The 197,639-nt window shown below is 64.5% G+C and carries 182 protein-coding genes, 1 tRNA gene and 1 pseudogene; 83 read left to right on the forward strand and 101 right to left on the reverse strand.

Features of this window, described 5'->3' with window-relative positions; genetic code table 11:
* The first annotated feature begins 318 nt into the window (after positions 1 to 318).
* The 6 genes from GPL20_RS16170 to GPL20_RS16195 all read left to right on the forward strand — a co-directional run bounded on the left by GPL20_RS16170 (position 319) and on the right by GPL20_RS16195 (position 6,790).
* The gene (locus GPL20_RS16170) at positions 319 to 588 is read left to right on the forward strand and encodes a GlsB/YeaQ/YmgE family stress response membrane protein (RefSeq protein WP_100232273.1); all 270 of its coding nucleotides are present in this window, start codon (positions 319 to 321) and stop codon (positions 586 to 588) included.
* Between the two features lie 255 nt (positions 589 to 843).
* Entirely contained in the window at positions 844 to 2,592 is a 1,749-nt protein-coding gene (locus GPL20_RS16175) for a type I secretion system permease/ATPase (protein ID WP_157330489.1), read from the forward strand.
* Positions 2,589 to 3,923 (forward strand): HlyD family type I secretion periplasmic adaptor subunit, encoded by a 1,335-nt coding sequence (locus tag GPL20_RS16180; protein ID WP_157330490.1) that lies wholly within the window; start codon positions 2,589 to 2,591, stop codon positions 3,921 to 3,923. Before GPL20_RS16175 ends, GPL20_RS16180 begins: the two co-directional genes overlap by 4 nt.
* A 163-nt stretch (positions 3,924 to 4,086) precedes the next feature.
* Entirely contained in the window at positions 4,087 to 5,556 is a 1,470-nt protein-coding gene (locus GPL20_RS16185; protein WP_167533056.1) for an AMP nucleosidase, read from the forward strand.
* Positions 5,557 to 5,712: 156 nt separating this feature from the next.
* Complete coding sequence (locus GPL20_RS16190) at positions 5,713 to 6,318, forward strand: tetratricopeptide repeat protein (RefSeq protein ID WP_157330494.1); 606 nt, start codon at positions 5,713 to 5,715, stop codon at positions 6,316 to 6,318.
* 196 nt (positions 6,319 to 6,514) lie between these two features.
* A complete protein-coding gene (locus GPL20_RS16195; RefSeq protein WP_167533057.1) occupies positions 6,515 to 6,790 on the forward strand; it encodes a DUF1488 family protein in 276 nt (91 codons plus the stop codon).
* 196 nt (positions 6,791 to 6,986) lie between these two features.
* Here the strand turns inward: GPL20_RS16195 and GPL20_RS16200 are convergent, their stop codons facing one another.
* Positions 6,987 to 7,469 carry a CinA family protein gene (locus GPL20_RS16200; RefSeq protein ID WP_157330498.1) on the reverse strand — a complete coding sequence of 161 codons (483 nt, stop codon included), beginning with the start codon at positions 7,467 to 7,469 and terminating at the stop codon, positions 6,987 to 6,989.
* A gap of 180 nt (positions 7,470 to 7,649) precedes the next feature.
* Between GPL20_RS16200 and GPL20_RS16205 the strand changes: the two genes are divergently transcribed.
* From GPL20_RS16205 to GPL20_RS16215, 3 genes are read left to right on the forward strand one after another with little or no spacing between them, the layout of a single operon-like run.
* Positions 7,650 to 8,708: an amidohydrolase family protein gene (locus GPL20_RS16205; RefSeq protein ID WP_157330500.1), complete on the forward strand. Its 1,059-nt coding sequence runs from the start codon at positions 7,650 to 7,652 to the stop codon at positions 8,706 to 8,708.
* A 24-nt stretch (positions 8,709 to 8,732) separates the two neighbouring features.
* Complete coding sequence (locus tag GPL20_RS16210) at positions 8,733 to 9,842, forward strand: amidohydrolase family protein (protein ID WP_157330501.1); 1,110 nt, start codon at positions 8,733 to 8,735, stop codon at positions 9,840 to 9,842.
* On the forward strand, positions 9,842 to 10,255 hold the full coding sequence (locus GPL20_RS16215; RefSeq protein WP_157330503.1) for a Rieske (2Fe-2S) protein: 414 nt from the start codon (positions 9,842 to 9,844) through the stop codon (positions 10,253 to 10,255). Before GPL20_RS16210 ends, GPL20_RS16215 begins: the two co-directional genes overlap by 1 nt.
* Positions 10,256 to 10,374: 119 nt before the next feature.
* On the opposite strand, the gene tcuC is transcribed toward GPL20_RS16215, so the two are convergent.
* Together tcuC and GPL20_RS16225 are read right to left on the reverse strand one after the other, a co-directional pair.
* The gene (tcuC, locus tag GPL20_RS16220; RefSeq protein WP_157330505.1) at positions 10,375 to 11,706 is read right to left on the reverse strand and encodes an MFS transporter; all 1,332 of its coding nucleotides are present in this window, start codon (positions 11,704 to 11,706) and stop codon (positions 10,375 to 10,377) included.
* A 142-nt stretch (positions 11,707 to 11,848) separates the two neighbouring features.
* Complete coding sequence (locus GPL20_RS16225) at positions 11,849 to 12,748, reverse strand: transcriptional regulator GcvA (protein ID WP_157330507.1); 900 nt, start codon at positions 12,746 to 12,748, stop codon at positions 11,849 to 11,851.
* Positions 12,749 to 12,858: 110 nt separating this feature from the next.
* Here GPL20_RS16225 and GPL20_RS16230 point away from each other — a divergent pair, with 110 nt between their 5' ends.
* Both GPL20_RS16230 and GPL20_RS16235 read left to right on the forward strand, forming a co-directional pair.
* A complete protein-coding gene (locus GPL20_RS16230) occupies positions 12,859 to 13,062 on the forward strand; it encodes a DUF1127 domain-containing protein (protein ID WP_157330509.1) in 204 nt (67 codons plus the stop codon).
* A 68-nt stretch (positions 13,063 to 13,130) separates the two neighbouring features.
* Positions 13,131 to 13,754: a GNAT family N-acetyltransferase gene (locus GPL20_RS16235; protein WP_157330512.1), complete on the forward strand. Its 624-nt coding sequence runs from the start codon at positions 13,131 to 13,133 to the stop codon at positions 13,752 to 13,754.
* Positions 13,755 to 13,805: 51 nt separating this feature from the next.
* Here GPL20_RS16235 and GPL20_RS16240 read toward each other — a convergent pair whose 3' ends face one another.
* Entirely contained in the window at positions 13,806 to 14,645 is an 840-nt protein-coding gene (locus tag GPL20_RS16240; protein ID WP_157330514.1) for an oxidoreductase, read from the reverse strand.
* Between the two features lie 122 nt (positions 14,646 to 14,767).
* On the opposite strand from GPL20_RS16240, the gene GPL20_RS16245 reads away from it, so the two are divergent.
* Positions 14,768 to 15,658, forward strand: a complete 891-nt coding sequence (locus tag GPL20_RS16245; protein WP_157330516.1) for a LysR family transcriptional regulator — start codon at positions 14,768 to 14,770, stop codon at positions 15,656 to 15,658.
* A 107-nt stretch (positions 15,659 to 15,765) separates the two neighbouring features.
* Here the strand turns inward: GPL20_RS16245 and GPL20_RS16250 are convergent, their stop codons facing one another.
* Positions 15,766 to 16,596: an enoyl-CoA hydratase gene (locus GPL20_RS16250; RefSeq protein ID WP_157330518.1), complete on the reverse strand. Its 831-nt coding sequence runs from the start codon at positions 16,594 to 16,596 to the stop codon at positions 15,766 to 15,768.
* Positions 16,597 to 16,723: 127 nt separating this feature from the next.
* Entirely contained in the window at positions 16,724 to 17,425 is a 702-nt protein-coding gene (locus GPL20_RS16255) for an SDR family NAD(P)-dependent oxidoreductase (protein ID WP_157330520.1), read from the reverse strand.
* A gap of 230 nt (positions 17,426 to 17,655) precedes the next feature.
* Here GPL20_RS16255 and GPL20_RS16260 point away from each other — a divergent pair, with 230 nt between their 5' ends.
* Positions 17,656 to 19,440: an acyl-CoA dehydrogenase family protein gene (locus GPL20_RS16260; RefSeq protein WP_157330674.1), complete on the forward strand. Its 1,785-nt coding sequence runs from the start codon at positions 17,656 to 17,658 to the stop codon at positions 19,438 to 19,440.
* Between the two features lie 72 nt (positions 19,441 to 19,512).
* The gene (locus GPL20_RS16265) at positions 19,513 to 20,601 is read left to right on the forward strand and encodes a Zn-dependent alcohol dehydrogenase (RefSeq protein ID WP_157330522.1); all 1,089 of its coding nucleotides are present in this window, start codon (positions 19,513 to 19,515) and stop codon (positions 20,599 to 20,601) included.
* A gap of 49 nt (positions 20,602 to 20,650) precedes the next feature.
* Here GPL20_RS16265 and GPL20_RS16270 read toward each other — a convergent pair whose 3' ends face one another.
* The 9 genes from GPL20_RS16270 to GPL20_RS16310 all read right to left on the reverse strand — a co-directional run bounded on the left by GPL20_RS16270 (position 20,651) and on the right by GPL20_RS16310 (position 30,204).
* A complete protein-coding gene (locus GPL20_RS16270; RefSeq protein ID WP_157330524.1) occupies positions 20,651 to 22,063 on the reverse strand; it encodes a hypothetical protein in 1,413 nt (470 codons plus the stop codon).
* A 252-nt stretch (positions 22,064 to 22,315) separates the two neighbouring features.
* Entirely contained in the window at positions 22,316 to 22,669 is a 354-nt protein-coding gene (locus tag GPL20_RS16275) for a nuclear transport factor 2 family protein (RefSeq protein WP_167533058.1), read from the reverse strand.
* A 175-nt stretch (positions 22,670 to 22,844) separates the two neighbouring features.
* Positions 22,845 to 24,317, reverse strand: coding sequence for an amidase (locus GPL20_RS16280; protein WP_254125292.1), 1,473 nt, complete (start codon positions 24,315 to 24,317; stop codon positions 22,845 to 22,847).
* Positions 24,318 to 24,476: 159 nt separating this feature from the next.
* Positions 24,477 to 25,448, reverse strand: coding sequence for an iron exporter MbfA (gene mbfA / locus GPL20_RS16285; protein ID WP_254125290.1), 972 nt, complete (start codon positions 25,446 to 25,448; stop codon positions 24,477 to 24,479).
* Positions 25,449 to 25,532: 84 nt separating this feature from the next.
* Positions 25,533 to 26,681: an alpha/beta hydrolase gene (locus GPL20_RS16290; protein WP_157330528.1), complete on the reverse strand. Its 1,149-nt coding sequence runs from the start codon at positions 26,679 to 26,681 to the stop codon at positions 25,533 to 25,535.
* A gap of 29 nt (positions 26,682 to 26,710) precedes the next feature.
* Positions 26,711 to 27,580: an MBL fold metallo-hydrolase gene (locus GPL20_RS16295; protein ID WP_157330530.1), complete on the reverse strand. Its 870-nt coding sequence runs from the start codon at positions 27,578 to 27,580 to the stop codon at positions 26,711 to 26,713.
* A 15-nt stretch (positions 27,581 to 27,595) separates the two neighbouring features.
* On the reverse strand, positions 27,596 to 28,207 hold the full coding sequence (locus GPL20_RS16300; RefSeq protein ID WP_157330531.1) for a glutathione S-transferase family protein: 612 nt from the start codon (positions 28,205 to 28,207) through the stop codon (positions 27,596 to 27,598).
* 114 nt (positions 28,208 to 28,321) lie between these two features.
* Entirely contained in the window at positions 28,322 to 29,164 is an 843-nt protein-coding gene (locus GPL20_RS16305; RefSeq protein ID WP_157330533.1) for a fumarylacetoacetate hydrolase family protein, read from the reverse strand.
* 188 nt (positions 29,165 to 29,352) lie between these two features.
* A complete protein-coding gene (locus tag GPL20_RS16310; RefSeq protein ID WP_167533059.1) occupies positions 29,353 to 30,204 on the reverse strand; it encodes an MBL fold metallo-hydrolase in 852 nt (283 codons plus the stop codon).
* Positions 30,205 to 30,353: 149 nt separating this feature from the next.
* Here GPL20_RS16310 and GPL20_RS16315 point away from each other — a divergent pair, with 149 nt between their 5' ends.
* A complete protein-coding gene (locus GPL20_RS16315) occupies positions 30,354 to 30,830 on the forward strand; it encodes a DUF3775 domain-containing protein (protein ID WP_157330534.1) in 477 nt (158 codons plus the stop codon).
* A 333-nt stretch (positions 30,831 to 31,163) separates the two neighbouring features.
* Here GPL20_RS16315 and GPL20_RS16320 read toward each other — a convergent pair whose 3' ends face one another.
* Together GPL20_RS16320 and GPL20_RS16325 are read right to left on the reverse strand one after the other, a co-directional pair.
* The gene (locus tag GPL20_RS16320; protein ID WP_254125288.1) at positions 31,164 to 31,946 is read right to left on the reverse strand and encodes an SDR family oxidoreductase; all 783 of its coding nucleotides are present in this window, start codon (positions 31,944 to 31,946) and stop codon (positions 31,164 to 31,166) included.
* A gap of 210 nt (positions 31,947 to 32,156) precedes the next feature.
* A complete protein-coding gene (locus GPL20_RS16325; protein ID WP_157330536.1) occupies positions 32,157 to 32,669 on the reverse strand; it encodes a CvpA family protein in 513 nt (170 codons plus the stop codon).
* A gap of 139 nt (positions 32,670 to 32,808) precedes the next feature.
* Here GPL20_RS16325 and GPL20_RS16330 point away from each other — a divergent pair, with 139 nt between their 5' ends.
* Positions 32,809 to 33,570, forward strand: a complete 762-nt coding sequence (locus GPL20_RS16330; protein ID WP_157330537.1) for an SDR family oxidoreductase — start codon at positions 32,809 to 32,811, stop codon at positions 33,568 to 33,570.
* A gap of 240 nt (positions 33,571 to 33,810) precedes the next feature.
* Here the strand turns inward: GPL20_RS16330 and GPL20_RS16335 are convergent, their stop codons facing one another.
* Positions 33,811 to 35,403, reverse strand: coding sequence for a GMC family oxidoreductase (locus GPL20_RS16335; RefSeq protein ID WP_254125286.1), 1,593 nt, complete (start codon positions 35,401 to 35,403; stop codon positions 33,811 to 33,813).
* 130 nt (positions 35,404 to 35,533) lie between these two features.
* Entirely contained in the window at positions 35,534 to 36,286 is a 753-nt protein-coding gene (locus GPL20_RS16340; protein ID WP_157330541.1) for an aldehyde dehydrogenase family protein, read from the reverse strand.
* Positions 36,287 to 36,597: 311 nt separating this feature from the next.
* Here GPL20_RS16340 and GPL20_RS16345 point away from each other — a divergent pair.
* Positions 36,598 to 36,674: transfer RNA gene (locus tag GPL20_RS16345), tRNA-Met, on the forward strand.
* Between the two features lie 246 nt (positions 36,675 to 36,920).
* On the opposite strand, the gene GPL20_RS16350 is transcribed toward GPL20_RS16345, so the two are convergent.
* From GPL20_RS16350 to GPL20_RS16360, 3 genes are all read right to left on the reverse strand, one after another.
* Positions 36,921 to 37,805 (reverse strand): FkbM family methyltransferase, encoded by an 885-nt coding sequence (locus tag GPL20_RS16350; RefSeq protein ID WP_157330543.1) that lies wholly within the window; start codon positions 37,803 to 37,805, stop codon positions 36,921 to 36,923.
* A 467-nt stretch (positions 37,806 to 38,272) separates the two neighbouring features.
* Positions 38,273 to 38,758 (reverse strand): cupredoxin domain-containing protein, encoded by a 486-nt coding sequence (locus GPL20_RS16355; protein ID WP_205751174.1) that lies wholly within the window; start codon positions 38,756 to 38,758, stop codon positions 38,273 to 38,275.
* Between the two features lie 110 nt (positions 38,759 to 38,868).
* The gene (locus tag GPL20_RS16360) at positions 38,869 to 40,908 is read right to left on the reverse strand and encodes a peroxidase family protein (RefSeq protein WP_157330545.1); all 2,040 of its coding nucleotides are present in this window, start codon (positions 40,906 to 40,908) and stop codon (positions 38,869 to 38,871) included.
* A gap of 455 nt (positions 40,909 to 41,363) precedes the next feature.
* Here GPL20_RS16360 and GPL20_RS16365 point away from each other — a divergent pair, with 455 nt between their 5' ends.
* Positions 41,364 to 42,212: an outer membrane protein gene (locus GPL20_RS16365; protein ID WP_157330547.1), complete on the forward strand. Its 849-nt coding sequence runs from the start codon at positions 41,364 to 41,366 to the stop codon at positions 42,210 to 42,212.
* Positions 42,213 to 42,278: 66 nt separating this feature from the next.
* A complete protein-coding gene (locus GPL20_RS16370) occupies positions 42,279 to 42,683 on the forward strand; it encodes a DUF2059 domain-containing protein (protein ID WP_167533060.1) in 405 nt (134 codons plus the stop codon).
* 38 nt (positions 42,684 to 42,721) lie between these two features.
* On the opposite strand, the gene GPL20_RS16375 is transcribed toward GPL20_RS16370, so the two are convergent.
* Complete coding sequence (locus GPL20_RS16375) at positions 42,722 to 43,927, reverse strand: ABC transporter substrate-binding protein (RefSeq protein ID WP_157330548.1); 1,206 nt, start codon at positions 43,925 to 43,927, stop codon at positions 42,722 to 42,724.
* Between the two features lie 165 nt (positions 43,928 to 44,092).
* Here GPL20_RS16375 and GPL20_RS16380 point away from each other — a divergent pair, with 165 nt between their 5' ends.
* Positions 44,093 to 44,860: a FadR/GntR family transcriptional regulator gene (locus GPL20_RS16380; RefSeq protein WP_157330550.1), complete on the forward strand. Its 768-nt coding sequence runs from the start codon at positions 44,093 to 44,095 to the stop codon at positions 44,858 to 44,860.
* 136 nt (positions 44,861 to 44,996) lie between these two features.
* Positions 44,997 to 46,610 carry an acyl-CoA synthetase gene (locus GPL20_RS16385; RefSeq protein ID WP_157330552.1) on the forward strand — a complete coding sequence of 538 codons (1,614 nt, stop codon included), beginning with the start codon at positions 44,997 to 44,999 and terminating at the stop codon, positions 46,608 to 46,610.
* 155 nt (positions 46,611 to 46,765) lie between these two features.
* On the opposite strand, the gene GPL20_RS16390 is transcribed toward GPL20_RS16385, so the two are convergent.
* Positions 46,766 to 47,455: an AraC family transcriptional regulator gene (locus tag GPL20_RS16390; RefSeq protein ID WP_283812237.1), complete on the reverse strand. Its 690-nt coding sequence runs from the start codon at positions 47,453 to 47,455 to the stop codon at positions 46,766 to 46,768.
* Here GPL20_RS16390 and GPL20_RS39955 point away from each other — a divergent pair.
* Positions 47,454 to 47,594 (forward strand): hypothetical protein, encoded by a 141-nt coding sequence (locus GPL20_RS39955; protein WP_283812238.1) that lies wholly within the window; start codon positions 47,454 to 47,456, stop codon positions 47,592 to 47,594. The genes GPL20_RS16390 and GPL20_RS39955 overlap by 2 nt on opposite strands.
* 285 nt (positions 47,595 to 47,879) lie before the next feature.
* Here GPL20_RS39955 and GPL20_RS16395 read toward each other — a convergent pair whose 3' ends face one another.
* Positions 47,880 to 49,079: an MFS transporter gene (locus GPL20_RS16395; protein ID WP_157330555.1), complete on the reverse strand. Its 1,200-nt coding sequence runs from the start codon at positions 49,077 to 49,079 to the stop codon at positions 47,880 to 47,882.
* A 184-nt stretch (positions 49,080 to 49,263) separates the two neighbouring features.
* Here GPL20_RS16395 and GPL20_RS16400 point away from each other — a divergent pair, with 184 nt between their 5' ends.
* From GPL20_RS16400 to GPL20_RS16410, 3 genes are all read left to right on the forward strand, one after another.
* Entirely contained in the window at positions 49,264 to 50,067 is an 804-nt protein-coding gene (locus tag GPL20_RS16400) for an MBL fold metallo-hydrolase (protein WP_157330556.1), read from the forward strand.
* Between the two features lie 155 nt (positions 50,068 to 50,222).
* A complete protein-coding gene (locus GPL20_RS16405) occupies positions 50,223 to 51,239 on the forward strand; it encodes an alpha/beta fold hydrolase (protein ID WP_157330557.1) in 1,017 nt (338 codons plus the stop codon).
* A 15-nt stretch (positions 51,240 to 51,254) separates the two neighbouring features.
* The gene (locus GPL20_RS16410; RefSeq protein ID WP_157330558.1) at positions 51,255 to 52,202 is read left to right on the forward strand and encodes a fatty acid desaturase; all 948 of its coding nucleotides are present in this window, start codon (positions 51,255 to 51,257) and stop codon (positions 52,200 to 52,202) included.
* A 56-nt stretch (positions 52,203 to 52,258) separates the two neighbouring features.
* On the opposite strand, the gene GPL20_RS16415 is transcribed toward GPL20_RS16410, so the two are convergent.
* The gene (locus GPL20_RS16415; RefSeq protein WP_157330559.1) at positions 52,259 to 52,501 is read right to left on the reverse strand and encodes a hypothetical protein; all 243 of its coding nucleotides are present in this window, start codon (positions 52,499 to 52,501) and stop codon (positions 52,259 to 52,261) included.
* A 136-nt stretch (positions 52,502 to 52,637) separates the two neighbouring features.
* Positions 52,638 to 53,618, reverse strand: coding sequence for a helix-turn-helix transcriptional regulator (locus GPL20_RS16420; protein ID WP_157330560.1), 981 nt, complete (start codon positions 53,616 to 53,618; stop codon positions 52,638 to 52,640).
* 87 nt (positions 53,619 to 53,705) lie between these two features.
* Here GPL20_RS16420 and GPL20_RS16425 point away from each other — a divergent pair, with 87 nt between their 5' ends.
* Entirely contained in the window at positions 53,706 to 54,350 is a 645-nt protein-coding gene (locus GPL20_RS16425; protein WP_157330561.1) for a glutathione S-transferase family protein, read from the forward strand.
* A gap of 17 nt (positions 54,351 to 54,367) precedes the next feature.
* Entirely contained in the window at positions 54,368 to 54,802 is a 435-nt protein-coding gene (locus GPL20_RS16430; protein WP_167533061.1) for a DUF6157 family protein, read from the forward strand.
* On the opposite strand, the gene GPL20_RS16435 is transcribed toward GPL20_RS16430, so the two are convergent.
* The 4 genes from GPL20_RS16435 to GPL20_RS16450 all read right to left on the reverse strand — a co-directional run bounded on the left by GPL20_RS16435 (position 54,803) and on the right by GPL20_RS16450 (position 58,632).
* Positions 54,803 to 55,588, reverse strand: a complete 786-nt coding sequence (locus GPL20_RS16435) for an enoyl-CoA hydratase/isomerase family protein (protein ID WP_157330562.1) — start codon at positions 55,586 to 55,588, stop codon at positions 54,803 to 54,805.
* A 12-nt stretch (positions 55,589 to 55,600) separates the two neighbouring features.
* Positions 55,601 to 56,710 (reverse strand): cyclic nucleotide-gated ion channel, encoded by a 1,110-nt coding sequence (locus GPL20_RS16440; RefSeq protein ID WP_157330563.1) that lies wholly within the window; start codon positions 56,708 to 56,710, stop codon positions 55,601 to 55,603.
* Positions 56,711 to 56,862: 152 nt separating this feature from the next.
* A complete protein-coding gene (locus tag GPL20_RS16445; protein ID WP_157330564.1) occupies positions 56,863 to 57,081 on the reverse strand; it encodes a hypothetical protein in 219 nt (72 codons plus the stop codon).
* 105 nt (positions 57,082 to 57,186) lie between these two features.
* Positions 57,187 to 58,632, reverse strand: a complete 1,446-nt coding sequence (locus tag GPL20_RS16450; RefSeq protein WP_157330565.1) for a TAXI family TRAP transporter solute-binding subunit — start codon at positions 58,630 to 58,632, stop codon at positions 57,187 to 57,189.
* Positions 58,633 to 59,033: 401 nt separating this feature from the next.
* Between GPL20_RS16450 and GPL20_RS16455 the strand changes: the two genes are divergently transcribed.
* On the forward strand, positions 59,034 to 59,381 hold the full coding sequence (locus GPL20_RS16455) for a DUF3307 domain-containing protein (protein WP_205751176.1): 348 nt from the start codon (positions 59,034 to 59,036) through the stop codon (positions 59,379 to 59,381).
* Between the two features lie 276 nt (positions 59,382 to 59,657).
* Positions 59,658 to 60,056: a hypothetical protein gene (locus tag GPL20_RS38875; RefSeq protein ID WP_167533063.1), complete on the forward strand. Its 399-nt coding sequence runs from the start codon at positions 59,658 to 59,660 to the stop codon at positions 60,054 to 60,056.
* On the opposite strand, the gene GPL20_RS16465 is transcribed toward GPL20_RS38875, so the two are convergent.
* Together GPL20_RS16465 and GPL20_RS16470 are read right to left on the reverse strand one after the other, a co-directional pair.
* Positions 60,053 to 60,367: a YkgJ family cysteine cluster protein gene (locus GPL20_RS16465; RefSeq protein WP_167533064.1), complete on the reverse strand. Its 315-nt coding sequence runs from the start codon at positions 60,365 to 60,367 to the stop codon at positions 60,053 to 60,055. The genes GPL20_RS38875 and GPL20_RS16465 overlap by 4 nt on opposite strands.
* Positions 60,368 to 60,372: 5 nt before the next feature.
* Positions 60,373 to 61,071, reverse strand: coding sequence for a helix-turn-helix transcriptional regulator (locus GPL20_RS16470; protein ID WP_157330569.1), 699 nt, complete (start codon positions 61,069 to 61,071; stop codon positions 60,373 to 60,375).
* Positions 61,072 to 61,195: 124 nt separating this feature from the next.
* On the opposite strand from GPL20_RS16470, the gene GPL20_RS16475 reads away from it, so the two are divergent.
* Positions 61,196 to 61,462 (forward strand): hypothetical protein, encoded by a 267-nt coding sequence (locus tag GPL20_RS16475; protein WP_157330570.1) that lies wholly within the window; start codon positions 61,196 to 61,198, stop codon positions 61,460 to 61,462.
* Between the two features lie 37 nt (positions 61,463 to 61,499).
* On the forward strand, positions 61,500 to 62,228 hold the full coding sequence (locus GPL20_RS16480; protein ID WP_157330571.1) for a glutathione S-transferase family protein: 729 nt from the start codon (positions 61,500 to 61,502) through the stop codon (positions 62,226 to 62,228).
* A gap of 254 nt (positions 62,229 to 62,482) precedes the next feature.
* Here GPL20_RS16480 and GPL20_RS16485 read toward each other — a convergent pair whose 3' ends face one another.
* The 9 genes from GPL20_RS16485 to GPL20_RS16525 all read right to left on the reverse strand — a co-directional run bounded on the left by GPL20_RS16485 (position 62,483) and on the right by GPL20_RS16525 (position 71,462).
* The gene (locus GPL20_RS16485) at positions 62,483 to 63,634 is read right to left on the reverse strand and encodes an ABC transporter substrate-binding protein (protein ID WP_157330572.1); all 1,152 of its coding nucleotides are present in this window, start codon (positions 63,632 to 63,634) and stop codon (positions 62,483 to 62,485) included.
* A gap of 102 nt (positions 63,635 to 63,736) precedes the next feature.
* Entirely contained in the window at positions 63,737 to 64,156 is a 420-nt protein-coding gene (locus GPL20_RS16490; RefSeq protein ID WP_157330573.1) for an acyl-CoA thioesterase, read from the reverse strand.
* Positions 64,157 to 64,180: 24 nt separating this feature from the next.
* Positions 64,181 to 64,942, reverse strand: a complete 762-nt coding sequence (locus tag GPL20_RS16495) for an SDR family NAD(P)-dependent oxidoreductase (protein ID WP_157330574.1) — start codon at positions 64,940 to 64,942, stop codon at positions 64,181 to 64,183.
* A 22-nt stretch (positions 64,943 to 64,964) separates the two neighbouring features.
* Positions 64,965 to 66,848 (reverse strand): feruloyl-CoA synthase, encoded by a 1,884-nt coding sequence (locus GPL20_RS16500; protein WP_157330575.1) that lies wholly within the window; start codon positions 66,846 to 66,848, stop codon positions 64,965 to 64,967.
* Positions 66,845 to 67,654 carry a crotonase/enoyl-CoA hydratase family protein gene (locus GPL20_RS16505; protein ID WP_157330576.1) on the reverse strand — a complete coding sequence of 270 codons (810 nt, stop codon included), beginning with the start codon at positions 67,652 to 67,654 and terminating at the stop codon, positions 66,845 to 66,847. The genes GPL20_RS16500 and GPL20_RS16505 overlap by 4 nt, the downstream gene beginning before the upstream one ends.
* Before the next feature lie 256 nt (positions 67,655 to 67,910).
* Positions 67,911 to 68,372, reverse strand: a complete 462-nt coding sequence (locus tag GPL20_RS16510; RefSeq protein WP_157330577.1) for a DUF3237 domain-containing protein — start codon at positions 68,370 to 68,372, stop codon at positions 67,911 to 67,913.
* A gap of 12 nt (positions 68,373 to 68,384) precedes the next feature.
* Positions 68,385 to 69,704, reverse strand: a complete 1,320-nt coding sequence (locus tag GPL20_RS16515; protein ID WP_157330578.1) for a TRAP transporter large permease — start codon at positions 69,702 to 69,704, stop codon at positions 68,385 to 68,387.
* A gap of 2 nt (positions 69,705 to 69,706) precedes the next feature.
* Positions 69,707 to 70,216, reverse strand: coding sequence for a TRAP transporter small permease (locus tag GPL20_RS16520; RefSeq protein ID WP_157330579.1), 510 nt, complete (start codon positions 70,214 to 70,216; stop codon positions 69,707 to 69,709).
* A 229-nt stretch (positions 70,217 to 70,445) separates the two neighbouring features.
* Positions 70,446 to 71,462 (reverse strand): TRAP transporter substrate-binding protein, encoded by a 1,017-nt coding sequence (locus GPL20_RS16525; RefSeq protein WP_254125302.1) that lies wholly within the window; start codon positions 71,460 to 71,462, stop codon positions 70,446 to 70,448.
* A 265-nt stretch (positions 71,463 to 71,727) separates the two neighbouring features.
* On the opposite strand from GPL20_RS16525, the gene pobA reads away from it, so the two are divergent.
* Positions 71,728 to 72,897: a 4-hydroxybenzoate 3-monooxygenase gene (gene pobA, locus GPL20_RS16530; RefSeq protein ID WP_157330580.1), complete on the forward strand. Its 1,170-nt coding sequence runs from the start codon at positions 71,728 to 71,730 to the stop codon at positions 72,895 to 72,897.
* Between the two features lie 358 nt (positions 72,898 to 73,255).
* Positions 73,256 to 73,711 (forward strand): PaaI family thioesterase, encoded by a 456-nt coding sequence (locus GPL20_RS16535; RefSeq protein WP_157330581.1) that lies wholly within the window; start codon positions 73,256 to 73,258, stop codon positions 73,709 to 73,711.
* Here GPL20_RS16535 and GPL20_RS16540 read toward each other — a convergent pair.
* On the reverse strand, positions 73,668 to 74,552 hold the full coding sequence (locus GPL20_RS16540; protein ID WP_157330582.1) for a LysR family transcriptional regulator: 885 nt from the start codon (positions 74,550 to 74,552) through the stop codon (positions 73,668 to 73,670). The genes GPL20_RS16535 and GPL20_RS16540 overlap by 44 nt on opposite strands.
* A 123-nt stretch (positions 74,553 to 74,675) precedes the next feature.
* Between GPL20_RS16540 and GPL20_RS16545 the strand changes: the two genes are divergently transcribed.
* Positions 74,676 to 75,302 (forward strand): pyridoxamine 5'-phosphate oxidase family protein, encoded by a 627-nt coding sequence (locus GPL20_RS16545; protein ID WP_157330583.1) that lies wholly within the window; start codon positions 74,676 to 74,678, stop codon positions 75,300 to 75,302.
* Between the two features lie 165 nt (positions 75,303 to 75,467).
* On the opposite strand, the gene GPL20_RS16555 is transcribed toward GPL20_RS16545, so the two are convergent.
* The 3 genes from GPL20_RS16555 to GPL20_RS16565 are packed head-to-tail and all read right to left on the reverse strand — an operon-like array spanning position 75,468 to position 79,011.
* Positions 75,468 to 76,199 (reverse strand): ABC transporter ATP-binding protein, encoded by a 732-nt coding sequence (locus GPL20_RS16555; RefSeq protein ID WP_157330584.1) that lies wholly within the window; start codon positions 76,197 to 76,199, stop codon positions 75,468 to 75,470.
* A complete protein-coding gene (locus GPL20_RS16560; protein WP_157330585.1) occupies positions 76,196 to 77,965 on the reverse strand; it encodes a branched-chain amino acid ABC transporter ATP-binding protein/permease in 1,770 nt (589 codons plus the stop codon). The genes GPL20_RS16555 and GPL20_RS16560 overlap by 4 nt, the downstream gene beginning before the upstream one ends.
* A 5-nt stretch (positions 77,966 to 77,970) precedes the next feature.
* Entirely contained in the window at positions 77,971 to 79,011 is a 1,041-nt protein-coding gene (locus GPL20_RS16565; RefSeq protein WP_167533065.1) for a branched-chain amino acid ABC transporter permease, read from the reverse strand.
* 177 nt (positions 79,012 to 79,188) lie between these two features.
* On the opposite strand from GPL20_RS16565, the gene GPL20_RS16570 reads away from it, so the two are divergent.
* Positions 79,189 to 79,710, forward strand: coding sequence for a MarR family winged helix-turn-helix transcriptional regulator (locus GPL20_RS16570; protein ID WP_157330586.1), 522 nt, complete (start codon positions 79,189 to 79,191; stop codon positions 79,708 to 79,710).
* Positions 79,711 to 79,812: 102 nt separating this feature from the next.
* On the opposite strand, the gene GPL20_RS16575 is transcribed toward GPL20_RS16570, so the two are convergent.
* The 10 genes from GPL20_RS16575 to GPL20_RS16620 all read right to left on the reverse strand — a co-directional run bounded on the left by GPL20_RS16575 (position 79,813) and on the right by GPL20_RS16620 (position 91,348).
* Entirely contained in the window at positions 79,813 to 81,096 is a 1,284-nt protein-coding gene (locus GPL20_RS16575; protein WP_157330587.1) for a glycerate kinase type-2 family protein, read from the reverse strand.
* A 189-nt stretch (positions 81,097 to 81,285) separates the two neighbouring features.
* Positions 81,286 to 82,515, reverse strand: a complete 1,230-nt coding sequence (locus tag GPL20_RS16580; protein ID WP_157330588.1) for an ABC transporter substrate-binding protein — start codon at positions 82,513 to 82,515, stop codon at positions 81,286 to 81,288.
* A 171-nt stretch (positions 82,516 to 82,686) separates the two neighbouring features.
* On the reverse strand, positions 82,687 to 83,916 hold the full coding sequence (locus tag GPL20_RS16585; RefSeq protein WP_157330589.1) for an ABC transporter substrate-binding protein: 1,230 nt from the start codon (positions 83,914 to 83,916) through the stop codon (positions 82,687 to 82,689).
* A 258-nt stretch (positions 83,917 to 84,174) separates the two neighbouring features.
* A complete protein-coding gene (locus tag GPL20_RS16590; protein WP_157330590.1) occupies positions 84,175 to 85,401 on the reverse strand; it encodes an ABC transporter substrate-binding protein in 1,227 nt (408 codons plus the stop codon).
* A gap of 119 nt (positions 85,402 to 85,520) precedes the next feature.
* On the reverse strand, positions 85,521 to 86,750 hold the full coding sequence (locus tag GPL20_RS16595) for an ABC transporter substrate-binding protein (protein WP_157330591.1): 1,230 nt from the start codon (positions 86,748 to 86,750) through the stop codon (positions 85,521 to 85,523).
* 39 nt (positions 86,751 to 86,789) lie between these two features.
* Positions 86,790 to 87,806 carry a branched-chain amino acid ABC transporter permease gene (locus tag GPL20_RS16600; RefSeq protein ID WP_157330592.1) on the reverse strand — a complete coding sequence of 339 codons (1,017 nt, stop codon included), beginning with the start codon at positions 87,804 to 87,806 and terminating at the stop codon, positions 86,790 to 86,792.
* Positions 87,807 to 87,808: 2 nt separating this feature from the next.
* Positions 87,809 to 88,687 carry a branched-chain amino acid ABC transporter permease gene (locus GPL20_RS16605; protein ID WP_157330593.1) on the reverse strand — a complete coding sequence of 293 codons (879 nt, stop codon included), beginning with the start codon at positions 88,685 to 88,687 and terminating at the stop codon, positions 87,809 to 87,811.
* Positions 88,688 to 88,907: 220 nt separating this feature from the next.
* Positions 88,908 to 89,621 (reverse strand): ABC transporter ATP-binding protein, encoded by a 714-nt coding sequence (locus tag GPL20_RS16610; protein WP_157330594.1) that lies wholly within the window; start codon positions 89,619 to 89,621, stop codon positions 88,908 to 88,910.
* Entirely contained in the window at positions 89,618 to 90,415 is a 798-nt protein-coding gene (locus GPL20_RS16615) for an ABC transporter ATP-binding protein (protein ID WP_157330595.1), read from the reverse strand. The genes GPL20_RS16610 and GPL20_RS16615 overlap by 4 nt, the downstream gene beginning before the upstream one ends.
* 66 nt (positions 90,416 to 90,481) lie before the next feature.
* Positions 90,482 to 91,348: an IclR family transcriptional regulator gene (locus GPL20_RS16620; RefSeq protein ID WP_157330596.1), complete on the reverse strand. Its 867-nt coding sequence runs from the start codon at positions 91,346 to 91,348 to the stop codon at positions 90,482 to 90,484.
* 131 nt (positions 91,349 to 91,479) lie between these two features.
* Between GPL20_RS16620 and GPL20_RS16625 the strand changes: the two genes are divergently transcribed.
* The 6 genes from GPL20_RS16625 (at position 91,480) to GPL20_RS16650 (ending at position 100,172) form a co-directional block, all read left to right on the forward strand.
* Entirely contained in the window at positions 91,480 to 93,576 is a 2,097-nt protein-coding gene (locus tag GPL20_RS16625) for a 3-hydroxyacyl-CoA dehydrogenase NAD-binding domain-containing protein (protein ID WP_254125284.1), read from the forward strand.
* A gap of 159 nt (positions 93,577 to 93,735) precedes the next feature.
* Positions 93,736 to 95,418, forward strand: coding sequence for a dicarboxylate--CoA ligase PimA (gene pimA, locus GPL20_RS16630; protein WP_157330597.1), 1,683 nt, complete (start codon positions 93,736 to 93,738; stop codon positions 95,416 to 95,418).
* Positions 95,415 to 96,602, forward strand: a complete 1,188-nt coding sequence (locus GPL20_RS16635; RefSeq protein ID WP_157330598.1) for an acetyl-CoA C-acyltransferase — start codon at positions 95,415 to 95,417, stop codon at positions 96,600 to 96,602. Before pimA ends, GPL20_RS16635 begins: the two co-directional genes overlap by 4 nt.
* A 151-nt stretch (positions 96,603 to 96,753) precedes the next feature.
* Complete coding sequence (gene pimC / locus GPL20_RS16640; protein ID WP_157330599.1) at positions 96,754 to 97,944, forward strand: pimeloyl-CoA dehydrogenase large subunit; 1,191 nt, start codon at positions 96,754 to 96,756, stop codon at positions 97,942 to 97,944.
* A gap of 185 nt (positions 97,945 to 98,129) precedes the next feature.
* Positions 98,130 to 99,272 (forward strand): pimeloyl-CoA dehydrogenase small subunit, encoded by a 1,143-nt coding sequence (gene pimD, locus GPL20_RS16645; RefSeq protein ID WP_157330600.1) that lies wholly within the window; start codon positions 98,130 to 98,132, stop codon positions 99,270 to 99,272.
* A 126-nt stretch (positions 99,273 to 99,398) separates the two neighbouring features.
* Positions 99,399 to 100,172 (forward strand): SDR family NAD(P)-dependent oxidoreductase, encoded by a 774-nt coding sequence (locus GPL20_RS16650; RefSeq protein WP_157330601.1) that lies wholly within the window; start codon positions 99,399 to 99,401, stop codon positions 100,170 to 100,172.
* 15 nt (positions 100,173 to 100,187) lie between these two features.
* Here GPL20_RS16650 and GPL20_RS16655 read toward each other — a convergent pair whose 3' ends face one another.
* Entirely contained in the window at positions 100,188 to 101,153 is a 966-nt protein-coding gene (locus GPL20_RS16655) for a hypothetical protein (RefSeq protein ID WP_157330602.1), read from the reverse strand.
* Positions 101,083 to 102,438, reverse strand: coding sequence for an MBOAT family O-acyltransferase (locus GPL20_RS16660; RefSeq protein WP_167533066.1), 1,356 nt, complete (start codon positions 102,436 to 102,438; stop codon positions 101,083 to 101,085). The genes GPL20_RS16655 and GPL20_RS16660 overlap by 71 nt, the downstream gene beginning before the upstream one ends.
* 384 nt (positions 102,439 to 102,822) lie before the next feature.
* On the opposite strand from GPL20_RS16660, the gene glpK reads away from it, so the two are divergent.
* The 3 genes and pseudogenes from glpK to GPL20_RS16680 all read left to right on the forward strand — a co-directional run.
* Positions 102,823 to 104,328 carry a glycerol kinase GlpK gene (gene glpK, locus GPL20_RS16665; protein ID WP_157330604.1) on the forward strand — a complete coding sequence of 502 codons (1,506 nt, stop codon included), beginning with the start codon at positions 102,823 to 102,825 and terminating at the stop codon, positions 104,326 to 104,328.
* Between the two features lie 215 nt (positions 104,329 to 104,543).
* The gene (locus GPL20_RS16670; RefSeq protein WP_157330605.1) at positions 104,544 to 105,137 is read left to right on the forward strand and encodes a GNAT family N-acetyltransferase; all 594 of its coding nucleotides are present in this window, start codon (positions 104,544 to 104,546) and stop codon (positions 105,135 to 105,137) included.
* Positions 105,138 to 105,403: 266 nt separating this feature from the next.
* A pseudogene (locus GPL20_RS16680) lies at positions 105,404 to 106,120 on the forward strand (FGGY family carbohydrate kinase); the annotation flags it as partial.
* Positions 106,121 to 106,222: 102 nt separating this feature from the next.
* On the opposite strand, the gene GPL20_RS16685 reads toward GPL20_RS16680, so the two are convergent.
* Positions 106,223 to 106,777: a hypothetical protein gene (locus GPL20_RS16685; RefSeq protein ID WP_157330607.1), complete on the reverse strand. Its 555-nt coding sequence runs from the start codon at positions 106,775 to 106,777 to the stop codon at positions 106,223 to 106,225.
* A gap of 102 nt (positions 106,778 to 106,879) precedes the next feature.
* On the opposite strand from GPL20_RS16685, the gene GPL20_RS16690 reads away from it, so the two are divergent.
* Positions 106,880 to 107,509: a glutathione S-transferase family protein gene (locus GPL20_RS16690; protein ID WP_157330608.1), complete on the forward strand. Its 630-nt coding sequence runs from the start codon at positions 106,880 to 106,882 to the stop codon at positions 107,507 to 107,509.
* A 133-nt stretch (positions 107,510 to 107,642) separates the two neighbouring features.
* On the opposite strand, the gene GPL20_RS16695 is transcribed toward GPL20_RS16690, so the two are convergent.
* The 3 genes from GPL20_RS16695 to metF all read right to left on the reverse strand — a co-directional run bounded on the left by GPL20_RS16695 (position 107,643) and on the right by metF (position 113,832).
* Positions 107,643 to 108,500, reverse strand: a complete 858-nt coding sequence (locus tag GPL20_RS16695; RefSeq protein ID WP_157330609.1) for a tetratricopeptide repeat protein — start codon at positions 108,498 to 108,500, stop codon at positions 107,643 to 107,645.
* Between the two features lie 541 nt (positions 108,501 to 109,041).
* Positions 109,042 to 112,899, reverse strand: a complete 3,858-nt coding sequence (gene metH / locus GPL20_RS16700) for a methionine synthase (protein ID WP_157330610.1) — start codon at positions 112,897 to 112,899, stop codon at positions 109,042 to 109,044.
* Between the two features lie 6 nt (positions 112,900 to 112,905).
* Positions 112,906 to 113,832 (reverse strand): methylenetetrahydrofolate reductase [NAD(P)H], encoded by a 927-nt coding sequence (gene metF / locus GPL20_RS16705; RefSeq protein WP_157330611.1) that lies wholly within the window; start codon positions 113,830 to 113,832, stop codon positions 112,906 to 112,908.
* A 389-nt stretch (positions 113,833 to 114,221) separates the two neighbouring features.
* On the opposite strand from metF, the gene GPL20_RS16710 reads away from it, so the two are divergent.
* Complete coding sequence (locus GPL20_RS16710) at positions 114,222 to 115,244, forward strand: LLM class flavin-dependent oxidoreductase (protein WP_157330612.1); 1,023 nt, start codon at positions 114,222 to 114,224, stop codon at positions 115,242 to 115,244.
* Between the two features lie 84 nt (positions 115,245 to 115,328).
* On the opposite strand, the gene GPL20_RS16715 is transcribed toward GPL20_RS16710, so the two are convergent.
* Positions 115,329 to 116,189, reverse strand: coding sequence for a prephenate dehydratase (locus GPL20_RS16715; protein WP_157330613.1), 861 nt, complete (start codon positions 116,187 to 116,189; stop codon positions 115,329 to 115,331).
* Positions 116,190 to 116,210: 21 nt separating this feature from the next.
* On the reverse strand, positions 116,211 to 116,951 hold the full coding sequence (locus GPL20_RS16720; protein WP_157330614.1) for a 3-deoxy-manno-octulosonate cytidylyltransferase: 741 nt from the start codon (positions 116,949 to 116,951) through the stop codon (positions 116,211 to 116,213).
* Between the two features lie 217 nt (positions 116,952 to 117,168).
* On the opposite strand from GPL20_RS16720, the gene GPL20_RS16725 reads away from it, so the two are divergent.
* From GPL20_RS16725 to GPL20_RS16750, 6 genes are all read left to right on the forward strand, one after another.
* Positions 117,169 to 117,723: a c-type cytochrome gene (locus GPL20_RS16725; protein WP_157330615.1), complete on the forward strand. Its 555-nt coding sequence runs from the start codon at positions 117,169 to 117,171 to the stop codon at positions 117,721 to 117,723.
* A 211-nt stretch (positions 117,724 to 117,934) separates the two neighbouring features.
* Positions 117,935 to 119,848 carry an extracellular solute-binding protein gene (locus GPL20_RS16730; RefSeq protein WP_157330616.1) on the forward strand — a complete coding sequence of 638 codons (1,914 nt, stop codon included), beginning with the start codon at positions 117,935 to 117,937 and terminating at the stop codon, positions 119,846 to 119,848.
* Positions 119,849 to 119,862: 14 nt separating this feature from the next.
* On the forward strand, positions 119,863 to 121,749 hold the full coding sequence (locus tag GPL20_RS16735) for an extracellular solute-binding protein (protein ID WP_167533067.1): 1,887 nt from the start codon (positions 119,863 to 119,865) through the stop codon (positions 121,747 to 121,749).
* A 2-nt stretch (positions 121,750 to 121,751) separates the two neighbouring features.
* A complete protein-coding gene (locus GPL20_RS16740; RefSeq protein ID WP_157330617.1) occupies positions 121,752 to 122,861 on the forward strand; it encodes a microcin C ABC transporter permease YejB in 1,110 nt (369 codons plus the stop codon).
* On the forward strand, positions 122,861 to 124,039 hold the full coding sequence (locus tag GPL20_RS16745) for an ABC transporter permease (RefSeq protein WP_157330618.1): 1,179 nt from the start codon (positions 122,861 to 122,863) through the stop codon (positions 124,037 to 124,039). The genes GPL20_RS16740 and GPL20_RS16745 overlap by 1 nt, the downstream gene beginning before the upstream one ends.
* Positions 124,040 to 124,043: 4 nt before the next feature.
* Positions 124,044 to 125,681, forward strand: a complete 1,638-nt coding sequence (locus GPL20_RS16750; protein WP_157330619.1) for an ABC transporter ATP-binding protein — start codon at positions 124,044 to 124,046, stop codon at positions 125,679 to 125,681.
* Positions 125,682 to 125,756: 75 nt separating this feature from the next.
* On the opposite strand, the gene GPL20_RS16755 is transcribed toward GPL20_RS16750, so the two are convergent.
* From GPL20_RS16755 to GPL20_RS16770, 4 genes are all read right to left on the reverse strand, one after another.
* Positions 125,757 to 125,984: a hypothetical protein gene (locus tag GPL20_RS16755; protein WP_157330620.1), complete on the reverse strand. Its 228-nt coding sequence runs from the start codon at positions 125,982 to 125,984 to the stop codon at positions 125,757 to 125,759.
* A gap of 37 nt (positions 125,985 to 126,021) precedes the next feature.
* Positions 126,022 to 126,303: a hypothetical protein gene (locus tag GPL20_RS16760; protein WP_157330621.1), complete on the reverse strand. Its 282-nt coding sequence runs from the start codon at positions 126,301 to 126,303 to the stop codon at positions 126,022 to 126,024.
* A gap of 238 nt (positions 126,304 to 126,541) precedes the next feature.
* Complete coding sequence (locus tag GPL20_RS16765; protein ID WP_157330622.1) at positions 126,542 to 127,396, reverse strand: C40 family peptidase; 855 nt, start codon at positions 127,394 to 127,396, stop codon at positions 126,542 to 126,544.
* Positions 127,389 to 128,762, reverse strand: a complete 1,374-nt coding sequence (locus tag GPL20_RS16770) for a leucyl aminopeptidase family protein (RefSeq protein ID WP_157330623.1) — start codon at positions 128,760 to 128,762, stop codon at positions 127,389 to 127,391. The genes GPL20_RS16765 and GPL20_RS16770 overlap by 8 nt, the downstream gene beginning before the upstream one ends.
* A 218-nt stretch (positions 128,763 to 128,980) precedes the next feature.
* On the opposite strand from GPL20_RS16770, the gene GPL20_RS40165 reads away from it, so the two are divergent.
* From GPL20_RS40165 to GPL20_RS16785, 3 genes are all read left to right on the forward strand, one after another.
* The gene (locus GPL20_RS40165) at positions 128,981 to 129,184 is read left to right on the forward strand and encodes a hypothetical protein (protein WP_157330682.1); all 204 of its coding nucleotides are present in this window, start codon (positions 128,981 to 128,983) and stop codon (positions 129,182 to 129,184) included.
* Between the two features lie 210 nt (positions 129,185 to 129,394).
* Positions 129,395 to 130,894 carry a metallophosphoesterase family protein gene (locus GPL20_RS16780; protein WP_157330624.1) on the forward strand — a complete coding sequence of 500 codons (1,500 nt, stop codon included), beginning with the start codon at positions 129,395 to 129,397 and terminating at the stop codon, positions 130,892 to 130,894.
* Positions 130,895 to 130,987: 93 nt separating this feature from the next.
* On the forward strand, positions 130,988 to 131,800 hold the full coding sequence (locus GPL20_RS16785; protein WP_157330625.1) for a tetratricopeptide repeat protein: 813 nt from the start codon (positions 130,988 to 130,990) through the stop codon (positions 131,798 to 131,800).
* A gap of 47 nt (positions 131,801 to 131,847) precedes the next feature.
* On the opposite strand, the gene GPL20_RS16790 is transcribed toward GPL20_RS16785, so the two are convergent.
* The 9 genes from GPL20_RS16790 to GPL20_RS16835 form a co-directional block, all read right to left on the reverse strand.
* Positions 131,848 to 132,822, reverse strand: coding sequence for a type II secretion system F family protein (locus GPL20_RS16790; protein ID WP_157330626.1), 975 nt, complete (start codon positions 132,820 to 132,822; stop codon positions 131,848 to 131,850).
* A gap of 9 nt (positions 132,823 to 132,831) precedes the next feature.
* On the reverse strand, positions 132,832 to 133,809 hold the full coding sequence (locus GPL20_RS16795) for a type II secretion system F family protein (RefSeq protein ID WP_157330627.1): 978 nt from the start codon (positions 133,807 to 133,809) through the stop codon (positions 132,832 to 132,834).
* 16 nt (positions 133,810 to 133,825) lie between these two features.
* Positions 133,826 to 135,289: a TadA family conjugal transfer-associated ATPase gene (locus GPL20_RS16800; RefSeq protein WP_254125274.1), complete on the reverse strand. Its 1,464-nt coding sequence runs from the start codon at positions 135,287 to 135,289 to the stop codon at positions 133,826 to 133,828.
* A gap of 20 nt (positions 135,290 to 135,309) precedes the next feature.
* A complete protein-coding gene (locus tag GPL20_RS16805) occupies positions 135,310 to 136,578 on the reverse strand; it encodes a CpaE/TadZ family protein (RefSeq protein ID WP_157330628.1) in 1,269 nt (422 codons plus the stop codon).
* Complete coding sequence (locus tag GPL20_RS16810) at positions 136,575 to 137,309, reverse strand: CpaD family pilus assembly protein (RefSeq protein ID WP_157330629.1); 735 nt, start codon at positions 137,307 to 137,309, stop codon at positions 136,575 to 136,577. Before GPL20_RS16810 ends, GPL20_RS16805 begins: the two co-directional genes overlap by 4 nt.
* Before the next feature lie 20 nt (positions 137,310 to 137,329).
* On the reverse strand, positions 137,330 to 138,808 hold the full coding sequence (locus tag GPL20_RS16815; protein ID WP_167533071.1) for a type II and III secretion system protein family protein: 1,479 nt from the start codon (positions 138,806 to 138,808) through the stop codon (positions 137,330 to 137,332).
* An 11-nt stretch (positions 138,809 to 138,819) separates the two neighbouring features.
* On the reverse strand, positions 138,820 to 139,620 hold the full coding sequence (cpaB, locus tag GPL20_RS16820) for a Flp pilus assembly protein CpaB (RefSeq protein ID WP_157330631.1): 801 nt from the start codon (positions 139,618 to 139,620) through the stop codon (positions 138,820 to 138,822).
* A gap of 126 nt (positions 139,621 to 139,746) precedes the next feature.
* A complete protein-coding gene (locus GPL20_RS16825) occupies positions 139,747 to 140,271 on the reverse strand; it encodes an A24 family peptidase (RefSeq protein WP_157330632.1) in 525 nt (174 codons plus the stop codon).
* 333 nt (positions 140,272 to 140,604) lie between these two features.
* Positions 140,605 to 140,769 carry a Flp family type IVb pilin gene (locus tag GPL20_RS16835; RefSeq protein WP_157330634.1) on the reverse strand — a complete coding sequence of 55 codons (165 nt, stop codon included), beginning with the start codon at positions 140,767 to 140,769 and terminating at the stop codon, positions 140,605 to 140,607.
* 270 nt (positions 140,770 to 141,039) lie between these two features.
* Here GPL20_RS16835 and GPL20_RS16840 point away from each other — a divergent pair, with 270 nt between their 5' ends.
* Complete coding sequence (locus tag GPL20_RS16840) at positions 141,040 to 141,867, forward strand: sterol desaturase family protein (RefSeq protein WP_157330635.1); 828 nt, start codon at positions 141,040 to 141,042, stop codon at positions 141,865 to 141,867.
* A gap of 157 nt (positions 141,868 to 142,024) precedes the next feature.
* Complete coding sequence (locus GPL20_RS16845) at positions 142,025 to 142,522, forward strand: pilus assembly protein N-terminal domain-containing protein (protein WP_157330636.1); 498 nt, start codon at positions 142,025 to 142,027, stop codon at positions 142,520 to 142,522.
* Between the two features lie 135 nt (positions 142,523 to 142,657).
* Here GPL20_RS16845 and GPL20_RS16850 read toward each other — a convergent pair whose 3' ends face one another.
* The 3 genes from GPL20_RS16850 to GPL20_RS16860 all read right to left on the reverse strand — a co-directional run bounded on the left by GPL20_RS16850 (position 142,658) and on the right by GPL20_RS16860 (position 145,049).
* On the reverse strand, positions 142,658 to 142,870 hold the full coding sequence (locus tag GPL20_RS16850) for a cold-shock protein (RefSeq protein ID WP_008131892.1): 213 nt from the start codon (positions 142,868 to 142,870) through the stop codon (positions 142,658 to 142,660).
* Between the two features lie 268 nt (positions 142,871 to 143,138).
* Entirely contained in the window at positions 143,139 to 143,426 is a 288-nt protein-coding gene (gene infA, locus GPL20_RS16855) for a translation initiation factor IF-1 (protein WP_008131890.1), read from the reverse strand.
* A 24-nt stretch (positions 143,427 to 143,450) separates the two neighbouring features.
* Complete coding sequence (locus GPL20_RS16860; RefSeq protein ID WP_157330637.1) at positions 143,451 to 145,049, reverse strand: DEAD/DEAH box helicase; 1,599 nt, start codon at positions 145,047 to 145,049, stop codon at positions 143,451 to 143,453.
* A gap of 481 nt (positions 145,050 to 145,530) precedes the next feature.
* Between GPL20_RS16860 and urtA the strand changes: the two genes are divergently transcribed.
* The 8 genes from urtA (at position 145,531) to GPL20_RS16900 (ending at position 152,905) form a co-directional block, all read left to right on the forward strand.
* Entirely contained in the window at positions 145,531 to 146,853 is a 1,323-nt protein-coding gene (gene urtA, locus GPL20_RS16865; protein WP_157330638.1) for an urea ABC transporter substrate-binding protein, read from the forward strand.
* An 84-nt stretch (positions 146,854 to 146,937) separates the two neighbouring features.
* A complete protein-coding gene (gene urtB, locus GPL20_RS16870) occupies positions 146,938 to 148,545 on the forward strand; it encodes an urea ABC transporter permease subunit UrtB (RefSeq protein WP_254125270.1) in 1,608 nt (535 codons plus the stop codon).
* Entirely contained in the window at positions 148,542 to 149,711 is a 1,170-nt protein-coding gene (gene urtC, locus GPL20_RS16875) for an urea ABC transporter permease subunit UrtC (protein WP_157330639.1), read from the forward strand. The genes urtB and urtC overlap by 4 nt, the downstream gene beginning before the upstream one ends.
* Before the next feature lie 6 nt (positions 149,712 to 149,717).
* Positions 149,718 to 150,479, forward strand: a complete 762-nt coding sequence (gene urtD / locus GPL20_RS16880) for an urea ABC transporter ATP-binding protein UrtD (protein WP_157330640.1) — start codon at positions 149,718 to 149,720, stop codon at positions 150,477 to 150,479.
* 103 nt (positions 150,480 to 150,582) lie between these two features.
* Positions 150,583 to 151,278, forward strand: coding sequence for an urea ABC transporter ATP-binding subunit UrtE (gene urtE / locus GPL20_RS16885; RefSeq protein WP_157330641.1), 696 nt, complete (start codon positions 150,583 to 150,585; stop codon positions 151,276 to 151,278).
* Between the two features lie 36 nt (positions 151,279 to 151,314).
* Positions 151,315 to 152,145 carry an urease accessory protein UreD gene (locus GPL20_RS16890; RefSeq protein WP_157330642.1) on the forward strand — a complete coding sequence of 277 codons (831 nt, stop codon included), beginning with the start codon at positions 151,315 to 151,317 and terminating at the stop codon, positions 152,143 to 152,145.
* Between the two features lie 37 nt (positions 152,146 to 152,182).
* Positions 152,183 to 152,485: an urease subunit gamma gene (locus GPL20_RS16895; protein WP_007605424.1), complete on the forward strand. Its 303-nt coding sequence runs from the start codon at positions 152,183 to 152,185 to the stop codon at positions 152,483 to 152,485.
* A 114-nt stretch (positions 152,486 to 152,599) separates the two neighbouring features.
* Entirely contained in the window at positions 152,600 to 152,905 is a 306-nt protein-coding gene (locus GPL20_RS16900; protein WP_026202067.1) for an urease subunit beta, read from the forward strand.
* Between the two features lie 143 nt (positions 152,906 to 153,048).
* Here the strand turns inward: GPL20_RS16900 and hemA are convergent, their stop codons facing one another.
* Positions 153,049 to 154,278 (reverse strand): 5-aminolevulinate synthase, encoded by a 1,230-nt coding sequence (gene hemA / locus GPL20_RS16905; protein ID WP_157330643.1) that lies wholly within the window; start codon positions 154,276 to 154,278, stop codon positions 153,049 to 153,051.
* 379 nt (positions 154,279 to 154,657) lie between these two features.
* Here hemA and aroQ point away from each other — a divergent pair, with 379 nt between their 5' ends.
* Positions 154,658 to 155,089: a type II 3-dehydroquinate dehydratase gene (gene aroQ / locus GPL20_RS16910; RefSeq protein ID WP_157330644.1), complete on the forward strand. Its 432-nt coding sequence runs from the start codon at positions 154,658 to 154,660 to the stop codon at positions 155,087 to 155,089.
* Between the two features lie 70 nt (positions 155,090 to 155,159).
* On the opposite strand, the gene GPL20_RS16915 is transcribed toward aroQ, so the two are convergent.
* The 4 genes from GPL20_RS16915 to GPL20_RS16930 all read right to left on the reverse strand — a co-directional run bounded on the left by GPL20_RS16915 (position 155,160) and on the right by GPL20_RS16930 (position 159,933).
* A complete protein-coding gene (locus tag GPL20_RS16915) occupies positions 155,160 to 156,221 on the reverse strand; it encodes an MBL fold metallo-hydrolase (RefSeq protein ID WP_157330645.1) in 1,062 nt (353 codons plus the stop codon).
* A gap of 132 nt (positions 156,222 to 156,353) precedes the next feature.
* A complete protein-coding gene (locus GPL20_RS16920) occupies positions 156,354 to 158,495 on the reverse strand; it encodes a methyl-accepting chemotaxis protein (RefSeq protein ID WP_157330646.1) in 2,142 nt (713 codons plus the stop codon).
* Between the two features lie 166 nt (positions 158,496 to 158,661).
* Positions 158,662 to 159,387 (reverse strand): outer membrane protein, encoded by a 726-nt coding sequence (locus GPL20_RS16925; protein ID WP_157330647.1) that lies wholly within the window; start codon positions 159,385 to 159,387, stop codon positions 158,662 to 158,664.
* Between the two features lie 225 nt (positions 159,388 to 159,612).
* Entirely contained in the window at positions 159,613 to 159,933 is a 321-nt protein-coding gene (locus tag GPL20_RS16930) for a hypothetical protein (RefSeq protein WP_157330648.1), read from the reverse strand.
* A gap of 186 nt (positions 159,934 to 160,119) precedes the next feature.
* Here GPL20_RS16930 and GPL20_RS16935 point away from each other — a divergent pair, with 186 nt between their 5' ends.
* Positions 160,120 to 160,404, forward strand: a complete 285-nt coding sequence (locus GPL20_RS16935; protein WP_157330649.1) for a hypothetical protein — start codon at positions 160,120 to 160,122, stop codon at positions 160,402 to 160,404.
* A gap of 50 nt (positions 160,405 to 160,454) precedes the next feature.
* Here GPL20_RS16935 and GPL20_RS16940 read toward each other — a convergent pair whose 3' ends face one another.
* The 6 genes from GPL20_RS16940 to GPL20_RS16965 all read right to left on the reverse strand — a co-directional run bounded on the left by GPL20_RS16940 (position 160,455) and on the right by GPL20_RS16965 (position 167,288).
* Positions 160,455 to 161,384 carry an AEC family transporter gene (locus GPL20_RS16940; RefSeq protein ID WP_157330650.1) on the reverse strand — a complete coding sequence of 310 codons (930 nt, stop codon included), beginning with the start codon at positions 161,382 to 161,384 and terminating at the stop codon, positions 160,455 to 160,457.
* An 85-nt stretch (positions 161,385 to 161,469) separates the two neighbouring features.
* Complete coding sequence (locus tag GPL20_RS16945) at positions 161,470 to 161,679, reverse strand: hypothetical protein (RefSeq protein ID WP_246250611.1); 210 nt, start codon at positions 161,677 to 161,679, stop codon at positions 161,470 to 161,472.
* Between the two features lie 531 nt (positions 161,680 to 162,210).
* Complete coding sequence (locus GPL20_RS16950) at positions 162,211 to 163,830, reverse strand: ABC transporter ATP-binding protein (protein WP_167533072.1); 1,620 nt, start codon at positions 163,828 to 163,830, stop codon at positions 162,211 to 162,213.
* Positions 163,831 to 163,832: 2 nt separating this feature from the next.
* Entirely contained in the window at positions 163,833 to 164,672 is an 840-nt protein-coding gene (locus GPL20_RS16955; protein WP_157330651.1) for an ABC transporter permease, read from the reverse strand.
* A complete protein-coding gene (locus tag GPL20_RS16960) occupies positions 164,669 to 165,640 on the reverse strand; it encodes an ABC transporter permease (RefSeq protein ID WP_157330652.1) in 972 nt (323 codons plus the stop codon). The genes GPL20_RS16955 and GPL20_RS16960 overlap by 4 nt, the downstream gene beginning before the upstream one ends.
* Positions 165,641 to 165,737: 97 nt before the next feature.
* Positions 165,738 to 167,288 (reverse strand): ABC transporter substrate-binding protein, encoded by a 1,551-nt coding sequence (locus GPL20_RS16965; RefSeq protein WP_157330653.1) that lies wholly within the window; start codon positions 167,286 to 167,288, stop codon positions 165,738 to 165,740.
* Between the two features lie 216 nt (positions 167,289 to 167,504).
* Between GPL20_RS16965 and GPL20_RS16970 the strand changes: the two genes are divergently transcribed.
* From GPL20_RS16970 to irr, 4 genes are all read left to right on the forward strand, one after another.
* Positions 167,505 to 168,140 carry a TetR/AcrR family transcriptional regulator gene (locus tag GPL20_RS16970; RefSeq protein WP_157330654.1) on the forward strand — a complete coding sequence of 212 codons (636 nt, stop codon included), beginning with the start codon at positions 167,505 to 167,507 and terminating at the stop codon, positions 168,138 to 168,140.
* 252 nt (positions 168,141 to 168,392) lie between these two features.
* Complete coding sequence (locus tag GPL20_RS16975; RefSeq protein WP_157330655.1) at positions 168,393 to 169,055, forward strand: DUF3313 domain-containing protein; 663 nt, start codon at positions 168,393 to 168,395, stop codon at positions 169,053 to 169,055.
* Between the two features lie 32 nt (positions 169,056 to 169,087).
* Positions 169,088 to 169,657 (forward strand): DUF2147 domain-containing protein, encoded by a 570-nt coding sequence (locus GPL20_RS16980; protein WP_157330656.1) that lies wholly within the window; start codon positions 169,088 to 169,090, stop codon positions 169,655 to 169,657.
* Positions 169,658 to 169,921: 264 nt separating this feature from the next.
* A complete protein-coding gene (gene irr / locus GPL20_RS16985) occupies positions 169,922 to 170,428 on the forward strand; it encodes a Fur family transcriptional regulator Irr (RefSeq protein WP_157330657.1) in 507 nt (168 codons plus the stop codon).
* 20 nt (positions 170,429 to 170,448) lie between these two features.
* On the opposite strand, the gene GPL20_RS16990 is transcribed toward irr, so the two are convergent.
* Positions 170,449 to 171,999 carry a winged helix-turn-helix domain-containing tetratricopeptide repeat protein gene (locus tag GPL20_RS16990; RefSeq protein WP_254126039.1) on the reverse strand — a complete coding sequence of 517 codons (1,551 nt, stop codon included), beginning with the start codon at positions 171,997 to 171,999 and terminating at the stop codon, positions 170,449 to 170,451.
* A 133-nt stretch (positions 172,000 to 172,132) separates the two neighbouring features.
* On the opposite strand from GPL20_RS16990, the gene mddA reads away from it, so the two are divergent.
* Both mddA and GPL20_RS17000 read left to right on the forward strand, forming a co-directional pair.
* A complete protein-coding gene (gene mddA / locus GPL20_RS16995; RefSeq protein WP_167533069.1) occupies positions 172,133 to 172,921 on the forward strand; it encodes a methanethiol S-methyltransferase in 789 nt (262 codons plus the stop codon).
* Between the two features lie 214 nt (positions 172,922 to 173,135).
* Positions 173,136 to 173,558 carry a GFA family protein gene (locus GPL20_RS17000; RefSeq protein ID WP_157330658.1) on the forward strand — a complete coding sequence of 141 codons (423 nt, stop codon included), beginning with the start codon at positions 173,136 to 173,138 and terminating at the stop codon, positions 173,556 to 173,558.
* A gap of 268 nt (positions 173,559 to 173,826) precedes the next feature.
* Here the strand turns inward: GPL20_RS17000 and GPL20_RS17005 are convergent, their stop codons facing one another.
* A complete protein-coding gene (locus GPL20_RS17005; RefSeq protein WP_254126037.1) occupies positions 173,827 to 175,386 on the reverse strand; it encodes a winged helix-turn-helix domain-containing tetratricopeptide repeat protein in 1,560 nt (519 codons plus the stop codon).
* 380 nt (positions 175,387 to 175,766) lie between these two features.
* On the opposite strand from GPL20_RS17005, the gene GPL20_RS17010 reads away from it, so the two are divergent.
* Positions 175,767 to 177,128, forward strand: a complete 1,362-nt coding sequence (locus GPL20_RS17010; protein ID WP_157330659.1) for a class-II fumarase/aspartase family protein — start codon at positions 175,767 to 175,769, stop codon at positions 177,126 to 177,128.
* A 111-nt stretch (positions 177,129 to 177,239) separates the two neighbouring features.
* Positions 177,240 to 178,496, forward strand: a complete 1,257-nt coding sequence (locus tag GPL20_RS17015; protein ID WP_157330660.1) for an aminopeptidase — start codon at positions 177,240 to 177,242, stop codon at positions 178,494 to 178,496.
* Between the two features lie 63 nt (positions 178,497 to 178,559).
* Here the strand turns inward: GPL20_RS17015 and GPL20_RS17020 are convergent, their stop codons facing one another.
* On the reverse strand, positions 178,560 to 179,114 hold the full coding sequence (locus GPL20_RS17020; protein ID WP_167533070.1) for a hypothetical protein: 555 nt from the start codon (positions 179,112 to 179,114) through the stop codon (positions 178,560 to 178,562).
* 237 nt (positions 179,115 to 179,351) lie between these two features.
* On the opposite strand from GPL20_RS17020, the gene GPL20_RS17025 reads away from it, so the two are divergent.
* On the forward strand, positions 179,352 to 179,807 hold the full coding sequence (locus GPL20_RS17025) for a cupin domain-containing protein (protein WP_157330661.1): 456 nt from the start codon (positions 179,352 to 179,354) through the stop codon (positions 179,805 to 179,807).
* 73 nt (positions 179,808 to 179,880) lie between these two features.
* Here the strand turns inward: GPL20_RS17025 and GPL20_RS17030 are convergent, their stop codons facing one another.
* The 5 genes from GPL20_RS17030 to GPL20_RS17050 all read right to left on the reverse strand — a co-directional run bounded on the left by GPL20_RS17030 (position 179,881) and on the right by GPL20_RS17050 (position 184,829).
* Entirely contained in the window at positions 179,881 to 180,933 is a 1,053-nt protein-coding gene (locus tag GPL20_RS17030; RefSeq protein ID WP_157330662.1) for an amidohydrolase family protein, read from the reverse strand.
* A gap of 107 nt (positions 180,934 to 181,040) precedes the next feature.
* Positions 181,041 to 181,568: a hypothetical protein gene (locus GPL20_RS17035; RefSeq protein ID WP_157330663.1), complete on the reverse strand. Its 528-nt coding sequence runs from the start codon at positions 181,566 to 181,568 to the stop codon at positions 181,041 to 181,043.
* A gap of 64 nt (positions 181,569 to 181,632) precedes the next feature.
* The gene (locus tag GPL20_RS17040; protein ID WP_157330664.1) at positions 181,633 to 182,448 is read right to left on the reverse strand and encodes an MBL fold metallo-hydrolase; all 816 of its coding nucleotides are present in this window, start codon (positions 182,446 to 182,448) and stop codon (positions 181,633 to 181,635) included.
* A 108-nt stretch (positions 182,449 to 182,556) separates the two neighbouring features.
* Positions 182,557 to 184,083 carry a permease gene (locus GPL20_RS17045; RefSeq protein WP_157330665.1) on the reverse strand — a complete coding sequence of 509 codons (1,527 nt, stop codon included), beginning with the start codon at positions 184,081 to 184,083 and terminating at the stop codon, positions 182,557 to 182,559.
* Positions 184,080 to 184,829, reverse strand: coding sequence for an ABC transporter ATP-binding protein (locus GPL20_RS17050; RefSeq protein ID WP_157330666.1), 750 nt, complete (start codon positions 184,827 to 184,829; stop codon positions 184,080 to 184,082). The genes GPL20_RS17045 and GPL20_RS17050 overlap by 4 nt, the downstream gene beginning before the upstream one ends.
* 262 nt (positions 184,830 to 185,091) lie before the next feature.
* Between GPL20_RS17050 and GPL20_RS17055 the strand changes: the two genes are divergently transcribed.
* The 6 genes from GPL20_RS17055 (at position 185,092) to GPL20_RS17080 (ending at position 191,923) form a co-directional block, all read left to right on the forward strand.
* A complete protein-coding gene (locus tag GPL20_RS17055; protein WP_157330667.1) occupies positions 185,092 to 185,967 on the forward strand; it encodes a branched-chain amino acid ABC transporter permease in 876 nt (291 codons plus the stop codon).
* A gap of 5 nt (positions 185,968 to 185,972) precedes the next feature.
* Positions 185,973 to 187,124: a branched-chain amino acid ABC transporter permease gene (locus tag GPL20_RS17060; RefSeq protein ID WP_157330668.1), complete on the forward strand. Its 1,152-nt coding sequence runs from the start codon at positions 185,973 to 185,975 to the stop codon at positions 187,122 to 187,124.
* Complete coding sequence (locus GPL20_RS17065) at positions 187,121 to 187,879, forward strand: ABC transporter ATP-binding protein (RefSeq protein WP_254126035.1); 759 nt, start codon at positions 187,121 to 187,123, stop codon at positions 187,877 to 187,879. The genes GPL20_RS17060 and GPL20_RS17065 overlap by 4 nt, the downstream gene beginning before the upstream one ends.
* Positions 187,880 to 187,881: 2 nt before the next feature.
* Positions 187,882 to 188,670: an ABC transporter ATP-binding protein gene (locus tag GPL20_RS17070; protein WP_157330669.1), complete on the forward strand. Its 789-nt coding sequence runs from the start codon at positions 187,882 to 187,884 to the stop codon at positions 188,668 to 188,670.
* A gap of 76 nt (positions 188,671 to 188,746) precedes the next feature.
* Positions 188,747 to 190,585 (forward strand): AMP-dependent synthetase/ligase, encoded by a 1,839-nt coding sequence (locus tag GPL20_RS17075; protein WP_157330670.1) that lies wholly within the window; start codon positions 188,747 to 188,749, stop codon positions 190,583 to 190,585.
* Between the two features lie 138 nt (positions 190,586 to 190,723).
* Positions 190,724 to 191,923: an ABC transporter substrate-binding protein gene (locus GPL20_RS17080; RefSeq protein ID WP_157330671.1), complete on the forward strand. Its 1,200-nt coding sequence runs from the start codon at positions 190,724 to 190,726 to the stop codon at positions 191,921 to 191,923.
* Positions 191,924 to 192,298: 375 nt separating this feature from the next.
* Here GPL20_RS17080 and GPL20_RS17085 read toward each other — a convergent pair whose 3' ends face one another.
* Positions 192,299 to 193,423, reverse strand: coding sequence for a lysozyme inhibitor LprI family protein (locus tag GPL20_RS17085; RefSeq protein WP_157330672.1), 1,125 nt, complete (start codon positions 193,421 to 193,423; stop codon positions 192,299 to 192,301).
* 182 nt (positions 193,424 to 193,605) lie between these two features.
* A complete protein-coding gene (locus GPL20_RS17090) occupies positions 193,606 to 194,355 on the reverse strand; it encodes a transglutaminase-like cysteine peptidase (RefSeq protein WP_157330673.1) in 750 nt (249 codons plus the stop codon).
* 610 nt (positions 194,356 to 194,965) lie between these two features.
* Here GPL20_RS17090 and GPL20_RS17095 point away from each other — a divergent pair.
* Positions 194,966 to 197,639 (forward strand): VCBS domain-containing protein (locus tag GPL20_RS17095; protein WP_205751175.1); only part of this gene is annotated, 2,674 nt, incomplete at its 3' end.

Genomic DNA, 197,639 nt, shown 5'->3' on the forward strand with positions numbered 1-197,639 from the left:
GGAGAGGGGTAGCCACAAGCGAGGTCTAAAGTTCGTGGCTACCCCCCTCCCTGCCCCTCCCCCCTGGTGGGGGAGGGAATGAGAGAGAAACGCGTCCCTCACTTCGCAATGCGCGCTTCTTCAGAATTCCTCTACGGCCACACCGAGTTATCACCGTTCACCGAGCGCCGACCGCCAAGACCCACTCTACTGTGCATGGGGTTGTTTTCGAGGTTTTTTATTCCGATCGGGCGCGGACAGGCTCGGCGAACGTCATTCAGACCCCATTCATTCCGGTTCCCGTTCCATGGGGCCATTCACGCCAGAGGGACCTCACTTATGTACATTTCCAACGAAGGCCTGCTCGTCATCCTGTTCGTCGGCCTGGTCGCCGGCTGGCTTGCCGGCAAGGTGGTGCGCGGGACCGGTTTCGGCATCATCGGCGACATCGTGGTCGGCATCGCCGGCGCCCTGGTGGCCAGCTTCCTGTTTCCAAAGCTCGGCATTCGCCTCGGGACCGGGCTCGTCTCCGAGATCGTCTATTCCGCGATTGGCGCCGTCATTCTGCTCCTGGTGGTGCGGCTGGTGCGCGGCGGGGGCAGGTTGTAAGCCCCGCGCCAGATCGGAACTCTCGGCCTCGCCCTTTCCCGGGAAGGGCCTGAAAGCCTGCAAGAAAAAGCCGCAAGCCTGTGAAATTCCGGACTTGCACGCGAGGCCGGTCGGGGTAGATGGTGGCTCATTGGAGCCCGGATTAATTCGACTGCGTTGGACGGGCGGAAAACGCGATGTTAATCCAGGTCAAGTACCCCTGAATTCGCCTTTGGAGTCAGGGCCTTTGCCTCGCACCCGAAAGAGATCAGACTGATGGCAGCCGTACCTGGCGCCCGCCGTTCAGAGCTCGGGGACGCCTTGCGCGCTTGTCGCACGGCGTTCGTGGGCGTCGGCTTGATGAGCTGCATGATCAACCTGCTCTATCTGACCGGGTCGATCTTCATGCTGGAGGTCTACGACCGGGTGCTGCCGAGCCGCAGCATTCCGACCCTGGTCGGCCTGATCGTCCTCGCCAGCTTCCTCTACATGGCGCAGGGCGTGCTCGACATGATCCGCAACCGCATTCTGGGGCGGGTCGGCACCGCGCTGGATGAGGCCCTCAACAAGCGGGTGTTCGACACCATCGTGCGCCTGCCGCTGCTGGTCGGCAGCCGCAACGAGGGCCTCCAGCCGCTGCGCGACCTCGACAATGTCCGCTCCTTCCTCGGCGGCATGGGTCCGAGCGCGTTCTTCGACCTGCCCTGGCTGCCGCTCTACCTCGCCATCTGCTTCGCCTTCCATGTCCTGATCGGCGTCACGGCACTGGTCGGCGCCATCATCCTGGTGGGACTGACGCTGGTCACCGAGATGATGTCCCGCCAGCCGGCGCGTGAGGCGATGGGCCTTGCGGCCCAGCGCAACGATCTCGCCGCCTCAAGCCGTCGCAACGCCGAGGTGATGGTGTCGATGGGCATGGCCGGCCGGATGAACCAGCGCTGGAGCGAGGCCAACGAAAAATATCTCGACGGCAATCAGCGTGCGAGCGACGTCGCCGGCGGGCTCGGCGCGGTCGCGAAGGTGCTGCGCATGATGCTGCAATCGGCCGTGCTCGCGGTCGGCGCCTATCTCGTGATCCATCAGGAGGCGACCGCCGGCATCATCATCGCCGGCTCGATCCTCTCCGCCCGCGCGCTGGCGCCGGTCGATCTCGCCATCGCGCACTGGAAGTCGTTCGTGGCGGCGCGTCAGAGCTGGCACCGCCTCACGCGGCTCCTGGAGCAGATGCCGGCACAGACGATGCCGACCCAGTTGCAGGCGCCCACCGGCCGGCTTTCGGTCGAAGGCGTCTCCATGGTGCCGCCGGGCGACCAGCGCCTCATCGTGCAGGACGTCACCTTCGCGCTCGTCGCCGGCAACGGACTCGGCGTGATCGGGCCCAGCGGTTCCGGCAAGTCGTCGCTGATCCGCGCGCTGGTCGGTGTCTGGCAGCCGGTGCGCGGCAAGGTGCGGCTCGACGGCGCGGCGCTCGACCAATGGTCGTCCGACATGCTCGGCCGCCACATCGGCTACCTGCCGCAGGACGTCGAACTGTTCGGCGGCAGCATCGCCCAGAACATCAGCCGCTTCGATCCCGAGGCGACCTCCGACGCCATCATCGCCGCGGCCAAGGACGCCGGCGTGCACGAGATGATCATCAAGATGCGCGAGGGCTACAACACGCAGGTCGGCGAGCAGGGCGCTGCGCTGTCCGCAGGCCAGGCGCAGCGCGTGGCGCTGGCCCGCGCACTCTACGGCAATCCGTTCCTGATCGTGCTCGACGAGCCCAATTCCAATCTCGACACCGAGGGCGACGAGGCACTGACCCGCGCCATCCGCGCCGCCCGTGAGCGCGGCGCCATTGTCGTCGTGGTGGCGCACCGCCCGATCGGCGTCGAGGCGGTCGACCAGATCCTGGTGCTGCGCGACGGTCGCATGCAGGCGTTCGGCCCGAAGGAGCAGGTGCTCGCCCAGGTGCTCCAGCCGCGCGTGACGCCGCCGGCACCGATCAAGATCGTCAGCGAAGGCGGAGTGCCCAAGCCATGAGCACGATGGCGATCGGCGGGCCGAAGCCAGCCGCGAAGAAGACCGTCCGCGATTCGATCACGTTTCACCTGATGCTCGGGCTCGGCATTGTGCTGGTCCTCGTCGTCGGTCTCGGCGGCTGGGCATCCACGGTGCTGATCTCGGGCGCGCTGATCGCGCCGGGCCAGATCGTGGTCGAATCCAACGTCAAGAAGGTGCAGCACCCGACCGGCGGCGTGGTCGGCGAGGTGCGCGCCCGCGACGGCGATGTGGTCAAGTCCGGCGACATCGTGGTGCGGCTCGACGACACCGTCACCAGAGCCAACCTTGCCATCGTCACCAAGAATCTCGACGCCGCGCAGGCGCGCGCGGCGCGACTGCAGGCCGAGCAGCGCGGTCTCGACAAGATCGAATTTCCGCAAACCCTCCTCGAGCGGGCCAACGATCCTGACGTCAAGGCGCTGCTCTCCGCGGAATCCAAGCTGTTCGACGTCCGCGTCAACGGCCGCACCGGACAGAAGGCGCAGCTGCGCGAGCGCATCACGCAGCTCAACGAGGAAATCGCAGGCCTCAGCGCCCAGGAGAAAGCCAAGGACCAGGAGATCTCGCTGGTGCAGAACGAGCTCACCGGCGTGCGCGACCTCTACGACAAGCGCCTGGTGCAGATCTCGCGCCTGACCCAGCTCGAACGCGACTCGGCTCGCCTCAACGGCGAGCGCGCGCAGTACATCGCCTCACGCGCCCAGGCCAAGGGCAAGATCACCGAGACCGAGCTCCAGATCATCCAGGTCGACAAGGACGTGGTCAGCGAGGTCTCCAAGGATCTGCGCGAGACCAACGACAAGATCGGCGAGCTGATCGAGCGCAAGGTGGCCGCCGAGGACCAGCTCCGCCGCGTCGACATCCGCGCGCCGCAGGACGGCATGGTGCTGCAATCGACGGTGCATACGGTCGGCGGTGTCGTCACCGCCGGCGACACGCTGATGCTGATCGTGCCGCAGGCTGACGATCTCCAGGTCGAGGCCAAGGTCAATCCGGTCGATATCGACAAGCTCCAGATCGGCCAGAAGACGCTGCTGCGCCTGTCCGCCTTCAACCAGCGCACCACGCCGGAGCTGAACGGCAGTGTCTCGCGGGTCTCGCCCGACGTCACCACCGACCAGCGCACCGGCCAGAGCTACTACACCATCCGCGTCTCGATGCCGCCGGAGGAGATCGCCCGCCTCGGCGACGTCAGGATCATCCCGGGCATGCCGGTGGAAGCCTTCGTCCAGACCGGCGACCGCACCATGCTGTCCTACCTGATGAAGCCGCTGCACGACCAGTTCATGCGGGCATTCCGGGAGAAGTGACGCGCGAAAGCGCGTGATGTCCACTCGTCATTGCGAGCGTAGCGAAGCAATCCAGTCTGCCTCCGCGGAGGGATTTCTGGATTGCTTCGCTGCGCTCGCAATGACGGCTTGGCCGCGATCCTGCTATAATGTCGCTTGTTTCAAGCAACCCGGCGGTCGCACAATGCAATCCCTCCCCTCCATTGCCACTGAATCCTTCACCGACGCCGGCCTTGCCGTTGCCCGCCTTGAGGAGATCTACGAACGCAACACGAAATTCCTGCGCGATCGGTTCGAGGCCTATGTCAACGGCGAAGCGATCACGACGCGCGTGCGGGCCTATTATCCCTTCGTCCGCGTCACCACCGCGACGCATGCGCGGCTGGATTCGCGTCTCTCCTACGGCTTTGTCGCAGGGCCCGGCGTGCACGAGACCAGCGTCACGCGACCCGACCTGTTCCGCAACTACCTCACCGAGCAGATTGGACTGTTGATCCAGAACCACGGTGTGCCCGTGGAGATCGGCGAATCGGCCGAGCCGATCCCGATCCACTTCGCCTATCGCCGCGATATCAACATCGAGGCCGCGATCACCACCAGCGAGAATTCCCTGATTACGCGATCGCTACGCGATGCGTTCGACGTACCAGATCTCGGCACCATGGACGACGCGATCGCCGATGGCACCTTCGAGCTGATGCCCGGAGCGGCCGAGCCGCTGGCCCTGTTCCGCGCCGCCCGCGTCGACTACTCGCTGCGCCGGCTCTATCACTACACCGGCACCGACCCCGAATATTTCCAGAATTTCGTCATCTTCACCAACTACCAGTTCTATGTCGATGCTTTCGCGCAGCTCTGCCAGCAGCGGCTTCATTCCGGCGAAGCCGGTCTCGATGCTTTCGTTGCGCCCGGCAATCTGATCACGCGCAGCGGCGGCGCGACGACCGGAGTAGCGCCTGCGCGCGCCCCGCAGATGCCCGCCTTCCACCTGGTCGCGCCCGGCTATCGCGGCATCACGCTGATCAACATCGGCACCGGTCCGTCGAATGCGCGCAACGTCACCGACCACGTCGCCGTGCTGCGCCCGCATGCCTGGCTCATGCTCGGCCATTGCGCGGGCCTGCGCAACACGCAGCGTCTCGGCGACTACGTGCTCGCCCATGGCTATGTGCGCGAGGATCATGTGCTCGACCGCGAGTTGCCGCTGTGGGTGCCGATCCCGGCGCTGGCCGAGATGCAGGTCGCGCTGGAGGAGGCGGTCGAGGACGTCACCGGGCTCGAAGGCTTCGAGCTCAAGCGCCTGATGCGCACGGGCACCGTCGCAAGCGTCGACAACCGCAACTGGGAGATCTCCGGGCCGGCCGTGATCCGCCGGCTGTCGCAATCGCGCGCGGTGGCGCTCGACATGGAATCGGCCGCGATCGCCGCCAATGGCTACCGCTTCCGCGTCCCCTACGGCACGCTGCTCTGCGTCTCGGACAAACCTCTGCACGGCGAGATCAAGCTCGCCGGCATGGCCAGCGAATTCTACCGCCACCGCGTCGGCCAGCACCTCGAGATCGGCCTGAAGGCGCTGGAACGGCTCAAGCAGCAGGAATCGGAGCGGCTGCATTCGCGCAAGCTCCGCAGCTTTGCCGAAGTCGCGTTCCAGTAGGGCGGTGTTTTCCGTTCGCCGAAGGGCAGCAGAGCTGTCGTACGAACGACGACGTCGCCAAGAGCACGTCGTCAAGAGCGCAACGTCCCGGAATATTAATGCGAGTGAAGGGTTATCATGTCGTCTGGGGGCCGCTTGGATCAAACGGAGACAGACATGGTCACATGGACGATCAGGCTCGTCACACTGGGCATATTTGCGGCGGCACTGTTGGACTCGCCGGCGTTTTCCGCGGGTGGTGGCGGAGGCGGCGGTGGTGGAGGCGGGAGCGATCCCTTTGCGGGTGCCTATTCGGACCAGAAACCGCAGCCAACCTATCCGAAACGGTCCGGCCCCAAGGCAACCCAGAAAGGCAAGAAGCCAGGCAACCAGTCCAGCATCGGCGATCCGGCATTTGCAGCCGGCTATCGCGCTGCCTACGACACCATCTACGAGCGCAACGACTATGCGGCCGCGATCGAGCAGTTGAAGTCGCTCGGCCATGACGACCATCCGAACGTCGCCAATCTCATCGGCTATTCCTATCGCAAGCTTGGCGACTACAAGCAGTCGCAGGTCTGGTACGAGCGCGCGCTGACGGTAGATCCGAACCACGTGCTGACCTGGCAGTACTATGGACTGTGGCAGCTCGAGCAGGGCAACCGCGAGCAGGCGCTCTATCATCTGAGCCGGATTGCCGCCCTATGCGGAACGGGTTGCGAGGAGTACAAATCGTTGGCCGCGGCACTGGAAAAGCCGACCGGAACGGCGCTCGTCTACTGAAAGCAAAGGTCGATTAGCTGCGAAGCGCATCTCCAATTTCGCGCGCAGCGGCGTGACAAACGGGTGAGCGACCCCTTCCGTCTTGGCTCGTGGAGCTCCAGCGGACGCGGGCGGCCAACTCACACACACACCGCATGGTGACAAGGCGCCGAATTTTCAGCATTGTCCATCCCGGGGGCGCGAACGAGACAATTGGATGCCGCTGACGCGCGACAAGATCATCGGCCATGACCTTGAACGGCTGGCCTTTCGCTTCACCATGCTGAACGACGGCGAGGTCGTGCAGTGCCAGATCAGCGACGCCGCGATGGACGAACTCGCGGGCATGCAGGGCACCGAAAGCAGCGCACGCCAGGCGCAATTCCTGTCGTTGCGCGAAACCATCGAACGGATCGCGTCAGACCTCTACGACGACGCGCCGCGGTTCCACGGCTATGTGGTGCGGATCTTCATGCGGCATTTGGGCAGGTAACGTCAATCCTCGCCGCGGGCACAAATCTATCGCCGTCATCCTGAGGTGCTCGTCCTGCGACGCAGGACGAGCCTCGAAGGGCGACGGCCCGGCTGCATCTCGGCCGTTCATCCTTCGAGGCTCCTCACGTGGCGCCGTTGCGCCACGTGTCTTGTACCTCAGGATGACGGATCAGAGAGTGTGCCGCGAGAAAATCTCACCCCTCCAGCTTCCTCAACAGCAATTTCAACGCCGTCGCCGCAAACACCTGCATGTTGCCGAGGCGGTCGCCGCTCGCCGTCTCCAGCGTCATCACCTCTGCTGCAGGTCCTGTCACCGCCACGCAGCTATGGCCGGCGGCATCGCCGTAGCGGTTGCCGGTGGGGCCGGCTGCCCCGGTCTCGGACAGGCCCCAGTCGCAACCAAAGCGGCTGCGCATCTGCTCGGCGAGGAGTTTTGCGTAGGGCTCCGACGAGGAGCGAAAGCCCTTCATGCCGTCGTCCGAAATATCCATCAGTACGCGCCGGGCGTCGCGGGTGTAGACCACGGCGCCGCCGAGGAAATAGGCGGACGCACCGGGCACCGCGAGCAGGCTGGCCGAGATCAGGCCGCCGGCCGAGGATTCCGCGACCGCAATGGTCTGCCTGCGCGCGATCAGTTTGGCCGCGACCTGTTCCGCAATGCCGACGAGTTCTTTCATGTCCTTCACCCCATTCCATCGCAACCGAGCTCAGCCTTCCTAGCATATGACAGAAGCCTTGGCTGAGTTGCAGGCGGCGGTCAGGCCTGCTTGAATGGCGCAGACAAAGCGGAGCGGCCAGTTGCCGCCCGCGAGAAGACGCGACCAAGAAACGTCAAGAGGAAATGTGAAGGAGACGTGATGGCGTCCCTGATCGCCGGCGGGGTGGATTGCGACGTACATCCGGCCGTGCCGCATCTCACCAGCCTGCTGCCGTATCTGAACGACTACTGGCGCGATCAGGTGACGACGCGCGGCATGGTCGATCTCGTCTCGCAATCCTATCCGCAGAACTCGCCGATCACAGCGCGCCCGGACTGGCGTCCCGAGAACGGCAAGCCCGGCGAGAGCCTCGAGGACATGCAGCGCCATGTGCTGGATTCCTTTCAGCTCAGTTACGCTATCTGCAATCCGCTCTACGGCGTGCAGATGGTGTTTTCGGAGGATATGCAGGCCGCCTTCTGCCGCGCGCTGAACGACTGGCTCGCCAAGGAATGGCTCGATCGCGATGCGCGGCTGCGCGGCTCGATCGTGATTCCGACGCAAAGCGTCGAGAAGTCCATCGCCGAGATCGAGCGCTGCGCGCAGGACAAGCGTTTCGTGCAGGTCTTGATGTTGGTGATGGGTGATACGCCGCTCGGCAAGCGTGCTCTTTGGCCGATCTATGAAACTGCGGAACGGCTGGAACTTGCCGTCGGCATCCACGCCGGTTCCGCCTATCACAATCCGCCGACTGCCGTGGGTTGGGGTTCCTACCACATCGAGGATTATGTCGGTCAGGCCCAGGCGTTCCAGACCCAGCTCACCAGCCTGATCGTCGAAGGCGTGTTCGCCAAATATCCGCGCCTGAAAATGGTGATGCTGGAGTCCGGTGTCTCCTGGATCTCTCCCTTTCTCTGGCGGCTTCACAAGTTCTGGCGTGGAGTGCGGATGGAAACGCCCTGGGTCGATCGCGCACCGCTCGAGATTGTGCGTAGCAACATCCGCTTTTCATTACAGCCATTTGATGCGCCGCCAGATGAGGCGACATTAATTCGCCTGTTTGATCATATGCAGTCGGACGAATTGGTCCTATTCTCCACGGACTATCCGCACTGGCAGTTCGACGGCCTGGACGCGCTGCCCGAAGGTCTGTCCCCCGATCTCGTGCGCAAGATCATGATCGACAATCCGCATGCGACCTATCCCCGCCTGACTTAGCCCGCTGCCAAAGGAGGCAAGGCGATGAATATCCAGTTCCGCGAGAGCTCCGAAGCTGCTTCCCCACTGACTGCGAAAACCGCGATCGCGGATTGCGACATTCATCCGGCCCGCGCTACACGCACCGAGCTCTATCCCTATCTCGCCAAACGCTGGCAGCATCATCTCGAGATCTACGGTGTCCATGCCTATCAGGGCATGATGGAAGGCCCGCCCTATCCGAAGGCCCAGCCCAACGCCTCGCGCCGCGACGCCTATCCGCCCGAAGGCGGGCCGCAGGGGTCCTCGCTGTCCTTGATGCAGAAGCAGCTGCTCGATCCCAACAACGTGCAACTGGGTGTGCTCAATCCGCTCAACACCGGGCAGGGTATCCGCAATCACGAGCTCTCGGCTGCGCTGTGCTCGGCGATCAACGACTGGCAGATCGACAAATGGACCAGCAGGGACAAGCGGCTGAAGGCCTCGATCGTGGTCGGCAATGAGGACGGGCTGTCGGCCGCCGCCGAGATCCGCGAGCGCGCCGGCGACAAGAATTTCGTCCAGGTGCTGCTGCTCAGCCGCAATGTCGAGCCGCTCGGCCAGCGTCGTTATTGGCCGATCTACCAGGCCGCGGAAGAGGCCGGCCTTCCCGTCGGCGTCCACGCCTTCGGCTTCGGCGGCAATCCGATCACGCCGTCGGGCTGGCCGAGCTATTACATCGAGGAGATGGTGGGCCACTCGCAGTGCCAGCAATCGGCGCTCGCGAGCCTCGTGCTGGAGGGCGTGTTCGAGCGCTTCCCGAAACTGAAGATGGTGATGATCGAGGCCGGCTTCGGCTGGGCGCCGTCGCTCGCCTGGCGGCTCGACAAGGTCTGGCAGCGGCTCAGGAGCGAAGTGCCGCATGTGAAACGGCCGCCGTCCGAATACATCCGCGAACAGGTGTGGTGGACGACGCAGCCGATGGAGGATCCGGAGCGGCGCGAGGATCTGTTCGATATCATCGACTGGATCGGCTGGGATCGCCTGCTGTTCGCGACCGACTATCCGCATTGGGATTACGACGAGCCGTCGCGGGTGCTGCCGGCCGGCGTCAGCGAGGCCAATCGCGCGGCGTTCTATCTCGGTAATGCGCAGAAGCTGTACGGACTGGCTTGATGGCGCGGCATGTGATTGCCGCGGTCGATGAGCTTCCGCCGGGCACGCGTAAATTCCTGGAGATCGACGGACGGCCGATCGCGGTCTTCAACATCAAGGGCGAATATTTCGGCCTGATGAACCGCTGCCCGCATCAGGGCGCGGCGCTGTGCGAGGGGCCTTTGATTGGCCTCGCACAATCAAAGGATCCCGGCGAGATCGAATACACCAAGCTTGGCGAGATCATCCGCTGCCCCTGGCACGGCTGGGAGTTCGACATCCGCACCGGCCAGTCCTATTGCGATCCCCGCCGCTTCCGCGTGAAAGCGTATCCGGCCCAGGTCGAGCCCGGCGCGAACGTGGTGAAAGGGCCGTATGTCGCCGAGACTATCTCGGTGAAAGTCGAGAGCGACTACGTGGTGGTGGAGCTGTAGGCCTCTCCGTCATTCCGGGGCAGCCCGCAGGGCTGAACCCGGAATCCATCGTCCGACAGGAATACGGGGAGAAATGGATTCCGGGCTCGCGCTATGCGCGCCCCGGAATGACACTGAGCCTAATGCCCCGCGACCGGCTCCGGCACCGCATCATAGGTCGGCACCGCCTTGCCGCCGCCGCGATACACCGTCGAGGCCGCGATGATGCCGAGCAGCGCGGCCAACATCAGCCAGAAGCCGGGCGAGGCCTTGTCGCCGGTCCGCTCGATCAGCCAGGTCGAGGCGAACGGCGTGAAGGTGCCGAACAGGGCGGCCGCGAGCGCGAAGGCGAGCGAGAAGCAGGTGGTGCGCACATGCGCCGGCACGATCTCGACGAGGGCGCCGAGCATGGTGCCGCTGTAGACGCCGAAATAGAACGAGAACATCATCTCGACCGCAAGCAGCTTGCCGAAGGTCGGCGCCGCCACCAGCCAATGCAGCGCCGGATAGGCGGTGACGAGGGACAGGCCGGCGATGGCGAGCAGCACCGGCTTGCGGCCGATGCGGTCGGACAGCGCGCCGCCGACCGGATTCCAGATGAAGTTGCTCACCGCGACCAGCAGCGTGACGAGCAGCGCATCCTGCGTCGACAGCTTCAGCACGGTCTTGCCGAAGGTCGGCGTGTAGACGGTGACGAAATAGAACGTCGTCGTGGTCAGGATCGCGATCATCATGCCGAGGATGACGATGCGCCAGTTGGCGAGAGCGGAAGCGAACACCTCGCTCGCGGTCGGATGCTTCTTCATCGCGAGAAAGGCCGGCGTCTCCTCCAGCGTCCGCCGCAGCAGGAAGATCAGCGGAATGATCAGGCAGCCGACGAAGAACGGAATGCGCCAGCCCCAGGCGGCCACGGTGTCGGCCGGCATCACCTCGGAGAGGATGAAGCCGAGGATCGAGGCGACGAAGATCGCAACCTGCTGGCTCGACGACTGGAACGAGGTGTAGAAGCCGCGATTGCCGGGCGTTGCGATTTCCGCAAGATACACCGACACGCCGCCGAGCTCGACGCCGGCAGAGAAGCCCTGCAGCAGGCGGCCGATCAGCACGATTACGGGCGCTGCGATGCCGATGGTCGCATAGCTCGGGCAGAACGCGATCACGACGGTGCCGAACGCCATGATGCCGAGCGTGACGATCAGGCCCTGGCGGCGGCCGATTTGGTCGATATAGGCACCGAGCACGATCGCGCCCACCGGTCGCATCAAGGCGCCGAGCCAGAACACGCCGAAGGTGTTGAGCAGCGATGCGGTCTCGTTCGTGGAGGGGAAGAACGCCTTGCCGATGGCGGCGGCGTAGAAGCCGAACAGGAAGAAGTCGAACTGTTCGAGGAAATTGCCGGAGGTCGCGCGCAGGATGGCGCCGACGCGCGACTTGATTGCGGGCGGATTGCTTGATGCGGCTGGTCCGGCCATGGCGTTACTCCCTTCAAGGTGCGGCCGGACCGGAACTGACTTCACGGCAAGGCGACAGATTAAGGCTGCGACAATCTGTCATACCCCTTCCCGCGCAGGGCGCTGGGAGTCAATCGATTTTGCCGGGGAGGCTGATGATATTTCAGGCCTTATTTTGCGCCGCAGCAACCACCCACTGCCGGAACGCGGCGAGCTTGGGCGCCTCGCGGTGGCCTTCCGGGGAGACCAGGTAGAAGCCGGCATCGGCCGGCAGCGCGATCTTGAAGGGCACCACGAGGCGGCCCTTGGCGATGTCGTCCTGGACGTAGGAGGTTCGCCCCATCGCGACGCCGATGCCGTCGATCGCCGCCTGGATGGTCATGAAGATCATGTCGAAGGTGATGCCGGGCTGCCTGGCGATGTCGGCCGGCAGGCCCGCCGCGGTCAGCCATAGCCGCCAATCGTCACTGTTGGCATTCGAGGTGTGCAGCAGCGGATGGTCTCTCAGGTCCTCCGGCTGCCGCAGCGGCTTGTCGCCGCGTAGCAATGACGGGCTGCAGACTGGAAACAGCTCGTCCGCCATCAGCCAGTCGGCGCGCAGGCCCGGCCACTGGCCTCGGCCGTAGCGGAGCGCGGCATCGACATTGTCGCGCTGGAAGTCGACGAGGCTGGTCGAGGTGGTGATGCGGACGTCGATGCCGGGATGCTGCTCCTGGAAATCGGTCAGCCGCGGCAGCAGCCATTTCGCGGCGAGCGAGGCCAGCGTCGACACCGTCAGCACCTTGTCGTCGTCCTTGCGCAGCAGCCGGTCGGTCGCAAGGCGGAGGTCGTTGAAGGCGGCGCGGACGCCCGGCAGGTAGTCGCGCGCCTCCGGTGTCAGCGCCAGCGCGCGGTTCTGCCGGATGAACAGGCGAATGCCGAGCTCCTCCTCGAGCCGCCGGATCTGATGGCTGATCGCGGTCTGGGTCACGTTCAGCTCGGACGCTGCCAGCGTGAAGCTGAGATGGCGCGCGGCGGACTCGAACGCCCGCAATCCGTTCAAGGAGGGCAATCTGGCAGTCATCTGGCAGTAGGATACATGACTTTATTTCATGCGAATGGGTACAAATTGTCGTTTGTCGCAGCGCAGTAGGAAGCAGATATTAGCGATCACGTTAGCTCAAGGAGCTGAAAATGTCTACGTTGACCGACAATTCGATGACAAATCATCATGCGGCGGGCCTGATCCAGCAGGTCGGCGAGACTCTCCATGTCTGGCATGAGCGCTACCGGACCCGGCGCGAGCTGACCAATTGGACCGCGCGGGATCTCCAGGACGTCGGGCTGTCCTGGAGTGACGTGGCCTATGAGGCCGACAAACCCTTCTGGCGGGCCTGATTGGCCGCCAGGCCGGCGCCGCCTGATCACAGGGGCGCCGGCGGTCCCTTTTCCCTGCGGCATGTGTCATGAGCACCCTTCGCCTGGAAGATCTGAAGCAATATTCCGACGTCCTGCGCACCCGGCAGGGCGAGCCACTCACCGTTCGCTTCGTTGAGTCGCGCGACACCGAGGAGCTCCAGCACTATTTCCGTTCGCTCTCGACCCGCTCCCGCTACAACCGCTTCTTCGGCGCGATCAGCGAACTGCCGAAGGGGCTGCTGAACGATTTCCTCGAGATCGGCGAGCGCGAGCGCTTCACTGTTGTCGCGACCAAGATGGTCGATGGCTTCGAGACCATCGTCGCCGAAATGCGCTATGCGCTCCATGCCGAAACCGCGACGGTCGAGTTCGGCCTCTCGGTCGACGACCGCTGGCAGGGCCAGGGCATCGCCACCGCGCTGCTCAAGAATCTCGAATGCCGCGCGGCCGCGCTCGGCGCCGAACACCTCTTCGGCGACACGCTGCGCTCCAACGAGACCATGATCTTGCTCGCCCGCAAATCCGGCTTCGCTTTCGTCAATCATCCTGACGACTGGAAGCTGGTGCGTTTCGACAAGGAAATCACGATCGCACCAAAAGACATTCCCTGCGCGAGCTGGCGCCTCGCCGCGCTTTCCCGTCAGGCCGACCGCCCCTCAGCCTCGGCCTGACACCACTCCGAGCCCGGCCTGGCAACGCCAGAGCCGGGCATTTTTTTGCCTTCACGCAGGCTCGTTAGTGAAGTCGGTCGAGGTTGCGACCGTCCGCCATTCCGCCAGCTCCTTCGCAACGAACGCGTTCTTCGCCTCGATCCGCTCCACCGTGTCGCTGCCGAGCGGCAGGCGGAGTGGCGGGTTCTTTGCTTCAGCGAGCTTCAGGAACGCCTGAGCCAGCTTGCGCGGATCGCCGCGCTGGCCGCCATTGACGTCGGCCGCGTGCGCGCGGGTCTTGCCGACGCTCCCGTGATAATCGTCGATCTGCGCGGCCGTGCGCGACAGCGAGCTCTCGTCGAGGAAGTCGGTGCGGAAGAAGCCCGGTTCGACCACGGTTACCTTGATGCCGAGCGGCGCGACTTCGCCGGCCAGCGCTTCGCTCAATCCCTCGACCGCGAATTTGGTCGCGCCATAGACGCCCCAGCCGGGATAGCCGGCGTAGCCGCCCACCGACGAGATGTTGATGACGTGACCCGAGCGCTGGCGGCGCATATGCGGCAGCACCGCGCGGGTGACGCTGAGCAAGCCGAACACATTCGTGCCGAACAGCTTTTGCGTCTCCGCGTCGCTGGCCTCCTCGATCGCACCCAGAAGGCCGTAGCCGGCATTGTTGACGAGGATGTCGATGCGTCCGAACTTTTTCACAGCCTGGCCAGCCGCCTCGTGCGCCTCGGCCTCGCTGGTGACGTCGAGCCGGGTCGCCAGCAGCCGCTCGTGGCTGCCGAGCCGGGCAGTGACGGTCGATGGGTCGCGCGCGGTCGCGACGACGGCGTCGCCGGCCTTCAAGGCGGCTTCGGCGATCAACGCACCAAATCCGCGGGACGCTCCTGTGATGAACCAGACACGCATGATGTTGCCCTTTCCTCGTCGGGGCCCGGCGATGTGCCGAAGCCGATGGGCACGGTGTAGCGGCTCGCCATAGCTGAGATAATCCGATATGTATTTTACAAGCTGTTGAGAAAAATTCATCAATGCGGATCGACCCGTCCGACCTCGCGACCTTCCTCGCCATCGCCCGCCACCGCAGCTTTCGCGCGGCGGCGACCGAGCTCGGCGTCACGCCGTCGGCGCTGTCGCACGCCCTGCGCAATGTCGAGGAGCGGCTGGGCCTGCGCCTCGTCAACCGCACCACCCGCAGCGTCGCGCTGACCGAGGCCGGCGAGCGGCTGTTCGCCCGCATCACACCGGCCTTCCGCGACATCGGCGACGCGCTCGAGGACCTCAACAATTTCCGCGGCAAGCCCGCCGGCACGCTGCGCTTCACCGCCGCGCGCCAGTCGGCGCAGCTCGTGCTGCTGCCGGTCGTGACACGCTTCTTGAAAGCGTTTCCCGACGTTGGCGTCGAGATCGTCATCAACGACGCCCTGATCGACATGGTCGCAGCCGGCTTCGACGCTGGCGTCCGCTTCGGCGAGACCATCGCCGCCGACATGATCGTGGTGCCGATCGGCCCGCGGCACCGTTTCGCGGTGGTCGGCTCGCCCGCGTTCTTCGAGTCGCACAAGCAGCCAGTCACGCCGCGCGACCTGAAAGGCCTGCCCTGCATCCGCTACCGCTTTACCTCAGGCGCGCTCTATCACTGGGAGTTCGAGCGCGGCGGAATCGAGTTGACCATCGACGTCACGGGGCCGCTGACGATGAACGACCAGGACCTGATGGTCGATGCGGCGCTGGATGGCGTCGGACTTGCCTATGTGTTCGAAGCGCAGGTCGAAGCTCTGTTAGCGAAGCGCAAGCTGGCGCGCGTGCTCGCCGATTGGTGCCCGGCCTATCCCGGCTTCTTCCTGTATTATCCGAGCCGCCGCCAATTGCCGGCCGCGCTGCGCGCGTTCGTGGATTTTGCGCGGGCAGCTACCGCGTAGTGGCGTAGCCCGGATGGAGCGAAAGCGTAATCCGGGATTCGTGCCACATTCGCAGGCTTCCCCGGATTGCGCTTCGCTCTATCCGGGCTACGCGGGAACCGTGCCGCCTACTTCCCCGTGAACACCGCCTTGCGCTTCTCGATGAAGGCCTGCACGGCCTCCCTGTGATCGGCGGTCGTGGTGAGGCGGATCAGCCGTTCGGCTTCGTGGTCGCGAGCGGTCTCGAAGTCGAACAGCAGGGCCTCGTCGAGATTGTCCTTCATGTAGCGCAGCGCGAGGCGCGGGCCTTCGGCGAGGGATTTTGCCAGCGCAAAGGCTTCAGTCTGCAGCTTGTCGTCGGGCACGACGCGATTGACGAGGCCGATGGCTTCACAGCGCGCGGCATCGACGCGATCGCCGGTAAACATCAACTCGCGCGCCCGCGCGGTGCCGACGAGCCGTGTGAGCAGCCACGCGATGCCGTAATCGCCGCTGAGCGCGATGCGGGCATAGCCGGTGGCGACGAAGGCCGATTGCGCGGCGATGCGGATGTCACAGGCCATGGCGATGGCAAGCCCGGCGCCGACCGCGGGGCCGGGCAGGGCGGCGATGGTCGGCTTGCGCATCGACGCCAGCGCGCCGGTGAGCAGCCGCTGCCGCTCCTGGAGATCGGCGACCTTGTCGTCAAAGGACATGTCGAGCTTGGCCTTGTCGCGATGGGCGCCCATGCCCTTGACGTTGCCGCCGGCACAGAAGGCCTCGCCGGCGCCGGTGAGCAGCAGCGCGCCGACGCCGGGGTTCTCGCCGCAGCTGCGGATCGTCGTGCGCAGCGCCGGTGTCAGCGTATCCGACAGTGAATTGCGTGCCTCCGGCCGGTTCAGGGTGATGACAGCGACGCGGTCGCGGATCACGCAGAGGAGCTCATTGGTGCCGGTGTCGAGGGTGGTTTCCGTGGTCATGTCGCTCCCTTTTGTTCTTCTGTCATTGCGAGGAGCGAAGCGACGAAGCAATCCAGTCTGTATCCGAGGAAAGATCTCTGGATTGCTTCGCTTCGCTCGCAATGACGGTTGTCGTGAGGTTATCGCTTCAAAACTTCTCCACCCAGGGCCGCAGCTCGATCTCCCAGCTCCAGGCGCTGCGCGGCTGCTGCAGCACGTTCCAATAGCTCTGCGCGATCGCATCGGGATCGAGCATCGAATCCGGCTTGTCCGGTGCTTCCGCGCGCGCCGCGCTGCGGATGCCGCCGTCAATGACGAAATGCGCGATGTGGATGCCCTGCGGCGACAGTTCGCGCGCCATGCTCTGCGCCAGTCCGCGCAGCGCGAACTTGCCCATCGCGAACGGGGCGGACTGCGCATAGCCCTTGACGCTGGCGGAGGCGCCGGTGAACAGGATCGCGCCGTACCTGTTCGGCAGCATGCGCTTGGCCGCCTGTTGCGCCACCAGGAAGCCGCCATAGGCGCTGACCGCAATCGCCTGCGCGACGTCGGCCGGGATCAGATCGATGAACGGGCCGCGGCTGCGACCGCTGGCGTTGTAGACGACGAGGTCGGGCGTGCCGATCTCGCGCTCGACCAGGCCGAACAGACGCTCGACCTCGTCCGGATCGGTGGCGTTGCAGGCATAGGCCTTGGCGCCGGTCTCGGTGCAGAGCGCGCCGAGCTTCTCGATTTTTCGCGCGGCGAGCGCAACGCGAATCCCTTGGGCGGCAAACAGCCGCGCCAGCGAGGCGCTCAGTCCTTCGCCGGCGCCGACGATGAGCGCGATCTTGTATTTCGGGTGTTCCATGGCGTGATCTCTCGGAGACGGGAAGCCGTTGATCTATGCATGGTCCGCGCGGACAACCAGCGGGGCGGTCACAATTCCGCAGAGCGAATTGCTCCTTCACGGCGATCATGCCGCCCTGACGATTTGCAGCTTTATCCGCATCCGCCTCTGGAGCATGATCGACATCATCCAAAGCGGCAAGCGCGAAATCAGCGCAAAATGTCCGCAAGGCGGAAACGAAGAGGACGATGATGCCACAGCCGGTCACAGGGCAGAAGAAACATGTCGCGGCCGAGCCGTCCGGCCTGCTGGCACCCGATACCACGGGCATGAACTTCTACCGCGCCGATCCGGCGCTGACGGATCTGCTCCGCATCCATCTGCCGGAGGCGCTGTTCCGCCACATCGAGCCGCATCTCGATCGCCTCGGCGAACTCGCCGGCGGTCCTCTCGACGAATGTGCCCGGCTTGCCGACCGGCACACGCCCATTCTGCACCAGCGCGACAAGTTCGGCCGCGACGTGCAGTGGATCGAATATCATCCGGCCTATCGCGAGCTGGAGAAGGCGGCGTTCGGCGAGTTCGGCATCCACGCTCTGTCGATCCGCAAGGGCATCATGGGCTGGGCGGACAAATATCCTGTCGTGGCCAAGCACGCCTTCACCTTCCTGTTCAACCAGACCGAATTCGGCATGGGCTGCCCGATCAATGTCACCGACGGCTGCGCAAAGCTGCTGGCGAATTTCGGCAGCGAGGCGCTGAAGGCGAAATATCTGGATGGCCTGACCCAGACCGACATGAGCAAGCTGACCCAGGGCGGCCAGTTCATGACCGAGAAGGAAGGCGGCTCCGACGTCGGCACGCTGACGACGCGCGCGGTGCAGGAGGGCGACCACTGGCGCCTCTATGGCGAAAAATGGTTCTGCTCGAACGCCGACGCCAAGGTCGTGATGCTGCTGGCGCGCCCTGAGGGCGCCGGGCCCGGCACCCGCGGCGTCGGCCTGTTCCTGATGCCGCGCTTCCTCGACGACGGCTCGCAGAACAGCTACCGGATCGTGCGTCTGAAGGACAAGCTCGGCACGCGCTCGATGGCCTCGGGCGAGATCAAGCTCGAAGGCGCGATCGCCTATGCCGTCGGCAAGCTCGACCGCGGCTTCGTGCAGATGGCGGAGATGGTGAATTCGTCGCGGCTCTCTAACGGCGTCAAATCCACCGCGCTGATGCGCCGGGCCTATCACGATGCAATGACGGTCGCCAGGAACCGCGTCGTGTTCGGCAATCGCATCATCGACCTGCCGTTGGGACGGCGGCAGATGCTGAAGATCATGCTGCCGGTCGAGCAGGCGCTGTCGATGAGCTTCCTCACCGCCGATGCGCTCGATCGCGCGGAAGCCGGCAGCCAGGATGCCGCAGCGCTGCTGCGCATCCTCACCCCGACGCTGAAATTCCGTGCCACGCGCGATGCGCGAAAGGTCTGCGGCGATGCGCTCGAGATGCGCGGCGGCATCGGCTATATCGAGGAATTCGCCACTGCCCGCCTGCTGCGTGATGCCCATCTCGGTTCGGTCTGGGAAGGCACCGGAAACATCGTGGCGATCGATGCGCTGAGGCGCGCAGTCGGCCGTCACGGCGCGGAGGCGGCCCTCGCGGCCGATCTGCATGCCCGGCTCGACGACAGCGCCTCCGTGCCGCAGGCCTGGCGCGACAATCTGCGCGGCCTCGTCGATCGTGCGGTCGGCTTCGCACGCGAGGTCGCGGCCAAGGCTGATAACGAGGCCGACGCGCGTCGCGCGACGAGCCTGCTTTATCATGTTGCGAGCGCGGTCGCGCTCGCCTGGGAAGCGCACCGCATCCACGAGATGCGCGGCGATGCACGCCGGCTGTTGCTGTCGCGCCTCGTGGTCGATCATCGCGTGTCGCCGAGCGATCCGTTCCGGCTCGCGGAAAATGCCGTGCAGCAGAAGATCGCCGCGCTGCTGCTCGGCGACAGCTCAGCCGGCATGAGCGAGGTTGGCGAACTGGTTCTGGCAGCGTAGGCTTCTTCACCTCGTCCTCCGGGAGAGGTGACGACCCGCGTCAACGAAAATCATAACAATGAGGGAACACCGATGAAGGCCGCCGTCCTCTATGAAGTCAACCAGCCGCTCGTCATCGAGGACATCAGCCTGCCGAAGCCGGGCCCGCGCGAGGTCCTGATCCGCACCGCGGTCGCCGGCCTCTGCCACTCCGACCTGCATTTCATGGAGGGCCTCTATCCGCATCCGCTGCCCGCGGTGCTCGGGCACGAGTCGGCGGGCGTGGTCGAGCAGGTCGGCTCCGACGTGACCTACGTGAAGCCGGGCGATCACGTCGTCACCTGCCTGTCGGTGTTCTGCGGCACCTGCGACAACTGCACCACGGGCCGCACCGTGCTCTGCACCGACACCACGGTCAAAATGCTGCCCGGCGTCTCCGATCGGATGCAGTGGTCGAAGCCGGAGAAGCTGCACCAGTTCCTCAATCTCTCGTCCTTTGCCGAACAGATGCTGGTGCACGAGAACGCGATCGTCAAAATCCGGAAAGAAATGCCGCTCGATCTCGCCGCGCTGATCGGCTGCGGCGTCATCACCGGCTATGGCGCGGTCGTGAATACGGCGAAGGTGACGGCCGGCGAGACCGTGGCCGTGATCGGCTGCGGCGGCGTCGGCATGGCCGCGATCAACGGCGCGCAGATCGCCGGCGCCGGCCGCATCATCGCCATCGACACCAATCCCGCAAAGCTCCAGCTCGCGACCAAGCTGGGAGCCACCGACATCATCAACCCCGCCGATGGCGACGTCGTGAAGCAGGTGCGCGATCTCACAAACGGCGGCGTGCACCATTCCTTCGAGGTGCTCGGCCGCAAGGAGACCGCGGAGCAGGCCTTCGGCATGCTCGCCTCGGGCGGCACGGCGACAATCGTCGGCATGATCCCGTTCGGGCAGAAGATCGAGCTGCACGGCTTCGACTTCCTGCGCGAGCGCAAGATCCAGGGTTCCTCGATGGGCTCGAACCACTTTCGCGTCGACATGCCGCGCCTGGTCGATTTCTACCTGCGCGGCCGGCTGCACCTGGAGGACTGGATCTCGGCCAAGCTGAAGCTCAACGAGATCAACGAGGGCTTTGCCAACATGAAGGCCGGCAAGACGCTGCGCAGCGTGATCGTGTTTGACAGCTAGCGCTGGTGACGCAGGGGCCGGAGACGCGCTCATTGCCCATGATTTGGGGTCAACGCGACCGGTCCGGCTCGCCGGCCGTGCTGCGCTGCGACTCCTTGATGAGCCGCAGCGTCATGGCCGCGGCAAGACCCGTGGCGAGAAGGTACGCGAGGGACACGTTCGAATCGCTACCTGCGAATGCCAGATGGGAGAACAATCCCGCAATTGCCACGGCGAAACCGAGCCAGGCAAGCTTCGGAAAGCGAAATCCGCGTTCCCCGCGCTTAAGATCGAGCACGAGGTAAAGTGCGAGAATGGTGTTGCAGAGCGCCGCCGGTGGCAGACTCATGGCCATCCCGGCATCGAATGCGAGATAGGATAATACACCGTCGATTTGGGCAATAATCGCGAACGGCAGATAGCGGGGATTGATGCAGGACAGGGCGATGGACGCAAGTTCGAACGCGTAGAAGTAGCGCTCGTGCATCTTCGGCAGCAGGTACGGCATGAGCATGAGCGATACGCACGCGACGAGCAGAATGAACTCGGGCCCCGTCCGCTTGGAGCGCGCGATGAAGATCGATAGGGCAAGCCCGCTCGCCGTCGCGAGCGCCACGCCGACTGCAACTCCAATTGCGTATGGTGTGCCTGCAGCGAAGATCCAGATGTTCGCTGCACTTATGAAGAGGCGATCAAAGGTGTTGACCTGGTCCATGTAGACAGAGCTCACGGAGCCCAGGGATCTGCCCGCGACGAGAACCGGAATGGCGAGGACCAGATAGACCGCGGGAATCGCGGCGAGCCATGCCACGTGGATCCTGCGGCGCAGAATCATGCCCAACACGAAGGGGCCGAGGAATATGCTCTGCGCCTTCACCGAAAAGGCCACGGCGAAAGGCAGAATGCCATTTCGGTCCCGCATGAATAGCGCCACGGAAACCAGCGTGAAGAAGGTCCAGATCGAATCGGACTGTCCCCACATTGCGCCATTGAAGATCACCGTCGGTGCAAGCCAGACCGCGCAGAAGGCCATGGACGCGCGCAATGGCATCTTTGTCGCTCGCCAGACCATCTGGGCGACGACGGCCGCGCAACCGAACTCGAATACCACCGAGATCGCCTTCACGAGGGAAAGTGGCTGACCGAGCCAATCAAAGCGGGCGGCGATCAGCAGGAGGTAGCTGTAAAACGGGGTGTAATTGGTGAAAGCCTCGCCCAGCGCGCCAACGCCGTGATCTCGGGCAAAGGTGTACCAGGGGATCAGGAACTGAAAGGCGTCGTCGTTGGTGTGCTCCCGGGCGAGGTAACGGAGTGCAAAGCCCACAAGCCCGCACACCAGCATGAGGGCGATCGCAAGTGGCGAACTCGTGGGCAACGCCTCGTCGGGATTGACGCAGCGGTCGGGTCCGTGCCGCGTGCCGATCGCAATAGTGTCTCTCGTCACGCCATCACTGTTGCTGAAATTGTGCGCGACCACGACCATCGGAGGGGAGCGTCCATGAAATCGAAGATAAGGCTTCCCATACGGGAAATCAATTTCGAGTTGCGTAAGATCGATTGTGCAATTCTCCGATCGCTCGCGAAAATATTGTTTGGTTAACGAATGCTTTAGAGGAACTGGCGATCGTGGAAACTGATCCGCAACGGGAAAGCAGGCCTTTCGAACCTCGGCCAGGCTCAAGCCGCCGGAGATCGCCGAGGGCTTCGCTCCATCCGGGCCAGGGGAAACGTTTCCTCAGCGCGACACGTGTGCCGACACCGCGACCCACTGGCCGTTCCGCTTCGCCCAGCAATCGGTGTACCGCCCGGTCGCCTGCTGCCCGTCAGCCGTCGTGTAACTCGTCGCTGCGTGGATGATGGCGAAGTCGCCCATGATGCGGATGATGACGTCGTGCGCATGCAAATTGCGGATCGCGATCGGCCGCGCCGTTTGTTCCAGGAAGGCCGCGCGGTCGACCAGCGTCTTGTCGGGATTGGAGCAATAGAACTCCGGCGCCAGGATTTCGTCGAACCGCTTGACGTCGCAGTTCTGCACCGAGGCGACATAGTCGCGGTTGAGCGCGGTGAGCTGTTCGAGATCGTTGCTCATGGCGTTCCTCCCCTTTTTTGAACCCTCGTCGCTTTTTGGCTCCGTCATCGCGAGGAGCCCGTAGCCCGGATGGAGCGCAGCGCAATCCGGGATGCCTATCCGCGGGCAGAGCGTCCCGGATTTCGCTGCGCTTCATCCGGGCTACAGGAATGGCCTGCGCAATGACGAGGCGGCACTAATCATCGAACATCTTCGGCGGTACGAATCCGCCGAACTCGCGCTCGATCAGTTCGGCGAGCTTGAGCGGGGTGCGGTCCTCGAGGAAGGGGCCGATGATTTGCACGCCGACCGGCAGGCCGTCTTTCGACAGGCCGAGCGGAACAGCCGTGGCTGGCAAACCCGTCAGCGTGGCGATGCCGGGCCAGGCAAGCTGGTCCGGATAGACAAAGTCCTTGCCGTCGATGTTGATCCGGCGCTTCTCCTGCTCGGGCGAATGATCATGCGGGTAGGCGGGGGTCGGCATGATCGGGCAGATCACCGCATCGAATGTCCTGAACAATTGCCGCCATTGCGCGCGCAGCCCGGCGCGGGCGCCCTCGTCGAACACCCAGCTCTGATGCGTGCTGGTCATGCCGCGCAGCCGCTCGGCAGCAAGGCTTTTGTCGTCAGGCGAGAGCTGCGCCGCCCCGGCCCGCGCGCCGGCGAGAATGTCGGGCGGAAGGAAGGCGCCGAGGAAGCTCATCAGCATGCGCATATAGAGGCGCGAGGCCTCCCTGAAGTCCGGAAACAGCGGGCTTTCACGCGCGACGCTCGCGCCGAGGCTCGTCAATTGCTGCGCCAGCTTCTCGATCGCGCCGCGAACGTCGGCATTCGCAGGCAGCAACGGATCGCCGTCGATCACGAGCAGGCGGAAATCCCTCAGCTTGTGGTGACGTGCGTCCGGCAGCGCGAGCTTGTATCCGACGCCGAGATCCAACGGATCGGGGCCTGCCATCACCTCGAGGAGCAGAGGCAGATCGGCTGCACTCCGCGCCATCGGACCGATCACCGCCATGTCGCGCTCCATCGGGATGGCCGGAAATGGCGGCGGCGTATGCCCGCGCGTCGGGCAGAGATTGTAGGTCGGCTTGTGGGCATAGACTCCGCAATGGAAGGCAGGCACCCGCAGCGAGCCGCCGATGTCGGAGCCGAGCGAGAGCGGTCCGTAGCCGGCCGCGAGCGCTGCAGATGAGCCACCCGATGAGCCGCCGGGCGTGCGGCCGAGATCGAACGGATTGTTCGTGGTGCCGTAGATCTCGTTGTAGCTTTGCCAATCTCCGAGACCGACGGGAACGTTGGTCTTGCCGAGGATGACGCCGCCGGCACCCTTCACTCGGGTGATCGACAGCGCATCCTCCGCCGGCTTGAAATCCCTCTGCGGCGTCCAGCCCCAGGTCGTCGGCAGCCCCGCGACGTTGTAGGATTCCTTCACCGTCAAGGGCAGGCCGAGCAGCGGCTTGCGCTCGCCGCGGGCCAATGCCGCATCCGCCTCTCGCGCGGCGCTGAGCGCGCGATCGAAATCGCGCACGCAGATCGCGTTGATCTTGTCGTCGTGCCGTTCGATGCGGCCGATCGCGTCCTGAGTGAGCTCGACCGCGGAGACCTTCTTCGTGCTCAATGCGGCCGACAATTCGACGGCGCTCTTGAAACTCCATTGCGATTTGGCCACGGCACTTCTCCCGTTCTTATTGTCGAAGGATGATGCGCAGTTTGCCGGAATGTCGCAACGGCTGTTTGATCGCGATTGATATGCCTCTCCAGCGATTATCGCCCGGATGGCGTACTGGATTCCCCGCTTTCGCGGGGCACGACAGTGCGTTCGGAGCGCCTACGCCGCCCCGATCACGATCCCCACCGCCAGCACGATGGCGCCACCGAGCACGATCTGGAACACGGCCTGGAGGAACGGCGTGTCCATGTAGCGCGAGCGGATGAAGGCGATCGCCCACAATTCGAAGAACACGACGACGCAGGCGATCGCGGTCGCGATCCAGAACGCGTTGGCCCAGCTGTCGGGCACGAGATAGGGCGCGGTGTGCCCGAGCCCGCCGAGCGTCGTCATCGCCCCGCAGGTGATTCCGCGCAGCCACGGCGAGCCGCGCCCCGTGAGCGAGCCGTCGTCGGACAGCGCTTCCGCAAAGCCCATGCTGATGCCGGCGCCGATCGAGGCGGCAAGGCCGACCAGAAAGGTTTGCCAGTTCTGGTGCGTGGCGAACGCGGCGGCAAACAGCGGCGCCAGCGTCGAGACCGAGCCGTCCATCAGGCCGGCAAGGCCGGGCTGCACATATTGCAGCACGAACATCCGCCGCCGCGTGCGGTCTTCCTCCGCGCGCACGTCGGGCTTCAGAATCTCGCCGGTCAGTCTCGCCGCGGTATGCTCGTGGCTCCTCTCGGCTTCGGCGAGGTCGCCAAGCAGCCGGCGGACATTGACGTCCTCGGCCTGCTCGGCGGCCTTCGCGTAGAAGCGTTCGGCCTCGAGCTCCATGGTCTCGACCTCCCTGCGGATCGTGTCGAGCGGCAGGTTCTTGGTCAGCCAGATCGGCCGGCGGCGCAGGAAGCCCTTGACGTCCTCGCGGCGGATCGGCGGCAGATGCTGGCCGAAGCGCTGCTCGTACATTTCCAGCAGCATGTGCCGATGGCCACGCTCTTCCTCGGCCATCTGCTCGAACAGCTTTGCCGAGTCCGGATAGCGCTCCTTCAGATCCTCGGCGAAGGTCATGTAGATGCGGCTGTCCTCCTCCTCGGAGGAGATCGCGACCGCAAGCACCTCGCGCTCGGTCAGGTCGGCAAAGTTCTTCACGACGGCCCTGTCACTAATTTAGAATCATTCTAAACTATATAGGGCTCCGCGGTTCCCCGGTCAAATCAGCTGGTGCCGGACTTGTCAGCCGGTGCGGGACCTGGCGAGGAATTCCAGCAGCAACCGGCCGACCTCGGCAGGCTGCTCCTGCTGCACCCAATGGCCGGCGCCGTCGACGAGATGGCAGCCGAGCATCTTCGTGCAGGCGCGCGTCCGCATGGTCTCGAACACGCCGAGACGCTGATAGGTGCCCCAATCCTGCTTGCCCGAGATGAAGCAGGAGGGCACGTCGATGCTGCGGCTCCCGAACAGCTGCAGCTCGCTGTTGAACGCGCCCGACGTGCCGCAGCGATACCATTGCAGTCCGCCCTGGAATCCCGTGCGGCCATATTCGGCGGCGTAATAGGCGAGCTCGCGATCGGGCAGCCATTGATTGGCGGCGACGGCGGCCGGCGACGGCATCTCCCTCGCGACCGTCTCCGCCATGGTTTCATTCAGGTCCATCACGTAATAGGTCGGCAGCTTCGCCAGCTCTTTCGCCGACCACGCGTTCAGCGAATACGGCTTGTTGTCGGTCCAGTCAGCGCTCTTGTGATGATAATAGGCGCGCAGGAAATCGTGCACGCCCTGCGGCGCGTGGTGCATGTCGGCATTGGCCGCGCGCGTCGAATAGTACCATTGGTAATGTTTGCGCGGGCGCGGCAGCGCGGCGAGTTCTCGATGAACAGGATCTTCGGCCGCAGGCTTTGCCGGCGTGTCGACCGTGTTGAACGGCAGCGGCGGCGGTCCGCCGAACGGCGCGCTCATCATCGTCACCGAGCGAAACACGTCGGGCCGCAACAGCGCGCACCAGGCCGCGACCGAGCTGCCGAAATCATGCCCGACCACGTCGACCTGTCTGTAGCCGAAAGCCGACACCAGCCCGAGCGCGTCGCGCACCAGGTTGAAGAGCGAGAAGGGTGCGAGATCGCCGTCGTAGTCGGCGCTCCAGCCCGTGGTGCGCCCATAGCCGCGCTGGTCCGGCGCGATCACGTGATATCCCGCATCGGCAAGCGCCGGCATCACCTTGCGCCAGGAGAAGGCCAATTCGGGGAAGCCATGCAGCAGCAGGATGCACGGGCGCCCTTTGGTCTCGAAGCCGGCTTCCAGCACATGCACGCGTAAACCGTTGATGCCGTCGACGTAACGCGAACGGATGCCGGCGGGCAGGGGGATGTCGGGGAGCGTTGTCATCGTGTCTCTCCACCCTACGGCATCGCGCCCTACACCGCCGCGCAGACGAACCCGCTGCCCTTGCGCTTGATCCTCCCCACCGACGGCGAGGGGAAATGCGCCGTGCAGCACAGCGTGTCGGTGCCGCAATAGCGCTCCAGGAAGCTGCGGCGCGTTGTCGCCGCCGTGGCCTGATCGACGTCGAATTTCATCGACAGCTCCGGATAGAGCGCCTGCAGAGGCGAATGGATGAGGTCGCCGGAAAACACCGCGTCGTCCCTGCCGCGTCCGAGCGTGAACGCAGAATGGCCCGGCGTATGGCCCGGCGTCGGCAGGATGCGGACGTGATCGCCGATCTGGTAGTCGCTGCTGACGAGCTCGTGCCGCCCCGCCTCGACCACGGGCAGCACGCTGTCGGCGAAGGGCGGCACCTCTGCCTTCGCGTTCTGCTCGGTCCAGTAATCGAACTCCTGCCTGGCGAAGACGTAGCGCGCCCTGGGGAAGGTCGGCACCCAGCGGCCGTTCAGAAGCCGCGTGTTCCAGCCGACGTGATCGACATGCAGATGCGTGCACATCACGAAGTCGATATCGTCGACCGAGACGCCGGCGGCTTTGAGCCCGCTCATATAGGTGTCGTCGGTCTTCATGTGCCATTTCGGCCGCTGCGGCCGCGGCTTGTCGTTCCCGATGCAGCTGTCGATCAGGATGGTGTGATGCGGCGTCTTCACCACATAGGACTGGAAGCACAGGATCAGCGTGTCCTGCTCGTCCAGCGCCTTGGCCTGCCGCATCCAAGCCCGGTTCTCGGCCAGCACTTCCGGGGTCAATCCGGGGATGAACTCCAGCGCCGGAAAGAACGGGGCTTCCTGCTCGATGATGCGATGGATGGTGAGATCGCCGACCGAGTATTCGAGGCTCATGAGAACTCCTGCGGGTTATGCAGCAGGCGGCACCGAGATCTTCACCGAGGGCCGCTCCAGCATCTTCTGATGGAAGGCGTCGAGCTTCGGATAGGCCTTGCGCCAGCCGCAATCGGCGAAGCGGAAGTCGGCATAGCCGAGCACGCAAACGAGGCCGATCTGCGAGATGTCGAACGGCCCGTTCAGCACCTCGGGCATGTTCTCGAAGCGCGCCATGCCGGTCCAGGCCCGGTTCCAGTGGTCGTCCGACCAGGCCTGCCATTGCAGGCCCTGCGGCCGCACCATCTTCTCGTAGCGGCACAGCAGCATGGAATCGAGCATGCCGTTGATAAGCGAGTGGTTGGTCTTGGCCTTCCAGCGCCGCGGACCGTAATCCGGGATCAGGCTGCCGCCGGCGATCTCGTTGAGATATTCGACGATGACGTACGAGTCCAAAATGACGTCGCCGTCATTGGTGATCAGCACCGGCAGCTTCTTCAGCGGCGTGATGCGCGAATAGTCCTCATTGGCCGTGCCCGGCGCGACGGTTGCGGGCGTCAGCTCGATCTTGTCGATCAGCCCGAGCTCGATCGCGGCGATGCGGACCTTGCGGGCAAAGGGCGAGGCAGGGGAGAAGGTGAGTTTCATGACTGGGTCCTTGTTGTCATTCCGGGGCGATGCGAAGCATCGAACCCGGAATCTCGAGATTCCGGATCTGGCGCTTTCGCGCCATCCCGGAATGACAAAGGGTGCAGTTTTGACTTACGCCGCGATGATCTCCTGGCGCTGCTCGCCGAGGCCTTCGATGCCGAGCGTGACGACGTCGCCGACATTGAGGAAGGTCGGCGGCTTCATGCCGAGGCCGACGCCGGGCGGGGTGCCGGTGGTGATGATGTCGCCGGGCAGCAGCGTCATGAACTGCGAGACATAGGAGACGCACTTGGCCATGGAGAAGATCATGGTCTGGGTCGAGCCGGTCTGGCGGCGCTGGCCGTTGACGTCGAGCCACATCGACAGGTTCTGCACGTCCTTGATCTCGTCCTTGGTGGCGAGCCACGGTCCGAGCGGACCGAACGTGTCGTGCGACTTGCCCTTGGTCCACTGACCCAGGCGCTCGGTCTGGAAGTTGCGCTCGGAGACGTCGTTGCAGACGCAAAAGCCGGCGACGTAGTTCAGCGCGTCGGCCTCCGAGACATACTTGGCGCGGGTGCCGATGATCGCGGCGATCTCGACCTCCCAGTCGAGCTTGGTCGAGCCGCGCGGCTTCTCGACCGCGTCGTTCGGGCCGGACAACGAGGTGTTCGCCTTCATGAAGATGATCGGCTCGGTCGGGATCGCAGCGCCCGTTTCCTTGGCATGGTCGCTGTAGTTGAGGCCGATGGCGACGAATTTCGAGATGCCGGTGACAGGCGCGCCGAAGCGCGGCTTACCGGAGACGGCGGGCAGCGAAGCGGGGTCGAGTGCAGCCAGTTTCGCCAGGGATTCCGGCGAATAGGCCTCGCCGTTGAGGTCCTTCACATGCGCCGACAGGTCGCGCAACTGGCCGGATCTGTCGATCAGGCCGGGCTTTTCCGCACCCTTTTCGCCATAACGAACAAGCTTCATTCTCGTTTCTCCCTGAGATGGACCGATCGGTTGAACAGCTTCATGGAACAGGGCGGCGGGAAATTCAACCGCCTATGGGGCGGCGCATTGCAGCCCTTCCGTTGTAGGGTGGGCAAGGGCGCAGAGCGCCGCGCCCACCAACTCTTTTCGATGGCTCCGGATGGTGGCACGCTTCGCTTTTTCCCACCCTAGGATTGCAACGCCACAAATCTGAACGCGTCGCCGTCCCGCCTGATATGCCCGGCCGAAAAATGACCGCCGATCATCAGTGTCGGCGTGTCGGCAAAACGCGAGAACACCTCGTGCCGGCTTGCCGTCGATTGAACGGGGTCGGAATCGACGACCGAGCACCAGTCGAGATGCGCCATCTGGCAGGGATGATGGGCGACGTCGCCGGTCAGAAGTGCCTGCTCGCCATCGGACTCGATCAGGACGCTCATGTGGCCGGGGCTGTGGCCCGGGGTCGGGATCACGCTGATCTCCTCGCAGAGCCGGTGATTGCTCGGGATCAGCTCGACCAGGTCGGCATCGACGACCGGCTGCACGGAATCGTTGAACACCGCGACCTTGTCCGGCTCGGCGGTGTAATCGCGCCAGTACTCGTATTCGGTCCTGCCGAAGACGTAGCGCGCGTTCGGGAATGTCGGCACCCATCGGCCGTCGACCAGTTTCGTATTCCAGCCGACATGGTCGACGTGAAGATGCGTGCACAGCACGGTGTCGATGCTCTCGGGCGGAAAACCCGCTGCGATCATGGTCTCCAGAAACGGCGTGCTGCGGTTATTCCAGGTCGGGACGCCGCGGCCCTGCTTGTCGTTGCCAAGTCCGGTGTCGACCACGATGCGGCGCGAGGGCGTCTCCACCACCAGCGAATGGATCGACATTTTCAGCCGGCCTTCCTCGGTGGCGAAATGCGGGATCAGCCAGGGCAGCTTCCGGATTTCGTCGTTGGTCGCTGCCGGCAGGATGAAGCGGGTCGAGCCGACCGTCTCCATTTCGACGAATTTCGTGATCTTGACCTTGCCAACCTTCCACTGCATCCGGCGCATCCCCAGTTCTTGCTCAAGTTCTTGCCCGCGTTCTTGCTCTTGGATCGGAACATGCGCTTTTTTGGCCAACAAGCGCAATGGATCATCTGAGGTGATGTGGCGTTATCGCGGGGAACCGGACAGAAGCCGAAGAGGGAGCCATGCCAGAGCTTGCGATTTCCGCGGAGAAGGTCGCCTTCATCATCGAGAAGGCGCGCGAATACGACGTCAAGGAGGCAGCTTCCGATCCGGATTCCGGCTCGAACCCGAGCGATGACGATGCGGTCGACGTCCTCGAGGACGACGGCTCCGATCCGGTCGGCCATGAGCTCGGCAGCTTCATGATCGCGTTGAACGAGGACGAGCAGATCGATCTCGTCGCGCTGACATGGCTCGGCCGCGGCGACGGCACGATCGATGATTGGGACGATTTGCGCGCCCGGGCCGTGGAGGCGCGGGGTGAGTATCGCAGCCCGCGCCGCGAAACGGTGCACTATCTGCTCGGCGAGCCGATGCTGGGCGATCTGCTCGCCGACGGACTCGATGAATTCGGCGTCGACTGGACCGACGAGCATCTCACCGCCGATTCCTCCGATCCCAGCGAACGGGACGAGGACGAAGCGACGAAACGGCGGTGATGATCTTACCTCGCTCCGCTTGCGGGGCCTTTTCGCCTCTCCCCGCCTGAGGCAGGGCAATCGCATATGGCATTTTGCGTGACTTGAGCGCGCGCCTCGTCCTTCGAGACGACCGCTTCGCGGTCTCCTCAGGATGAGGCTAAGCGGCATCGGCGCTCGTCGAAACTGCTGCCACGCACTCGGTCCTCATCCTGAGGCCCGCCAACGGCGGGCGTCTCGAAGGATGGCCACAAAGAAATTGGCAGCATATGCGATTGCCCTGCCGCCTGAGGGGAGAGGCCGGAATTCAAACCCAGTTTGAATTCCGGCGAGGGAGTACACCTGCAAACACGGTCACAACGTTCCCGGGAACGCTCCGCCATCCAGCAAGATGTTCTGTCCGGTGATGAAGCCGGCCTTGGCGCCGCACAGGAAGGCGCAGGCATAGCCGAACTCGTCGGGCTGGCCGAAGCGGCCCGCCGGGTTGAGCTTGGCGCGCTCGGCCAGGATCTGGTCCGGCGTCGTGCCGCGCTTGTCGGCCTCGGCCTTGGCTGTGCCGGTCAGACGGTCGGTCTCGAACGGGCCGGGCAACAGGCCGTTGATGGTGACGTTGTTGATCACGGTCTTGCGCGACAGGCCGGCGATGAAGCCGGTGAGGCCCGCACGTGCACCGTTGGAGAGGCCGAGGATGTCGATCGGCGCCTTCACCGCGGCCGAGGTGATGTTGACGATGCGGCCGAACTTGCGCGCCATCATGCCATCCACGGTTGCCTTGATCAGCTCGATCGGCGTGAGCATGTTGGCGTCGATCGCCTTGATCCAGTCGTCGCGGGTCCAGTTGCGGAAATCGCCGGGCGGCGGACCGCCGGCATTGTTGATCAGGATGTCGGGATCGGGGCAGGCCTTCAGCACAGCCTCGCGGCCAGCCGGCGTGGTGATGTCGCCGATGATCTCGGTGACGGTCACGTCCGGATAGGCCTTGCGGATGTCATCGGCCGTCTTCTTCAGGGCCTCAGCGCCGCGCGCGGTCAGTGTGACGTGAACACCAGCCTCAGCCAGCGAGACGGCGCAGGCGCGCCCAAGGCCCTTGCTGGATGCGCAGACGATGGCGCGGCGACCTTTGATCCCAAGATCCACTGTTTCACTCCCGTAATGTCAGGCAGGTTTTGGACGCGGCACTCTAGCCTCCCCGGCTGCCGCTGATAAGGGATGGGCTCGCATCAAAATGCATGGCGCGCGGCGCGGCGATGCAAATGCGCCGGCCGAGCATGATCCGGAAAAGTGTGTCGCGGTTTTCCGAAAAGATCATGCTCAAACAAATGAGCTAGAGCGCGATTTCATCGCGCTCTAGATGCGCCGCTCTTGCTTGAGGCGGTCGATCGCGGCCGCAGCCTCCGGCGGCAGCGACTTGAATCCCATCTGCCCCACCGCCGAGAACAGCGGCCGCAGATGCGAGCCGGCGAGGAACGGCGGCTGGCGGTTAGCGGGCACGATCTGGTCGAACACCAGCACCAGCGTGGTCGCGACGAGGCCGACCCTGATGGCGCCGAGAGCGGCGCCACCGAGCCGGTCGCCGATGCCGGCCTCGCCGATGGTGTCGTTCAGCGCGATGCGGCCGATATGCCCGAGCAGCACGCCGACCACCACGAAGATGGCGAAGAACCAGATCCAGTTCTGGAGCAGCGGCGAATTCGGGTTGGCTGCGATCTGCGGCGCGATCAGCGGCATCAGCGCCACCGCCATCGGTGCGGCGAGGAGATAGGCGAGGATGGTCATGGCGCTGCGGAGCAGGCCGGTCCTGAAACCGAGGCCGACCGCGATGGCGAGTGCTGAATAGACCGCGAGATCGAAACTGTTCATTGAGGACGAGCCCGTTTCGGGGGGAGTGCTTGCGCGATGGAACGAATGAACGCCGAACCGATCATTCCGGTTTCAGATCGCTAAAATCGTCTGTATTGATGGGCTCCAAAAGCTCGAGGAACTCGCCAGGGAAAGCGTCATGTCAGACCTATTCGACGTCAGTAAAGAAACCATCCTCGTCACCGGTGCGAGCCAGGGGCTGGGGCGGCAATTTGCCCGGGTGCTGGCAGCCCATGGCGCAGCCGTCGCGCTGGCCGCGCGGCAGACGAACAAGCTGAAGAGCCTGGAAGAGGAGATTCGCGGCAAAGGCGGCCGCGCCGCCGCGGTCGCGCTCGACGTTACCGACACGGCTTCGATCGCCAGGGCAGTTGATGCCGCGGAAGCCGCGCTCGGCCCGATCACGGTGCTGATCAACAATGCCGGCATCGCCATCGAAAAGCTCGCGACCGAGCAGACCGAGGCAGATTGGGACGCGGTGATCGGCGCCAATCTCAAGGGCGCCTATTTCCTCGCGACTGAGGTCGCGCGGCGCATGATCGCACGCAAGCAGGACGGCAACATCGTCAACATCGCCTCCGTGCTCGGCACCGGCGTGCTGAAGGCGGTCTCGCCCTACGCGATCTCCAAGGCCGGCATCATCCAGGCGACGAAGGCGATGGCGCTCGAGCTTGCGGGGCAGAACATCCGCATCAACGCGCTCGCGCCCGGCTATATCGACACCGAGATGAACCACGCCTTCTGGTCGACGCCATCGGGCGAGCGCCTGGCAAAACGCATCCCCCAGCGCCGCGTCGGCGCCGAGTCCGATCTCGATGGCGCGATTTTGCTGCTGGCGTCAAAGGCGTCGCGGTACATGACGGGGAGCGTGGTCACTGTGGATGGTGGATTCTTGTTGAATTGATTCCCGCTGGGTTACGCTCGCGAGATTCAATCCGCTGTCGTCCCGGACAAGCGCAGCGAAGCGGAGCGCAGAGCCGGGACCCCAGCGCGAGCGCTTGCGCTCGTCGCCATAACCACAGGGAGTGGTTTGGCGAAGACTCGGAGTTGCCTCTTCGCGCCACACTACTGCCTGTGGTTATGGGTCCCCGCGTTCGCGCGCGTTCGCGGGGACGACAGCGGAGAATGACGCAACAGCTTCACACTACCGCATCTCCCCCCGGATCATATCCGCCGCCTTCTCCCCGATCATGATCGTCGGCGCATTGGTGTTGCCGCCGATCAGCGTCGGCATGATCGAGGCGTCGACGACGCGCAAAGCCTGCACGCCGTGCACTTTCAATGCTGGATCGACCACGGCCATCGCATCCGCCCCCATCTTGCAGGTGCCGACGGGATGATAGACGGTGTCGACGCGTGCGCGCAGCACGCTGCGAATGTCGTCGTCGCTGCGCACGTCCGCGGTGAACATGTCCCTTTTCTGGAGCGCACGCAGCGCCGGCGTCTCCATCAGGCGCCGCGTGGTCTTGAAGCCCGCGACCATCGACTCCAGATCCTCGGCGTCCCCCAGGAAGTTCGGATCGATCATCGGGGCTGCGAGCGGATCGGCGCTCTTCAGCCAGACGCTGCCACGGCTCTTCGGTCTGAGCAGGCAGACATGGCATGAGAAGCCTGCCTCCTTGTGACGCTTGCGGCCGTGGTCGTCGAGCATTGCAATGACGAAGTGAAGCTGAATGTCGGGCACCTCGAGATCGCTCTGCGTCTTCAGGAAGCCGCCACACTCGGCGAAGTTGGTGGTCATCGGGCCGCGTCGCTCGCGCCGGTAGCGCTGGATGGCGCGGAGCAGAGATGGCAGCCGGCTGATCGACGCGTGCACGAAGTGCGGATAGTCGGAGGCGTACACGAAGACGAAATCCGGATGGTCCTGGAGGTTGCGCCCCACGCCGGGCAGGTGATGCACGACACCAATGCCGTGCGTACGGAGCGCATCGCCATCGCCGATGCCCGACAGCATCAACAACTGCGGAGACTGGAAGGCGCCGGCGGCGAGGATCACCTCGCGACGGGCGCGCAGCCGCTTTGTCTGCCTGCCCTGCACATATTCGATGCCGACCGCTCGCCCGTCTTCGAACAGGATCTTCGTTGCCTGGGCGGCCGTCTCGACGCGCAGATTCGCGCGCTTGTCCATGTGGGGCTGCACATAGGCACGCGCCGCACTCCAGCGCTCGCCATGGTGCTGTGTCACCTGGTAGCTGCCGAGCCCTTCGTTGTCCTCTTCATTGAAGTCGTCGCGAATCCGGAATTGCGCCTCGCGCGCGGCCTGATGGAAGACGTCATGGATCGGGTTGTCCGAGCGCAGCCTGTTGACGTGCAGCGGGCCGGCCTTGCCGTGATAGTCGCCGTCGAAATCGACGTTGTTCTCCGCGCGCTTGAAATAGGGCAGCACGTCCGCGTACGACCAGCCGGCATTGCCGAGCGAGGCCCAGTGGTCGTAGTCCCATCTATGGCCGCGGATGTAGACCATGGCGTTGATCGCCGAGGAACCGCCGAGGCCCTTGCCGCGCGGTTGATAGCCGATACGGCCGTTCAATCCCTTCTGCGGCACGGTATCGAAGGCCCAGTTGGCTGGGCGGTAGGGCAAGGCGAGGCCGAACGGCGTGGCGATCCGCCAATTGTCGTTCCGTCCGCCCGCATCGAGCAGCGCGACGGATGTCGCGGCATCCTCTGAGAGCCGTCCCGCCACTGTGCAGCCGCCGGAGCCCGCGCCCACGACGACGAAATCGAATGTGTCCGTCACTGTTGTTTCCCCCTTTTTTGTCGTCATTCCGGGGCGCGCGCCGCGCGAGCCCGGAATCCATCTTGCCACCGACGCTGCGGGCAAATGGATTCCGGGCTCGCGACTTCGTCGCGCCCCGGAACGACCGCCCCTACGACATGAACCGCATCAATTTCTCCAGCCGCGCGATCTTGCCGCCATAGGGCGGATAGAGGTCGGCGAGGCGGTTGAACTTGGAGCGGTAGAACACCGGCTTCAGCTTGCTGAACGTCTTGAAACCCCATTCGCCGTGATAGGCGCCGGTGCCGGAGGCGCCGACGTCGCCCATCGGCTGGTTGATTTGCGTGAAGTGGAACAGGCAGTCGTTGACGGTGACGCCGCCGGAGATGGTGCGCGACAGCACCTCGTCGCGCGCGCTGCGGTCCTTGCCGGAGAAGTGGGGCGCGAGCTCGCGCGGCTTGATGATGACGCGGTTGCCGGCGGCGATGGCGCCGATCGCGGGCGCGAGCGTCAGCTGGAGCGGATAATTCCAGGGCGCGATGATGCCGACGACGCCGAGCGGCTGCGGGATCAGCCGGTTGCGCGCGGGCAGGAATTGCAGCGCGGTGGCGATTCGCTGCGGCGCCATCCAGCTCTTCAGGTGCTTTGTCGCAGGCCGGATCTCGGAGAGCACCAGCATCGTCTCGGCGATCGTGGTCTCGACCGCCGAGCGGTGGCCGAAATCGGCCGAGATCGCCTGCCGGAAGCGTTCCTCATTGTCCGCGACCACCGCACGCAGCCGCGTCAGCCGCTCGGCCAGATCGGGCGCCGGCTCGGCCCGCGACCGCGCGACCATGGCTTGAAAGGCCGCTTCGAGGGCCTGAAGCGGGGCGCTCGTCGGGGATTTGTCCAAGGTTTGGTCCATGGCGTCCTCCCTCTTGAGTGGCGTTGGCCCCTTGGTTTTGTTGCGGCAAGCTGGCCCTTTGTGGAACTTCTGGCAAGAGCGCGCCAATCGGCCCGGAAATCCGCCCACCGCGTTGTCATAAAGTCGAAAAAAACGTTCCCGCGGCCCTTTCCAAAGGCACCCCGCCTTGATACATACGCCCCGCACCCGACGGGCTTTGCCCCGGGGTCGCCTTCCAAGGAAGCCTTTGGGACGGATGAAGAAAGCCACGCGAACAGCGCGGCCTCAACCCACCGTCCCCGGCATTTTGGCGAAGGCACGCAAGTGTTTAACGCGGGGTGGAGCAGCCCGGTAGCTCGTCAGGCTCATAACCTGAAGGTCATAGGTTCAAATCCTATCCCCGCAACCAAATTCGGATTGACCGGATCCGATACGAAAATGGCCCGCATGACGCGGGCCATTTTTCGTTTCGCGGGGGGCGCTGACCGTTCTCAGATTATGACGAGGCTCTCGGCCGGTGCAGCCTTCTCCGGCAGCTTGACGGTGCGTCGGCGTACCGGCCGAAGTTGGCCGGTCGGGAAAAGCTTCGCGGCAACCGCGACCTCTACTCACGATCAACGTTGCCCATGCTCGACGAAGTGCATCGCAACCGAAGTCAGACGCTTCGTGGCTCTGCCCCGGCCGCGCCGATCGGGAGCGACGCCATGTAGTCGTGGATCGAGTGGCCGGGAATCGCCTTGCGCGCAATCAGTTGGTGAACGCAATTCGCGGCAAGGTCGAACGAGCGGTAGCAATGATGAGCAATCATTGCGAGATGTTTCAGTTGTTCGACCGTCATATCAGCTGGCCGCATGAAGTTTCGCACATAGACGATGTCCGCCTCCAGCAACTGGTTCATGGCTGCATACGGATTGGACGGGTCGCTCAGGGGAGCGATCATACGCCGATTGATCGCCGTAAAAGTGTGGGGAACGAACCCCTGTTTGCGCAACTCGCCATCGATCTCCCCGAAGGTCGGCTGCTCCTTGTAGAGGCAAAGAAACGAGACCTCCGTTTGGATGGCGACCGCCTGCTTCAGCTTTTGCCGCCCGCTTCCGAAGACGGCGAGTTCGGAGCCCTGAACGTCGATCTTCAGGAAATCCAGATTCCGGATTTCGGCGATATCGTCGAGCCGGCGGGTCTGGACGGGATGTTCACTGACCACGCTGCCCCATTCGGCGAACTTCGCGAAATGCGAGAGCGCAATCTGATCCGGGATCAGCAGGCTTGTCATTCCCGGTGTTTGGCACAGGCGCAGCTTTGCCTTGTGCCCGTTTCCCACGACATAATGATAGTAACTCTCAAGGTCGCTCTTGCGGGCATTGAGCTCGCCGAGCGCCGCGTCCTGCGGTTCAAAACCAACGACGGTGCAAAGTCTTCGTTGCAGCATCATCTTGTAGGGCGGCTCACCATCAATCGGATTGGCTCCGACATCGACCACCGCCGTCAGGCGCGCCGGCTGGATGAGATCGTTCAGAAGGTCCGGTTCGTTGTTGCTCATGTAATCGCCGTGGCCGCTTCTCGTTGTTCGATCAGGTCGGATGGTGATGCAATGAAAACCCTGAGAATTTGGGCGTCCAAAGGCATGGGTTCGACAGCAGCATCCGTCGTCTATTGCGCCAGATTATCTCGGATTGCAATGCAGGATCAATGGCTTAGGAAAATGATCGGCGGAGCGAGTCTGTGGGGCAGCTGCGCATCCCCGCAACCAAGTTTCGGACTTTACTGGTTCCGATGACACGAAAATGGCCCGCATCAAGCGGGCCATCTTTGTTTTGCGGGAAGGATCGCGGGCCGTCTCGAGCCAGGACGAGGCCGCGGCTGGTGCCATTCCGCTTGGGTCGGTCAGCAATTCAGCACGTCTGTGAACCGTGCCGAATTTGGCCGGGTCGCGAGGCAAACTGAGTGCACGGTCACCGTAACTCGTCACTCACAATCCACGGACTAGCAGCGCGTCGCAGCAATCGCTTATTCAATGACGATCTCGCCGATCATGCCGTGGTCGGCGTGCGTGCGGCCGTCAGCCGCAACGATGCCGCAGCGCAGGTCGGTGACGCGGCCGGTCGCCACCGGCACGAACCACCATTCCGCCGTCTGCCCGGGATAGACCTCAATCTCGCGGATCGTCCCCTTGAACTCGGCGAGCGCCGCCAATTTGCCGTCGCGCGTCCCCATGGCCTGGACCTTGCGCGTGTAGATGAGCTGCGCGAAGCCCTGCGAGGTGAAGTAGTGCGCGTCGTTGCTCGGGTTCTTGAGCACCAGCTTGTAGAGCTTGCCGGTCTCGAACCTCAGCTTGTTTGGCACGAACACGTGCTGTCCCGGCTTGCCGAGCTCGATTGTGACCTCGATCGGCTCCTGCCCCGCCAGATTACCCGCGGCGCGCGCGCCGGTCGCGAACGCCATCGACAACAGACCAACGACAGCTAGTGTCGAGGTGAAAGAAAATCTGCGCATGATCGTCATCCTCCTTGCTCGCCTGGTTGGCGCTTCATCCGTTTTCAATCCCGTCAACGACAGAAGCCCGTGAACAGCTCGCGGCCGTAGTGGTATCTGCTGGTCCGCATTCAGACGTCGAAGATGAAGTCATATTTGTGAATGGTGGAGGGACGAACGCCAATCAGTTCGATGTGGTCATCGCCGACCGACACGACGGCATTGCCTTGCACGGATGAGATGCGGACATCATTCCAGCCGAGATTTTCGGCGTGCTTGAACTCGAGTTTGTCGACGCCGGGCTGGAAGTCGGTGATCGTGGCTCTGGTCCCGCCCTTGTCGAAGACGAAATGGTCGGCACCGCCCAAGCCCGTGAGTGTTTGCTTTCCAGTGCCGGCGAACAGGAAATCTCCCTGTGGGCCGCCGACAAGCGTGTCCTTGCCGTTCGAACCGATGACGAGCTGTCGCTCATCGGGATCCTCCGACTCCACGCCGCCCTTTAACCCGGTGTGTCGTGTGTACGCGATGAAGACATCGTCCTGAATGTGTTGGGTATCGGTGTTGCGGAGGATGATGTCGGCGAGCGTCGTCTGCTCGATCTGCTGCAATGTCCTGGCGTCGAAGCCCTGATTTTCGAACCAGAACCGGTCGCCATCACGCAAGGCCTCGAACTGCATGGCGATAACGGTTTGGAAAGTCTCGCCGACGAGCGCGCCAGCGGCATGATTCTCGGCCAGCCCCCCGGTCCAAAGGTCGATCAGGTCGACATTGCTCGAGAAAGCCTCCTTCAAAGCCGCCCGTGTTCCCGGATCGCTGGTGATCTGGTCGATATCCGTGTACCGGGCGAGGCCGAGCGATTCGCGCACGTCGTTGAGGGATCCGACACCGAAATCGCGCTCGCGCTGGATATTGATCGCGGCGAGATCCATGCTCACGGGCGGGTCGAAGAGGAAATTGCGCAGATCCTCGACGATGCGAACATCCATGGCCTGCGACGGGTCGCCCGCCAGATGGCGCAACTGCCCGTCGGCGCCGCCGGACGCAACGAAATCCGACGGCGGTGCGAAGAAGATATCCTTGAGCTCACGCTCTGTTCCTTCGATCACCTCGCCGTTCTCCGCCAGACTCTCGGTTTCCGCGGATACGATCGAATGCCCGAAGCGGAAGGCGATGTTGAACTCGAGCGAGAGGCGCGGATCGACGCTTGCGTCGTAACCGCCGTAGGGCGCAATCGCGTCGTTGCCGAGCAGGTTCGGCAAAAATTCCTTATACGTGACGTTCGCGATCTCCGCCGTGACGATGGCGCGCGCATAGTCGTAGAGCTGATCGCCGTTCCAAGTCGGGTGCGCCTTGTGCAGCTTGTCGACCTGATAGTTGTGTTCGCGCACGAACAGCGTCTGCAGAGAAGTCAGCGCAAAGTTCTCAGCGGCGCGTGGATCGCCGGCAGCGAACATGCCGTTGACGATCGGCAGATTGCCTCCCTCCGAAATCTTCATGTGTCCGTCGGGCAGGCGCAGGCTCGTTGCCGTCGCCGTGTTGGAGCCGTAGACCATGGAGGCATCGAGCCAGCCGGTGCTGAAATTGAGGGGAGTGGCCGGATTGTCCGGGCTCGTTCCGCTCGACGGATCGATGATCGCTCGGGTCATGGGCATGATCGCGCCGTCGCCGAACACGGGGTCGCCGTTCGGCACCGTGATGCTGATGTCATTGATGCCGTCGCTGCGCGTCAGCGTCAGATCGTGATCAATGAACTGGCCCCAGGCGTACATGAAAGCCGACACGCCTTGCTCGTTTGGGACGTTCGCGTCGCCCTCGCCGACGACGACGTTGCTGATGGTACGCGGGTTGGGGCCATCGAGCGGCTCGGAAATGCCGTCGCTGAAATGGGCGGAGCCAATGCGGTCGACCGCCGTACCGGCGGCGTTGAGGTCAAGATCCGTGAGATTGTTTCCCGAGCCGTCAAAGCTGCGAAACTGGAGCGTTGGCTGGGGCGGTTGCGGGCACCCGTACCAAACCTGATGGCCTTGAATCACCCAGTGGAACTCGCCTGAATGACTGCCGCTTGGCGCTTGGAGGCCAGCCCAGAGGAACGCGCCGGGCCCGTCGTCAAAGTCGAAGGGGTTCTGCTTTAGGCGAAACTCGCTTGGCCAAGTCGGACGCGGCCCCCGCATATGTACCTCCCTTTTGATCTCATGCGAATGAGAATGACTTGCATCAGTAATGCAAATGCGAATTAGTTGCAATACATTCGCAAGTGCTGTCTGCGTCGGGGGGAAGGGTCTTCCGGGGGCTCGGCAGATGCCGAGTTGTCGAGAGGCCGTGGCCGCGATGCCCCTGCTGCTGGGATAGCGCCCAAGGCCTGCCGCTCAAATTGCGGCTTGAAGCAAGTGTCGGTATCGGTGGTTGCGTTTCCCCAAATTAGAATTGACCGGATCGGATACAAAAATGGCCCGCTTCGCGCGGGCCATTTTTGTTTGTGAGACAGCCGCTGAGCTGTCTTGGTCCGCTCGCGGACATCGCTTTCGTGCAAGTCACGCCGTCACATCGCTGCCGACGGTCGAACAGACGGCCGCGCCCGCGGAGCACGCTGCCGAGTGTTGCCGGAAGTCTACGGCCGCCGACGGTGATGGCGGGGCGCAGCGGTCCCTCCAGCGAGGCCGAGCAAATCGTGGAAATGTTCCGCCGCGTCATTGGATTCCAACATCCCGCCGACCCCGGCGGCGATGGCGGTCTCGATGTTGGCTTTGGGGGCCTCATGAAAGTCTCGCTGCTGGGCGCGATCGCCCTGATCGCCGGTGCTGCCGTGGGCAGCGCCGAAGCTGCCGATTTGGCCGCCCGCCCCTACACCAAGGCGCCGGCGCCGATGGCCGCGCCCTTCACCTGGACAGGTGTCTATGCGGGCGTGCAGGGCGGCTATCAGTGGAGCCGGGACCACTTCACGGAATTCGACATGCTGGCCGGGGGAGCGGCCAGCGGCTTCGGTGCGGATTTCAAGCCGATCGGCGGGTTCGGCGGCCTCCATGCCGGCTACAATCATCAGTTCAACCGGCTGGTGCTCGGCATCGAGGCCGATGTGGATTTCGGCCGCGTCAGCGGCGGCTTCAGCACGCCCCTGGGCGTTGTCACCTACGACGCCCGCAAAAATTGGGAAGCCTCCGTTCGCGGCCGGCTCGGGATCACGCCGATCGACCGCCTCTTGCTGTATGTCACCGGCGGCGCCGCGTTCACCGAATTGAAGTACCACTGGGAGACATCGCTCTTCGCCGTCCCGCCTGCGGACGCCACCATCTCGAAGACCGGATGGACGGCAGGCGCCGGCACCGAGGTGGCGCTGACCGATCACCTGACGGCTCGGGTGGAATATCGCTACAGCAATTTCGGCACCACCCGCTTCGACTGGACTGTCCTCAGCACCGCCTACGAGCAGAAGCCGCGCTTCCAGTCGGTGCGCGGCGGCATCAGTTACAAGTTCTGACGCGCATCGTCGAAGACGTGGGTCGGCCGGAATGGTGCATCCGCGCAGGCGCCGTCGCCGGAGGCGATGGCCGCGGCGCGCAAGCTCGTCGACACCCTGAAGATCGCGGATCAATACCGCGCATTGCTGCCGCAGCTCCTGCTCAAGCTCCGGCCCGTGGTCGCGCAGGACAGGCCCGAGATCGAGCGTGACTACGACGCCGTCACGGCGCCAGGCGCCGAGATCTACACGCCGTTCTTTGGCGCAATGATCGACCAGATCGCCGCGCTCTACGCCACGAGCTTCACGGTGGACGAGCTGCGCCAGATCGAAGCCTTCTATGCCCAGCCTGCGGGACGAAAGTTCCTGGAGAAGTCGGATGCGCTGGCGCAAGCGAGCGTGCAGATCGGCCAGGATGTCAGCCAGAAGGCGGCCGATCAGCTCAAGCAGCGCCTGATCGAGGCGCTGCGCCAGAAGGGGCACAAGCTCTAGGCTTGGACGCGAGCGCATGCCTCGCGCGTCCGGTCACCTCACTTCACCAGCGGACAGCCGCCATCCTTCAGCGGGCGAAACGCCTGGTCGGCGGGCACCTCGGCAAGCAGCTTGTAGTAATCCCACGGCCCCTTCGATTCCTCCGGCTTCTTCACCTGGAACAGGTACATGCTGTGCACCATGCGGCCGTCCTCGCGCAGCACGCCATTGTCGGTGAAGGCATCGCGCACCGGCAGCTCGCGCATCTTCGCCATCACGGTCTTGGTGTCCTTGGTGCCGGCGGCTTGCACGGCTTTCAGGTAATGCAACGTCGCGCTGTAGGTCGCGGCCTGGTTCATCGTCGGCATGCGCTTGACCCGCTCCAGGAAGCGCTTGCCGAAGGCGCGGGTCTTGTCGTTGAGGTCCCAGTAATAAGCCTCGGTGATGATCAGTCCCTGAGCGAGCTTCAGCCCCAGGCTGTGCACGTCGGAGATGAACATCACGATCGCCGCCAGGTTCTGGCCGCCGGCGACGATGCCGAACTCGCCGGCCTGCTTGATCGCATTGATGGTATCGCCGCCGCCATTGGCGAGGCCGATGATCTTGGCTTTCGAAGCCTGGGCCTGCAGCAGGAAGGACGAGAAGTCGGCCGTATTGAGCGGATGCTTGACGCTGCCGAGCACCTTGCCGCCCGCCGTCTTCACGACGTCGCCGGTGTCGCGCTCGACCGAATGGCCGAACACGTAGTCGGCGGTGAGGAAGAACCAGGTGTCGCCGCCGTTCTTGACGATGGCGCTGCCGACCGTGTGCGCGTTGGCGTAGGTGTCGTAGGTCCAGTGCGCGGTGTAGGGCGAGCAGGATTTTCCGGTGATGTCGGAGCTGGCCGCATCCGTCACGATCATGATCTTCTCGTATTGCTTCGACAACTCCATCACCGCGAGCGCGGTGGCCGAGGTCGGCAGGTCGATGATCATGTCGACGCCTTCGGTCTCCCACCATTTACGGGCGATGGTGGAGGCGACGTCGGGCTTGTTGAGCACGTCGGCGGAGACCATGTCGATCGGCTTGCCGAACATCTGTCCGCCAAAATCCTCGATCGCCATCCTTGTGGCCTCGACATTCCCCTGGCCGCCGATGTCGGAATAGACCGATGAGAAGTCGGAAAGCACGCCGATCTTGAGCGGGGTCTGCTGGGCGGAGGCGGGGGTGATCAGGGCAGCCGACAGCAGGGCGGCCGCAGACATCAGTGCTGCGATGGATTTCATTGAAGCATTTCCTCTCGATCGGGACTATTCTGTCCCTTTGTCCGACAAAGTTAGAGCCGGGTTCCTGCGGAGTCAATTTGCTCTGCCTGTGGCTTCGCTGATGTAGTTTGACGCATCTGCGGTCGTCCCATATAATTTGTCCGACAATCGCCATTGAGGGGCCGAATGCCTGTCGCGCCGCTGTTCCGTCCGATCGATGTCGCGCCGGCCTATCAGAAGGTCGCCGACGCCATCGAGCGTGAGATCGTCAATGGCCGCATCAAGCCGGGCGATCCCATCGGCACCGAGCACGACCTCGTGCGGCAGTTCGGCGTCAACCGCTCCACCATTCGCGAAGGCATTCGTGTGCTGGAGGAGGGCGGTCTGATCAGCCGCGATTCCTCGCGCCGCCTGCACGCCTGCCTGCCGCGCTACAGCAAGCTGACGAGCCGGCTCAGCCGCGCGTTGGTTCTGCACGAGGTGACGTTTCGCGAGCTCTACGAGGCCTCGATGACGCTGGAGGTGGCGAGCATCGAGGGCGCGGTGGAGCGGGCGACGGAGGGGAACATCGCCGAGCTCACCGAAAATCTCACGCGCAGCGAAGCCGTGGTCGGAGATCCCGCGGCGCTTGCGGAATGCGATGCCGAATTCCACGTGCTGGTCGCAAAGGCCTCGCAGAATCGCGTGCTCCAGCTCGCGCGCGAGCCCGCCGCGCAGCTGTTCTATCCGACCACCGAGATGATCGTGACCGGCGTCGCCGAAGGCGGCCCGCGCCTCGTCGCGGCGCATCGCCATCTGATCGATGCGATCCGCCGCCGCGACCGCGAGGCCGGCGTGCTGTGGACGCGCCGGCATTTGCAGGACTGGCGGCGCGGCTTCGAGAAGATCGCTTCGCTCGATCGGTCCGTCGAGCACATGTACATGGAGCACGCGCAGGCGGCCCGGCGAAGATAGCGCATGATCCGGACCCGTAGGGCCGCGTCAGCGCAAAGTGTGAAGCGGTTTTCCGAGAAGATCATGCGCAAAGAAGACAAGACGCAAGATCTCAAACAATAAACCCAACAAACAAAGACATCACACGGAGGGACACATGACCGGCGACACTACAGCCACCATCTCGAAAGCGCGCGAGCATTCCATCGGCGATCTCCTGCGCCGCTCGGCGGGCCGTGAACCGGACAAGCTTGCGGTGAGCTGCGGCAATGTGAGCTGGACGTTTGCCGAGATGGATGCGGTCTGCAACCGGCTCGGCCGCGGCCTGCTCGGTCTTGGCGTGAAGAAGGGCGATCGCCTCGCGGTGCTCTCGCGCAACTCGCATGCGTTCGCGGCCCTGCGTTTCGCAGTGGCGCGGATCGGCGCGGTCCTGGTGCCGATCAACTTCATGCTCAATCCGGACGAGATCAATTTCATCCTGAAGAGCTCCGGCGCCAAGCTGCTCGCGACCGGTCCTGACTTCGTCGAGCCGGCGCGGGCCGCATCGGCCAAGGATTGCGCGGTCGAGAAGATGATCTGGCTGCCGGGCGAGGATCCCGCCACGGCGCCCGCGGGCCTCACCACCTTCGACGATCTTCTCAGTCCCGACGGCTCGTTCCTCGAGGCCTCCGTCGACAGCCGCGACCTCGCGCAGATCGTCTATACCAGCGGCACGGAATCGCTGCCCAAGGGCGCGATGCTGACCCATGAAGCGGTGATGTGGCAGTATGTCAGTTGCATCATCGACGGCGGCATGAGCGTGGAGGACAAGTTCCTGCACGCGCTGCCGCTGTATCACTGCGCCCAGCTCGACGTGTTTCTCGGACCGCAGATTTATCTCAGCGCCTCCGGAGTGATCACGGGCAAGCCCACCGCCGACAACATTCTGGCGCTGATCCAGGCCCACAGGATCACCTCGTTCTTCGCGCCGCCGACGATCTGGATCGCGATGCTGCGCTCGCCGAACTTCGACAAGACCGACCTGTCGACGCTTCAGAAGGGCTATTACGGCGCCTCGATCATGCCGGTGGAGGTGCTGCTCGAGCTTCAGCGCCGCCTGCCGAACGTCAAGTTCTGGAATTTCTACGGCCAGACCGAGATCGCGCCGCTCGCGACCGTGCTGCGGCCCGAGGACCAGCTGCGCAAGGCCGGCTCGGCCGGCAAGCCCGTGCTCAATGTCGAGACGCGGGTGGTCAACACGACGATGGAGGACGTCAAGGTGGGTGAGGTCGGTGAGATCGTGCACCGCTCGCCGCATCTCTTGTCCGGCTACTACAACGATCCGGTGAAGACGGCGGCGGCGTTTTCCGGCGGCTGGTTTCACTCCGGCGATCTCGCCACCGTCGATGATGAAGGCCACATCACCGTGGTCGATCGCGTCAAGGACATGATCAAGACCGGCGGCGAGAATGTCGCGAGCCGCGAGGTCGAGGAGATGGTCTACCGCATCCCCGCGGTCTCCGAGGTCGCCGTCGTCGGCCTGCCCGATGCGCGCTGGATCGAGGCGGTCACCGCGATCGTCGTGGTCAAGAGCGGCGAGAAGCTCGACGAGGATGCCGTCATCAAGCATTGCGCCGGCCAGATGGCGCATTTCAAGGTGCCCAAGCGCGTGATCTTCGTGGATAGCCTGCCGAAGAACCCGAGCGGCAAGCTGCTCAAGCGCGAGTTGCGCCAGCGCTTCGTCGGCGGCAAGACGCTCGACAAAGCGATCCAGAAGAACTTTGGAACATAGGGGGCGCCATTGCAGCGGCGCCCTGGTCGAGTTTCGCCAAAGCATGATCCGGCAGCGGTTTTCCCTCGCGACAAACGCGGAACGCGTTTGCGCGGAGATCATGCTCAAACGACAACCTAAAGCGCGATGACGATTCATCCCAATCTCATCGCGCTTTAGCCGGTGTCGCCGGCCATCTGCCTGACGTCGTCCGGCGTCTGTCCGAAGCGGCGGCGAAACACGCGATGGAAGTAGGAGACGTCGTGAAATCCCGCGAGATGCGCGATCTCGATGATCTTGCGCGTGCGCATGACAGGATTTCGAAGCAGCCGCTCGGCGCGCAGCAACCGTTGCTCCAGCACGAAACTGCTATAGGTGATCCCGGCCCGCTCGAACAGCAATTGGATGCTGCGCGGGCTGATCCGGTGCGCGGCGGCGAGATCGGACAGCGACAATCCGGGGCTGTCCAGCTGCGCCAGGATGTCGGACTTGATGGTTTCGAAGCGCGCCGCGGCAAGGCCGCGCAATCGTGCTTCGTCGGCGACATCGCCGCGTGCTCCGATCATCAGCACCGAGAGGTCGAACAAATGCTGCGAGACCGCGTCGAGCTCCGCGGCCGCGAGCTTGTCGGCATGCTCATGCGCGAGGTCGTAATATCGCAGGAACATCGATGTGATCGGATTGGCGCCGGGGATCGACCGCGCAATCAGGTCCTCGGCATTCGGGCAAGCGCGCAGCAGCGCCTTGCGCGGCAGCAGCGCGGTCTGGAAATTACCATGGGCCGTCTGGGTGATGTGGGCGCCCTTGATCGAGGGATCGCCGATCGTGACGTCGCCGGCGGCGATCTCGAGCGGACGCTTTCCCATGGCCCCGCTCAACGCCGAATTGGGCGACATCGTAATGATCAATTCGTCGTTCGTTCCCAGCGACACGAAAGACATCGGCGTGCCGAACGAGGCCGAGAGCCTGACGCGGGGGAGGATGGCTGGCGCAATGGTCCGGTGAACTCGCCCTTCCCCGACCGGCACGAAATCGACGTTTGCCACCTGGCGGCAAAACTGCTCGCGCCATCTTTCATAGGCCGGACCGTTCGGGTCGCCATCGAATGAGAGTTGAGGTTGGGTCATCGATCGGGTGTAAAACGTTCGGGGCAATCTTCAGTGGTCGCATCCTCGTTCGTCGACCGGGGCCCGGCAACGAGAAAAGCGCGGGATTGCGTGAAAAGCCACCTGCAACGGCGCGCTGAGCCAGTGACCAGGTGCCGCAGGTGGCATCGCGCGGCGGCTGATCTCAATACTTCTTCACCGCCGTCCCGAACGCCAGCCATAGCGCCATAGAAGCAACGCCGAAGCCGCCAAGCAGCAGGAAGGTCGGGCCGTAGCCGATCCATTGCGCGATCCAGCCGCCCAGCGCGGGGCTCAGGCTGGCGCCGACGCCCTGCACCGTGATCACGGCGCCCTGGCCGAGATTGATGCGGCCGGTGCCGTTGAGCGAGCGCGCGACCATGCCGGGGACGGCCACCGTCTGGAGGCCGGTGCCGATGCCGTCGAGCACCTGCATCGGCACGACGCCCCACCATCCCGTGACGAAGAAGGCGAGCACGCCGCGGATCGGCAGGAACATGAAGGACACCAGGATCACCGGCCAGTAGTTGCGCTTGCTCGCGGCCTTCATCGCGATCAGCGAGGTCACGATCATGACGCCTTGCGCAATCACGACGGTGGTCGCGACGAAGCTCGGGCCGTTGGCCTGGCCCTCGGCGACCGCGGCAAGTCCATAGAGCGGCACGATCGCGGCGTTGCCGAGGTGAAACAGGGCGAGTGCCAGCGCCAGCACGAGCAGCGCCCGGTGCTTGAGCAGCATCGTGAGCGCGTCCGGTGCGCTGTCGGGATCATCCTCCTTGCAGCCGCGCGAGGCGCGATCGTCGATCGCTTTCGCCGGAATCATCATGACGCAGGCGATCGCGATGGCGCCGAAGACGGCCGCCAGCACGAACACCGCGACATAGCCGAACTTGTAGCCGAGAAAGCCCGACAGCGCGGCGCCGACCATGTTGCCGGCGTGGTTGAACGCCTGGTTGCGGCCGTTGAGGGCATTAAATCCCTTCTGCTTGGCGATGCCGAGCGTGATGCCGGTCACCGCCGGCACGATCGCAGCGCTCGCCAGCGATTGCGCGACCTGGGAAAGGGTCACGGCCCAGAAATTTTGCGAGATCAGGATGATTGAAGATGCCAGCACCACGCAGATGCCGGGGATGACGACCCACATGCGCTTGTTGCGGCTCGCATCTATGAAGCCGCCGATCGGCGTCGTGATCAGCATGCCGGCGACATTGCCGATCGTCATCGCGCTGCCGATCAATCCGCTCGCCCAGCCGCGCTCCTGAAGGAATACGCCGACGAACGGCCCGATGCCCGATTGCATGTCGGCCATGAAGAAGTTCAGTGCAAACAGGGGCCGGATTCGGGACGGGGAGGGGCGAGATGTCATCGAAACGCTGAACGTAGTGCTGCCGATCGATTGGATCTCGCATGAGGCGGAGACTTCGGGCACATAGGTGCCCGGGCGGACCAGAACTTAACCTGCGCTCATCGCGTTGGTTCCGAGAGCTCTTGCGATCGCAGGACTGCGACGTCATGTCATGCCTGCGACAGTCTCAAACAGGATCACGGCCATGCCTCTCTGGACCTGCGAAACCTGCGGCGCGCAATTCCCGGATAGCGGACATCCGCCTGCGTCCTGTCCGATCTGCGAGGACGAACGGCAGTTCGTCGGCTGGAACGGGCAGACCTTCCTCACGCGCGAAGCGTTGACGGAACGTCACCGGCTGGTCTGGCGCGACGATCTCGGGCTGACCGGTATCGGGTCCGAACCGAGCTTCGCCATCGGCCAGCGCGCGCTGCTGGTGCCGCTGGCGGGCGGCTGCATGATGTGGGACTGCGTGCCGCTGGCGACGCCGGATGCGATCGCGCATGTGCGCTCGCTCGGCGGGTTGAAGGCGATCGCGATCTCGCATCCGCATTTCTATGGCGCGCTCGCCGACTGGAGCGAGGCGTTCGGCGGTGTGCCGGTGTACCTGCACGCGGATGACGGCCAATGGGTGACGCGGCCGCATTCCGCCATCGTGCACTGGACCGGCGATCAGCAGCGCATCTCCGATGACGTCCTGCTGCTGCGTACCGGCGGCCACTTCGCCGGCGCTATCATGCTGCATTGGTCGCGCGGGGCGGAGAGCAGGGGTGCGCTGCTTACCGGGGACATCGCGCAGGTGACGATGGACCGCCGCTTCGTCAGCTTCATGTACTCCTATCCCAACTACATGCCGCTCAACGCCGCCGCCGTACGGCGGATCGCTGCTTCCGTCGAACCGCTCGCCTTCGATCGCATCTACGGCGCCTGGTGGGGGCGTAACATCGCCGCCGGCGCCAAGGCCGCGTTTGCTGCCTCGGTCGCACGCTATCTGGCGGCCATCGCCTGAGCCGCACGCCGGCTTGAGAGCGCTTGCCGCGCCTCAATAACTGTACTATAGGTACATTTATTCAGCGCGAGCGCGACGATGCGCTGGCGGCTTCGGCATGATCGATGCATCGCGAAGCCGCGCACCCCTGCGGCGCGTGAGCGGGAGTTGGGTCCATGGCTGCGCAATGCGACTACGAGATGTTCGAGGCCGGCGACGTCACGCTCCAGTCCGGCGCCGTCTTCCCTGCGCTGAAGCTCGCCTACAAGACCTACGGCGCGCTGAGCCCGGCCAGGGATAACGTCATCCTGTATCCGACCTCGTTCAGTGCGCAGCACTTCGACACCGAATGGTTGATCCGGCCCGATGGCGTGCTCGATCCGACACGCTACTTCGTCATCATCCCGAACCTGCTCGGCAACGGCCTGTCGTCCTCACCGTCGAACACCGCGGCGCCGTTCCCGCAACTCACCTATCACGATGCAATTGCGGTCCAGCACAGGCTGCTCACCGAGCGCTTCGGCATCACAAAAGTTGCGCTGGTCTATGGCTGGTCGATGGGCGGGATGCAGGCCTATCATTGGGCGGCGCTGCACCCTGATATGGTCGAGCGCGCAGCCGTGGTCTGCGGCAGCGCGCGCTGTGCGCCCTACAATCATGTCTTTCTCGAAAGCGTGAAGGCGGCTCTGACCGCCGATCCCGCCTTCCGCGACGGCCGCTTCGTCGAGAAGCCCGTCGCTGGCTACCGGGCAATGGGACGGGTTTATGCCGGCTGGGCGATGTCGCACGGTTTCTATCGCGACGAGATTTGGCGCGAGGCAGGCTTCACCTCGCTGGAGGACTACCTTGTCCGTACGTGGGACGCGACTTTCGCGCGGCGCGATGCCAACGATCTTCTGGCCCAGATCGGCATCTGGCAGAACGGCGACGTCAGCCGCTGCACGACATTCGGCGGCGATTTCGATCGCGCGCTGGCGGCAATCAAGGCGCATATGCTGCTGATGCCGGGAGCGACCGATCGCTATTTCGACGTCCGCGACAACGAGGACGAGCTCGGCCGGCTCGTCAACGCGAGGTCGGCGGTTCTCCATCCGATCCCGTCGCTGCATGGCCACCGCGCCGGCAACCCCGTCAACAATCCCCGCGATCAGGCCTTCATCAAGGCCGAGATCGCCGAGCTTCTCGGCAAATAGGGCGCGCATCCGATCATGACTGACGCAACCGTTCCAGAGCCCGGCCATCGCTTGAAGCCGTTGACGCCGGCCATGCTGCGCGAATTGTCGGTGCGCTCCAATCTCAGGGGTGCGGCGCAAAGCCTCGGCCATTACGGCGTCATCGTGCTGATGGGCGCACTGACCTGGATGGTCGCCTCGCGCCACGGTGTCCTCTGGGCGTTGCCGCTGATGGCGGTGCAGGGCTATTTCGTCGCCTTCCTGTTCATGGCCGTGCACGAGACCGCGCACAAGACCGCGTTCAGGAGCCGCGGTCTCAACCTCGCGGTCGGCTATCTCTCGGCCTTCATCATCGGCTTGCCCTACGAATATTACTGCCTGTTCCACTGGGACCATCACCGCTACACCCAGGATCCGGAGAAAGACCCGGAGCTGATCGTCGGCGTGAAGCCGGCCTCGGACACACAGCTCGCGATCGCCTATAGCGGTCTGCTTCAGGTCGCCGGCCGGCTCCGGCTGATGCTCGGCCATGCCGTCACCGGCAAGGTCACGGTGCCCTGGATCCCCGAGAGCAAGCGCGCCACCATCGTGCGAGAGGCGCGGACCTATGTCGCGCTTTACGTGCTGCTGCTCGCGCTCTCGCTGTGGTTCTCCTCGGCGCTGCTGCTCTGGGGCTGGATCGTTCCGCTGATCATCGGGCAGTTCTTCCTGCGCCCCTATCTCTACGCAGAACACACCGGCTGCGACCGCACCCGCAGCGCCTTCCAGAACACCCGCACCACCTATACCGGCGCGATCGTCAAGTGGTTTGCGTGGAACATGCCCTACCATGTCGAGCACCACGCCTATCCCTCGATCCCCTTTCACGCGCTTCCCAAGCTGAACGAGCTCGTCGACGGCGAGATCGTCCATCGCGGTCGCGGCTACATCAGAACGACGCGCGAGACCTGGGCCTGGTTTCGCCGGCAGCGACAGGATAATTGAACCAACGCAAAGCTCCGGTCGCGGTGCGACCGGAGCTTTGTCGTGAAGGCGAGGTATCAGTAGTAGGCGCAGACATTCACGACGCGGACGCGCAGGCCGTGACGGGTCCGGACCAGGCGCTCCTGGTAGCAGTTGCTGACGCCGGTGTTGACGTAGACGCCGCCAAAGCCCCAGCCCGGACCCCAGCCATGACCCCAGTGGTGATGATGGAAGCCGCCGGCCGAGGCGGCGGTGGGCGCGAGAGCGGCAACGCCGAGCGAGCCGGCAGCGATCAGTCCGATTGCAAGCTTACGAAACATCTTCATTCTCCATTTGGCTCAGGGCCGTTGTTGTGTCCCTGCTTCTCGGTCGAGGCGAAGCGTGAACGCGTTCACGGCGCACGGGGAGAATCGTGTTTCAGGATTGTTTCGTCGGCTGCGACAAAATGTGCCGCCGTCATGCTTTCCGCGCCGTGCGATAGCGCGCGGCCATGGCCTGCGTCAGCTCGATCATCTTCTCGCGGAGATCGGCAGGCTCCAGCACTTCGGCCTCGGGGCCGAGCCGCAACAATTCGGCTGCAGCGTGCCACGACGTCTTGCCGACCGGCACCCTGGCGATGCGCCAGCCGTCGGCATCTGCGGTCTCTTCAAGCTGGGTGCGGGCCTTGACGTAAGGCTGGCTCAGCGCGTCGAGCAGCTTGACGCCGAACGGCGACAGCCGGACGATCGCGACATTGGGATGCATCTCGGCCTCGAGGCGAAGCGTCGCGGCCCGCCAATAGGCGGCGAGATCGAAGTCGGCGGGACGCTCGAAGCCATCATCGAGCGCCGTGCAGTCGAGCACCCGTGCGATGCGATAGGTGCGCACGCTGCCGTCGACTTGCCCTGCGAGATACCAGCTGCCGCCTTTCAGCACGAGGCCGAGCGGGGCGACGCGGCGCTGCTTCTCGGCGCGCCAGCTCTGGTAGTGGATTTTTATGAGCGTCCCGCGCAGGGCCGCGCCGGCGATCGTGCGCAGATGCTTTGGTTCTTCCGCCTCACCGAACCAGCCCGGCGCGTCCAGGTGAAAACGCTCCTGCATCCGCCCGGCGTCCTCGCGCACATTGGCAGGCAGTGCGGCCATCAGCTTGTTCTGCGCGGCGATCATCGCGGCATCGAGCCCGAGCGCCGCGGCCGGGCCTGGCAATCCGGCCAGGAACAGCGCGCCTGCCTCGCTCTGCGACAAGCCGTTCAGCCGCACGCGATAGCCGTCGAGCAGACGATAGCCGCCCTCCGCGCCGCGATCGGCATAAACAGGAACGCCCGACGCCGCGAGCGCGTCGATGTCGCGATAGATCGTGCGCACTGACACCTCGCAGGCCTCCGCGAGCTCAGGCGCGGTGACCTGCCCCCGGGCCTGGAGGGTGGTGAGGATCGACAGCATCCGGCTCGCGCGCATGGGATCTTAAACCATACCTGACACAGGATGTCAGGTATGCTCCTCTAGAAGAAGCGCCATCGCCTGCCGGCCAGATGGAGACCTGCCATGACCGATCCGAACCGCATCACGCTGTATTATTCGCCGCAAAGCCGCGCCACCGGCACGCGGGTGCTGCTGGAGGAGCTGGGCGCGCCCTACGATCTCCATGTCCTCAACATGAAGGCCGGCGAGCAGCGTCAGGGCGCCTATCTCGCCATCAATCCGCTCGGCAAGGTGCCGGCGGTCCGCCACGGCGAGGCGCTGGTGACCGAGCAGGTCGCGATCACCATTTACCTTGCCGATCTCTTCCCGCAGGCCGGGCTGACGCCCGCCCTCAACGATTCGCTGCGCGGTCCTTATCTGCGCTGGATCGCCTATTACGGCGCCTCCTTCGAGCCGGCCATGATCGACAAGTTCATGCAACGCGAGCCGGCACCGATCACGCAATCGCCCTATGCCGACTACGACACCATGCTCGGCGCGCTTGAGGCGCAATTGTCAAAGGGGCCGTATCTGCTCGGCGAGCGCATGACGGCCGCGGATATCTTGTGGGGCGTCGCGTTCAGCTGGACCATGATGTTCGGCATCGTGCCGAAGAAAGACGTATTCATTCGTTATGCCGAGCGGATTACGTCACGTCCTGCGTTCCAGCGGATCAACGCCGCCGACGATGAGATGGCGGCGCAGCATGCCGCGGCCGCTGGTGGTTGAATGATCCGGGGTTGCAGATGACGAAGCCGATGCACACGACCAACTGCTTCAACACCTTCATCCGGGTTGCCGAAGACTGTCCCGCGCGTACTGGCGAGGAGCCGCCGCTCCGCGGGGGAAAGCCGACGGTGGCGTGCCTGCAATACGGAATGATCGCGAAGGCGCCCTACAAATACACGTCCGACGACGTGATCTTCGCGACGTCTGCGCCGGGACGCGAGCTCGATGTGAAGGCGACGAAAACGGAGAAGCATGCGGCCCGTGAAGCGTTCTTCTCCCGGGGGCAGGCGTGCATGAGGGCGTCGAGCCTGGGCAAGCGCTTCGGCTGGGGCGTTCATGCCGACAGTGAGGGGCGGATCGCGATCTACGCCGTCGACAGCAAACGCTACCAGGCGCTGGTCCGCGATCCCAAGCTCACGCAGGTGCGCGCGATGCGGTCGAAGCGGGCGTGATCAGAATTTTGGCGGGCGCTTCTCCGCGAACGCCTTGATGCCTTCCTTGATCTCGTCGCCGCGCATGCTGTCGCGGTGGCGCTGGTCGGCGGCTTGCTCGTCCAGCTCGCCGCGGGCGAACTCGTTGATGGCGCGCTTCATGCCGCGCATCGCCTGCGGCGCGTTGCCGGCGAGGACGCCAGCGAGCTTGTCGACCTCCTCGTCCAGGAATTCCACCGGCACCATCGCGGTGAGATAGCCGATCCGCAGCATCTCCGGCGCGCTGATCTTCTGCGCTGTCAGGAACAGCTTCTTCGCATTGTCGACGCCGAGCCGCGTGACGTAGCGTTTGATGCCGCTCCTGTAATAGTGCAGCCCGAGCCGCGCCGCCGGCATGAACATCTCCGCCGTGTCGACGCCGATGCGGAAATCGCAGGCGAGCGCGAGGTCGGTCGAGCCGCCATAGACGCCGCCGTTGAGTCGGCAGATCGTCGGCACGCCGAGATCCTCCAGCCGGTTGACCACCACCTCGAACGCCGAGCCCGCGCTCTGCTGCTCGTTCGCGCTCACCGCCCGTTCGGCGACCGAGTTGAGATCGTAGCCGGCGGAGAAGGCGCGGCCGGTGCCGGTCAGCACCAGCACGCGGATGGCCGGATCGGCCTCGATCCGGTCGAACAATTTCACGAGCGCGCCGAGATCCTCGGCCTGGAGCCGGTTGAGATGTTTCGGCCGGTTGAGGCGGATGGTGGCGCGGGCGCCGGCGATGTCGAGCACGGGGCCAGAGGCCGTGTCGGCGGTGTCCGACATTCTTGTCTCCTTTTACTTGTTCTCGAGCGCGCGCCGCTTCGCCTCGGCGTCGATGGTCTCGGCGAGATCGGGGTGCCGCGCCATCAGCACGCGGAAATCGACGAGGTCGAGCACCAGCAGGCGCGACACCTTCGTGGTCGAGACGTTGGCGCCGCGCACGTTGTTGCCGAGCAGCGCCATCTCGCCGAAGAAGGCGCCCTCGCCGAGCTGTACCTTCTTGCCGGGCAGGTCGACCTCGACCTCGCCGGCGGCGATGAAATACATGCAGTCGCCCTGCGCGCCCTTGCGGATGATCATGGTGCGCGCCGGCAGCTCCATGGTGCGGAGCATGTGGGTGACGTCGGCGATGGCCGCGGGGCCGAGCGCCGCGAAGAACGGCACCTTGCTGACGGATTCCCAGGTCTTGAGAAAATTGTCGCGCCGGGTTTCCGCGGCGAAGCCGGTCGCCAGGATACCGGTCCAGAGACCGAACACGCCGAGGCCGGAGATCATCACCAGTGCCGCGACCACGCGGCCCAATGGCGTGACCGGCACGACGTCGCCATAGCCCGTCGTCGTCAGGGTCACCACCGCCCACCACAGCGCGGACGGCACGCTGCCGAAGGTTTGCGGCTGCACGTCTCGCTCCAGATAGTACTCGGCGACGGAGGCGAGGAAGACCACCATCAGGAAGATCACGAGCACGCTGAGCAGCGGTCCCGATTCCAGCACCAGCACGCGGCGAAGCTGCCGCAGGCCCGGAATGCCCGGCACCACCTTCAGCACCCAGAGCACGCTGAGCAGCCAGGCCGTCTTCGGCTCGGCGCCGAGCAGCAGCGCGACCGGCACGGCCAGCGCTCCGACCGCGTCGACGATGCCAGCGGAGGACGACATGTAGAGCGAAAGACGCCCCTGGCGCGCCATATGGCGCAGCCGGACCCCCCATTCGAACACGAAGTAGGCGAGGCAGGCCCACAGCACGACATCGACCCAGCGGTGCGCCGCCTCATAGGCCGGATTGACCGTCAGCAGCACCATGCTGAGCACGCCGACGCCGACTGCCACGTAGGCCGCCTTGGTCATGTTGCGGCCGGCCGTGGCGGCCGCGAACTGGGCCAGAGCAGAGATCAGCGGCTTGGACATGCGGGAGTGCGGCTCGGCTTCGGTTTTTGCGGTCCCGGCTGGAACCTCAGCGCCAAAGTGCCTGCCCCGGCCGAGGCCGTCAACGACGGGAGCGCAGTATCGTCGAACGGGGGGACGAAGCCGGGCCGGGCAGAGCAGTGGCGGACGAGCCGTCACCTGAAATGCGGCGGCTCGTCGTAGCCGCGGCGGCTGCTGAAGAACAGCAGCACCATCAGGCCGACGCCGACGACGACGGAAAATCCCGCCCCAAGCGCCAGCGCCACATAACCTTCCGTCGGGATCGGGTCGCCTTCGACCGCCATCGCGGAATAAGCGAAATAGCCAACCGCTGCCAACATTCCCAGCAGGCAGATGATGAGGAGCGTACGCATGGCGCGTTCTCCGGCTGTATCCGGAAGCCAACGGTTGCGGATGGCGACGGTTCCCGAGTTCCGGCCGCTCATCCACGGCAAGACGTCCCTTCAACTCGCCCCTGATCACGCGCTCTGCGCGGTCTTCACCACAACGACGTTGCTGTCGTCGTGCTCGGATGGGCCGGCATCGCGGGCGGCCTTTTCGATCTCGCCCGCGTGACGTTTCAGGTAGTCGCGGCGCATGCCGATCTCGTCGCGGACGAACTCGTAGCCGAGCTTGAAGGTGTCGAGCCCGTCGGTGCTGATTGTGCCGTCTCTGAGCCCGACCACCGCGCCGCGCAGGATGCCCTCCAGCTCGTCCTGGAGACATTCGAGCTGGTCCAGCGAATGGGCGTGCTCGATCCGCTCGCCGACGTCCAGGATTGCGGTGGAGAGCTCGCTGGCCTTCTCCGGCGCGATCCTTGTGATCTTGGCGTAGATGGCGGCGAAGATCGAGCCGATGACGCTGAGCGCGGCGGCGCCCAGATACATCATGTCGCTGTACTTATCCATGAACGACTTGGTGTCGTCGTTGATGTAGTCGGCCGCCCCCTGATGCGCCATCACGAAGGCGTCCTTCTCGGTGGAGGCCGGCTCGATCCGGGTGGCGAAACCGCTGTCGAGGCCGAGCGCCGATTTGTTCTCGTAGACGATGCGCGCCAGCTCCCCGGCCGTCGTCACCGACATCCTGGATTGCGTGACCAGCAGCCATTCGAGCCCGATCGTGTCGAGCTCGTCGTCGGGAATTTCCGGCGCCGCCGACAGCATTCCGGCCGTCAGCGTCTCGCTGGAAATGCCGGGGAATTTGCGCGCCAGCGCCGTCACCTCGTCGATCGCGTTCAGCGTGAAGCCGCCGCGCTTGGCGACCTGTTCATAGGCCTTGTCCCGCACGGCCTTCGAGGCATGGACGATGGCGATCACCGCGCCGAAGCCGCTGGCCGGCGCGAGCAGCTTGTCGAGCGTTGCGCCCTGCGGCGCCATCTGGATCCTTGCAGCCTCGGGGCCGTCGGGGACGTCGAGGATGCTGCGGACGAAGGCGAGCGAGGATTCGTTGTCAGCGATGACGGCGATCTTCTTCTTCTTCAGCTCGGCGAGCGACTTGATCTTCTTGCTGCCGGGGCCGAGCAGGAGCACGAGATCGCGCTCGAGGATCGCGAGCGCGCGCGCCCGCAGCGGCACCTTGGCGTCGGTGCGCACGACCGCGAGGTCGGCCTGCTTGCGGTCGAACTGGGCGAGCGCCTTGGCATTGTCCGGGTTGTTGACGATCTTGATCCGGAAGCGCGAGGCGTTGTTCTTCAGGACGGCGGCGAGCTTGGCCGCGAACAGCGCTTCGTCGCTGTTGGGGGCGCCGACGGCGAAGGTCAGCGTCTCGGAATTGTGCACCAGCATGCGGCCGGCCCAGACGGTGACGAGCGACAGGAGCAGGGTCAGCACGACGTAGAGAAGCACCTGCTGCTGATTGGTTTTGATCACCTTGGGACGCTGGGGCGGCGGTTCAGTCGGTGGCGAGCTGGGGCCGTCAGCACTCATGTCAGCACTCTGGCCTTATTCTGGGTGGCGGGCGGCTCGCGGATGTGATCGCGGCAGCCGGCCTGAAATTCGTAAACGTCTGAAAAAAGAACGATATTCTGTCGTCGATGATAGCGCGACGGCATCGGAAAGCAAATTTCGAGCCGAGGGTAACCTTACTCAACCTGGCCGCGTCGATAGGTCATCCTATCACCGTTTAGCCACAGTTGGCGATTTTCCAGTTCCCCCCGGCTGCATTCCGCCGCGAGAGATGTCATAAATCGCTCGTCCCGGCGATTTGACCGGTCCAAGAAGAAGCTGCGCTGAACGCTCCAATTTATCTTGTCACGTCAATGAGGGCGTCAGCTTTGTCGTTTCCACCCATGTCATCGGCGGTTCCGGTCGAAGCGCTCATTGGCTGGATGCTGCTGCTCACCTTCAAGCACATCATTGCCGATTTCGTGCTCCAGACCGCCTGGATGGCGCAGGGCAAGGACCAGAAGCACGGCTGGGCTCTGCCGCTTCTGGTGCACTGCCTGATTCACCTCGCGGTTGCGTTGCCGCTGATCCTGATCGTGGCACCGAGATTCTGGTTCGTGGCGCTGATCGATTTCGCGATCCACATCACGATCGATCGGGCCAAGGGATTCGTCTCCGCCAATTTCGGCGTCAACCAGGAGCATCCCTGGTTCTGGACCCTGATCGGTGTCGACCAGGCCCTGCACCATCTCACCGGCTTCGGCCTCTCCATCTTCATGGCGGCGAACTGAGGCGGCCGCCCTCGGCTGACGGCTCGGCCTGCATGGTTCGAGACGCACCGTAAGGCGGCGCTCCTCACCATGAGGGTCTGGCTTTCGCGTGAACCAAGACCTCATCCTGAGGGCCCGCCGAAGGCGGGCGTCTCGAAGGATGGCCACAGGCAAATCTCCTTCCGCCCCCAATGATTCGCGGTCAGGGCGCAAGGACCCCGGGTGACTACCGGTCAGCGTGGTTAACCTTTCATTAGAGAATTGCACTGCATCTTCCGCGTACGAGGGAGAACTGCAATGTTTTCAAGCCGCGACGCCTTTGAAAGCGATTTCTGCCCGGTCCGCGACGAGCTCCTTGGCGAGATGTACCGCGCCAGCGAGAGTGGCCTGCCGAGGCTGGTTGAGAGTGTTTCCCCTGAAGCCCGCGCCCGTCTGGCGCTGTTCTGCTATCGCCGCAGCCATTTGCACTCGCTGGCGGTCGCGATCGCCGCGAGCTGTAGCGAGCGCGATCTGATCGAAAACGGCGGCCGCGTCGGCTCGACGCTCTTCGCGCTGTCGCGCGCGGGCACGGCGAAATCCTCGCCGTCGCTGTCGGGAGGCCGCAAGCCGATCACGCTGTCGACCAAGCCGCTCTCGGTGCTGGCACCGCTCGAGGACGAACTCGACGACGAGATCAGCGAAGCCGTTCCCGCCTAAGCTGCCTCGATTACAGGTAGGCCGAATTTCCGCCGCGCCATCGCGCATTCGGCATCGCCCGGCATGCAGGTGCGGCACACCTCCGGCCGCACCGCATAGATGCCGCAGGCCGTCTGCTTTCCGATCTCTCCCTGCAACGCCGAGCAACGATCGCCCTCGCAACGCATGCCGGATTGACGCGCGTTGACGAGCCCTTCTGGGATTGCAGCCAGCTCTTCGTCGCTCTCGATCGAGAAGCGCGGCCAGTTCGCCGAATAGCCGCAGCAGGCGCCGCAGCTCTGGCAGTAGCTCGACAGATCGATTTCTTCCATCGCGCTCACGTGTCCTTTGGCGGACCCCAGACCAGGCTCTGCCGCCATTTTGCGCGCAGCACGTCGCGCCGCTCCGGATATTTCTCGTCGAGATAGGTCGCCTCCACCACGCGATCGGTGCGGAAGCTGCGGAAGTCGCTGCGCAGCTCGCACCAGGCCGCGAGCAGGCGCACCGCTTCGAGATAGCCGACCGAGATCGGCCAGATCATGCGCTCGCTGGCGCGGCCCTGCTCGTCGCGATAGCGCAGCATGATCTTCTTGCCTTCGTGGATCTGGGTGCGCGTGCGCACCATGTCGAGGCGGTCGGGCTCCCTGTTCCAGCTCGGCCGCGCGCGGCTCGCCGGCTCCAGCACGAAGGGACGCAGGCGCTCGGGGACGGTGTCGGCGATCTTGGCCATCAGGTCTTCGGCGGCACGCGCCAGCGCCGAATCGGCATGGCCCGCGACCCATTGCGCGCCCAGCACCGCCGCCTCGATCTCGTCGGGCGTCAGCATCAGGGGCGGCAGGTCAAATCCCTTTTCCAGGATGTAGCCCATGCCGGCTTCGCCACGAATCGGCACGCGCTGGCCCATCAGCGTTGCGATGTCGCGATAGATGGTGCGCTTCGAGGTCTCGAGCTCGGCCGCGATGGCGTCCGCCGTCAGCGGTTTACGCGTGCGCCTCAGCACCTGGATGATCTGAAACAGCCGGTCGGCGCGTCTCATGACGATTCTCTTCCCAAATTCCTGATCGCGACCCGCTCAAGATCCGGCGCGCGGATGCTGACAGGATGTTGGCAGCAGGGGGGTTCTATACCGGGACAACACATCGACTGAAGAGGATTTGTCCATGATCATTCCAACCCATTTCGGCCCGCTGTGGCGCACGCCGGCATGGCCGGTCCAGGCCTGGCACGGCTGGACGTTCGGCCGCCTCGTATCCCCTGATCTCATGGTCTCCGATCTCCGTCTTGCGCTTGCGACCGTGGTGACACGCGCGCTGGTCCAGGCCGCGGACGCGCTGGTCCGCCACGTCATGGGCCGCGCCTTCCGCGGGGCCCGTTTCGCACAAGATATCACGGCTGCTGCCACCATGGTGGCAGCAGCCGGCCGCTAGGTTCCATCAACCCGTCCGCGCCTTCAGGAGAGCCCGCATGATCACGCTTTACGGTTTTGGCACCGGCTTCGGCCTGCCGGAAATCAGCCCCTTCGTCACCAAGACGGAGGTGCAGCTCAAGATGGCAGGGCTGCCCTATCGGAAGGAGCGTGCGATGCCGCCTGCCTCGCCCAAGGGGCAGCTGCCCTTCATCGACGACGGTGGCGAGGCGGTGGCCGATTCCACCTTCATCCGCGCCCATATCGAGCGTCGCTACGGCTTCGATTTCGACGCCGGCCTGTCGCTGGTCGAGCGTGCACAGGCGTGGGCGTTCGAGCGCATGATCGAGCATCACGTCTATTGGGCGCTGGTCGGCGCGCGCTGGGTCGATCCGGTCAACTTCGCCAAGGGCCCCTCGCATTTCTTCGACGGCGCGCCGGAGCACAACCGCGAGAAGCTGCGCGAGGACGCGCAATTCCGTGTTGCCGAGAACTATCTGCTCTCCGGGCTTGGCCGTCACGCGCCCGATGACGACGTCGATCTCGCGGTTCGTTCACTGTTCGCGCTCTCGGTGCAGCTCGGCGACAAGTCGTATCTGATGGGCAACAAGCCCTGCGGTGTGGATGCCACCGCCTTCGGTGCGCTCGCCGGGATCCTGACGCCGTTCTTCGAATCGGCCTTGCGCCAGCGCGCCGAGGGATTTCCGAACCTCACGGCCTATGTCGACCGCATGATGGACAATTACTATCCCGAGTTCGCCTGGTCCCCGCAGCGGCAGGCGGCTTAGCGTTCAGTCTCGCCCCGAGTTCGGTGCAACCTCTCCCGCTTGCGGGAGAGGTCGGCGCGAAGCGCCAGGTGAGGGCTTTCTCGGCTGGGGGATTTTTTCCGTAAGCCTCAGGCGGTCCCATTGCGGCGCCACCCTCTCCCGCAAGCGGGAGAGGGAGCGCAGCAACGCCGGGGCTGCAGGTTGCGATCAACTCCAAAAAACAAAAAAGCCGGCCCATCGGGCCGGCTCTCGTCGTCACAAAACTGTCGCCGCGTCTACTTCACCAGCGTGTACTTGCCGTTCTTCACGGTGAGCAGGATGCGCGAGCGCTCGTCGAGGCCGTAGCGGTCCTTTTCGGTGAAGTTGTAGACGCCCTGGCTCGCGGCCAGCTCCTTCTCCGACAGCAGCGCCTGGCGGATCGCCTCGCGGAATTCCGGCGTGCCGGGCTTCGCCGTCTTCAGCGCCGTCGGGATGATGCGCTTGAGGATCTCGAACGCATCGTAGGAATGACCGGCGAACTGGCTGCGGCTGTTCGGGCCGTACTTGGCCTCATAGGCCGCGTTGAGCGCGAGGCCGGGCTTCTTGGTGGCCGCCTCGTCCGGCTGATCCTCGGGGTCCATCACCGGGCCCGATGCCATCAGGACGCCTTCCGCCGCTTTGCCGGCGATGCGGATGAAGTCCATGCTGGCGGCGCCGTGGGTCTGGTAGATCAGGCCCTGATAGCCGCGCTCGCGCAGCTCGGTCTGCGGCAATGCGGCCGCGGTGCCGGAGGCGCCGACCAGGATCGCGTCCGGATTGGCGGCGACGAGCTTCAGCACCTGGCCGGTCACCGACGTGTCAGGACGGGCAAAGCGCTCTTCATCGGCGATGGTCATGCCCATCGGTCCGGTCTGGGCCTTCAGGTCGTTGAACCAGAGATCGCCGTAGGAATCGGAATAGCCGATATAACCGATGGTCTTCACACCCTTCGACTTCATGTGGTCGTACAGCACCTTGCCCACGATCGGGATCGGCTGCGGCATCGCCACCGACCACTTCATGCGTTCCGGCGTGATCGGAAAGGGCGCGAGGCCGAAATGTGGAATGCCGGCCTCGTTGGCGACGTTGGAGACCGCGATGGTCGGCGGCGTCAGTGCCGAGCCCATGATGATGTCGGCCTTGGATTCGGTCACGAAGCGGCGGGCGTTGGTGGTCGCGGTGGTGGGATCGCCGCCGTCGTCGAGCACGATCACCTTCAGCGGAACGCCGCCGATCTCCTTCGGCACGAATTCCAGCGCGTTGCGCTCGGGAATGCCGAGGGCCGCGCCCGGGCCGGTCGTGGTGGTGGTGATGCCGATGGTGATTTCGCTGGTCTGGGCCAGTGCGGGCAGGGCCGGCAGCGCCAGCGCGGCCGCAGTGATGGCGGCGGTCAGGTAAAAGCGTTTCATCTATTCCTCCCTTTACGTGTTTCTTTGAAAGCAGAAATCGGGGGGTAATTCAGCCCCCTCTTTTGGTGATGCGGCGATTTAGCTCCAAGGTCCGACTACGGCTTAACTCCCCGTGAATTTGGCTACCATTTCCGCCGGGAACGGTGCCGATTTCAGCTTGTCGGGGTTAACGGGATCGCGGCCGACCAGGACGCGGGTCTCGAAACCCTCGATCGCCAGCGCCTCGCCCTTGTAGACGTTGTGCTTCACCTCGAAGCTCGAGCGCTTGATGCTCTCGATCTTCGTTTCGATGGTGATCCAGTCGCCATAGGTCGAGGGGATGTAGAACTTGGCCCGCGTGTCGACCATGGGAATGCCCACCAGGCCGTATTTGCGGACCAGATCCTGCTTGGAGAACCCGGCGACCTCGAACAGGGTCGACGTCGAATCGTCGAACATCGCGAAATAGCGCGGGTAGTAGACGATGTTGGCGGGGTCGCAATCGCCCCACTGGATCTGGACGTCGCGCCGGTTCACGAACATGTGTCGCGCCTTGCTCTGCCGACCTTACTTCGGCGCCATGCGCAGCGAGCCGTCGAGGCGCACCACTTCGCCGTTCAGGTAGGAATTCTCGACCATGTGCAGCGCGAGCGCGGCGAACTCGTCGGCATTGCCGAGCCGGCGCGGGAAGGGGATCGCGGCGGCGAGCGAATCCTGGGCCTCCTGCGGCAGGTTGGCGAGCAGCGGCGTCAGGAACAGGCCGGGTGCGATGGTCAGCACGCGCACGCCGAACTGCGCCAGTTCGCGCGCGATCGGCAGCGTCATGCCGACGATGCCGCCCTTCGAGGCCGAATAAGCGGACTGGCCGATCTGGCCGTCATAGGCGGCGACCGAGGCGGTGTTGATGATGACGCCGCGCTCGCCGGTCGCCTGCGGCTCGAGCTTGGACATCTCGGCCGCGGCGAGGCGCAGCATGTTGAAGGTGCCGATCAGGTTGACCTTGATCACCTTATCGAAATCGGCCAGCGCCATCGGGCCGTCGCGGCCGACCACGCGCTTGGCAACGCCGATGCCGGCGCAGTTGACCAGCACGCGCGCGGGCCCGTGGGCCTTGGTCGCCAGCGCGATCGCGGCTTCAGCGGACGCCGCATCGGAGACGTCGCAGGTCACGGCGACGCCCTTGATCTCGGCGGCGACGGTTTCCGCAAGCTTGGCATTGAGATCGCACACCGCGACTTTTGCGCCCTGCGCCGCCAGCTTTCGCGCAGTAGCCGCGCCAAGGCCCGATGCACCGCCGGTGACGATGGCTGCCTGATCCTTCAACAACATGGCGTTCTCCTTCGATGGTTTCTTACCCGACCGATATCACACGGTCCGACGGATTGGCAGCGTAGAGCTCGTCGATCAGCGCAGCGCGATGCTCCAGCACCGCGCGCTGGTTGATCGAGCCCTTGTCGGTGACCTCGCCCTTGTCGATCGACAGCGGCGCGTCCAGGAGGATCGCGCGCGTGATCCGTGTCGAGGAGCCGGTGGCCGAAGAGAGGAAACGGGTCAGGCGTTCGCGGAAGGCCTCACGCACCAGCCGGTCGCGCGTCGCGACGACGAGATCGTCGGCCGGCAGCGTCGGGTTGATCAGGCGGCAGCCGTCGAGATCGAGCATCACGAGCGCGGAGATCTCGTCGCGGTTGATGCCGGCGATGACGACGTCGCGCACCAGAGGCGCGCAGGCCGCGATGAGGCGCGCGCGCAGCGGCCCGACGCTGACCCACGTGCCGCTCGCGAGCTTGAAATCCTCGCTGACGCGGCCGTCGAAGTCGAAGCCGGCGTTGAGATCATCGGGATCGGCGGGCTTGAGCGCATCGCCCATCTTGTAAAAGCCTTCCTCGTCGAAGGATTTTGCGCTGATGTCGGGCTGGCGCCAGTAGCCGGGCATCACGTTCGGCCCCTTGGCGCGCACCTCGAGCTTGCCGTTGTTCGGCACGAGCTTGGCGTCATTGCCCGACACGGGCAGGCCCACATGCCCGGAGCGGCTGGTGCGCGGATTGACCGACATGAAGAACGGCGCGGTTTCCGTCGCGCCGAGGCCGGTCAGCATCGGCACGCGGTAGCCTTTTTCCTTTACCGCGAGCTCGTCGAGGCTGTTCCAGACGAAGGGCGAGAGCGCCGCGCCGGAGAAGAACATCGCATGCAGCCGGTCGAAGAATTTTGCGCGCAGGCCCTGGTCGTCGCGCAAATAGGGCAGCAGCGACTCGTAGCCCTTGGGCACGTTGAAATAGACCGTCGGCGAAATCTCCTGGAGATTGCGCACGGTCTCCTCGATACCGCCGGGCACCGGCTTGCCGGCGTCCAGATACATCGAGCCGCCATTGTAGAGCGTCAGGCCGATATTGTGGTTGCCGCCAAAAGTGTGATTCCAGGGCAGCCAGTCGATGATGACGGGTGGCTCGTCCTTGAGGAAGGCGAGCGTCTCGCGCAGCATGACCTGGTTGGCGCAGATCATGCGCTGGGTGTTGATGACGGCCTTGGGATTGCCGGTCGAGCCTGAAGTCAGCAGGAATTTTGCGATCGTGTCGGGGTCGATCTTCTCGTGCGCCGCGTCGAGGTCGCCGCGGATCGGCGTCGCCATGAGATCGGCGAGCAGCGTGATGTCGCGGCCCGGCACGTGGCCATAGGATGCGGCGATCTCGGTGCCGAGCGAGACGTTGGCGACGAGCGCATCGGCGAACTTGTCGGCATCCTCGGCGAAGACGAGGCCGGGCGTCAGCAGCTTCATCAGGTAAGAGAGCTTGCCGTAATCCTTCGACACCAGCGAATAGGCCGGCGACACCGGGCAGAACGGAATGCCTGCGTAGTAGGCGCCGAACGCGAGCAGGGCGTGGTCGATCGAATTGCCGGAGAGGATGACGACCGGACGCTCCGCCGACAGGCCGCGCTGGATCAAGCTCGAGGCGATGTGTCGGCTCGCGGTGAGCAGTTCGGCGTAGGTGATCTTGCGCCAGCCGCGGCCGCCTTCGCGCTCGGCCATGAAGACGCGGTCGGGCGTGGTCTTCGCCCAGTGATGCAGGCGGTCGGTGATGCGGACGGGATAGTCGCCGAGCGGCTGCTTTGGCCTGAGGTAAATTGTGCCGTCGTCGCGCCGCTCGATGTTGACGACGGGATCGCCGAACGAAATCGGCCGCAGCGGGAAAGTGCTCGCCCCGCGCTCCATGCTGGAAGAGGACGGCTCCGCGCTCATGACTTCGGCTTCACTTTCGCTGTCTTGTGCTCGAGGAATTCGCGGATCCGGCGCTTGGCCTCCTTGTCGCTCTGCGCGACCGTCGCCATCAGCGATTCCATCAGGAGGCCGGTCTGCGGATTGGCCTCCGCGATCATCGGCAGCGCCTGGAGCACCGCGAAATTCGTCAGCGGCGCGTTGGCGGCGACCTTGGTCGCGAGCTCCAGCGCCTTGCCGAGCCCATTGCCGGCTTCCGTCACATATTGCGCGAAGCCGTAGGAGGCGCCTTCGGTCGCGCTATAGACGCGGCCGGTCAGCATCATGTCCATCATCCTGGCGACGCCGATCAGCCGCGGCAGCCGCACCGAGCCGCCGCCGCCGACGAAGATGCCGCGCTGCCCCTCGGGCAGCGCGAAATAGGTCGAGGGCTCGGCGACGCGGATATGGGCCGCGCAGGCGAGCTCGAGGCCGCCGCCGATCACCGCGCCCTTCAGCGCCGCGATCACGGGCACGCGGCTGTACTGGATGCGGTCGAACACGCGGTGCCACATCTGGGAATGGAGCAGCCCGCCGGTCGCATCGTGCTCGGTCAGTTCCGAGAGGTCGAGCCCAGAGGAGAAATGGTCGCCGATGCCGTGGATCACGACCGCGCCGATGTCCTCGGGCAGGGACGCAAAACACTCGCCGATTTCCAGGATGATGCCGTCGTTGAGCGCATTGCGCTTGGCCGGCCGGTTCAGACCCACGGTCAGAACCCGGTCCGCCCTCTCGATCCTCAAAAGCCCTGAGGTGCCCGCGTCAGCGGTCTCGGCGTTTCCCTGTGTCATTTGCGTCCTTGTCAGAATAGTTATGTTGTATAACGAATTTGGGAGGAGTCAAGAAGGATAGGGGCAGGATATGGCTCTGGGTGGGCGTTGGCTGCTCGGCGTCGGACTGGTCGGTCAGCGGACGAAGAGTGCCTGGTGATACGCTGCTGTGGCCACATCCTCCGTCATTGCGAGCGTAGCGAAGCAATCCAGTGTCCCGCCGCGGAAACAGTCTGGATTGCTTCGCTTCGCTCGCAATGACGAGGTGTCGGCCTTCTCACACCACCTGATGCACGTCGATCACCACGCGGTCCGCATGCCGCGCGGCCGATGCCACGAAGATGTGCTGCATCAGCCATCGATATTTCTCATGTCCCGTCTCGAATTTCGGTACGGTGCGGAAATAGATCAGCGTCGGATCGACCGGCTCGCCGCGCTTGAGTTTCTGCAACAGCTCGACCGGGCCGAAGCGGAGCCCCTTGTTCTCCACATAGACAATGGCACCGTCGTCGGTCTCGAAGGCGTATCTGGCCTCGAGGTCGATCAGCTCATTGGGACGGATGGTCTGGAAGTCGGCGCCGAAGGGCAGCACCTTGCCGGTGATCGCGCCCCTTACCTCGCCGCCGATGATCGGAATGATGCGGCGAACGCCGATGCCGGTCTCGCCGGCGGTGACGACGTCGCCGATGCAGGCGGTGATGGTGAAGACGTATTTTGTCTCCAGCGTCGGTGCGGTCATCGCTTCACCTCGTCAATGCGCCATCATCCGCGTCGGCAGCCAGGTCGCGAGCAGCGGGAAGGCGATCAGGATCACGAGGCGCACGAGGTCCGTCGCCACGAACGGGATGACGCCCTTGAAGATGGTGGAGAAGGACACGTCCTTCACCACGCTCTTGATGACGAAGACGTTCATCCCCACCGGCGGATGGATCAGGCCGAGCTCGACGGTCATGACGATGATGACGCCGAACCAGATCGGATCGAAGCCGAGATGCGTGATCACGGGGAAGATGATCGGCACCGTCAGGATGATCATCGCCATGGCGTCCATCAGGCAGCCGAGCACCAGATACATCACCATGATCAGCGCCAGCACGCCGTAGGGACCGAGGCCGAGGCCGGTGAGGAATTCGGTCACCTTCTGCGGCGTCTGGGTCACCGTGAGGAAATAGCCGAAGATCAGGGCGCCGATCAGCACGGTGAACACCGCGGCCGCGGTGCGGGTTGCTTGCAGCAGCGAGGCCAGCACCTTCTCGCGGTCGAGCCGTCCGGTGACCATGCCGATGATGAAGGCGCCGGTGGCGCCGACGCCGCCGGCTTCCGTCGGGGTGAAGCGCGGCAGGAAGGGCAGGCCGTACAGGCCGCCGATGACGAACACGAACAGCAGCACCGGCGCCCAGATATCCTTCAGCCCGGCAAAGCGCTCGCGCCACGGCAGCATCTTGCCCTTGGGCAGGAAGTCAGGCCGGAAATAGCCGATCAGAAAGATCGTCATCATGTACATGGTCATCGCCAGCAGGCCCGGGATGATGCCGGCGATGAAGAGCTTGCCGATGTCCTGCTCGGTGATGATGCCGTAGACCGCGAGCACGGTCGAGGGCGGCAGCATCGCGCCCAGCGTGCCGCCGGCCGCGATCACGCCGGTGGCAAAGGACTGCGGATAGCCGAAGCGGCGCATTTCCGGATAGGCGACCGCGGAGAAGGTCGCGGCGGTCGCGACCGACGAGCCGCAGATCGCGGCAAAGCCGCCGCAGGCGCCGACGGTGGCGATGCCGAGCCCGCCGCGCAAATGCCCGACAAAACCGTTGGCGGCGCGGAACAGCTCGCGGCTCATGCCGGAATTGGAGACGAAGGCGCCCATCAACAGGAACATCGGGATGACGCCGAAGGTGTAGTCGGTCACCGTGCGCATCGAGGTCTGGCCGACCAGCTTCAGCGCCGGCGTTGCGCCGACCAGATAGGAGAAGCCGGACACGCCGACGAGGCCCATGGCCATGCCGACGGGCACGCGCAGCAGCATCAGGACAAACAGGGAAACGAAGCCGATAACGGCGACGGCATCGGTGCTCATGATTACTCCGTCGCCTTGATTTTGGGATCGTGCATCTCTTCGGGATGGAAGATCAGGCGGTAGGTGCGGATCGCGATCAGCAGCACGGCCGAGACGTCACCGATCCAGGCGACCGCGAAGAACGGCCAGGTCGGCATGTGCATGTCGAAGGTCTGGACGTTGTCGTTGTAGGTGCCGCGCACCTTGTCGAACAGCGTCCAGGTCTGCACCGTGACCACGAACAGCAGCACCAGGGTTGCGAACACGTCGATCCAGCGCTGATAGCGCGGGCCGACATTGCCCCAGACCAGGTCGACCGTGATGTGGGTGCCGCGATAGGAGGTTGCCGCGATGCCCCAGAAGATCAGGATGCCGAGCAGCATGCGCCCGATGTCGAAGCTGTCGGGGATCGCGTAGTTCAGCGTGTTGCGCAGCAGCACCGACAGGAAGATGTCGAGTGCGACGAGGCCGACGAATCCGGCCGCGATCCATTCGATCGTGTCGATAAAGCGGTCCATCCAGGCGCGCTTCATGGGAGTTTCCTGTGTGACGTCATTATCGCTCTCGACTCCAGCCGCGGTCCTTCGCCTCTCCCCGCGCGCGGGGAGAGGCCGGAATGCGCGCGCAAGCGCGGATTCCGGGTGAGGGGGACTCTCCGCGAGTCCGTCTGTCACTTTCTTTGCGGAAGCAGCCCCTCACCCCGACCCTCTCCCCGTAAGAACGGGGCGAGGGAGAAGAGGAGTTCGCCGCGCCGGCACCGCCTCACTCCGCCAGCGCGTTGTACTTCTTCAGCGAGGCCTTCAAATCCGCGAGCGCCGCATCCGGATCCGCGCCGGCCTTCTTGGCGCCGTCGCTCCAGGTCTTGACCAGCGGCTCGGCGGCCTTCTTCCAGGCCGCGGTCTGCTCGGCCGTCAGATTGTAGACCTCGTGACCGGATTCCGCCTTCACCTTGTCGATGCCGGCGTCCTCGAACTTGCCCCAGTGCTCGCCGACCACGCCGGCCATCTCGACCGTGCAGTTCTTGTCGATCGCGGCCTTCTGCTTGTCGGACATCGCACTGTACTTGTCCTTGTTGATCACGAACACGAAGGTCGTGGTGTAGAGCGGCGCCATCATGTCGTACTTCGTCACCTTGTCGATGCCGAACAGCACCAGCGAGCCCCAGGGGAAGGTGACGCCGTCGGCGACACCGCGCTCGATGATGTCGCGCACTTCGGGCGCCGAGGATTGCACATTGGTGCCGCCGAGCGAGGTGACGAAGTTGGCCATGGTGGCGTGCGCTGGGCGGATCTTCAGGCCCTTCACGTCCTCCGGCGTCACGATCTTCTTGGTCTTGGAGTGGAAGGAGGAGGGCGAGTGGACGAAGGCGAGACAGTATTTGACGTCCTTCATCTCCTTCTCGGCATATTTGCGATACCAGGCGTCGAGCCCCATCGAGCCGCCCTTGGCGTCCGAGATCAGGAACGGGAGCTCGCCGGCGCCGATGATCGGGAAGCGGCCGGGCTGGTAGCCGGGATTGACATAGGTGACGTCGGCGATGCCGTCGCGCGCCATGTCGTAGTGATCGAACGCCTTGCCGAGCTGCTGCGCCGGAAACACCTTGCCCGTGATGGTGCCGCCGGAATCCTTGTTCACCGCGGCGACCCAGTCTTCCAGGGACTTCTGCAGCGGGTGCGACGCCGGCACCCAGTGCGAAACCTTCAGATCGAAGGTCTTGTCCTGCGCCAACGCAGGGCTCACGCTTGCTGCCAGCAGCAACGCCAGATAGGCTTTCCTTATCACGCGTCTCTCCCTCTTTTCATCGGCGGGCTTCGATGGCCAGCCTCTTTAATTAACATGTTATCTAATTGGCCGGCGTGTTCAAGCCGGAACTGGCGCGCACCTTGTCGCGTCATCTACGTCAGCCATGTTGCATGGATTTGTCGCCGTCAGCGGCGATCCGCACTCCCCTTTTGCCCAACCGTTATGTGATATAATTATCGTCTGCGGCTTGAGGCGACAAGCGGGCCGCGACGAAAGCCTACAGGATCGGAAGGAGCAAGTATTGCGGACAAAAGTCGCAATCATCGGGGCTGGGCCGGCGGGATTGTTGCTTGGGCAACTTCTGCATCAATATGGCATCGACAATTTCATTCTCGAGCGGCAGAGCCCGGACTACGTGCTGGGGCGCATCCGCGCCGGCCTCCTGGAGGAGGGAACCGTGGCGCTGCTCGATCAGATCGGTGCCGGCGCGCGGGCGCATGCCGAAGGCCTCGTGCATGAAGGCATCGAGCTCGCGTTTTCCGGCCGCCGTCACCGCATCGACATGAAGGCCGCGACCGGCAAGACGGTGATGATCTATGGCCAGACCGAGGTCACGCTCGATTTGATGAATGCGCGCAAGGCTGCCGGTCTCATCTCGGTCTACGAGGCCAAGGATGTCCGGCCGCACGATTTCGACGGCAGTCACCCGCGTGTAACCTGGGTCAAGGACGGCGTCACCCACACCATTGATTGCGACTTCATCGCCGGTTGCGATGGTTTTCACGGCGTCAGCCGCGCCAGCGTGCCGGCCACGGCGATCGAGGAGTTCGAGCGGGTCTATCCGTTCGGCTGGCTCGGCATCCTCTCGGAGACGCCGCCGGTCAGCCACGAGCTGATCTACTCAAATCACGCCCGCGGCTTTGCGCTCTGCACCATGCGTTCGACACACCGCAGCCGCTACTACGTGCAGTGCCCACTCGACGACCATGTCGACCAGTGGCCGGACGACCGCTTCTGGGACGAACTGAAGCGCCGGCTCGACCAGGAGGCGGCCGACAGCCTCGTCACGGGTCCGTCGATCGAGAAGAGCATCGCGCCGCTGCGCAGCTTCGTTGCAGAACCGATGCGCTTCGGCAGGATGTTCCTGTGCGGCGATGCCGCCCACATCGTGCCGCCAACCGGCGCCAAGGGACTGAATCTGGCGGCCAGCGATGCCCATTATCTGTCGAGTGCGCTCCGCGAATTCTATGACGAGAAATCCAGCGCCGGGATCGACGCCTATTCCGCCAAGGCGCTGGCACGGGTCTGGAAGGCGGTGCGCTTCTCCTGGTGGATGACCTCGATGCTGCACAAATTCCCCGACACCGGCACCATCGGCGCCCGCATCCAGCTCGCCGAGCTCGACTACGTCACGCACTCGCAGGCCGCGATGACGTCGCTGTCGGAGAACTACGTGGGGCTGCCGTTTTAGGGCAGCGCTGTCGGCGCCGTAGGGTGGGCAAAGCCACCGGGTCGCGCGAATGCGCGCCCGATGACAGGCTCCGCGTGCCCACCAACTTTCTCGATGGCGGACGAATCGTGGGCACGACGCATCGCGCCTTTGCCCACCCCTGCGGCATCGCGCGCTCTCTCCGCGCGTCATTGCGAGCGAAGCGAAGCAATCCAGGAATGTCTCCGAGGAGACAGTCTGGATTGCTTCGTCGCTGCGCTCCTCGCAATGACGGGCGTCCGTTTCAAACGCCTGCGCAAATCTCGTTTAAAACTTTGTAATTGATGCAACCGTCACGTCCATCGCGTTCAATGGTGGGAACCATAAACGCGAGCCAGCCATGACCTCTACCGACATCCCCGCCGGCTTCGAGCCGCTCTCCCGCAAGAGCCCGCTCACCGAACCTTGGGAGCCGCTCTATTCGAAGAAGACTGACAAGGCCGTCATCATCGGCCTGCGGTTGGCAAGGCCGCACACCAATGGCCGTGGCCTGATCCATGGCGGGCTGATTACCGCGCTCGCAGACAATGCCATGGGCTATAGCTGCGCTCAGGTGACGAACTGGACCACGTCCTTCGTAACGGTCTCGCTGTCGATCGATTTCGTCGGCTCGGCCGAGATCGGCCAATGGTGTTCGATCGAGAGCGACGTGATCAAGACCGGCAAGACGATCTGCTTCGCGCAGAGCCTGATCAAGGCCGATGGCGTCGTGATCGCGCGGGCGAGTGGCACGTTCCGCGTGGTGCCGAAGCCTACCCAAACCGCCACTCCGCCGTCTCCACCACGAGATCGATGAAGGCGCGCACCTTGGCCGAGAGCAGGCGCGAGGTCGGGTAGACGATGTGGATCGGCAGCGCCGGCTGCTCGTATGCCGCGAGCACGATTTTCAGTCGTCCGCGCTTCAAGCCCTCGGCGGCCTGATAGGCCAGCACGCGCGTCACACCGCCGCCGGCCTCGGCATATTGCAGGGCCGCGTCGGCGCTGTTGCTGATGAAGCGGGGCGACGGCGTCACCTCGATGTCGCGACCGTCGCGCAGGAAGCGCCATTCGGACCAAGGGCCGAACTGGATGGTCTGGTGCGCGACGAGAGCCTCCGGCGTCTTCGGCTCGCCATGCCGCTTGAGATAGCCGGGCGCGGCCACCACGATCCGCCGCATCTCGCCGACCTGGCGCGCGACCAGTGAGGAATCGGCAAGATGGCCGATCCGCACCGCGGCATCGACGGCGTCCTCGACGAGATTCACCAGATGATCCGATAGCCTGAGTTCGCAGGCGACCTCGGGATAGCGCTTGAGATAGGCGGTCATCACCGGGCCGACATGCAGCCGGCCGAAGCCGACCGGTGCCGACACCACCAGACGTCCGCTCGGCCGGTTGCGCTCCTGCCGCGCCGAGCCGTCGGCCTCCTCGACATCGGCGAGAATGCGCCGGGCGCGTTCGAGGTAGCGCGTGCCGACGTCGGTCAGCGTCACCTGTCGCGTGGTCCGCTGCAGCAGCCGCGCACCGAGATACTCCTCCAGCGCCGCGATCAGCCGGGTCACGGCCGAGGGCGACAGGCGCAGCTTGCGCGCCGCCGGCGCGAAGCCGCGCAGATCCGCGACGGTGACGAAGACGTGCATGGCTTCAAGGCGGTCCATGATATTATTGCATATATTGCAACGATGAAGTGTCAAGCCGTCAGATTGTTTTAGCTGCCGGATGTTTCCATCCTGGACGGTGAAAGACGCGAACAATGCACCGGAATTCCAGGAGATATTCCGATGACGGCATCTCATACCTACGCCAGCGACGTGGCGTTTACGCCGGCGGTGAAGTCGATCCAGACCCGGAAGGGATCGCGCGAAGGCTATGCCCATGCCGAGCAGCGCGGCTGGCGCACCGAGGTCGACGAGAACCTCGCGGCGTTCCTGGCGGACGCCAACAGCTTTTATTTTGCCACCGCCTCGGCCGATGGCCAGCCCTACATCCAGCACCGCGGCGGCCCGAAGGGCTTCTTGAAGGTGCTGGACAAGCAGACGCTGGCCTTCACGGACTACGCCGGCAACCGGCAATACATCACGCAGGGAAACCTGTCCGAAAATCCCAAGGCCTACATCTTCGTGATGGACTACGCCCATCGCCGCCGGGTGAAGATCTGGGGCGAGGCGCGCGTGGTCGAGGACGACGAGGTGCTGACGACGTCGCTGATGCCGAAAGGATACCGCGCCCGGCCGGAACAGGTGATCCTGTTCAAGATCGCGGCCTGGGATACGAATTGCCCGCAGCACATCCCGCAGAGGTTCGACGCGGCGGATGTCGCGGCGGCGCTGGCGACGAGGGATGCGAGGATCGCGGAGCTGGAGGCGGAAGTAGCCGCGTTGAAGAGCGAGAAGGCGGCGAACCACTAGGTACGGATATCGCCGCATTCTTGGCTGTCATGCCCCGCGAAGGCGGGGCATCCAGTACGCCGCAGCCTATCGATTCAACCACAGCCTTCTCGGAGTACTGAATCGTCCGCCTTCGCGGACGATGACAGTTGTGCGGATGATGCGCCAGTGGGCGCCGTCGCAGGCCTACAGCCCGGTCGAACCTTCGTGCTGGAAGCCGAGATAGCTGGCCGCCACGCGTTCGTTCGCCGCGATGTCGCTGGCCTTGCCGCTGAGCACGAACTCGCCCAGCTCCATCACATAGGCCTGGTCCGCGATCTTCAATGCGGCCTGCGCGTTCTGTTCGACCAGCAGCACGGAGACGCCGCTGGCGCGCAGCTCGGTGACGATGCGGAAGATGTCGGCGACGATGATCGGGGCGAGGCCGAGGCTCGGCTCGTCCAGCATCAACAGCTTCGGCTCGCCCATCAGCGCCCGGCCCATCGCGAGCATCTGCTGCTCGCCGCCGGAGAGCGTGCCGGCGAACTGCTTGCGCCGCTCCTTCAGCCGCGGAAACAGCGTGTAGACCCGCTCCATCGAGGCTTTCGCCTTGCTTCGCTCGATCCGGAAGGCGCCGAGCTCGAGATTGTCCTCGACATTCATGGTCACGAACAATTCGCGGTGCTCGGGCACGAGGCCGAGCCCCATCGCGACGCGATCCTCGATGTCGAGCCGTGACAGGTCCTGGCCCGCGAAGGCGACGCGGCCCTTCAGCGGCAGGATGCCCATGATCGCGGAGAGCAGCGTGGTCTTGCCGGCGCCGTTGGCGCCGACGATGGTGACGATCTGGTTGGCGCCGACCTCGAGCGAGACCGAGCGCACAGCCTCGACCTTGCCATAGGCGACGTGCGCGTCGGTGACGGACAACAGCGCGCTCATGCCGCCACTCCGAGATAGGCCTTGATCACTTCGGGATTGGTCTTGATCGTGGCGGGGGTGCCCTCCGCGATCTTGGTGCCGAAATCGAGCACCACGATGCGGTCGGCGAGGTTCATGACGAAACCCATGTCGTGCTCGACCAGCAGCACGCTCATGCCGCCGTCGCGCAGCTCGCGCAGCAGCGTTGCCAGCCGCTGCTTCTCCATGTGGCGCAGGCCCGCGGCCGGCTCGTCGAGCAGCAGCAGCATCGGATCGACGCAGAGCGCACGGGCGATCTCGACGATGCGCTGCTGGCCGAGCGAGAGCGAGCCTGCGAGCTGGTGCATCTGGTCGGCGAGACCGACGCGCTCGATCTGGCGGGCGGCCTCGGCGAGCAACCTGGCTTCGTCGGCGCGGTCGAGCCGCAGCATCGAGGCGATCGGCCCCGAATGGCCGCGCAGATGCGCGCCGATCGCGACGTTCTCGAGCACGGTCATGTCAGGGACCAGCTTGACGTGCTGGAAGGTGCGGGAGATGCCGAGCTTGACGATCTCCTGCGGCGGCGCCTTGTCGACCTTGTTGCCGAGCACCGAGATCGAGCCTGAGGTCGCCGACAGCACGCCGGTGATCAGGTTGAACGTCGTGCTCTTGCCGGCGCCGTTCGGTCCAATCAGCGCGACGATTTCGCGGGCCTGGACCTCGAAGGAGACGTTGTTGACCGCGACCAGGCCGCCGAACTGCTTTCGCGCCTTGTCGACCTGGAGCAGGATGCCGGATTGGCCCGAAGCGCGAGCGCGCGATTCCAGTTTCAGCGAGGTGTCCGGCTTCCTGCCACCGGTGCGCTCGGGCAGGAACGACATCAGCCAGGGCCAGACGCCGCCGGGCGCGAGCTGGAGCAGCGCCACCAGCATGATGCCGAACACGATGGTCTCGACCTGTCCGGAGCCGGGCAGGATCAGCGGCAGATAGCTTTGCAGCACCTCTTTCAGGACCACGACGATCGCCGCGCCCAGCACGCCGCCCCAGACGTAGCCGGCGCCGCCGACCACCGCGATGAAGAGATATTCGATGCCGGCCTGGGCGCCGAACGGCGTCGGGTTCACCGCGCGCTGGAGATGCGCGTAGAGCCAACCGGAGAGGCCGGCCAGCACCGCGGCATGGATGAACACCAGCAGCTTGGCGCGCGGCGTGTGCACGCCGAACGCCTCGGCCGCGACATGGCCGCGGCGCAGGGCGCGGATGGCGCGGCCGGTGCGGGAGTCCAGGAGGTTCATCGTCAGCACGGCCGACAGGATCACCGCGACCCAGATCGCGTAGTAGATCGAGCCGGGCGAGAGCATCTTGAACGTGCCGACCGACAGCGGCGGGATCGCCGAGATGCCGTCATTGCGGCCCAGAAACTCCAGCTTGCTGAAGAGATAGAACAGGCCGAGCCCCCAGGCGAGCGTGCCGAGCGGCAGATAGTGGCCGGAAAGACGGACGGTGATCAGCCCGAGCAGCACCGCCAGCGATCCGCTGACCAGCAGCGACAGCGGCAGCGTCAGCCAGGGCGACAGGCCGTAGGCCGTCGACAGCACCGCCGTGGTGTAGGCGCCGAAGCCGACGAAGGCTGCCTGTCCGAACGAGGTCAGGCCGCCAACGCCGGTGAGCAGCACGAGGCCCATCGCGACCAGCGCGGCAAGGCCGATATTGTCGAGCAGCACGATCCAGAACGGGGGCATGCCCGGGACGAACGGGATCGCCGCCATGACAAGCGCGAAGATGAGGATGGGAAGCCGGCTCTGCATGCGCGTCAGTCCTTCTCTTCCTCGACGGCGGGCGCGGCGAGCGAGCGCAGCAGCAGCACGGGGATCAGGAGCATGAAGACGATCACTTCCTTGTAGTTGGAGGCATAGAAGGACGAGAACGCCTCGACGATGCCGACCACCAGCGCCGCGACGGCGGTTAAGGGGTAGCTGACGAGGCCGCCGATGATCGCGGCGACGAAACCCTTCAGCCCGATCAGGAAGCCCGAGTCGTAATAGAGCGTCGTGATCGGCACGATCATGATGCCCGAGAGGGCGCCGATGACGGAGGCCAGCAGGAAGGCGATCTGCCCCGACAGCGTGGTGCGGATGCCGGCCAGCCGCGCCCCGAGCCGGTTCACGGCGGTCGCGCGCAGCGCCTTGCCGTAGAGCGTCAGGCCGAAGAACAGCCAGAGCCCGACGATGAAGGCGACGGTGATGGCGTAGACGGTGATGCTCTGGCCGGTGAAGCGCAGCGCGCCGGCGGTGAAAGCGCCGGACAGCACGGCAGGTCCGCGCTGGCCCTCGGCGCCGAAGAACAACAGGCCGAGGCCCTGAAGCGCGAGATGGACGCCCACCGAGGCGATCAGCAGCACCAGCACGGAGGTGTGCGCCAGCGGCTGGAACGCGATGCGGTAGAGATACAGGCCGATCATCGCCACGATCACGAGCGACAGCGCAATGCAGATGGCGACCGGCGGCTTCTGGGCGGCGAAGTAGATGGTCAGCGCCAGCACGATGGCCGGCAGCACGACGTTGGCGAGGACGCTGCGCAGGATCAGCCGTCCATGCAGCGCCTTGCGCGCGACGAACAGGTCGAAGGCAAAGGCGCCGATGCCCAGCGCAAGTGCGAGCTTTGCCGTGCCCGGCATCTGGCCCGCGGCGAGCGAGGCATAGGTCAGCGCGCCATAGGTGACGAATTCGCCCTGGGGAATGAGGATCACGCGGGTGACGGCGAACACCAGCACCAGCGCGAGGCCGAGCAGCGCATAGATCGCGCCATTGGTGATGCCGTCCTGCACCAGGAACAGCATGATGGTGGTATTCAAGACCGGACGCTCCCCCTCAAAGATCGGGGCCGGTCCTCCCGATTGTGGGGGACGGCCCGCTCACAGCCATTGAAAAACGCTGGCGATATTTGATATGGTCCATAACAATTATCAAATATAATCTCAAGGGTGGCGGACGACCCGTCCCGAATTTAGCGGGATTACGAGCACGAGGCGATGACCGTTTCCAAAACCGCTGAAAAGTCTTCCGAAAAGCCGGCTGACGCGGCCAAGGGCCGCAAGGATGCGGCCGAGGCGCAGCCTGAAGCCCTCCAGCTCGGCGAGCTCTCCGAGCAGCTGGGCTATGTGCTGAAGCGGGCCCAGCTCAAGGTGTTCGAGAACTTTTTGCGCTGCATGGCCTCGCTCCAGCTCACGCCGGCGCAGTTCTCGGTGCTGCTGCTGGTCGAGAAGAATCCGGGCCGTAACCAGACCGAGGTGGCCTCGACGCTCGGCATCCTGCGTCCCAACTTCGTGGCGATGCTCGACAATCTCGAGAGCCGCGACCTTTGCGCGCGGATCCGCTCCACCAACGACCGCCGCTCGCACATCCTGGTGCTGACCGACAAGGGCAAGGCCGTGCTGGCCCGCGCCAAGAAGCTGGTCGCGAGCAAACACGAGGCCCGGCTGAACGACCTTCTGGGGCAGGCCAACCGCGAAGCCCTGATCGGGATGCTCTCGAAGATCGCGAACGAGTTTTGATCGATTTCGTCATTCCGGGGCGATGCGTAGCATCGAACCCGGAATCTCGAGATTCCGGGTTCACGCTTGCGCGTGCCCCGGAATGACGCGAGAGGCACGATCTCAATCCACCAAGATCACCCTGATGTCGTTCACGTTGGTCAGCGTCGGGCCCGGCAGCAAGAGGTCGCCGGTCGCCTCGAAGAAGGTCGTCGCGTCGTTGTTGTCGAGATAGGCCTGTGGCTGCAGCGACAGCGCCTTCATCTTCGCGAACGTCGCCGCATCGATGAGCGCGCCGGCGGGATCGGTGGGGTTGCCGGCACCGCCGTCGGCGCCGTCGGTGTCGCCCGCGAGCGCAGAGATATCAGGCGTGTCCTTCAAAAGGCCGGCGAGCGCCAGCGCATATTCCTGGTTCGGCCCGCCGCGGCCATGGCCGCGCACGGTCACCGTGAGCTCGCCGCCGGACAGGATCGCGATGCGCTTGCCTTGCGCGCGGGCCTCAAGCGCCAGTCGGGCGTGATCGGCCGCGACCTCGCGGGCCTCGCCTTCGAGGTCGGCGCCGAGATCGATGGTCTCGTAGCCGGCCTCCTTGGCGAGCTTCACCGCGGCGTCGAGCGATTGCTTGGGCCGGGCGATCAGTTCGAATTGCGCGCGCGCGAAGGCCGCATCGCCCGGCTTGCAGCTTTCGTTGGCGGGATCGTCGAGCGCGCGGCGCACGGCATCGTGGATGTCGAGCTTGTACTTCGCCACGATCGCCCGCGCATCCGCCAGCGTCGTCGGATCGGGCACGGTGGGACCGGAGGCGATCGCGGAAGGGTCGTCATGCGGCACATCGGAGATCGCGAGCGTGACGATCTCGGCGGCATTCTGGCCGGCGCGCGCCAGCCGGCCGCCCTTGATCCGCGACAGATGTTTTCTGACCGTGTTCATCTCGCCGATCGGCGCGCCCGAGCGCAGCAGCGCCTTGTTGACCGCCTGCTTCTGCGCGAAGCTGATGCCGTCCACCGGCGCGATCCAGTTCGCCGAGCCGCCGCCGGTCAGCAGCACCAGCAGCAGATCGTCCGGCCCGGCCTCGCCCGCGAGCGCGAGCGTGTCGGCAGCGCCCTTGAGGCCGGCTTCATCCGGCACGGGATGGCCGGCCTCGACCACGCGGATGCGGCGCGTCGGCACGCCGTAGCCGTGGCGCGTGGTGGCGATGCCGACGAGGCGCTCCGGCGCGAGCTTGAGCGTGTCGAGATAATGCCGTTCCGCGGCCGCGGCCATCGCGCCTGCGCCCTTGCCGGCGGCGAGGCAGATCACGCGCCCTTTGGGAGCAGGCCGCAAGTGAGGCGCCAGAATCGTGCTGGGATGAGCGGCAGCAACGGCGGCGTCGTAGAGCGCGCGGAGCAGGGGGCGTCGGTCGGTCATGACGAAAAGCCTTGGGCAGACAGGAAAGATCGGCGGCAAGCGCGCCGCTCCCCTGCCTACCGCATCGGACGCCAAAGCGTAAGCGGCCTTTGCCACCATTCGATTGTGCAATCGCGTGATCATAATCGGCGCGCAAGCAAAAGCCCCCTGCGCGATCAGCGCAGGGGGCTTGTTGGTCACGTGAGGCGGCTAGCCGCCGACGTCGGCGCTGATCACGTCGCCGAACAGCTCCCATTTCTCGCCCTTGAACTTCTCCAGCTGGAGCTGGCTGATCGGCGCAAAGTCGTTCGACCCGGTGTTGATCTGGATGCCCGGCAGCAGCACCTCGGTGCGGAAGTTCTTCAGGCTCGCGGCCTGCTTCATGACGTTCTCACGCGTGAGATTGTCACCGCATTGTTTGAGGACCTGGACCACCGTCTGCGCGACGCCGTAGCCGACGATCGTGCCCTTGTCGAGCTTGTCGCCCTCGGGGAAGTACTTGTTCATGAAGGCCAGGAAATCCTTCATGCCGGGGTCGTTCGCCCACGCCGGATCCGCGGCGTCCTTGAGATAATCGGCGGAGATGATGTCCTGGCCGTTCTCGAAGCCGGCGGGCTTCATCACGCTGCCGACGTTGGCGGAGACGTTGTTGAGGAAGTGCAGCGGCTTCCAGCCGATCTCTGCGTTCTTCTTGATCGCCTGGGCCGCGAATTTCGGCGTGGTGATGTTCATGAAGACGTCGGCGCCGGTCGACTTCATCTTGACGATGTGGCTGTCGATGGTCGGCTCGGAGGTCTCGTAGCTCTCCTCGATCACGATCATCGCAGCGGCTTTGGAGCCGAGGCCGTCCTTCAGGCCCTTCAGGTAATCCTTGCCGTAATCGTCGTTCTGGTAGAGCACGGCGATCTTGGCGTCCGGCTTGTTCTTGAGCAGCCACTTGGCGTAGATCTGCGTCTCGCTCTGGTAGTTGGGCTGCCAGCCCATCGTCCACGCGAAGTTCTGCGGATCGTTCCACTTGGTGGCGCCGGTGGCGACGAACAGTTGCGGCACCTTCTTCGAGTTCATGTATTTCTGGATCGCCGAGTTCGGCGGCGTGCCGAGCGAGTTGAAGATGAACAGCACCTCGTCGCTCTCGACCAGCTTGCGTGCCTGCTCCACCGTCTTCGGCGGCGAATAGGCGTCGTCATAGCTGATGAAGTTGATCTTGCGGCCGTTGATGCCGCCCTCTTCGTTGATCTTCTTGAAATAGGCGGCCTCGGTCCGCCCGATGATGCCATAGGCGGAGGCCGGTCCGCTGTAGGGCATGATGTTGCCGATCTTGATCTCTGTATCGGTGGCGCCGGTATCGTATTTCTTCTGGGCCGATGCAGTGGAGGTCGTGGCCGCAAAGAGCGCGAGCGCCAGTGACGCGGCCGCAAGCTTGCCGGTGACAGCGGGCATTCCAATCTCCCTAATTTTCTTGGTGTGTGCGTCCCTTTTCTTGTCTTGATTGTTCTTGGTGACGCTGCCGTAATTCAATACGATTTGGTTGGCGCCTTCAACAAAAAGCCCCTGCGGCGACGCCGCAGGGGCTGCTTCTTTAGTAGTCATTAAGGGGCAAGGCCGCGCCTTTTAGCCGCCCACGTCGCTACTGAGGACGTCGCCGAACAGCTCCCAGCTTTCGCCCTTGAAGCGCATGAGTTGCACTTGGGACAGCGGCGCAAAGTCGGTGGGGCTGGTGTTAACCTTGATGCCCGGCAGCAGGCCGGCGGGCTCGAAGTCCCGGATGGAGGCTGCCTGCTTCATGACGTTGCCTCGCGTCAGATCGTCGCCGCATGCCTTCAATACATGCACGAGACCCTGGGCTACGATGTATCCGTACATCACCGCCGAATCCGTGCGGTTGGCTTCCGGATAGTACTTGTCGAGGAACTCGTTCCAGGCCTTCATCGCCGGATCGTTCTTCCATTGCGCATCGGTCGGATCCTTATAGTAGTTCGAGGAGATGATGCCCTGCGAGGCCTCGAAGCCGGCCGGCTTCATGACGCTGCCGATAGAAACCGAGACGTTGTTGAGGAAATGCATTGGCTTCCAGCCGATCTCATGCATCTTCTTGATCGTCTGAGCAGCAAATTTCGGCGTGGTGACGTCGAAGAACACGTCGGCATCCGTCGACTTCAGCTTGACGATGCTGGAGTCGATGGTCGGCTGCGCCACCTCGTAGCTCTCCTCGGCCACGATCATCGACGCCGCCTTGGCGCCCAGGCCGTCCTTCAGGCCCTTGACGTAGTCTTTGCCGTAGTCGTCGTTCTGATAGAGGATGGCTATCCTGGCGCCCGGCCTTTCCTTCAGAATGTACTTTGCATAGATGCGGGCTTCAGTCTGGTAGTTCGGCTGCCAGCCCATGGTCCACGGAAAATCTTTGGAATCGTCCCATTTGGTGGCGCCGGTGGCGACGAACAGTTGCGGCACCTTCTTCGAGTTCATGTATTTCTGGATCGCCGTGTTCGGCGGCGTGCCGAGCGAGTTGAAGATCAGAAACACCTCGTCGCTCTCGACGAGCTTGCGCGCCTGCTCCACCGTCTTCGGCGGCGAATAGGCGTCGTCATAGGAGACGAAGTTGATCTTGCGGCCGTTGACGCCGCCTTCGGCGTTGACCTTGCGGAAATAGGCCTCCTCGGTCTTGCCGATCACGCCGTAGGCGGAGGCCGGTCCGCTGTAGGGCATGATGTTGCCGATTTTGATTTCGGTATCGGATGCGCCGGTGTCGTATTTCTTCTGCGCGGACGCTGTCGTGGACAGCGTGGCGGCCAGCACGAGGGCGGCCGAGAGGGCCCCCAATCGCACATGCATTGCAGGCATTTTAATCTCCCTGGGCAGATTTGAATGTGTCGATTGTTCTTGGTTGGGGGCGATCGTTGCTTGTCGCTCCGGCCCACATTCAATACCGTTCCAGGCCGGCCAGCAAGGAGAACGCCCCGGCGGAGCCGTCGCAGCGAGGCGATCTTTTTTCGAGGGGATGTGGAATATTCCGGGGAGCGAGATGATGCGCTAGTCAGTCAGCTGCGCGGAGGTTGTCTCGTGAAATGCAGGCTATTTTGAATTGCGCGCCTGCGGTGCTCAGTGGCCGAGATCGCTCGAGATGATGTCGCCGAACAGCTCCCATTTCCGGCCCTTGAACCGCATCATCTGGAGCTGCTCGATCGGGGCGAAATTGTCCGGCGCGGTGTTGATCTTGATGCCGGGCAAAAGCGTGTCGGGTGCGAAATCCTTCAGGCTGGCAGCCTGCCTCATGACGTTCTCGCGGGTGAGGTCATCGCCGCACATTTGCAGCACCTTCACCATGGTCTGCGCGGCGGCATAGCCGAACACCACGCCGGCATCGAGCTTGTTGGCCTTGGGGTCGTACTGCGCGAGGAAATTATAGAACTTCTTCATGCCGTCGTCGGCGTTCCATTGCGGGTCGGAGCCATCCTTGGTGTAGCTCGCCGACAGGATGCCTTGCGAGATCTCGAAGCCCGCTGGCTCGATCACGCCGCCGACCGAGGCCGAGACGTTGGAGATGATGTGCATCGGATGCCAACCGATCTCCGCCGCCTTCTTGATCCCCTGCGCGGCGAATTTCGGGCTGGTGATGCTGATGAAGACGTCGGCGTCGGCGGCCTTCAGCTTCACGACGTGCTCGTCGATCGCCGGCTCGGAGGTGTCGTAGGGTTCTTGCAGCACGATCATCGCCGCCTTGGGACCCAAGCCGTCCTTCAGTCCCTTCAGATAGTCCTTGCCGAAATCGTCGTTCTGGTAGAGCACGCCGATCTTGGCGTCCGGCTTCTCCTTCATGATGTACTTGGCGTAGATGCGCGCCTCGCTGACGTAGCTCGGCTGCCAGCCCATGGACCACGGATATTGCTTGGGATCGTTCCACTTCGAGGCGCCGCTCGCCACGAACAATTGCGGCACCTTCTTCTCGTTCATGTATTTGCGGATCGCGCCGTTGGTCGAGGTGCCGAGCGAGCCGAAGATCAGCAATACGCCGTCGCTCTCGACCAGCTTGCGCGCCTGCTCCACCGTCTTCGGCGGCGAATAGCCGTCGTCATAGGAGATGAACTTGATCTTGCGGCCGCCGATGCCGCCCTCGGCGTTGATCTTGTTGAAATAGGCCTCCTCGGTCCTGCCGATCGCGGCATAGGCGGAGGCGGGGCCGCTATAGGGCATGATGTTGCCGATCTTGATCTCGGTATCGGACGCGCCGGTGTCGTATTTCTTTTGCGCCAGCGCCTCGCTGCTCATCGCAGTGCACAACGCGAATGCGGCCGAGAAGGCCACAACCTGAAAACGAACCGCAGTCATTGTTCTCCTGCCCCGAGTTGGATCGGCGCCGCATTGAACAAGATTGACGCCGGACGTCAACAAAAAGCCCCCGCGATCGTTCGCGGGGGCTTCATGAGTTGGACTAGTGCGTCAGCGTGTCACTCGGAGGGGACGTCGCCGCTGATGATCTCGCCGAACAGTTCCCACCTCTCGCCCTTGAAGCGCTGCATCTGGAGCTGCGCGATCGGGGCGAAGTCGGTGGCGCCGGTGTTGAGCTTGACGCCGGGCAGCATGGTGTCCGGCACGAAGTCCTTCAACGAGGCGGCCTGCTTCATGATGTTGGCGCGGGTGAGATCGTCACCAGACATTTCCAGCACCTTGGCCAGGGTCGACGCGGCGCCATAGCCGTAGACCATGCTGGTGTCGGACTTGTCGGCACCCGGCATGTACTTGTCGACGAACTCGTTCCACTTCTTCATGCCGGGGTCGTTGGCCCACTGCGGATCGGTCGAATCCTTGGCATAGGCCGCCGACAGCACGCCCTGCGCGTTCTCGAAGCCGGCCGGCTTCATCACGCTGCCGACCGAGATCGACACGTTGGTGAGGATCTGGAGCGGCTTCCAGCTGAGCTCGGCGGTCTTCTTGATGGTCTGGGCGGCGAACTTCGGCGTCGCATAGATCAGCAGCACGTCGGGATTGGCGGCCTTGATCTTGACGATGTGGCCGTCGATCGACGGCTCGGACACCTCGTAGCTCTCCTCCATGATGATCATGGACGAGCCCTTGGCGCCGAGGCCGTCCTTGGTGCCCTTGAGGTAGTCTTTGCCGAAATCGTCGTTCTGGTAGAGGATCGCGACCTTGGCGTCAGGCTTCTCCTTCATCAGCCATTTCGCGTAGATCTGCGCTTCGCTCTGGTAGGAGGGCTGCCAGCCGATGGTCCACGGGAAGTTCTTCGGATCGTTCCACTTGGTGGCGCCGGTGGCGACGAAGAGCTGCGGGATCTTCTTGGCGTTGAGATACTTCTGGATCGCCGTGTTCGAGGGCGTGCCGAGCGGGTTGAACACCGCCAGCACCTCGTCGCTCTCGACCAGCTTGCGGACCTGCTCGACGGCCTTCGGCGGCGAATAGCCGTCGTCATAGGTGACGAAGCTGATCTTGCGGCCGTTGATGCCGCCCTTGTCGTTGATCATCTTGAAATAGGCTTCCTCGGTCTTGCCGATGATGCCATAGGCCGACGCCGGACCGCTGTACGGCATGATGTTGCCGATCTTGATCTCGGTATCGGACGCGCCGGTGTCGTACTTCTTCTGGGCGAGTGCTGCGGTGGAGGCGAGGGTCGCGACCGCCGTCGCGAGCGCGGCGGTTCGCAGTGTTCTTCCGAAAAACAATTGGGTCTCCTTCTTCAATGAACGTCTTGGCGGGGGTTTTCAGTTCTTTCTGAGCTTGCCGGCGAGTTGCTGGCCGAAGATCGCGATCTGCCTTGCGCCATGCGGCACCAGGTAGATGACGAGGAACAGCAGCACGCCGAACACGGCGCCGGAGAGGCCCTTGGAGATGCTCTCCGCCATGTTCGGCACGAAGATGATGAAGGCCGCACCGACGAACGAGCCGGGCAGCCAGCCGACGCCGCCGACGACCATGCCGAGGAACAGCGAGATCGCGAGCGTGATGGTGTAGCTGTCGGGCGCGACGAACTGCACCGCGATGGCGCCGAGCGAACCGGCGATGCCGGTGATGGCGGCGGAGACGCCGAAGGCCAGCGTCTTGTAGAGCGCGACGTTGACGCCCATCGAAGAGGCCGCGATCTCGTTGTCGCGGATCGCCATGAAGGCGCGGCCGGAGCGGGAGCGCAACAGGTTCACGGAGAAGATGTAGATCGCGAGCGTGACGACGAGCGTGAAGTAGTACAGCCACATGTCCTGCGACATCGACAGGCCGAACGGAGCGTCCGGCTTGGTGACGACGAGGCCCTGCACGCCGCCGGTCCAGTGCTCGAGAAAGTTCAGCTTCAACAGCTGCGGCATCGCGGTGGCGAGCGCGAAGGTCGCAAGCGCGAGATAGACACCGGAGAGCCGCAGCGCCGGCTGCCCGAACAGGAAGCCGAAGCCGAAGCAGACCACGCCGGCGACCGGCAGCGTCAGCGCATAGTTGACGTTGAAATGCTCCATCAGCACCGCGGTCGTATAGGCGCCGACGGCGTAGAAGGCGCTCTGGCCGAGCGAGAACTGGCCGGAGCCGCCGGTCAGGATGTTCAGCGCCAGCACCGCGAGCCCGTAGATCAGGAGCATCGTCATCTGGAAGATGATGAAGTTCTTGACGAAGACGGGCGCGATCAGCAGCGCGGCCAGCACCACCAGCGAGGTGCCGGTGCCCAGCGTCATGGCCCGCTTCGGAACGGCCTCGACCGCCTGATGGCCTTCGGCGACTTCTTCTACTGCGCTCATGATCAAACTCGCTTGACGATGTGCCGGCCGAACAGACCAGCGGGTTTGACGACCAGGACGGAGATGATCAGCGCGAGCGCGATCGGGAGTTTCAGCTCGTTGCCGACGCCGGGGATGTAGGTGCCGGCGAGGTTCTCGAAGACGCCGACCAGGAAGCCGCCGACCACGGCGCCGAACGGGCTGGTCAGTCCGCCGAGCACCGCCGCGGCGAAGCCGTAGATCAGCACGCCGCCCATCATGTTGGGCTCGAGGAACACCACGGGCGCGATCAGCATGCCGGCGATCGAGCCGATCGCCGACGCCATGCCCCAGCCCAGCGCGATCATCCAGGAGGTGTTGATGCCGACGAGGCGCGCCGATTCGGGCACCGAGGCGGCCGCGCGCATGGCAAGGCCGATCCTGGTGTACTGGAAGAAGAAGTAGAGGCCGAGCAGCAGCAGCACGGTGACGCCGATCATGCCGGCCTGATGGGTCGAGATGAGCTGGCTGCCGAGGAACGGCGCGGAGCCGAACGGGGTCGGATACTGCTTGATGGTGAAGTCCCAGATCAGGCCCGCAGAGGAGTTGATGATGGCGAACAGCGCGATGAAGCCGGCGACGTTGGTCAGCACCGGCGCCTTCGTCAGCGGCTTGAACAGGATGCGCTCGATCGCGATGCCGGCGATGAACGAGAAGATCAGCGTGATCACGAAGGCGGCCCAATAGGGGATGCCCCATTGCATCAGCTGCCAGGAGATGAAGGTCGAGAACATCGCCATCTCGCCTTGCGCGAAGTTGAGATGGTCGATGGCCTGGTAGATCATGACCACGGCGAGCGCCATGCAGGCGTAGATCGCGCCCGTGGCGATCCCGGCCAGCACCTGGTTGGTGAAAAGCTCCATCGTGCCGGCTCCCTAAGACTTGCCCAATTTGGGCTGAACTGCGACGGCGTTGAAAGTCCACATCTCCCTTCGGGAGAGGTCGCGCCGAAGGCGCGGGTGAGGGGTTACGGTGTCAAGGTGGAGCTGCGGCCCCTCACCCGATTTGCTGCGCAAATCGACCTCTCCCCGCTGGGGAGAGGTGTACGGAACGTGTCGATAAATCTCGGCCATCATCCGCTCCTCAGTAGCCCAGATAGGATTTGCGGATTTCTTCGTTGTTCGCGATGTCCTTGGCGTTGCCCGACATCACGATGCGTCCGGTCTCGATGACATAGGCCTTGTCGGCGAGCTCGAGCGCGAGCTGGGCGTTCTGCTCGACCACCAGGATCGACACCTTGTCCTCGCGGTTGATCTTGCCGAGGATGCCGAACAGGTCGCGCACGACGAGCGGCGCGAGGCCGAAGGAGGGCTCGTCGAGCAGCATCAGCCGCGGCCGCAGCATCAGGGCGCGGGCGACCGCGAGCATCTGCTGCTCGCCGCCGGAGAGCGTGCCGGCCTGCTGGGTGTGGCGCTGCTTCAAGACCGGGAAATGCGCATACATGCGCTCGATGTCGGAGACGATGCCGGCGCCGTCCTTGCGGGTGATGGCCCCGAGCTGGAGGTTCTCCTCCACCGTCATGTTGGTGAAGGTGCCGCGGCCCTGCGGCACATGGGCGATGCCGAACCGCACGATGTTCTCGGTCGAGCGGTTGTTCAGCGGCTTGCCGTCGAACTCGATCGCGCCGGTCGAGCGCACCATGTTGCAGATCGCGCGCAGCGTCGTGGTCTTGCCGGCGCCGTTGGCGCCGAGCAGCGTCGTCAGCGAACCCTCGTTGAGCGAGAACGACAGGCCATGGAGCGCCTGGACCTGGCCGTAATAGGCGCGCAGGTCCTTGACGTTGAGCAGTGTCGTCATTGGTCCTTGCTCCCGAGATAGGCCTTGATGACGTCGGGGTCCGCCTGCACCTGGGCCGGCGTGCCTTCCGCGAGCTTCTTGCCGAAATTCAGCGCGACGACGTGGTCGGCGATCGACATCACGAGGCCCATGTGATGCTCGACCAGCAGCACGGTCATGTGGCGGTCGTCGCGGATGCGGCGGATGAGGTCGCCGAGCACATGGACTTCCTCGTGATTGAGGCCGCCGGCCGGCTCGTCGAGCAGCAGGATCTTCGGATCCGCCGCCAGCGCCCGCGCCAGCTCGACGCGCTTTTGCGTGCCGAAGGGCAGGCCGGAGACAGTGGTGTGGGCGACGTCCTCGAGGTCGAGATAGGCGAGGATCTCGTGCACCTTCTTGTTGACGCTGGTCTCGCTGCGCCGGACCCAGGCGAGTCTCAGGGAGTCGCTGATGATGTCGCTGGAGGTCTTCGAATGGGCGCCGACGCGGACGTTGTCCATCACCGAAAGGTTCGGAAACAGCGCCACGTTCTGGAAGGTGCGGCCGATGCCGATCTCGGCGATCCGGTGCGGCGGCCGCGACAGGATGCTCACGCCCTCCATCAGGATGTCGCCGGAGGACGGCTGATAGAGCCGCGAGAGGCAGTTGAAGAGTGTGGTCTTGCCGGCGCCGTTGGGGCCGATCAATCCGAGGATCTGGCCCTTGTGCATGTCAAAGGACACGCCGTTGAGCGCGATGATGCCGCCGAACACGACGCTGACGTCGCGAACTGCGAGCAGGGGCGATGTCCCCCGCGCGAGCTGTGCCTGCGTCATCTCGTCTCGCCCACGCGATTCAGTGGGCGAAGGGGCGATGCGAACCGCTCCCGGTGATGACAAAGGCTATCTGAATCCCTCGGCCACACGCGCAACTTTTCCTCCTGATTTCAGCTTTTTGCTGACGTCTTTTTTTGAATGCGGCATCAGACCCCCGAGTGCCGCTTCGATGTTCCTTACCATCGCGAGCAGACGCGGTCCAATGTCGTTGATCAAACGCTCTTCCGTGAAGCGGAATGCGGGTGCGCCGCAATTGAATGCGTAGGGGCCGGTTCCGTCATTGAGCTTGAGCGCGACGCCGGCGGCGCCGATGTCGTCGTGCCAGTCGCCGACCGAAATCGCAAAGCCGTATTTCGCGACGGTCTCGCCGGAACGTTCCAATCCATCGCGCATCTTCGGCCAGCGGCTGCCGTAATGTTCGCGCAGAATGCGGGACACTTCGGCGCGGCCGTCGTCGTCGAGCGCCCAGAAATAGGCGCGGCCCATCGCACTGGTTGCAATCGGCACGCGGGAGCCGACGTCAAGTTGAACGCCGACCGTCTCGCTGCCGCGGCTCTGCCCGAAATAGATCATGCTGTGGCGGTCGCGGCCGCCGACGGCGACGGCGCCGCCGGTCGCGCGCATCACTTCCTCGCGGAACGGTTCGGACAAATGCCGAACGCCGAGATTGGCGAGCGCGGCGTAGCCGAGCGACATCGCGGCGGGCGCGAGCTGATACTTCTCGAAGCGGGGAACCGGCGTCAGATAACCGAGCTTCGTCAACGTATATGTCAGCCGCGACACCGTCGGCTTGGGCAGGTTGGTCCGCGCCGCGATCTCCTGATTGCCGAGAAGGCCGTCATTGGGTTGGAATGCGCGCAATACGTCCAGTCCGCGGGAAAGCGCGACGACGAAATTCCGATCGGTCGCAGTCTTCTTTCCTGTACGCTTCATCCCTGATCTGCTTCTTGCGCGGAGTCGTTGACAACGTCCGTGCTTCAAAATAACCCTGCCGTCAAGATGCGGAATTAAATTCCGCACCGCGAAATCGAATAAAAGTAAATCCCCACCAAGGAGGGAACACCGTGAGCGAAGTGGTCAAGCTTGAGCGTCATGACGAAGTCGGGATCGTCACGGTCGACAGCCCTCCGGTCAATGCGCTGAGTGCCGCAGTCCGCGGCGGCATCTTCGAGTGCATCAAGGCCGCGATCGCCGATCCCGCGATCAAGGGCATCGTTCTGACCTGCGCCGGCCGCACCTTCATTGCCGGTGCCGACATCACCGAATTCGGCAAGCCGCCGAAGCCGCCCGCCCTCAACGACGTGCTGTCCGAGATCGAGAACTCGCCGAAGCCGGTCGTTGCTGCGATCCATGGCACCGCGCTCGGCGGCGGCCTCGAGGTCGCGCTCGCCTGTCATTTCCGCGTCGCGGTGAAAGAGGCAAAGCTCGGCCTGCCCGAGGTGAAGCTCGGCCTGTTGCCGGGTGCCGGCGGCACCCAGCGCCTGCCGCGTGCCGTGGGACCTGAGCTTGCGGTGAAGATGATCGTCGGCGGCGATCCGATCGGTGCGGCGGAAGCGCTGAAGAACGGCCTGATCGAGGAGATCGTCGAAGGCCCGGCCTCGGGTGGCGAAGCCTTCGTGCGCAAGCTGCTGGCCGAGAAGCGTCCGCTGCGCCGCCTGCGCGACGACGATTCCAAGATCGCGGCGGCCAAGGCCGACCGCTCGATCTTCACCAATGCCGTTGCCGCCATGACCAAGAAGTCGCGCGGCCTGGAGGCGCCGTTCGCGGCGGCCGACGCGGTGGGCTATGCCATCGACCTGCCGTTCGACGAAGGCCTGAAGAAGGAGCGCGAGGGCTTCTTGAAGCTCGTCGCCAGCGACCAGTCCAAGGCGCAGCGCTACGCCTTCTTCGCTGAACGCGAGGCTGCCAAGATCGCGGGCGTCCCCGAGGGCACCAAGTCGCGCGCCGTCAACCGCGTCGCCATCCTCGGCGCCGGCACCATGGGCGGCGGCATCGCGATGTCCTTTGCCAATGCCGGCGTTCCCGTCACCCTGATCGAGACCGGCGAGGAGCAGCTCAAGCGCGGCATGGGCATCATGCAGAAGAACTGGGAAGCGACCGCGGCGCGCGGTGGCATCCCGGCCGATGCCCCGGCCAAGCGCATGGCGCTGATCAACGGCGTCGTCGGCATCGAGAATGTCGGCGATGCCGACCTCGTCATCGAGGCCGTGTTCGAGACCATGGCTGTGAAGAAGGAAGTGTTCGGCAAGCTCGACCAGTTCGCCAAGCCCGGCGCCGTGCTCGCCTCCAACACCTCGTATCTGAACATCGACGAGATCGCGAAGTCGACCAAGCGTCCGCAGGACGTGCTCGGCATGCACTTCTTCTCGCCGGCCAACGTCATGAAGCTGTGCGAGATCGTGCGCGCCGACAAGACCGCGCCGGATGCGCTGGTCACCGCCGTCACCATCGCGCGCAAGATCGCCAAGGTGCCGGCCGTGGTTGGCGTCTGCGACGGCTTCGTCGGCAACCGCATGCTGGCGCAGCGCGGCAAGCAGTCCGAGAAGCTGCTGTTCGAAGGCGCGCTGCCGCAGCAGGTCGATGCCGTGGTGACGAAATTCGGCATGCCGATGGGGCCGTTCGCGATGGGCGACCTCGCCGGCCTCGACATCGGCTGGCGTTCGCGCAAGGACCGCGGCATCAAGTCGGAGATCGCCGACGCCCTCTGCGAAGCTGGCCGTTTCGGCCAGAAGACCGGCAAGGGCTACTACAAGTACGAAGCCGGCTCCCGCGCGCCGCTGCCCGATCCGGAGGTCGAGAAGCTGATCGACGAGACGCTGCTGCGTCTGGGCCGCAAGAAGCGCGCCGTCAGCGACGAGGAGATCCTCGAGCGCATGATGTATCCGATGATCAACGAGGGCGCGAAGATTCTCGAAGAGGGCATAGCGGCGCGCCCCTCCGACATCGACGTGGTCTGGCTCTATGGCTATGGCTGGCCGATCTACCGCGGCGGCCCGATGTTCTGGGCCGACACGGTCGGCCTCAAGCACATCGCCGATCGCCTGGCCTTCTACGCCAAGGAGACCAACGACCCCAGCCTCGAGCCCGCCCCGCTGCTGAGGAAGCTCGCGGCGGAGGGCAAGACGTTCGCCTCGCTGGCGGCTGCGTCGAAGGCGGCGTGATGGCCGGTTCGTCTCAACCCTCGTCATTCCGGGATGCGCCGCAAGGCGCAGGCCCGGAATCCATAACCCCGGCTGGTGGTTATGGATTCCGGGCTCGCGACTTCGTCGCGCCCCGGAATGACGGTCTCTGTTAGTTGCTGGCTCAATCAACTCAGAATAATGACCCATCCCGGCGAACAGTTTTATCCCGAGGGCGTGCGGTGGGACGACGCCATCGTCCAGGGCACGCTCCCGGACCTCTTGTCGAAAGCCGCCGCCGATTACGGTCCACGCACCGCGCTGGAATTCCGCGACCGGCCGATCACCTACACCGCGCTCGCCGCGATGGCCGAGCGCGCTGCGGCGGCGTTCCTGCGCGCCGGCTGCGGCAAGAACAGCTCTGTCGCGCTGTTCCTCGGCAACACGCCGGACCATCCCGTCAATTTCTTCGGCGCGCTGAAGGCCGGCGCCCGCGTCGCGCATCTCTCCCCGCTCGACGGCGAGATCGCGCTGACGCACAAGGTCTCCGACTCCGGCTCGCGCCTGCTCGTCACCTCCAACCTCGCCGCGCTGCTGCCGACCGCGCTGAAGTTCCTGGAGAAGGGGCTGATCGACCGCCTCGTCGTCTGCGAGGACGACGATTGGGGCAAGGTCGGCACGCCGCAGGCTGCGATCCCCGGTGATCCCCGCATCGTCACCTTCAAGACCTTCGTCGAGGGCGCAACCGCGCCGGCGGAGTGGCCGAACGTTGCGGCCGATGACGTCGCGCTGCTGCAATATACCGGCGGCACCACCGGCCTGCCCAAGGGCGCGATGCTGACGCACGGCAATCTCACCTCGGCGGTGTCGATCTACGACGTCTGGGGCAAGCCGGCGCGCGCCGCGCGTGGCGGTGTCGTCGAGCGCGTGATCTGCGTGCTGCCGCTGTTCCACATCTACGCGCTCACCGTCGTGCTGCTGTCCTCGCTCCGCCGCGGCAACCTGATCTCGCTGCATCAGCGTTTCGATGTCGAAGCCGTGATGCGCGACATCGAGGTCAAGCGCGCGACCTATTTCCCGGGCGTGCCGACGATGTGGATCGCGATCGCCGCGCTGCCCGATCTGGACAAGCGGGACTTCTCCGCGCTCGCCACCATCGGCTCCGGCGGCGCGCCGCTGCCGGTGGAGATCGCGAACTTCTTCGAGCGCAAGGTCGGCAAGAAGCTGCGCAGCGGCTGGGGCATGACCGAGACCTGCTCGCCCGGCACCGGCCATCCGCCGACGGGACCGGACAAGCCCGGCTCGATCGGCCTGATGCTGCCCGGCATCGAGCTCGACGTGGTCGCGCTGGACGACCCGAGACGCGTGCTGCCGCCGGGCGAAGTCGGCGAGATCCGCATCAAGGGCCCGAACGTCACCAAGGGCTACTGGAACAAGCCGGAGGGATCCACTGACGCCTTCGTCGAGCGTCGCTTCCTCACCGGCGACATCGGCTACCTGGATACGGACGGCTATTTCTTCCTGGTCGACCGCAAGAAGGACATGATCATCTCCGGCGGCTTCAACGTCTATCCGCAGATGATCGAGCAGGCGATCTACACCATTGCCGGCGTGCACGAGGTGATCGTGCTCGGCATCCCCGACCAGTATCGCGGCGAGGCGGCGAAGGCCTTCATCAAGCTGAGGCCCGACGCAAAGCCGTTCTCGCTCGACGAGCTGCGTGCGCAGCTCGCCGGCAAGCTCGGCAAGCACGAATTGCCGGCCGAGGTCGCGTTCGTTGACGATCTGCCGCGCACGCCGGTCGGAAAGCTGTCGCGCCACGAATTGCGCCAGCAGCAGAAATCGCCACAATCCACTCAAACTGCATCAGGAGGTCGCTCTTGACCGACGCCGTCATCGTTTCCACCGCCCGCACCCCGATCGGCAAGGCCTATCGCGGCATGCTCAACGCCACCGAGGGCGCAACGCTGCTCGGTCACGCCATCGGCGAGGCCGTCGCGCGCGCCAAGGTAGACCCGAAGGAGATCGAGGACGTCGTGATGGGCGCAGCCCTCCAGCAGGGCGCGACCGGCGGCAACATCGCGCGCAAGGCACTGCTGCGCGCCGGCCTGCCCGTCACCGTCGCCGGCACCACCATCGACCGGCAATGCGCTTCGGGCCTCCAGGCCATCGCGCTTGCCGCGCGCTCGGTGATCTTCGACGGCGTCGAGATCGCGGTCGGCGGCGGCGGCGAATCGATCAGCCTCGTGCAGAACGACAAGATGAACGGCTTCCACGCCCAGGATCCGGCGCTGCTCAAGATCAAGGGCGAGGTCTACATGCCCATGATCGACACGGCCGAGGTCGTCGCCAAGCGCTACGGCATCTCGCGCGAGAAGCAGGACGAATATTCGCTGGAGAGCCAGCGCCGCACCGCGGCCGCGCAGCAGGGCGGCAAGTTCAAGGACGAGCTCGCGCCGATCACCACGCAGATGGCGGTGACCGACAAGGCGACCGGTGCCGTGTCGATGAAGGAGGTCACGCTGTCGCAGGACGAGGGCCCGCGCCCCGAGACGACCGCCGAAGGTCTCGCCGGCCTCAAGCCAGTGCGCGGCGAAGGCTTTTCGATCACCGCCGGCAATGCCAGCCAGCTCTCCGACGGCGCCAGCGCCTCCGTCATCATGAGCGACAAGGAAGCCTCCAAGCGTGGCCTCAAGCCGCTCGGCATCTTCCGCGGCTTCGTCTCGGCCGGCTGCGAGCCGGACGAGATGGGCATCGGCCCGGTGTTCGCCGTGCCGCGCCTGCTCAAGCGCCATGGCCTCACCGTCGACGACATCGGCCTGTGGGAGCTCAATGAAGCCTTCGCGGTGCAGGTGCTGTATTGCCGCGACAAGCTCGGCATCGACCCCGAGAAGATCAACGTCAATGGCGGCGCGATCTCGGTCGGCCACCCCTACGGCATGTCGGGCGCGCGCCTCACCGGCCACGCCCTGATCGAGGGACGCCGCCGCAAGGCCAAGTACGCGGTCGTCACCATGTGCGTCGGCGGCGGCATGGGCGCCGCCGGGTTGTTCGAGGTGTTGCAGTAATCTCGTTCGTCATTCCGGGGCGCCGCAAAGCGGCGAGCCCGGAATCCATAACCACGAATCGGGGATATGGATTCCGGGCCTGCGCCTTACAGCGCATCCCGGAATGACGGCGGGACTTGGTAACAATAAAATCCGTTCACAGGAGGATCCGATGGATCTCGCATTCACGAAGGAAGAGCAGGCGTTTCGCGAGGAAGTGCGGCAGTTCTTCCGCGACAACGTGCCGCCGGAGACGCGGCGCAAGCTGGTCGAGGGCCGTCATCTCTCGAAGGACGAGATGGTGACGTGGTGGCGCATCCTCAACAAGAAGGGCTGGGGCGTCAGCCACTGGCCGACGCAGTATGGCGGCACGGGCTGGACAAGCGTGCAGCACTACATCTTCAACGAGGAGCTGCAGTCCTATCCGGCGCCGCAGCCGCTCGCCTTCGGCGTCAGCATGGTCGGCCCGGTGATCTACACTTTCGGCAACGAGGAGCAGAAGAAGAAGTACCTGCCGCGCATCGCCAATGTCGACGACTGGTGGTGCCAGGGCTTCTCCGAGCCCGGCTCCGGCTCCGACCTCGCTTCGCTGAAGACCAAGGCCGAGCGCAAGGGCGACAAGTGGATCATCAACGGCCAGAAGACCTGGACCACGCTCGCCCAGCACGCCGACATGATCTTCTGCCTCTGCCGCACCGACGCCAGCGCCAAGAAGCAGATGGGCATCTCCTTCATCGTGTTCTCGATGAAGTCGAAGGGCGTCACCGTGCGTCCGATCCAGACCATCGACGGCGGCGTCGAGGTCAACGAGGTCTTCTTCGACGACGTCGAGGTGCCCTACGAGAACCTGATCGGCGAGGAGAACAAGGGCTGGGATTACGCCAAATTCCTGCTCGGCAATGAGCGCACCGGCATCGCCCGCGTCGGCGTCTCCAAGGAGCGCATCCGCCGCATCAGGGATCTCGCCTCCAAGGTCGAGTCCGCGGGCCGTCCGATCATCCAGGATCCCGCCTTCCGCGAGAAGCTGGCGGCCTGCGAGATCGAGCTGAAGGCGCTCGAGCTGACGCAGCTCCGCGTCGTCGCCGACGAGGGCAAGCACGGCAAGGGCAAGCCCAATCCGGCCTCCTCGGTGCTGAAGATCAAGGGTTCCGAGATCCAGCAGACCACCACCGAGCTGCTCATGGAAGTGATCGGCCCGTTCGCCGCGCCTTACGACGTGCACGGCGACGACGGCTCGAACGAAGCCATGGACTGGACCGCCCAGATCGCGCCGAGCTACTTCAACAACCGCAAGGTCTCGATCTACGGCGGCTCCAACGAGATCCAGCGCAACATCATCGCCAAGGCGGTGCTGGGGCTGTGATCTGCTCCCTCTCCGCGGAGGCGGGGAGGGCAATTCTCTCACCGTCATTCCGGGGCGCGACGAAGTCGCGAGCCCGGAATCCATCGGGCCGCACGTTCAACGGCGAAATGGATTCCGGGCCTGGCCCTTCGGGGCCATCCCGGAATGACGAAGCCAAATAGTCCGGGTACGAGGAAGCAAAGAACATGGATTTTGACCTGAACGAGGAGCAGCGGCTTCTCAAGGAAAGCATCGACGGCCTGCTGACCGATGCCTACGATTTCGAGCAGCGCAAGAAGTACATGAAGGAGAAGGGCGGCTGGAGCAAAACGGTCTGGCTCAAGCTCGCCGAGCAGGGCCTGCTCGGCCTGCCGTTCAGCGAGGCCGATGGCGGCTTCGGCGGCGGCGGCGTCGAGACCATGATCGTGATGGAAGCGCTCGGCAAGGCGCTGGTGCTCGAGCCTTATCTCGCAACCGTCGTGATCGGCGGCGGCTTCCTGCGCCATGCCGGCACCGACGCGCAGAAGGCCGCGCATCTGCCGGGCATCATCGACGGCAGCAAGACGCTGGCCTTCGCCCAGCTCGAGAAGAACTCGCGCTACGATCTCTTCGACGTCACCACGACGGCGAAGAAGAAGGGCGACGGCTGGATCATCGACGGCGAGAAGTTCGTCGTGCTCAACGGCGAGAATGCCGACACGCTCGTCGTCACCGCGCGCACCAGGGGCGAGCGTCGCGATCAGGGCGGCATCGGCGTATTCCTGGTGCCGGCCAATGCCAAGGGCGTCGGCAGGAAGGGCTACCCGACCCAGGACGGCCTGCACGCCGCCGACGTCACCTTCACCGGCGTCGAGCTCGGCGCCGATGCCGCGATCGGCAATCCCGAGGACTCGCTCGCGCTGATCGAGCGCGTCGTCGACGAGGCGCGCGTCGCGCTCTGCGCCGAAGCCGTCGGGTTGATGGACGAATCGCTCAAGACCACGGTCGAGTACATCAAGACGCGAAAACAGTTCGGCGTCGCGATCGGCTCGTTCCAGTCGCTGCAGCACCGCGCCTCCGACATGTTCGTCGCCGCCGAGCAGGCGCGATCGATGTCGATGTTCGCGACCATGGCGAACGACTTCGAGAACGCCAAGGAGCGTTCCAACGCCATCGCCGCGGCCAAGGTGCAGATCGGCAAGTCGCTGAAATTCGTCGGCCAGCAGTCGATCCAGCTCCATGGCGGCATCGGCATGACCATGGAGGCGAAGATCGGCCACTACTTCAAGCGCCTCACCATGATCGAGAACACCTTCGGCGACACCGAGTACCACCAGCGCCGTGTCGCCGATGCGGGCGGGCTGATCTGACGACTTGGCGTCATTCCGGGGCGCGCAAAGCGCGATCCCGGAATCTCGCGCCACAATCTCTGGATTCCGGGTTCACGCGCTATCGCGCGCGCCCCGGAATGACGAAGAAGACGGAGCCCAACAACAATGAAAAACACCCCGTTCGATCTCACCGGCAAGGTCGCCGTGGTCACCGGCTCCAGCCGCGGCATCGGCCGCTCCTCCGCCGAGCTGCTGGCAAAGCTCGGCGCCAAGGTCGTGGTGTCCTCGCGGAAAGCGGACGCCTGCAAGGAGGTTGCCGACGGCATCAACGCTTCCGGCGGCGATGCCATCGTCATCCCCTGCAACATCGCGCGCAAGGCCGAGGTCGAGGCGCTGATCGCAGGCGCGACCAAACATTACGGCAAGATCGACATCCTCGTCTGCAACGCGGCGGTGAACCCGTATTACGGCCCGCTGCTCGACATCACGGACGAGGCCTTCGACAAGATCATGGGCTCGAACGTCAAGAGCAACATCTGGCTCTCTGCGCTGGCGATCCCGCGGATGGCCGAGCGCGGCAGCGGCTCGGTCGTCATCATCTCCTCGATCGGAGGCCTGCGCGGCTCCACCGTGATCGGCGCCTACGGCATCTCGAAGGCCGCCGACTTCGCGCTGTGCCGCTCGCTTGCCGGCGAATGGGGCCCGAAGGGCGTCCGCGTCAACTGCATCGCGCCCGGCCTCGTCAAGACCGATTTCGCCCGTGCGCTGTGGGAAGACGAAGCCATGCTCAAGCGCCGCACCGCAACCACGCCGCTCCGCCGCATCGGCGAGCCCGACGAGATCGCCGGCGCCGTCGCCTACCTCGCCTCGGATGCGTCGAGCTTCATGACCGGCCAGACCATCGTCATCGACGGCGGCGTCACCACGGCGGCGGTGTAGGCGCCGCCCGTTCGCCTAAGGCCGGCGCGCTGCGCCGCGCTCGGTCAGAGCGCTTTCGATGGAGCGCACGACGATCAGGGCGGACCGTTCGTCGAGATGTACGCCGTCGGCCCAGCGCAGCTCGCTCCGCGGCGGATCAATCGGCAGCCAGAGCGCTCGGTCCGGGAAAGCCTCGTGGATGATCGCGCCGGTCATCCTGACGAAGCGGGAGTCCGCGATCTCCGGCGCAAACGGAATCTCGGTCAGGAAGACGCGGGCGCCGCGCCGCTGAAGCTCCTCGATGAGCTGCCGGAGACGGATCGCATTGGCCCGCGCCGGCACGGTCGGGTCGCCCTCGTTCATCTGTTCTACGGTGCGGTCGAGATAGACCCTGTTGTCGAAAGTGCTCGGCGGCTGGCCGAGCAGGCGATCCCGCTCGGCACGCGCCTGGGCCGGATCCGGCGGCGCGTGATTCCATGTTTCGTAGGCCGCAACCGCCGTTCGCACCGGGCGCAGCAACGGCGCCTCCGCACCCGCGCCATGTGAAAATCTCTCGATCAGCGCGCCGTCGGGTTCGCGCGACAACACATTCGTCTCGACGAGAACGGTCTTTGGCAGGCGCGCTTGCTTCGCGACGATCTCGAGCCCGGTCACCGGCGAGCCTCCGGCCAGCGCCAGGTTGCGGACGCGGGGAAGCGAGAAATACTCCTCCTTGAGACGCCATGTCACCGAGCTGCCGACCAGCACGATATCAGGCGTGGGCTCCCGCACATAGCGGTTGAGGGTGACGAGGCTGCCGTCGCGGGTGGTGACGGCCGGCTGTCGGAGCGCCGCGCCGAATCGCGCCGTGGCCAGGCCGCCGGCAAGCAGCAGCGCAGCCGCGACACAGATGCACTTGATCATCCACGAAAGCGTTGATTCCTGCCGCATGTCAGAACTGGAAGTAGATGAAGGCGCTGTCGGGCCCGGCTTCGAGATAAGCCAGCGCCGCCAGCGCACCATAGAGATACGGCTCCCATCGCCGCAACCCGCCATCGACGAGCGCGCCGATGCCGACATGCTGGATGATCACCGGCAGGGCGTAGAGCAGGGCGAGATTGGTGAACAGTTTTGGCGGATTGGGCGCGTCCGTTGCGATGAACATTCCCTTCAGATAGCCGAGCGCGTGGTCGAAGTTCGGCAGCTTGAAGAAGATCCAGAGCATCGTGACGCAGAAGAAGACGATGCCCATCCGGATCACCCGCACCGCACTGCTATCGCCGAGAAGTGTCAGGAACGGCCGCTCGACGACGAGCAGCAGCCCGTGCGCCATGCCCCACAGCGCGTAGCTCAGGCTCGCGCCATGCCAGAGCCCGCCGAGCGTCATCACGATCATTAGGTTGAGATAGGTTCGCCCCGTGCCGTGCCGGTTGCCGCCGAGGGGAATGTACAGATAGGTCCTGAGCCAGCTCGACAGGGAGATGTGCCAGCGGGTCCAGAACTCCGAGAACGACGTCGAGATGTAGGGCAGGTTGAAGTTCACGGGCAGGCGATAGCCGAACAGCAGACCGAGGCCGAGCGCGATCGCCGAGTAGCCGAAGAAGTCGGCGTAGATCTGGTAGCTGTAGAGGAACACGAGCAGCCAGCGATCCTGCGTGCGCAGCGTCTCGTAGAGCGGGAAGTCCATATAGGACGTCATCTCGTTGAGATTGTTCGCCACGTACAGCTTGAAGAAATAGCCGACCAGGATCCACTTCGCCGCCTCGACGAAGGCAACGTCACTGATCCGCTTGGGAACGATCTGCGGCATGAACTGGGCCGCGCGCGTGATTGGGCCGGACACCAGCTGCGGGAAGAAGATGATGTAGAGGAACACCTCGCGCAGGCGCACGGTGCGCTTCTCGCGCGTCAGGTCGACCAGCAGGCTGATGTTGTGGAACACGAAGAACGAGATGCCGATCGGCAGCGGCAGCCGCAACAGGAAATCGACCGGTGCGACGCCGGTGAGGTGGGCCGCCGCGGCGTCAACGAACAGGAATTTGTACTTGAAGAACGCCAGCAGGCCGAGATTGAAGACGATGCCGGCCGGCATCCAGACGGTTCGGTTCTCGAACGCGAGCACCAGGCAGACCTGGGTTCCGAGCACCGCGACCAGCAGTAGCGGCAATAGCTCCGGCTGGCCGAAGCCGTAGAAGAACACGCTCGCGGCCACGAGCAGCTGCACCTGGAAATGGCGCAGAGGCGGCAGGTAATAGGCGCCGAACACGACCGCGACGAAAACGCCAAACTGAAAAGAGGTGAAAGTCATGCCGCCCCGTTTGCCGGTCCGGCGTGTACCATCTTTGCGGGAGCGCTCCTAGAGCATGATGAGACAACGCTTGATCGTTGCAACGACAGAGATGCGCTCCCTCTCCCGCTTGCGGGAGAGGGTCGGGGAGAGGGTGTTTCCGCAAAGGGACAATCCCCAAGAGGAGAAAGCCCTCACCCGGCGCTTTGCGCCGACCTCTCCCGCACGCGGGAGAGGCGAACGACCCCGCGGCACGATCCAACCTGAGGCTAGCCTCCCGGATCGGCCGCCATATGTACCGTCGAACGCCGCGACACCCGCGGCGGCCTTGACCTTCCGCCTCCAATCCGCTCCCTTTGGCACGACACAATGATCCCCTCCGGGGAAACGCCAAGGTAAGCCGCCATGTCTTTCGTCCTTGCCATCGACCAGGGCACCACCTCTTCGCGCGCGATCGTGTTTCGCGGCGATATTTCCATCGCGGCGAAGGCGCAGGCCGAGTTTCCGCAGCATTTCCCGGCCTCGGGCTGGGTCGAGCACGAGCCGGAGGACATCTGGACCTCGACCGTGATGGTCTGCCGCGAGGCCATCGAGCGCGCCGGCATCAGCGCAAAGGACATCGCCGCGATCGGCATCACCAACCAGCGCGAGACCACCGTGGTGTGGGACCGCGCCACCGGGCAGGCCGTGCACCGCGCCATCGTCTGGCAGGACCGCCGCACCGCCGACATCTGCGCGAAACTGAAAGCGGACGGCCGCGAGCCGGTGATCTCCGAGAAGACCGGCCTGATCATCGACCCCTATTTCTCCGGCACCAAGGTCGCCTGGATCCTCGACCACGTCCCCGGCGCCCGCGCGCGTGCCGCGCGCGGCGAATTGATGTTCGGCACCATCGATTGCTATCTGCTCTGGCGCCTCACCGGCGGCAAGGTGCACGCCACCGACGCCACCAATGCTTCACGCACGCTGCTGTTCAACATCCACACGGGACAGTGGGACGACGAGCTGCTGGAGATCATCGGCGTGCCGCGCTCGATGCTGCCCGAGGTGAAGGATTCCTCCGCGCGCTTCGGCGAGAGCACGCCCGACCTGTTCGGCGGCCCCATCGTCATCTCCGGCATCGCCGGCGACCAGCAGGCTGCGACCATCGGCCAGGCCTGCTTCCGCCCGGGCATGATGAAGTCGACCTACGGCACCGGCTGCTTTGCGCTGCTCAACACCGGGACCACGCCGGTGGTGTCGAAGAACAAGCTGCTCACCACCGTCGCCTATCAGCTCGCGGGAAAACGCACCTATGCGCTCGAAGGCTCGATCTTCGTTGCAGGCTCCGCGGTGCAATGGCTGCGCGACGGCCTCGGCATCATCAAGCACGCCGCCGAGACCGGCCCGCTCGCCGATCAGTCCGATTCCATGCAGAGCGTCTATCTCGTCCCCGCCTTCGTCGGCATGGGCGCGCCCTACTGGAATCCGCGCGTGCGCGGCGCACTGTTCGGCCTCACCCGCAACACCGGCCCGGCCGAGCTCGCCCATGCCGCGCTGGAGAGCGTGTGTTATCAGACCTTCGATCTCTGGGCCGCGATGCGCGCGGACTGGCCGAGCTCGGAGACCGCCAGCGTCGTGCTGCGCGTCGACGGCGGCATGACCGCATCCGACTGGACCATGCAGCGTCTCGCCGATTTGCTGGATGCTCCCGTCGATCGTCCCGTGATCCAGGAAACCACGGCACTCGGCGCAGCGTATCTCGCGGGTCTCCAGGCCGGCGTCTATCCCGAGCCGACCAAATTCGCCGACAACTGGCGCCTCGAGCACCGCTTCAGGCCGAACATGAGCCAGGCGACGCGCGATCGAAAGCTCGCGGGATGGGCGAGGGCGGTGAAGGGCGTGCTGGCGAGCGATGAGGGGGAGGGCTGACACGCACATCGTCGTCCCTGCGAACGCAGGGACCCATACCGCGGAATCTATCGATCGTTGATGGTGGCAGTATCGAACTCCGAGCCTTCGCCAAACTCCATCCTGTGGCTATGGGTCCCGGATCGGCGCTACGCTGCGCTTCGCTTGTCCGGGACGACAATGGAGTGTGTCGCGCCAGTTCAGGAGTCTCTCGCGATGAATCGGAGCAAGCAGGCATGATCCTCCCCGACGGCTATTCCGACGTTCCCGCCGGCAAGATCGCCGCCGTCGTCACCCATCTCGAGATGACCGCACCTCCCGCGCGCCGCGACGATCCGCCAGGCAGCTGGTCCCTGCGCAAGGTGGATACTCCCGCGCTTCCTTGGTATCGCGGCCTCTTCCGTCGCGTCGGCGAGGAGTGGCTGTGGTTTTCGCGCCCGCGCATGAATGATGCGGAGCTCGCCGCGGTCATCCACGCGCCGGGCGTCGAAGTCTACGCACTCTCCGTGGACGGCCGCGACGAAGGCCTGCTGGAGCTGGATTTCCGCGAGCCCGCCCAGTGCGAGCTGGTCTATTTCGGCGTCACCGCAGGTTTGATCGGCAAAGGCGCCGCCCGCTTCCTGATGAACCGCGCACTGGAGCGCGCATGGTCAGGCGAGGTCCGCCGCGTCTGGGTGCACACCTGCACCTTCGACCATCCCTCCGCCGTCGCATTCTACCAGCGCTCCGGCTTCCGCCCCTTCCGCCGCCAGATCGAGATCGCCGACGACCCCCGCCTCGACGGCACGGCGCCGCGCGATGCGGCGAAGCATGTGCCGATCATCGAGTAGTTCGCGGGATGGCCGTAGCCCGGATGAGCGCAGCGACATCCGGGACAGCCCTCCCCGCATGTCGCTTCGCTCATGAGGGCTTCTCGGCGCCTCGACATCGTCATTGCGAGGAGCCCTTGCGACGAAGCAATCCAGACTGTCTCCGCGGCGGGATTCTGGATTGCTTCGCTGCGCTCGCAATGACGGATTGCGAGCGCCGCCGTCGCTCTTCAACTTGCATATCACGCGCGCCAGCTTCGTAGCCCGGATGGAGCGCAGCGCAATCCGGGACAGTGTTCCCGCTGCTCAATACCGGCACCACGCCTGTCGTGTCGAAGAACAAGCTGCTCACCACCGTCGCCTATCAGCTCGAGGGCAAGCGCACCTACGCGCTCGAAGGCTCGATCTTCGTCGCAGGAAGCGCGGTGCAATGGCTGCGCGACGGCCTCGGCATCATCAAGCACGCCGCCGAGACCGGCCCGCTCGCCGACCAGTCCGATTCCATGCAGAGCGTCTATCTCGTCCCCGCCTTCGTCGGCATGGGCGCGCCCTACTGGAATCCGCGCGTGCGCGGCGCGCTGTTCGGCCTCACCCGCAACACCGGCCCCGCCGAACTCGCCCACGCCGCGCTGGAGAGCGTGTGTTACCAGACCTTCGATCTCTGGGCCGCGATGCGCGCGGATTGGCCGAGCTCGGAAACGGCCAGCGTCGTGCTGCGCGTCGACGGCGGCATGACCGCATCTGACTGGACCATGCAGCGCCTCGCCGATTTGCTGGATGCTCCCGTCGATCGTCCCGTGATCCAGGAGACCACGGCACTCGGCGCAGCGTATCTCGCGGGTCTCCAGGCCGGCGTCTATCCCGAGCCGACCAAATTTGCCGACAACTGGCGCCTCGAGCACCGCTTCAGGCCGAACATGAGCCAGGCCACGCGCGATCGGAAGCTCGCAGGATGGGCAAGGGCGGTGAAGGGTGTGCTGGCGAGCGATGAGGGGGAGGGGTAGGAGCGTCCCGTAGTTCAGATGAAGCGCAGCTTAGTCCGGGATCGGCGCGTCCAATCTCCGATAACCCGCGGTTGCGCTGGCTCCATCCAGGCCACAGCCTATTTAGGTGGGCACTTCATACGGCGTGAGGCGCCATAGCCGTTCGGGCAGCGACTCCATTTCCGGAAGCGCAAGCTCGCCATAGCTGGAGCGAAGCGGCAGTTCTGGCTTCCAGGAATGAATCGCAAAGACCACACGATACTGCAGCATGTCGGGCAACTTGCACGAATATTCGCCGATCACTGTCTCGCCATCGGCGGTCAGGAACTTTGCGTTCCATGCCACTTCCCATTTGTTCTCAGGGCGCAATGGATCCGGCTGAACGAACTCGCTGATGTTGAAAGCAGCGTCGGGATCCGTTACGAGCATCTCGATTATCGCTACGTCATCCATGTACGAGCGAAGATACCGTTCCCATTCTTGCCGATCTTCGGCCGTAAGCGGTCGTATTTCATCACCGCGACCGTGTTGGCGCAGGAATCCTTTCAGCTCGTCCGGAAATTTGCTCGCGTCGCGGTCGTCGATTTCCTGACGCAGGAAGCGGCTATATGCCGTCCAGTCAGCGCTGAGCGAATAAATTCCGATGACTTTCAGGGGCGGGGACTTGCTTGCCGTCATTCGTTCCGGGCCTTTGGCTAAGGTGCACGCCAAAGTAGTGCAGGTGACGACGCATACCAAGGTGGTCTATAGATTTTACCCAACCAGAAGAGATGGCAGCCCATGTTCCTGATCGGCCAATATGATTCCCCCTTCGTCCGCCGCGTCGCGATTGCGCTTCGGCTTTACGGGCTCGCCTTCGAGCACAAGCCGTGGTCGACCTTCGGCGATGCCGACAAGATCGCGCCCTACAATCCGCTGCGTCGCGTGCCGACGCTGGTGCTCGACGACGGCGAGGCGCTGATCGAGAGCACGATCATCCTGGACTATCTCGACGACCTCGTCGGCGAGGACAAGGCGATGCTGCCGCGCAGTGGCGCCGGGCGGCGAAAGCATTTGCGCATCTGCGCGCTTGCCATGGGCCTCGGCGACAAGGCGGTCAGCCTGCTCTACGAGCGGGTGCTGCGGAAGGAGCAGCTTGCGCTGTGGGTCGAGCGTTGCCAGGCGCAGATTGCGGACGTGCTCGGCGTGCTCGAAGCCGAGCACGCCAAGGTGACGACGCCGTATTGGCTGGGTGACCGCATCGGCCATGCCGACGTCGCGGTGGCCTGCGTCGTCCGCTTCACCCGCGAAGCGCATCCGCAATTGTTCGACGCGTCGCGCTATCGGGCGCTGTCAGCGCATGCCGAGCGCTGCGAGGCTCTGGCGCCGTTCAAGGAGATCGCGCAGCCGCTGGCGCCGCCGAAGGGGTGATTTCCGGCTCGTCATTGCGGGACGCGTGCGAAGCACGCGGACCCGGAATCCCGAGGTTGTGGCGCGAGATTCTCAGGTGCGCGATTGCGCACCATAGATCGCGCTTTGGCGCGCCTTGGAATCACGGGGGCGACTACTTCCTCCGCGTCACGCCGTTTGCCCGCAGATACTCGTCCAGTTCAAACCCCATATCCTCGGCGCGATCGAAATACGCCTCCGCGGCATCCGGGTCCTTCGCCATCCCTTCGCCGCGCATGGCCATCACGCCGAGCGCTGCGGCGGCACGGCCGATGCCGAGATCGGCGGCGCGCTTGTACCAGTGGATGGACTCGCTGAGGTCCTTCTCGATGCCTGGCAATTGCCCGGTGGCATAGAGCGCGCCGAGGTTGGCGCAGGCGCGCGGCTGGTCGCGTTGTCCGGCCTGCTTCAGGTAGAACACTGCCTTGTTGCGGTCACCGATGCCTTGCATCGCATAGACGAACAGCTCGAAATAGGCATCGGCGTTGCCGCGCTTCGCCGACTCCAGATGCAATGCAAGACTTGCCGCGACGTCCTTCGGTTGCCCGCGACCATTGTAGGCCATCAGTCCCAGGAGATAGCGCACGGCGCCATCGGGATCGCCGCCAGCAAGCGCCTTCTGGGCGTAAGCATAGGCGTCGTCATATTTCCTGAACGTCCAATAGAGATTATAGGCGGCGAGATAGGCGCCATAATCCGAGCCGAGTTCGGCCGCGCGTTTGTAGGCGGCGATCGCCGCGTCGCGATCGCGCGGCACGCCCCAGCCGTTCCAGAGGCAGCGGCCATAGTCGATCCACGCGCTGGCGTGCCCGCCGAGCGCAACCTCGCGCAGTGCCTTGGCCAGCGTGTCGCGACTCTCGACCGGCGCCTCGCCTGCCTCGATCGCTTTGAACAGGGCCACTGCGGCGGAGTAAAGCTGGTCATCGCGCGACGGCGAGCGGGGTTCGGCGAGGAGCTTTGTGACGGTTTGCATTCCGCTGGCACCGTTTGATTTGGACGGCTGCTGCGCAGCCTCCGCCGCCGCGAGCGGGGCAGCATGATGCGCGACAAAGATCCCGCCAATCATCGCGAGGCAGATGGCCAGGATTTCCAGACGATTACGAATGCCATCCTCCCGTGCGCCGATCGGATGTTTGTCGGCACGAGCCGTGCGCCGGTTCACGTCCAGGACACGAGATCGGAGCATGCGGCATATGACGAAGTGCGAAACTCACGCGGCTGGCGATGATGGAATGTTACAGGTGTTTTGCCCGACGGCGCAAGTCGTTTCGGTAAGACCGAAATTCATCAAGGCTTTCAACCCCATCCCTACTGTGCATGGGGTTGTTTTTCAGTTTTTTGTGGGTCGCCGGTTTCTCCCTGCCGTCGTCCCGGCGAAAGCCGGGACCCATCACCACAGGGAGAAGTTTGGCGAAGACCGACAGTGATCTTTCCTCTGTCGGTACGAAGACCGTTTGCTATTGAGACATCACGCGATATGGGTCCCGGCTTTCGCCGGGACGACACCGAGAAACCTATCCCGCGCCGGCGCGCTTCTTCTGCCAGACGAGGTGCACCGCGCAGGTGCAGCCGGGCGGATGCGAGGCGAGATCCTTCGGCATCTCGTCGTTCGCCGCCGTTGCCGCGAAGGCCTTGTCGGTCCCCTCGCGCGCCGGGATGTAGTTGAGCACCGGCGCCAGCCAGCGCTCGGCCTCCGCGACGCTCATGCCCTTGCGCGCGGCATAGTCCTCGACCTGGTCGCGCTCGATCTTGCCGACGCCGAAATAATAGCTCGCAGGGTTCGCGAAATAGAGCCCGGACACGGAGGAGCCCGGCCACATCGCAAAACTCTCGGTCAGCTTCACGCCGGCTGTGTTCTCGGCATCGAGCAGCTCGAACAGCGTCCCCTTCTCGGTGTGATCGGGCTGCGCGGGATAGCCGGGCGCGGGGCGGATGCCCTGATACTTCTCCAGGATCAGCTCCTCGTTGGAAAGCGCTTCGCTAGGCGCGTAGGCCCAGAACTCGCGGCGCACGCGGGCATGCATGCGTTCGGCAAAGGCCTCGGCGAGGCGGTCGGCCAGCGCCTTGCACAGGATCGACGAGTAGTCGTCGTTGGCCATCTTGAATTGGTCGGCGACCGCATCCTCGCCGATCCCTGCGGTGACCACGAAGCCGCCGACATAGTCGGGCACGCCGGTGCCAACAGGTGCGACGAAATCGGCTAGCGCCGCATTGAAGCGGCCCTCGCGCTTCTCGAGCTGCTGGCGCAGCGTGTGCAGCGTCGCGATGCTCTTGGTGCGGCTCTCGTCGGCATAGAGCACGATGTCATCGCCTTGCGCGTTCGCCGGCCAGAAGCCGACCGTGGCGCGCGCCCGGAACCATTTTTCCTTGACGATGGTGTCGAGCATCTTGCGCGCATCGTCATAGAGCGAGCGCGCGACCTCGCCGACCTTGGCATCGTCGAGGATGGCGGGGAAGCGGCCGGCGAGCTCCCAGGTCTGGAAGAACGGCGTCCAGTCGATATAGGGCACGAGCTCGGCGAGATCGTATTCGTCGAAGCTCTTGGTGCCGAGGAAGGTCGGCTTCACCGGCTTGTTCGCGGCAAAGTCGACCGGCACGCGGTTGGCGCGGGCATCGCTAAGCTTCAGCCGCTTCTTGTCCGCCTGCGCACGCAGATGCGCGTCCGATATCTTGGCATATTCGGCGCGCACGTCGGCGGCATAGGCCTCGCGCTTCTCCGGCGACAGCAGCGCGGAGGCGACGCCGACGGCGCGGCTGGCGTCGTTGACGTGCACGACGGGTCCGGCGCGATAGCTCGGGTCGATCTTCACCGCCGTGTGCACGCGGCTCGTGGTCGCGCCGCCGATCAGCAGCGGCAGCTTGAGGCCTTCGCGCTGCAATTCGCCGGCGAAGAACGCCATCTCGTCGAGCGAGGGCGTGATCAGGCCGGACAGGCCGACGATGTCGGCCTTCTCCGCCTTCACGGTCTCGACGATCCTGGCGGCCGGCACCATGACGCCGAGGTCGATCACCTCGAAATTGTTGCACTGGAGCACGATGCCGACGATGTTCTTGCCGATGTCGTGGACATCGCCCTTCACCGTCGCGAGCACGATCTTGCCGGCGGACGAGGAGGCTTCGGTGCCGATGCCGCTCGCAAGGTTGCGCGCCTTCTCCTCCTCCATGAACGGCATCAGCCAGGCCACCGCCTGCTTCATCACGCGCGCTGACTTCACCACCTGCGGCAGGAACATCTTGCCGTCGCCGAAGAGATCGCCGACCACGTTCATGCCGGCCATCAGCGGGCCCTCGATCACGTCGAGCGGGCGCGATGAATTCTTGCGCGCTTCTTCGGTGTCCTGCTCGATGAATTCGGTGATGCCGTGGACCAGCGAGTGCGACAGCCGCTTCTCCACCGGCCATTCGCGCCAGGCGAGGTCGGCTTCCTTGCTCTCGGTCTTCTTGCCGCGGAATTTCTCGGCGAGCGCCAGCAGACGCTCGGAGGCGCCCGCGTCGCGGTTGAGGACGACGTCCTCGCAGGTCTGGCGCAGCTCGGGATCGATGTCGTCATAGACGATCATCTGCCCGGCATTGACGATGCCCATGTCCATGCCGGCCTTGATGGCGTGATACAGGAACACCGAGTGCATGGCCTCGCGCACCGGCTCGTTGCCGCGGAACGAGAACGACAAATTGGAGACGCCGCCCGAAATGTGCGCGCCCGGCAGGTTCTGGCGGATCCAGCGCGTCGCCTCGATGAAGTCGACGCCGTAATTGTTGTGCTCCTCGATGCCGGTCGCGATCGCAAAGATGTTGGGATCGAAGATGATGTCTTCCGGCGGGAAGCCGACGCGGTTCACCAGGATGTCGTAGGCGCGTTTGCAGATTTCGGTCTTGCGCGCGAACGTATCGGCCTGGCCGACCTCGTCGAACGCCATCACCACGACGGCCGCGCCATGACGGCGGGCGATCTTGGCCTCGTGGATGAACTTCTCCTCGCCTTCCTTCATCGAGATCGAGTTGACGACCGGCTTGCCCTGCACGCATTTCAGGCCGGCCTCGATCACCGAGAATTTCGAAGAATCGACCATCACGGGGACGCGGGCGATGTCGGGCTCGGCGGCGACGAGGTTGAGGAAGGTCACCATCGCCGCCTCGGAATCGAGCAGGCCTTCGTCCATATTGACGTCGATGATCTGCGCGCCGTTCTCGACCTGGTCGCGCGCGACCTGCAGCGCGGCGGTGTAGTCGCCGGCGGTGATCAACTTGCGGAAGCGGGCGGAGCCGGTGACGTTGGTGCGCTCGCCGACATTGACGAAGGGAATCGCATCGGTCAGCACGAACGGCTCGAGGCCGGAGAGACGCAGGCGCGGCGCGATCTCGGGCACGATGCGCGGCTTGTGCGGGGCGACGGCAGCGGCGATCGCCGCGATATGGTCCGGCGTGGTGCCGCAGCAGCCGCCGACGATGTTGACGAGGCCGTCGCGCGCGAACTCGCCGATCAGGCGGGCCATGTACTCGGGTGTCTCGTCATACTGGCCGAATTCGTTGGGCAGGCCCGCATTCGGATAGGCGCAAACCAGCGTATCGGCGACGCGGCCGATGTCGGCGATATGGGCGCGCAGGTCTTCGGCACCGAGCGCGCAGTTGAAGCCGATGGTGATCGGCTTGGCATGCCGCACCGAATTCCAGAACGCTTCCGGCATCTGACCAGAAAGCAGGCGGCCGGACTTGTCGGTGATGGTGCCTGACACCATCACGGGCACGTCGATGCCGCGCTCTTCCGTGATCTCGGCGATCGCATAGAGCGCCGCCTTGGCGTTCAGCGTGTCGAAGATGGTCTCGACCAGCAGCAGGTCGACGCCGCCGTCGAGCATGCCCTTGATCTGCTCGCCATAGGATTTGCGCAGGTCGTCGAAGGTGACGGCGCGGTAGCCGGGATTGGACACGTCGGGCGAGATCGAGGCGGTGCGGTTGGTGGGGCCGATGGCGCCCGCAACGAAGCGCGGCTTGCCGTCCTCGGCGGCGACGCGCCGTGCCGCATTGCCGGCGAGGCGGGCGCCTTCGCGCGCCATCTCGTAGACGATGTCGGTGAGATCGTAATCGGCCTGCGCGATCGAGGTCGTCGAGAAGGTGTTGGTGGCGACGATGTCAGCGCCGGCGCGCAAATAGGCGGCGTGGATGTCCTCGATCGCCTGCGGCTGGGTCAGGATCAGCAGGTCGTTGTTGCCGCGCAGGTCGCGATGGAAGTTCTTGAAGCGCTCGCCGCGGAAGGCGGCCTCGTCGAACTGGAGATTCTGGATCATCGTGCCCATGGCGCCGTCGAGCACGAGAATACGCTCGCGCGCGGCGTTGAGCAGGGCAGTTCGCTTGGGAGAGGTGGACACGGTCATGTTGTCTCAAGCCGCCTTCTGTGCGCTCTTGGCGCGAATGCCGAGCAAATGGCTGATCGCGAACACGAGATCGGCGCGGTTCATGGTGTAGAAATGGAAGGTGTCGACGCCGTGCTTGGCCAGCTTCTGCACCTGGCCCGCCGCAACGGTCGCGGCCACCAGCTTGCGGGTCTCGGCGTCGTCATCGAGGCCCTCGAACTTCGCGGCGAACCAGTCCGGCACGGTGGTGCCGGCGCGGGTGACGAAATTACGGGCCTGCTTGAAATTGTGCATGGGCATGATGCCCGGGACGATCGGGATGTCGATGCCGCGGGCGCGGACGCGGTCGAGATAGCGGAAGTAAAGGTCGTTATCGAAGAACACCTGGGTGATCGCGCGCGTCGCACCCGCATCGACCTTGGCCTTCAGCGTGTCGATGTCGGCGTCGAAGTCGCGCGCTTCGGGGTGCTTCTCGGGATAGGCGGATACGGACACCTCGATATCGCTATGCCGCTTCTTGATGCCGGCAACGAGGTCAGCAGAACTCTGGTAGCCGTCGGGATGGCTGCAATAGGGCGTGCCGATGCCGCCAACGGGATCGCCGCGCAGGCCGACGATGTGGCGGACGCCGACCTCGTGATAGCGGTCGACGATCTCGTCGATCTCGCCGCGCGAGGCGCCGACGCAGGTTAGATGCGCGGCCGGCAGCAGCGCGGTCTCCTTCAGGATGCGGGCGATGGTGGAGTGGGTGCGCTCGCGGGTCGAGCCGCCGGCGCCATAGGTCACCGAGACGAATTTCGGGTCGAGCGGGGCCAGCCGGTTGATGGTGTCCCAGAGATTGCGCTCCATCTCCTCGGTCTTGGGCGGAAAGAACTCGAAGGAGATTGCAGGCCGCTTCGCGGCAAGGTGCCCGTCTTGCCCGTTGGCTTGGGCAGAGGTCGAAAGGTCGGTCATCGCACCACTCACTTCAGGTCTTGCCAGGGTCTTGGCAGCCGGCGATCAGGCCTGGCTTGGGAGCAGCTAAGATAGGCCAGAACGGCCCCATTCGACAGCCCATCGCGGATGGGAAGTGGCCCACTTGCGCCCGGAATACGCGCATTATCTGGCGAAATGAAAGAAGCGTGGGAATCGTCGAAAATCAAAATATATTAGATATATCATCTACAAGTGAGGCGGCGTGTCTGGCGTGCAGCCCGCCACTGTTGATGGGCAGTGTGAATCCAGTGTTACGTATCCGGATCTCGTCCCACCGCCGGTCTGGCCGATCGCCGGCGGACCGCACACGCCAGACCTGCGCGGTCCGCCCATTGCCCCGGCGCGGCCCTCCACTACGTTAACGCGCCATGATCCCGCTCTCAGTCCTCGACCTCTCCGTCGTCACCACAGGCACGAAACCCGCCGCGGCGCTGCGCAACAGCATCGATCTGGCGCGGCATGTCGATGCGCTCGGCTATGTTCGCTACTGGCTCGCCGAGCACCACAACCTCGCCTCGGTCGCCAGTCCTGCGCCCGACGTGATGATCGGGCAGATCGCGGCGGTGACCAAGCACCTCCGCGTCGGCTCCGGCGGCGTGATGCTGCCCAACCACGCCCCGCTGGTCGTGGCCGAGCGCTTCAAGATGCTGGAGGCGCTGTTTCCCGGTCGCATCGACCTTGGCCTGGGTCGCGCGCCAGGCACCGACGGCGCTACGGCCTATGCGCTGCGCAGTCGGCTCGACCGCCGCGAGGGCGACGATTTCCTGGAGCGGCTGCACGAATTGATCCTGTGGGAAACCCGCGAATTCCCCTCGGGCCATCCCTACAACAACGTCGTCGCGATGCCCGACGACACCAATCTGCCGCCGATCTGGCTGCTCGGCTCCAGCGACTATTCCTCGGAGCTCGCCGCGCAGGTCGGCATGGGCTTCGCCTTCGCCCATCACTTCGCATCCCACGACGCAATCGATGCGATGGTGCATTACCGTAACCGTTTTCAGCCCTCGGCCTGGCGCGCCTCGCCGCACGCCATTCTCGCGGTCGCCGTCATCACGGCCGACACGGATGAGGAAGCCGAAATGTTGGCCGCCTCGTTCGACCTCAACCGCCTGCGCCGCGACCGCGGTCAATACCTGCCGCTGCCGAGCGTCGAGGAGGCGCTGGCCTATCCTTATACCGACTCCGAGCGCACCTCGATTCTGCGCAACCGCTCGCGCCTGTTCGTCGGCAGCCCCGCGACGGTGCAGAAAAAGCTTCAGTCGCTGATGGATGCGAGCAAGCCGGACGAGTTGATGGTGATCACCGCCGTGTACGACCACGAGGCGCGGAAGAAATCGTATTCGCTGCTGGCGGAGGCGTTCGGGCTGGAGAAGCAGGCCGCTAGTCATTGACCGTCATTCCGGGGCGATGCGAAGCGTCGAAACCGGAATCTCGAGGTTCCGGGTTCACGCTGCGCGTGCCCCGGAACAACGGCATCAATCCTGCTGCGTCTCGCTGAACGTCGCCCGGAACGGGTGGCCCGGATACACGCCGACGATGCGGAATTCGCGCGAGAAGAATTTCAGCTCCTCGATCGCGAAGGCGAGGCCCTTGTCTTCGGGATGCCCATCGACGTCGGCATAGAACTGCGTGGCGAAGAAATTGCCGTCGACCATGTAGCTCTCGAGCTTGGTCATGTTGACGCCGTTGGTGGCAAAGCCGCCCAGCGCCTTGTAGAGCGCGGCGGGCAGATTGCGCACGCGGAAGACGAACGTGGTGACCAGCGAGCCGGCGCCTTGTGCCGCCCATTTCGGCTCGCGCGCCAGCACCACGAAGCGCGTGGTGTTGTGCGCCTCGTCCTCGATGTCCTCGACCAGGATGTCGAGGCCGTAGATCTTTGCCGCCAGGCGCGAGGCGATCGCGGCGACGGTCTTGTCGTTGCGCTCGGAGATGTCGCGGGCGCTGCCGGCGGTGTCGGCGTGCACGATCGGCTTGATGCCAAGCTTGCGGATGATGCGCCGGCACTGGCCGAGCGCGTGCACGTGGCTCTCGACGCTCTTGATGTCGTCGAGCCTGGTCCCTTTCACCGCCATCAGCTGATGCCGGACCGGCAAGAACCATTCGCCGACGATGAAGAGGCCGGAGGCCGGCAGCAGATGATGGATGTCGGCGACGCGGCCGGCGACCGAATTCTCGATCGGGATCATGCCGAGATCGGCCTCCCCCGACGAGATCGCCGACAGCGCGTCCTCGAAAGTGGCGCAGGGCATCGGCTCGGCGTCGGGATAGGCCTCGACGATGGCGATGTGGGAATTGGCCCCAGGCTCGCCCTGGAATGCGATCTTCAGCTTGCTCATGCTCGGCCTTGTAACAGCGGCTCAGGATTTGGAAAGGATGCTGCGCGCGGTCTCGAGGTCCGCCGGCGTGTCAACCCCGCGAGGCACGGTGTCGACAATGGTGAAATCGATCCGCATGCCGGCCTCGAGCGCCCGAAGCTGCTCGAGCTTCTCCTGCAATTCCAGTGGTGAGGGCGGCAGCGAGACGTAGCGCTCCAGCGCGGCGCGGCGATAGGCATAAAGGCCAATATGGTGGTAACGCGGTCCGTCGCCGGTCGGGGCGGTCGCGCGGGTGAAATAAAGTGCGCGCATCCGCCTGCCGCCAAGCGAGGTTCCGATCGCCTTCACGACGCTCGGCGCGAGGTCCTCTTCCTCGGTGTGGATCTGCGAGGCCAGTGTCGCGATATCCACGGCCGGGTCTCGCAGCGGGGGCAGCACCTCGCGGATATTTTCGATCGTGATCGTCGGGAAATCGCCCTGGAGATTGACCACGATCTCGGCCTTGCCGTCGGGGTCGAGCTTCTGCATGGCCTCGTGGATGCGGTCCGAGCCGGACGGGTGGTCGGGGCGGGTCATCACGGCCTCGCCGCCATGGGCTGCCACGACCGAGGCGATCTCGTCCGTGTCGGTTGCGACCGCGACCCGGCCGATGCCGGCGGCCTCGGCGCGGCGCAGCACATGCACGATCATCGGCAGGCCCGCGATATCGGCGAGCGGCTTGCCGGGCAGGCGGGTGGCGGCCATGCGGGCCGGGATCAGCACCAGGATGCGGGGATCGATCATCGGTTCAAGGACCTGGAAACAGGGCGTTTTCCGCGCCGAGAAATGGGTGGGGACGGGCTCAAAGCCGGCTCGCTTATACGGGTTGCCAGACCCCGGGCAAACCGATATCTCAATGGCAAAACTCGGGGAAACAATAAGGAACGCTTTGATTCTCCCGAGGCTCGTCCTGGCGGCCGCCCGGCCGCTATTTCCTTCTTGCGGTGGGGCCTGGCCGGAAATGGACTCTTTCGAACTCAACAAGATTCTCGGTGCGGTGCTCGGCACCTGTCTCATCCTGCTGGTGACGAGCTTCACCGCGAACGCGCTGTTCTCGCCCAGGATGCCGGAAAAGCCGGGCTTCGAGATCGCCGTGAAGGAAGATGCCGGTCACGGCAAGGAAGGCGGCGCTGCCGCTGCTTCGGCCGAGCCGATCGAAAAACTGCTCCAGACCGCCTCCGTCGAGAAGGGTGCTGCCGCCGCCAAGAAGTGCGGCGCTTGCCACACCTTCGAGAAGGGCGGCCCGAATCGCGTCGGTCCGAACCTGTTTGGCGTCGTCGGGGAGGCCAGGGGCCAGGGCCGTGGCGGCTTCAACTTCTCGGCTGCCATGAAGGCCAAGGGTGGCACCTGGACGTTCGACGATCTCAACAAGTTCATCGCCAATCCGAAGGGTTTCATTCCGGGCACGGCGATGGGCTTCGCCGGTATTCCGAAGGATTCCGAGCGCGCCGACGTCATTGCCTATCTGAACTCGCTGTCGGATCATCCTCAGCCGCTGCCGACGGCGTCGAAGTAAGGCATTCGACCTACTCATCTTTCCTGCGGCCAGGCTGAAAAGCCTGGCCGTTTCCGTATCCGGGCCTCGCGACGAGTTTATCGGGGCGTTTCGCCGCAGCGAACGGCGGGGGCGGGCTATCCAAGATGAGGAAAAAGCAACAATTTCCGTCGAAACCTCGCCTATATTGAGCACTTAAAGGGGTAACCTCCTTCAAGACAGGGATGTTGATTTGGCCATTACCCGACGCGAACTCTTGCTCACCGGCACTGCCGCCGCAGTGCTCCCCGCCCTCGGTTCCGCAGGCATTCCTGTCGTCGGCGCGGCCGCGGCGCAGTCGGCGAGCGAACTGCCTTCAAATGGGCTTCCCTGGCGTCACGCGCTGTCGTTGTTCGGAAAGGTCAAGTATCCCGCCGACTTCAAGCGCTTCGACTACGTCAATCCGGAAGCGCCCAAAGGCGGCGTCGCGCGCCAGATCGCCGTCGGCACATTCGACAATTTCAACATCGTCGTCTCCGGTGTGAAGGGGCAGGTCGCCGGCGCCGTCGCGTTCATCTATGAATCCCTCACGACGCCCTCGCTCGACGAGGTCTCGACCGAGTACGGCGCGCTGGCCGAGGCCGTCAGTCACCCGGACGATTTCTCCTTCGTCACCTATCGTTTGCGGCCGCAGGCCAAATGGCATGACGGCAAGCCGGTTACCCCCGATGACGTGATCTTCTCGCTCGATTCGTTCAAGAAGCACCACCCGATGTATTCGGCGTACTACAGCCATGTGGTGAAGGCCGAGAAGGTCGGCGAGCGCGAGGTGAAGTTCGTGTTCGACGCGCCGGGCAACCGCGAGCTGCCGCAGATCGTCGGGCAGCTCACGGTCTTGCCGAAACATTGGTGGGAGGGGACGGACGCGCAGGGCCGCAAGCGCGATGTCTCTGCCACCACGCTCGAAGTGCCGCTTGGTTCCGGTCCCTACAGGATCAAGGATTTCATTGCCGGACGATCGATCGCGCTGGAGCGCGTCAAGGACTATTGGGGGCGCGATTTCGCCGCCAATGTGGGCCGCAATAATTTCGACGAGCTACGTTACGAATATTTCCGCGACGCCACGGTGGCGATCGAAGCCTTCAAGGCCGATCAGGTCGATTGGCGCACCGAGAACAGCGCGAAGAACTGGGCGACGGCCTACGACTTCCCGGCCGTGACCGAAAAGCGCGTGATCCTCGAGGAGTTCGCCAATCGCAGCTCCGGTGTCATGCAGGCCTTCGTACCGAACCTGCGCCGTGCCAAGTTCAGCGATCCGCGCGTGCGTCGTGCGCTCAACTACGCGTTCGACTTCGAGGAGATGAACAAGCAGATCTTCTACGGTCAGTACAAGCGCATCAGCAGCTATTTCGATGGTATCGACGAGCTCATGGCGACCGGGTTGCCGCAGGGTAAAGAGCTGGAAATCCTCGAGACCGTCCGCGCTCAAGTCCCGCCCGAGGTCTTCACGACGGCCTACACCAATCCGGTCGGCGGCAGTCCCGAAGCCGTTCGCGACAATCTGCGCGAGGCGCTGCGCCTGTTCAAGGAGGCCGGCTATGAAGTGCGCGACCGCAAGCTAATCGACGTCAAGACCGGTGCCCAGTTCACCCTGGAGCTGCTGAACTCCGATCCGAGCTTCGAGCGGATCACGCTGTTCTACAAGCCCTCTCTGGAGCGACTCGGCATTGCCGTTAGCGTGCGGACGGTCGATCCGACCCAATACGAGAACAGGACCCGCGACTGGGATTTCGACGTCGTCACCAACTCGTGGGGCGAGTCGCAGTCGCCGGGCAACGAGCAGCGCGAGTTCTGGTCGTCCAAGACGGCCGACATCGCCGGGTCGCGCAATATTGCCGGCATCAAGAATCCGGCGGTCGACAAGCTGATCGAGCGGGTGATCTACGCCACGGATCGCGACGATCTCGTCGCCGCGACCAAGGCGCTCGACCGGGTGCTGCTGTGGAATCACTACGTCGTGCCACAGTGGACCTACACGAAGGTGCGCACGGCGCGCTGGGATCGCTTCGGCCGGCCGTCGGAATTGCCCAAATACGGCCAGTCCGGCTTCCCGTTCATCTGGTGGTACGACGCGGACAAGGCGGCTCGGATCGCAAAGAAGTCGTGAAGGACATTCCTCGCATGACGCAGATGTCACGCCGCCATGTCCTGGCCTTGGGTGTCGGCGGCACCCTCGGCGTGTCCCTTGGTGCGCCGCTGATGCGCGGTGCGCGTGCATCGGAGGCCGGGACCGAGGCTCACGGCATGTCCGCGTTCGGCGATCTGAAATATCCCGCCGACTTCCACCATTTCGACTACGTCAATGTCGGCGCGCCGAAGGGAGGCGCGTTCTCCCTCATTCCGTCGGTGCGCGCCTACAATCAGTCCTACCAGACCTTCAACTCGCTCAACGCCTTCATTCTCAAGGGCGACGGCGCGCAAGGCATGGACATGACGTTCGCGCCGCTGATGGTGCGGGCGAATGACGAGCCGGACGCGATGTACGGGCTCGCGGCCAAATCCGTGGAGATATCGCCGGACAGGCTGGTCTATCGCTTCACGATGCGGCCCGAGGCGAAATTCCACGACGGCACCAGGCTCACTGCGCACGACGCTGCGTTCTCGCTGACGGCGCTGAAGACCAAGGGCCATCCGCTGATCATCGTGCAGATGCGCGACATGGTGAGCGCGGAAGCGATCGACGATGCGACGCTGGTTGTCACCTTCGCCAAGGGACGCGCACGCGACGTGCCGCTCTATGTCGCGGGCCTGCCGATCTTCTCGAAGGCGTATTATGCGTCTCGTCCGTTCGACGAGTCGTCGCTGGAGATCCCGCTGGGTTCCGGTCCCTACAAGGTGGGCAGGTTCGAGGTCAATCGCTACATCGAATTCGAGCGTGTGAAGGACTGGTGGGCCGCCGATCTGCCGGTTTGTCGCGGCAGCTACAATTTCGATGTCGTGCGCTACGAATTCTATCGCGACCGCGACGTCGCCTTCGAGGGTTTTACCGGCAAGAACTATCTCTACCGCGAGGAGTTCACCTCCCGCATCTGGGCGACGCGCTACGACTTTCCGGCCGTGAAGGACGGTCGCGTCAAGCTGGAGGTCGTGCCCGACGATACGCCGTCCGGTGCGCAGGGCTGGTTCATCAACACCCGGCGCGACAAATTCAAAGACCCGCGCGTGCGCGAGGCCCTGATCAACGCCTTCGACTTCGAATGGACCAACAAGACCATCATGTACGGCGCCTATGCCCGTACGGTGTCGCCATTCCAGAATTCCGACCTGATGGCGGGCAACGGGCCTCCGTCGCTGGAAGAGCTGAAGCTGCTGGAGCCGTTTCGCGGCCAGGTCCCCGATGAGGTGTTCGCGGCGCCTTTCACGCCGCCGGCTTCCGACGGCTCCGGGCAGGACCGCAGCCTGTTGCGCAAGGCACAGCAACTGCTGAACGAGGCCGGCGTGCCCATTAAGGATGGCAAGCGGGTGCTGCCGAACGGCGAGGTCTTCAGGATCGAGTTCCTGCTGGACGAGCCCTCGTTCCAGCCGCACCATGCGCCCTACATCAAGAATCTGGCGACGCTCGGCATCGAAGCGAGCGTGCGCCTCGTCGATGCCGTGCAACACAAGGCGCGCCAGGAAGATTTCGACTTCGACATGACGATCCAGCGCTTCAGCATGTCGGCGACGCCGGGCGACGCCATGCGCGCGTTCTTCTCCTCGCAGGTCGCGAACACCAAGGGCTCGTACAATCTCGCCGGCGTCGCCAACCCGGCCATCGATGCCATGATCGAGAAGATCATGGCGGCCGATAGCCGCGAAGAGCTGACCGTCGCCTGTCGTGCCTTCGATCGGCTGTTCCGCGCCGGTCGCTACTGGGTGCCGCAATGGTATAACAAGACGCACCGGCTGGCTTATTGGGACCAGTTCGGCCATCCACAGAAGCTGCCGCGTTATGCCAATGGCGTGGGCGCGCCCGATATCTGGTGGCATGAACCCGCCAAGGCGGCCAAGCTCGAGCAGTCGAAATAGCCATGAGCGCCTATATCGCCCGTCGCATCCTTCTGATGATCCCGACCCTGCTCGGGATCCTCTTCGTGTCCTTCGTCGTGGTGCAGTTCGCGCCGGGCGGCCCGGTCGAACGCGTGATTGCGCAGCTCTCGGGAGCCGATACCGGCGGGACCTCGCGCATTTCGGGCGGCGGCGACTTTGCGCAGCGCGCGCCGGGGCAGGTCGGCGCCGGTGGCGATGCCATCAACTCGAAATACCGCGGTGCGCAGGGGCTCGACCCTGATTTCATCAAGAAGCTCGAGGCGCAGTTCGGCTTCGACAAGCCGGCGCCGGAACGTTTCGCACTGATGGTGTGGAATTTCGCCCGCTTCGATTTCGGCAAGAGCTATTTCCGCGACGTCAGCGTGCTTCAGCTGATCAAGGAGAAGCTGCCGGTCTCGATCTCGCTTGGCCTCTGGCTGACGCTGATCACCTATCTGATCTCGATTCCGCTCGGCATCCGCAAGGCGGTGAAGGACGGCACGCGTTTTGACACCTGGACGTCGACCGTGCTCGTGCTGGGCTATGCCATTCCCGGCTTTCTGTTCGCGATCCTCCTGATCATCCTGTTTGCCGGCGGCTCCTTCTTCAACTGGTTCCCGCTGCGCGGACTGACCTCGGACGGCTGGTCGCAATTTCCCTGGTACTGGAAGATCGTCGATTACTTCTGGCATCTTACGCTGCCGCTGATTGCCATGGGGCTCGGCGCGTTCACCACCATGACGTTCCTGACCAAGAACTCGTTCCTGGACGAAATCCGCAAGCAATACGTGATGACCGCGCGCGCCAAGGGGTGCAGCGAGGGCCGGGTGCTTTACGGCCATGTCTTCCGCAACGCGATGCTGATCGTGATCGCCGGATTTCCCGGGACCTTCATCCACGCCTTCTTTTCGGGCTCGCTTCTGATCGAGACCATCTTCTCGCTGGACGGGCTGGGACTGCTCAGCTTCGAGAGCGTGCTCAACCGCGACTATCCCGTGGTGTTCGGCACGCTCTACATTTTTTCGTTGGTCGGCCTCGTGATCAACCTGATCTCCGACCTGACCTATATGTGGATCGACCCCCGGATCGATTTCGAGGCGCGGGAGGTCTGATGACGATCACCGCTCCGACGCCGATCGAGACCACGACCCAGTCTCCGCTGGGCGAGATCGTTCCGATCACGCGCAAGCCGTTTGCCCCTTCGCCGCTCAACAGGCGGCGATGGCAGAACTTCAAGGCCAACCGCCGCGGCTACTGGTCGTTCTGGATATTCATCGCCCTGTTCGTGATCTCGCTGTTCGCTGAGCTGATCGCCAATGATCGGCCCTTCCTGATCAAATTCGACGGCCGCCTCTATTGGCCGGCCTTCGTCACCTATTCGGAGACGACCTTCGGCGGCGATTTCGAGACGGCGGCCGATTACCGCGACCCCTACTTGCAGAAGCTCATCAAGGACAAGGGCGGCACCATTGTCTGGCCGCTGATCCGTTACTCCTACGACACCCACAATCTCGACCTGCCGACGCCGGCGCCGTCGCCGCCAACCTGGATGCTGACGGAGAAGCAGTGCCAGCCGGTGGTGGAGAAGAAGGGGCTGAAGAGCTGCCGCGATCTCGAATACAACTGGCTCGGCACCGACGATCAGGGCCGCGACGTGGTGGCGCGGCTGATCTACGGCTTCCGCATCTCGGTGCTGTTCGGCCTTTGCCTCACCATCGTCTCATCCGTCATCGGCATCGCAGCGGGCGCGGTGCAGGGCTACTTCGGCGGCCGGGTCGACCTCATCTTCCAGCGCTTCATCGAGATCTGGACCGCCATTCCCTCGCTTTACCTGCTCCTGATCCTGTCCTCGGTCCTCGTGCCCGGCTTCTTCGTGCTGCTCGGCATCCTGTTGCTGTTCTCCTGGGTCTCGCTGGTCGGCCTCGTGCGGGCCGAGTTCCTGCGCGGCCGCAACTTCGAATACATCCAGGCGGCGCGGGCGCTCGGCGTCTCCAACCCGGTCATCATGTTCCGCCATTTGCTGCCGAACGCGATGGTCGCGACCATGACGTTCCTGCCCTTCATCGTGTCGAGTTCCGTGATGACACTGACGGCGCTGGATTTTCTGGGCTTCGGCTTGCCACCGGGATCGCCCTCGCTCGGCGAATTGCTGTCGCAGGCCAAATCCAACGTGCAGGCACCTTGGCTCGGCTTCTCCGGCTTCTTCTCGGTCGCGATCATGCTGTCGCTCTTGATCTTCATCGGCGAAGCCGTGCGCGACGCCTTCGATCCGCGCAAGACGTTCAGGTAGTCCGATGGACGCGATCAACCAGCCCCTGCTCAGCGTGCGCGACCTCTCGGTGGCCTTCCACCAGGGCGGCGCCACCACGGTCGCGGTCGACAAGGTCTCGTTCCAGATCAAGCGCGGCGAATGCGTGGCGCTGGTCGGCGAGTCCGGCTCCGGCAAGTCGGTCAGCGCGCTCTCGATCCTGAAGCTATTGCCTTATCCGAACGCTTCGCATCCTTCGGGCAGCATCCGCTTCAAGGGGCAGGAACTGATCGATCAGTCCGAGCAGCAGATGCGGGAGATCCGCGGCAGCGACATCTCCATCATCTTCCAGGAGCCGATGACCTCGCTCAATCCGCTGCACACGATCGAGGCGCAGATCGGCGAGATCATCCAGCTGCACAATCCGACCAGCAATGCCGAGGCGCGCAAGCGGACGCTGGAGCTGCTGACCCAGGTCGGCATCCCCGAGCCCGAAACGCGGCTGAAGAGTTATCCGCACCAGCTCTCCGGCGGCCAGCGCCAGCGCGTGATGATCGCGATGGCGCTCGCCAACGAGCCGGATCTGTTGATTGCGGACGAGCCGACCACGGCGCTCGACGTCACCGTGCAGGCGCAGATCCTGGCGCTGCTCGCCGAGATCCGCGCGCGGCTCGGCATGAGCCTGCTCTTCATCACCCACGATCTCGGCATCGTACGCCGCATCGCCGATCATGTCTGTGTCATGAAGAACGGCGAGATCGTCGAGCAGGGGCCGGTCGAGCAGGTCTTCAGGACCCCGAAACATCCCTATACGCGCGATCTGCTCGCGGCGGAGCCGAAGCCCGATCCGGCGCCGCCGCAGCCCGGTGCGCCGGTGGTGATGTCGGCCAATGATTTGAAAGTGTGGTTCCCGATCAAGCGCGGCCTGATGCGCAAGACCGTGGGTCACATCAAGGCGGTCGACGGCGTCAATGTCGCCGTGCGCAAGGGCGAGACGCTCGGCGTCGTCGGCGAATCCGGCTCGGGCAAGACCACGCTGGGGCTGGCGCTGTTGCGGCTGATTTCCTCGAACGGACGCATCGTGTTCCTGGGCAATGACATCCAGGGCCTCCGCTTCAAGGAGATGCGGCCCTATCGACGCGACATGCAGATCGTGTTCCAGGATCCGTTCGGTTCGCTCAGCCCGCGCATGTCGGTCGCGGACATCGTTGCCGAAGGCCTGTCCGTGCATCAGCCAAACCTGTCGCGCGAGGAGCGCGAGGCGCGCGTCGTCAAGGCGCTCGAGGACGTCGGGCTGAAGCCGGATACGCGCTACCGCTATCCGCACGAATTCTCCGGCGGCCAGCGCCAGCGCATCAGCATCGCACGCGCGGTGGTGCTGGAGCCGGATTTCGTCGTGCTGGACGAGCCGACCAGCGCGCTCGACATGCTGTTCCAGGCGCAGATGGTCGATCTCCTGCGAGAACTCCAGCGCAAGCGCGATCTCACCTACATGTTCATCTCGCACGACCTGCGCGTCGTCGCCTCGCTCGCCAGCCACCTCATCGTGATGCGCGGCGGCAAGGTGGTCGAGGAAGGCCAGGCCGCCGAGCTCTTCAAGAACCCGAAGACCGATTACACCCGCGCGCTGTTCGCCGCGGCGTTCCGGCTGGAGACGGCCGGGAACGGCTCGGTGGCGACCTAGCCGTCATCCGGGCGTGCGACGACGCGACGCCCGGAGCGTTTCGCAAAAGGCTGCACCTGACAAGTCGCGTTGATTTTACGCGGCGCGTTCCTTGTCTGACGGTTCCTCGATCTTGGTCGCAGTTTCTTCCAACCGCTTTTCGTAACTGGCCTCGATCCTCTCGATACTATCGGCCCACATCCTCAGCATCGAGACCTGAAAGTGCATCATCGGCTTCAGGGCGTTCATGCCGATTGCTGTCGCTGCGGCGATGCGCCGTTGCTGGTCGCGTGCGAAACGGTCTGCATTGGTACTGTCTGCCATGCTGTTCGCTCCTTCGCTCTGGTATTATTGCCTAAAGCTATCTGCCGGATTGTGAATTGCTTGCTTCCAAACATTCGGCCAAAGCCTGATCTGCCGCGAGCCTAGCACATTGGTCGTCATGCAATTCGTCGAGCTTTTTCAAGTAGGCGACTGCGGCTGTTTGCAAGAGATTGAAATCATCCTCGCCGGTATCGCGAAGATTGGAGATGTAGCTGTAGAGGGCGGAACGCCTGCTGTCGTTCTCGCTGACGCCGCTATGGAGCAGCAAGTAGTGTCGCCAAGCGAACGCACACGCGCCTTCTCTGGCCTGAGAACTCATGGGGCACCTCCCAAAGCCAGAGAAAGACTAACGTCGCGTTTCGTTCCGCATATCTCCTCAGATGTAACGTTTGTTCCGTAGCTGCGCCGCGAGGTGCCGATTTGCCGGGAGCGCGCTGGCCTTTCGAGGGCAGGGCGTAATTGTGCTTAGAGAATGAGAGGTTCCGTTATGTCAGCAACTGCGTCCCGAAGCCTGTTCCAAGAGCAAGGTCGCGTTTCCGATCCGCTCGATCCACGCTCTACAGCCGCTTGATCGCGGCGACCTCGCTGCCAGCCTGCCTGATCCGCGCGATCGCCGGCTCGATCGGCTCGATCACGGTCGCCATGTGATGCGCGTTGGCATGAACCATAGTGCTGCCGTCGCGAACGATGGCGACATGGCCGTTCCAGAAGATCAGATCGCCGCGTTGAAGCGTCTTCGTCTCATGCGCCTCCAGCGTGCGGCCGATGCCTGCCTGCTGCATGTCGCTGTCGCGCGGGCAGCCGATGCCTGCTGATGTCAGCGAGACCTGGACCAGGCCCGAGCAATCGATGCCGAGGCTGCTCTTGCCGCCCCAGAGATAGGGCGTGCCGACGAAGCGCTCCGCCACGGCAACGAAGTCCGGTTCGCGATGGTCGAGTGGCGCAAGATGCATCTTCGGCAGGTATTGCCCATTGCGCGTCACGGCAAAGCCTGCGTCCTCACGGGCAACGGCAATCTTCGCGCCCAGGACCAGCGTGTCCACCGGGGGCAGCTTGATCGAGGGGCCGGGAAAGGCAAGGGTGCTGAGCGCAGTGACCTTGTGCGTCGGTTCGGCCAATGGTTTTGCCAGCGCCGCATCGGGCAGCCAGCCGACATAGCCATCGCCGTTGAGCTGACCCCAGGCCCAGCCTTCGCCGTTGCGGTCGTAGATGGTGACGCGTTCGCCGCGCAGCGCCTCGGTCATCAGCATCGCGTTCGGCGACGGCTGCTCGCGCACGGGCGCGCTCGCCTCGATCACCTCGAATTCCTCGCCGGTGACGAAGCGCTCCGCCTCGACCTTGCCTTCGAGATATTTCGCGGCGAGATCGCCCCGCGCCGGCGTCAGCCTTGGATCGTGTCTTGGGTCATGCATAGCGCTCGCTCAGCAATGCGTAGATGGCGCGGGCAGCCTGGCATTCGCCGCCTTCGGGCCGTGCCGGTTTCGCCGACGGCGTCCAGCCAAAGATGTCGACATGCAGCCAGCTCCTGGCCTCTTCGACGAAGCGTTGCAGGAACAACGCGCAGGTGATCGAGCCGGCAAAGCCGCCGGACGGCGCATTGGTGATGGTGGCCGTCTTGGAATCCAGCCACGCATCGTAAGGCGCCCACAGTGGCATGCGCCACAACGGATCATTCTCCTTCATTGCGCAGCGCGCGACGTCGGCGGCCAGCGTCTCATCATTGGTGTAAAAGGGCGGTAAATCCGGCCCCAGCGCGACGCGCGCGGCGCCGGTCAGCGTGCCCAGATCAATCAGCAAGTCCGGCTTCTCCTCGTCGGCCAGCGCCAGCGCGTCGGCGAGCACCAGCCTGCCTTCCGCATCGGTGTTGCCGATTTCGACGGTGATGCCCTTGCGCGAGGTGAAGATGTCGAGCGGGCGGAAGGCATTGCCGGCGACCGCGTTTTCCACGGCCGGAATCAGCACGCGCAGCCGGACCTTCAGCTTCGCGTCCATCACCATGCGCGCCAGCGCCAGCACGTTGGCGGCGCCGCCCATGTCCTTCTTCATGATCAGCATGCCGCTCGACGGCTTCAGGTCGAGCCCGCCGGTGTCGAAGCAGACGCCCTTGCCGACCAGCGTCACCTTGGGATGGCTGCGGTCGCCCCAGATGATGTCGATCAGCCGCGGCGCGCGGTCGGACGCCATGCCGACGGCGTGGATCAGCGGAAAATCCGTCTTCAAATCCTCGCCGATGGTGCAGGCGAAGCTTGCGCCGAATTCGGCGGCGAGGTCTTGCGCGGCTGCGGCCAGCTCCTCCGGGCCCATGTCGTTGGACGGCGTGTTGATGAGGTCACGCGCCAGCATCGCGGCATCGGCGATCCGCTCGATCTCGGTCGCGTCGACGCCATCGGGCGGCACCAGCCGGACATCGGGACGATCAGCCTTGCGGTAGCGCGCGAAGCGATAGCATCCCAGTGCGAAAGCGAGCGCCGCCAGCCGCGCATCGTGCGGTGCATTGGCAAAGCGATAAGTGCCGGGCGGCAGCAGGCCGGGCAGGGCACCCGGCCGGAACGGGTCGCGCGATCTTGCGCCCCGGTCATCGAGGCCGAACAGCACCTGTGCAATTGCGCCGTCGGGCGCTGGCAGCGCGAGATAGCCGCCGGGCTTGCCGGCGAAGGCGCTGGCTGTGGCGAACTGGCGTTGCGCCGGCGGCAGCGTCTCGGCGACCTCATCCCAGCTCGACTTGGTGACGAAGGTGATCGGGATGGCGGTGGGCGACGTCTCGAAGACAGAAGGCATTGGCGGGTCCGGATCGTCAGATCAAGCAGGTCGTACGAACGGACGAGACTTCGCAGAGTTTTGCCGCGGCTGCAATCTGCTTTGCCGTCACCGTTCAGCGAGCCGCTACTCGCAGCATGGGGGCCATGCTAGGTTCCGGCAACGGCCGCCGGATCTTGTGGGAAAAGCGTGCAGAAATCGCCGGCGGCCGAAGACCAAGCCTGCCGGGAGGAATTGCAATGGAATTCGTGTGGAGCGTGGTCACATTCATCGGCCAGGTCGTCGAGGCGATTTTTGGCTATGTCGAGCATCACCATTGGATCTTCGCGTTCCTCGCCGGCGGCTATGTCTTCTATCTCCACGACCGTTCGATCCATGCGCGGTTCGATGCGCTGGACAAGCGCGTTGACGAAGTTCGCAAGCGGCTCGCCATCGAATATTGATCGGTTGGACGAAACCATCGTCGGGCGGACCTCGTATCGATCCTGAGAACTGCCGTTCACGGGTGCGTGGCCGCAGCCCTTTACTAGCGCTGGGGTTGTGGCATTATCGGCCAATATTTTAGATTGTGCCGTGCGATTGCGCACGTATCGAGCGCGAAGGCATTTCTCTGATCGTTTGGGCGGCGCAGCATTCGCAATGAACGGCGCAAAATGGATAGATCGTTCGTCATCGTGCAGATTTCCGACCTGCATCTGGATGGGTCGGGCCGGCTGCTCGCGGCGATCGAGGTCCTCGTCGCCGCTTTCCGTGAGAGGATGGCGGACTTCGCGCACGTTCCCGACCGCATCCTGCTGATCACGGGCGATCTGGTGGACGATCCGACGCCGCGCGCGCTCGACGAAGCGCTCGCCGTCATCGCATCCTTCCGGCAGAGCGGATTGTTCACCGACATCCAGGCGGTCGCCGGCAACCACGACGTCAAGCGCCCGAGCCAACGTGCGGGCCGTCACGACGCCTATGATTACCTGCATCTGCCGCGGACCTCGAAGAGCATCTACTACCGCCAGGCCGGCCTCGATCTGGTGCTGCTGGATTCCAACCGCGCCAGCCTCGCGACGCTCGCGCGCGGGATCGATCAGCGGGCCTACAGCGCCACGGTCACGGATTCCGCCCGGCTCAGCGTCGAGCTCGCGGGCAGCCTCGGGTCGGCCGGACGCGGCGATTATGCAGAGCCGGCGGAAAATCTGGTGCGGGTGCTGGCGCTGCACCATCATCCGTTGCCGCAGGCGACGGGCGAAGGGAAACGCTTTCTCGGCGCTCCCGACGAACCGCTGATGTATCTCGCCGCGCCCGCGACCTTCCTCGAAGCGGCGACCTCGCTCAACGTCAATCTGGTGCTGCACGGACACCGCCATGTCGAGGGACTGACCCGCTATTCGATCCCCGATCCGCGCGCCACGCGGTGCGAGAGCGGCGAAGCGTTCTGGCGCACGATCTACGTGCTCTCCTGTCCGTCTTCGACCGGGCAGGGCGGTGACGATGCAGGCTTCAACATCGTCCATTTCGGCCCGACGTCGCGGCCCGGCCGCACCGAGTACCGGTTCGCGATCACCCGCTATTCGCGGCCGCGCAACGATGGCGTCTTCAGGCTGCTGGATTCGAATCTGCCGGACGGCGTGATCAGGCTGCCGGCAGGGCGGGATTATTCCCGTGACCCGGCGTTCCAATCGATGATCGAGATCGGCTCGTGTGCGACGCTGACGCGGGATCAGGTCGCGGCATTGGCTCGCCGGCTCCTGACGCGCCGCGCCTTCTATGCCGACGGCGAGCCGGGCTGGTCGCAGGCGCTCCACACCTATCTCGTCACCTCCCATGCCTGGGCCGATCTCGACGGCAAGTTCGCAAGGTCGGGGCGTAAGGACGACCTTGAGGCGCTCGCCGCGGTGACGGGGCTGCTGCGCCGACTGATCGAACAAGCCACCGAGGTGCTCGGCATCGATGACGTTCGGCTCGACCAGCTTTGCGCAAAGCGTCTGGTCAATCGCGACGACCTCCAGCGCGAATGGCCGGGGATGCCCCGCGCGGGGATCGATGCGGAGGCGCAAGTGCGGCGGAAACTGCAATTGCTGCGTGACCTGAACGAGCAGGTGAAGGTGCTCGGCCCCGATCTCGGCCTCGGCGGCGAGGTGCCGCCGCAGACGCCTCCGTGAGGGGCAGGTAGGCTGACGTTAACTGGCCGTTAGGGTTAACAGTCTATTGCTGGCGCGTTCGGCTCGATCAATCGGCACCAGAGTCACAGCGTCATGCGTCAATCGTTCAGCCTTGCCCGGCTTCTTGTGTCCACCGCGCTGGTCGCGGCGGTGACCGCTGGCCTTGGCGGCTGCACCGCCATGTCGAAACTCACGGAGTCGACGGGTTCGATCGGGTCGTCCGCGGAGGCCGCTCCCACCGACCCCGCGCGCGCCGTCGAAGTCTATGGCGGGCGCTACCGCGCCAATCCGAAGGACGCCGACGCGGCGCTCGCTTATGGCCAGGCCTTGCGCGCCAATGGCCAACGCGCCCAGGCCGCCGCCGTGCTCGAGCAGGCGACCATCGCCAATCCCGGCAACAAGGCGCTGCTCGCCCAATACGGCCGTGCGCTCGCCGACAACGGCAATTTCCAGCAGGCCTTCGACGTGCTGTCGAAAGCGCATTCGCCCGATAACCCGGACTGGCGCCTGCTCTCGGTGCAGGGCACCGCGCTCGACCAGATGGGACGTCACGAGGAGGCGCGTTCCTACTATGCGAGCGCGCTGAAGATCGCGCCGGGCGATCCCGGCGTGCTCTCCAATCTCGGCCTGTCCTACATGTTGTCGAGGGACCTGCCCAAGGCCGAGGACGCGCTGCGGCAAGCCTACGCTTCGCCACGTGCGAGCGCCCGGGTGCGGCAGAATCTCGGCCTGGTCGTCGGCCTCCAGGGCCGCTTCGCCGAAGCCGAGACCATCGTGAAGGCAGACCTGCCGCCGGACCAGGCCGCGGCGAATGTGGCCTACCTGAAGGACATGCTGAGCCGCAATGACGCCCCGCGCGGCGCCTCGAAGCGGACTCCCGTCGCCTCGCTCAGCCAGGCCGACTGATCACACTTGATCCACGCGTCTTGAAGTCGCCCGCGGGTCGCGGCGCGTCACTGCATCTCGGTGATCTTGATGCCGGTCGGTCCGAGAATGACCACGAACAGCACCGGCAGGAAGAACAGGATCATCGGCACTGTCAGCTTCGGCGGCAAGGCCGCGGCTTTCTTCTCGGCCTCGTTCATGCGCATGTCGCGGTTTTCCTGCGCCATGACGCGCAGGGAATGCCCGAGCGGGGTGCCGTAACGCTCCGCCTGCTGAAGCGCCAGACATACCGACTTGACGCCCTCGAGCCCGGTGCGCCGCGACAAGTTCTCATAGGCGACCTTGCGATCCTGCAAATAGGACAGTTCGGCCGTGGTCAGGGTGAACTCCTCCGACAACGCAATCGACTGGCCCACGATCTCGGTGGCGACCTTGCGAAACGCCATTTCGACCGACATGCCGGATTCGATGCAGATCAGGAGCAGGTCGAGCGCGTCGGGAAAGGCACGCTTGATCGAGAGCTGGCGCTTGGAGATCGCGTTCCTGAGGAACAGCATCGGCGCCTGGAGGCCGAGATAGGCGGCGCCGATGCAGATGCCCAGCTTGATCGGCATCGACTGCTCCATGTGAGCGATCACGAACACATAGATGACCGAGCCCACGAACAGCACGATCGGGGACACCATGCGGGCGAACAGGAAGGTGACATAGGGCGCCTGGCAGCGATAACCCGCCATGATGAGCTTGTCCCGCGCGGCTTCCTGCGCGAGCCATTTGGTGAGGTTGAAGTCCTCGACGACCTTGGAGACGATCTGCTTCGGCGTCTGACGCAGCGAGACCTTTTCGTTCTTGTTGAGGCGCTCGCGCTCGCGCTGCCGGATGCGCTCGCGCTCGCTCGCCACCGCCTTCATGCGCTTGGAGAGGCCCTCGCCGGCGAACAGCGGCATCACCAGCGTATAGACGGTGGCGCTGGCGGCGATAGCCGCCAGCAGCATGGTCATGAAGCGGACGTCATGCAGTTTCGAAACGAGAAACTCGACCATATGGCACCGTCAGAAGTCGAAATTGATCATCTTCTTCATCACCAGGACGCCGATCGACATCCAGACGACGGAGCCGACCAGCATGAGCTGGCCGGTGGGATGGGTCCAAAGCAGCGAAATGTAGTGCGGCGTCGTCAGATAGACGAGGAACATCACGATCGGCGGCAGCGAGCCGATGATGCCGGCCGAGGCCTTGGCCTCCATCGACATCGCCTGGATCTTTTCCCTCATCTTCTTGCGGTCGCGCAGCACCTTGGAGAGGTTGCCGAGCGCCTCGGAGAGGTTGCCGCCCGACTTCTGCTGGATCGAGATGACGATGCCGAAGAAATTGGCTTCCGGCAGCGGCATGCGCTCGTAGAGGCGCGAGCAGGCCTCGCCGAGCGGCATGCCGATCGCCTGCGTCTCGATGATGGCCAGGAACTCGCTGCGCAGCGGCTCGGGCGAATCGGCGGCGACGACCTTGATCGATTCGAACAGCGGCAGGCCTGCCTTGATGCCGCGCACGATCACGTCGACCGCATCGGGCAGCGCCGCCAGGAATTTGGATTCACGGCGCTTCTTCAGGAAGCCGAGTGCCCAGCGCGGCAAGCCGAAGCCGCCGGCAAAGGCGAGGCCGGCCGCGCCGAGCAGGCCGCCGCCGACGAACATGGCAGCCGTGAACAGCACGCCCGCCACGACGGCGGAGACGATCCAGAATTTCTGCGGCTCCCAGTCGAGCCCTGCCTGCGACAGGCGGACGCTGAGCGGAACACTCTTCTCCTGCTGACGCCGCGCCTCGAGATCCTTCAGCGAAGTCTCGACCTGCTCACGGCGCGATCGCTGGCTCTTCTCGGTCTGTTTGGCCGTGGGCGCGTCGGCACGCGCGACCGAGGCGCGGCGGCTCTCCGCTTTCCGCTCCCCGGACAGCAGCGGATAGAGGAAAACCCAGGCGATGCCGCCGACGGCGGCGGTGGCGAGGAAGGCGAGGGCGAGAACCTGCATGTTCATGGCGTCGCTGACCTGCTCACGTCGTCGGCGCCACTTCCGCGGCGTCGAGCGCGGCGGCGAGGCGCTTCTCGTCGCCGTAATAGCGGGCGCGTTCCCAGAACTTCGGACGGCCGATGCCGGTCGAGCGGTGCCGGCCGATGATCTTGCCGTTGGCGTCCTCGCCGAGCATGTCGTAGAGGAAGATGTCCTGGGTGATGATGGTGTCGCCTTCCATGCCCATCACCTCGGTGATGTGGGTGATGCGGCGCGAACCGTCGCGCAGGCGCGCGGCCTGGACGATGACGTCGATCGAGGCGCAGATCATCTCGCGAATTGTCCGCGACGGAAGGGAAAAGCCGCCCATGGTGATCATGGATTCGCAGCGCGACAGCGCCTCGCGCGGATTGTTGGCGTGCAGCGTGCCCATCGAGCCGTCGTGGCCGGTGTTCATGGCCTGGAGCAGGTCGAACGCTTCGGGTCCGCGGACCTCGCCGACGATGATGCGTTCGGGGCGCATACGCAGGCAGTTGCGCACCAATTCGCGCATGGTGACCTGGCCCTCGCCCTCGATGTTGGGCGGGCGGGTTTCCAGCCGCACCACGTGGGGCTGCTGGAGCTGGAGCTCGGCGGCGTCCTCGCAGGTGATGACGCGCTCGTCGTGCTCGATGTAGTTGGTGAGGCAGTTGAGCAGCGTGGTCTTGCCCGAGCCGGTACCGCCGGAGATCAGCACGTTGCAGCGGACGCGGCCGATGATCTGGAGGATCTCGGCGCCTTCCGGCGAGATCGCGCCGAACTTGACGAGCTGATCCAGCGTCAGCTTGTCCTTCCTGAATTTGCGGATCGTGAGCGCGGGCCCGTCGATCGACAATGGCGGCACGATGGCGTTGACGCGGGAGCCGTCGGCAAGGCGTGCGTCGCAGATCGGCGAGGATTCATCGACGCGCCGGCCGACCTGGCTGACGATGCGCTGGCAGATGTTGAGCAGCTGCTGGTTGTCGCGGAAGCGGATACCGGTGCGCTGGATCTTGCCGCCGACCTCGATGTAGACGGTGTTGGCGCCGTTGACCATGATGTCGGCGATGTCGTCGCGCGACAGCAGCGGCTCCAGCGGACCGTAGCCGAGCACGTCGTTGCAGATGTCGTCGAGCAGCTCTTCCTGCTCGGCGATCGACATCACGATGTTCTTGATCGCGATGATCTCGTTGACGATGTCGCGGATTTCCTCGCGCGCCGACTCCGAATCGAGCTTGGCGAGCTGGGCGAGGTCGATGGCCTCGATCAGCGCGCCGAAGATGGTCGCCTTGACCTCGTAATAATTGTCCGAGCGGCGGGTTTCCATGGTCGGCGCGGGCTTCGCCGGGGCAAGCGGCGGCGAGGCGACGGTCGGCGGGGGCGGCGCGCGCGACACCGTCGGCGCCGGCGCCTGGACAGGCTCGGGCGACACGGCGCCGGGCTTGGGAGCCCGAAAGTCGGTGTCTGTTCCGCTACGCTTACCGAACACTTAACGACTCCATGCGGCGGCTATTTTCCCCGCAACTTCTCAATCAGGGGTGAAAGCAAGGACGACTTTTGTTTCTTCGTCTCGCTGCGGCCGGTCAGGCGCTGGGCGATCTGGAGGAACATCTCGATCGATTTGTGGTTGGCGGAGATCTCCGCGATCATCTGGCCGTTGTTGGCCGCCGAACCGAAGATCTGCGGCTCGAACGGGATCGAGACGACCGGCTGGCTCTCGATCGCCTTGGCGAACTCCGTGGCGGCGATCTCGGGCCGCTTCGGGACGCCGACCTGGTTCAGGCAGTAGAGCGGCGGCCGGTCGTTGGGGCGCGAGGCCTTCAGGAGATCGAACAGGTTCTTGGTGTTGCGCAGATTGGCGAGGTCGGGCGCCGCCACGATCAGGATGTCGTCGGCGCCGATCAAGGCGCGCTTGGTCCAGCCCGACCATTGATGGGGAATGTCGAGCACGATGCAGGGCATGGTCGAGCGCAGCGTGTCGAACACGGCATCGAAGGCATCGGTGCCGAAATCATAGACCCGGTCGAGCGTCGCCGGCGCCGCCAGCAGGCTGAGATGGTCGGTGCATTTCGACAGCAGGCGGTCGATGAAGGCCGTGTCGACGCGGTCGGGCGAGAACACGGCATCCGCGATGCCCTGCGGCGGGTCCTGGTTGTAGTCGAGCCCGGCGGTGCCGAAGGCGAGGTCGAGATCGGCGACGACCGCGTCCATCGCGAGGTCGCGCGCGATCGCCCAGGCCACGTTGTGGGAGATGGTGGACGCGCCGACGCCGCCCTTGGCGCCGACCACGGCGATGATGCGGCCGACCGCCTTGGCTTCCGGCGCCGAGAACAGGTTGCAGATCGAGCGCACGACGTCGATCGGACCGACCGGCGCGAGCACGTAGTCGCTGACGCCGCGACGCACCAGCTCGCGGTAGAGCATGACGTCGTTGATGCGGCCGATCACGACCACGCGGGTGCCGGCGTCGCAGACGGTGGCGAGCTGGTCGAGCCCGCTCAGGAGGTCGTTGCGACCGTCGCTCTCGAGCACGATCACGTTCGGCGTGGGCGCCGAGCGGTAGGCCTCGATCGCGGCCGCCATGCCTCCCATCTGGATCTTCAGATGGGCCTTGCCGAGACGGCGGTCCTCGCCGGCCGACTGTACCGCAGCAGCGGTCTCCACGGTCTCGCAGAAGGCCTGGACCGACACACGCGGCGCAGGCGCAATATGCTCCTCGACCGGCGGGGGTGCTGCTTCAGGCTGCTCGTCGTGGGTCTGGCGCGCGTAGCTGATCATCTGCCGGTGTCGCTGAGTTTGGCCCTGTCGGCCTCGGGATAGGTGGTCGCCGTCGTAGTACCCTTGCGATACTTCTCGAAGGCGGCCGTGCGTCGCGGCGTGTAGGACGGCGTTTCAGGCCTCGGCTGCTCGAGATCCGACGGATTGTCGACCATGGCGGCCATATTGCGCTGATAGGCGCAGCCGTAATTGTAGTAGTCCTTGTTCTCGAACCAGCTCCTGTTCTTTATCGAAGGGCCGATGTCGTCAGGCCACAGGCCGCAGGGACCCGCAATCGCGGCAATCTTGGAATAAGTGAGCCGGATCGGCGGCAGGAAACGCTTGTCCTCCGGCTGGTAGGGGCGAACGTTGACGCCGCGTGGTGGGACGCCTGCCGCGGCCAGCATTGCCTGGATCTCACGCATCGTATCCGCGGCCGGACGCGCGTTGGGCGTCCCGGACGGCACGTCGATCCGGATGGCGCCGGTGCCTTCGTGCAGCCAGGCCGATGCGACGCCCATGACGTCGGCACGCTGGGCGGCAGTCAATCCGCCGCGGGCGTGGCCGACGAAGACGACGATCGAGCGGTTCTGCTCCTCGATCGCGATCGGATGGCGCTGCTTGTAGTCGTCGGGTATGGAGGCGGTGACCACTTCGTCGTGCTGGCAGCCGCCGAGAGCAAGCGCCATGCCGACGAGTGCGGCGCCGAGGCGGATGCCGCCTTTGCGAAACTGGGGTGGTGTTGTGATCATCGTAAAATCCCCGTTCCGCCTCAGTCGGTAATGAAGCCGTAGGTGCCGCGGTAGCTCTTGGCCGGTTCGGTCCGGCCCGGCACGCCATAGATGCGGTTGATGTTACCGAGCAGCTCGGCCTGCGGATCCGCAGGCGCGGCGAAACCGTCGTCCGGCCGCGACAGGTCCTTTGGCGCCGCCGCGCGAACGATATAAGGCGTCACGATCACCACCAGCTCGGTCGCGTTGTTGACGAAGTCGCGGCTGCGAAACAGCGCGCCGAGGATCGGGAGCTGCATCATTCCCGGCAATCCGCTGATCGCCTGCTTGGTCTGCTGCTGGATCAGGCCGGCCATCGCCATCGCGCCGCCCGAGGGAATTTCCAGCGAGGTCTCCGCGCGGCGGGTCTTGATAGAGGGCACCGTCAGCGAGTTGACCGATGACGAGGTCACGGCCTGCGACAGCGTGATCGCATTCTCGTTCGACAGTTCCGAGACCTCGGTCATCACGCGCAGGCTGATCTTGCCTTCGCTCAGCACGACCGGGGTGAAGTTGAGCGAGATGCCGAACTTCTTGAAGCTGATCTGGGTGGTACAGACATGTGTGACGGGATCGCACGCATAGCCTGCCGGCACCGGGAATTCGCCGCCGGCGATGAAGGTCGCGGACTCGCCGGAGATTGCGGTCAGGTTTGGCTCGGCCAGCGTGCGGATCACGCCCGCGGTTTCCATCGCGCGCAAGGTGGCCTGCACCGACGGCGTCGCGCCGAACTTCGTGGTCAGGTTGTTGCCGTCGACGAGATTCTTGCCAAGGGCAGTGAACGGGTTGGAGTTGCTGAAGGTCACCACCGAGGTCCCGTAGTTCAGGTTCGCGGTGAGGTCGATGCCGAGCTGCTTGACGATGTTGCGGGCAACTTCGGCGACCGTCACCTTCAGCATGACCTGGTCGCGGCCACGGACCACGATCGAGTTCACCACCTTGTCGGCGCCGCCGGCGAGGCGCGCCGCGAGATCGTTGGCCTGCTGCGCTTCCAGCGGGTTCGCCGCCGTGCCGGTCAGAACGATGCCGTCGCCGAGCCCGTCGATCTGGATATCCGAATTGGGCAGGATCTGCTTCAGTGCGGCGCGCACGCCATTGAGGTCGCGCTTGACGGCGATGTCATAGGCCGCAATCTGCTGGCCGGCTGAATCGAAGAACACGATGTTGGTCTGGCCGACGGCGGCGCCGATGATGTAGGCGCGTTGCGCCGAGCGGACCACCGCATTGGCGATCTTGGGGTCGGCGACCAGCACGTCCTTGATGTCGCGCGGCAGGTCGATGACGATGGACTTGCCGATGCCGAGCGAGAGGAAGCGTGCGTTCATCTGGCCGTCGGCCGCCGCGACCGGCGCCACGGGGCGGTAGTCGGCGGCGACCACGGGGGTCAGCGCCGGGTTGAGCGTCAGCGCGAGGGCGGCCGAAAATGACAGGGCGCGGACCGCGGAGGTTCGCATCGTCGCCAAGTTTGCCCTGCATTTCATATCGACTGTCTTCATCGTGCCTTCGCCGTCGAGCTTGGGATACCGTAGCGAATGATCGAAACGCCATCGCGCTTCTGCGCGGAGTCGTCGAGCGTGATCTCGCTCATCTTGACGTCGGCTATGCTGCGCAGCGCCAGCGACAGCGTTCCAGCCTGGCGGGCCGACGAAAGCGCCTGAGTCTGCGCGGCATTGAGCTCCAGGGTCACGGTCTTGCCGACCACCGTGGTCTGGCCGTCCTTCTCCCTCGGCGCCTGGTCGATGGCCAGAACGCGGATATTGACCAGGATGATCTCGGAGGTGACGATGTCCGGGGCGCCGCTGCTCTGGTCGGGGTTCTTGAGGCGGCGCGTGAGCAGCACATCGACGCGGTCATTGGGCAGGATGAAGCCGCCTGCGCCGGTCTCCGGCGAAATCTCGGTCGAGATCGCGCGCATGCCGCTCGGCAGGATCGCCGCCATGAAGCCGGAGCCCTCGGCCTTGACCAGCTTCTGGTCGCGGATCGGCTCACCCTGGATGAAAGGGGCGCGCGCGATCGACCCGGCCACCTGGGTCGCGCCGTCGGGCCGCTCATTGCGGCGGATGAAGGTGGCGCTGGCGGTCGCTGCCGGCCAGGTCTGCCATTGCACGTCGTCCGGTTTCACGGTCTGGCCGAGACCGATGTCGTTCTTGGCCACCAGGACGTCGACGGTCGGAAGCTGCGCGACCGGAGCGGCCGGAGGCGGCGCAGAATTGTCCGTGCCGCTCGCCAGGTACGCGGCGACGCCGCCGGCGCAGATGGCGACCGTCAGGACGACAATGCGTGCCCTATTCATACGCTTCACTTTCCAACAAAACGCCGCGACGGTTCCGCCGCCGTAATCGGCAGTTGACCAGCTATTCGTCAAAGCATGGTTAATGAGGCGTATCTAAATCGCCTTAACGCCGGGTTACCCCTGCGTTCAGCGTAGTGCGAGGTGAGCGAGGTCGATCGCCTTCACCCATTCGGTCTCCGGGTAGACCATCAGCGCGCTCAGTGCGAGCGCGATGCCGTAGGGAATGCCACTCTCCTTGGCGTGCAGCCGTGCGAGCCAGGCCTGGCCCGCCAGCCCGTAGGGCAGCGGCCATTGCCGGAACTGGAGCAGGAGCAGTGTCAACGCGCCGCCGAACAGCGAGGCGTAGAGCAGGAAGTTCGTCAGCTGTGCGAAGCCGAACCAGAGCGCGACGGAGGCCGCGATCTTGGCGTCGCCGCCGCCGACCCATCCCATCGCAAAGCAGGTGAAGGCGACGACAAGAACGAGCGCACCGGCACCGACATGGCTGAGCATCTCGTAAGGTGCCATGCCACCGGCAAGGGCGAGCGCGAAGAAGCCTGCGACCAGCGCCAGCGACACGCGGTTCGAGATGGTCATCGTGAAGAGATCGCTCGCGGCGGCAAACGCCATCAGGGCCGGGAAGAGCAGGAGGCGCGCAAGGTCGAGGATCATGTCTGCGTCTTGAGGCCTTGGTTCGTCGCGGGATCTGGTGTCGTCGCATGCTAGCCGGCAGTGCTAAACAAACCGACAACGGCGGCAATGGCCTCGCGGGCTTGCCGAGACCCAATTCACCAAAGGCTGGCAATGCGCGCAGCGAGCGCGGCAGTCGCAAGCAACAGCGCAAGGCAAACCCAATAGGCCGGGGAGCCGGCCTGAGCCGCCTCCGCCTCGTTCGCCGCGACTGCGGCATCGGTTCTGTACTTGCGCAACGCCACTGGAACTCACCGCATCAGGAAAAACAAAGGCCCCGGAGGTCCGGGGCTTTTGCCGTCGTTCGCCGGTCGCTTATTTCAGCGACGTGCTGATCGAGGTGAACTTGGTGTTCAGCGCGGTGCCGAGATTGTTGACGACGGTGATGATGGCCAGCGCGATGCCGGCGGCGATCAGGCCGTATTCGATGGCGGTGGCGCCGGATTCGTCCTTCGCGAAACGCGCAATAAGGTTCTTCATGAACAAAACTCCATCTGGGGTGCGATCGCCTCGTTCGGCGCTGTCGTTGACGCGATGACCATGAGAGCCGAGCTCTTTCGGTGTAGTTAATCCGATCGCGCAAACCCCTGTCCCGCGCGGTGCTTTTACCCAGAGTGAATTTCGCCTTAAGACGGAAGGTGCAAATCGGTTCGGTTCCGAATGCAGCGCACGCGCGCTGGCCGGCTTCACCCTCCTTTAAATTTCGCGGAGTAGGCGTAGCGGGACCAGCAATCCGGAAATGAGGCGACGATGTCGAGCCTGCCCATGCAAGTCGCCCTGATGCTCGGCGAGACCATCCAGAAGATGATCCCCGTCACCTTTGTGCTCGCGGCGGTCTTCACCGTGCTCGAGCATTTCTGGGCCTGCAATCCCGGCGCGCCGTGGTGGCGCAAGCGGGAGATCATCACCGACATCTGCTACTGGTTCTTTGTCCCGGTGTTCGCCCGCACCATGCGGATCGGGCTTCTGATCGTCGGCGCCGGTGTCGTCTTCAACATCCATGATGCCGACGAGCTCATCGCCTTCTACGACAATGGCCATGGCCCGCTGTCGCAACTGCCGCTGTGGGTGCAAGCCATACTGTTCCTGGTGCTGTCTGATTTCATGCTGTACTGGCTGCACCGGCTGTTTCACGGCGGCGGGTTCTGGAAGTACCACGCGATCCATCATTCGTCGGAAGAGATCGGCTGGATTTCCGCGGCCCGCTTTCATCCCGTCAATCTCATGCTCGGGACGATCGGCGTCGACGTCATGCTGCTGATGGCCGGCATTTCCCCGAACGTCATGATCTGGGTCGGCCCGTTCACCACCTTCCATTCGGCCTTCGTGCACGCCAACCTGAACTGGACCTTCGGCCCGTTCAAATATGTGCTGGCGACGCCGGTATTCCACCGCTGGCACCACACCTCGCTCCAGGAGGGCGGCGACACCAATTTCGCCGGGACGTTCCCGATCTGGGACGTGCTGTTCGGCACCTTCCGCATGCCGGAGGGAAGACTCCCGCAGGACTACGGCAAGGACGAAGCCGCGATGCCCAGGGAGATCGCAGGCCAGCTCGCTTATCCGTTCCGGCGCTAGGACCCGAGGCCTCCGCGGGCCGCAGAAACGCAGTCCGTTCAAACAATAGTCCGCGAATTTGCGGAACGTTCACGAATTGAGAGCAGGTTAGGTGCGTCGGGCACCGGCTCCGTATCGAATCGTTTCTGCCGGTTTGTGATGTCCCGGGGGTGAGAGTATGCGTAAAGAGTTGCTGCGCCGTCACGCGCGTGTCTGTCTTCTGGTTGCGGCTGCGGTGCTGGCATTGCCGGCTGCCGGCCAGGCCGAGCCGATCGCCGATACCATCGCCGTCAATGTCGACCAGGCCAAACTGGTACGGCTGCCCGGCAAGGTGGCGACCATCGTAGTCGGCAATCCCCTGATCGCGGATGTCACGCTCCAGCCCGGCGGCATGATCGTCGTGACCGGGAAGGGCTATGGTGCCACCAATTTCATCGCGCTCGACCGTGCCGGCGAGATCCTGGTCGACCGCCAGATCCAGGTTGAAGGTCCGAGCGACCGTCTGGTCACCGTCTATCGCGGCATCGAGCGCGAATCCTACAGCTGCTTGCCGCTTTGCCAGCGTCGCGTGACGCTCGGCGACAGCGATGCTTATTTCAACAACACGATGACCCAGGCCGGTTCGCTGAGCGGCACCGCAAGCGGCAGCGCCGGTGCGGGTGCCAAGACCAACTGAACACGCCCAACTGAACAAGACCAACTGAGCACGCCCGCGTCTCTCGGACATGAAAAAGGCCGTGCGTCCCGCACGGCCTTTCATTTGCTTCGGCTCGGTCGCCCGAGCCGATCCGGGCCAGCGGCCCGCCGGGCTTCAGCCCGCGGAGCGGAGATTGTCCGCTGCCGACTTGCCGGAGCGGCGGTCGGCCACGATCTCGTAGGAGAGCTTCTGGCCTTCGCGCAGCGTGCCGAGGCCGGCGCGCTCCACGGCGCTGATGTGCACGAACACGTCCTGTCCGCCATCGTCGGGCTGGATGAAGCCAAAGCCCTTGGTCGCGTTAAACCACTTCACGGTTCCCATGCTCATGGGGGTAGTCCCTTCTCAGATAACACAATGTAAAAGCCCGCTTGCGCAGGCAGGTTAGATCGAATTTTTGGAAGGGTCGTCAGCGTGTCTGAACCGGCTGTACCGGTGGATGCTAATGTCGTCCGGCCGAAAATCGATTAATTCATTTTATTGGAAATGGGGCCTCAGAACAATCCTGACGCGCACGATTTTTCGATCTGCCGCGATGTTCGCGGCAGATCAGCATACAGCTCGGAATTTTACGTCGACGCCTGTACGGCAGGATCGACTAGCGGCGGCGGAACTGGCCGCCGCGCTGTCCGGGACGAGGAGGTCCGCCCACTCCGCTGGGACGTTCGTCCTTGTGACGGAAAATCAGCCGACCCTTTTCGAGGTCATAGGGCGACATCTCCACCGTCACGCGGTCGCCCGCCAGCGTCTTGATGCGGTTCTTCTTCATCTTGCCGGCAGTGTAGGCGACGATCTCGTGTCCGGCGTCGAGCTGCACGCGGTAGCGCGCGTCGGGGAGGATTTCGGTGACCAGTCCTTCGAACTGGATCAGCTCTTCCTTAGCCATGTGGTGTCTCCAGGTCGTGGACGGCTAGTGCGAATAGGGTTTGCGGTTCGGTTGACCGTTCGGCCGACTCTCCCGGCGCAAAAAGGCCACGCCTTGTATCCCATCGGGCGAGCCTGCGCTATGCGCGGAACGCTGTTCCGGACGGTCGGACGGCGAAGAATGCATCTTGCCACCCGAGCGGCGGCGACGAGACCCCTTCGCGGCCTTCGGGCCATTGCTGGGCCTTCCTTCGGCATGCCTTCCATCAACATGCCGGGTGTCGCCATGCCGGCCTTCGCCGTGGCGTCCGTCGCCCTGCTTGCCGGCGCTATGGTGGCGCCCGTCGGCATGTCTTTCGTCGGCACGCCGTCCGTCACCGTGCCGCGCGCCTTGCGGGCGTTGGCCCGGGCGACCGCCCGGCCGGCCCTGTCGTTGCTGTGGCGGGGGTGGACCCGCATCGCGGCGGCCGGCATCGGTTCGGAGGTCCTCGCGCGGCAGCGCCACCTTGATCAGCCGTTCGATGTCGCGGAGATAGCTGAGTTCCTCGCCGCCTGCGACCAGCGAGATCGCGGTGCCGTCGGCGCCGGCGCGTGCGGTGCGGCCGATGCGGTGCACATAGGTCTCGGGCACGTTGGGCAGATCGAAATTGATCACGTGGCTGATGCCGTCGACGTCAATGCCACGGGCGGCGATGTCGGTGGCGACCAGGGTGCGGATCTCACCGGAGCGGAACTGCGCCAGCGTGCGCTCGCGATGGTTCTGCGACTTGTTGCCGTGGATGGCGCTGGCGGCAATGCCGGCCTTCTCCAGCGTCTTCACGACCTTGTCGGCGCCGTGCTTGGTGCGGGTGAAGACCAGCGCGCGGTTGATCGGCTCGTCCTTCAGGATCTTGGTCAGGAAGGCGGGCTTGGCCGAGAAGTCGACCTGGAAGATGCGCTGATTGATCCGCTCGGCGGTCGAGGAGACCGGGGTCACCGCGACGCGGGCGGGGTCACGCAGCATGGAGTCGGCGAGCTCGGCGATGTCCTTGGGCATGGTGGCCGAGAAGAACAGCGTCTGCCGCTTGATCGGCAGCTTGGCGACAATTTTGCGGATGTCGTTGATGAAGCCCATGTCGAGCATGCGATCGGCCTCGTCGAGCACGAGGAATTCGACGCTTGAAAGCTTCAGCCCGTTGCTCTGCACGAGGTCGAGCAGGCGGCCGGGGGTGGCGACCAGGACGTCGACGCCCTGCATCAGGGCGCGGACCTGGCGGCCCATCGGCACGCCGCCGATGGCGAGTGTCGAGGACAGGCGGATGTGGCGGCCATAGGCATTGAAGCTGTCGAGGATCTGGCCGGACAGTTCGCGGGTCGGCGACAGCACCAGGACGCGGGCCGTCTTCGGCGGCGGCTTGATGCGGTTCTCGAGCAGGCGATGCAGGATCGGCAGTGCGAAGGACGCGGTCTTGCCGGTGCCGGTCTGGGCGATGCCGACGACGTCGCGGCCGGTCAGCGCCAGCGGGATGGTCTGGGCCTGGATCGGGGTCGGAGTGACGTAGTTCTCTTCACGAAGAGCGCGAGCGATGGGTTCGGCGAGGCCGAAGTCCTGAAACGAAGTCAAAAGATGGGTTCTTTCCATGTCAAAAGCGGGCGCCCGGCGCATTGAGCGCGGCGCGCGCAAAAGGGTGTCGAGAAGACACCTGCGTGCTTGGGGTGTCGGATGGCTTGGGAGATATGGGGCAAGCCAGAGGCCCGTACGGGCTTAAGAACACGCGGCTCGCTACGACCCCTTGATTCGCAAGAGGTCTCGCCCGACCATATGGAACATCGACGGGGCGCTTTCAAGGCAAGGCCGCCTGAAATAGCGGTTGCGGTGCAAAAATAGTTATGCCGGAAATTTAGACAGAAGCATCGATTTGCTCAAAAAATACGCTGTCTGCCGCATTAGCATACATTTTATTCGCCCAAGTTTTGAGCAGCCGGACTGCGGCGAAACTTGGATTTGCGTCAAATCTCAAAATGAATCCAATGGCTTATCTGGTGCCTAGCCCATGGCATGGTTCTTGCGATTCCGTTAATCGCAGGCGGCCGTGGGGCCGTTTCGCAGCGTTTTTTCACGTCTGCGTCAGGGAGATGATAGACACATGCTTAGCAAATCCACTCACGACATAGCGGCGTCATTTAGCCGCCGCGGCGTGCTCGCCGCGACCGCCGGACTGATGCTCGGTCTGGCTTCCTTTACCGGCGCGAAGGCCGCGGACGACACCATCAAGGTCGGTGTGCTTCACTCCCTCTCCGGCACCATGGCCATCAGCGAAACCACGCTGAAGGACACCATCCTCTTCCTGATCGACGAGCAGAACAAGAAGGGCGGCGTGCTCGGCAAGAAGCTCGAGGCCGTCGTCGTCGATCCCGCGTCGAACTGGCCGCTGTTCGCCGAAAAGGCGCGCGAGCTGATCACCAAGGACAAGGTCTCGGTCGTGTTCGGCTGCTGGACCTCGGTGTCGCGCAAGTCGGTGCTGCCGGTGTTCAAGGAGCTGAACAACATCCTGTTCTACCCCGTGCAGTACGAGGGTGAGGAGAGCGAGCGCAACGTGTTCTACACGGGTGCGGCCCCGAACCAGCAGGCGATCCCCGCGGTCGACTATCTCATGAAGGAAGAGAAGGTGAAGCGCTGGGTGCTCGCGGGCACCGACTACGTCTATCCGCGCACGACCAACAAGATCCTGGAAGCCTATCTGAAGTCCAAGGGTGTCGCCCAGGAAGACATCATGATCAACTACACGCCGTTCGGTCATTCCGACTGGCAGACGATCGTGGCCGACATCAAGAAGTTCGGCTCGGCCGGCAAGAAGACCGCGGTGGTCTCGACCATCAACGGCGACGCCAACGTTCCCTTCTACAAGGAGCTCGGCAACCAGGGCGTCAAGGCCAAGGACATCCCGGTGGTCGCGTTCTCGGTGGGTGAGGAAGAGCTCGCCGGCATCGACACCAAGCCGCTGGTCGGCCATCTCGCCGCCTGGAACTACTTCCAGTCGATCAAGACCCCGGCGAACGAGAAGTTCATCAAGGACTGGCAGACCTACACCAAGAATCCGAAGCGCGTGACCAACGACCCGATGGAGGCGCACGTGATCGGCTTCGCCATGTGGGTGAAGGCGGTTGAGAAGGTGAAGTCGACCGATCCGGACAAGGTGATCGACGCGCTTCCCGGCATCGAGGCGCCGAATCTGACCGGCGGCGTGTCCAAGATGCTGCCGAACCACCACATCACCAAGCCGGTGTTCATCGGCGAGATCAAGGGCAACGGCCAGTTCGATGTGGTCTGGAAGACCCCGGGTCTCGTTGCGGGCGACGCCTGGTCGAAGGAGCTCGACGGCTCCAAGGACCTGATCGGCGACTGGGTCGAGAAGAAGTGCGGCAACTTCAACACCAAGACCAACAAGTGCCTCGGTTCGGGCTCCTGATCCGGATCTGACGCTCCATTGCACGATCGGAGAAGGCGGCGATCCCGCCGCCTTCTCCACCCATTTCTGCCGGGGTCATCCATAGTGCCAGCCAACTTGTCCGCGCGCCTCTGCTCGTTCGCGCTTTCATTGTTCCTGATCGCGTTCGCGCTGCCGGCCTTCGCCGGCCCGTTCGAGGACGCAGTCGCCAAATTCGCCAATGACGATTTTTCCGACACGGAAGAGGCGATCGGCGTGGTCGCGGGCAGCGGCAACAAGCTGGCTTTCCCGATCATCAGCGCGCTCCAGGACGGCCGCCTCATGGCTGACCCGGACAGCAAGAAGGTTTACGTCACCGGCGCCGACGGCAAGTCGATCGATGCCGCGACCGGGGAGCCCGTCGCCAGCCTTCCCGACAGCGCCAGCGCGGTCCGCCTCAACAACCGCCTGCGCCGCAGCGTCGATGCCGCGCTCGGCAGCCTGACGCTCCAATCGCCCGATCTGTCGACGCGCCTCCAGGCCGCGCAATCGGTCTTCAAGTCGCACGAGGAAACCGCGCTCGAAGCGGTCGATGCCGCGCTCGCCAAGGAAACCAACAGATCCGTCAAGGCTGCGCTCGGAGAAGCCCGCGCCGCCATCCTGCTGTTCAAGTCCGACGCCACCGAGGTCGAGAAGCTCGAGGCCGTCGCCACCCTCAAGGCGCGCGGCGACCAGGAAGCGCTGGCGCTGCTCACCGGCATGGGCGATCAGCCGGCCTCGGTGACCAAGGCCGCCGCGAGCGCGATAGGCTCGATCCAGAGCTCGCTGGCGGTCTGGTCGACGGTGCAGAACGCCTGGTACGGCCTGTCGCTCGGGTCGGTGCTGCTGCTCGCCGCGATCGGGCTCGCCATCACCTTCGGCGTGATGGGCGTCATCAACATGGCCCACGGCGAGATGGTGATGATCGGCGCCTACACCACCTTCGTGGTGCAGGAGGTGATCCGCACCCGCTATCCCGGCTTGTTCGACTATTCGCTGCTGATCGCGGTGCCGCTCGCCTTCCTCGTCGCCGGCGCCATCGGCGTCCTGATCGAGCGCAGCATCATCCGCTTCCTCTACGGCCGTCCGCTGGAGACGCTGCTGGCGACCTGGGGCCTGTCGCTGGTGCTCCAGCAGGCCGTGCGCACCATGTTCGGCCCGACCAACCGCGAGGTCGGCAACCCCTCCTGGATGAGCGGCGCCTTCGAGCTCGGCCAGATCACCATCACCTACAATCGACTCTGGATCCTTCTCTTCACGCTCGCCGTGTTCGCGATCCTGCTCGCGATGCTGCGCTATACCGCGCTGGGCCTCGAGATGCGAGCGGTGACGCAGAACCGCCGCATGGCGGCCTCGATGGGCATCGCCACCTCGCGCGTCGATGCGCTCACCTTCGGGCTCGGCTCGGGCATTGCCGGCATCGCCGGCGTGGCGCTGTCGCAGATCGACAATGTCAGCCCCAATCTCGGCCAGAGCTACATCATCGACAGCTTCATGGTCGTGGTGTTCGGCGGGGTCGGCAATCTCTGGGGCACGCTGGTCGGCGCCTTCACGCTCGGCATCGCCAACAAATTCCTGGAGCCGGTCGCCGGCGCCGTGCTCGGCAAGATCGCGATCCTGGTTCTGATCATCCTGTTCATTCAAAAACGGCCGCGCGGCCTGTTCGCGCTCAAGGGCCGTGCGGTGGAAGCATGACCCCTCACATGCTGACCAGGTCGCTGGACCGCAGCGCGACGATCTTCCTGCTGGTTGTCGCCGCGCTGGGCGTGCTGATCCCGCTCTCCAACCTGCTCTTGCCGGCGGGCTCGTTCCTGCAGGTGCCGACCTATCTCGTCGCGCTCTGGGGCAAATATGTCTGCTACGCCATCCTTGCGCTCTCGATCGACCTGATCTGGGGCTATTGCGGCATCCTCTCGCTCGGCCACGGTGCCTTCTTCGCGCTCGGCGGCTACGCCATGGGCATGTATCTGATGCGGCAGATCGGCACCCGCGGCGTCTACGGCAATCCGATCCTGCCCGACTTCATGGTGTTCCTGAACTGGCAGAAGCTGCCCTGGTACTGGTACGGCTTCGACATGTTCTGGTTCGCGGCGCTGATGGTGCTGTTTGTGCCGGGCCTGCTCGCGTTCTGTTTCGGCTGGCTCGCCTTCCGCTCCCGCGTCACCGGCGTGTACCTGTCGATCATCACGCAGGCGATGACCTATGCGCTGCTGCTCGCCTTCTTCCGCAACGATTTCGGCTTCGGCGGCAACAACGGCCTGACCGACTTCAAGGACATCCTCGGCTTCAACGTGCAGGCCGAAGGCACCCGCGCGGCCCTGTTCGCGCTGAGCTGTCTGGCGCTGATCGCCGGCTTCCTGATCTGCCGCGCCATCGTCTCCTCCAAGCTCGGCAAGGTGCTGATCGCGGTGCGCGACGCGGAATCGCGCACGCGCTTCCTCGGCTACCGCGTCGAATCCTACAAGCTGTTCGTTTTCACGGTGTCGGCCTGCATGGCCGGCGTCGCCGGCGCGCTCTACGTGCCGCAGGTCGGCATCATCAACCCATCCGAATTCGCCCCGGGCAATTCGATCGAGGCGGTGATCTGGGTCGCGGTCGGCGGCCGCGGCACGCTGGTCGGCGCAGCGCTCGGCGCCGTCGTCGTCAACTATGCCAAGACCTTCTTCACCTCCGGCATGCTCGCGCCGTACTGGCTGTTCATGCTGGGCGCGCTGTTCATCCTGGTGACGCTGCTGCTGCCCAAGGGCATCGTCGGCACCTTCAATGCCTGGTGGGATCAGTCGAAGGAAAAGCGCACCGCCGCGGCCGCGGCGAGCGCTGCGGCCGAAGACGGCGTCACCGAACCCAAGATGGCGGAGTAGCCGGTCATGAACGTCATGGACACCCGCGCAACCTCCGCGATGCTCTATCTCGACGGCGTGCACGTCTCCTTCGACGGCTTCCACGCCATCAACAATCTGTCGCTGACGCTCGAACCCGGCGAGATGCGCGCCATCATCGGCCCGAACGGCGCCGGCAAGACCACGATGATGGACATCATCACCGGCAAGACCAAGCCGGATGAAGGCACGGTGCTGTTCGACGGCGTCACCGACCTGACCCGGCTGGACGAGACCCGCATCGCCGAGCTCGGCATCGGCCGCAAATTCCAGAAGCCGACGGTGTTCGAGAGCCAGACGGTGCAGGACAACCTTCTGCTCGCGCTCAATGTCGACCACAGCGTCAGGGGCACGCTGTTCTGGCGCGGCAGCAGGGCCGAGTCCGAGCGCATCGACAAGGTGCTGGAGACGATCCGCCTCACCGACGCCCGCAACCGTCTTGCCGGCAGCCTCAGTCACGGCCAGAAGCAATGGCTCGAGATCGGCATGCTGCTGGCGCAGGATCCGAAGCTGCTGCTCGTCGACGAACCCGTCGCGGGGATGACCGACGTCGAGACGCATCTCACCGCAGAGCTGCTGAAAGAGATCAACAAGACTCACACCGTGATGGTCGTCGAGCACGACATGACGTTCGTGCGCGAACTGGGCGTCAAGGTCACCTGCCTGCACGAAGGCACCGTGCTCGCGGAAGGAACCATCGACCAGGTCTCGTCCAACGAGCGGGTCATCGAAGTTTATTTGGGTAGATAGCTGGGAAGCGCGAATGGCGAATGGGGAGTAGTGAATAGGGAAAGTTGGCTCGGCCCTTTCCACTCGCTACTCGCTATTCGCTATTCGCCAAGAGGCACCGCAGATGCTGGATGTGAAAGATATCAATCTCTACTATGGCGCTGCCCAGGCGCTGCGCGGCGTCTCGATCTCGGCCGAGCCCGGCAAGGTCACTTGCGTGCTCGGGCGCAACGGCGTCGGCAAGACCTCGCTTCTGCGGGCGATGGTCGGCCAGTACCCGATCTCATCGGGCGCCATCGTGTTCGACGGCAGCGACATCACCGGCCTGAAACCCTATGAGCGGGCGCGCAAGGGCATCGGCTTCGTGCCGCAGGGCCGCGAGATCTTTCCGCTGCTCACGGTCGAGGAGAACCTCAAGACCGGCTTCGGCCCGCTCAAGCGCGAGGACAGGCACATTCCCGACGACGTGTTCTCGCTGTTTCCGGTGCTGCAATCCATGCTCGGCCGGCGCGGCGGCGATCTCTCCGGCGGCCAGCAGCAGCAGCTCGCGATCGGGCGCGCGCTGGTGATGCGGCCGAAGCTGCTGCTGCTCGACGAACCGACCGAGGGCATTCAGCCCTCGATCATCAAGGACATCGGCCGCGCCATCTCGTACCTGCGCAACCTCGGCAACATCGCCATCGTGCTGGTCGAACAATATCTCGACTTTGCCTGCGAACTCGGCGACAGTTTCGCGGTGATGGATCGTGGCGCGGTGAAGTTCACCTGCGATCGCTCCAATCTCGACCCGAGCGAGATCAGCCGCCAGATGGCGCTGTAAGCCACGAAATTCTGCCGCGACCGGTTGGGGAGGCGGATGCGCAGCGAGCTGTCAGCCACATCGTCCGTCTTCGAAGCCAACCGCGCCCGCGGCGTGGTGCGCTTCGACGTCCATGCGCGCGATGGCGTGACCCGCCGCGGCGCCTTGCATGAGTCCGGCTCGCTGCGCGTGCGCTTTCCCTCGCCGGAAGGCGAGGGGCTCTCCGGCGTGTTCGTCAACACGGCCGGCGGCGTCGCCGGCGGGGACAGTTTTGATATCGACATCGCAGCAAGCGAGGGCTCGCGGCTGACATTGACCACGGCGGCGGCCGAAAAGGTCTATCGCGCGCCCGGGGCCGCGGCGCAGCTCAAGATCGCCTTGAAGGTCGCGGCGGGCGCGCATCTCGCCTGGTTGCCCCAGGAGACGATCCTGTTCGATCGCGCGCGGGTCCATCGCCGGTTCGACATCGCGCTCGATGACACAGCCTCGCTCCTGCTCTGCGAGATCGTTGTGTTCGGGCGCACCGCCATGGGCGAGCGGATGGAGCAGGGCGAGTTCGTCGACCGCTGGCGGCTGCGCCGCGGCGGCAAGCTGGTGTTCGCCGAGACCGTCAGGCTTGACGGCAATATCGGCGCCAGGCTCGCGCGATCGGCGGTGGCCAAGGATGGCGCCGCGATTGGCACCGCCCTGATCGTGCCCGGCGACGAGGCACTGGTCGAGCGCATTCGCGAGGCTTCGGACTCTTTCGCCGGCGAGGTCGGGATATCCGCCTGGAATGGCTTTGCAATGGCGCGGTTCTGTGCCCAAGATGCGGCCCGCTTGCGCGCCGACATGATGGCCGTGCTGGCGCGCACCGGAGCGGCCCTGCCGCGACTCTGGCTGAATTGACTGGCTGAATTGACGTGTTGAACGGAAGAGATGTCGCATGAACCTGTCTCCCCGCGAAAAGGACAAGCTTCTGATCTCGATGGCGGCCATCGTGGCCCGCCGCAGGCTGGACCGCGGCGTCAAGCTCAACCATCCCGAGGCGATCGCGATCATCTCCGATTTCATCCTCGAAGGCGCACGTGACGGCCGCACCGTCGCCGAACTGATGCAATCCGGCGCGCAGGTCCTCACCCGCGACCAGGTGATGCCGGGCATTCCCGAGATGATCCACGACATCCAGGTCGAGGCGACCTTTCCGGACGGCACCAAGCTCGTCACCGTGCACGAGCCGATCAGGTAGTTGTTGATTTTCGTCATTCCGGGGCACCCGAAGGGTGAACCCGGAATCCAGAGATTGTTTGATTGAGATTCCGGCCCTCTCGCTGCGCGAGCCCGGAATGACGAGGAGGACAGAATGATCCCCGGCGAACTCTTCATCCAGGACGGCGAGATCGAGCTCAATGCCGGCCGCAAGACCGTGACATTGACGGTCGCCAACACCGGCGACCGCCCGATCCAGGTCGGCTCGCACTACCATTTCTTCGAGACCAATCCGGCGCTGAAGTTCGACCGCAAGAAAGCCCGCGGCATGCGCCTCGACATCGCCGCCGGCACCGCCGTCCGCTTCGAGCCCGGCCAGACCCGCGACGTCCAACTCGTCGCCATGGCCGGCAAGAAGACCATCTACGGCTTCCGTGGCGACGTCATGGGGAAGCTGTGAGCTAGCGTTACGCGAGACATGAACCGTGATCCACAGTGAGGTGAGCACGACTGTCTCGCTCCCTCCCCCCTTGCGGGGGAGGGTTGGGGAGGGGGGAGCTCCGGGCTCGATGACAGTTAGTCGCGTGGACCCGGCGAAAACGCCTACTCCGCCGCCAGCGATTTCTCGCGCAGCGGCAGGCCGAGGCGGTCCCACACCTGCAGCAGGGCTTCGGCGAGTTGATCGATCAGGCCGTCGTCGTGATAGGGCGAGGGCGTGATACGCAGGCGCTCGGTGCCCTTGGCGACGGTCGGATAGTTGATCGGCTGGATGTAGATGCCATGCTCTTCGAGCAAGAGGTCGGAGGCCTGCTTGCACTTCTCGGGATCGCCGACGAACAGCGGCACGATGTGGGTGTCGCTCGACATCACCGGAAGACCGGCGGCATTGAGGATCGCCTTGACGCGGGCTGCACGGTCCTGGTGGCGCTCGCGCTCCCAGCTCGAGGTCTTCAGGTGCTTGATCGCAGCTGTCGCGGCCGAGCAGATCGCCGGCGGCAGCGCGGTGGTGAAGATGAAGCCCGGCGCGTAGGAGCGCACGGCGTCGATGATCTGGCCGTTGGCGGCGATGTAGCCGCCGAGGCAGCCGAACGCCTTGGCCAGCGTGCCTTCGAGGATGTCGATGCGGTGCATGACGCCGTCACGCTCGGCGATGCCGCCGCCACGCGGGCCGTACATGCCGACCGCGTGGACCTCGTCCACATAGGTCATCGCGCCATATTTCTCGGCGAGATCGCAGATCTTGGCCAGCGGCGCGACGTCGCCGTCCATCGAATAGAGGCTCTCGCAGGCGATCAGCTTGGGCCGGCTCGTGCCCGCTGCCTTCAACAGCGCTTCGAGATCGGCGAGGTCGTTGTGGCGGAACACGACCCGCTCGCAGCCGGACTGCCGGATGCCCTCGATCATCGAATTGTGGTTGAGCTCGTCCGACAGGATCAGGCAGTTCGGGATCAGCTTCGCGATGGTCGCGATGCCGGTCTGGTTCGAGACGTAGCCCGAGGTGAACAGCAGCGCGGCTTCCTTGCCATGGAGATCGGCGAGCTCGGCCTCGAGCTGCACCAGCGGATGGTGCGTGCCGGCGATGTTGCGGGTGCCGCCGGCGCCGGTGCCGACGCGGGTCGCGGTCTCGACCATGGCGCCGACCACCTTCGGGTGCTGGCCCATGCCGAGATAGTCGTTGGAGCACCAGATCACGACGTCGCGCTTGCCCTTGGGGGAGTGCCAGACCGCATGCGGGAACCGGCCGGCGGTGCGCTCAAGGTCGGCGAACACGCGGTAGCGCCGCTCGGTGTGGAGACGGTCGAGGGCGGAATTGAAGAACTGGGCGTAATCCATCGGCAAAACCTGAGACGGAACTGACCAAAAGGGCCGCATCTTCTTAGAGCTTTTCCAGCTCCAATGTCTATGCGCTATCCCACATTTGGCCGTGAGGAGCATTTGGGCAAAATGCCCTACCGTGCGATTTGAAACTTGATCCCGATCAAGTTCGCGCGGGATATAATGCTGCTGTGCACCATGGACTGCGGTGTCGGTCTAGCCAGCCTTCTTCCTGCCTTGGCTTTCTTACGCGTATCCGGCACGCGCTTTCTTGACCGCAGTCGCCCGACCTTAACCAATCCGCATTGCGCAGCCCATGCGCCGCGCCGCCCCCGTTTCCCGTTCTCGTTGCCGCCCCTGCAAAATCGTACGGCGGATAATTTCGAAAGGTCCTTCCATGAAGCGCGTGATGATCCTCAACGGTCCCAATCTCAACATGCTCGGCATCCGCGAGCCCCACATCTACGGCACGACGACGCTCGCGGAGATCAACGCGAGCTGCGAGGAAGCCGCCGCGAAGCTTGGGCTCAAGCTCACCTTTCACCAGTCCAACCATGAAGGCGTGCTCGTCGATCTGATCCAGTCGGCACGGCAAGATGCCGATGCCATCATCATCAATCCGGCTGGTCTCTCCTTCACCTCGGTGTCGATCCTGGACGCGATCAAGACATTCGAAGGCCCGGTGCTGGAGGTGCACATCTCCAACATCCACGCCCGCGACGAATATCACCGCCACTCGAAGATCTCGTTCGTGGCGACCGGCGTGATCTGCGGGCTCGGGCCATTCGGCTACATCGCGGCGCTGCACGCGATCGCGAACATGAAGTGAGGTGAGGTCAACTGCGAGCCCGGTGTCGGTGCGCTCCCTCGCCCCGTTCTTACGGGGAGAGGCGAAAAACTCACGTCGTCCGGAACTGCAGCACGCCGTCCTTCGTCTCCGCCGTCAGACGGCCCTCGACGATCATGTAGTTGACGTGGGCGACGAGTTCGCCGGCGGCAAAACCCATCTGGTGCTCGTCCAGCACGTGCTTGTTGAACACGACGGGCACCAGCGCGCGCGAGGTCTGCGGCACCTCGCGGCAGGCTTCCGCGATCAGGCGGCAACGTTCCTCGTGGTGGTCGGCGAGCTGCTTGATGCGGGTCTTTAGGCCGTAGAACGGCACGCCGTGGCCGGGCAGCACCAAGAGGTCGTAGGGCAGGGTGGTGGTGAGGCTGGCGAGCGAGGCCAGATATTCGCCGAGCAAGTTCTGGTCGGGCTCGACCGCCCAGACGCTGACGTTCGGCGAGATCTTGCTCAGCACTTGGTCGGCGGAGAGGAACAGTTTGTCGTCGGCGCAATACAGCATCACCTGGTCGAGCGCGTGGCCGCCGCCGGTGATCACCTTGAAGCGGCGCGTGCCGATCACGACCTCGTCGCCATGCGAGATGCGGCGGTAGGACGGCGGCAGCACCGAGACCCGCTTGAGATAGTCCTGGCCGCGGCCGAGCAGTTTTTCGGTGAGCGACTCGTCCATGCCATGGCGGCGAAAGAACAGCCGCTGCGCCTCGCGCCGCTCCTCGGTGCCGCGGTTCTGGTGATAGACCGATTGCAGATATTCGACCTGCGACATCACCAGCGGGCAGTTGAAGCGTTCGACGATCCAGCCCGCAAGCCCGACATGGTCGGGGTGCGAATGGGTGACGATCAGCCGCGTGATGTTGACGCCCTTCAGCGGCCCCTCGAACAGCCTGGTCCAGGCCTCGATTGTTTCCTCATTGCCGAAGCCGGCATCGATCATCGCATAGCCGTCGCCATCGGCGAGCAGGTAGATGTTCACGTGGTTGAGGCGAAACGGCAGCTTCAGCCGCGCCCACAACACGCCAGGCCGCACCTCCACGACCTCTTCGTGGCCGGGATGCTGCTCCCAGGGGTAGCGCAGGGCCTCGGCGGAGGACTGCACGGTGTCGGTCTTTGCGTTCATGCTACCGGCTTAAACCGGCCCGGCTCGCCGCGCCAGCCGAAAAAAGACGCCCGGCGGCCGTCGCATGGCGGTCATACCGGCCCGGATTTTCCGTAGCCCGGATGGAGCCAACGTGGCTGCGGAGCGGTGCCCTTACGCCGCCCGCATGTTGTTGAGGAACGCGTCGATCTCCCCGCGCAGCATGTCGGCCTCGCGACGCAGTGCATCCGAGGCGCTCAGCACCTCGGTTGCCGCAGCGCCGGCTTCGGCGGAGGCGGTGGAGACGCCGACGATGTTGCTGGACACCTCGCTGGTGCCGCCGGCGGCGTGCTGGATGTTGCGGGCGATTTCGCGCGTGGCCGCGCCCTGCTCCTCGACCGCGGCGGCGATCGTCGTGGTGACGTCGTTGATTTCGCCGATGGTCCGGCCGATGCCCCGGATGGCGCCCACTGCCGAGGTCGTGACCTGCTGCATGCTGGCGATCTGGGTGCGGATCTCCTCCGTCGCCTTGGCGGTCTGGCTCGCGAGGCTCTTCACCTCGGAGGCGACCACCGCGAAACCGCGGCCGGCCTCGCCTGCGCGTGCCGCCTCGATGGTGGCGTTGAGCGCGAGCAGATTGGTCTGCGAGGCGATGGTCTGGATCAGGTCGACGACCACGCTGATGCGGCTCGCGCTGTCGGCGAGGCTCTGCACGGTGGCGTCCGTCGAGCCGGCTTCCTCGACCGCCTTCTGGGCGATCTCGGCCGAGGTCACCACCTGGCGGCTGATCTCCTGGATCGAGGACGACAATTGCTCGGTGCCCGACGACACCGTCTGCACGTTGACCGACGTCTCCTCGGCGGCTGACGCGACCGCGTTCACCAGCGCGTTGGACTGGTCGGCCGTGTTCGACATGCTCTGCGCGGTCGACTGCATCGAATTGGCCGACTGCGCGAGGTTGTCGAGAGCGGAACGCACCGTACCCTCGAATTCGGCGATCTTCGCCTCCATGCGCGCGGCACGCTCGGCTTTCGCGACACGATCCTTGTCCTGCTCGCTGGCGAGCGCGCGGGCCTCGATCATGCTGTCGCGGAACACGGTCAACGTGTCGGTCATGGCGCCGATCTCGTCATTGTGCTTGGCGCGCGCAATCTCGGTGTCGAGATCGCCGGCCGACAGCAGCTGCATGGCGCGCTGGAGACCGCTGATCCTCCGCAGGATATTGCGGCCGACATAAAGCCAGACGAACAGCGCCGAGCCGACCAGCGTCAGGGCGCCCAGTGCCAGCATCGCGGTCGTCGCGAGCGAAATCTCCTTCTGCGCCTGGAGGGTCGACGCGTTGGTCTCCTTCTGAACGCCCTCGACGAGCTGCTGCACGCTGATGCCGAGGCCGACATTGAGCTTGCGCGTCTCGTCCAGAATGGTCTGGCCGTAGTCGACGGAGTCGAGCTCCTTCTCACGCAGGTTGAACACGCCGGTCTTGCCGGTGCCGAGCGCGAGCAGCTTTTCCGCCGTCTCGCGCAGCATCTTGGTGCCCTGATTGTTCGGTAACAGATCGAGGTTGGACCGCAGGCGTCCCTGAGCCGTTTTGAATTCCTTCTGGATGTCGTCGAGCTTGTCGCTCGTATTCGCCGACAGCGCCGCGCTCATGTCGGCGGCTGCGAGATTGCCGCTGGCGACGACGTTGCCGAGCTGGCCAACGGTCTGCGCGGCTTCGGTGGCATCTTCGGCAGAGAGGTTGGCCGACCCGAGAATGGCGTTGACCTGGGTTTGGGCGTTCAGCATTGCCGGACTGGCCGCGCCGACGAACGCGCTCTGCGCGCTGCGCAGGGCGTCATATTGCTTGTCATGGAGGGCGGCGATATCCAGCCGCTCGCGGGCGGCCTTGGCCAGGCTCTGGGCCGCCTCGTTGATGCTCTTCATCGTCTCGCTGAGTCCGGAGACGACGGCCTTGTCGCCGCCGAGCTCGATGATTTCCTTGAGCTTCTGCTGCGTCTGCTCCTGCAATTCCCTGAGCTTCTTGGTGCGCTCGTTCAGGGCGTCCTCGCTTTGAGCTGCAAGGAGCGCTGGTCCCTGTGCCGCGAGACTCGCGCTCAATGCCGACAATTGCAGGCTTGCGGCGAGGCGCGGAATGTCCCGTCCGCTCAGCTCGGTCATGCGCCCGCCGAGATTCTGCAGCACGAAGCCGGCACCGGCCGAGATCACCAGGCCCATACCTGCGATCACAGCGAAGGCGGCGAACAGGCTGCCGCGCACGCCCCATGTCGGCAACGAGAAACGCGGCCGCAAGCGGCCAAGGCTCAGACGGATCGCCATCGATATTCCCCCACCCCTTAAGTCTTATATTTTCGCCGCGGAGTATCCTTGGGGCGGGTTAAAAAATCGCAAGTTGCGCAATCGGTTGCGCGTGTTCCGCAGAGCGAAAAAAGAAAGGGCCGGCAATGATGCCGGCCCTCTATCACGATAAGGTTTTGCTAACCGATCAGTAGCGCGCGACCGGGCTTGCCCAGTTGAAACGGTAGTTGAGGCCCGCCTTGAAGGTATGGTCGTCGGTGGTGAAGTTGCCGGCGGCAACGAGCGGGGCGGGCGCGACAAAATGCGCGTCGCCGAAATTGTAGTACTGATACTCGGCCTTGGCCGACCAGTTCGGCGCGAACATGTATTCGAGGCCGGCGCCGACGGTGTAGCCGTTGCGGTGGTCGCCATCGATGATGAAGCCGGTCGGCACGCCGCCCAGCGTCACCTTCTCGTTGTTGTCGGAATAGGCGTAGCCGCCCTTCACATAGAGGAGGCCCGGACCCCAGGTGTAGCCGACGCGGCCGGTGATCGAGCCGAGCCCGCGCTGTTCATTAGTGTAGGCATAGCCGCCCGGGAACGCCGCGCCGACATTGCCGGAGAGCCAGGAATACTGGCCCTCGACGCCGATCACGAAGCTCGGGCTGAACTGCCAGTCCGCACCGACCTGCACGCCGCCGAGGAAACGGCCGTTGCCGTTGTTGCCGGTGGAGAGGCCGTTGAAATTATTGTCGCTGGAGAACGCACCGCCGACATGGGCGCCGAGATAGAAACCGGTCCAGTTGTAGATCGGCGCGACGTAGGCCGGCGCCGCCTTGTTGTAATAGGGGCGCGCACCGAGATCGGCGCCGACGGCCGGCGCAGCCGCGCTCACCATGAGCAGCGCAACGGTGGCAAACAGAATCTTCTTCATCGTCTCGAACTCCAACACGTAAGGTCCCCGGCAGGCGCGCTCTCCGCGCCGTCGTTGGTTTTGCAGATAGCTCGCTTTTGATGAAAATGCTGTCACATGCATGGCACAGCGGTGGCCAACCTAACTTATTGGACCACAAACGATTTTCGTACTTAATGCCGGCTTAAGAAATGCTGAAGGAAGGCTTAATCTCGCTCTGCTCGGGTAACCTGCGTGCGGTTCTCGTTAACCAAGACGGCGCCGCACTTCCTCGCGCATCTGCTCGCGAAAGGCCGCGCGCTTTGCCGGCCGGTCCTCCTCGCGCACGTCGTGACGATCGAAGATGTCGAACTTCTCCAGGATCGGATAGCGCTCGCTCGCCATCGCGAGCACGCGCAGCACCTTGGTCGCGGATGGCGTCGGGCCGCTCACCTCCCAGCGCCGGATGGTGTCGGCGCCGCCCTTCTCCGGCAATCCGCAAAGCCTCGCCATATCGGCCGCGGTGAGCTTCCGCTCGAGGGTGTCGGAGAGGTCGTCGCGGAGTTGCTTCAGTTCGGGGCCGGTCATGCTGCTCGCGTCCAGGGAAGTCTCTGAAAGCAATGCACTAACGCTGATTCGGGTCCATCCGAAGGCACCGCGCGTGCGCTGCGGCACCTTCGCGCGCGCACGGAGTTATGAACGGGCACCTATGGAAATCTTCCGGCGAATGAACAGATGGCATTCAGGGGCGCGCACCGGGCGAAAGGACCAGCCATGACAACCATGAAACTCGCCATTGCCACACTCGTCGCTGCCGGGCTGCTCGCCGCGCCTTTCGCGGCTGAGGCCAAGAAGTACCGATCGAGCCGACATTACAGCACGCGTGTGGTGGCCCCGACATATGGAGGCACCGGATTGCCGGCAGCGCAGCCCAGCGCGTCCTACGGGTCGTCCGGACAGACCGTCGGGACGGTCACGGCGCCGTCGATCGGATCGTACAACTGGCCGTCGGTCGGCGTGACCAATTCGGTTCCGACCTGGAGCAACACCACCAGATAGAAAGCACGCCAGTATCGAGAGCACCTGCGCGAGGCGCGAGCTGCTGCTGGTCAATGCGTGCCCGTCGCAGGGCCGGAGAGCAAGTAGAGCGCGATCAGCAATGTCCCGACCGACAGCATCGTCGTGATCGAAACCGTGGCCGCGACAAGCTTTTCCTCAACCTTGTGCTCGTGCGCCAGCACGTAGACGGTTTTCGCGGTCGGCACCGCCGCGCATATGACGGCGGCGACGGTGTAGAGGGGATTGAGGCCCAGCACGACACAAAGTCCGTAGACGATCAGCGGCATCGCGATCAGCTTCACGGCCGCGAGCGCGAACGACGCGGTGAGGTTGGACCGCAGGCCTTCGATCGACAGGCCGAGCCCGATGGCGAACAGCGCGCAGGGCGTGAGCGCGGCCGCGACCATGTTCAGATAGGCCGCGACCGGTGCGGGGATCGGCAGGCCCGTGATCGCCCACACCAGACCAACCAGCGTCGACAAGACCATCGGATTGAGCAGGATTTGCTTTGCGAGGCCGGCGGAATGCGCCGGCCCGTGCGTGTCCCTTTCCAGCAGGATGACCGTGATCGGAAACATCACCGCGGCCACGAAGACCGTCGCCACCGCGGCGGGCAGGACGGCAGGCTGCCCGTAGATCGCGTGCAGGACCGGCAGCGCCACGAAACCGGTGTTTGTCATCGCCGCCGCCATGCCATGGATCGTGCTGCTGGCGAGATCGTGCTTTGCGCGCGCGGCCACGAAGACGAGCGCGAAGCAGAGCAGGGAGCCGCCGCCGAAGGCGAGCAGGAAGCGCCACTCCAGCAGATTGCGCGCCGGCTCCTGCGCGATCGTGACGATGAGCAGCGCCGGCATCGCCACATTGTAGGCGAAATGCACCAGCGCGTCCGCAAGCGTGCGGGAGAGATAGCCGAGCGCGCCGGCCAGCCATCCGGTGACGATGATTGCGAATACGGGAAGAACGAGGCTCGCGACTTGCATCCGGCTTCCCCCTTGCTGCCAATGGCCGCAGCAAAGGTTAGCCCGGTGCCGGATCGTCGTCACCCTGGGAGTGGCGGTCCGCCGCTTAGATTCCCCGGCCGGCCTGTTGGCCGATCACGCACCGCCACGCCGCCAGGCGTTCGGCTGGATGCTGGTTCATCCATTCGGCGAGTTGCGGGGCGCCCATCAGGCAGGATTGCACCGAGATCTGAGCGAAGTCCGAGGTGGTCACGATCTGCTCGTGACAATTGGTCGGAGAGGCGAGGCTGCAAAGCACGGCGATGATCTTGATCACGACAGGTTACCCCCGTCGCGGCCGGCGAATGTGCGACCGACCGCCGGCTTTCCCTGCCCCTCGCTCGCCGGATCAGCCGGCGGGAAGATGCTATCGTAGATGGCGCGTGCCTCCTCGATGAGGCGTGCTCGCTCGCGCTCGGACTTTGAGACAAATCGAATAACTTCGCCCATGTTGGCTCCGAATATTCCGTCATGAGATGACGTTGATCATTCAATCGTCATCTATGGTGCCGCCTTCGGCTTTGAAGCGGGCAGCCGGTCACGACGGATAAAAAGCGCGTGACCGCCCTGCATGATCCCAGCGGCTCGGTGTGTCTCGCGCGCCAGGTTGTGAAATCGTCCACTACGTCACGTTCGTTGTGCGGCCTCGGCCGGCGCGCGAACGATTGTTGGTGTCAGCTTACCCGTTGCTGCCATCAGCAAGCATCGTCTCGCGAAGCGAATGCTGCTCGATCGAATATGTTTCGTCCCGTGCAGCGCGCAAGTTTTTGGAACCATCACGAAGATCGATGAACGACGACAAGCCGCCTCACGCCGCCGGCGCACGCTCCTTCCGCCCCGGCACCGCCGCCAGCAGTTCGCGCGTGTAATCGTGCTCGGGCGCGGCGAAGAGTTGCGTGGTCGGCTTCAACTCGACGATGGCGCCGCGTTGCATCACCGCGATGCGGTCGCAGATTTGCGCGGCGACGCGCAGATCATGGGTGATGAACAGCATCGAGAGGCCGAGGCGCGCCTTGAGGTCTTCGAGCAGTCTCAAGACCTGCGCCTGCACGGAGACGTCGAGCGCGGAGACCGCCTCGTCAGCGACGATGATCTCCGGTTCGAGCGCGAGCGCGCGCGCGATGCCGATGCGCTGGCGCTGGCCGCCGGAGAATTCATGCGGATAGCGCTCCAGCGCGCCGGTGTCCAAGCCGACCATCTTGAGGAGATCGCGGGCGCGGTCGAACGCGACCTTCGGATCGGTACCAGCCGCGATCGGGCCGTCGGCGATGATGTGGCCGATCTTGCGGCGCGGATTGAGCGAGGCAAACGGATCCTGGAAGATCATCTGGATGCGATGGCGCTCGGCGCGCAGCGCCCTGCCGGACAGGGAAGTGAGGTCGGTGTCGCCGATCCGCACCGTGCCGCGGTCGGCTTCGATCAGCCGCATCACCAGGCGCGCCACCGACGATTTGCCGGAGCCGGATTCGCCGACGAGGCCGAGCGTCTCGCCCTTGAGGATGCTGAAATTGACCGCGCGCGCGGCATCGACGCGGCGATCCTCGCGGAACCAGCCGCCCGAGGTCACGTAGGTCTTGTCGAGCCCGATCACCTCGACCGCCCTGGCCTGATCGTCCAGCGGCGCGCGTGCCGGCGGGTCCATCGACGGCACGGCGGCGAGCAGCGCCTTGGTGTAGTCGTGCTGCGGCTCCTTGAGGACGGTCGCGGCCGGACCTTCCTCCACGACCTTGCCGTGGCGGAGCACCACGACCTGGTCGGCGATGTCGGCGACCACGCCGAAATCGTGGGTGATGAACATCACCGCCATGTTGCGGTTGCGCTGGAGATTGCGGATCAGCTTGAGAATCTGCGCCTGCGTGGTGACGTCGAGAGCGGTAGTCGGCTCGTCGGCGACCAGCACGGCCGGCTCGAGCGCGAGCGCCATCGCGATCATGGCGCGCTGGCGCTGGCCGCCGGAGAGCTGGTGCGGATAGGCGCGCACGATGCGCTCGGGATCAGGCAGGCCGACCTCGCGTGCCAATGCGAGCGCTCTCGCGCGCCGCTCCTTCGGCGTCAGCAGGCCGTGCGCTTCGAACATCTCCGCCATCTGGTCGCCGATCCGCATCAACGGATTGAGCGCGGTCATCGGCTCCTGGAAAATCATCGCGAGCCGGCGGCCGCGCAGATCGCGCCAGCCATCGTCGTCGAGCTTGAGCAGGTCGCGGCCTTCGAACTGAATTTCGCCGGAGGCGATGGACACCGTGTCCGGCAACAGCCCCATCAGCGCATGCGCGCACATCGACTTGCCCGAGCCGGATTCGCCGACGACGCAGACGATCTTGCCGGGTCGCAGATCGAGCGAGACGCCATCGACGGCGAAGGGACGCTCGGCGCCCTTGGGCAGCGCGATCCGCAGGTTCCTGATCGAGACGGCGGGCGGAACGGTCATCATCAGCGTCCCTCGCGCGAAAGGCGCGGATTGAGCGCGTCGTTGAGGCCTTCGCCGATCAAATTGAGGCCGAGCACCGAGATCAGGATGGCGACGCCGGGAAACACGGTGATCCACCAGGCTTGGCGGATCACGGTGCGACCGGCGCCGACCATGTAGCCCCAGGAGATCAGATTGGGATCGCCGAGGCCGAGGAACGACAGCGAGGATTCCAGCAGGATCGCGGTCGCCACCATCAGCGAGGCGAGCACGATCACCGGTGACAGCGCGTTGGGCAGGATCTCGCGCAGGATGATCCAGGTGTTGCTCTGGCCGGTGACCACGGCGGCCTGGACATATTCGCGCGTGCGCAGCGACAGCACCTCGCCGCGCACGAGGCGGGCGACCGGCGGCCAGCTCACCACTGCGATCGAGGCCACGATCGAATAGATCGAGGGTTGCAGGATCGCGACCAGCACGATCGCGAGCGCGAAGCTCGGAATGGTCTGGAAGAATTCGGTGAAGCGCATCAGCGCGTCGTCGACCTTGCCGCCGAAATAGCCGGCCATGGCGCCGATCGGCACGCCGACGAGCAGCGCGACCAGCGTTGAGACGAGACCGACCAGCAGCGAGACCCGCGCGCCAAAAATCATGCCGGCGAACACGTCTCGGCCGAGCGCATCGGTGCCGAGCGGCACGGCCGAGAGCGTGAAGGGCGGCAGGAACGGCCGCTGCACCATGCGCCAGGGCGAGTTCGGGAACAGCATGGGCCCGAACACCGCGACGGAGATCGCCAGCAGCAGGATGATGAGCCCGATGACGCCGCTCGGGCTCTTCAGCATCGATTTCCAGAACTGTTTCATGAGGCGAATTCGATGCGCGGATCGACCAGGCGGTAAACGAGGTCGGTGATGAGATTGAAGATCAGCACCATCGCGGAGCAGATCACGAAGACGCCGAGCAGCAGATTGTAGTCGCGCTGCAAGAGCGCGTCGTACATCAGGCGCCCGATGCCGGGCCAGGCGAACACGGTCTCGGTGATGACGGCGCCGCCGATCAGCGTGCCGGAATGCACGCCGGCAAGCGTCACGACAGGGAGCAGCGCGTTGCGCAGCACGTGACGGCGCTGGATCACGGCGTCGGAGAGGCCCTTCGCGCGCGCGGTCTTGACGAAGTCGAGGCGCTTCACCTCCAGCATCGAGGCGCGTGTCATTCGGGTATAGGTCGCCATGAAGAACAGGCCCAGCGTCATCGCCGGCATGATCAGATGTTTCACGACGTCGACAACGTGGCCAAGACCCGTGAGGTTGGCGCCGACGGTCTCGTAGCCGAAGCTCGGTAGCCAATCCGTGGTGACCGAGAACAGCAGGATCCCCATCAGAGCCACCCAGAAGATCGGCATGGCGTAGAAGATCAGCGCAAAGATGGTGATGGCCGTGTCGAGGAAGGTTCCGGCAAATCGCGCGGCGAAGGTGCCGAAGAGAATGCCGAGCATGAGCGAGATCGCAAACGCGGTCAGTGTCAGCAACAGTGTCGCTGGCAGTCGTTCGCCAATCAGCTTTGCGACCGGCGCCTGCTGGCGGAAGGAGAAGCCGAGGTCGAGGGTGACGACACCCTTGACGTAGATGAAGAGCTGCTCGGGCAGCGGCTTGTCGAGGCCGAACTTTTCCCGGAGCTGTTTGACGAAGATCTGGTCACTGGCGCCGGCCTCGCCCGCCATCACGACCGCGGGGTCGCCGGGCGCAAGCCGGATCAGGAAGAAATTGAGGACGACGATCGCGAGCAGGACGATCACGCCCTTCAGGACACGCTGAGCGACGAAGGAGAGCATCTTAGAGAGTCATCTTGGTAAGGTGACTTTGTAGCCACGGAGACCAGTGCGCCTCCCTCTCCCCGCGCGCGGGGAGAGGTGAAGGTGAGAGCAGGGCTCACTTGTCGAGCCATGCGTCCTTGAAGCCGTCGTTGACCCCGATCCCCGTGGTGATCAGGTTCTTGACCTTGCAGCGCGTGATCGTCGGGAACTGCAGCTCGAGCATCCACGCCACCGGCACGTCCTCGACCAGGATCTTCTGCGCCTTCTCGTAGATCTCCTTGCGCTTGGAGTCCGGGGTCGCGACCGCACCGTCGGCGAACAGCTTGTCGATCTCCGGGTTGGAGTAGCCTTCGACGTTGTTGAAGATCTGGCCTTTGGCGATGGCGCTGGAGACGTAGTTGCGGCCGACGCCGAGGGCGGGATCGCCGTACTGGTAGAGATAGGTGAAGGCGATGTCGTAGTCCCAGTCGCCGATCTTCTGGTTGCCGCCGGCAACGTCGGTGGCGATCGTCTCGATGCTGATGCCGACGTCCTGGAGGTTCTGCTTCACGGCTTCACCCCAGCGCTGCCAGGTCTCGCCATAGGCGAGCGGCAACAGGCGGATCTTCTCGCCCTTGTAGCCGGCTTCCTTCAGCAGCGCCTTGGCCTTGGCCGGATCGTAAGGGTATTTCGGCACGTTGTCGGTGTAGTACTTGATGGTCGAGGCCGACGGGCCGGTCGCGACCTTGCCGAGCCCGTTCCAGATCACGTCCTTGGCGAAGTCGCGGTCGATCGCATACATGATCGCCTGCCGCACCCGCTTGTCGGCGAGCGGGCCCTGGCGGTTGTTCAGCCACAGCCAGGCCAGCGGCGAGAAGAACTCCCAGCCGGCGCCGGTGACGCAGGTGTCCTTCAGCTTGGACAGGCGCGGCACGTCGAAATTCTCGACCGAGCCGCCGGGCAGCACGTCGACCTTGCCGGTCTCGTACGCCACCGAGCGCGCAGCGGCGTCGGGGATGATCTGCCAGTAGATCTCGTCGATATAGGGCTTGCCCTTCTCGTAATAGTTCGGGTTCTTGACCAGGCGGATGAACGCGCCCTTCTGCCATTCCTTGAACATGAAGGGACCGGTGCCGACAGGGGCGTTGTTGTAGGGATTGGTCTTCCAGTCGGTGCCTTCATAGAGATGCTTCGGCACCATCGGCATCGAGCCGACCTCGAAGATGCCGAGGAACGGGCCGAACGGCTGCTTCAGCGTGAACACCACGGTGTGGTCGTCGGGCGCCTCGACCTTGTCGACCTGCGCGAGATTGTTACGGGCGCGCGCATGCGTCTGCTTCAGCATCTCGACCGAGAACAGCACGTCGGCGGCGGTGAAGGGCTTGCCGTCATGCCAGGTGACGCCCTTGCGGAGCTTGAAGGTGTAGGTCCTGGCGTCCTCGCTCACGCTCCAGCTCTCGGCGAGCTCCGGCTGCGGCTCGAGCTTGGGGCTGTAGCGCAGCAGCCCTTCGAAGATGTTGCCCGACACCATCTGGGTGGGACCGTTCTGGACCATCGCAAGCATCAGGCCCGGCGGCTCGGGTTGAATCACGGCATTGATCACGCCCCCCGTTTTCGGCTCCTGCGCCAGTGCCGAGGCCGTGAGGCCGCAAGCCAGGAGAAGACCAAGCAACACTCGTTTTGGCATGTCGTATCTTTCTCAAGCGAGACCAGCCGTAAGCGCTTCGCAACGTCCTCGCGCGCAAAGCGACGGCCGGCCCATCCCAGTCCCCATCCGATATCGAGGCTCACATAGTCTCGTTCGGCGCTGCAAGATGAAAGTCTCGACAGTGTTCGCACAAAAAATGTACAGCGCGTCCTGTTTTCGCTTGATTCATTCTCTTGTCACGGAGACAAGTCGGCCATGGACAATGCCAGCCGCTCCGAACGGTCCCGCAATGCCGCGCTCGATGCGGCGCTCGCCATCATCGCGCGCGACGGGCCGGGCCGGCTGACGCTCGATGCGATCGCGCGCGAGAGCGGCCTCAGCAAGGGCGGCGTGATGCATCAGTTCCGCACCAAGGAGGCCGTGCTGAAGGCGCTGCTCGAGCGGCAGATGGTGCGTTTCGAGGAGTTCTCGACGCCTTACCGCGCGAAGGCGCGCGCCGAGTCCGAAAATCCCGAGCTCGCCACCGAGATCGCCACGGTGCGGGAAGCCGCCAATGCGCCGAATTCGGCCGCGCTCGCGCTGCTGGCGGCGATGGTGGAGAACCCCGACCTGATGGCGCTGCCGCGCGACAGCGACCTCAAGACGATCGCGGCGATCAAGGCCGAGGCCACGGACCCGGATCTCGCGATGCTGCGATGGGCCGCGGCGCGAGGGCTGATGCTGGGCGCATTGTTTGGCATGTCGCCACTGCCGAGGCCCGAGCGGGATCGGCTGTTCGCGCGCCTGCTCGACGACAGCCAGTGGCACGGGCTGGAAAAGCCGGCGCGGTCGCGCAGCCTCAAGGCCGGTGCGCCGGCGGCCAAGGGCACAAGCGCACGCAAGCGCGCCTGATTTCACGTTAACGAATTCCGACTGGCGGCTGCTCAAAGCCGCGCCTGCGGCCATATGCGCCAGGGTCTTGAGTTTGAACTTTACAAACCGTCTAGTCGGTTTTATAAATGGACATACTGAGGCGGCCCAAGGCATCCGAAATGGCCCCGGACGATGCCATTGGGCCGGCACTGGTGAGCACCGCAGCCACGTCTGGTCCCTGACGCGGCTGCGGTCGCCATCGCCTGAACGAGAAGCCAAGAGGAGTCTGGAATGGATCGCTCGATCGCTCTGCGCGGTCTAGGAATACTGGTGCTTTGCGCGGCCGCGGCCGGCTGTGCCTCGGTTGCGCCCGTGCCCTATTCGGAGCTGGCGTCCTCGGCCTACATGACCCCCGACAAATCGGACGCGTCTGGCCGCGTGCCTTACCGCTATTCGACGCCGGTCGACTGGCGCGCATACAACAAGGCGATCCTCGATCCCGTCGTGGTCTACCGCGGGAGGGATCATCAGTTCGGCGACATGTCCGACAAGGACAAGGCGACTCTCGCCGCCTACATGCAGAACAGTTTCGCCGAACGGCTGCGCGGCCGCTTCGCGCTGGTGCGCGAGCGCGGGCCGAACACGCTGCGGATCAGGCTGACGCTCACCGGCGCCGTTACCAACACGCCCGTGCTCGGAACGCTCTCGCGCTTCGACCTCGCCGGGGCCGTCTACAACGGCGTGCAGGCCGCGCGTGACGGCGAGGGGACGATGACCGGCTCGGTCGTCTACGGCGTCGAGATCTTCGACGCCACGACCTCCCGCCTGCTCTCGGCCTACGTCACCAAGCAATACCCGGGCGCCTACGACATCAAGGCCACCGCCGGTGCGCTCGCCGCGGCCACCGCCGGCCTCGACAAGGGCGCCGACGCGCTGATGGCGCAACTGAACTGACGCCGCGACCCGTCCAACGAAAGGTGCTGCTGATGAACATCTTCCTTCGCTTCGTGCTGCGCGTTGCGATTACGATCGTGATGATGGTTTTGGGCGGCCGCGCCGGCGCCGGCGCGCCGACCGATCCCAGTGGCACATGGCTCGTCGAGGATGGGCGTGCCCGTATCCGGCTCGAGCGCTGCGGGCCGTCGCGCGACCGCGTTTGCGGCTTCATCGTCTGGATGAAGGAGCCGGCCGACAAGCACGGCCAGCCCTATCGCGACAGCCAGAATCCGGATCCCGACAAGCGCGCCCGCGCGCTGCTTGGGCACCAGCTCATCATGGGCTTGCAGGCGACACCCGACGGACGGTACGCCGGCGAGATCTATAATGCCGAGGACGGCAGGTCCTATTCAGTCTCGCTGTGGCGGGATTCTGCCGATCGCCTCAAGCTGAAGGGCTGCCTGATCAAGTTCCTCTGCCAGACCCAGACTTGGCAGCAGACCCTCGACGTCCAGCCCGGCCAGCTTGTCGGCCTGACTGGCGATCTCAACGGTCCGCGCGCCGACAAGGAGTGGGCGGCTGTTCCTGCGCCAAAGCCGATACAGGCGAAAGCGAAGTAGGGGCTTTCACGTCTGCGGCTACCTGCTCGTTTGCGATGTACTGGGTGCCGCCGCCCCAAATTTCCGTCATTGCGAGCGCAGCGAAGCAGTCTCTCCGCGGAGGGATTCTGGATTGCTTCGTCGCAAGGGCTCCTCGCAATGACGACGCGGAGACAGTTGAGCCCCAAGTTTGATCCCGATCAAAGCCAGGACGTCGCTTCTGCGATTGAATAGCAACTGGCGGGATGCGTGTTGTGTCTTAGTTCCCGAGCCGTGAGACGATCGATGGACATCCAGGCCACGAATACCACTCTTGTGGACGACGACTGCGGAGCGGACCTCGTCCAGGCAGATGTCGTCGGGCCGAGCCTGCCGCCGGATGACGGCGTGCAGCGCTGTCTGCAATTTCTGAGCGATGCGGGTCTGCGGCCGACGCGCCAGCGTCTGGCGCTCGGCCAGTTGCTGTTCCTGCGCGGTCACCGTCACGTCACCGCGGAGCGGCTCTACGAAGAAGCGATAATGGCGAACATGAATCTGTCGCTCGCGACGGTCTACAACACGCTGAACCAGTTCACCGAAGCCGGCCTGCTGCGCCGGATCGCGGCCGACGGCATCAAATCGTTCTTCGACACCGACACCTCCGTGCATCCGCACTTCTACCTCGAGGGCGAGGACGTGCTGGTCGACGTCGCCGACGGCCTGGCCTTCAGCAAGATGCCCGAGGCGCTTCCGGGGCACGAGATCGCGCGGCTCGATGTCATCGTCCATCTGCGCCGCAAGCGCGTGATGTAGACTGAGCGCCTGACGCTGCTTTAGCGCAATCCCGCGCGCCGGAATCCCTCCAGATAGTGTTCGCGATCGGCGTCACTGGCCCACGGCAGTTGCGTGGCGATCCAGTGCAGCGAGATGTTGGGCTGGGTCCGGCGGAGCTCGTCGAGCGCCGTCGCGGCAAGCATTCCGTCGCCACTCATGCCGGCGGAAACCGCGAGCACGCGATAGGCGCCCGTGAGGTCGCCGCGATGGCGGATCGCCTCGCGCGCGAGCGCGATGGCCTCGTCATAATGCCGCTCGGTGAAGCGCGCATAGCCGGCGATGCCGTGATAGATCGCCAGCGATGGATCGCGCGGTGACAGCCGGATTGCCCTCTGCGCCGCCTCGAACGCCTGCTTCGATCGCCCGGCATAGGACAGCGCCAGCGCGTAATAGCCCTGCGCCAGCGAGAAGTTCGGATTGAGCGCGAGCGCCTGCTCGAACTCGGACAGCGCGTCGGCGAGCCTGCGCGTCGAGAAGCAGACAGTGCCGAGCGCGGCATGCGCCCAGGCATCCTCATGGTCGCAGCGCACCGCCGCGAGCGCGGCGGCTTCCGCGACCGGCGCCACCTTGGCAAGTTCGGCCCAGCCGAGATGCACGCCGAACATGTGGTTCGCCGCGAGCACGGACAGCGCCTGACCATAATTCGGATCGATCTCGATGGCGCGTTCGAGCAACGCCTGCGCGGCCTCGTGATCGCGCCGCGTCACGCGCCAGTAGTGCGACAGCGCCCGCATCAGGAGGTCCCATGCATCGAGGCTCGACGGCGGCTTGCGATCGGCGCGGAAATTCTCCGCTGCATGGATCTGCGGCTCGATCGCCGCGACAATGGCGTTGGTGATCTCGTCCTGCACGGCGAAGACGTCGACCAGCTCGCGGTCGTAGCGCTCGGCCCAGAGATGACTGCCTGATGTTGCGTCGTTGAGCTGCGCGGTGATGCGCACCCGGTTGTCCGCCTTGCGAACGCTGCCTTCGACGATGTAGCGGACGCCGAGCTCCTCGGCGATCTGCCTGATATGGACCGCGCGTCCCTTGTAGGTGAAGGACGAGTTGCGGGCGATCACCATGAACCAGCGCTGCTTGGACAGCGCGGTGAGGATGTCTTCGCTGATCCCGTCGCCAAAATAGTTCTGTGCGGGATCGCCGCTCATGTTCTCGAAGGCGAGCACCGCGATTCCCGGCCGTTCCGCTGCGGTGCGCAAGGGAACAGGCTGGGCGTCGGCCGGCGCGGGCGAAGCCGGCATTTCTTCCCGGACTTCGCCGACGAAGCGAAAGCCCTTGCGCGGAATGGTCTTGATCAGCCGCTGTGTCGCGCCATCGTCCCCGAGCGCCTTGCGCGCGGCATTGATCCGGCTGTTCAGGGCGGAATCGGAGACGATGCGGTCGCTCCAGATCTGGCTGATCAGGTCATCCTTGCTGACCACACGCGCGCGTTGCGTGACCAGATAGAGCAGGAGATCGAACACCTGCGGCTGCAACGGCACGGCGGCCCCGCCGCAGGTGAGCTCCCGCAGGTCGCCGTCGAGCACGTTGTTTTCAAAGCGAAATCGCACGTTTGCGTCGTCTCAAGCAAAAATCAAAGTCGTCTCAGGCGAAAATAAACGGCCCGCCAAAGTCCGAGGCCCGTCCGAGATGTACGGTGCCTGCACCAAACAGTGCCGATGCCTCGGCACAACGGAGCGTTCTATGACCCAACTTGATCACCAGGTTCATTCGATCGGCCCGGAGGTTACGGGCTCTCGCATTTTCAAGTTCATCGCCTTTCTGTACGGAATTGCGGCGTATCTCGTTTTTTTCGTCACCATTCTCTACGCCATCGGCTTCGTCATGGGGCTGGTGGTACCGAAGACCATCGACACCGGAACCGACACGCCGACGGCTGAGGCCGTCATCATCAATCTCCTTCTGATGACGCTGTTCGCCCTCCAGCACAGCGTGATGGCGCGTAGCCAGTTCAAGGCATGGTGGACGCAATTCGTCCCGAAGCCGGTCGAACGCAGCACCTATGTGCTGCTGGCGAGCCTGTCATTGCTCCTGCTGTTCTGGCAGTGGCGCCCGCTGCCCGCGATCATATGGGAGATCGAGAATGCCGATCTCGCCGCGACGCTGGCCACGCTGTCCTTTGCAGGCTGGGTGCTGGTGTTCACGAGCACCTACATGATCAACCACTTCGAACTGTTCGGTCTGCACCAGGTGACCAACCATCTCGTCGGCAAGGAAACGCCGCCACCGCGTTTCAAGACGCCGATGCTCTACAAATTCGTCCGTCATCCGATCTATCTCGGCTTCATCATCGCATTCTGGGCGGCGCCGGTCATGACCGCGGGCCATCTGCTGTTCGCGGCCGTGACCACGCTCTACATCTTTGTCGGCATCGCGCTGGAGGAGCACGACCTCGTCGATCTGTTCGGCGAGGAGTACCGGCAGTACAAACAACGCGTGTCCATGCTTATTCCCTGGCGCCGTTCAGTATAACCTTGGCGTCTGTCCGCGCGTCCGCCGAAAGGAGGATGCGTGGCGGCGCCGAGCCAGATAACGCAAGCCTCGCACGCCTCCGTCCCCTCAACGTCCCCCGGGGATGCCTTCCCTCACCTCGACGCCTCTCCCCGCATCTGCTCTAGTCGAGACTTCGGCGGACAGGAGCGGGGGAGGCAGGCGAGTTCCAGCCTTCATCAATGGAGAAGACAGAATGAAACATGTCGGAAACTGCTTCTGCGGCGCGGTCACGGTCGAGGTCACGGGCGCGCCGGAGGCGATGGGCTATTGCCATTGCCGCTCCTGCCGTTCGTGGTCGGGTGGGCCGGTGAATGCCTTCAGCCTGTGGAAGCCGGAAGCCGTGCGCATCACCGAGGGCGCCGAGAATGTCGAGACCTTCGCCAAGACACCGCTCAGCCAGCGCAAGTTCTGCAAGAAGTGCGGCGGCCACCTCATGACCAACCATCCGCCACTCGGTCTGGTCGACGTCTTCACCGCCACCATCCCCACGCTCGCCTTTGCGCCCGGCGTCCACGTCAACTACGCCGAGACTGTGCTGCCGATACGCGACGGCCTGCCGAAGCTGAAGGATTTTCCGGCAGAGTTCGGCGGCAGCGGCGAGATGATGCAGGAGTAGGAGCGCTGTTCGCCTCTCCCCTTGTGGGCAGGGCAATCGCATATGAGAGCGGTTTCCCTGCGGCCATCCTTCGAGACGCCCGCTTTAGGCGGGCTCCGCAGGATGAGGACAGAGTGCGTGGCAGCAGTTTCAATGGGCACCGATGCCGATCAGCCTCATCCTGAGGAGACCGCGGAGCGGTCGTCTCGAAGGACGAGGCGCGCGCTCAGGCAGCCCCAAACGGCCATATGCGATTGCCCTGCCGCAAGCGGGGAGAGGGAGAAGTTGCCTACCTCATCCCCGCGCGCCGCAATCCTTCCAGATAGTGCCCGCGATCCTCTTCCCGCTGCATCGGCAGCTCGCGCGTGATCCAGGCGAGCGAGATGCCGGGCTGGGCGCGGCGCAGGCCTTCCAGCGCGGAAGCTGCGAGCGCCGGATCCCCGGACATCCCGGCTGCGGCCGTCAGCACGCGGTGCGCGCCGACGAAATCGCCGCGTTGCCGCAGCGACTCGCGCGCCATCCGCACGGCCCCTTCGTAGTCGCGGCCGACGAATCGGGCATAGGCCGCGACCCCGCAATAGATCGCCGCGAGCGGATCGCGCGGGCTCAGCCGCAACGCCCGGCGGGCGGCGGCATCGCCGTCCTGCCACCGTCCTGCGTAGCACAGTGTCACGCCGTAGAAGGCATGTGCCATCGCGAAGTTCGGATTGAGCTTCAGCGTCAGCTCGAACTCCGCCAGCGCGTCGTCGAAGCGGCGACGGAATAGATAAGTATAGGCGAGGCCGTGGTGGGCCCAGGCGTCCTCACGATCGGCCTCCACCGCCGCGAGCGCCGCGCGTTCGGCGACCGGCACGGTCGCGGCCATGTCGGTCCAGCCCATATGTGCGCCGAAGATATGGCTGGTGGCGAGCAGGCCCAGCGCCTTGCCGTAGGCGGGATCGATCGCGACGGCGCTTTCGAGCAATCCCTGGGTAGCCGCATTGTCCTCGCGGGTGATGCGCCAGTAATGCGACAACGCGCGCATCACGAGGCCCCAGGCATCCAGGCTGCCCGGCGGCTTCTGCTGGGCACGAAAACTCTCGGCGGCATAGAGCTGCGGCTCGATCGCGGCGACGATCGCCTCGGTGATCTCGTCCTGCACGGCGAAGATATCGGCAAGCTCGCGGTCGTAGCGCTCGGCCCAGAGATGGCTGCCGGTCGAGACGTCGTTGAGCTGGGCCGAGATGCGCAGGCGCTCGCCGCTCCGACGCACGCTTCCCTCGACCACGTAGCGCACGCCGAGCTCGCGCGCGACCTCGCCGATATGCACGGCGCGGCCCTTGTAGACGAAGGAGGAGTTGCGCGCGACCACGAAGAACCAGCGCAGCTTCGACAGCGCGGTGATGACGTCCTCGCTGATGCCGTCGGAGAAATAGTCCTGCTCACGGTCGCCGCTCATATTGGTGAAGGGCAGCACGGCGATCGCGGGACGGTCGGGCAGTGCGAGCGTCGCCTCCAGCGCCCGGGCCGCACGACCGGGCTCCGGTGCGATCGCACCACCCTTGGTCTCGACGTCGCCGACAAAGCGAAAGCCCTTGCGGGTGATGGTGCGGATCAGCGCCTGGCTCGCGCCACTGTCGCCGATCGCCTTGCGCGCCGCGTTGATCCGGCTGGTCAGGGTGGATTCGGACACGCTGCGCCCGTGCCAGATCTTGTCGATCAGCTCGTCCTTGCTGACCACCCGGTCGCGGTTCTCCATGAGGTGGACGACGAGATCGAAAACCTGCGGTTCCACGGATACGGGAACCTGCTCGCGGCTCAGCTCGCGCCGGTCGGTGTCGAGAAGGTGATCCCGGAACAGAAACTGCACGTCGAAAACTCAATCCTCACAATGACATCAGGCAATATTGAAATCAAAATGGAGTTCGACTTGAAGTCTGTGAGTCCACCGAAGGGTCGACTAGGTTCATCGCGATCGCGTGATGGCAGCCATGCGCCTTTGGAGGAGAAAATGTGGCCTCGACTAGAGCGTTGAGTCAGCTTGCCGCAGGCCTCTCTCGTCGTTCCGGGGCGCGCCGCTTGGCGCTGACCCGGAATCCATCGTGCGCCGAGGGATGTGGCGAAATGGATTTCGGGCTCGCGCTTCGCACGCCCCGGAATGACGGGAATAGCGGCCTTTGTCCATTGCCGAACAGCGCGGCCTGCGTAAGCTGCCGTGCATACAAACACACCAATCACGAAGAAACGCCCATGCCCGCCTTTCCCGCCTCCACCACCGTGCTCGACTCCATCCTGTTCCGCGACGCGTTCGGCACGCCGCAGATGCGGGGCGTATTTTCCGACGTCGCGCTGGTCTCGCGCTACGCCGAGGTCGAGGTGGCGTTGGCGAAGGCGGAGGCGAAGTGCGGCGTGATCCCGCAGGACGCCGCCGACCAGATTGCGGCACGGACGAATGTCGCCGCGCTCGATTTCGATCTGTTGCGCCAGGAGACCGACATCGTCGGCTATCCGATCCTGCCCCTGGTGCATCAGATGGTGAAGCAATGCGGCGAGGCTGGCCGCTATGTGCATTGGGGCGCGACCACGCAGGACATCATGGACACCGCCGTGGTGCTGCAACTGCGCGCCGCACTGGAGATCGTCGAGCGCGACATCGCCGTGCTGCGAAAAATCCTCGCCGGTCTCTCGAAGCGCTATCGCGACACGCCGATGGCTGGTCGCACCCACCTCCAGCAGGCGCTGCCGGTGACCTTCGGCTACAAGACCGCGATCTGGCTCGCGATGTTCGACCGCCACGCCGAGCGTCTCGCGCAACTGAAGCCACGCCTCCTGGTCGGCCAGTTCGCCGGCGCCGCCGGAACGCTGGCCTCGCTCGGCGACAAGGGTTTCGAGGTGCAGGAGGCGCTCTGCGCCGAGCTGAAGCTCGGCGTTCCCGCCTCGACCTGGCACGTTGCCCGTGACGGCTTCGCCGAGGCCGTGAACTTCCTCGCGCTCGTTACCGGCTCGCTTGGCAAGATCGCGCTCGACATCATGATCATGGCCTCGACCGAATTTGCCGAGGTCTACGAGCCCTTCGTCAAGGGCCGCGGCGCCTCCTCGACCATGCCGCAGAAACGCAACCCGATCTCCTCGGAGCTGATGCTCGCGGCGTCCAAGGCGGTGCGCCAGCACGCGGGCCTGATGCTGGATGCGATGGTGCAGGATTTCGAGCGCGCCACGGGGCCATGGCACGCCGAATGGATCGCCATTCCCGAGAGCTTCGTGCTCACCGCCGGCGCCCTGCACCAGGCGAAGTTTGCGCTCGCGGGCCTCATCGTGGACGAGAGGAAGATGAACGACAATCTCGCCGTCAGCCGTGGCCTGATCGTGGCCGAAGCGGTCATGATGGGGCTTGCGCCCCAGATCGGGCGGCAGGAGGCGCATGACGTGGTCTATGACGCCTGCCGGCTCGCCAACGAGAAGGGTATGAGCCTTGCCGATGCGCTGACTGCCGATCCCAGGATATCCAGCAGGATCGACCGTGCCACAATCGAGGCGCTGACCTCACCGAAAAACTACCTCGGGCTCGCGCCCGCCATGGTCGACCGGGTGCTGAAATCGGCAACGCGTTGAAAACCAAAATGCGTCAAACTGCGTATCTTCCGTCTCGCAAGACGCTCGCACACTTGTGTCTCGCGATGCTAGGCTTAGATTGAGCGAGAGACTTTCGGCAGAGGACCCCGCATGACCGATCACTGCAATACTTCCACTCCCATCGATCCCGCGAAACTCGACCGGCTGGCCGAGGTGGCGGTGAAGGTGGGCCTGGGCTTGCGGCCGGGACAGGATCTTCTACTGACGGCGCCTGCGATCGCGCTGCCGCTGGTGCGGCGGATCGCCGTGCACGCCTACAAGGCCGGCGCCGGCATCGTGACGCCGATCCTGTCGGACGAGGAGATGACGCTGGCGCGCTACCACCATGGCCACGACAACAGTTTCGATCGCGCCGCCAACTGGCTCTACGAGGGCATGGCGAAAGCATTCTCCGACAACACGGCGCGGCTCGCGATCGTCGGCGACAATCCGATGCTGCTGTCGGGCGAGGACCCGTCGAAGGTGGCCCGTGCAAGCAAGGCCAACTCCATGGCCTATCAGCCGGCGCTCGAGAAGATCGTCAATTTCGACACCAACTGGAACATCATCGCCTATCCGAGCCCGTCCTGGGCGAGGCAGGTGTTTCCGGGCGATCCCGAGGACGTCGCCGTCGGCAAGCTCGCGGATGCGATCTTCGCGGCGTCCCGGGTCGACCGCGAAGACGCGATGGGCAATTGGGCGAGCCACAATGCGGTGCTGCGCGAGCGCACCAACTGGCTCAACGGCCAGCGTTTCCGCGCGCTGCAATACTCGGGTCCGGGCACCGACCTCACCATCGGTCTTGCCGACGGCCATGAGTGGGAAGGCGGCGCCTCGCTCTCCAAGAACGGCATCAGCTGCAACGCCAACATCCCGACCGAAGAGGTCTTCACCACGCCGCATTGCCGCCGCGTCTACGGCCACGTCGTGAGCTCGAAGCCGCTGTCCTACCAGGGCACGCTGATCGACAACATCGCGGTGCGCTTCGAGGACGGCAAGATCGTCGACGCAAAGGCCTCGCGCGGCGCGGAGGTGCTGAACAAGGTGCTCGACACCGACGAGGGCGCACGGCGTCTCGGGGAAGTCGCGCTGGTGCCGCATTCCTCGCCGATCTCGCAGAGCGGGTTGTTGTTCTACAACACCCTGTTCGACGAGAACGCGGCCTCCCACATCGCGCTCGGCCAGTGCTATTCGAAGTGCTTCATCAATGGCGCGCAGCTCACGCCGCAGCAGATCGCTGCGCAAGGCGGCAACCAGAGCCTGATCCACATCGACTGGATGATCGGTTCGGCCGAGACCGACATCGACGGCATCTTGGCCGACGGCAGCAAGGTGCCGGTGTTCCGCAAGGGCGAGTGGGCGAAGTAAGTCAGCGATCGAGGACGTGTCTTACCTCTCCCGTTGGGGAGAGGTGTAGAATCAATATTCCATCTACGCCGCCGAGTCGCGCAGCATCGGGTTGTTGTCGATGCTGAAGCGGTTGAACAGCGTCGTGAACGGGCTGCCGTCGGTAGCCCGCACGATGGCGCCGGAAGCCGCCACCGCGTCGTAGAGCGCGCCGACCGGATCGTCCGGCTCCGGCAGGTCGAGCGCGCCGCAGATTTCCTCTCGGGCCTCGTTGACCTCGTCCCCGTTTTCGAGTGTCGCCTCCAGCGCGTCCGCCGCGCGCCGCATCTCAGCTAGATCGCCGCCGGCGGAGAATTTGAGGATGTCGAGCCAGTAAGGACGGGCGACGACGAGCTGGACGAACGCCTCAAAACTCTCCGCAATGATCGCTGCGCGGCCCTCCGATGAGACGTAGAGCACATCCTGCGACGGCAGCAGCACGAACGCGCCGCCGGAGCCGTCACTGCCGATCTGCCGGGGGCTTTCGACGCCGTCAATGGTGAACCAGGGCTCCTCGTCCGGCACGAAGGAGATATCGAAGCTGCCGAGCCAGGCGACGACCTCGCTACTGGCAGTCAGAGCCTCGGGCGTGAGGGGCATCGGTGTGGCTCCTTCCAGGTGCTTCCGCGCACTTTGTCGCACCCCGGAAAAGATCGGTTCATGTGCCCGAATTCGCAGGAAAATCGCAACGTTAACCGCATCGCACCTGCAACTTGCGGCTGATTGTCGGGGCGGGCGTAAGAAAGAATTAAAAACCGGTGACTAGCGTTCCCGACATCTTTCGAAACAATCCGGGCCGAGACCCGACCATACATATTTTATTCCCTGAGGAAACAGATGTCGCGCGCAATGATTGAAGTCGGCAGTTGCAATGTGGATCTGGAGCTGCGGCCGATCGAGCCGTCCTGGATCATCGAGGGTAACCCGGTGTCGCGCTCGCACGTCCTGTCCACCAGCGCCGACGGCACCGCCCAGACAATCATCTGGGCCTGCACGGAAGGGCGCTTCAACTGGTACTACGATATCGACGAGACGATCATGATCATGGAAGGATCTATCGTGCTCGAAAGCGACGGCATGCCGCCGAAGCGTTATGGTCCTGGCGATGTCATCTTCTTCCGCGACGGCGCGCATGCCAAATGGCATGTCGAAGGGCACGTCAAGAAGATTGCTTTCTGCCGCAAGACCAACCCCGTGATGCTCGGCTTCCTGATCCGCGTCGTCAACAAGCTCAAGCGGATGCTCACCTCCACCGGCGAGCGCCGTCCGGCCTCGCTGATGGGCGCCGGCTAGTCTTTATTCCAGGACGCTTCCCAGCGGCCACGACGAAGAGGGGTCGGGACCAACGTCCCGGCCCCTCTTCTCGTCATGACGGCAGTTCGAGCCGGTAGAAATCGGTCGCAGTCCGGGAGAACAGCGCCGTCTTCTCGGCCTCGGTCAAGGGTGCAGCGATGCGCTTGAAGGCGTTGAAGATCGCCTGATAGCTGCATTGGCCCTTGTCAGGCGGAAAGTTGCTCTCAAACATCGCGCGCTTGGGTCCGAACGCTTCGATGCAGGTCTCGACATAGGGTCGCCACGCCGCGGCAAGCTCCTCGGACGACGGCGGCCTCTCGCGCAGATGGAAGTCGTAACCGAGCAGGCACATCGCGAGGCCGCCGAGCTTGACCACCACGTTGTCGCATTTTGCGATGTCCTGGATCGAGGCGCGCCATTGCGGAAACACTTCCTCGCGCCGTCCGGCAAAGCGGCCGACGCCGGCCGGGCCGCCACAATGGTCGAGCACGATCCGGGTGTCGGGAAAGGCGCGCGCGAGCTCGGCCAGCTCACCGATCTGCGGATGAAACAGCCACGCGTCGAAGCTGAGGTTCAGCGGCGCAAGACAAGCAAAACCCCTGCGGAAGGCCGGATCCTGCAACAGTCCCTTCGGCCTGTTGGCATACATGCCGGCGACGACGGGATCTTCGTCCCAGGCCGAGGAATGCCTGATGCCGCGGAAGCGGCCGTTGCCGGCGGCGATCTCTGCCTCCAGCACCGGCCTGGCCGCATCGCCCAGCAGCAGATTGACATGGCTGACGATGCCGGCGCAGATCGCTGCCTTGCCGTAAGCACCGCTCGCGCTCATCGCAGCGACGCCGTTGGCGAACTCGACTTCGCCGACGGGCCGGAACGCTTCGGGACCGTATGCGCGATACATCGAACGGCAATCGACATAGACGGTGGCGATGATGTTGTGGCCGGAGGCGACGTCCGCCGCCATCTCCTCGATCAGATAGCGGTGCCCGCGATTCCAGAGATGGTGATGGGGGTCGACGATCGGCCGTAGGGGATCGATGGTCTCTTCCCGATGCAGCGCGAGCCAGTCCTCACGCGGCTCGACGAACAGACCGCTCGTATTGGCGGGCAACCCATTTGCAGCCATCGACGTTCGCTCCCTTTGTATTTTTGTGGGGGGAGCCTAACACCTCGTCCTCGGGCGCAGCAGCGCGCGCCGTGCAACTGCGCCCTTCGGCGTGAGCACAGCGGGAGCTATTGCCGGCCCTTGCGCCGCCTCGCCCTCACATCGACCACCAGCCGCCAATCGGTTGCGGCGGCGGGCTTGATCTCGCCGAGCCAGTGGAACGAATCGTCGGTGATTTCCGTAAAACTCCAGCGCGTCAGCTCGCCGGCATCGGTCGTGCCTTCCTGCACGATATCCGCGCCGCGCCGACGGCCGATCTGCTGACGGAACACGCTGCGACCGGGATCGAACCAGGAAATCCGCCACGCATCGATGGTGGGATCGTAGACGCGCAGCGTCGTGCCGTACCAGTTGCCGGCGATCGGAAAGGCCGGGCCGCCGGCGGGGCGGGGAATGATCCAGACGTCCTGGACGGCGCGCCCCTCCAGCACCCAGCCGAAATGGATCCCGCCGGGCGCGGTGTGTCTTGCTCCATCGGGCCGGTGGGCGGTGATCTCAGCCTGCCAATCGCCGACGAAGCGGCCGTAAAGCTGGAGCGCCGCGGCGTGCTCGGGGTTCGGTCCGTCCGCGTGCAACAATCGCGCGAAGTCTGTCATGTCAATCTCCTGTTGCGGGGAGTTCAGCACGACGGACGACGGCGGGCTTGGAGAAAATTGCGCGTCAGACCCCGTCGAGGATGATGACGGTCGGCTTCGACGGCAGCGCATCCCGCGACATCCGGAAGCTGCGCTCCATGCGCCGGTCGATCTCGAACTGCTGGCCGATCCGATCCATGAAATCGTCGAGCGGCGTGGCGAAACGGTGCATCGGCAGCACCACCGAGGCGCGCAGCCGCTTGGTGATCTCGGAGATGCCGTTCAGTGACATGGTGTAGGTGCCGTCGATCGGCACCATCACGATGTCGAGCCGCCCGATCTGGGCGAAATGGCTGTCATCGAGCTTATGGTGGAGATGGCCGAGGTGGCCGATGCAGAGGCCGGCGACCTCGAAGATGAAGATTGAGTTGCCGTCGCGGATCATGTCGGTGCCGGCATCGTCGCCAAAATAGCGGCGGATGTCGGTCGTGACATTGCGGATGAAGGTGTCGCCGATGCGATCCGACACGATGGCCGGCTTGCCGTCGTCGCCCCAGCCATGCAGCACATGGGGAATTCGTTTGTCCGGGAATAAGGAGTAGTGCGTGCTGTGCGCCCGGTTCATGGTGACGACGTCGGGCAGCCGTCCCACCTGATAGGCGCCGCTGTAGTCGGTCGCGATACGCAAGCCGCCTGGCGTGTCGATGAAATAGGTGGAGTGGCCGGCGTAGGTGATCTCGACCTCAGCCGGGCCCGCGGCCTGCCGGAAGGCGACCGGCGTCGCGCGTGGCGCCGCATTGGCCATCGCCAGGCATTCGCTGCGCTGTGGCTGCTGCTGGGCGAGCGCAGATGAGAGAAATGCGCCGAACAGCGCCAGAGCTGCCGAAACCTGTCGCCACATGAATCCCGTCCCCGATGACGCCTGCCAAGAGTCTAGCGTGCAACGCAGCGCATAGCCAACAGCTAGCGATCAACAGCGCGTCAGTGTCGCACCTCTCATGCTCGGCGTTCATTCCCGTCGCGGGCTGAACTTCCAGGTGATGGCGACGAGGCCGGCGGTGATCAGGCCGCTGACGAGGCCGGCGATCGGCAGGGTGAGCAGCAGCGCGGCGGTGGCGGCCCAGCCGATCGACGAGAAGGCTTCGGCAAAGGTCGCCAGCCGCGACGAGGTCTGGCGGCGGCGGAATTGGCTGCGCCGGGCCTGCACCCGGAACCAGAGCTGGATCCCGGTGGCGGACGCCGCGCTGATGATGATTGCACCGGCGCTGATTGCGGCCTGGAATGGCGCGGCAAAGGCGACTGCCGCAACCAGCGGGCAGAAGATGACGGCGATGGCGATCAACACCACCTCGATCTTGGCGCGGATGACGCTGGACGGGCTCAGCGGCGCGGTCGCGACCAGATCCGGGGCGTCCTCGCCCGAGATGGTCAGCCAGGCGAGCCCGCCGGCGAGCTGTCCCGCCGCCATGACGATGACGGGCGTGATCAGCGTCAGCGCCGCGGAGCTGTCGGCAAAGCTGCGCCAGAGCAGCAGCGCCGGCGGCACCAGGTAGAGCAGCTGCATCAGGGTCTGCGAGATCAGCCAGGGATCGCGCCAGAGCAGCATGAATTCCTTGCGCCGCAGCGCCTGCTGTCGCGATCCGCCGCGGAACGGGCGCTCTTTCGCGCTTCTGCGGCCCGAGGCGCCGTAGGCCGCGGCGTCGATCGCGGTGTCGGCAAAGCGGTGCGAGAAGATCGCCATCACGCTTCCGAGCAGCACGAGCCCGAGCGCCAGCAGCAGCAACAGCGCTTCGATGTCGCCCATCGTCGCGCGCGCCGGCCACCACCAGATGCTGTCGACGTCGGGCGCGTAGTCGGCCGCGGCACCGGACGTCAGGATCGTGAAGCGCGACAAGGTGCCATAGGATATGATCGCGGCGATCTGGAGTGCGATCACGAAGCCTGCGCCGATGATCGCGGCGAGGATCTGGGCGATGAGGCGCGTCCGCGCCGGGCCGATCAGGCGGAACAGCAGGATGGTGACGGCAATCGCGATCGCCGCGGCCGACAGGCCCATCGCGACGACGACACCGAATGCGGCGAGCCATCGCGCGCCGCCGCCGATCACCAGCACGTCGATGAAGGGCGTCGAGAACAACAGCGCGATCACCGTGACGGTCAGCGCGATCGCGGCGATGCGGACCGAGAAAAGATTGGCCAGCGTCGCCGGCGAGGACATGATGAGGTCGAGATCGGCGCGGGCGTAAAACACCCGTGTCACCGATTCGATCGCCTGCGACAGCATCAAGGTCCAGGCCAGAAAGATCGTCGCCGAGATCACGATCAGCGAGGATTTGTCGAGCGGCAGTTGCAGATCGGCGAAGCGGCCGATCACCGCCCAGGCCGGTACGTGCAGGAGTGCGGCGAAGACCAGCAGGCCGATCATGGCGGCGCGCGCCCGCTTGCGTCGCCCGCCGGTCATCATGGCGAACCATTCGCGCCAGGCGAGCCGGAGCTCGTGGCGGGCGAACCAGGAGAGGGCGGTCGCCGAGCTCATGCAGCGGCCTGGAGCGTCACCAGAGTGATGAACAGATCCTCCAGGCTGGTGTCGGCATGGCCGTTCTGCTGGCGCAGCTCGCTGAGGGTGCCTTCGGCGACGAGGCGGCCGGAGGCGATCACGCCGATGCGGTCAGCCATGCGCTCGGCGACCTCGAGAATGTGCGTGGTCATGATGACGGTGCATCCGGCGCGGACGCGCTCGCTGAGCAGTCCCTTGACGTGGCGGGCGGAGACGGCGTCCAGCCCCGTCAGCGGTTCGTCGAGGATGATGAGGCGGGGATCGTGGACCAGCGCGCCGGCCAGCGCCACCTTCTGCCGCATGCCCTTGGAAAAGCCCTCGCACCGCTCATGCCGGTGCGGCTCGAGCCCGAGTGAGCTCAGAAGCTCCTGCGCGACCGGTTCCGAGGTGGCTGGCGCAATGCCCCAGAGTCCGGCGACGAACTCGAGATATTCGAGCGGCGTCAGCTTGTCATAAATCATCGGCTCGTCGGACACCCAGGCCATCACCTGTTTGGCGGCGACCGGATTTTGGAGCGCATCGATGCCGAAGATCGAGACCGCGCCGGCATCGGGCCGCAGCAGACCCGCCACCATGCGCAAGGTGGTGGTCTTGCCGGCGCCGTTGGGGCCGACCAGCGCGTAGAATTCGCCGCCGTGAATGGTGAGATCGAGGCTATCGACCGCCAGGCGGTCAAAACGCTTCGTTAACCCTCGGACTTCCAGCGCCGAGTTGTCCGGCTTCATGACGGTCCCACCATCCGGTTTTGCATCGCCGCGACCATGACCCGAAGATGTTTCGGCACCGTGAATCTACGGCCCACAAATTCCGCCATCCGGTTTCGACTAAAGGCAAGTCACCGTTTGTTGACAGCGCTTGGCGGTTCAGGCTGAATTGACGCCGGGACAAATGGCGCCAACGCAGCGCAACGACTGCGTAGCGACTGGACACAAGATGCGACAAGGCGGTCAGGAAGAGCCGCCGGTTGCATCGGGAGGATGCGCGGCGATGCTGGATTTCGTTCAGCAGCTGGTCAGCGGTGTTGCGCTCGGCTGCGTTTACGGCCTGATCGCGCTCGGCTTCGTGCTCGTCTACAAGGCCACCGAGGTCGTCAATTTCGCCCAGGGCGATCTGATGATGCTGGGCGGCTTCTTCGCCTTCACCTTCATCGGCATGATGGGACTGAACTACTGGATCGGCTTTGCCGGTGCGGTGGCCGCCATGGCGGCGTTCGGCATGTTGGCGGAGCGGGTCGTGGTGCGGCCGATCCTCGGCTACCCGCAATTCTCCATCATCATGGCGACCATCGGGCTCGGCTACTTCCTGCGCTCGGTCGCCGGCATGATCTGGGGCACCGACGATCTGAAGATCGAGACGCCGTTCAGCCAGGGCGTGCTGCGCATGGGCTCGCTGGTGCTGGCCTACGACAAGCTCTCGGTGATCGCGGCGACGGTGATCCTGTGCACGCTGCTCTGGCTGTTCTTCAACAAGACCACGCTCGGCACCGCGATGCGCGCCAGTTCCGAGAACATGCTGGCGGCCTATTACATGGGGATTCCGGTCAAGCGCGTGGTGTCGATCGTCTGGGCGATCAGCGCGGCGGTGGCGACCTGCGCCGGCGTGCTGCTGGCGCCGATCACCTTCATCCATTCCAATGTCGGCCTCGTGCTCGGCCTCAAGGCGTTTCCGGCCGCCGTGCTCGGCGGCTTCGGTTCGATTCCCGGTGCTGTCGTCGGCGGCGTCCTGATCGGCGTGATCGAGAGCATGGCCGGCTTCTATCTGGCGGAAGGCTGGAAGGACGTCGCACCCTATCTCGTGCTGCTCGCCGTGCTGCTCTTGAAGCCTGAAGGCCTGTTCGGCCTACACGTCCGCAAGAAGGTCTGAACTTCATGCGCTTCCTGTTCAAGACCGACTACGAAGACGACATCAGACTGTTTCCGCATTCGGGCTACGTCGTCACCTACGGCGTCCTGCTCGCACTGCTGCTGATCGCGCCCTATGTGCTCTCCAGCTATCTGATGAGCCAGCTCGTCTTCGTCTGCATCTATGCGACGGTCGGCGTGGCGCTCTTGATCCTGACCGGCTTCACCGGGCAGGCCTCGCTCGGCCACGCCGCTTTCCTCGCGATCGGCGCCTACACCGCGGCCTATTTGCAGAAGTACAACGTGCCGTTCCCGGTGTACTTCCTCGCCGCCGGAGCTTTGACCGGCATCGTCGGCGCGCTGGTTGGCTTTCCCGCGCTGCGCCTGACCGGCATCTATCTCGTCATCGCCACCATCTCCATGGCCTTGATCGTCGAGGAGATCCTGGCGCGCTGGGAGAGCGTCACCAACGGCAACGAGGGAATGCGGATCAAGACGCTGTCGCTGCTCGGCGTCACGGTGCCGCGCGACAGTCCGACCTTCTATTTCCTCTGTCTTGCCGTGCTGGTGCTGACCATCGTCGGCACGCTCAATCTTTTGCGCTCGCCGACCGGGCGCGCCTTCGTCGCGATCCGCGACTCTGAGACGGCAGCGCGGAGCATGGGCATCAACGTCGCGCTTTACAAGGTCAAGTCCTTTGCGATCTCGGCGGCGATCACCGGCTTCGCCGGAGTGCTGTTTGCGCACAAGCTCTCCTTCATCTCGCCGGAGATGTTCACGCTCCAGCTCTCGATCGAGTTCATCATCGTGATCCTGATCGGCGGCACCTTCAGCCTGCACGGTGCGGTGCTCGGCGCGATCTTCATCGTGATGATCGATCCGTTCCTGACGTATCTGAAGGACGACATGCCCGGCATCATCGCCGGCATCGCCGCGACATTCGGGGCGGGCCCGGCGACCGCCGGCAATATCCAGTCGAAAGTGGCGGCTTTCGCCTCGCTCAACGGCCTCAAAGGCGCGATCTACGGCATCATCATCGTGCTGTTCGTGCTGTTCGAGCCGCTCGGGCTCTACGGCCGCTGGCTGAAGATCAAGCTCTTCTTCCAGCTGTTTCCACTCTACAAGCGCGCCACCTTCAAGCGGCAGAAGATCTACGTGAAGTCGGAGCGCAACCGGTGAGCTATTTCCGCGCCGAGAACCTGTCGCTGCACTTCGGAGGCCTCAAGGCCGTCGATGCGGTGTCCTTCGCGGTCGAGAAGGGCGAGATCCTCTCGATCATCGGCCCCAACGGCGCCGGCAAGAGCTCGATCTTCAACCTGATCTCGCGGATCTACCGGCCGACCTCGGGCCGCATCTTCTTCGAGGACCAGGACATTACCGATGAGCCGCCCTACGACATCGCCAAGCTCGGCATCGCCCGTACCTTCCAGAACATCGAGCTGTTCGAGAACGCGACCGTGCTGTCCAACCTCCTGGTGGGCCGCCACCGCCATTCGACCACGCGGCTGTGGCAGGAGCTGCTGTTCCTGCCGAGCGTGCGCGCCAACGAGAAGGTGCACCGCCGCCGGGTCGAGCAGGTCATCGAACTCCTCGACCTCGAGCCCTATCGCGACAAGCTGATCTCGGGCCTGCCCTACGGCGTTCGCAAGGTGATCGAGCTCGCCCGCGCGCTCTGTTCGGAGCCGAAGCTGATCCTGCTCGACGAGCCGTCCTCCGGCCTCAATGTCGAGGAGACCGACGACATGTCGTTCTGGATCCGCGACCTGAAGAACGAGCTCGGCATCACAGTCCTGATGGTCGAGCACGACATGTCGCTGGTCAACCGCGTCTCCGATCGCGTGATCGCGCTGAACTACGGCCGGGTGCTGGCGATGGGGTCGCCGGCCGAGGTGCAGCAGCATCCCGACGTCGTCGCCGCCTATCTTGGAGCCTGAGAATGGACGCAGCCGCGACGCCCGACATCATCCTGAAGCTCTCCAACATCGAGAGCTATTACGGGCCGATCATGGCCATCCGCGGCATCTCGCTGGAGGTGCCGCGCGGCCGCATCGTGACCCTGCTGGGCGCCAACGGCGCCGGCAAGACCACGGTCTTGAAGACGATCTCCGGCATCCTCGATCCGCAAAAAGGTTCGATCGAGTTCATGGGCAAGCCGATCCAGCGCATGGAGGCTGACAGGATCGTGCGGCTTGGCCTAAGTCACGTACCGGAAGGGCGCGAGGTGTTTCCGTTCCTGTCGGTGCGCGAGAACCTGATGATGGGTGCCTATCCGCGCAGGGACCGCGACGGCGTCGCAGAGGATCTGGAACGCGTCTACGGCTATTTCCCGCGGCTGAAGGAGCGCATCAACCAGCCGGCCGGCCAGCTCTCCGGCGGCGAGCAGCAGATGCTTGCAATCGGCCGTGCCCTGATGAACCGGCCGACGCTTCTGCTGCTCGACGAGCCGTCGCTTGGCCTGTCGCCGCTGCTGGTGAAGGAGATCTTCACCATCATCCGCCGGGTCAACGAGGAGCAGGGCATGTCGATCCTGCTGGTCGAGCAGAACGCCAAGGTGGCGCTGGAGACGGCGCATTACGGCTATGTGCTGGAGATCGGCCGGGTCGTGATGAACGACACCTGCGACCGCTTGATGCATTCCCAGGACATCCAGGAATTCTACCTTGGCGCCAAGGAAGCGGGCGCGCGAGGCGAGCGGCGTTGGAAAAAGAAGAAGACGTGGCGTTAGATAGGTGACCCCTCCGCAACAATAGACCGCCGGCAAGGCAGGCGGTGGAGGGAAAGGCGACAAGAAGGAGAGGCGCATGGCCCGACCGGCGGTGCTGACGGTCGCTGATACGATCGCGAAGAGCTTTCTGCGCGCCGCCGAAACGCGGGGCGACAGGCCGGCGATCCGCGAGAAGAAATTCGGTATCTGGCAGCCGACGAGCTGGCGCGAGTGGCTGGAGATTTCGAAGGAGGTCGCCTACGCGCTCCGCGCGATCGGCTTCATGCCGGGTGATGTCGCCTCCATCATCGCCAACGCCGTGCCGGAATGGGTCCATGCCGACATGGGCATCCTGTGCGCCGGCGGCGTCGCCTCCGGCATCTATCCGACCGATGCATCGTCCCAGGTCGAATATCTCGTCAACGATTCCCGGACGAAGGTGATCTTCGCCGAGGACGAGGAGCAGCTCGACAAGATCCTCGCCTGCCGCGCCCGCTGTCCCACCTTGCAGAAGATCATCGTGTTCGACATGGAGGGCCTCGGCGGCTTCTCGGACGACATGGTGATGTCGCTCGACGAGTTCCGCGCGCTCGGCCGCAACCACATGGTCGGCCGCGAGGCGCTGTGGCAGGAGATGATCGACAGCCGCAGCGCCGGCGATCTTGCGATTCTCGTCTATACCTCGGGTACGACCGGTCCGCCCAAGGGCGCGATGCACGCCAACCGCAGTGTCACGCATCAGATGCGGCACGCCAACGACTTCATTCCGGCGCGGGAGGACGAGGACCGGCTGATCTTCCTGCCGCTCTGCCACGTCGCCGAGCGCATCGGCGGCTATTACATCTCGGTCGCGCTCGGCTCGGTGATGAACTTTGCCGAAAGCCCGGAGACCGTGCCGGACAATCTTCGCGAGGTGCAGCCGACCGTCTTTCTCGCAGTGCCGCGCATCTGGGAAAAATTCTATTCCGCGATCACCATCGCGCTGAAGGATGCGACGCCGCTCCAGCAATGGGTCTACCGCCGCGCCATCGAGGTCGGCTACCGCATGGTCGATTGCCGGCTCGAGGGCAAGCCGCCGTCGCTGTCGCTGCGTATCGCCAACCGTCTCGCCTATCGCATTGCGTTCCGCAACATCCGCCGCATGATCGGGCTCGACCGCTGCCGCATCGCCTTCACAGGCGCGGCGCCGATCGCGCCGGAGCTGATCCGCTGGTATCTGGCGCTCGGCATCGACATGCACGAGCTCTACGGCCAGACCGAGAATTGCGGGGTCGCCACCATGATGCCGGCGGAGCGGATCAAGCTCGGCTCGGTCGGCACGGCCGTGCCCTGGGGCGAGGTTGCGCTGTCGCCCGACGGCGAGATCCTGATCAAGGGCGACTTCCTGTTCATGGGCTACCTGAACCAGCCGGAGAAGACCGCAGAGACCATCGATTCCCGTGGCTGGCTGCACACCGGCGACGTCGGCACCATCGACAATGAAGGCTTCGTCCGGATCACCGACCGGATGAAGGACATCATCATCACCTCCGGCGGCAAGAACATCACGCCCTCGGAGATCGAGAACCAGCTCAAGTTCTCGCCCTATATCTCGGATGCCGTGGTGATCGGCGACAAGCGGCCGTATCTGACCTGCCTCGTGATGATCGACCAGGAGAACGTCGAGAAGTTCGCCCAGGACCACGACATCCCCTTCACCAACTATGCCAGCCTGTGCCGCGCGACGGAGATCCAGGACCTGATCTGGCGCGAGATCGAAGGGGTCAACGCCAATTTCGCCCGCGTCGAGACCATCAAGAGATTTTTCCTGATCGAACGCCAGCTCACGCCGGAGGACGAGGAGCTGACGCCGACCATGAAGCTGAAGCGCGGCTTCGTGAACAAGCGCTATGCTGCCGAGATCGAGGCGATGTATCGCCAGCGCGCGGTGGCGTGACCCACATGTCCCCGGAAAAGTGGGAACCGGTTTTCCGACAGGGGGCATGTGCAGAAAAGAAAGCCTGCAAACTCGAGAAAGCGAAGGAGCTGTGGCCCCGCCCTTCGCGCAATACGGGCCCAAAGAGAGGAGAAGTCAATGTCGAAGTCGTTCAGCACGTTCGGCCTTGCTGTGAGTGCGGCGGTGCTCACCTGTCTGCCGGCCGCGGCGCAAACCAAGGTCACCAACGAAGGCATCTCGGCGAGCGAGATCGTCATCGGCACCCATCAGGATCTGTCGGGTCCGATCAAGGGTTGGGGCGTGCCGGTGTCCAACGGCATGAAGATGGCGGTCGAGGAGGTCAACGCCGCCGGCGGCGTCAACGGCCGCAAGATCCGGCTGGTCGTCGAGGACAGCGGCTACGATCCAAAGAAGGCCGTGCTCGCCTCGCAAAAGATGATCGAGCGTGACAAGATCTTCGCGATGGTGGGACCGATGGGATCGCCAACGGTGCTCGCCGCGCAGGACATCCTGCTCGACGCCGGCGTGCTTCAGCTCTTCCCGCTGACCGCGGCCGAGTTCACCTACAAGCTCGATCCGGCCAAGCCGCAGGAGCGGCTGAAGTTCAGTAATCTCCTGCCCTATGTCGAGAGCACGCGCGCGGCGTTGAAATACATGATGGACTGGAAGAATTTCAAGAAGCCCTGCATCATGTATCAGGATGACGAGTACGGCAAGAACGTGCTCGACGGCTTCAATCAGCAGCTTACCGCCATGAAGGTGCAGCCGGCCTCGGTCACGAGCTACAAGCGCGGCGCCTCCGACTTCAGCGCCCAGGTCGCCAAGATGAAGTCCGACGGCTGCGACCTCGTCGTGCTCGGTGCGGTTCTCCGCGAGCCCATCGGGGCGATGACCGAAGCCAAGAAGCTCGGCTGGGACGTCACCTTCCTCGGCGCCACGCCCGTCAACGTGATGGAGGTGCCCATGCTCGGCAAGGAAGCCGTCGAAGGCCTCTATTCCGCTTCGGCCTTCGAGATTCCCTATGACGACACCGCGAAGGGCAAGGTCAAGGACTGGCTGGTCAACTACAAGAAGATGTTCGGCACCGACGCCAACTCCCAGGCCATCATCGGCTACAACGCGGTCATGACCTTCGCCTTCTACGCCAACAAGGCCGGCAAGGATCTGACCGGCCAGAAGATGCTGGACGCGCTGGAATCGGGCGACAAGTTCCTCGACATCTTCAACTCGCCGCCGACCACATTCTCCAAGACCAATCACCTCGCCAACACCATCACCCAGGTGCAGCAGATCAAGGGCGGTCGCTGGGTTCTGGTGAAGGACAATCTGATGTTTTGATGCTTCTTCGCCTCTCCCCGCGTGCGGGGAGAGGCCGGGATTTGCGGAGCAAATTTCCGGGTGAAGGGGACTCTCCGCGAGTCCAGCTCTCACCGTGATCGCGGAGGCGGCCCCTCACCCCTCCCCGCGAAGGGCAGGGCAATCGCATATGGTATTTTGCGCGACCTGAGCGCGCGCCTCGTCCTTCGAGACGACCGCTTCGCGGTCTCCTCAGGATGAGGCTAAGCAGCATCGGTGCTCGTTGAAACTACAGCCGCGCACTCAATCCTCATCCTGAGGGCCCGCCAACTGCGGGCGTCTCGAAGGATGGCCACAGGCGAAATCGCTCCCATATGCGATTGCCCTGCCGCCTGCGGGGAGAGGGGAGGGGACAGCCTACGATCCCCCGCCCGCGGTGCCCGCATTCACCGGCGCCAGCTCGTCTTCCCGGCAGCGCCAGCCGTCGGCGGCTTTCACGAAGGCGAAGGTGCGCTGGATCCTGAGACGGCGCGTGACGCTGAAGGCCTCGCCGGAGCGCTCCCTGTTGCCGGCGCCCGGCTGCGGACGACCCGTCCTGGCGTCCCAGCAGGTGCCGGTGCAGGTGGAGGCGACCTTGCTGCACATGGTGAAGGGCGCCAGCACGGCCATCTCGATTTCGCCCGTGACCTGCGCCTCCTGCTCGGTCACCTGGCTGTCGATGGCGTAGACCCGGTTGATGCGGAGAAAATTGCCGCAGAAATTGGCGGCATGAATCCGCGCGGCGCAGAAATCCACCGCGTCGGTGTCGGGCGAGCGGGCCGCGATCTGCCGCCCGAACACCTTGCGGGGATCGCCCTTCGCGGCGCGGACCTCGTCGGTCTTCTGTTTCAGGTGGTCGGCGAGGCAGCTCTCCGCCGTCTCGAGTTCCCGCAACGGCACGTTTTCCTTGCCGACCAGATTGCATTTGCGATCGCGCTCTCGCGTCCACCTTCCATACTCGGCGAAGGCAAAGCGTGCCGCGGTCGGGTCCAGCCTGCCGATCAGTCCGAGCGCCAGGCCATTGAGCTCCGTTTCGGCGAGCGCCAGTGCCGGATCCGCGCAGATCAGCGCGCCCGCTGCGGTGTTGGCGGCGAGACAGTCGAAATCCGGATCGCGCACGATCGCGGTGCGCTCCTCCGTCAGCTTGAGCAGGCACGCCTTCACCCGATCGACCTCGTCGGCGCGGATCGCGGTCTGGCCGACGATGCCGCAACCGAGGTTGCGCTGGCGGATCCAGATCGCGTTTTCCTCGATCGCCGGCAGGCGATCGGGCAGGCGAGCGAGCCGCGCCTCGATCGCCGTGCCCAGCTTCTCGGCGGCGGCGGCAAGCTCGGCATCGCCGCAGAACAATTGATTGCCGGGGTCGCGAATCTGCTGACAGTTGTTCCTGGCAAACAGCGGCAGCTTGTCGGCGATGGAGCGGTCGGACGTGCCGGATTGCGCCAAGCCTGGCGCCGCCGGCAACGCCAGCAGCGCAAGCATAGTCAGCACGATGAACCGCATCCTTCGCCCCCGCATGGCCGAGGCCATGCTAGCGTCTCGGATAGCACGACGAAATGGGTTTGTGACAGGAAGTCTACGTGGAGCCCGTAGCCCGGACGGAGCGAAGCGCAATCCGGGAGTCTTGTGACGGGCGACGGCGGCCCCGGATTTCGCTGCGCTCCATCCGGGTTACGAGAGGCAGCTCAGTTCGCCTCGACGCTGGCGGCCGCCAGCGACATGTTCGGACTGAACCGCACCGGCTCGTCGACATACTTCATCACTGCGGACTGATAGAGCACGAACAGCGGCTGGTAGCCTCTCGCATCGTCGTCCTCGACCATCGCCATGCGGCGGTTGTCGAGCATCAGCCAGTGGCCGTCGAACCTTGCTGCGGCCACCGCGTGCGCTTCGCCGGCGCGGGTATCGCGCACCACGACGATGCGGAGGTCGTCAGCGGCGACGCCCGCAAGCCGCAGCGCGGCCAGCTTGGCAATGGCATAGTCTTCGCAATCGCCGGTGCCGCGCTGGAAGGTCGCAAGCGGCGAGCTCCAGATGTCGTCAGTGCCGTCGTTGGCCGACCTGATGGCGAGGTTGATGGCGCGGTTGGTCTCGCCCAGTCGCGCGCGGCCGTCGCGGGTGCGGGCCTGGTCGACAATGGCAAGCAGTTTCAACGCCGCGGGCGATGCGCAATGGTCACGGTCGCCATCGCACAGCGCGAGCTGCACCATGTCGTCGTCGAGCCTGGACTTCAGTGCAGACCATTTCTGCTGCAGGCCGCCGGACGAGATGGCAAAGGCGAACACGCCGAACGGCTCGGCGGATTTGCGCACCAGAACCCCCGCTCCGGGCGACAGCAGTGTGCCGGCGCGAAGCTCGGCGGCCGATCCAAGCAGGACCAGTCCGCACAGGACAAGGATTGCGCGCCAGGCGCGCGAGCGAGCAGCGGTCTCCATCTGACATCCCCTTCCGGCTTCGCCAGGTCCCCCTCGACCTGAACGTGCCGGGCTTTGTTGCTTTCGCGGAGATAGTGCGAGACGGGCCGTTTTGTTCTGCTTAACGCGCCCGGCCGAGGTTCCAAAACCGGGGAACAGGCTGAAATGGGTCTGCCGAAGTTCTATAAAATTTTACGAATCGGGGGATAGGTGGACCGGGAAATCGAACGGATTACAGGTCCTGGTTGTGAGATCACTGATTCTGCATCCTATGGCTAACGGAACCGCAATTTCCCGAGTTCTGTTAGTTGGATCACAGATTTGGCTCCGTATTTGCCGCAGTATGTTGCAGGGCAGTACGAGCGAGAGATGACTTAAGTATTCATCCTCGTGCTTTTACATTCAAATACAAGGGATGGGCGAACATGAGTTCGGATAAACGAACTTATACTTACAGGCATTTCCGAAAATACCCTGGCTCTACTATCAGAGCATGGCTCCGCAAGGTCCCGATCGGCGCCGTCACGCGAAATCACACAAGCAATAGATGGTTTCGCTAAGGACTTGCTAATGCTAAGCAAGCTTACGCGGCCGATACTTATTTGAATATTAACCCTTTACGGTGCCCCGGTTGAATTACGCTGGCAAATTTGACGCCGCGATATCCTTGGATGGCCAGGGTTCCCGCCCGCTCGCCGATCTCCATGTCGGTTCCCTTCGGGCCGAGTCCTTCGTTGCGAAGGCGCATGGTCACGTGCCTGACGGTGCGTGCATTGTTCCCGACCCCAACCTGATCTTCCATGGAGAGTTCAAGCGCGCGGGCCTCGATCTCGTGCTCACGCACGAAGGTCGTGAGTTCGTCGTTCACGATTATTTCAGGGGCGACAAGCGCGCGGCGATCGCCTCGCCCGATGGCGCCCACCTCACCGGCGACATCGTCAACGCGCTCACCGGTCACGTGCAATATGCGCAGGCGGCGCCCGGTACCGCTGCCGCGCAGGTCATTGGTCACGTCACCAAGCTGTCCGGCAGCGCGACCGCCATCCGTAACGGCGTCTCGGTCATCCTGAACAACGGCGACAACGTCGAGAAGGGCGACGTAGTCTCGACCGGCGCGGACTCGACGCTCGGCATCACCTTCATCGACGGCACCGTGTTCGGCCTGTCCTCCAATGCGCGGATGGTGCTGAACGAGATGGTCTACGACCCCAACGGGTCGAGCAATTCCTCGCTGCTGAGCCTCGTCGCTGGCACCATCACTTTCGTCGCCGGCGAGACCGCCAAGCACGGCGACATGAAGGTCGACACGCCGGTCGCCACCATGGGAATCCGTGGCACGGCGGTGCTGACCCAGATCAACTTCGTCGTTCCCCCCGGCGGCGGCGATCCGCAGCCGCAGGCGAGCTTCCAGGTGCTGGTCGAGCCGAACGGCACGACGGGCTCCTACATCCTGTTCGATAAGGTCACGCTGCTGCCGATCGCGACGGTCAACCAGGCCGGCCAGATGATCCAGATCAGCGGCGGCAACGTCTCGATCACCAACGCGCTGATGTCGCCGGACGTGCAGAAGCTGATCACGGACGTGTTCACGCTGAAGTTCACCGACAACAACACCAACACCAAGCTGACCACGAACTTCACCGACACGATCACGCAGACCAGCGAGGGTCTCGTGATCAAGACGCCGGCCGGCTACATCGCGGTCGCGGTTTTCACCAACCTCAATCCGCAGGGATCGGGGGAGCAGAGCCATTCCACGTCGACTGCCATCCATATTCCCGGCCAGCCGCTGGTGCAAAGCCTCGATCTCGGCGGCAACGTGAAGGCGGCGTTCGCGCTGACCGAGCGCGCGGACGTCACGGGCGATACGACGCATGCCGACACGGTCTCCGGCCGGATCACCTTCGTCGACCAAAACCCCGGCGACCGCCCGACGGTGTCGGTGAGCCTCGCCGACGCGCCGAACTATGTCTACATGAGCGCCGGCCAGCAGGACGTCACCGACTCGCTCTCCGCGCTCCAGAAGCAGGACATCGCGGCGACGCAGATCAATATCCAGGTCGTCGCCGACGGCGCCAACAACAACAACGGCTCGGCGGTCTGGACCTACACGATCCCCGACAACGTCTTCGACTTCCTCGCGGCCGGCGAAACGCTGACGCTGACCTACATGGTCCGCGTCGACACCAATTTTTTGGTGAACCCCGAGAGCAAGTTCATCCCGATCACCATCACGATCACGGGAACGAACGACAAGCCCACCGTCGCGACGTCGGGCGGCACCGTGATCGAGAAGGTCGGGACCGGCAACGAGGCTCTCGACACCATCACGGGCACCGTCATTTTCACCGACGTCGATCTGACGGACCGGCCGATCGTGAGCGCGGCGCTCTCGTCCACCCAGCCGTTCAAATATCTCGATGCCGAAGGCAACGATATCACCGTAACGCTGACGCCGGAGCAGCGCGCCGCGATCGCCGCCGTCGAGGTGCCGCTCACCGTGGTGCAGGGCGCAGGTAACGGCAACAACGGTTCGGCCACCTGGACCTACAGCGTTCCCGACCATCTCTTCGATTTCCTCGCCGAAGGCGAGACGCTGACCCTCAACTATGTGGTGCAGGTCGATGACGGGCACGGCGGTGTGGTCAGCACGCCGATCACCGTGTCAATCAACGGCGCGGACGTCAATGTCGAGGGCACCAACGACCTGCCGACGATCGTCGAAGACTCCACCACCCCGACCGGCGCGGTGCAGGAGGATACGGCGGCGACCCTGCTGGCCGGCGGCACAATTGCCTTCAACGATCCCGACCTCACGGACACGCACACCGCGAGCTTCGCCCTGAAGTCGACGACGTCGAGCGCGCATCTGCCCGGCTTCGGCGACGGCACCTCGCAGATCGGCACTTTCGCGCTGACGGCGGTGAGCGAGAGTCCCGGTGTCAGCACGCGGGGGTCTGTGGGCTGGACCTTTACGCTCAACGACAACGATCCGGTGCTCCAGTCGCTGGCCGAAGGTCAGACCATCACGCAGGTCTACACCGTTACCGTCGACGACCATCACGGCGGGGCGGTCACCCAGGACGTCACGGTCACCATTACCGGGACCAACGATGCGCCGACCATCACGAGCAGCGCAGCGGCGGCGACCGGCAAGGTCACCGAGGATGCGGGCCTCACGCTGTCGATCGACGGCACGCTGGCGATCCAGGATCTCGACCTGATCGACACACACACGGCGCAGGCGGTGTTCAAGTCGTCGTCCTCGAGCGCGCATCTGCCGGGCTTTATTGAGGGCGCCACGA

The organism is Bradyrhizobium cajani, assembly GCF_009759665.1.
GTDB classification, from domain to species: Bacteria; Pseudomonadota; Alphaproteobacteria; order Rhizobiales; family Xanthobacteraceae; genus Bradyrhizobium; species Bradyrhizobium cajani.

Excerpts from the sequence above, each read along its gene's own strand:
- GPL20_RS16490 (WP_157330573.1), bottom strand. The coding sequence starts at position 64,156 with ATGTTCGTGAACCGGCGCGACGTCCAGATCCAGTGGGGCGATTGCGAC.
- cpaB (WP_157330631.1), bottom strand. The coding sequence starts at position 139,620 with ATGAATAGGGCACGCATTGTCGTCCTGACGGTCGCCATCTGCGCCGGC.
- GPL20_RS16940 (WP_157330650.1), bottom strand. The coding sequence starts at position 161,384 with ATGCAAGTCGCGAGCCTCGTTCTTCCCGTATTCGCAATCATCGTCACC.
- GPL20_RS17040 (WP_157330664.1), bottom strand. The coding sequence starts at position 182,448 with ATGTGGCGACAGGTTTCGGCAGCTCTGGCGCTGTTCGGCGCATTTCTC.
- GPL20_RS16350 (WP_157330543.1), bottom strand. The coding sequence starts at position 37,805 with ATGAGCAACAACGAACCGGACCTTCTGAACGATCTCATCCAGCCGGCG.
- urtE (WP_157330641.1), top strand. The coding sequence starts at position 150,583 with ATGCTGGATGTGAAAGATATCAATCTCTACTATGGCGCTGCCCAGGCG.
- GPL20_RS16965 (WP_157330653.1), bottom strand. The coding sequence starts at position 167,288 with ATGCCAAAACGAGTGTTGCTTGGTCTTCTCCTGGCTTGCGGCCTCACG.
- GPL20_RS16770 (WP_157330623.1), bottom strand. The coding sequence starts at position 128,762 with ATGCCTTCTGTCTTCGAGACGTCGCCCACCGCCATCCCGATCACCTTC.
- GPL20_RS16305 (WP_157330533.1), bottom strand. The coding sequence starts at position 29,164 with ATGAAGCTTGTTCGTTATGGCGAAAAGGGTGCGGAAAAGCCCGGCCTG.
- GPL20_RS16475 (WP_157330570.1), top strand. The coding sequence starts at position 61,196 with ATGATCATTCCAACCCATTTCGGCCCGCTGTGGCGCACGCCGGCATGG.
- GPL20_RS16355 (WP_205751174.1), bottom strand. The coding sequence starts at position 38,758 with ATGCGCAGATTTTCTTTCACCTCGACACTAGCTGTCGTTGGTCTGTTG.
- GPL20_RS16925 (WP_157330647.1), bottom strand. The coding sequence starts at position 159,387 with ATGAAGAAGATTCTGTTTGCCACCGTTGCGCTGCTCATGGTGAGCGCG.
- GPL20_RS16670 (WP_157330605.1), top strand. The coding sequence starts at position 104,544 with ATGATCCTCCCCGACGGCTATTCCGACGTTCCCGCCGGCAAGATCGCC.
- GPL20_RS16495 (WP_157330574.1), bottom strand. The coding sequence starts at position 64,942 with ATGTTGTTGAAGGATCAGGCAGCCATCGTCACCGGCGGTGCATCGGGC.
- GPL20_RS16575 (WP_157330587.1), bottom strand. The coding sequence starts at position 81,096 with ATGACCGACCGACGCCCCCTGCTCCGCGCGCTCTACGACGCCGCCGTT.
- GPL20_RS16270 (WP_157330524.1), bottom strand. The coding sequence starts at position 22,063 with ATGGTCGTGGTCGCGCACAATTTCAGCAACAGTGATGGCGTGACGAGA.
- GPL20_RS16585 (WP_157330589.1), bottom strand. The coding sequence starts at position 83,916 with ATGCCTGCAATGCATGTGCGATTGGGGGCCCTCTCGGCCGCCCTCGTG.
- GPL20_RS16215 (WP_157330503.1), top strand. The coding sequence starts at position 9,842 with ATGGCGCGGCATGTGATTGCCGCGGTCGATGAGCTTCCGCCGGGCACG.
- GPL20_RS16690 (WP_157330608.1), top strand. The coding sequence starts at position 106,880 with ATGTTCCTGATCGGCCAATATGATTCCCCCTTCGTCCGCCGCGTCGCG.
- GPL20_RS17080 (WP_157330671.1), top strand. The coding sequence starts at position 190,724 with ATGTCGAAGTCGTTCAGCACGTTCGGCCTTGCTGTGAGTGCGGCGGTG.
- GPL20_RS16750 (WP_157330619.1), top strand. The coding sequence starts at position 124,044 with ATGGACGCGATCAACCAGCCCCTGCTCAGCGTGCGCGACCTCTCGGTG.
- GPL20_RS17010 (WP_157330659.1), top strand. The coding sequence starts at position 175,767 with ATGCCCGCCTTTCCCGCCTCCACCACCGTGCTCGACTCCATCCTGTTC.
- GPL20_RS17075 (WP_157330670.1), top strand. The coding sequence starts at position 188,747 with ATGGCCCGACCGGCGGTGCTGACGGTCGCTGATACGATCGCGAAGAGC.
- GPL20_RS16900 (WP_026202067.1), top strand. The coding sequence starts at position 152,600 with ATGATCCCCGGCGAACTCTTCATCCAGGACGGCGAGATCGAGCTCAAT.
- GPL20_RS16420 (WP_157330560.1), bottom strand. The coding sequence starts at position 53,618 with ATGCGCGCGAGCCGGATGCTGTCGATCCTCACCACCCTCCAGGCCCGG.
- GPL20_RS16835 (WP_157330634.1), bottom strand. The coding sequence starts at position 140,769 with ATGAAGAACCTTATTGCGCGTTTCGCGAAGGACGAATCCGGCGCCACC.
- GPL20_RS16515 (WP_157330578.1), bottom strand. The coding sequence starts at position 69,704 with ATGAGCACCGATGCCGTCGCCGTTATCGGCTTCGTTTCCCTGTTTGTC.
- GPL20_RS16480 (WP_157330571.1), top strand. The coding sequence starts at position 61,500 with ATGATCACGCTTTACGGTTTTGGCACCGGCTTCGGCCTGCCGGAAATC.
- GPL20_RS16685 (WP_157330607.1), bottom strand. The coding sequence starts at position 106,777 with ATGACGGCAAGCAAGTCCCCGCCCCTGAAAGTCATCGGAATTTATTCG.
- GPL20_RS16780 (WP_157330624.1), top strand. The coding sequence starts at position 129,395 with ATGGATAGATCGTTCGTCATCGTGCAGATTTCCGACCTGCATCTGGAT.
- GPL20_RS16600 (WP_157330592.1), bottom strand. The coding sequence starts at position 87,806 with ATGAGCGCAGTAGAAGAAGTCGCCGAAGGCCATCAGGCGGTCGAGGCC.
- GPL20_RS16960 (WP_157330652.1), bottom strand. The coding sequence starts at position 165,640 with ATGCTCTCCTTCGTCGCTCAGCGTGTCCTGAAGGGCGTGATCGTCCTG.
- GPL20_RS16755 (WP_157330620.1), bottom strand. The coding sequence starts at position 125,984 with ATGGCAGACAGTACCAATGCAGACCGTTTCGCACGCGACCAGCAACGG.
- GPL20_RS17055 (WP_157330667.1), top strand. The coding sequence starts at position 185,092 with ATGCTGGATTTCGTTCAGCAGCTGGTCAGCGGTGTTGCGCTCGGCTGC.
- GPL20_RS16740 (WP_157330617.1), top strand. The coding sequence starts at position 121,752 with ATGAGCGCCTATATCGCCCGTCGCATCCTTCTGATGATCCCGACCCTG.
- GPL20_RS16315 (WP_157330534.1), top strand. The coding sequence starts at position 30,354 with ATGCCAGAGCTTGCGATTTCCGCGGAGAAGGTCGCCTTCATCATCGAG.
- GPL20_RS16225 (WP_157330507.1), bottom strand. The coding sequence starts at position 12,748 with ATGACTGCCAGATTGCCCTCCTTGAACGGATTGCGGGCGTTCGAGTCC.
- GPL20_RS16695 (WP_157330609.1), bottom strand. The coding sequence starts at position 108,500 with ATGCAAACCGTCACAAAGCTCCTCGCCGAACCCCGCTCGCCGTCGCGC.
- GPL20_RS16400 (WP_157330556.1), top strand. The coding sequence starts at position 49,264 with ATGCCTCTCTGGACCTGCGAAACCTGCGGCGCGCAATTCCCGGATAGC.
- GPL20_RS38875 (WP_167533063.1), top strand. The coding sequence starts at position 59,658 with ATGTTTTCAAGCCGCGACGCCTTTGAAAGCGATTTCTGCCCGGTCCGC.
- GPL20_RS16255 (WP_157330520.1), bottom strand. The coding sequence starts at position 17,425 with ATGGAACACCCGAAATACAAGATCGCGCTCATCGTCGGCGCCGGCGAA.
- GPL20_RS16540 (WP_157330582.1), bottom strand. The coding sequence starts at position 74,552 with ATGGACCGCCTTGAAGCCATGCACGTCTTCGTCACCGTCGCGGATCTG.
- GPL20_RS16560 (WP_157330585.1), bottom strand. The coding sequence starts at position 77,965 with ATGCAGAGCCGGCTTCCCATCCTCATCTTCGCGCTTGTCATGGCGGCG.
- GPL20_RS16795 (WP_157330627.1), bottom strand. The coding sequence starts at position 133,809 with ATGAACATGCAGGTTCTCGCCCTCGCCTTCCTCGCCACCGCCGCCGTC.
- GPL20_RS16250 (WP_157330518.1), bottom strand. The coding sequence starts at position 16,596 with ATGACCACGGAAACCACCCTCGACACCGGCACCAATGAGCTCCTCTGC.
- GPL20_RS16890 (WP_157330642.1), top strand. The coding sequence starts at position 151,315 with ATGCGCAGCGAGCTGTCAGCCACATCGTCCGTCTTCGAAGCCAACCGC.
- GPL20_RS40165 (WP_157330682.1), top strand. The coding sequence starts at position 128,981 with ATGGAATTCGTGTGGAGCGTGGTCACATTCATCGGCCAGGTCGTCGAG.
- GPL20_RS16435 (WP_157330562.1), bottom strand. The coding sequence starts at position 55,588 with ATGTCGGACACCGCCGACACGGCCTCTGGCCCCGTGCTCGACATCGCC.
- GPL20_RS16535 (WP_157330581.1), top strand. The coding sequence starts at position 73,256 with ATGACCTCTACCGACATCCCCGCCGGCTTCGAGCCGCTCTCCCGCAAG.
- pimA (WP_157330597.1), top strand. The coding sequence starts at position 93,736 with ATGACCCATCCCGGCGAACAGTTTTATCCCGAGGGCGTGCGGTGGGAC.
- GPL20_RS16340 (WP_157330541.1), bottom strand. The coding sequence starts at position 36,286 with ATGGACCAAACCTTGGACAAATCCCCGACGAGCGCCCCGCTTCAGGCC.
- GPL20_RS17070 (WP_157330669.1), top strand. The coding sequence starts at position 187,882 with ATGGACGCAGCCGCGACGCCCGACATCATCCTGAAGCTCTCCAACATC.
- GPL20_RS16825 (WP_157330632.1), bottom strand. The coding sequence starts at position 140,271 with ATGATCCTCGACCTTGCGCGCCTCCTGCTCTTCCCGGCCCTGATGGCG.
- GPL20_RS16175 (WP_157330489.1), top strand. The coding sequence starts at position 844 with ATGGCAGCCGTACCTGGCGCCCGCCGTTCAGAGCTCGGGGACGCCTTG.
- GPL20_RS16190 (WP_157330494.1), top strand. The coding sequence starts at position 5,713 with ATGGTCACATGGACGATCAGGCTCGTCACACTGGGCATATTTGCGGCG.
- GPL20_RS16470 (WP_157330569.1), bottom strand. The coding sequence starts at position 61,071 with ATGAGACGCGCCGACCGGCTGTTTCAGATCATCCAGGTGCTGAGGCGC.
- urtA (WP_157330638.1), top strand. The coding sequence starts at position 145,531 with ATGCTTAGCAAATCCACTCACGACATAGCGGCGTCATTTAGCCGCCGC.
- GPL20_RS39955 (WP_283812238.1), top strand. The coding sequence starts at position 47,454 with ATGGCCCCGCTCAACGCCGAATTGGGCGACATCGTAATGATCAATTCG.
- GPL20_RS16235 (WP_157330512.1), top strand. The coding sequence starts at position 13,131 with ATGAGCACCCTTCGCCTGGAAGATCTGAAGCAATATTCCGACGTCCTG.
- GPL20_RS16325 (WP_157330536.1), bottom strand. The coding sequence starts at position 32,669 with ATGAACAGTTTCGATCTCGCGGTCTATTCAGCACTCGCCATCGCGGTC.
- irr (WP_157330657.1), top strand. The coding sequence starts at position 169,922 with ATGGACATCCAGGCCACGAATACCACTCTTGTGGACGACGACTGCGGA.
- GPL20_RS16615 (WP_157330595.1), bottom strand. The coding sequence starts at position 90,415 with ATGACGCAGGCACAGCTCGCGCGGGGGACATCGCCCCTGCTCGCAGTT.
- tcuC (WP_157330505.1), bottom strand. The coding sequence starts at position 11,706 with ATGGCCGGACCAGCCGCATCAAGCAATCCGCCCGCAATCAAGTCGCGC.
- GPL20_RS17000 (WP_157330658.1), top strand. The coding sequence starts at position 173,136 with ATGAAACATGTCGGAAACTGCTTCTGCGGCGCGGTCACGGTCGAGGTC.
- GPL20_RS16300 (WP_157330531.1), bottom strand. The coding sequence starts at position 28,207 with ATGAAACTCACCTTCTCCCCTGCCTCGCCCTTTGCCCGCAAGGTCCGC.
- GPL20_RS16185 (WP_167533056.1), top strand. The coding sequence starts at position 4,087 with ATGCAATCCCTCCCCTCCATTGCCACTGAATCCTTCACCGACGCCGGC.
- GPL20_RS16405 (WP_157330557.1), top strand. The coding sequence starts at position 50,223 with ATGGCTGCGCAATGCGACTACGAGATGTTCGAGGCCGGCGACGTCACG.
- GPL20_RS16605 (WP_157330593.1), bottom strand. The coding sequence starts at position 88,687 with ATGGAGCTTTTCACCAACCAGGTGCTGGCCGGGATCGCCACGGGCGCG.
- mddA (WP_167533069.1), top strand. The coding sequence starts at position 172,133 with ATGACCCAACTTGATCACCAGGTTCATTCGATCGGCCCGGAGGTTACG.
- GPL20_RS16330 (WP_157330537.1), top strand. The coding sequence starts at position 32,809 with ATGTCAGACCTATTCGACGTCAGTAAAGAAACCATCCTCGTCACCGGT.
- GPL20_RS16210 (WP_157330501.1), top strand. The coding sequence starts at position 8,733 with ATGAATATCCAGTTCCGCGAGAGCTCCGAAGCTGCTTCCCCACTGACT.
- GPL20_RS17025 (WP_157330661.1), top strand. The coding sequence starts at position 179,352 with ATGTCGCGCGCAATGATTGAAGTCGGCAGTTGCAATGTGGATCTGGAG.
- GPL20_RS16410 (WP_157330558.1), top strand. The coding sequence starts at position 51,255 with ATGACTGACGCAACCGTTCCAGAGCCCGGCCATCGCTTGAAGCCGTTG.
- GPL20_RS16265 (WP_157330522.1), top strand. The coding sequence starts at position 19,513 with ATGAAGGCCGCCGTCCTCTATGAAGTCAACCAGCCGCTCGTCATCGAG.
- metF (WP_157330611.1), bottom strand. The coding sequence starts at position 113,832 with ATGACCGACCTTTCGACCTCTGCCCAAGCCAACGGGCAAGACGGGCAC.
- GPL20_RS16450 (WP_157330565.1), bottom strand. The coding sequence starts at position 58,632 with ATGAGTGCTGACGGCCCCAGCTCGCCACCGACTGAACCGCCGCCCCAG.
- GPL20_RS16580 (WP_157330588.1), bottom strand. The coding sequence starts at position 82,515 with ATGCCCGCTGTCACCGGCAAGCTTGCGGCCGCGTCACTGGCGCTCGCG.
- GPL20_RS16930 (WP_157330648.1), bottom strand. The coding sequence starts at position 159,933 with ATGACCGGCCCCGAACTGAAGCAACTCCGCGACGACCTCTCCGACACC.
- GPL20_RS16715 (WP_157330613.1), bottom strand. The coding sequence starts at position 116,189 with ATGAGCAAGCTGAAGATCGCATTCCAGGGCGAGCCTGGGGCCAATTCC.
- urtD (WP_157330640.1), top strand. The coding sequence starts at position 149,718 with ATGAACGTCATGGACACCCGCGCAACCTCCGCGATGCTCTATCTCGAC.
- GPL20_RS16570 (WP_157330586.1), top strand. The coding sequence starts at position 79,189 with ATGACCGTTTCCAAAACCGCTGAAAAGTCTTCCGAAAAGCCGGCTGAC.
- GPL20_RS16660 (WP_167533066.1), bottom strand. The coding sequence starts at position 102,438 with ATGACTTTCACCTCTTTTCAGTTTGGCGTTTTCGTCGCGGTCGTGTTC.
- metH (WP_157330610.1), bottom strand. The coding sequence starts at position 112,899 with ATGACCGTGTCCACCTCTCCCAAGCGAACTGCCCTGCTCAACGCCGCG.
- GPL20_RS16610 (WP_157330594.1), bottom strand. The coding sequence starts at position 89,621 with ATGACGACACTGCTCAACGTCAAGGACCTGCGCGCCTATTACGGCCAG.
- pimC (WP_157330599.1), top strand. The coding sequence starts at position 96,754 with ATGGATCTCGCATTCACGAAGGAAGAGCAGGCGTTTCGCGAGGAAGTG.
- GPL20_RS16950 (WP_167533072.1), bottom strand. The coding sequence starts at position 163,830 with ATGACCGTTCCGCCCGCCGTCTCGATCAGGAACCTGCGGATCGCGCTG.
- GPL20_RS17090 (WP_157330673.1), bottom strand. The coding sequence starts at position 194,355 with ATGGAGACCGCTGCTCGCTCGCGCGCCTGGCGCGCAATCCTTGTCCTG.
- GPL20_RS16815 (WP_167533071.1), bottom strand. The coding sequence starts at position 138,808 with ATGAAATGCAGGGCAAACTTGGCGACGATGCGAACCTCCGCGGTCCGC.
- GPL20_RS16445 (WP_157330564.1), bottom strand. The coding sequence starts at position 57,081 with ATGCGTACGCTCCTCATCATCTGCCTGCTGGGAATGTTGGCAGCGGTT.
- GPL20_RS16245 (WP_157330516.1), top strand. The coding sequence starts at position 14,768 with ATGCGGATCGACCCGTCCGACCTCGCGACCTTCCTCGCCATCGCCCGC.
- GPL20_RS17085 (WP_157330672.1), bottom strand. The coding sequence starts at position 193,423 with ATGCGGTTCATCGTGCTGACTATGCTTGCGCTGCTGGCGTTGCCGGCG.
- GPL20_RS17060 (WP_157330668.1), top strand. The coding sequence starts at position 185,973 with ATGCGCTTCCTGTTCAAGACCGACTACGAAGACGACATCAGACTGTTT.
- GPL20_RS16500 (WP_157330575.1), bottom strand. The coding sequence starts at position 66,848 with ATGAGCGCGGAGCCGTCCTCTTCCAGCATGGAGCGCGGGGCGAGCACT.
- GPL20_RS16380 (WP_157330550.1), top strand. The coding sequence starts at position 44,093 with ATGCCTGTCGCGCCGCTGTTCCGTCCGATCGATGTCGCGCCGGCCTAT.
- GPL20_RS16375 (WP_157330548.1), bottom strand. The coding sequence starts at position 43,927 with ATGAAATCCATCGCAGCACTGATGTCTGCGGCCGCCCTGCTGTCGGCT.
- GPL20_RS16720 (WP_157330614.1), bottom strand. The coding sequence starts at position 116,951 with ATGATCGATCCCCGCATCCTGGTGCTGATCCCGGCCCGCATGGCCGCC.
- GPL20_RS16735 (WP_167533067.1), top strand. The coding sequence starts at position 119,863 with ATGACGCAGATGTCACGCCGCCATGTCCTGGCCTTGGGTGTCGGCGGC.
- GPL20_RS16785 (WP_157330625.1), top strand. The coding sequence starts at position 130,988 with ATGCGTCAATCGTTCAGCCTTGCCCGGCTTCTTGTGTCCACCGCGCTG.
- GPL20_RS16310 (WP_167533059.1), bottom strand. The coding sequence starts at position 30,204 with ATGCAGTGGAAGGTTGGCAAGGTCAAGATCACGAAATTCGTCGAAATG.
- GPL20_RS16455 (WP_205751176.1), top strand. The coding sequence starts at position 59,034 with ATGCTGCTGCTCACCTTCAAGCACATCATTGCCGATTTCGTGCTCCAG.
- GPL20_RS16760 (WP_157330621.1), bottom strand. The coding sequence starts at position 126,303 with ATGAGTTCTCAGGCCAGAGAAGGCGCGTGTGCGTTCGCTTGGCGACAC.
- GPL20_RS16290 (WP_157330528.1), bottom strand. The coding sequence starts at position 26,681 with ATGACAACGCTCCCCGACATCCCCCTGCCCGCCGGCATCCGTTCGCGT.
- GPL20_RS16195 (WP_167533057.1), top strand. The coding sequence starts at position 6,515 with ATGCCGCTGACGCGCGACAAGATCATCGGCCATGACCTTGAACGGCTG.
- aroQ (WP_157330644.1), top strand. The coding sequence starts at position 154,658 with ATGAAGCGCGTGATGATCCTCAACGGTCCCAATCTCAACATGCTCGGC.
- GPL20_RS16655 (WP_157330602.1), bottom strand. The coding sequence starts at position 101,153 with ATGGTGCGCTGGCGGCGCTGGCTTATCTCGAAGCCGGGCCCGACAGCG.
- GPL20_RS16260 (WP_157330674.1), top strand. The coding sequence starts at position 17,656 with ATGCCACAGCCGGTCACAGGGCAGAAGAAACATGTCGCGGCCGAGCCG.
- GPL20_RS17020 (WP_167533070.1), bottom strand. The coding sequence starts at position 179,114 with ATGCCCCTCACGCCCGAGGCTCTGACTGCCAGTAGCGAGGTCGTCGCC.
- GPL20_RS16395 (WP_157330555.1), bottom strand. The coding sequence starts at position 49,079 with ATGACATCTCGCCCCTCCCCGTCCCGAATCCGGCCCCTGTTTGCACTG.
- GPL20_RS16520 (WP_157330579.1), bottom strand. The coding sequence starts at position 70,216 with ATGAAGCGCGCCTGGATGGACCGCTTTATCGACACGATCGAATGGATC.
- urtC (WP_157330639.1), top strand. The coding sequence starts at position 148,542 with ATGACCCCTCACATGCTGACCAGGTCGCTGGACCGCAGCGCGACGATC.
- GPL20_RS16205 (WP_157330500.1), top strand. The coding sequence starts at position 7,650 with ATGGCGTCCCTGATCGCCGGCGGGGTGGATTGCGACGTACATCCGGCC.
- GPL20_RS16440 (WP_157330563.1), bottom strand. The coding sequence starts at position 56,710 with ATGTCCAAGCCGCTGATCTCTGCTCTGGCCCAGTTCGCGGCCGCCACG.
- GPL20_RS16970 (WP_157330654.1), top strand. The coding sequence starts at position 167,505 with ATGGACAATGCCAGCCGCTCCGAACGGTCCCGCAATGCCGCGCTCGAT.
- GPL20_RS17030 (WP_157330662.1), bottom strand. The coding sequence starts at position 180,933 with ATGGCTGCAAATGGGTTGCCCGCCAATACGAGCGGTCTGTTCGTCGAG.
- GPL20_RS16710 (WP_157330612.1), top strand. The coding sequence starts at position 114,222 with ATGATCCCGCTCTCAGTCCTCGACCTCTCCGTCGTCACCACAGGCACG.
- GPL20_RS16765 (WP_157330622.1), bottom strand. The coding sequence starts at position 127,396 with ATGCATGACCCAAGACACGATCCAAGGCTGACGCCGGCGCGGGGCGAT.
- GPL20_RS16650 (WP_157330601.1), top strand. The coding sequence starts at position 99,399 with ATGAAAAACACCCCGTTCGATCTCACCGGCAAGGTCGCCGTGGTCACC.
- GPL20_RS16620 (WP_157330596.1), bottom strand. The coding sequence starts at position 91,348 with ATGAAGCGTACAGGAAAGAAGACTGCGACCGATCGGAATTTCGTCGTC.
- GPL20_RS16275 (WP_167533058.1), bottom strand. The coding sequence starts at position 22,669 with ATGAGCAACGATCTCGAACAGCTCACCGCGCTCAACCGCGACTATGTC.
- GPL20_RS16805 (WP_157330628.1), bottom strand. The coding sequence starts at position 136,578 with ATGATCAGCTACGCGCGCCAGACCCACGACGAGCAGCCTGAAGCAGCA.
- GPL20_RS16230 (WP_157330509.1), top strand. The coding sequence starts at position 12,859 with ATGTCTACGTTGACCGACAATTCGATGACAAATCATCATGCGGCGGGC.
- GPL20_RS17045 (WP_157330665.1), bottom strand. The coding sequence starts at position 184,083 with ATGAGCTCGGCGACCGCCCTCTCCTGGTTCGCCCGCCACGAGCTCCGG.
- GPL20_RS16360 (WP_157330545.1), bottom strand. The coding sequence starts at position 40,908 with ATGCGGGGGCCGCGTCCGACTTGGCCAAGCGAGTTTCGCCTAAAGCAG.
- GPL20_RS16390 (WP_283812237.1), bottom strand. The coding sequence starts at position 47,455 with ATGGGAAAGCGTCCGCTCGAGATCGCCGCCGGCGACGTCACGATCGGC.
- GPL20_RS16935 (WP_157330649.1), top strand. The coding sequence starts at position 160,120 with ATGACAACCATGAAACTCGCCATTGCCACACTCGTCGCTGCCGGGCTG.
- GPL20_RS16915 (WP_157330645.1), bottom strand. The coding sequence starts at position 156,221 with ATGAACGCAAAGACCGACACCGTGCAGTCCTCCGCCGAGGCCCTGCGC.
- GPL20_RS16485 (WP_157330572.1), bottom strand. The coding sequence starts at position 63,634 with ATGAAACGCTTTTACCTGACCGCCGCCATCACTGCGGCCGCGCTGGCG.
- infA (WP_008131890.1), bottom strand. The coding sequence starts at position 143,426 with ATGGCTAAGGAAGAGCTGATCCAGTTCGAAGGACTGGTCACCGAAATC.
- glpK (WP_157330604.1), top strand. The coding sequence starts at position 102,823 with ATGTCTTTCGTCCTTGCCATCGACCAGGGCACCACCTCTTCGCGCGCG.
- GPL20_RS16425 (WP_157330561.1), top strand. The coding sequence starts at position 53,706 with ATGACCGATCCGAACCGCATCACGCTGTATTATTCGCCGCAAAGCCGC.
- GPL20_RS16240 (WP_157330514.1), bottom strand. The coding sequence starts at position 14,645 with ATGCGTGTCTGGTTCATCACAGGAGCGTCCCGCGGATTTGGTGCGTTG.
- GPL20_RS16975 (WP_157330655.1), top strand. The coding sequence starts at position 168,393 with ATGGATCGCTCGATCGCTCTGCGCGGTCTAGGAATACTGGTGCTTTGC.
- GPL20_RS16510 (WP_157330577.1), bottom strand. The coding sequence starts at position 68,372 with ATGACCGCACCGACGCTGGAGACAAAATACGTCTTCACCATCACCGCC.
- GPL20_RS16860 (WP_157330637.1), bottom strand. The coding sequence starts at position 145,049 with ATGCGCCGGGCGCCCGCTTTTGACATGGAAAGAACCCATCTTTTGACT.
- GPL20_RS16370 (WP_167533060.1), top strand. The coding sequence starts at position 42,279 with ATGGCCGCGGCGCGCAAGCTCGTCGACACCCTGAAGATCGCGGATCAA.
- GPL20_RS16790 (WP_157330626.1), bottom strand. The coding sequence starts at position 132,822 with ATGGTCGAGTTTCTCGTTTCGAAACTGCATGACGTCCGCTTCATGACC.
- GPL20_RS16590 (WP_157330590.1), bottom strand. The coding sequence starts at position 85,401 with ATGACTGCGGTTCGTTTTCAGGTTGTGGCCTTCTCGGCCGCATTCGCG.
- GPL20_RS16505 (WP_157330576.1), bottom strand. The coding sequence starts at position 67,654 with ATGACACAGGGAAACGCCGAGACCGCTGACGCGGGCACCTCAGGGCTT.
- GPL20_RS16980 (WP_157330656.1), top strand. The coding sequence starts at position 169,088 with ATGAACATCTTCCTTCGCTTCGTGCTGCGCGTTGCGATTACGATCGTG.
- GPL20_RS17015 (WP_157330660.1), top strand. The coding sequence starts at position 177,240 with ATGACCGATCACTGCAATACTTCCACTCCCATCGATCCCGCGAAACTC.
- GPL20_RS16895 (WP_007605424.1), top strand. The coding sequence starts at position 152,183 with ATGAACCTGTCTCCCCGCGAAAAGGACAAGCTTCTGATCTCGATGGCG.
- GPL20_RS16850 (WP_008131892.1), bottom strand. The coding sequence starts at position 142,870 with ATGAGCATGGGAACCGTGAAGTGGTTTAACGCGACCAAGGGCTTTGGC.
- GPL20_RS16920 (WP_157330646.1), bottom strand. The coding sequence starts at position 158,495 with ATGGCGATCCGTCTGAGCCTTGGCCGCTTGCGGCCGCGTTTCTCGTTG.
- GPL20_RS16745 (WP_157330618.1), top strand. The coding sequence starts at position 122,861 with ATGACGATCACCGCTCCGACGCCGATCGAGACCACGACCCAGTCTCCG.
- GPL20_RS16840 (WP_157330635.1), top strand. The coding sequence starts at position 141,040 with ATGTCGAGCCTGCCCATGCAAGTCGCCCTGATGCTCGGCGAGACCATC.
- GPL20_RS16200 (WP_157330498.1), bottom strand. The coding sequence starts at position 7,469 with ATGAAAGAACTCGTCGGCATTGCGGAACAGGTCGCGGCCAAACTGATC.
- GPL20_RS16465 (WP_167533064.1), bottom strand. The coding sequence starts at position 60,367 with ATGGAAGAAATCGATCTGTCGAGCTACTGCCAGAGCTGCGGCGCCTGC.
- GPL20_RS16415 (WP_157330559.1), bottom strand. The coding sequence starts at position 52,501 with ATGTTTCGTAAGCTTGCAATCGGACTGATCGCTGCCGGCTCGCTCGGC.
- hemA (WP_157330643.1), bottom strand. The coding sequence starts at position 154,278 with ATGGATTACGCCCAGTTCTTCAATTCCGCCCTCGACCGTCTCCACACC.
- GPL20_RS16725 (WP_157330615.1), top strand. The coding sequence starts at position 117,169 with ATGGACTCTTTCGAACTCAACAAGATTCTCGGTGCGGTGCTCGGCACC.
- GPL20_RS16555 (WP_157330584.1), bottom strand. The coding sequence starts at position 76,199 with ATGAGCGCGCTGTTGTCCGTCACCGACGCGCACGTCGCCTATGGCAAG.
- GPL20_RS16170 (WP_100232273.1), top strand. The coding sequence starts at position 319 with ATGTACATTTCCAACGAAGGCCTGCTCGTCATCCTGTTCGTCGGCCTG.
- GPL20_RS16955 (WP_157330651.1), bottom strand. The coding sequence starts at position 164,672 with ATGAAACAGTTCTGGAAATCGATGCTGAAGAGCCCGAGCGGCGTCATC.
- GPL20_RS16810 (WP_157330629.1), bottom strand. The coding sequence starts at position 137,309 with ATGATCACAACACCACCCCAGTTTCGCAAAGGCGGCATCCGCCTCGGC.
- GPL20_RS16365 (WP_157330547.1), top strand. The coding sequence starts at position 41,364 with ATGGCGGGGCGCAGCGGTCCCTCCAGCGAGGCCGAGCAAATCGTGGAA.
- GPL20_RS16845 (WP_157330636.1), top strand. The coding sequence starts at position 142,025 with ATGCGTAAAGAGTTGCTGCGCCGTCACGCGCGTGTCTGTCTTCTGGTT.
- pimD (WP_157330600.1), top strand. The coding sequence starts at position 98,130 with ATGGATTTTGACCTGAACGAGGAGCAGCGGCTTCTCAAGGAAAGCATC.
- GPL20_RS16545 (WP_157330583.1), top strand. The coding sequence starts at position 74,676 with ATGACGGCATCTCATACCTACGCCAGCGACGTGGCGTTTACGCCGGCG.
- GPL20_RS16180 (WP_157330490.1), top strand. The coding sequence starts at position 2,589 with ATGAGCACGATGGCGATCGGCGGGCCGAAGCCAGCCGCGAAGAAGACC.
- GPL20_RS16295 (WP_157330530.1), bottom strand. The coding sequence starts at position 27,580 with ATGAGCCTCGAATACTCGGTCGGCGATCTCACCATCCATCGCATCATC.
- GPL20_RS16430 (WP_167533061.1), top strand. The coding sequence starts at position 54,368 with ATGACGAAGCCGATGCACACGACCAACTGCTTCAACACCTTCATCCGG.
- GPL20_RS17050 (WP_157330666.1), bottom strand. The coding sequence starts at position 184,829 with ATGAAGCCGGACAACTCGGCGCTGGAAGTCCGAGGGTTAACGAAGCGT.
- GPL20_RS17035 (WP_157330663.1), bottom strand. The coding sequence starts at position 181,568 with ATGACAGACTTCGCGCGATTGTTGCACGCGGACGGACCGAACCCCGAG.
- GPL20_RS16385 (WP_157330552.1), top strand. The coding sequence starts at position 44,997 with ATGACCGGCGACACTACAGCCACCATCTCGAAAGCGCGCGAGCATTCC.